This window comes from Paenibacillus algorifonticola, from assembly GCF_000971975.1.
Lineage (GTDB): Bacteria > Bacillota > Bacilli > Paenibacillales > Paenibacillaceae > Pristimantibacillus > Pristimantibacillus algorifonticola.
On record NZ_LAQO01000001.1, the window covers coordinates 57,672 to 288,357 of the forward strand.

A 230,686-nucleotide genomic window follows, 5' to 3' on the forward strand; every position below is an offset into this window, starting at 1 on the left:
GCCAAGCTCCACGCTCATGCTCTTTGCCATTGAAACGGTTAACCCCGTAGGCACAGGCGGTACCGGCTGCGCGGGATCAAAAGTAACTACTTCCGCAATATCGGAATATGGAGATTCACCTCCGGCATTCAAGGCTGATACTTTATATTGATAGGTAATCCCTTGAACGATGGCCGTATCCTCATACCCTGCCGTTGCGGAGCTGGCAACTGCTTTAAATACATCGTTTATAGAAGAGGAACGATAAATGAGATAAGAGGCTGCGTCACTCGCCGGCGACCAATTAAGTGAAACAGAGTCGCCTGATGCGAAAGCTGCCGTAAACCTGGAAGGACCGCCGGCTGGAGGTTCTGTTTGCGGCTTTGTCGGCTTAAGGACAACATAATAGCTGCCTTTCGAAGTGCTGCCATTCGCCCCCATCGTTACCAAAGACCCAGCAGAATAAAACTTTTTGTATAGTCGATACTGCACCGGTTGATCATCTGATATAGTCTCGCCCGTTTCCTCATAGACGGATAACCATGCAGGAATCTCAGGAATCCTCGTATCGTAAACCACATATACCTCTGCATCGGCAACCAGATAGAAGGAAAGCAGGTCACTGCTTGTAGCGCTTCTAGATTCCATCGCCGCCCTAATCCATTCCATGCCTATCAGCGCATCCGGAATGGTTACGAGCTTGTAAATTTTGGAGCCGGTCGCTCTATCTCCGTACTCCACGTCTCCTGGCTGAAAATTGTGCTGAACCGACCATTTTGACGCATTTACGCTCCCGTTTTTACTATTATCGTTAATGAAGACATTTCTGACCCATTTCCCGTCCATACTGGCTATTGGCGTTGGAACAGGCGTTGGTTTCGGTTCTGCCGGCGGTATGAACGGCGGACCGGACCACGCTGCCGGGGTTAAGGGATAATTCGCAGGGAAGCCGGAAATCGCCAGCTCGTTCAAATAATCTTCCAGATGGGTATATCCATCTCCATTGCTGTCACCGTTTCCGTCGCTCGAATCATTCGGATTCAATCCTTTTGCTTGTTCCCAGGCGTCGGGTATGCCGTCCCGGTCCGTATCGGCTGGGGCTGTTTCTTTTTTCAATACAGGATACCCGCCTACATCATTCTCATGTCCAATAATCGCTCCGGTCTGGTTCCTTACATCATCAACAATCCGCTGATCAACCGCATCCCTTGCCAGAGACGACCCGGAATGGTTCAAAACATGATGGTATGCAGCTTCCGGTAATTCCGTATGGACGAGAGGGTATTCAAACCGCTCTGGAACCATAATACTAGGCCTGTCAACCTCTATCATGCCCGCCCCCGTATCTGTACCGTCCAGAATACCGTTTTTATTGCTGTCGATTAGATTGTTATGGAGATACAGCTTGTAGTTCTCGTTTCCGCGTACAATAGCGTATTGGGGGTCTACAGAGTTAATCCCTGCTATAAAATAGTTCCCCACGACATTTCCGAACCCCTTGGTACCGGATTCCCCGCCAGCCACATACGGAAACTGGCCCCAGTTGTATACGACGTTGTTGACAAAGTCCATCTGTCCTTTCGTTTTGGGATTTCTGTCGTTATTATGAGCATAGAGATTATGATGCATGGTGATGGTATTCATTTCAATCAGCCCACCCATAGAATGGGTAAGAAGAGCCTCCGATATAATTGACCACTGAACCGTTATGTTTTTGGATCTGGGATTATCGTAATTCTTGCTTTTTATGGACAAGACTTCATCCGTCGCCCATGAAAACGAAGAGTGATCGATGATCACATTCTGACAGTCTTCAAAATACATAGCATCATCTTTAACGCTTAGTTCACCCATTCGAAAGGTCAAATACCTAATAATGATATCGCTGCAGTCATAGAACCGAATATTGTTAGACCGGATGGTTACGCCGTCTCCCGGCGCAGTCTGCCCCGCTATGGTGATATTGGACTTATTTTTCAATATAATCTGGGGGGTGGTGATTTCTCCCGATATATCAAATACGATGGTGCGAGGCGTGTCCCCCGCTGTCGTAAGCGCATCATAGAATGTTCCTGGACCTGTAAGCTCATGGCTTGTGACATGATAAACCTCGCCGCCGCGCCCCCCTAAGGCAGCATATCCGAAACCTTCTGCTCCTGGAAATGCCGGCAGTACGGAACTTGCCGCTTTTACTGCGGGATTCTGGAGCGGGAATAAAGCAAAACACAGAACAATACAAAGCATTTGTGCCAAAAACCTCTTCATCTTACACCTCCGCAAAGTTATTAATGTAACCGCTTTCAAAATGTTGTTTGACTATCCTCCCCTAACCATTCCTTTTCCCGAAGCTTAAAATGGTTCCGGGTCTATATTACTACTCCCGCCTCCTCTTCTTATAGTCAAGGTCATCATAACCCTAGTGAAGAAGTGGCTCAATTGATACATCTTCCACCGAATGCACAATTCCGATAATTCATTGGAGTTGAAGAAATTGTATACTCCAGCGGCGATCGGTAGGTTCTAAATATTTCAGTGTACCCTCAAAAAAGCTTTATGCCCTCCGAATAGTTTTAGTTGTTGCACACACTACATACTCACGGAGGTAATAAAATGAAAAAATCAGTAATTTTGGCTGGTGTAGTCTCACTTAGCCTAATGGCAACCACTGCTTTTGCCGCACCTGGAAATCAAGGCAAAAACGAAGCAACTATTAAAGTCGAAGCAAAAGGTGCTACTGTGAGCGATTCCGTTTACGGCGACGGAAAGAACGATGGCTCGAAAGGTCTTCAAAATGCGTATGGAAACGTCAAAGATAAACCCGCAGGCGTTCGAATTGCCGAGCTGCTTAAAACAAAATATAACATTGATGTGAATGCCGATACTAGTTTAGCTACACTGGTCAATACATTGGAGAAGGATGGAGAACTAAAAGCTGCAGAAGAAGTGCAAGCCGAGATTGTCTCGCAGGATCCTACCAATATTGAAGAATATAAGAAACTTAGTAAGATAAAAATAAAGCTCGGCAACAAAAGTGTGAAGGTTTATGTAAATGGCAAAACGCTAGGTACTGAAGTATCTCCCGTTGTTGAGAGCGGACGCACATTTGTTCCGTTTCGCGCAATCTCCGAGTCGCTGGACGCCATAGTTACTTATGATAATGTTTCGAAAACGGTGACCGTTACGCGTGACGGTATCGTGGTCAAACTGACGCTAGGCAGTAAAATCGCTACGATTAATGGGAAAGCCGTCACGCTTGACGTTGCCGGTAAAGTTAAAAGCAACAGAGTTTTTGTACCACTAAGGTTTCTTAGCGAAGCACTGAACACCAATGTAACATGGGATAAAGAAACCTCCAGCGCAATTATCATCGATAAAAATACGGAAGCTTGATTATCTAAGCCCTTTAGCTGATTAGTAACCTTTTCAGGAGCCTTATATTCCTGTACGAAACGAATCATGGAGTGCCTATGCATCTCTCTTTCGTACGAGAACCAGCGCGACTCCACTCTTAGAGTTACCGCCAAACTCCTGCTGTAAGGTTGCAACCAAACAAAGGGTATGTTAAAATTCACTAAACTTAACGATAGGAGTTGAAGAGAATAATGTAATATTTCTTGCTGAACGTTTGAAGAATAAAACATCGGGTTTTGTTCTTTGCGTGCAAGAAAGTTACTTATTCTTTTCACTCAAATATATAGGCTTATTTAGCCCGCGTTGGGCTGAATTTGCTGTATTTTTTGAGCTACAAGAAGGGTAACTTTCTTGTAGCTCTTTTTTATTTTTCAAAAGGGGGAATTTGTCATGTCATTAATTAAAGTGACGAACCTGACGTTTGCCTATGAAGGCAGCTACGATAACATTTTCGATCATGTTAGCTTTCAAATCGATACCGACTGGAAATTGGGCTTTACGGGAAGGAATGGCCGGGGAAAAACGACGTTTCTTAACCTGCTGCTCGGCAACTATGAATACAATGGAACCATTTCTGCCGATGTCAGCTTTGAATATTTTCCATTCCATATTGAAAATAAGGAAAACAATACGCTGGATATCGTTGACAACATATGCCCGGACTATCAGCATTGGGAGCTCCTTCGCGAGCTTTCCCTGCTAAAGGTGTCGGAGGATGTTTTATACAGGCCCTTCGATACTTTATCGAACGGGGAGCAAACGAAAGTGCAGCTAGCCGCCTTGTTTCTCAAAGAGAACAGTTTCCTGCTCATCGATGAGCCGACGAACCATCTGGATATACATGCCAGGAAGCTAGTCAGCGATTATCTGAAATCCAAGAGCAGCTTTATTCTGGTGTCTCATGATCGGGCTTTTCTTGACAACTGCGTGGACCATATCCTGTCGATCAACAAGTCCAGCATCGAAATTCAGAAAGGAAATTTTTCTGATTGGTGGGAAAATAAACAACGCCAGGACCACTTTGAGATGGCCGAGAACGAAAAGCTGCGTAAGGACGTCAAACGGCTGAACGAAGCGGCAAAACGAACGAGCAACTGGTCGCATGAAGTGGAGAAAACGAAAAACGGCACCCGTAATTCCGGCTCCAAGGTCGACAAAGGGTATATCGGTCATAAGGCTGCGAAAATGATGAAGCGGTCCAAGTCGCTTGAGCATAGGCAGCAATCGGCGATCGACGAAAGATCCCAGCTCCTGAAAAATGTCGAAAGCTCAGAAAGTCTCAAGATTTCGCAATTGGCTTATCACAAGTCCCAGCTAGTCGAGTTGGATCGCGTCTCGATTCAGTACGGCGAAAAGACCGTTTGCCGCGACGTCAGCTTCACCATCGAGCAAGGGGATCGCATTGCGCTTGCCGGTCCGAACGGCTCCGGAAAATCAAGCCTCCTTAAGCTGATTTATGGCGAGGAAATCCCCTTCTCCGGGACGTACCGTAAAGGAAGCCAGCTGAAAATCTCCTACGTCTCGCAGGACACCGCACATTTGCGAGGCCATTTGTCAGCTTACGCCGACAGCCAAGGGATCGACGAAAGCCTGTTTAAAGCGATTTTAAGGAAGCTTGATTTTTCTCGTGTGCAATTCGAAAAGGACATGGCCTCCTTCAGCGGCGGCCAAAAGAAGAAGGTGCTGATCGCGAAAAGCCTTTGCGAGCACGTTCATCTGCATATTTGGGATGAGCCGCTCAATTTTATCGATGTCATTTCCCGGATGCAAATCGAAGAGCTGCTGCTAGAACATGCGCCAACGATACTTTTTGTAGAGCATGACAGCGAGTTTTGCAAGCATGTCGCGACCAAGGTCGTGGAATTGAAAGGCTAGCCATTTTTTACCATGTACCCTTTCATGCTGATGACGCGCGCAAGCTTTTCAAATGACTCAGGATCCATAAATATAAAAAAGGAATTTTCCTTCAAGCCATTTTACAGCCTGAGGGGAAATTCCTTTTAAATATGGGATGAATAACTTAACTTTCACAGATAGTAGCGAATTTACTGATCTACAGCATCAATTTTAATTAGCTTGCGCGGCTCTTGTTCTTTTTCACCTTTTTCACTCGCCCGATTCTCTATCACCCTAACAAAACGATGGTCATGGTTGCCTTGCAATGCAATTGCCCCCTGCTCTTGGACTAAATGCATGACTAGGTCAACAACCTCTTTGCTTTCCGGCCCTCTACTTACATAATCCCCCAGAAGAATCAATCTATCTTTTACTGAACGATAATCGACTTTTTCCAAGAGTTCTATAAACTCGCGGTAACAACCGTGGATATCGCTAATTATCATTTAATAAATTGAAAGGTTGCAACAGTAGATCCAAAAGGTCTAGCAAGCATGGTTCTTGAGGCTGTGACGAAAGAGAGGGCTTGGACTTTTTTTAGATAATAGTACAAATAAAATGCGTTTTCCTCGAACAACAGGCACTGGTTGGCTCCCACAAGCTCGTCCATCCAACATGAGCTTACGGCGTGTATGTACCACATATATTGGGTCTCCTTCGTTGCCTACATACCTACAACGAAGGAGTTTTTAACCATATAAAAAAATGACTGAGCTAACTGGAAAAATAGTTACTTAACCGTTGCTCTGCGAGCCGGAGTAATACTTTGGGGATTTCTAAACACATTTTTAGGATCATATTTAGCTTTTATTCTCCGCAATCTAGGATAGTTCGCTCCATAGTATACCTTCCCGGAATTTTTTATTCCTTGGTCAGGAACGTTTATATAGGACCCTACGATAAAGGGCTGCAGCTTCCGGCGTGTCTTGCGAACGATGGCAATATTTTTAGCGGCCTCGGATTTCTTAATCCAGGAGCTGTTCCACTCGACATAAAATTTCGCTTTACGCCAGTAAAATGCCGTTGATCGAGGTGATTTACGGCTTACAGCCCCGCCCCAGTTGAGAAAAAAGAATCCTGCGAACTCCCCTTCTACGTTTTCTAAAAATTTGCGCATGGACTTAATTGCCTGATTGGGGAACGGCTTCCTTCCGAAACCGGAAGAGAACTGGTTACTGTACCTTTGCGTCAGTACCGGATCGGGAGGCAATAGAAATTTTACCGCTTCCGTGTACGGCAGCAACCGGATGATTTTGCTTGTGGGCGTTCCGACGCTCGTAACGGGCTTTAATAGGCGGAGGGCCTCCGTTTTTGATCCGAGGAACAGCCCTTCCATGGAGACATTGCCGCCCTTTTTCGGGCCGATGGATAATTCGCTGCCTAGTTTGTTATTGACGAAAGGCGCCCATTTTTGCCAGGCTTTGAGTACCGCTTCGAATTGATGCCAGGGCCAAGTGATGCGATATACGGTAGCCTTGGCTGGAGCGCGATGCACTTTAAATTTGTATTTGGTGTATACGCCAAAGTTGCCACCCCCACCCCCACGGGAGGCCCATAGCAGATCAGAGTTGCACTTTTTGTTGGCACGAATCACTCTTCCCTTCGCGTCAACCATTTCAAGTTCAAGAAGATTATCGCTGATGAGGCCAATCGACCGTTGGAGCGGCCCGATTCCCCCACCGAGTGTGATTCCGCCGATCCCAACAGTAGGGCTGTCACCGAAGGGAGCTATAAAACCTTGCCGTGCAAGCGTGTTTGCGATTCTTCCCACTCTATTGCCCGTCTCGACGACAGCCGTTCCACATTTTTTATTTAATTTGATTTTTTTCATATTACTTACATCGATGACAATTCCGCCGTTGACCTGTGAAAGATTAACTTCCAGAGAATGTCTTCCACTTCTTGGTCGAATGGGTACCTTATTTTCTCGGGCCCATTTTATTGCGTTGGCCACATCTCGTGTTCTTTGAGCAAAAACAAACACTTTAGGAAATTTGTCCGTATGGGGGTCCCAATTTTTACGTGCTGCTTCATAACCCGGATCGCCTTTAAAGATAACTCGCCCGGTAAGCTTCGTTTTTGATTTCAATAATCACAACTCCCTTTGAGCAAATGATTACACTGTAATTCAACATAAGGCACCATATATCGTATGAAGGACATTCGTGTAGGGAATGGGCCAATGTACTGAAATAAATTTTATCGAAATTATGTTCTATTCCTTCGACATGTCTTATTTAGTGGAGCCTGAGGGGCGATAGATTCAGGCGCCATACTTCTCCATTTAGAAGTATTATTTCGAAGCCATCTCACTTCATTTCGTCCGCACGGACTGAACCCCCGGGTTCGCCCCCCTGGCATTTTATACAAAAAACGCCACCACGTTATGTGGTGACGTTCCTTTAGTATGGAGCCTAGGTGGCCTAGAAGACCTCACCCTTGACCTCATCGCTGTGGTTAGTTTCACTGCCCAACACCGTTATTTTGCCCCCTCTTCATAGTCCAGAAATACAAGCGGTAACGGCATACCAGATTCGTTATATTTACCAGCGATAATACAGCAAGCCATATGATCAGAGATGACATGGTGGTCCATAATCCAAACCAAGGCACCACTCGCCCAGCACCAATAAATGTAACTAGCGGTGGCAGAAATAGAAGAATCAAGACAGGAAGCAGTCTCCCGACCGATGAAATAATCAATTTTCCAGCTGTTATGCTTTTCTTGCTCCTATGGATACGAAAGATCGCATAGCCTCCCCAAAGGGTCGTTCCAATTACCAGCAGCATCATAACCGTCTCCATGTTTCTGTCGTTAAAGATAGAAGTTTCAGCTTTCTCTCCCTTTATAATCCGTGCAATCCCGTCAACAAAAGCTGAATAATTGACAAAAACATTTAAACCGGAATCAAACATCACTGCGATGCCAAGCTGCTGATCCAAATATATCGTTTCTTCCGCCTTATACGTCCAAAAAATTCCACTATGGGAAATCGTTCGGCCCCCATGTTCATCCTCTTCTGCAAGCCACCCCATTCCATAAGGGCCGCTCTGCCCGGCTGTATGAAATTGCTCCATAAGCTCCGGTGCAAGAAGACGGGTATCATATTGAGCAAGCATCCATTTTGCCATGTCTTCTGCAGTTGAAACAATACCAGCAGGACCATCAATAAACCAAGAGGGTTCAGCCTTGCTTACTGGATAGCCAAACAATAGATAATGCCCCCACGGTATGGCAGGGTTCTCCATAATTTGCCGTGTGTTACTGACGTTGAAGGTATCGCTCATCCCCAGGGGCTCAAACACATTTTTTTCCAGATAAGCGGAGAAGCTCTGTCCGCTTACTTTCTCCACAAGAAGGGCCAAATATTGATAATTAGGATTGTGGTAGCTATATGCTTTTCCAGGATCATTGGCAAGCTTAACCGTGTTCAATGATCTATTAATCTCTTTCAACGACTGATATTGAGGGGAACGTGTCATGTCGGGCTCTACTTTGTCATTAAGACCGCTTGTCTGATTCAGCAAATGCCGGACCGTAATGTCCCGGATACGCTGATCCTCTGGTAAGAGGTCTGGAAAGTATGATGCGTATGGCGCGTCAAGGTCGACGAGTCCTTGTTCCACCAACTGCAGAACGGCTAGCGCCGTAAATGACTTGCTTAATGAAGCAACAGGAAAGGGGGTACTGCCGGTTATTCCCCGACCATCTGAAAATGCACCGTAACCTTGTGCATAAAACACATCATCGTTATTGACTATTGCAACAGACGTGCCCTTAATATGATTGACTTTCATGTTTTTTATGACATAGTCATCAATTTTTTTGAGTATTTCTTCCTTATTTCGGACTTCGATAGCGGACACTGGTGCAGCAAAGAATGACAAGATCATCAGCAAGCAACTCAAGCATAATAATAATTTCTTTTGCAAGACTATCATTTTAGCACTCCTTATTCCTTTGATAAGGAAATGCTAATGCATAATTTTCAACTATTTATCAACCCGGCAAAGAAACTTGCTGTTACTTTTCCACCACCATCGGATCCGTTTGCTACATGCAGACGCCCCTCATGCTTTTCACACAGTGCTTTGCAAATATAAAGTCCCAATCCATGATGCGCATTTGCATCCCCAATTTCTCCGCGATAAAAAGGAAGCATAGCCTTTTGAAGCGCCTCATCGGAAAAGCCGACGCCGTCATCCGTGACGGTGATGGTAAAAAAGCCCTTACAGAAGCGATAATCAACGCTTACATGGCTGGAAGCATAAAGCGCTGCATTCGCTATCAAATTTTCAAAAACCTGCATAACCAAATGGATATCAACAGCTATTTTGTTTGACTCCGCATCAATGGACGAGTCGAACCCCTTGGCGCATTGTCCGGTAATTTGTCTGGCGCTGTCATTCAGTAAGGAGATCAGATGATCCATTCCTGTCTCACGGCTATTCACCGGCATGTCCTCCAACTTCTGAATCGAATTCATGGCTTCGGTGTAGTTTTCAAGACGCACAATATGGACCTTCATCGTTTGAACCATATCCAGAAGCTTTTCCTCGGATATCTTCTTTGCGGGCAAATAGGTGGTCAGAAAATCGGAATATCCTTTTAGGACAGCTAGCGGCGTTCTCAGGTCATGGGCAAAAATAGCGTTGAGTTGTTGGCGTTCCTCAACTGATCGCCAAAGAGCTTTATAATTTTTTTCCAATTGACCGCGCATGTTTTCAAATACTCGGCATAGCTCGCCCATTTCATCCTTGCCATCATAAGAAATATGAAACCCCAAATCGTTTGCCGAGATTCTCTCCGATGCCTTCATCAGTATTTCAAGCGGCTTTTTCAATTTCCATCTATAAAAAAGGACGGCCATCAGGACTATCCCGACGGCAACCGTTAAGAGTACCATCGTAACGAGTGAAGGCAATACCCAATCGATTACGGAAGAATGGTTAGCAAACCGCAGCCGGATGCTTTCCGCCCATTCAAACTCCAACGTGATGACAGCCAGAACGGTGATTAGCGTAAGACAGCATAAAAAGATGAATGATTGCAGCAAGGTCATATGCTTCAGTCGCAGCCAGTCTATGATTTTCGCCATTTGTAACCTACTCCCCAGACGGTATCTATCTTGTTTTCGCAGCCATGCTCTTTCAATTTGAAACGGATTCGCCGGATATGTTCCGCTATCACGTTGCTGTTGCCTTCATTGTCTATCCCCCATACTTTTTCAAAAATACGCTCTTTATCAAATACCATTCCGGGATTCATCGATAAAAGCTCTATAATATCAAACTCTTTTTTTGCCAGAGTAATTTGCACGCCATGAAAGTAAAGCGCACGAGCTGAATAATCAATGACCAAATTTTCACTAAGCATTATGGATGTTTTATTTTGATTTCTCATTTCCCTGCGTAAATGCGCCTCTACCCTTGCGCCCAATTCATGGATACTGAACGGCTTGACAATATAATCGTCTCCCCCCCCTTGAAAACCTAATATTTTGTCCCCATCCTCGACGCGAGCAGTTAGAAATAAAATGGGACAGGATACAAAACTTCGGATTTTTCTGCATAATTCAAGACCATTCAGTTCAGGCATATTGATATCCAGCAAAACAAGGTCCGGTAGATTTTCAATTCGCCGCAACGCCTCGTAACCGTTCTTCGCCGTCATAACGAAATATCCATTCATTTCAAAGTAATCCGTCAGCAGTTTTCGAAGATCGGCTTCATCATCTATTATGAGTATTTTTTTCATAGATTTTCACTACTTCCTCATTTCAAATCAACTCTATTGAGCATAGCAAAAAACGCTTGGAATCCCAAGCGCGGTGAGCTTTGTTTATGTTGGAGCTTAGATTAATCATTTAATCCCTTTCCATCTAGAATATGCGGCAAATATTTTTCAACCCTTGACTCTCGAGTTTTGGATTGTTTGGGTTCAGAAAAATGAAAAATGTACGCTCTTTGCCGTCCCGGCGTCAATGCTTCAAAAGCCGTTTTCAAGTCAGGGATTTCAACGAATTTATTTTGCAATTCTTCAGGAATGATGTATTCTGTATTCTTTTTATAGTCCACTTGCAAGCCGGCTTTTTCAACTTCAATGGCTTCATCTAAGTAAGCTTTCAAGATTAGCTGCTTCTCTTCTATTTCTTGAACACTGGTGAACCGAATTTGGCGCGCCGCCTGTACATTCTCCGTTTGTTGGACTAGAATCCCATGGGGATCTTTTAACAAAGCGCCTTTGTGAAAAAGAAGCGCGCAGTAGTCTTTAAACCCATGTATTAAAACAATGTTTTTGCCTTGAAACGTGTAACAAGGATGCATCCACTTAAAATCTTCGGTCAGCTCGCAGTCAAGAACGATTTTTCTCAACTCTTCGAATTATTCCTTCCAATTTTTAGCCTTTCTTAAAAATCCGTCAACCTTAGCATTCATTCTGCTTGTTGTCATAAAGGAACACTCCTCATCGGCTAATAGTCATTATAGATTTTCGTTAACCCGGTCAACTTGCGAATGCGGTTATTGTTCCAACACCTTATCAAGCTCGCCGCACCATTTACTCCATCCATACTTAGCTCCACCCAGTGCTTGAGCATTTGAGATTCCGGTTTGTTCGAGATGAAGGTTAACCTTTCCGTCGCCTAAATCCTGCAGCGTCCAGGTGATCGTGTGCTTCTCTTCTCCGCTGGCCCAAGTATAGGACACCCGGTTTGGCGCGTCCACGACAAGCACTTCGCCATCAATAATTCCATCCCACCATTCTGTCGGCTGCGTGCGAAACTGAAACCGATGTCCGACGACAGGCTTAAAATCATTTTTCATCGCTTGACCAGTGTGAATATTGGCCACCCACTTGGATAGCTTGCTTGAATCGGTTAAGGCGAACCAAAGCTTCTCGATCGATGTCGTGTACTGATAATCCAAGGATAATGTTAAATTCATTCTTCTTCCTCCTCTAATAGTTGGTTCAAACGCAACATATTCATACTCCAGAACTTGCTATAGAAAGCCACCCAATCTTGAATTTCTCTGAGCGGCGCGGCATTTAGCCTAAATCGGGTTTCTCTACCGACTTTTCGGTCAAGTACCAGCCCAGCTTCTTTAAGGATTGTCAAATGCTTGGATACCGCTGTACGGCCCATTTGAAACTGTTCCGTTAATTCATGAAGCGGTACCTCCTCTGCCTCTGCTAACAGACGAATCAATCGGCGCCTAGTCGGATCTGCAATCGCGTCAAACACATCCCGCAACTGGTTGTTCTCACTCATAGCAGTCTCCCTCCAAAATTATTATTTTCTGGAGTAGATTGAACGAAGGGACAGCCGTTAATTTCACCACGTCCTTAAAGCCTGCGGCTCTTAGGACGTAGCGCCCACCCGGCTATATTGAGTGCAGCATATGAAAGCGGAAGGATAATATGAAACCCGCTATCACCATAATCGTCAGCAAATGCATGAGAGAAAGCCGCACCAGTCATTAAAAAGAAGATGCCAGCGTGAGCCCATTCTTTAAGCCGAGGAAAGCCTGGCACGACGAGAGCGATCGCTCCAAGCACTTTCCAAATCCCGAGAATAGTCAAGACGTATAAGGGGGAACCAAGATTCGTCACTAACTCGAGGTTTCCCCCATATTGCATCAATTGCCCGATACCACTTAACATAACAGCTGCTGCAAGTAATAAGGTGACTGTCCAATAAGCAATCATTTTACCTCTGGGCTGGGTTTCTACTTTCGCGGTTATTTCCGCACCGATAATCTTACTCATTTGTTCCCTCCTCATAATTGTTTTAAGTGAAACTTATTTAGATTCCAAGTTTTCCAAATGACTAACTGCTAATCAGACACTATTTGGTGTCGATTTGATTATAGGACACCTTTTGGTGTCGTGTCAACAACATTTTTAAACTCAACATGTTAAAAAGCCTCCATACGAAAATTACCGAAGCTAATGATCATGTCTAAGTTTTGTCTGGTGTCAGGACTGCATGATTAGCACGGTGACCACGGCAGTATTTTTGGCAGGTCAGCGTCTAATAGAAGATCAAAAAGCACCGGGAAATCCCGGTGCTACAAGGTTTTTGTTTGGTTGGAGCCTAGGAGGATATCAGCTCGTACTTTCTCGCTGTCCGTCTTGGGATGTCCGAATCTTAATTGAACGGCTGAAGAAGCTTAGTCGACGAGGACTTTTTAGCGGTTGATTCAGACGCCGTGCTCCTACACTTGATATAATTCTTCGAAGCATCATCATCCGTTCCGTCTGCGCGGGCGAACCCCTGACCTCATCGCTGCCAGCGATGCGCTCTACAACCTGAGCTAAGCCCCCCTTCCCATCTCTACCACCGAATATCGGCCTCATAATACTTCCGCCCCACTGGCCTTTTGCGCAGCTTAACACGCAGTTCCCCATCCTTCACAATCGCCCTGCACACACGGGGGCGCACCCCTACGGGCAGCTTGATCATTTCCTTCCGGTTGCCTGGCAGCCCCTCAACGCGCAAGCGGTCTTCCTTTACCCATAAACGAAGCTCTTCCGAGCGCACATGTGCGGGAAGCGGGTATTTGACGATGAGAAATTGCTCGCTCTGGGAAAAAGAGTACGGCGAAGCCTGCTCCGCAATTGCTCCGGCAGCTTCAGGCAGCGCTTTGGTCATCATTTTGCGCACAAATTGCTCCACCCAGTCCGGCTCGCGCAGCACATCAAACCCTTTAGGCAGCTTCTGCCCTTCTACCCAGCGTTCGAGCTCATCCCATTTAGAATCCATCGTTTACCTCCCACCTCCCGGCCTATCTCCACTATATGCGCCGCCGGGCTGGGCGGATACTTCTTAGCTGCTTCTGCGGCAAAGCAATGCAGGGAACCTCTGGGCGAATGCCGCATACGATATTACAACCATACGCTTAGCAGCAAGGAGGTCTTTGCTATGCCCGCAATAGTCGGCTTCGTGAAAATCGTTAGCGTCGGCTCCAGCTCCATCGTCCAATTTGGCGACGCTGTGCAAATGTCGCCCTCCAGCACTTCCAAAACCTATGCTGGCTCGGGCTCCTTCCTTACCGGCAGCCTGACGAATTCCAACAACGCCGTAAGTGCCACGAATACGCTGGATCCAGACGTGCAGGACGGCACGCAAAATGAAGTAGCGAACGGGGTCAATATTGTATGAATTGGACCGTTCATCAGACGATTACGATTCATCAGCTCCGCGTGGACAGCGTCTCGAACAGCTCTGTCCTGCAAATTGGCAGCGCAGGCTCCATTCGCTCCTTGTCCCAGCTGTATAATACGGGCGGCTTCACGGGACCAGCCGCCCAGCTGGGAGGAGAAAATCCACTCTCCTTCGTACCGCTGCCCAATCCGACCTAAGACAGGAGGTTTCAACGATGCAGCAGCAGCCGAATCAGCTATCGCCATGGCAAGCCTGGTCGCTTGACGTCGCAAAGCAGCTCCAATGTCAGCAGGAAAGCATCGCTTCGTTGGAGCGACAGCTTGCGGCCATCTGCGAGCAGCTCAAAAAGCTTGAAGCGAAACCTACTTATAATGTGGAAAATTTGCAGTACCATTTTGACCAATTGAAGGTAGAAAAGCTTGAAGGCACGCTCAATATCGGCATGACTCCACAGGGCACGCCGGATATGAATGGCGATATTGAACAGATGGCCGTATCCAAGCCGCTCGTCTATCCCGCTCCTCCTAATGATGCAGCTCAGCCATCGGATCCCTATGCCCCGATACAAAATGATTTGAACCAGTATATCGACAACGAGGGCGCGCAGAAGCTGATGCAGATGGAAAAGCAATTTTGTATGCCGCTGGATCCCCATCACCGCAGACTCATTTTGTCCGATATCCGCAGCCAAATGCCTGCTCGCATCCAATATTATGCAAGGTCGCTGCCGCGCCAGGATGGGGTTAGTGAAGAAACCGCTGCCCAGCAGATCAGAGCCGAGGTGTTCGCCAAAACAGCTCGCGATGCCGACGCGGCAATGCTTCAATATATGCAGCAATTACAGAACGGAGGCGTAAGGGAAGCCAATGATTAAATTTGTCGTACACAATGATTGCTTGAGCGTTGGTAAAGTTGACATACTCGGCGTATCCAGCGCATCGCATTTTCAGATCGGAGATAGCGACTATGTCACGCTTTATTCTATTTTTGATACACCACCGGAATCGGTAATCGTTGGTCCACTCGCGCCTTTTCCAGAGCCGGGTGGAGCCAGCAGTGCTCAAGGAGAAGGCGCGGAATGACCTTGAACGGAAATCCGAATGCCTCTTATGAAAGCAGCACTGGTTTTACAGCTTCTCCCTTTAGCCCACCATATCCACTCGATTACCCTATTCGTACAGCTGAGGTTGGCGTCTTGACGATTATCAGCGCCGCGGGGGCGGCAATCGTTCAGCTCGGAGATCGTGGACAATCGACGCCGAAGCTTCGCGCGCTTGCCCTGCAGCGGGAAATGGATCATGCGCAGGCAGGCGATGTTTATTTTGAATCCTATGATTTATACACCCAGTCGTTTCCGGGCTTTGATGATTTTGACGGCCCGGCTAAAGACATCGTCCATATCCAGCGTACCAATCATTGCCCACGTATCGTGGTTGGCTGCGTTTATATTATTGCGATTGGCTCATCAGCGAGCGTACAAGCGGGGAATGCGATGGAAACGATCGCCGAAGCGCGGATTAAACATATTCGCCAGTTCAAGCGCCCTATTCCAGTACCAGGCATCGGCTGCCCGCTTCCTCCGGTCAAGCCTGCGCTGTATAGGTGAATGGAAGCATGGACAGCAGCTGTACTGAACGAATAATCCGCAAGGCAAAGTGCCATTGCCAAGCTTCCGCTTTTTCAACTAGGCATTAGCTGAAATGCGGATGTGACGGTACAAACGTCCAATTTTTCCTCACGCCTCCGACATACATTAACCATGTGAACGAAAGCTTCACACTAACAAAACATTCAGGAGGTTGTTAATCGTGGGATACCCTGTAGCAGGCGCTAGCGTAGGTTGTGGTCCAATCGCGGGTGCCAAAAGCTGTTTTACAAATACGGGCACTATTCTCGTTCTCTTTATTTTACTTGTTATCATCTTGCGTACCTTCTGCTTCTAAGCCTATTCACACCATTGCACTTTAGCGCTTAATGGAACAGCTTGCTTCAAAAACAGCTTGATCCAGCAGCACTCGCAGTAAAAGGGTAGACAGATACAGACACAGCAATAACCGGGAGGAGGCATGAGGCCCTGCCGGTTATTGCTGTGCATGGATTACTATTGCTCTGCAACACGCTTCGCTATTTCCTTCGTAATCTCATCCCCGCCCTGCATGCGCCACTGCTTGACGAATTCATCAAAGCTGTCCAAGCTTTGATCGCCAACAATTATTTTCAAATAGGTCTCGTTCTCCAGCTGCTCCAGTGCGGCCCATTTCGCCCCCATCGTTGGTGTGGAGCCGTAGAAAACACTGTTCACTTTAATCATAGGCGTTTTTCGGATGACACCGACGCCATATTCATAAGCCGCTGCGGGCTTCCACGCATCCAAATTTTTCTTCGGGTTCTGATGCTCGGCCTCCGTCATTTCATACAGCTGGTAAGAGTCAGGATCAAGCGTCGAGGGGTCAAGCCTGCCTTCCAGCACGCCCTGTAAATTGTCATAACGCTTGTCCACCGCATCCGAATAATCGAGCAGCAGATCAAACGGATAATAATGGCGCAGCTGCACGCCGGACTGGGATGCATATTCATCCAGCCACTGGGTTTCCTGAATGTTCGGGTCCAGCCGCCGCTCCAGACGGGTAAATACATTCAGCAGCTTAACGACCGCCTCAGGATGCTCATAGCCTTTACGAACAACGAGATAACGATCCGTTACCGGTGCGGTATGTGTCACATACTCCCCCTTCGCATCCATCGGAGCCGCATAGGCGCGCCACTCTGCTTTCGTATCCTGAGCTACTGCTTCTGAGAGCGGCCAATAAGGCATCCACCACGGTCCAAAAAACATCCCCGCCCTGCCGTTCACAATCGGCTCCTCCGACTCCTTATACAGCACAAACTGTTTATCAATCAGTCCCTGCTTGTACCAAGCTGCCAGCTGGCCGAGCGCAGCTTTGCTCTCCGGTGTAATCGAGCCGTATACGACATTGCCGTCAGCATCCTGCGTCCAGTTTTTCGGGAAGGCATGGAACGCTTGAAAAATAGAATCAAACCCGCTTGGATTCGGCTTCTGTCCGAATACGACAATTTTGTCACCCGCTATACCAACGGTATTCGCCTTGCCGTCGCCATCAGGGTCACGCTCTACGAAGGCACGGGCGATCTCCCCAATATCGCGAAGCGTCTTCGGTGGCTCCAGCCCCAAACGATCCAGCCAATCCTGGCGTACCCATAGAAGGGTAACTGCGTCCATCTCAATCGCCACATTTGGCAGGCCGTAAAGCTTGCCATTACGCGAAGCCTCTTCCAGCGCCTTGCCGCCCGATGAGGCATAAATATCGCGTACCAGCTTGGAGCTGTATGCCGCATACGTACCCGTTAAGTCCTGGATCATGTCATTATCGATAAGCCTACGCAGCTGGACGCGGTCAACAACCATTGCATCTGGCATGTCGTTGCTCGCAATGGCAAAGCTGATTTTTTGCTCAAAAGCATCGTCGCCCTTCGCTTCCCAAGCATGAACAACCTGTATATTCGTCAATTGATCCAAATAGCGGGAAATGGGGTTGTTGTCATTGGTGTCGCTGCCGGACAAGCGGGATTCGGGAATTTTAAACCCTACCCGAACGCTAACCCGCTCTGGCATGCTTCCATAAGCGAGTGGCTCCGCGCTGCTGTCCGCCAGCGCTTCCCCTTGCAAGCCAGCCGTCTGCGCTGGGCTATTATTGCCTGTACAAGCTCCGGCCAGCAGCAGCACAGCCATTATAAGCAAAGCTACTCTCGCTTTCATTGCTCCCCCTCCATTTCCCTTGGATTGCCGCTCGCTCAACCGCTGCTTTCTCTATTTTACGCTAATTCAAATAACCGCCCGTTCGCACTCGCTCGGCTCGAAACTCGCTAGGCAAGCTGCCTACCAGCTCTCGGAACAGCTTGCTGAAATATTTATCATCCTCGAAGCCTACAGCGCAAGCAATTTCGTAGACTGGCATTTCTGTCGTGAGCAGCAGCTCCTTCGCGCGCTCCATTCTTATGCCGCGAAGCATGACACCAAAGGGCATCCCGGCAAAACGAGCAAAGCAGCCGCTAAAATAGCTTCGGCTCATTTTCACATAATCCGCCACATCAACCTGATTAAGCTTGCCGGCCGCTTCACGGCGAATGTGGACCGTTGCCCGCAGCATGCACTGAAACACCTCTTTGGAAAGCGACAGCTCAAGCATTCTGCGCTGGGCATAATCCGAGAAGCGGCGCAGCCAGCTTTTAAAGTCCTGCCAGGAACGCGAACGCCGTAGCTCCACGCGAAGCGTTTCCGCCTCATTTGGATGCATGAGCAGCGCGGCCCAGCTCTGGCATAAGCTTTGGCCAAATTGCATAAGCTGCTCCTCGCTCGCCCTCAGCTGTTCCAAGCGGCTTATAAACGTCTCCCAAGCAGCGGGGTAGAGCGCCCAGCGCAGATCAGCCATGTCAGCGTCAAGCAGCAGAAGCTGCCCTTCCTGATCAGCTGGAGCCGTAAACTGCTGCAGCTCGGCAAAGCTCATTTGAACCATATCGTGCTGGCCGGACACCTTGTAAAACATCACGGAAGCAAAACATTCCTCCAGCAAACGCTTCACATCTGCCAGCTCCTTCTCTTGAAGCCCCGTAACGATGGCATAGTGAAATCTGCCCTTTAACAGCTGGACCATCTCCCGCTTCCATTCCGGATCCGGGGTCAGATGCAGCAGCGGGATCAGCCATAGTCCATTCAGCTCAAGCAGTGTAAAATTTTTCAAGGCAGGCAGACGGCACAGCTCGTCTTTCCCTGCCCCTTCCTCTAGCAGATAGCACACCAGCGCGGCATCCGCCTTCAAACGCTCCGAAGTGCCACTCGGCTCCGCCCCCGCTCGAAAGCTGCTTTCCCACCGAAAGCGCTGGGCGATTCTGTGCATCACTTCATCCGCTTTATCGGGCTCAAGCAGCGTCTTCACAATATAATCAATCGCTCCAAGCCGCAGCGCCTCCTGGACATAATCAAACTCATGATGGCAGGTCAGCACGACGCTGCGAATAGCGGGAAAACGCTGCTTAATTTGCTCGATCAGCTCAAAGCCGGATAGCTGCGGCATCGTAATATCGGTGAATACGAGATCAACCTCCGTATGCTCCAATAGCTCCAATGCTGCTTTTCCGTCCGCCGCCTCGCCAACGATCGAGATGCCGAACATCGACCAGTCGAATAACGAAATAAAGCCTTTGCGCACCAGCCGTTCATCATCGACTACAATCGCTTTAATCATCGAACTCCTCCTTCGTTTTACGTGGAATCACGATGGTCACTACCGTTCCTTGTCCCAGCTCGCTCTCAATGCGAAATTGCATCTGCTCATTATAAAATTGCCGCAGCATCCGGTTCACATAGGACAGTCCAATGCCAAGCCCGCGCTTCGCCTTGCTGTCGTCACCGGACAGCAGCTTCGCAATCGTCTCCGGCTCAATGCCGGAGCCATTGTCCTCTACCCGCAGCAGCATCTCCGTATCTCCTACAGGCTCAATCGTAATAACGATGCGCCCCGTACGGTCGCTCATTCCGTGATAAATAGCATTTTCGACGAGCGGCTGCAGCAGAAAACGCGGAACTGCAACCTGCAGCACCCCACCTGCAACCTTGAGCTGAAATTCGAATTCATAATCATAACGAATGCGCTGCAGCTCCATATAATTCGTCATCGCTTCAATCTCTTCATTAACGGTTACGATCAAGCTTTGCTTGCCCAAATTATAATGCAGCACCTTGACGAGCAGCGTGACCAGCTTATCAATTTCCTTCTGCCCGTTCATCCGGGCCAGCCACTGCACCGTATTGAGCGTATTATGCAAAAAATGCGGATTAATTTGGCTCAGCAGCTTTTCAATTTCAAATTGCCCCTTTTGCTTCTCCTTGTAGGCCACCTCGGCAATCAAATCATTAACCGTCGTTTTCATATTTTGAAAATTGTTAAGAACGAAGTCGAACTCCTCGACATTGGTAAAAGAAACCGGGCTTGTGCGGTTTTCCGCCATACGCACAATTTCTACATTGACCTTGCGCAGCGGACGATAAATTTGCTTCCAAATGAACAGCGCCAGCAGCAGTGCGAAGACGAGCGTGGAGCAAGCCAGCACAAGCATTTTGCTAAGCCAGGCATACATTTCGCTGTTGAAAGCTGATTTGCTGACGACGGCTATAAGCTGCCAGCCTTGTGCGCTCGGATAACGGAACAAATGATAGTCCGCCACCTCCTTATGCAGCTCGGGGAAACCGGCATCTACCGCCTTCCGCACCTGCATCGGCATACTCTCATCCTCCATATACGTCATGCTGCCCTGCTCATTGACAAGCACATGCGTAACCTTCATGCCGTAGGTCTGCTGCTGCAAAATGCTGCGAAATAAATTGTAATTTGTTTCCAAGTAAATGTACAGCTTCTGCTCGCCGCCTACACGAACGATCCGCTGCTCGGAGAACACCATATTGTTGCTGGAGTTGTACTGCGTTTGATGCGGCCCATAATAATCCGCGCCATTATAATGAATAAACAAAGGCAGCACTTTGCTGTCAAAGTTCGGGTTCATTGCCAAATTGGAAAACAGCACCGGATTTTCTTCGCCTGGCATAATGTAAGCGGTCAAGCCCAAATAGGGATTCGTAAAATTAACCAGATTGATTTTTTGATCAATGGCGGTCATCATTTGTGATTTGCGTGAAATTTGCCGCTCCTGCAAAAAATCGGAAACCTCGTCCACGATTTGACCGTCAAGCGCAAACTGCTTGGAGGCAAAATCAAGATTGTTGATAGCGTTTTCAAGATTAACCGCCTCTTGGCCCAGGCTGGCGCTAATTCCGCTTTGAATTTTGTTGGAGAAGATCGCATAGATGGAGGAATACGTCAGAAAGCCGACCAGTACGAGCGGCAGCAGGCAGCCCAGCATCACATAAAAAATTAATGTGCGCCGCAAGGAACGGGCCGCAAAGCGGTTGTGAAGCGCCGGCTGTTGTGCTAACATCGCGGGCTGACACCTCTCTTTCGGACATGTCGCTGACAGAGTTATATTTTTGACGGTCATTTACTAGAGTTAGAAAATCTTGTTATTATCTTACGATTGGCTTGCCATTTATGCAAGGGGGGAATGGACGCTTTTCGCGATTTTCCTTGCCTCCGGATTTAGTCTTCGTCTCATTCAATCATGAATCGCCCAAACCCACATTTGCCGCAGGACGTAATTAGCCCCGCCAGTTGGCGGGGCCATAAACTATTCAACGATTAGACCCTAAGACCTTTATATCTTATGCCTCTATTACCTTCTGTCTACTGCTTGCGGTAGCCGAATACTTTCTTATTCTGCTCGACGTTCCACGCCAGCACCTCATCATAGCCAAGGCCCTTCGCCTTGTCGAGCATTTCCTGGCGCAGCTTATTAAACTCGGCTTCATTTTTCGCAAAAATCATTTTCCACGAAAATTGCTTGATTACCTGTGCCACTTGGCCGCGCTTCTGCTCCAGCTCATCGCTGATGACGGAAGGTGGCGTTCCAGTGAACAGTGGACGCATAATGGCCAGCTGATTATTTTTCTCCAAATACTCCTTAGCCGTCAGAGCGCCGCCCATCGCTGCTCTCCAGTCTTGATCAAGCTTCGTTGGCGATTTCTCAAGCGTTGACTTCCATAGATTATAATCGTAAGGCTCGCCATTGTCAGGGTTAATATTCGTAGTTTTGAAGGTAGAATTGTTCAGCTGGCTCATGCCGTCCTTCCACGTGCCGCCGCCAAACTCTTCTGGTACAGCTGTATCATTTGCTGGAAGGGCCTGCTCGCCAAACGCAGTCAGAACCGGCTTGCCATCCTTCAGCTCCCAGCCCAGACCCTCTGGTCCATTGGAGGAAATCATATTGCCTTCTGGGCTGTACAGCCAATCAATGAGCTCCAGCACGCGATCGGGGTGCTTCGTTTTTGAGCCAATCGCCCAAACGCGGTTGCCTCCATAAGGGTCATAGCCATAGGAGAACGTCCGCTCTTCCTTGAACGGAACGAGCGCAAAACCTTTTCCTTCTGCCATATGCTCAGCTGTATTGTACGTATCATCGAGCCATGGGAAGAACGTGAACAGCAGCTGGCCGTCCTTCATTTTATTCACAACATCCTCAAACTTCTGCGTCATGGAATCTGGATCGACAAGCCCCATTTGGTTGGCGTCAAAATAAAGCTTGAGTCCGCGCATGTAATAGCCGTCTTCATCCAGCACGCCTTGATATTCGTCCTTGTCGGCCGAAACGAGCGAGAAGCCGCCAGGGTTAAAGCCGTCGCCTTCGTCAAAGCCGTGAATGCCTGCCCATGCTTTCGTCAGCACCATCATATTGCCATCCCAATCCGCCCACATCGAGAACGCATACGTCGGACGGCCGGATTCGCTTGTTGGCTCCAGCTCCTGCATTTGCTTGAGTACCGGCAAATAATCCTCCATCGTATTGATTTCCGGTCTGCCCAGCTTCTCATACAAGTCCCAGCGCAGATTCGGGTTGTAGGTCAAATCCTTCGCTTCCGAAGGGCCTGGCTTGTCGTCGCCAACATCGAAGCCGATGCCGTAGACGCTTGAGCCGCCGCCAAAGTTCGCTTTATTTTTCTCAATCGCCTTCGGTGCATATTTCAAAATATTTTGGCCTTTGCTGTCCAGCAAGCCATCCTTCGTCCAGTCCACGAGCATGCCTGCTTTAATCGAATCCAAATATTTCTGGCCGTCATCGCCAAAAATAACTAAATCGCCGAGGTTGCCTGCTGCCATCATCGTAGCGAATTTGACGTCGCCGCCGCCTTCGAGGTTCGAAGCAATAATATTCAAATTAATATTGAATTTATCTTTAATGACTTTGGCAAACCAGCCTGTCTGCTCGCCCGAGAAATTGGACAGCATCGAGAACACATCAAGTGTAATTTCTTCTTGCTCGCTGCTGCCTGCCGTCTCGGTTGCTCCTCCCGCAGATGGCGCCGTGCTGGCCGTGCTGCCCGCTCCATTGTTTGTGCCCGATGTACAGGCTGCTGTCGATACGATCAGCATCGTCGTCGCTAACAGCAAGGAAAATGTTTTACGCAATGATTTCAATGCAGTTGCCTCCCTTTTTTTAAAATATAAGCATTTATAAGTTTTACACCTATAAATAGGCTTATATTTCTCGGACTGAAATGCGCCGCGCCACCAAAGGACGGCGACAGCCGTTTCACCTTGTTTCATGCTTATGCTCGACCTCCGACTACGGCAGGCCACCCCCCTTCCATGCATGCACATGGCTGATCGCTCATAGCCACCTGGCCCCTAACCTTTTACAGCGCCAATCATAATGCCTTTGACAAAATACCGCTGGAAAAACGGATAAACGAACAAAATCGGAAGTATGACAATCATCGAAACCGTCGTTCGTATGGAGGTCGCTGTCTGCTTGTTCGTCAGGTCGATATTGCCTACCGCGCCTTGGGAATTGCGAATAATCGCGGCGAGCGATGTCGACTCGTTCAAATACTTGTAGAGTACAAATTGCAGCGTAAACAGCTTGCTGTTTGTCATTAGGAACACGGTATCGATAAAGGAGTTCCACTGGCTGACCGCCGAAAAAATCGCGATTGTGGCCGCAATCGGCGTAATGAGCGGCATAATGATTTTGCTGAAAATAACGATGTAGCCCGCCCCGTCCATTTCCGCCGACTCCTCCAGCACATCCGGTATCGATTCCACGAACGTTTTGACGAGAATGACATAAAACGGCGAAACGACCGCTGGCAAAATATACGCCCAAAAGTTGTTCGTCATATTCAGCTTCATCATAATGATGTACCACGGAATGATGCCCGCATTAAAATACATTGTGATGATGACAAAACGGTACCAGAAGCTTCTGGCCCACATTTTGTGCTTCGTAAATAAATAGCCGAGAAAGGCCGAAGCCGCGACGGTGAGCAGCGTGCCAATAATCGTTCTGCCGCCCGATACAAGTGCCGCCTGCGCCAAGCCCTTTAATTGCAGCACCTGAATATAATTGTCAAAATGAATCATTTTCGGGTACAGGGTAACCAGTCCCCTGGCGCTAAGATCGTTGCTGCTGATCGTATTAATAAACAGGTAATAAAAGGGAAACAGGCAAAGCAGCGTAAACAAGGTGAAAAATCCATAGTTGCAAATATGGAACAACCAGTCCCCAAGCCGGCGTTGCGTGTGCATGCGCCTCCTCCTTTCCTCTCGTTCAAGTTAGATGATCGATTCCCCGCGGACGATTTTGGATAACTGATTAGCGAAAAACAGCAAGACAATGCTTATAATCGATTTGAGCATGCTGATCGCCGTTGCAAACGAGAAGTTGAAGCCGAGCATTCCCGTGTTGTACACATACAGGTCAAGCACCTCGATATGATCTTTGTTAATCGCATTTTGGAAGACGAAAAATTGCTCCATGCCGTTGTTAATGAAATTAGCGATGGAAAGCAGCAGCAGTACAAAATACGTCGGCATCAGCCCCGGAACGGTAATATGCCAGATCATCCGGAAACGGCCCGCACCATCTACCTTTGCCGCATCATATTGCTCCTGGTCAATGGAGGAAATGGCTGCGATATACATAATGGCGCCCCAGCCCAGCCCTTTCCACAAGCCCCACAGCGTCATCGCCAGCCAAGTATGGTCGTCCTGCGCCAAATAGTTAATGCCCATTTCCTGAAAACCTAGGGCAATCATCCATTTATTGACGACGCCGCTATCTACCGAAAACATCATGAAGGCTATCGAATAAACAAGCACCCAGCTGATGAAATTGGGCAGCGTCGTGAGCACCTGTACCGTTTTCTTATACCAGGTTGTACGAATTTCAGTGAGCATAATAGCAAAAATAACGGGGAACACCGACGTTAAAATGCCGAGTGTACTCATCGCAAGCGTATTGCGCATCACCCGCATGACCTCTTGCGTCTGGGTCGGGTTGGAGAAAATCGCCTTAAACCATTGCAGGCCGACGAACGGCGTCTCCGATAACGGAAAACCTGGCCGATAATTGTAGAAGGAATATAACCAGCCGTATAGCGGAAAGTAGCTAAACAATAAAATCAGCACGAGGAACGGAGAGGCAAATAAAAATAAACGGAATTTGTCCGGTATCAAGCTGCCGCTTCGCCGAGACATCGAGCTTTGCGGACGGATAGCCGCCTTCATGTAATCCCTCCTGTAAAGATGTCGCAACCGCATGCCAGGCTTCCCGCTTCGAGTAAGCGCTTACTCGAAAATGAATCCACCAGTACCCAGCGGTTGATCTTGCCTTTAGTTTAGCGTGAATAGCGCTTCAGCAGAGAGTGACAGCTGTTTCAGCTCGAGAGAAAGTCGTTTGGGATATTTGCACGAAATTCCCCCTGCAGTGAACCAAATTCTTACCTTTTCCTGCCTGGCCTGCCGACAAAATAAAAAACCACATGGCGTTTTACACTCCCATGTGGCTTGAAAATTTTAAAAACAATATTTTTGCAAGGCGTGGTACACACCATCCTCATTATTTGACAACGTAATATCGTCTGCCAAAAGCTTTAACTCTTCCGGAGAATTATCCATCGCGATACCAAGCCCAGCAGATTCTAGCATCGTTATATCATTATAGTAGTTTCCAATCGCTAAAATTTCCTCTTTCTTTATCCCCCTCAGCTCGGCTAAGTTTTTCAAGGCATTACCCTTATCAGCTTGAATATTCAAAACATCTATAAAGGTATCCGCCGATCTTGTAATATTGAGCTCCTGGCTCAACAGGCTTAAATCAATTTGCAATTGATTTAATTGCTCACTTGTACCGATACAGGTGAATTTAATTAACGGATCTGCAAGACTATCAAATTGCGGGAGCGATCTAGGATGAATATAAAAACTGGCGTATATATCACCTATTTCTTTACTCATCTGCTCCACTTTATCAACATAAAGATCAAACGGCGTGTTAATATCAAAATGAATCTGGTGTTTTCGGCAATAGCTCATAAAGCTTTCAAGTTGAGGAGCGTTTATCGCATATTGATTAATAATCTGGTTATTTTCAAAATCGATCGTAATCGCTCCATTGAACGTTATGCCCACACCATTTATGCCAATGATATCCGTATAAAATTTTGTGCTTGTCGGCCCTCTGCCCGTACATAATACGACTTCAGAGCCTAATGAGGAAAGTTCCTTAATGATTTCTATACTTTTTTCGGAAATAATATGATTATCATTTAATAAGGTACCGTCCATATCAATTGCGATCAACTTATACATTGCTGAAAAATTCCCTCCAGTTAGTCCTTATTTCTAGTGTGTACATTTTCGACTTCCAATAGTGGCCTCAAATTTCCATTTACGCTTGAACCATTATATATAAAAGTTTCATAAATTTCCACTATTATTAAATCAACCTGCATATTTCTTCTTTATCTCTTCTTTTGAGGTTATGACAGCCGAATCCACTTGTTTTCTTAAAGCGAAAAACCCAACTAAAGCTATAAACACGGACAATGCAGCAAATACATACATATAATTTCCGCCATAATTTTGCTGAACCGCACCACCTATTGATCCTCCCAAAATGCCTGACACGCCTAAAAATATCATAGCCAGCAGCGATTGGGACGTTGTCCTAAACTGCTTCGGCACAACTAAAACCATATAATTTACGGCTGATGCCCAAAATAGACTATAGGTTATCGCTTGAAACAACTGTAAAACTAAAATGATATAAGGCTCGGTCGTATACACATAACAAACCCATCGAATGATATAAAACAAAGAAGCCGCAATGATCAACTTTAGGGGGTGGAACAATTTCAATAATTTAGCCGACATATAAAAGCCAATGATTTCACTCAAACCAATGATGGCCCATGCCCACGAAATCATAGAATCGTTTGCGCCCATTTCTTTAAAGTATATGGAAAATAAAGCATCATTCATTCGATGAGGCACCGCTAAAAACAATAAAAAAATCAAAAAGATAAATATTCTTTTATTACCTATTAACTGCACAAGGTCTCTCCAATTAAAACGACTATTATCTTTGCCGGTAAATTCATTTAGATTAAATAAGATGATTATTGCGGCAAGCCAAATGGGAAAATAGATTTTTATTAAGGCATCTAATCCTCCAATAAGCTCAAAATAAGCGCCAAGAAATACAGCGACCATACAAAAGCCAATGGAACCCCACAATCTGATCGTACTGTATGTACTTTTAAAATTTTCGGCAATTTTTACGGTCAGCGTATCTACCAATGGAATCGCGGAAAGGAAAAACATAAACAAAGACACGACAAAAATAACCGAAAAGAGCTTGCTGCTTATATAAAACAAGCCAACTGCACTAATTCCTGTCAAGCACCATAAAAGCAATAAAATCCTCTTTACAGCATGCCATTTATCGCTAATGAAACCTACGATTGGCTGAAGAAAAATCGCAAAAAAAGGGCCTACCATAAGCAACAGCCCAATTTGAGCTATGCTAAAGCCTCTCTCTGCAAGCAGTAACGGAAGGTAGGGAAGAAGAATGGCAAATGTCGAAAATACTAAAAAATTTAAAGCTTTAATTTGAATCATTACTTTACCCATGGTCATCCTCTATCCTATGCTAGTTTGTCGTACTGCAAAAAAAAGAAGCCAATCTTATGCTGAAATGACTTCTTTTCATTTGATTCATTATTTCCCATACACATTTAGGTATTCCTTGATTTTTGTCACATTTTGCTCTTTATCGGCAACATCGGACATGTAGGCTACAACATCGGTTATACGAGCTACGACGTATATTTTTACATTGTAGGCTTTGCTCGCCTCCTCCAATGCGGACAATGCCGTTTCGGAACCTTTTTCTTCTCTATCTAATGCCACTAGAAATGCAGTTAATATCCCGCCCTCATTTTCCACTAACTGCTTCGTCTCTTTAATCGTTCTGCCTGATGTAAGCACATCATCTACCGCCAGAATCTTTTTGCCCGCTAGAGAAGCGCCGATTATATTTCCGCCCTCTCCGTATTGCTTCTGAAGCTTGCGGTTGAAGGCAAAACCTACATTGCCCGCTTCGTTGTTATGCAAGGCCAGTGCCGTAGTTAACGCTATCGGTATCCCTTTATAAGCAGGCCCAAAAATGATATCGAATTCAATCTTTTCCTTCACAATCGTGTCTGCATAAAAACTCCCTAGCCGCGCTAACATCGCAGAATCATTAAAGGAGCCAAAATTAAAAAAATATGGACTTAATCTTCCTGATTTCAATGTGAACTCACCAAATTTAATGATGCCATCATCGACTATAAATTGTGCAAACTCTTTACTAATATTTCGAATCTCAATCACCTTCCATCCCTATAAACGTTTAGGATAAAACATTCGATTTCATTTTTAATGAATCAAACGTTTTATTTTGAATCGTGTTTTGCAGCTCGGAACGATCAAGCAGGGTTATATTTTTTTCAATAAGCCAATTGTCATCGTAAAACTGATCTAAATAATTGATCCCCGTATCCGGTATAATAGCAACAGCAGATTTTGAATCACTATTATTCAGCCAAGCTAAAGCTGCTACTACCGTCAATCCACCAGATCCCCCCATTAAAATGCCATGATGTCGAGCTAATAAACGACACATCGATATCGCTTCCTGGTCACTGGCAATGCACACCTGATCCAGCACCGAAATATCGGTATTATCGCTTCTCCAGCTTAGTCCTACACCATTAATCAAATAAGGAGAAAATTTTTCTCTGAAAACAGCCGAACCAGCTACATCGCAAGCAACGATTTTCACATCCGGCCTCTGCTCCTTCACATATTTCCCAATTCCACAAAGATGTCCGCCTGTGCTGACTGCTCCAATGATAGAATCTACCGGCAAGTCCACGATTTCCAATGCTGTTGTTTGAGAATGATATTGCGGATTTTGCGGATTATCATATTGATTTGTCCAGTAAGCATTGGGAAACTTTTGGAGCAGCTCCTGAACCCGGTTTAGTCTGGCTCGTTGAAAGCCTCCGTCCGCTGCCGGTGAAGTGACCATACTAATTTCTGCCCCATAAGCCTGATACCACTTCAGTAAGCTTTCACTTACTTTAGGATCAACAACAATAATGACACGAAACCCATAAACGGCTCCTAGCATAGCGAGAGATTTCCCAAGATTGCCCGAGGTTGATTCTACCAATATACTGTCATGATTTAATTGCCCTGAAGCAAGCGCCGCTTTTACTAAACCAAGAGCCGTTCGATCCTTTATGCTAAAATTAGGATTAAAGTAATCAAGCTTTAAATATAAGCTTTTGCCCTTAGGAACTAACTCGTCATTTAGAGCTAAAACCGGCGTGTTTCCAATACATTCCGTAATATTGTTATATATCATTGCGTCACCCCACAATTTTAATTAGGCTATCGCCCGTGGTCAGTACTTTATTACCGCTCTGCAGCACGACGATAGGATCTTCTACATGCAATGCTCCAAGACCAAATTCATAATAAGGTGTCTCTATGGAAAGAACCATTCCTTCTTCAATAACATCATCGCTAGCTGGAGATAAAATAGGCAATTCGTACGGCTCTAAACCAATTCCATGTCCAACATGATGCCTTCTATAACTCTCAAATCCTGCTTCATGAACAGCATTCATGGTCAGATGGAACACATCCTTGCCCTTCATCCCAGGCTTAACCCTTTTTATCGCTTCTTGTTGACCTTTATGCAGCGCATTATATTTCAGGTATTCTGGTTTAAGCGCCTTATAGGCAAAAACTCTCGCAATATCCGCCCAATAACCATCACAAACAATGTCGCAATCAAACCAGAGAATATCCCCTGGCATTAAACGGTTATCGGCATTAGGCTTTCTTTGGCCGCCAACAGCATGTCTCCCAACTTTAATCATCGGCAATGTGGCTAAAGCACCTTGCTCAGCAATCGAGCATGAAAAAATTTTGACAATTTCCTGTTCGTTAATGCCCTCATATAGTTGATCAATAACGGTTTCAATCGCTTTTTCGATACAGGTCGCTGAATAAGCAAGCGCATCGATTTCAAAGCTTGTTTTGACCGCTCTAACGCTGCGGATAACCGCCGAGCATTCAACAAATTCAACATGAGGGAGTTTACTTTTAATCAACGATAAGCGGCTCCCTCTCATGCCATCCTCATCAATCCCTACTCGTTCATTAGCGAGATTAAGCTTATTTAGTAACGCAACAAGACCTTCCTCGGCATTTGAGTTTCCATTGTCATTATTTGATAAATCGTTTAATCGCTGCTCATCATCCGTTAATGGGGTGTCTGCTGCATATTCCCGATAAAAGGTTCCATAGGTTACGACATGTCCAATTGGGGAGCGGGCATCCAAAATCTGATCAATTTCTCCTACGGAATGCACAACATGAACCTTATCGGGAGAACAGCTTGTAATGACTGCGAAGCATTGTCCAAAATAAGGGTTCAACATTTTTACTACAGGATCAAATCCTGTAAAATATTTTATATTTTCTTTTGTAGCCGCAACAATGGCCGACAGATTATGTTCTTTCATTTTTGATATTAATCGTTCCGTATTAAACAGCATCGTTCACCTCGTGTTTTATTCGAACTCCAATTGCTCAACTAGCTTTATAACAGCAGGGGCGAGCAAGCTGTAATGACTTGAATCAACCCAATCAACTTCACTAATTTCTGAACATGGCACTATATCTCCAGCCCAGGTTGCCGTATAACATATTAATTCAACGCTGGCATTCTCTTTATAGGCAGGCCCTATTACCGTTCTCAAATGTTGAATGCTTTCCCTCTGAATGTCTATGTTCAGCTCTTCTTTTAATTCCCTTACTAACGCTTCTTGCGGGTCCTCGCCTGGCTCGATTTTCCCCCCCGGCAAATACCAAAGCTCGTTATCCCTAACCCTAACTAGAAGCAGCTTATTGTTATCCTGTTTTACAAGGCAGGCACAGCTAATCATTGTCATGTAACAACACCCTATCTACCATATTTATCATATTGCTCTTGTCATAATTCAAAAAATGTCCAGCAGCTATTCTCATCGGGTCTCCGGCATGAAAAAATTCATAGACTAACTGTCTTTGGCCAAAGCCATCACCCGATGCATCCCAAGCAAGATTTAATAATTTCGTTCGGGATAAAGCATCCGTTTCGCCTGTAGAAAGAGAACTCGCCAAGTCGCTTAAATCAGAATTAAGAAAATCCTGATAATGCGGTGTAGACAACATGGAACCAGCGGCAAGCGATTGTAACGTTTTAACCATCGTTTCATACATTTTCGGAAAATTATATCGAATCGCTTGAATAGCGCTAATGCTTGGGGTTATGACCCCTTCTTCGCTTAAAGTTGCATCTGCTTCACTCCATGCAATACTCGCTTTTACAAGCTCGACATAGGAGGTTAGCTCTCCTAATTTTTCTTGAACATTTATAAATCCATCCAGCTTCAGCATCTTCGCCAATTGAATGGAAATGCCTGTGAGGAGCTCCGCTTTAGATAATCCTCTTACAATACCCTGATGCCCCGTATGATTTCGAGCAAAGGTTTTATCGTAGAACAAATTCGATTTATCAACATCTCTGAACACGAATACCTTGTCCCAAGGAATAAAGACTTCATTTAAGATCAAATAAGCATCGATTTCATCAAAAGCATTAGCTAGTGGATGATCAAAATGATGATAAACTGGTTTCACCATAGGTTTTCTGCAAATAATTTTCACGCCTGGATAATCGATAGGCAAAGCAAAAGAAACCGCGTAGTCCTCGTCACCCGGCTTTAACCCTGGCATATTAAAAATGAGCAATTCATCTGCAATTGGCGCCAATGTTACAATCATTTTTGCCCCAGTAACCACGATTCCTTTTTGATCATGGCTTACGATTCTCACAGCTGCATATTCATTAATTTGGGAGCCTAGAGGTAAAGATCGATCAATTTGCGGATTAATAGCTCCATGGCCTACAAATAAGTTATTCTCTTTCACATAATTATAGTAAGCTTTCATATTTTCAGAGAAATTAGCAAACGGATTGCTTCCCAGCTGCTTAGAATGAGCATATAACGTAGCTAAAGCGGCATTGATAAAATCTGGCGTTCTACCTAACATTCCAAAAGAAATATCCGCTACAGCCTTATAAGATTTTCTTTTCCGCTGTAAATCCTCGACTGTTGAAGGGACTAGCAGACTAATTGCGGCATTCTGATTGCCATCCTTAAAACAATGGATATCTGATTGTTCTTCCTGCAAATCATAATACTTTTCGATACAACCAATCGCTCCTGAAAATGCCGGGCTTGTCGCTACGTCAACTTGAACTCCGTTTAAATAAACAGAATTTCTGCCTTTCATTCTTTTCAAATAGGCACCTTTAGCTGAAAATTCATAGGTTTGCACTTTGTTCAACACCTCTTGCTTTAATTTTTTCCATAAAAACCTTAATAAATAAATTATAAAACATTAAAATTAAACAAAAATTAAAAATAGATAAATTATAGTAATTTACATATGTAATGGTAATTTAATTCTATGAAAAAGTCTGTCGAAATTAGCTGTCGAATACAAACTTTTTTTGTCGAAATTAGCTTGAAAACCGTTTCAATACGATAAAAAGCAGCAGCTCCCTTAAAGGAAACTGCTGCTTTTTATCTATTTATCGCGAAAACAACATCGATCCGGCATAAATGTAAACGCTTTATTATTTGTAAATATACTACATTTATATCGATTATATATACAAGATTCCCCAAATAGAGCAGATGCGATTCTCGTTAAAAAAATAGCAGGAAAAAGAACACATGCTGCGTTCTTTTTCCTGCCGAAATTTCTTCTAAATGATGCTGCCGTTTCATTCAAAAAAATAATATATTTAGCCCTTGAGCTGCTTATACTTCTCAGCATATTTGCTCACGCTCTGAATGAATGTCGCATGCGACCAAGTGAGCGGCGCAACCGATAGCGGGCTGCCGTCAAACGGATTGAGCTGCTCCGCCAGCAGTCCGCTGGATAAAGCATGATCTACGACCCATTGCAGCGTCTGCTTCGGCCCTTCCAGATCGTCCAGCTTCTGTGCAGAAGCAATTTGGTAATTGGCGACCCATAGCGTACAAATAATCCATGGGTTGCCCGGAATTTTGTCAATGTCGCCGGTTTGCTGGAAATAATAATCGTTCGTATACCGCGCATGTCCGCCAACATCGGTCTGGATTCTCAACCCGTCTCTGATCGCATTCATCGTCCGAATGACTTTATCATCATCGACCGCCAGCACGCCAAATTCCCAAATGCCGAATATGCTGCTCTCCAGCGTCATATCCTTCACCCAGCCATTGTCCTTCTGAATGAGTCCGCGCGCAAACCGTCCGCTTTCCTCATCCCACAGCTGCGTCAGCATGCCGCGCTTGATCGTCTGGGCTGTATTGCGGTAATGGTCGCTGCGCTCATAATCACCAAACAGCTCGGTGAAAAAGGCTGCCGCCATTAAGCCGCCATATACGGATGCGACGGTGTACGTCCAGATGCCGTAGCGCTCTTCCCACAGATCATAGCTTGGCTTAGGCAGCGATAGCTCCGGCTCTATATAGCTGCTGAGAAACGTAGCTGCCTTGCGGATCAGGTTGCTGTACAAGGACTGCGGCAGCTCAATGACTTGATTTCGCAAATAATCCTGCCATAAAGCGAACAGGACAAGCGCCGTCTCGTCTTCCTGAATCGGAAGCCTTTGGCTGCCCTGCACGATGTATGGATGCCAGCTGGAGCCAACCGTTCCGTCCGGATTGTATTTGTGATACAAATAGCCGTCCGGTGCAAGCGCTGCTGCACAAAAATTAAAAAATGGCGCAATAACGCTCTGGTAGCCGGCAAGCGACATCGATTCGGCAATCAATGCGCCGTCACGCGGCCACATGTAGCTGTAATGATCACGATTATATTGCAAAATATCAGTGTCATTCGCCGCCAAAATCGCGCCGCGCTCATCCACCTGCGTGCGCACGATGAGCAGGCTGTGACGGAACATCCGGCTGATGCTATCATTCAAATCGCCCAAATCGCTCTCCGCTCTTCTCAGCCAATGATTCCAATAAATGACGACGCGGCTAAGCAGCTTTTCTGGGCTGTTATCGAGGACGTATTGATTAAGCTCCTTGACTTCCTCCAGGTTTTTCCCAATTGACATCCAATAGTAAAAGGTTTTTTCGCCGCCGCCCGGTACATTGGCGCTCAGGCCAATCGTACTGTCCACGGAGCCTTGGGCAATCGTATTGCCCATTAGTACGCCATCCTCTGCATCACGCCAGGTGCCTTCCGCAGAGTGGAACCGCTTGATGCCCGTAGAATATTGCATCAAGCCGCCTTCATCGCTCGATCCGCTGAACATAAAGTAATTCGAGCGCTTGTAATGAAACAGCGTGTTATTTTCCGGGTAATAGGCAGCTGTATCGCCCACCTCCGAGCCGTCGATCATCAAATCCTGATGAAAAAACAGCCTTGCCTCGCGGGCATCATGACGTAAATTCCGTACGACGACCCGTTTAATATAAATGCATTCGCGTTGATGAATGCCATCATTCATTTGCAGCTCAACACCAAGCCCTTCATGCCGAGCTATAATGTTCGTCACGAGCGAGTCGTCAATGTAGCCAAGCTCAATGTTCCACTCTGGCTCATCCAGCCAGGAGAAGACGCCGCCAATCCAAATGCCGAAGCGGCAATAGTGGCCGCCCACATGATTGAGCTGTCCCACATAAGGATAATAAATATCGCGGATGTAACAGGTTTGATCCAAATTCACTAACAGCTTTCCATTGCCAATTACAAGGTGACGGGGCATTGTTTGTTCTCCTCTCGCTGTAACAAAAGTTGATGATATACGGCTATATAGGCTTTGGCAGAGCGATTCCAGCTATAGTTCTCCTTGGAGACATTGTCTATGATTTGCTTCCAGGCCTCTGGATTCCGGTATACGCGAAGCGCTCTGCTAACCGTACTCCAATATTCATCGGCATCATAGCCCACAAAGCTGAACCCATTTCCTTCACCAGTATATTCATCAAAAGACTGGACAGTATCCTTTAGCCCCCCGGTCTCCCTAACGATCGGGACAGCACGGTAGCGCAGCGCAAGGAGCTGGCTGATTCCGCAAGGCTCGAAGCGCGAAGGCAGCAAATATAAATCAGCACCTGCGTAGATGCGGCGAGCGAGCCTCTCATTGTAGCCAAGCTTTACCGCGATTTTGTCTGGGTAGCGCTGCGCAAACTGCTGCAGCTGCTGCTCATAATGCCACTCGCCTGAGCCAAGGATGACGAGCTGGACATCTTCCTGCAGCAGCTCCTCGAGCCTGGCGGTGATGAGGTCCAGCCCTTTCTGCTCTACGAGCCGATTGACCATGCCGATGAGCGGAATTTCCTCAGATTCCGGCAGTCCGAGCTCCTGCTGCAAATCGAGCTTGTTTTTCCGTTTCCGGCTAATCGAATTGCGGTATGGCGTATGCAGCGCCGAATCCTTCATCGGATCATAGGACTCATCATCAATACCGTTTACAATGCCCAGAAGATCGCCTTCGCGATGCCGCAGCAGCTCCTCCAGCCGCTCGCCGTATTCACTGCCCTTGATTTCTTCCGCATAAGTATGGCTGACTGTCGTCAGCTTGTCTGCGTACACGAGGCCGCCTTTCAAACAGCTGGCTGCGCCATGAAACTCCAGCCCGGCTGGGCCAAAAGCTTCATCACCCGCCCCCGTTAAATCCTGAAGCTGCTTGATGCCTAGTACGCCCTGATATTTCAGGTTATGGATGGTGAAAACGGTGCGGATATCCGCCCATTCTGCTGCATATTTCGTCTTGAGCAGAAATGGAATGAGCGCGGTTTGCCAATCATGGCAATGGATAACATCAGGAAGCACATCAACAAAGCTTAGCGCTTCCAGCACGGCAAAGCTAAAAAACACAAAGCGTTCGGGATCGTCTCCATACCCATATAACCCTCTGCGCTTAAAATAAAACTCATTGTCGATCAAATAATAGCAAACGCCATCTATTTCTCCGCGAAATAGTCCGCAATATTGATTGCGCCAGCTGAACGAAACGTTAAAAGAGGCGATTTGTTCGAAATATTCCAAATATTCTGCGGGGATATCCTCATATTTTGGCAAAATAACGCTTGTGCCGATTTGACGTTTAACCAATGCTTTGGGAAGAGCGCCTGCAACGTCGCCCAAGCCGCCGGTTTTTGCGAGTGGCGCGGCCTCCGAAGTTGCAAACAAAATATTCATTTTTTTCTCCTCCTGTTTCGCGAAAAAATTTGGCCAGCAGAGACTGTAAGCACGCTGTAGAAACGTCCCAGCTTAACGCCCAGCCTCATGCCTGCCTATTTATTTAGTTAGATCGTCTTTCGCTTGCCTGCCAGAAAAGGCAGCCTTTCTGCGCCTCTTATATCCCGGTTGCAATCGACTCGTACATCCTTATCCAAAATGCTATGCTGAATGAGGCTATTTTCGCCGATAATGCCATTTTGCATAATGATGCTGTTGCGAATGACTGCCCCTTTGCCAATATGGACGCCCCGGAACAAAATGCTGTTCTCAACCGTCCCTTCAATCCTGCAGCCATTGGCGATTAATGAATTATTAACTTTGGAAGATTCCAAATACCTCGCCGGCGGTTCGTCCTTAACCTTCGTGAAAATGGTGCCCGGCTGGAAAAACAGCTCTTTCCACACTTCAGGGCAAAGCAGATTCATGCTATTGGAAAAATAGCTTTCAAGCGTATTGACTACGCCCAAATAACCATCGTATAAATGTCCGTAAACCCGCAGCTTGTTCAAGCGGGAGAAAATCGCATGGCGTACGAGATGATCCTGCCCCTGAGCGAGCGAGGTTTCTACGATTTCCATGAGCAAATCTTTTTTCATCACATACATTTCCATAGAGGAAATATCGCTCAGCATACGCCCATAGTTTTCCTGAATCGATGTAATTCGGCCATCGCTGCTCATCTTGACCTTGCGCGCCTTGCCAGCCAGATCATGCTGCTTCTTGCACACGATTGTAATATCCGCCCCACGTGCCTCATGCTCGTCAATAATCGGATTGAAATCAATATTGCATACCATATGGCTGCGCGTAATTACAACATACTCCAGCGTTGAGCGGTTGAAATAGTCGCGGTTTTGATAAAAATGGTATAAATCGCCACGGCTGATTTCCTGCAAATCATCCGTAGCCGGCGGCAAAATAAACAAGCCGCTCTGACGATTATTCAAATCCCAATACTTTCCTGAACCAAGATGATCCATAAGCGAGCGATATTTCGTATGCGCGAATACCGCTACCTTGTTAATGCCGGAGTTCACCATGCTGGACAAAATAAAATCAATGAGCCTATAGCGTGCGCCAAACGGCACGGTCGCGAGACAGCGACTCTGTGTTAAATGCTCCAACTCGTCCGTCTCGTGGATTAAATTGATAACGCCCATTATCCGATTGCTCATGATGGCTCCACCTCCAGCAGTACGTGATCATTCGCAACAAACTGTCCGACAGCTACGACGGTAATCGCCTCATCCTCCGGATCGCCAATCTGCACGCCGTCTTCGATTACAGCGCCTTCGCCGATAATCGCCCGATAAACACGCGCCCCTTCACCAATCCGCACATTCGGCATAATGACGGACTCGCTAACCTCGCTGTCCTTCTCCATCTGTACGCCATAGAAGAGAACCGAACGATCTACCCGCCCTTCCACGACGCAGCCCTCCGTCACCATAGACGATATCACTTGAGCGCCCGCCGCTACGTATTGCGCCGGCCGATTGGGATTGACGGAATAGATGCGCCAATCTGTATCCGATAAATCAAGCGAAGGCTCCTCTGCGAGCAAATCCATATTCGCCTCCCACAGGCTTTCGATCGTTCCGACATCCTTCCAGTAGCCGCGGAACGAATAAGCGCTGACGATGAGGCCATCCCGCATCATAGCCGGGATAATGTCTTTGCCAAAATCATTGCTGGACTGGCGGTTCGCCTCGTCATAAATTAAATATTTTTGCAATACAGACCATGTGAAAATGTACACGCCCATCGAGGCGATATTGCTGGTAGGCTTCGCAGGTTTTTCCTCAAATGCAGTTATGCGGTCTTCATCATCGACATGCATGACACCGAAGCGGCTGGCTTCCTTCCAATCTACTTCTATACCTGCTATCGTTACATCCGCCCCGCACCGCTTATGATGCTGAAGCATCAGATCGTAGTCCATCGTATAAATATGATCGCCGGAAATGACCAAGACATAGCTTGGATTATATCGCTCAATAAACTCCATATTCTGATAGATCGCGTTGGCCGTGCCCTTGTACCAGACGCCGCCCTTCTGTTTCACATGCGGAGGAAGAATAGCCATGCCTCCGTCACTGCGATCGAGGCCCCAAGGCGTTCCAATGCCCAAATAACGATTGAGCTCAAACGGCTGATACTGCGTCAATACACCTACTGTATCGATTCCCGAATGCGTGCAATTGCTTAATGTAAAATCAATAATCCGATATTTCCCGCCGAAATAAACGGCCGGCTTGGCCAAATCCTTCGTGAGCACTCCAAGACGTTTTCCTTCACCCCCTGCAAGCAGCATTGCCAACATTTCTTTACGAGCCATGGACACCAACTCCTTATTCATGAGTGTCCCCCAGAACCTAGATGAGAGAGCAAGGCGAGAGCGGGGGAAAATGTGATGAGATGCAACATTTGCAGCCGTGCCCAGCAATCGTACCGCTGACGAAATAAGGCTTCTGCCTTATCCCCGAGTCCCGGATTTATATGACTTGTCGTCTATGAAAGAGCGGTAACAACCCGGCTCTGGCACTCCGATTTGATAGTTGGAGCAGCATTTTGGAGTAGTTGGCTTTAACAACAAACCCTTGCCACATCATAATCATGATATGACAGATTGTCCGGCAATATGAATAAATGCCAGAATAGAACTGGAAAAGAGCTTCCGTCCGTTAGCTGAGAAACTATGAAGCTAGAATGAGCGTGAAGCATAGAGCCGCTTAGTCGTGATAAATTCGTGTGCGAGCGTTCTACATTAGCGGTGGTCCTGTCATTGAGTGAAATAAAGATGTAGTGGGGATAATCATCCTGCAGTTGGAATGCTGTGATTGACAAGGTCTGCTCCTTCCTTTTAAATTGGATAAAAGCGACTGTTGCCTGATTATTTTCGAGGTAAATGGGGCCAAGGGCCCCATCTTGCAGCTAGTTATATTATACATCTTTCATAGCCAAATGAAACCTTAAATTGCTGATTTACTGACTGATAGAAGATGAATATGTATTTATTATACTGTACGGGTTACGCGATGAATGTAATAATGTTTAGAGCAGTATCCCTTCGTACTCGCGCTTTTTGTACAATTAATCCATTTACAGTTTGTTACAATTTTCGTTCTACGAGGCCGGATGGTGAGAGGATCGCCATGACGCATAAGACGCTGATGGTGCATGGAGCATAGTTCTCTGGCTTTGACAGGTTTGGTGCAGTTCTCAATGGTGCATTCATTATTCATGGTGTATCTCCTCCGGAATCAAGCCTGTTAAAATATATCCCTATTTATTGATTATTTTAACAAGGAACGCAACAAGTTAGAAAGCGCGCTGAGCGCCCGATAAGCTGTAGTAATCGGACGGATTTCCTTCTATCCGCTAGCTATATGCCTGCCAGGCTTTCGAGTTTAATTAATTAAACGCTAATTCAAGGTGAAACGGTTGTCGCCGTCCTTTGGCGGCGCGGCGCGTTTCATTCCGAGAAATATAGAGAAAGGATAGCGTTAGAATATCCTTTCTTATATTTTAAAAATACCTTACATAATTGCCGCACTGCTGGCTCAAAGGAGCGAAAACGATTGACGGTTTTTGAAAGAGTGTTTCAAATGATGGACAGTCCTGCTGCTATTATCCGATCTGTAAAGCATTATGGCTTCATAATGGATGTCAATGAAGCCTTCATTCGCCTAACCGGCCTGGAATATGGATATTTGATAGACAAGCCGGTAGGCGAGCTGCTTGAGAACTGGTCGCTCAAGCACTTCAAGCCCAGTACAAAGCGGGAAGGACTGCTCCACACCTGCAAGCCGGGAGGAACGCCTGTCATGGTCGAGCATAATAACCTGAACATGCTTAACGAAGAGCGCCAGGCACTATCGCTCATTATATTGCATGATTTGAGCTCCCATCACTGGATTGAACGACAATTCGAGATGAATACCGTGCTGTTCAGCGGCATTCTCGACGCCAACTATCAGGTGCAATTTTTGAAAGACCCTTTCCCGGCCTATTTGCTAGCCGACGGCCATTTGAATGGAGAATCTTTTCTGGAGATTATAGCCGAAAACGAGCATCTTCGCCTGCTCCATATTTTGGAGGAAACGCGAAAATATAAAAAAACAAACCATATCACTGTAAAAACATCCAAAGTGAATGGCGTAGAGCTTGAAGTAAAGGTAACTTTCACTCCTATCTTCGACGGGTTTGGACGAATTAAGGAATTCGCCTTTATCGTGCTGGATTTGCAGCCTATTAACACGCATGAGTATATCGATTCCGGCATGAGGCTGAAAATCTGGATGGCAAAACGCGACATAAGCGCAGGCCAGCTTGCGGCTGCCACCGGTATTTCCATCCAGACGATTTCCAAGCTGCGCAATGGAAAAATAAAAATGCCCCAGCGGCTCACTGCTGAACTGATTGCCTCTGAGCTGAGGATCGACTACTTGGAGATTTGGCAAAAAATACGCAAATAAGGGATGGTCCTGACGGGGACCATCCCTTATTTGCATTCTATATGTTTTTAAATGTTTTTAAGCGGCTCGGCAAGCTGCGCTTTTTCCAGAAAGCTTGTCGGCTCGCCCAAGTAATACAAATGCAGCTCGTGCATCGCTCTCGTACAGGCCGTATAAAACAGCTTGCGCTCGTCTTCCCGTCCATATACTAAGCTTGAAGCATTATACAAAATAACAGCGTCAAACTCCACGCCTTTCGCCAAATAGGAAGGAATAACGACAACCCCCTGCTCGAACGTCGACGTTTCTTTGGCGATCAAATGAATATCCGGCACGATGGCCGACAATGCTTCAAAGGCCAGCCTGCTCTCCTCCGCTGTCTTGCCAATAACGGCAATCGAGCTATTGCCCTGTTTCTTGAGCTCTTCGATTCGCTGGGCAATTCGCTTCGCAAGCTCTTCCTCGTCGGCAATAGGTGTAATCGTCGGCCATGGGCCGCTCCGGTTAAACGGAATAATCCGCTCTCCGCCTGCGATAAAGCTGCTTGTAAACTCGGAGATTTGGCGGGTGGAGCGATAGCTGCGCTCCAATACGACACGCTCGGTTTCCTGCTCCTCATACATGCCCGATAATGCATGAAAGCTGTCACCGACTACGGCATGGGCGAAAATCGACTGGTTCAAATCGCCAAGCGCCGTAATTTTGCAGCTCGGGAAAATTTTCTTTAAATAATGAAATTGGAACGGCGAATAATCCTGCGCTTCATCGACGAACAAATGCTTAACCGACGTATTCGTCTGGAAGCCCTCAAGCAGCTCCTTCAAATATAAATAAGGGGTAGCATCCTCGTAAAATAATTCCTTCCGCGCCAGCTTCTCAGCCGTGCCTTCGCAGATCGCAGCCCAAAGCTGCGGATATTCGCCCTCCTGCTCATTTGTTTCATGAAACAGCTGGCGATACACCTCCGGCATATCCAGAAACTTAAGCCGTTTAACCCGGCTGCGCAGGCGCTTAAAGCGCTCCTGTACAATGATCGCTGCCAGACGGTCGCTCTCCCGCTTATGATCATCGAAGGAATTTTGCGTAAACCCTTCCTTGTCCAGCAGCTCGCTGTAAACCGTATTATACGTTTCGTTATCCAGCAGCTCCATCTCTTCTTCTACCCAGCGCTTGCCCCGCTCCTCGCGCCCGAGGCGGGTCAGCTCCTTGAGCAGCCACTCAGCAGTCATACGCAGTCGGTTCGGAATCGGATAAGAACGATTATGGCTGTAAAAATGCTCGTGTATCGCCTCGGCTGTAATTAAGGTGCGGCCGCGGAACTTCATCGCCCGAAAGCGCAAGCCCTTCTCGCCGAGTGAAGCGGCATACCGGTCAATAAGCCCAATAAAAGCGAGGCTTGATTTATAGCGAATCCCTTCGATGCGTGCATCATATTCGCTGCCATGAGCGGCAGAGAGCGTATACTCCAGCTGGGAGAAAGGGTCCTCCAGATCAAAGGTTTGAACAAGGCGGTGCTCCAAATACTGCTGATACGTCGTCTGCTGCATATTTTGCTCGCCAAGCTCCGGCAGTACGGTTGCGACATAGCTGTTAAACATCGGATTTGGCGAAAAAAGTACGATTTGGTCAGCATTCAATGTACCGCGATAGCGATAGAGCAAATACGCCACCCGCTGCAAGGCCGCTGAAGTTTTACCGCTGCCCGCCGCTCCCTGAACGAGCAGAAGGCGAGCGCGCTCATTGCGGATAATTTGGTTTTGCTCGCGTTGAATCGTCGCCACAATGCTTTTCATTTGCGAATCTGACTGCTTGCCTAGCACCGCTTGCAGTATTTCATCGCCGATCGTTACTCCGGTGTCGAACATGCCTTCAATTTCACCCTGGCGAATAATATACTGGCGCTTCAGCGTCATTTCTCCGGAAATTTGTCCACTAGGCGTCTCATACTTTGCAGGTCCTGGTGAATAATCGTAATACAGGCCGGATATAGGCGCGCGCCAGTCATAAATTAAATAGTTGGCTCCGCTTTCGTCGAGCAGGGAACCCACTCCCAAATAAATCGGTTCAATCGCCTCGCGGCTCTCGCCATCCTCTACAAAATCAATGCGCCCGAAATAAGGCGACTGTGCCAGCTTCTTCAGCAGACCCAGCTGCTCCATCGCTACGCGGCGCGTCCGCTCCCGTTCTGACAGTAATTCCGCCTGCTGCTTCAAGCTCGCATGCGTCTCCGCAGATTCAGCAGAATCCTCAAAGTTGACGGTTACGTCATCCCAGAAATTTTTACGAATATCTACAATATCCTCGCGAAGCTCTCCCGCCTGATCCTGCAAGCCTTCGATTTGCTCCTTGACCCACTTCGTCACCCGATTAACTCGCAGCTGTTCTTGTTCAAGCTCAGAATTCGGCATCATAGGTCACGCTCCTTTATATATAAATGTAGTACTTCCCCAAAAGTAAAAATCACAAATAAACATTGCCCGCCCTAAAACAAGCGATTATAATGGCAAAGGCAGAAATATAATCATACATGCTGCATCGCAGCAAAGCAAGCCGCGGTTCGTAAACTCCCGCGTTATCAAAACTAGGAGGTTTTTTTCGCATGTTCAACTTGTGGTTCGGCGTCATTTTTATGCTCGCCCACTTCACGCTGTTTCTCATTTCCTACCGATTATTCGGCAAAGTCGGCGTCTATGCCTGGATCGGCATGGCAACCGTTATCGCCAATATTCAAGTCGTCAAAACGGTTGATTTGCAAATCGGTACGCTGGCCATCGTCATTACGCTTGGCAATACGATGTATGGCACCATCTATTTGGCGTCCGACCTGCTCAACGAGAAATATGGCGAGGCCGATGCCAAAAAAGCCGTATGGTTCGGGTTCTTCACCTTAATTGCCTCAACCATTATTATGCAGATGGCGCTTCTATTTAATCCAGCCGAGCCAGGTCTGGAGGCGCAAGCAGCGCTTCAGAGCATATTCGGCATGCTGCCGCAAATTGCACTTGGCAGCCTATGCGCCTATTTTGTCAGCCAATTTCTTGATGTGAAAATTTACACGCTGCTCAAGCGGCTGTTTCCAGCCCGCAATCAGCTGTGGATTCGCAATAACGGCAGTACGATTGTCAGCCAATTCGTCGATACGCTCATCTTTTGCACGATCGCCTTTGCGACCGAATATGAGTTCGATGTATGGATGTCGATCTTCCTGTCTACCTATGTCATTAAGTTTCTGGTGTCCGTCTGCTCGACGCCGTTTCTATATGCAGCGCGAAGCTTCACGTTCAACAAAGAATCAATTTAGTCCATAACTGTACGAATAACCTCCCTTCTGCCGGGAGGTTATTTATTTATAGCCTTATTTTATTTATAAAATCCGATGTCATCCAGCATCACCCGCCCAGGCTCCCCGGAAAAATAAAACGTTATCCGCGTTATTTTCGTCCCGGATGGCCAGCTGCCTGCCTCGGCAAACCGTGCCAGCGGCAAGCTGTAGGTCTGAAACACCGATTCAATGCTCTCCTTATATTTCCCCTCTTTAAGCCGCTTCTCCAGCCAAGGGACAATTGTAAATTGCGTTTCGAACGGCAGCGGAATATCGTTAAAGCTGGATAATGGCAAACGCACCGTCTGTCCCTGTGCAGGCACAAGCTCCAGCTCAATTTGAGGCGCAGCTGCCGCAGCATCCCTAGCTTCCTCTCCCGTATTTTCCATCGAAAAGCTAAACGTTTCCAGCCCCTTGGAAACGATGGCCTCGCTATACGTCGCTGCAAGCTCCAACGTATACGAGGCAGCAGCATCCCATTCCAGCACAGCGCCGCGCGAGCCCTTATTGCGATTGTCGCGGTCCTTTGCTTCCGACTCCTCCCATACCTTGAAGCCTTCGGCGCTCAGCTTGCCGCCGCTTGGCAGCGTCAGCTTGTTCACATCCTCTTCATAACGCGCTGCCGCGAGGAAGGAAGCATCCTCGTACCGGCTCACATAGTCGCTGGAGGTGGGGAGCCAATCCGGCGACGCTTTGTTATTTTCGAACAATGGCTTATAAATATCGTTGCCATGCAGCGTTGCTTCCAGAAAAGCCGAGACATACACTTTAGCTGCCTGCTGCTGCTCCGCCTGCGTCATCATATGCTGCTGATTAAGAAACAGGCCACCGGGAACCCGCTCATCCATCATGCCCCAATCGGAATTAAAGCGGCTGTGGTTCGCCTCGGACAAATACAGCGAAGCTTTAAAATACGGCGAGCCCGGTGTAAAGCTGGTCCGAATATACTGCCTGTCCCCGTAAAAGCTGTTGACGTCGCCGTCCCTTGCACCTTGCAGCGTCAAATAACTGACATCTTTAAGCCGCGCCGAGGTCTTGTCTACCTCCTTATCCGTCGGTGCTAGAGCCACAACAGATGCAAAATCGATCTGAGCCATGCTGGAAAGCCCTTCATCCTCTGCAAACCATCGTTTGTAATCCACTGCCATCGCTACCGCTTGGCCACCGCGTGAATGGCCAATTAAAGAGACCTTGGAAAAATCCACTTTGCTGTAAAAGGGATTATCCGCCATCGTGCTGAATGACTGGATTTGCTGAATATGCTTCAGCAAGATCCATGCCCGCATTTTCATATCCTGCTCGGGGATGCCCGACCAGACCGAATAATTAAGAAAGTTTTCATCTACCGATATAGCGATAAAGCCCCGGCTCGCAAGCAGCTCGCCCAAATAGGCATAGCCGGCATCCGAAAACTCCTCCATTAAATGATTGCCATGCACCATGAGCACAAGCGGGAATGCTCCATCCCCTTCCGGCATCCATACTCTTGCGTTTAAAGGAAGCTCGCTTTGGTCAAAGCCCCAAAACTTTTGTTTGAGCCACGCCCACTTTTTAATATAAGCCGATGCATCCACGGAGGACGTTAACAGCTCCGTCTGCTCCCCATATTCGCCGCGCTGCTTGTCGCTCCCGCTGCCGTAAGTAAAGGCCCGATAGCTGTAGCTGCCCGGCAATGCCGGATTTTCTGCGTCAATAAACGCAATCTGCGCCCCATCTTCCAGGCTCATATCCGTGGCCCCATCGGCAGATGAATGGCGTGAATCCATGCCTTCCGCAGGCGCTGCATCATCAGAAGCTCCACGTAATTGATTCGCTGCAAAGTTTACAAATAATACTCCTGCCACAATAATGCCTGCTATGGCGAGCCCTCTGCCGCGCAGCCTCAGTATTTGCCCGAGCAGCATGCCGGCAATCGCGCCACAAATCGCATACGCCACCGCAAACAGCGCCGCCATGAGTACGCCAAATTCCGAATAATAAAAAATAAAATAAGCTTCAAACCCCACATATAAGAAAAAACCGGCAAACAAGCGGGGAACCGGCACAAACACAAGCGTTAGCAGCACCGAGCATAGCTGCGCAGCTGCATACAAGGCCACCGTATTTAGCGACACAAAACCGCCGATGTCCACAAGCGCCCCAAGTCCCGTCGGCATGCCTAGCGCAACTAGCACCATTGCAAGCGTTCCCGCGATCAGCAGACCTGCGGAGCCATGGTAGAAGAGCGGCCTGTCATAGGAGAGCCGCTGCTGCATCCGCGCCTTTAACCACTGGGCCAACCGCTGCCCTCTGGGAAGCTTCGGAGGCGGCACAAAGCCTAATGGCTCCAATTCGGTATTCACTTGCTCTCAGCTGCCTTTATAAAAAGCCAATTGCGGTTCTCGCGCTGTTCTATCTCCACAGGCACGCCAAAAAAGTCGCTCATGCGCTCCGATGACAGCACCTTGCTAGTGTCCCCGACCTCAAAAACCCGGCCTTCCTTAATCAGCAGCGTTTGATTAAAGCAAGGCAAAATTTCCTCCACATGATGGGTCACATATATAATAGTCGGCGCATCCGGCTGCTGTGCCACCTGATTGATCATCTCCAGCAGCTGTTCTCTCGCAAACACATCAAGCCCGGTACAAGGCTCGTCCAAAATAAGCAGCTTAGGCGCAGCCATCAGCGCCCTTGCAATAAGCACCCGCTGGCGCTCACCTTGCGAGAGCGTGCTGTACGTCCGGTTCAGCAATACTTCGCAGCCAAGATTGCGCATCAGCGAAATTGCCTGCTCCTCATCCTCCTGCAGCGCTTGATCATACAGCCCGATCGTAGCAAATTTTCCGCTTAAGACGATTTTGAAGGCGGTATCCTGACCGTACAGCTTCTGCTGAAGCGATGTGCTGACCCAGCCTATGCTTTTGCGCAGCTCACGCAAATCGTATTCGCCAAATTTATGTCCCAGCACAGATACAGACCCTGTCGTTGGCCAAATATAGCCGTTAATCATATTTAAAAGCGTCGTCTTCCCGGAGCCGTTAAGTCCTAACAAGCACCAGTGCTGACCCGCTTCAACCTGCCAATCAATCCCCTGAAGGACGACCTTTTCTTCCCGTTCCCAAGTTACGTTATGAATATCTATGATCATTGCTCTCATCCTCCCATGCTGTCTAAATTATATGTAAATTAACCCTAACATTCAATCCTTCCGCAGCACCCGCCTGCTGGGATGCCGCTATGCCTCCACCCCCGAAATGAGCAATGTGGACGGGAACATGGTACAATAATAGCAGCAAGAATGATATTAGGAGTGATGGATCGCATGCAGCGAGATATGATGAAGCAATGGGCGCACTTTTTTTTAACGTATAAATTCGCCTTGGATGAGGTGGAGACGAAGCTGAATATTTTAAACGAGGAATTTCAATTTATTCATGACTACAACCCGATTGAGCATGTCAAAACGCGAATTAAAAATCCCGAAAGCGTCATGGACAAGCTCCGCCGCAAAAATATGGATATTAATTTGGAAAATGCGAAAGAGCATATTCGCGATATTGCTGGCGTACGGGTCATCTGTTCTTTTTCCACTGATATTTACCAAATACTGGAAATGATCAGCCAGCAAACCGACGTTAAAGTTGTTGAAGTGAAAGATTATGTTCTCAATCCGAAGCCAAATGGCTATAAGAGCCTGCATCTCATCGTTGAAATCCCTGTTTTCCTGACGAACCGTATTGAAAATGTGCTTGTTGAAATTCAAATCCGTACGAGCGCGATGGATTTCTGGGCCAGTCTGGAGCACAAAATTTATTACAAATATAATGAAGGCATTCCACCGGAAATTCAACAGCAGCTGAAAGAATCCGCCGACATGATCAATTTGCTCGATAAGCGCATGCTCGCTCTGAATCAAGAGGTACTTAAGCACCGCGAATACGCGGTAGAATAATCGCAAATAAGCCTCCGGCGCCGCTGTATAAGCGGAATGCCGGAGGCTTTTTTCAAGAAGATAATGGTTCGGTTGAATGATTTAATTTTAATTAGATTAGCGCACGGTACAACGGGATAATCACAACGGCCAGCGCAAAGGCGATCAGGCCAATCGTGATGGCCCACGAGCCAAGCCCCTTCGCCCCTTGACGGTACGCGATAAAACCGAGTACTGCTGCGGCTGCGCCCATTAGCGCAGGCCATAGAAACCAGGAAGCAATCGCGAACACCAATCCGACCCAGCCCAGCGCTACGCCTCCGGTGTCGTCCCTCACCGCATCCTTGTCTTCCCTTTTGCTTTCGCTGCGCGGTACATAAGATACGGGAACGGGTGCCCCGGCGGTAAACTCCCCCGCCATTTCTTCATTGATGTTGCTGCTTGTACGGTCTATTTCTTCATCGGATAACAATGCTCTATGATGACGCTCTTCCAATGCTGCTTCGTGGTTTTGCTCCTTCTCCCCATGACTGCTGCTTTCCGTTTCATCCCAGCGTTCCACTTGGGATCACCTCCACTTTAAGCTTTGTCCTTCGCTTGAAGCCCCTTCAGTCTCGCCTTCTGCATCTGACGGCCAACCTCCTGCTGCTTAGCGCGCTTTAAAGGTATGGCAGCAGGTAGCCGACGACTTTGTCGCCTGATCCTGATGCTGCAAGCCAAGCTCCCCTGAGGCAAATTCAGTTCCAAAGTCTGTACTTGCATGCTGGTCGATATCAATCGCAATGGAATCGGCGCCACAGTTATTTCCTTCTGACCAAAACGTGCAATTAGCTACGCTGCATGATACGCCTTTTGGCATAAAAAAATCACCTCCGCTATCAAGTTTCCCTGAACGGAGGTGATTCATTCTGCCTTATTTTTGCCCCTGCATCCGACGCTGGGTCATGTAGTCTGATTCGTAATACGCAAGCTCATCGCGCAGCTCTTCGTAAATTTTGGATACCGACAAGACGATGTCGCGTGCTTCACGAACAGGCTTGAACAAGAAGCGAATCGCATCTTGGCCTGTGTATGCGTAGCGGCCATCTTCGGAATAACATTCATTTTTTGGATAGAAGAAGGCATTTACACATTGGTGGTACACTTCATACAAGGCACGTTCTGCAAAATCGTTATCAAAATTGGGGCGTCTGAGCAATACTCCCAGCTTTTCAACCGAGACTTCAGAAAACACCAACAAATGTCTCAAATCGGATAGCAGGCCTTTGTAAAAATTTTGCGCCTCGTCACTGCTTTGCTCCGCATTCAGTTGTACGAGCGAATAGTGATTCAAAAATGGCTCCAATTGATTCACGGCTTCTTTTAGTTTAATACGGGTTGTCTCACTAAGTGGTTTGACATTAGTCGCTGGCATAGGTAGTTCCCCTTTCTTCAATCCAAACAAGCTTAAACGTTGCAAGATCATAAAACTCTAGGCATCAACATAGTACCACAAATTACTTGCAGATGGTACTGGAGAAACGCTGATTGTGCCGCATATTTTCTGGATTTTAAAGCGAACCTATACATCAAACAGATTCATGCTGTTATTCCAGCTGTCATTTAATGGAGGTTTGCGCAAATGAAAAAGAAATGGATCGGCGTCTTTACCGTGCTTGTAGCGGCGACGCTGCTGATTCCGACTGCACCTTTGTTTCTTCCTCAAGGCAAAAAGCCTGCTGCACCTGTCAAAAGCTTGTCCGCCGATCAGGAGAAGCAGCATAAGCTGCGCACGCTTAATCGGGATATGGAGGCTACTTCTTTTCTGTGCGTCTCCGAATGCACCAAAGAATTTTATAAGCTGATGGATACGAGCCAAGCCGGGAAAACCAGGAAAACTGGAAAAACAGTGTCGACCAAGCACGTCACCAGCATGATGAACATGCATAAGCATATGTCCTACATCCGCTTAATGAACGGCGAGCGAAGCGTACAGCGCGGGGCCATTCCTTCAAACTCCGGCAGAAGTGAAGTAGAAGCGGCAGCGGCGGCTGTCAAGCAGGGCAAAACCTACGAATCCAAGCCGTTTGTAAATGAGAGTGGCAGCCGGTTCATCGTGCTCGGCGTTCCCCATCAGAAATATCGCGGCATGGGCGTCGTCGGCGTTATTAAGCAGGACATTGTTACGCAGGTGGAGCTCCACCAAAAGCGTAATTTACGGCTCGTTCCCTATCCGAACGAAGGCAACTATCGCATTGAATCGGTTATCCCGAACACGAACCGAGATACGACCGTTCAGACGGGAGAAGATAACGGCAACGCCAGCCATTACCATGTGAAAGACGTTGTCGTTCATTTTGCCGAGAAGATAACGGATGATCAGCTTCAAAAAATGAAACGGGCCATTAATGCCACTTCCGTTAATCAGATCAACCAGATTGACAACACTTACGTATTCCGTTCCGAGAACATGGAAGCGAAGCAAATGAAGGAATATTTCAGCCGCTCCTGGAAAACGGAATATGTGGAGCCCCACTATTTATATATGACGAATGAAACAAATGATGCCGACGATAGCGGGGCCGTCATTCCGAATGATGCGCTGTACGCCAAATACCAATGGAATTTGCCTTCAATCGAAACCGAGAAAGGCTGGAAGCTGTCCAAGGGTAATGAGCAAATCGTCGTAGCGGTGCTGGATACCGGCGTTCAACTGGATCATCCGGACCTAAAGGGCAAATTGCTTGATGGCACCAACATTGTCGACAGCGAGGCCGACCCGGATGATGATGTGGGTCACGGCACGCATGTAGCTGGCATCATCGGGGCGTCCGTCAATAATGGCGAAGGCGTTGCTGGCCTGTCCTGGTACAACAAAGTGATGCCAATCAAGGTGCTTGACAGCAGCGGCGCAGGCTCAACCTATTCCGTTGCCCAAGGCTTGATCTGGGCGACCGATCACGGCGCCAAGGTCATTAATATGAGCCTCGGCAACTATGCACAGGCTGATTTTCTGCATGATGCGATTAAATATGCGTACGATCATGACGTAGTGCTCATCGCCGCCAGCGGCAATGACAATACGGATCGGCCAGGCTATCCGGCTGCTTACCCGGAAGTATTCGCCGTTGCAGCAACGGATTCCGCGCAGAAGAAAGCTTCTTTTTCCAACTATGGCGACTATATTGATGTGGCTGCACCGGGAGACAGCATTGCCAGCACATACCCTGGCGGCCAATATGCGGCGCTCTCCGGCACCTCGATGGCAAGTCCGCATGTAGCGGCGCTTGCTGGGTTAATTCGCTCCGTCAATCCGGATTTGACGAATGAGGAAGTGATGGAAATTATGCGCAAATCGGCCGTCGATCTGGGCGATCCCGGCAAGGATGTTTATTTTGGCTACGGTGAAATTGACGTTGACCGTGCGCTCAAAGCGGCCATGAACTTTAATACTGCGCTCCAGACGTACCCAGACAAGACGAAAAACCGTCTGAATTCCATTACGCGCAAATACGAGAAATAAGGCGCCGGGAGCGTTAAATGGTCATATGAGAGTTCTAAGCAGATGCTACTGAGCAAAAAAAAGCATGGCCTTGAAGCAGCTCCATCGCTTCCTGCCGTGCTTTTTTCATATGAAGAACAAACAACGCTAAAACAGCTTCATCTGCTCGATTAAAATTGGATTAAGCTCCTCCGCCTTCACCCCGTATGGCTCAAAAAATTCGCCAACCAGACGGCGATGACAATAACGATGGTCATGGCAAAAACAGACCAGAACCACATGGCTGCCCTCCAGCAGCATGCGGTAAACTTGGCGAAGCGCCTCAAGCTTGCGATCAAATTGCAGCTCCGCTACAAAACGCTCTTCATATTTCGGCCACCATGCGAAATCAGCATCTTCTTTTCTTCCATCAAGTGAAAATTGGAATAATTCCTGCGACGGTGCCAATGCTTGGCACATGGCCACATCCTCAATAGCCATCTCCGCGCGCGTAATCATCAGCTTTTTCGCTTCGAAATTTATTTTTTTCAAGCCATTTAAATTGCTCGTATATAACTTGCCTGAAGGCAGCATGTGAACCAACCTCCTATGGGAATGCAAAAAAGAGATGCAGGGCCGTTAGCTCCCGAAGGAACGTCCACTATCATCTCTATAATCGCAAATGATGAATTGTTCATTTAAGTTCGTTGCGGAAAGTTTGCCGTAAGCCGGGTTCTGTACTTTCAGTGGTCCAAACGGTGACGACCCTCCCACTAAGAAAGCGACAATCATCTATCTACGCCGCCTATTGCTAAGCGGCTTCAGCAACCAACCCGGACGTGCCTCAGGCTAAGGCCGCAGCTCGAAGCTGCAACGTCCTCTCGGTCTTGCTCCAGATGGGGTTTACCAGGAATACAGTCACCTGTACTCCTCGTGGTCTCTTACACCACGGTTCCACCCTTGCCTGTGCTGGCATGAAGCCAGCCATCGGCGGTCCATTTCTGTGGCACTATCCTTCAGCTCGCGCTGACTGGACGTTATCCAGCATCCTGCCTTGTGGAGCCCGGACTTTCCTCTCGCGGCAACAAGGCCGCCAGCGATTGTCTGTCAAACTTTCCGGTGCATCAACAAGTATACAAGGTATTGACCGAAAGCTCAAGCTTTAATCATTTCCAAGTTGCTGCTTGTCTTTATACAAATGTAAAAGGCTCGGTATGGATAGCTGAGGCGAGCGCCTTCGTATCCGATTTGCGCGACTGAAGCTGCACATTAAGCCAATCGGCTGTACGCTGCTTCATAATTTTTTCTACATTATGGCCGGGGTCAATAATAGCGATGCCCGCGGCGAGTGCATCATGAGCAGTATGATAGTCAATATCGCCCGTAATGAGCACATCAGCACCGGCAAAAATCGCATGGCGAACGTAGCGCGCCCCTGAACCGCCCAGCACAGCCACCTTCCGCACTACACGGTCAGCATCACCTACTACACGAACAACGGGCACCTCGAAAACTTGCTTCACGCGCTCTGTAAGCTCAGCCAGCGTTACAGGCTCGCTCAGCTTGCCCGCTCTGCCAAGTCCAACTGAACGGCCGGTTAAGTCGATTTCGTACAAGTCATAAGCAACCTCATCGTAAGGATGGGCTTTCAGCATCGCTTGTACGGCTTTGCGCTTCAAGCTGTCAGGGACAACGACCTCAAGACGGACCTCCGCTGTTCTTTCCAGCTTGCCAGGAGCCCCAATGTATGGCGTCGTTCCTTCCCCAGGCAGAAACGTTCCCGTCCCTTCAATCATAAAGCTGCAGCGGCTGTAATCGCCAATCTGGCCGCCTCCTGCGCTCCAGATCGCTTCCAGCACCTTTTCCTCATATCCTTTAGGCACAAACACAACGAGCTTGTTCAATTGGTCCGTATGTACTTCCTCCAGACATACACGCCCTTCCGGCTTGATGCCAACCAGATCGGCCATCCAATCGTTAATGCCGCCGTCTGTAACATCCAAATTGGTATGAGCGATATACACGGCAATATCATTTTTGATCAGCTTCTCATAAAGCTTGCCTGCAGGCGTAGACGTATCAAGCTTCGAGAGCGGGCGAAAAATAATCGCATGATGGGCAATAAGCAGCTCTGCGCCAGCGGCAATCGCTTCGTCCACGACCTCATCCGTCACGTCGAGAGCAACGAGAATATGGCTAATGGGCTTACCCAGCGTTCCTAGCTGCAGCCCGATTTTATCATTTTCTACCGCATAATGCTTTGGAGCCAGCTGCTCCATTATTTGGACGACGGTGTGTCCATTGGCAAGCATGCGAGCACCTCCTTCATAATCGTCATTTCATGACGCAGCTGCGCCAGCTTTCCGGCTGCTTCCGGCTGCTCTGAAAGGGACAGGCTTTGGCAAACACGGTCCAGCTTTTCAAGCTCCGCCTGCCATTTTTGATGGAAAACGGGAATCGGCTTGCGCAGCAAAAAAGGCCCCATCCGCACCAGTAGAGCAAAACGAATCTCCTCAGGCAAGGAAACCGGCAGTAAGGACGTGTCATAAACTTTAGCGCTATGCTCCTTGCTCTCCTGCTCGCTTTGCTTCTGAGCATGGAGAACCTCGTAAATCTTTCCGTCTTCCTCCATAATCGTTTCGGCAAGCAGCGACCAGCCATGCTCAAGCAGCCAGCTTCTTACCCTGTCCTCGCCAACATTGGGCTGCAGCACCAGCTCTTTGACGCCTTCGAGCTTGCCAGTCTGATACCCAGCCTCCAAAATATCACTCATTAATGCGCCGCCCATGCCCGCAATTGTTACCGTGTCAACCTCCAGCGGCTGGATAACGGACAAGCCGTCTCCTTGGCGAACATCGAGCTTATGCAGCAGCCCTACAGCCGCTCCCTGCCTGCGAGCCGCATCAAACGGACCCTTATTCAGTTCTCCGGCAATGGCTGAAGGCACTATTCCCGCTTGCAGCAAATAAACAGGCAGCTGCGCATGATCTGATCCAATATCAGCTATACGCGAGCCCGCTGTTACATAACCCGCAATCGTTTGTAATCGGTTAGAAAGTTTCAACATTAAGCAACCCACACTATCCATTTTTTTCTCATCGCGAACAATAATACGCCGCCTAAAGCGATTTTAATAAGCAGCTGCAATTGCAGCCAATCATTTTCCATCGTAAACAGCATCGTATACAGCTCCGGCATAAACCATACCAAGGCGCATGTTACGAACAATACGGCCGACACTGGCTTCGACCATTGATGCACAAACCAGCTGGCCCAGCCAAACAATCCCGACAGCGGCAGCCAATAAAGCTGAATGCCGTACCATGCCGGAGAGTCAGTCAAACGTGACAGCAGCCATGCATATACAAGCAGGGAAGCAACCCAACCGCATAAATGCAAAATATGAATGCGAGCGCTAATGCCATAGACGATCCAGAAAACAGAACAGAAGCCGAGCAGGCTAGCCTGCCAGTACCATTCCTCGACGCCATGGAATTTTAGTATGTACATTCCTGCCCCAAGCATGAGCAGCATGCCTACCCCGCCTATCACAAGGCCAGTAGCTTCATTTCGTTTGCGTACCCGCTGGGAAATAATGAGTGAAATGACGACTGCCGCAGCGACGACCCCTATTTGCAATAAAGGATGAAAAGCGTTAAAATAAAGCACAACCAAGGAAATTAAGGTAAAAAACCCAAAAGTAAGGAGCCATTGTTTTCCCGATGCCTGCCCAACGGCCATGACCGCCTTACCGATTCCGCGTGAAGAAGCTTGCCTTCTTTTAGGATCTTCCTCTTGATCGGGATCCACATATAAATTAAGCAGGAAATCACAATACTGCTGCGGCAGAAGCTTGCTTCTGCTCCAATAATCGATCTCTTTAACAATGGTCTGCCGACGCTCTTCATTCATCCCGGGCTTATTCCTTTCAAGGGAACTTTATACCATATTGTATTTTGAAAAAAAAGACCTTGCTGCTCGTTCATGCAGAAAGGTCTGATCTGGTAAAACATTATAGCCTATATCGCGTTGTAAAACCTGCCTACCGTTCTAAAACACGATTTATTCGAGAAAATCCTTCAAGCGTTTGCTGCGGCTCGGATGACGCAATTTGCGAAGAGCCTTCGCCTCAATTTGCCGTATCCGCTCGCGAGTTACGCCAAACACTTTGCCCACTTCTTCCAGCGTTCTTGTACGTCCGTCATCAAGACCGAAACGCAGGCGCAATACGTTCTCTTCACGCTCGGTAAGCGTATCGAGTACATCCTCAAGCTGTTCCTTCAGCAGCTCATAAGCAGCTGCATCCGCAGGAGCAAGAGCCTCCTGATCTTCAATGAAATCGCCAAGATGGGAATCGTCCTCTTCGCCAATCGGCGTCTCAAGCGATACGGGTTCCTGTGCGATCTTCATAATTTCCCGAACTTTTTCCGTGCTCAGCTCCATCTCGGCAGCAATTTCTTCCGGTGATGGCTCGCGGCCCAATTCTTGCAGCAATTGACGCGATACTCTAATCAGCTTGTTGATTGTTTCCACCATATGAACCGGAATCCGGATCGTCCGCGCCTGATCGGCAATCGCCCGAGTAATCGCTTGACGAATCCACCATGTCGCATACGTACTGAATTTAAAGCCCTTCAGATGGTCAAACTTCTCAACCGCTTTAATCAGACCCATATTGCCCTCTTGAATCAAGTCGAGAAACAGCATGCCGCGTCCAACATAACGCTTGGCAATACTGACCACGAGACGAAGATTCGCTTCAGCCAGTCTGCGCTTAGCTTCTTCGTCGCCGTTCTCGATTCTGCGTGCGAGTTCAATTTCATCATCAGCAGAAAGCAGCGGCACGCGTCCGATTTCTTTTAAGTACATGCGGACAGGGTCATTAATTTTAATGCCTGGCGGAAGCGCCAAATCATCATCAAAATTAAAGTCGTCCTGTTCTCTTTCCTGCTCTTCTCCACGATTATCAAGCGGATTATGACGCTCCTCATCATTTTCGTTGAGAACCTCAATCCCTTGATCATCCAGCTGCTCGAAAAACTCGTCAATCTGCTCCGGATCCTGGTCGAAAGGCGATAATTTCTCCATAATCTCTTTATAAGTTAGGGAGGATCTCTTCTTACCCTGTTCAATCAGCTGGTCTTTGACTTGATCCAGCTTTTGTTCAGCTTCCAATCCAGTATGCTGATCATTCGCCATATTCCGACTCCCTCCTCCCTAGAAACTCAGGCCTCTATCGTCCTTTAAGCTGTCTCTCTAGGGCATTAATCTCAGTGTGCATTTGCGCGGCTAACATATAATCCCCGGCACGTTCCGCCTGTACCGCTTCTTCTTTCTTAAGCTCAAGTTCCCTGAATGCAGGCACCTTGCTAATATCCTCGATATCAGCGGCTAATATGTCCTCGTCAAAAGGAACATCTTCCATCATTGAAATGGCTGCCGCTGCTCTTTCCAGGCGTTCATCCTGAAGCGAACCAATAAAGCGTCCGACATCTGGATCATGATCCTGCGCATAAAATGCGTACAAATAAGCAGCAAGCGCTGCGTGATCCTCCACATTGAACGCTTCGCCAAGCCTGTCGTGCACCGCGAGTGCCGCTTCCCGGTCACGCATCATGACATGGAGCAGACGCCTTTCCGCCTTGATGTATGCGGGCAGCAAGGATGGAGGGCCCGAACTACGGCGATTTTCATTCCTACCATTATTCCACGAATTATCGTTATTATCCCCTTGCGGCTTCTTTTTTTGCAGCTCCAGCACTTTAGCTTGGCAGTCCTGCTTCAAAACGTCAAGTGGGAAATTAAACTCGCGGGACAACTCCTGTAAGTAAACCTCGCGTTCAATAGCAGAATCAAGATCTGCAACAATGCCAGCCGCTTCGAGCAAATAGTTTTTCCGGCCCTCTTCTGTTAGCAGTATATGGTTTTTCCTTGAATATATAAGCTTAAATTTTGTGGTGGTTGCCGCTCCGTCGATTGCTTCCCTAAGGAAGGTGTCAGGGCCGTATTCCTCAATATACTCATCGGGATCCTTGCCCTTCGGCAGGATGGACACTCTGACTCTAAGTTTGGCCTTCTCGAGCATCGGAATGGATTTCAAAGCAGCTGCTTGTCCGGCATCATCGCCGTCATAGCACAGGATAATCTCCTCCGCCTGCCTTCCGAGCATGGCACAATGCTCCTCAGTCAATGCTGTACCCATCGTTGCAACACCATTATTTACGCCTGCACTCCAGGATTTTATAACATCCATATACCCTTCAAATAGAACAACCTGTTTGCTCTTGCGAATAGCTGGCCTTGCATGATGCAAATTGTAAAAAACTCGGCTCTTCGTGAACAGCATCGTCTCCGGGGAGTTCAAATACTTGGGCCCACCGTCACCGATTACCCTTCCGCCGAAAGCGATCACCTTGCCATCACGATCCCATATCGGGAACATGATTCGGCTTCTGAAACGGTCGACATGACCGCTGCCGTCATTTTTAGCCGATAACAAACCGCCCTTTTCCATTAATACAGGGTCAAAATTTCTTGCTGTTAAAAATCGGTTAAGCGTGTCCCATTGGTCCGGCGCATACCCTATCATAAAGTGGTCGATCTGCTTTTCCCTGAGACCTCTATCAAGCAAATAGTCTTTAGCGATTTTGCCATGCTGTGTGTTGTTCAATAGATAGTTATACAATTTCGCTGTCAACTGATGAGCTTCAATAATGGCTAAGCGGTCTAAGTCAACTTCTTCGCGCTGACCGCCCTCGGCACCCGTCCAAGTTACAGGCATCCCTGCTTCCTCGGCAAGCACTCTGACCGCCTCTGGAAAAGAATAGCCTTCGATCTCTTCCACGAATCGTATGACATGTCCGGTCTTACCGCAACCGTAACAATGGAAAATTTGCAGCTCTGGTGTGACCGTAAACGATGGGGTCTTCTCAGAGTGGAAAGGGCATAGCCCTTTCATATATTTGCCGTGCTTCGTGAGATGAACATACTTCCCGACTGTCTCTACGATGTCATAATGACGGCGTACCGCATCTATGACCTCCTCCGGTATTTTATTACCGTATGTCATCGTTCATCACCTTCATCCTAAGTAACACGTAAATAATATTCGCTAAATGTCATGTTTCTCCTGCTCGCTTTGCAAAACTTTTGTCATCTTTTGTTGAAATCGATCTCGATCTTCCGTTGTCATGGCTTTCGGACCCTTGGATTTGCCGCCGCTGCGCCTGCGTTTTGCCTGTTCATGACGGCGTTCCATCAAATAATCGATGTTGTCATCCGTATATTGCTCGCCGCGCGGCGAAAGGACAAGTGCCCCCTTGCCAAGCGCAATGCAAGCCAGGCCGAAATCCTGCGTTACAACGACATCGCCTTTCAGCAAATGATTGACGATATACATATCTACGGAATCTTTCCCCGCCTCCACCTGTACAACCGAAACACCCTCTTCGGCTTCAAGATGATGATCATAGGAAGAAACCATCAGCACCGGCAACGAGAAGCTGCGGGCAATTTGCTTAATTTCCACTTTGACAGGACAAGCATCGCCATCGACGATAATGGTAGGCTTTTTTATAGGAATAACAAATCACCGCTCGTTTCTTCTCTAGAATAGCGTGCCTAAGTGAAGCGGATATGCTCCATAATTAGGCTTGCTGTTTCTTCGACCGCACGATGGGACACATCAATAATGACACAGCCCAACTGCTTCATAATGGACTCCGCATAAAGCAGCTCCTTCTCGATGCGATCCGTCGCCGCGTAAGATGCGCTGTTCGGCAGCCCCAGCGCCTTGAGGCGTTCCTTGCGAATAATGTTTAAATAAGGCACGCCAATGGTCAGCCCAACAATTTTCGCCTTCGGAACATTAAACAGCTCCGCAGGAGGCTTAAGCTCCGGCACGAGCGGAATGTTCGCCACCTTGTATTTCTGATGAGCCAAATACATCGATAGCGGCGTCTTCGAAGTTCGGGATACGCCAATGAGCACAATATCGGCTTTCAGCACACCCGAAGGATCTTTCGCATCATCGTAACGCACAGCAAATTCAACAGCATCCACCTTGCGGAAATAATTTTCATCCAGCACATGGTTTAGCCCTGGCTCTTGCCGTGATGGCCGTCCCGTCTTCACTTCAAGACTTTGGATAAGCGGGCCGAGCAAATCAATCGACACGGTGTCATATTGCTCTGCCAGCTTGCCCATCGCCTCGCGCAAATGCGGGATGACGAGCGTAAACAGCACGATCGCGCCAGCTTCCTGAGCCTGGCGGACTATCCGCTCAAGCGCCGCTACATCCGTAATGAACGGCGCTCTCCGGATATCCGTCTGAATCGGATGAAACTGCGCGACAGCGGCTCTTACAACGAGCTCGCCAGTGTCGCCAGCTGCATCCGATACGACATAAATAATGACATCTGTCATCGGTTTTGTCATGTTTTATCATCCTCCCCTTCTTAGTTAGAAGTTGTTTCGAAGATGAACGATTCATCGATTGCTGTAGTTATTTTCTGCGTTATCTTATGACCAGACAAGCTTCGAATAATCCGCGACAACCGCTATATCTTCTGCAATTAAAGAGAGGGTCGCCAAACGGTTAGCGCGTACCTTCTCATCTTCCGCCATAACCATTACAGCATCGAAATACGTATTAATCGGTGCTTTCAGCGCAGCCAGCTTCGCTGCAGCATCAGCAATTTCTCCTCCGGCAACAGCTTGCTGGAACGATGCATGAACCGCCTGCCATTCCTTATACAGTGCCGATTCCGCTGGTTCCGCAAACAAAGCTTCGTCTACAACTTTAGTCGTTGCTTTGGCAGCCAAATTGCTGACGCGATTGAAAGCATCTACAATCAGCTTGAAAGCTGCACGGTCTTCGCCAGAAGCTTGTGCATTCAACAGAGCTGCACGCTCTACTGTCAGCAGCAGATTGTTAAAGCCTGCACCCATTACAGCATCTACAACGTCATAACGAATCGCTTGCTCAGACAGCACATTTTTCACACGAAGCGCGAAAAACTCCGTTAAATCCTTGCGTACTTCATCCGCACTGCGCTTCATGCCTCTTGCCTCATGAACTTCAAGCGCCGCATCAAACAAGTCGGTAAGCTGCAAATTCAAACGCTGTGCCAAAATAATTTGTACGACTCCAGCCGCTTGACGGCGAAGAGCGTAAGGATCCTGCGACCCGGTAGGAATTATACCGATGGAGAAGCAGCCGACAATCGTATCCAATTTGTCCGCGAGACTTACTACTGCGCCCGTTATGGAGGCAGGAGCACGATCTCCAGCAAAACGCGGCTGATAATGCTCATTAATGGCTACAGCAACCGTCTCGTTCTCGCCTGCTTTACGAGCATAATCCTCGCCCATAATGCCTTGCAGCTCTGGAAACTCGCCGACCATTTGGGTAACCAAGTCGAACTTGCAAATATCAGCCGTACGGCTAATATGCGCTGCGGTACCCGCACCCACCTGAAGTTTTGCTGCAAGCAAACCAGCCAAAGCGCTGATACGGCCGACTTTATTAGCAACCGTTCCCAGCTCCTCGTGATAAACAATGTTTTCAAGCTTCGCAAGCGCGTCCCCAATCGCCAGCTTCTGATCTTCCTCATAGAAGAACTTGGCATCAGAAAGACGGGCGCGAAGCACCTTCTCATTGCCTTTTGCTACAACGTCAATTTTGTTCTGGTCGCCGTTGCGCACCGTTACAAAATAAGGGAGCAGCTGACCTTTGCCATCCAGCACCGGGAAATACCGCTGATGCTCACGCATCGACGTAATGAGTACATCCTGCGGAATGTTGAGGAATTCGGGATCAAATGTACCGAACAGCACATTCGGAATCTCGACAAGGAACAAAACTTCCTCCAGCAAATCCTGATTGATGGCGATTTCCCAGTTTTTCTCCTTCGCCAGCTGCTCAATTTGAGCGACGATGAGCTGTTCGCGCTCTTCTACATCGACGATAACATGCTGCTCACGCAAACGTTCTTTGTACTCCGCAGGCGCTGTTACTGTCGTCTCTGCGCCGAGGAAACGATGTCCTCTGCTGCTGTTGCCGCTGCGCACGCCTGTAATTTCAAATGGAACAACATCTTGGCCATAAAGAGCCATTAACCATTTTATCGGCCGAATGAACCTCAAATCGTAGCTTCCCCAACGCATATTTTTCGGGAACGACATGGAGGTAATTAAATTCGTCAAACCTTCGGACAAAACAGCCGCCGTATCGATACCGATGCTGCTTTTGTTCGCATATACATATTCTACGCCTGCCAGCTCCTGAAAATAAAGCTGCTCCGGCTCCGCGCCTTGACTGCGTGCAAAGCCAAGCGCCGCTTTGCTCCAATTGCCCTGATCATCCTGGGCAATTTTGCGGGAAGGGCCTTTTACCTGCTCATTGACATCCGCCTGCTTCTCTTCAACACCTTGCACCAGAACAGCAAGCCGGCGCGGCGTAGCGAAAGCTTGTACTTCTTGATGAGCAATACGCGATTCTGCGAGCCATTTTACCAGCTTCTCCTTAAGCTGATTCATAGCACCTCTTACGAACCTCGCAGGAACTTCCTCCAAACCAATTTCCAGCAATAAATCTTTAGCCATTACGCCTCGCTCCTTTCTTTCAGCATCGGGAATCCAAGGCGCTCGCGCTCTTCCAAATAAGTCGCAGCCACTTGGCGTGCCAAATTTCTCACGCGCATAATGTAGCCCGTCCGTTCCGTCACGCTGATCGCGCCGCGCGCATCAAGCTGATTGAACGCATGCGAGCATTTCAGCACATAGTCATAGGCCGGGAACACGAGGTTATGCTCCATCGTCTTCTTCGCTTCCTCTTCGTACATATTAAACAATGAGAACAGCATCGCCGTATCAGACGTCTCAAACGTATATTTGGAATGCTCATATTCCGGCTGCTTGAACACATCGCCGTACGTTACGCCGTCAACCCATTCAAGATCAAACACATTTTCTTTGTCCTGAATATAGGAAGCAAGACGCTCCATGCCGTATGTAATTTCCACGGCTACCGGGCTTGCATCAAGGCCACCTACCTGTTGGAAATAAGTAAACTGCGTAATTTCCATGCCATCGAGCCACACTTCCCAGCCAAGTCCCCATGCGCCAAGCGTCGGTGCTTCCCAGTTGTCCTCAACGAACCGGATATCATGATCTTTCGGATCAATACCAAGGCGAGTAAGGCTTTCCAAATAAAGCTCTTGAATATTGTCCGGTGACGGCTTCAAAATAACCTGAAACTGGTGATGCTGATACAACCTGTTCGGATTTTCACCATAACGGCCATCGTTCGGACGGCGCGAAGGCTCCACATAGGCTACATTCCAAGGCTCTGGCCCAATGGAGCGCAAAAACGTCATGGGATTCATCGTGCCTGCGCCTTTCTCTACATCGTAAGGCTGCACCAAAATACAATTTTGCTCGGCCCAGAACTGCTGCAGCGTTAATATCATGCTTTGAAAGTTCATACCTTTTCCGCTCCTTTTTTTGCTTGTGCAATTTCACCAGCGGCGGCAGTCTCAAGGGAACGCAAAAACTCTCGCCTCTACGTCTGCCGCCAGACATAGGGACGAGAGCTGATCTCCCGCGGTTCCACCCTACTTGGCTTTCTTAGCTGCAGCAACAATAACTAGTTGATCGTACACTAGTTCTTCTCTACTTGCTGCGCAAGAAAACCCGCTTTCTTAAACGCGACTCCGGAGTGCCCTTTCGCTGCTGGTCCGCTCCGGGCTCCCACTATCCCCGAATCGCTAAAGCTGTAACCATCACAACTACTTTCTCCATCATTGTCCGATATTTATATCTGTTTATCATAAACATATTGCATGCAATTGTCAAACCTGCCGGCTGAAAGCCGTCTATTCCATCGGCCGTTCCCTTTGAAGGGGAGACCAGCCATCTACGCCAGCCAGAATATGCACCACAGAATAATCATCTGCCTGCTCGCCTGTGAGCTGCCGCGACCAGTTAATTCGATTGTCACTGGATCCGCCTGGTCCTGTACTTGCATATTCCGCATAATAAACCGTATGGTGAGCGTCAAGCTTGTTCCAATCATCCCAGCCGGCAGGAGCAATATGCTCGCCCATCCAGCAGCGAATAAAGATGGTTTTGGCATAATTGCGCCATGGCCTGCCCAAATATACACTTCCTGTGGGCGCGTCGCCAGTCAAACGACATTCGTTGAATACATATCCGTGAGGAGCATGCTCCGGCGTAGACGCAGCAGCAATCCATCCATTAATCGCATCGGGCTCGGCAGCGCCGCGATTTTTGGCGAAAATCTCGCAGCGGTTGAACAGCGCCGTAGCCGAGCCGAAAATAAAGTCGATATCGCCCTCTATATAACAGTTCTCGTAATATTGACGGGACTGCCTTCTTGGAGCTCCTTCTCGTGGACCGCCAAAAAAGCTGCGGTCAATTGGAACTTCCGGAAGCGGCCCTGTAAACAGCGTATCCTGATGACCAATTAAACGGCAACTGCGGAAGCAGGCGCGATCGCCATCCGCGTAGAGCGCGAGCGCTTGGCCCACTTTTTCCCCAGGGCCAGCCGTATTGATAAACGTCATATTTTCTCCTATAAAATCATCTGCCCCAACGAACACGGTATAGGAATAAAACGTATGATAGGGCTCGCCGTCCGGAAATGCTTTTGTGGCATGGTCATCAAAGCTGATGATCGTCTCGCTCACATTTTCTCCTATTAAGCTGATCATTGGCTTTTCGATATGAAGCTTCTCATAATAAAACCCATTGCGAATATAAATGATGACCCGCTCCTTGTTCGTTGCAGGAACGGTGTCGACAGCTGCTTGAATAGACGTAAAATCGCCGCTTCCATCGGCGGCTACTACAATAGAGACAAGCTTATCCTTTCCTGCTTTCATCCTAGCCGCTACACCTCCGCCGGAAAAGCGTAAAACCTGCTCTCGCCCGTCTCCTGAAAAATCGCTCCCACTGTCCGCAACGGCCAGTAAAGCGGCTTTGTCTGTTGCATCGTCAAGTCCTCCTTCAATAATGTCTGCCAAGCGCAGACTGCAGAGCCGCAATTGCACCTAACCGCCTAGTTGAATAGGGACAAGCTAAATTCGCTCCTTGCAAATCGCTACCGAATTCCGCAAATACAGCTGCGGCTGGATGACGACCGGATACTTAGCGTCTTCACCCCGTATAAGCGCAACGATCAGCTCAGCAGCCTGAACGGCAAGTTCGCCGAGCGGCGGGCCGATCGTCGTCAATGCGACCTCAGCATACTGCATATCCGGCAAATCATCGTAACCGATTAAGGATATATCCTGCGGCACTTGGAAGCCCGCTTCAATGAAAGCACGCAGCGCCCCTCGTGTAACCAAGTTGTTGAGGCCAATGAAAGCGGTTGGCGAGCTGCTCGTGAATGTGTAGTTACGTACGGCAAAATAACCGTCTTCCCATGAGGAATAAGCTGGAAGCACGCTGCCCTGGCAAAATTCCAAGCCCGTCCGCTGCAGCGCCTCCTTATATCCTTCAATTTTAATGTTCTGGGAGTTGCCGATAAACCCAATCCGCTCATGACCATGCGCTTTCAAATGCTCGACTGCTTTGAAAATGCCTTCTTTGCGGTCGATTTTAATATAAGGCGAATTCGGGTTTTCATCAGCGCCGAGTACAAAGCATGGCATAGGCATCGAGGAGACGAGCTTCCAGAACGCCTCCCGATCATCCAGCATATACTCCCAGAAAATACAACCATCCACTCGAAGCTGGCTGAAGATGTCTACTCCATCGCCCGCTATGACCAAGATCATTTGATAACCGCGGCTTTTCAGCTCGCGATGCAAATTTTTCGAGATATTGGAAAAGAGCGGGTTGCTGAGTTCATCCAGAACAAAGCCAATAATATTGCTTTTGCCTGAAGAAAGCTGCTGCGCCATAATATTTTTTCGGTATTGATATTTTTCCGCGATTTCCAGCACCTTCTGTCTAGTTGCCGGCTTAATAAGCGGATCATTGTTCAATGCCTTGGAAACTGTGCTGTAGCTTACTCCTGCAAGCTTGGCAATGTCCTTTATTGTAACCATTCCTGAGCCCACGCCTTTCCCATCAACCGCTTGCGGTTCATCTTGCCCTATGCTATGAAAACTAGGATTTCGAGGCAGCCAAGTATCGGTCATACTGAGCCTGCCTGCCCGCAATGATTTGTTCAATATTCATATTTTTCAAGTTTGCAATATAAGCATCGAATTGATCAAGACTTTCTTTTCCTGTTATGAATTTTAAATTCATTTCATCCACATACGTTTGGATGTCCGGCATCGACATGTTTTCGACGCTTGCTTCCTCTGGCAGTGCATACACGTTAGGGAACGGAGGACGGATATATTGCTCAAGCTCCTTATCACGCTTCTCATGCCATGGCGCTACAATCGCATCCGCAGAATCCGTCGATTGGGCGCTGGGCAGGTTGACCGGGCCAATGCCATATTTTTGAATAAAGTCATTATCCTTGCCCTTCTCGGTGAACTGCTTCTTGCCGTCCTTCACTTCATATGTTACGCCTTCAATACCCCAAGTGTAGTACGTTTGGGCTTCTTCGCCAATGGCATAGTCCAGAAATTTGAAGGCCAGCTCAGGGTTTTTGGCATTTTTGGAAATACCGAAAATCCGGCTCACTGGCGTACGGCCCACATAGAACTGGTCGCCATGTGGCCCCTTCAGCGGCAAAATGCCTTGGATAAGTGGCTCCTCCGGGTTGTAGTCCGCGAATAGCGGGCTGTACACCATAGACGTATACCAGCTGAAGTTGAACGTCGCGCCGGTTATATTTTGCGAAAATCTCGATGTCACTTGATCCGCTGTCGTACTGGCAAAATCAACGCCCAGCAAACCGTCGTTATACAAGCCGTTCAGGTAAGTCAAATACTCCTTGTAGACTGGCTCATAGTAACCATAGTGCACTTTGCTGCTGTCATCCGCGTAAAAATTACTCGATAAATCCAGGCCGAACACCGGGCCAAAGGCCATCGGTATAAATTTCGGGTCCATCGACATTGGAATTTCATCCTGCTTGCCATTGCCGTTCGGATCGTCTGTTTTGAATTTTTTCAGCATTTCCGTAAATTCGTCAAGTGTTGTCGGCTCTTGAAGGCCTAGCTTTTTCAGCCATCTTTCATTCACCATAAACTCCGGCATGTAATTTTTCGTCAGCGTCTGCTGCGGGATATAATACATTTTACCATCTGGAGTCGTGAGACTGGCTTTAATATCCGGCGATTTTTCATAAAGTTTTTTCAAATTGACGCCATATTTCTCATACAGCTCATCAAGCGGCATAAACAGTCCACTATTCAAATATTTCATCGTCTGATCCGTGTCCGGCAAATAAACGATGTCAGGCAAATCCATGCCAGCTGCGAGGCGCGGCCCTACCGCATCCGGGTAGTTTTGCGGAGGCAGCAGCTCCCAGTTCACTTTAACATTGGCATTTTTCTCAATTTGCTTGACGATTTCTGCCGATGCCAGATCTACATTCGTTGTCCAGGCATTCGTTCCGAGGAAGGACAGCTCCTGATTAGGCTGGTCGGTAATCGGCCCCGAGCCGTTGTAAGCTGGCCCCGTTTCTGCTGCTGTGCTTGCCGCTGGTGCAGCATTTCCATCCGTAGCTGCCGGTGCTCCGCTGTTGCTGCAGCCCGCCACTGCCGTCGCCAAAATCATAACCGACAATACTTTTTTTGCCCCTTTTAACTGTTGTGCCATTTAATGTTCCCTCCCAATAGTAAAAGCCGAGTTTACAAGCGGTCGTTAGCCTTTCACTGCGCCCAGCGTAATGCCTTTAACGAAATAACGCTGGATAAAGGGGTAAATCATAATAATGGGCAAAATGCTTACGACGATGGATACATATCTGACCTGCAGAGAAGATACCGCAAGCGCTCCTGTCGACGTGGCCCCGCCCATACGCTGCATAATTTCCGGGGATGCCATAATGAGCACCCTTCGCAGAAAAATTTGCAGCGGCTGCAGCTCCTGGTTGCCTAAATAAAGCAGCGCCGAGAAAAAATTGTTCCAGTGAAACACCGCGTAATACAAGGTCAGCACCGCAAGCGTTGGCTTGACGATCGGTACGGCGAGCCGGAACAGCATCGTAATATCATTCGCTCCGTCGATGGAGGCGCTCTCGAAAATTTCCTTTGGAATGCCTTCAAAGGCCGAGCGGCAAATCATGACGTTGAACGTAATGACAAGCACCGGAACGACCATGACCCACCTCGTGTTGTAGAGGCCAAGCGTCGTCAGCAGCATGTAAAGCGGAATTAATCCACCGGAAAAATACATCGTAAACGCAATGAAGAAATTCAGCTTGCGTCTAAGGAAAAAATGCGATCTGGACAAAGGAAACGCGGCCAGGCAGGTGGCGACAATGTTCAGCGTCGTTCCGACAACGGTGTACCATACCGTATTGTAAAAGGAAACCCACAGCTCCTTGTACTGAAGCACCATTTTATACCCCGAAATCGTGAAATCGACTGGATATAAAAACACCTGCTGCTTGTCAATCGCGCTGACGGAGCTGAACGATACGCTGACGACATATAAGAAAGGATATAAGGTTACGAGAATGGCAAGACAAGTGATGAAATACACGAGGCCATAATAAATCAGATCTGTGCTAGATTTTTTCATACCAGACTCCTTTTACCATAGCGACATGTTCGTTGCCCGACGAGTCAATTGGTTCGCGGCAAACACGAGAATAAAAGTAATGATGGAATTAAATACGCCAATAGCTGTCGCAAAGCTGTAGTTTTGCCCGATGATACCCATGCGGTATACATAGGTGGATAGCACATCTCCCGTTTCATACGTTGCTGCATTATAGAGCAGGTATACCTTCTCGAAGCCTACGCTCATAATGCCTCCAAGCGACAGCAGCAGCAAAATAATAATCGTAGGTTTAATGCTTGGAAGCGTTAAATGCCATAACTCCTGAAATTTGTTGACCCCATCGATTTTTCCTGAATCATACATTTCTGGATCAATGCTCATGATGGCTGCAATGTAGATAATTGAGCTAAAGCCGAAGCTTTGCCATATGTCCGAGCTGGTGAAAATCGTTCGAAACCATCCTGGCTCCATCATGAAATTAACTCGTTCAAGTCCTATCTTCTCCAGCAAAATGTTGACGATGCCATCCGTCGGCGACAGGAAATTGATCAGCATGCCGGCAATGACAACGGTTGAAATAAAATGCGGCAAATACGTAATCGTTTGGGCGAAGCGTTTGAATGCCCTATTTTTAATTTCCACTACGCAAATCGCGAATAAAATCGGAATCGGAAAGCCGAACAGCAGCGGTAGAAAAGCAAGCAAAAAGGTGTTGCGAAGCAGCCTCCAAAAATAAATCGAATCATAAAATTGAATGAACCATTTTAATCCCACCCAATCTCCGCTGAAAATGCCCTTTCCCGGCGTAAAGTTTTTGAAAGCCATGATGACGCCCGGCATTGGAAAATACATAATAACCAAATAATAAATAAAAATAGGGGAAAACATGAGCAGTAAATATTTGTCCCGTTTGACTAGCCTAATCAGAGTCGCAGTGCGGCTATTCAATAAAATCCACTCCCTTCAGTTTAAATTTACAACGTTTGAAAAATTGAATATGATGCTGACTCTAATCAACGATCAACAGGCAAAGTTACTACTCATCATCCCCTTTAACAAAATTTACAACGTTGTAAATTTAGAATAAATGTATGCGTTTTCATTACGTTTTTATCATTCTAGCAGTTTATTTTCGTTTTGGCAATGAAAACGATTTAGAATTTTTCGAAGCCCCGTCAGCACTCGGTTTCAGCGTTTGCTTAATGGGGTCCGGCATTCGCTTGCACGATATTCGGCACATCCAGAACAGCATTCAGCGAATAGCTGTAAGGGAACAGCAGCGATGATGGGAATGCAGCTCCAGTGGCCGATGTTCCAGTTGTCTGGTTGTAATAATTGTTGCGCTCATAGAACGTATAGGTATGTGAAGAGCTGTCTAGTCCAACCTGGTTGCTTTGATTCGTTTTGTAAAAATAATTGCGTTCGGAATAAATGACGCTGCCTGCTGCAGAAGGCTTTAGCAACCTCTCACTTTATGAGCGCGGCTACCTCCATTTTTCGTAGAAAAAGGAGCAGACCGATGGCCTGCTCCCTTCCCTCGCTATTCCTTATTTCCCCTTTGCCAATTTCCCTGCCTGCATCCGTTCTCGCTCAATCAGTTCTTTCATCGAGGCATTACCCATCAGCAGCACACAAGCTAGCGCCAGTACGGCCGGCACAATCGACCACATGAATGTTGTTGAAATCGAATGCGACAGCGCACTGATGATTTTATCCATCACTTCTGCCGGAATCGACTCCCGTTTTTCAGGGGTTAAAATTTGCCGAACATTTTCAGAGGGAAGCGCCGCGCCGCCACTGCTGCCTGAAAATGCGTCAGTCATGCCATTCGTGAAGCTGTTGCGCTGAATAATCCCAAACACGGTAATGCCCACCGTCATCCCGAATGAACGGATAAACGACATCGTGGCATTCGCTGAACCGCGCTGCCTCATATCGAAGCTGTGGATGGTGGACATCCCAAGCACCGAGAACGAGAAGCCGATGCCAAAGCCCGTAATAAACATATAAAAGGCAAGCGTCCATTTGGTCGTTTCCGGACTGATCGTTGAAAGCAGCACAATGCCTGCAATAAAAATAATGGCGGAAAGCACCATAACATTGCGATAAGGCATTTTATTCGCGAGAAAACCACCCATTTGCGCTGCGAATACCGAGCCTAACGTCATGGGGAGCAGCATCAGACCAGAGCTAGTAGCGGTACCACCGTATACCCCCTGCACAAAAATCGGAATGTACAAAGCTGCCGTAATAAAGGCTGCGCCATAAAATAGTGCAGCTCCCGTACTTGCGCCATACAGACGCACACGGAACATTTTGAACGAAATAATCGGCTCAGCCGCCTTGCGTTCAACAAAAATGAAAATAATAAACAATATAGCGAAAGTCGCGAACAGCCCTAAAATTTGGGCAGAATCCCAAGCATATTCATTGCCGCCAAGCTCAAGAGCGAACATTAAGCTGACAATCGAGCCCACCAGTGTTGCGGCTCCCCACCAGTCAATTTTCTGCTTGGAGTGTTCCATCGATTCCTTGTAAAACAATAAAATAAACAATAAAGCTACAATACCGAATGGAATATTAATATAAAAAATCCAGCGCCAGTTAATGTAGTCGGTAAAATAAGCGCCAACTAGCGGGCCGAACAAGCTTGAAGTACCGAATACGGCTCCAAACAAACCGCCCATTTTGCCCCGCTTTTCAGCTGGAAAAACGTCAAATACAATCGTGAAGGCAATCGGCAGCATGGCGCCGCCGCCGATACCTTGAATAGCCCGGTAAATACTAAGCTGTGTGATCGACTCTGCGGTTCCGCACAAAACCGATCCCAGCAAAAACAAGAAAATCCCTAATATAAAAAAACGTTTTCTGCCGTACATGTCGGACAGCTTGCCGAAAATCGGCATTCCCGCCATCTCCGTGACCAAATAAGCGGAAGTCACCCAAACAAATTTGTCGATGCCGCCCAGATCGCTTACAATCGTTGCCATTGCCGTTGACACAATCGTATTATCGATCGATGCCACGAAGATGGCTAGCAGTAAGCCCGCTACGACGAAGCCAAGTCTACTTTGATTCGCAGACATGAACAATTCCCCCTTGAATTGATGTAAAATGCTTGAAAAGTTATCGTTGTAGCGTAATGCCTTGCACTGTTTAGCTTTGTTATTATAACCAATCCTATCCTGTAGTCCTATTGGACGAGAGAACGAATAAAACGCTCGATCCTGGGACCGAACGTTAATTTATAAGCTATATTTATCAAGCTGATCCAGAAAGCCGCGCGACTTCAGCGGAATGCCAATATGCAGATCCATTAGCATACGCATCACCTTCTTAAGCTCCTGCTTCGTTTCTGGCTTGACTTGAATAGAACCAAGCCTGCGCAAATCCATTCGGACAAATAACCGCAGCAGCTTATAGGCTGCTTCAGACAATACGATGCCTTGGGGGTCTTTGTGGCCGCAGCGGCGGCATAATACACCACCAGCAGCTGCACTAATTCGGAAGGGAGTCTGCTCCCCGCCGCATTCCACACAATGATCCAGTACAGGCGCATAGCCTGACATATCCAGCACTCTCATTTCGTAAAGATGAGACACAATTTGCGGGTCCTTCCCCTCCACCAAGCCGCTTAAATAAGCTTTCAGCTGCTCGAATAGAAATGAGCTGGATTCCTCCTCCTGTATCACTCTATCCGTTAATTCTGCCGCATAGGAAGCGTAAGCAGTCAGCTCCAGCTGCTCGCGAAGCAGATGGTTGGACGCCAAAATTTCACCATGGTTCAGCGTGCCGAGTCCACTTGTGCGAAAAAAAGTAAATTCAGCATATGTAAAGGGCTGCGCGAGAGAAGCATGCCTGCTCCGGGCCTTCTTCGCGCCGCGTATTAATATCCCTACTTTGCCATGCGTATTCGTCAACACATTAATAATTTTATTATTTTCCCCGTAATCCATGCTGCGAATAACGATGCCTTCCAAACGATACAGCATACTGAAACTCCCCCATGACCTACTTAAGACAGTCAGAAGGCTGCGAGCCCACTGAACTAAGGAGAAGCTTCTTCTAGCTCGGATGCCCATTCCTGGTCATCACCGAGCAAAGCGTTAGGATGATCCGCTTCTCCAAGTTGATCCATTTCCTTGTAGAGCATATAGGACTCCACATCACCGGTCAATGTAAAATACTTCCACGAAAAATTCCGCAATCGTATCAACCCTTTCCGCCTCGGAAATGCTGCTCCAGACGGTATTAGATTGCGTTGATCGAATGAATGTTATCCTTAGCAATTTACGTCAAATTTAGAAGCAACCCATTAGTCGTTTCTAAAGCCTAAATCTTTAAGCACTCTTTCCTGGTTGCGCCAGTCCTTCTTGACTTTGACCCATAGCTCAAGAAATGTACGGGAGCCAAGCAGCGCTTCAATATCGCGGCGCGCAAGCTTGCCAACTTCCTTAAGCAACGCACCTTTTTTGCCGATAATAATGCCCTTCTGGGAGTCGCGCTCGACATAGATGACACAGCCAATATAGACAACGCCATTCTCCTGCACCTTCATGTCCTCAATCGCAACCGCAATGGAATGCGGAATCTCCTCACGCGTCATATGCAAAATCTTCTCGCGCACCAGCTCCGTTACAACGAACTGCTCCGGATGATCCGTAATTTGATCGGCAGGGTAATATTGCGGGCCTTCTGGCAAATAGCGGATCAGCTGATCCATAAGCGTCTCCACATTATTGCCCTGCAGCGCAGAGATCGGAATGATTTCTGCAAAATCATATAAATCTTTATATTGCGTAATAATCGGCAGCAGCTGCTCTGGATCGATTTTGTCGATTTTGTTCAACACGAGAAAAATCGGCGTCTTGACCTTTTTCAGCTGCTCGATAATAAAACGGTCGCCGCCGCCAATGCCATCGGCTACATCAACAAGGAAAAGAGCAGCTTCGACTTCTTGAAGCGCGCTTTGCGCGGTTTTCATCATGTAGTCGCCAAGCTTGGATTGCGGCTTGTGAATGCCAGGCGTGTCCAGAAATACGATTTGCGTATTGTCTTTCGTGTATACGCCATGAATTTTATTGCGTGTTGTTTGGGGCTTGTCCGACATAATGGCGATTTTCTGCCCGATCAGATGGTTCATCAGCGTGGACTTGCCCACATTAGGTCGGCCGATGATGGCTACAAAGCCGGAACGAAATTTGCCGTTTGAACGGTTGTCAGTTGTAGGTGTACTCATTAGGCTTCAGCTTGCCCCTTTTTCAATACCATTGGTGTAAATGCGCCCGGCAGCAAGTCAGAGACGGTCGAAATCGACCAGTTGCCCCGCAGATTGCCCATAATGACAGGCGTATCCGGGTAAAGCAGCTCAACGAGCACCTGGCGGCAAATTCCGCATGGCGTAATAGGTTCTTCCGTATTGCCAATAACTGCAATCGCCTGAAATTGACCTGGCTTCTTGCCATCGGCGATGGCCCGGAACATAGCTGTGCGCTCCGCGCAGTTTCCCGGACCATAAGCGGCATTTTCGACATTGCAGCCAAAGTGGACATGCCCGTCGTTGTCTAGCAGGGCAGCGCCAACATTGAACTTGGAATACGGCGTGTATGCCCGCGTCATCGCCTCTCCTGCCTGATTAAGCAGAGCAGCATAATTTTCCTGTAAACCTTCATAAGTGACTGTCATTTATTATTAGCTCCCTCAATTACTGGCTTCCCGCCGTTATTACATGCCATAATGGCGGGCCAAGAATAATAAAACCAATGAAGACGGCAAAGCATGCTGCCAGCAATACAGCACCAGCAGCAACATCTTTTGCCGTCTTAGCGAGCGCATGGCGCTCCGGGCTTGCAAGATCTACAACTTTTTCCACCGCAGTATTAACCATTTCTGCTACGATAACGAGCGCCATCGTAAGCAGCAGCATTACCCATTCCACACCTGTAAGCGATAGAAAAGCGCCGAGCAGAATGACCGCGGCAGCGACCAGCACATGAATGCGCATATGGCGCTCATTTTGTACAGCAAATGCTATGCCCGCCCATGCAAATCCTAAACTGCGAATGAACTTTTTCATTAACGCGACAAGCCTGCCTTCGAAAGCACCGCTTCCTGCTTGCTTGTCATAACCGCTTCATCGCTTTCCGTCTCGTGATCATAACCGATTAAATGCAGAAAGCCATGAACAAACAGGAAGCCGATCTCCCGCTCCAGCGAGTGCCCATACTCCTCGCTTTGCTCGACCGCTTTCTCAACGGAAATGACAATATCGCCCAGCATCCCCGATATAGGATCAACCTCATCTTCGCTTTCTACCTCAAAAATAATGTCCAGTTCATCCGTGCCGTCATCCTGCATCGCAAATGACAATACATCAGTAGGACGATCCATATTGCGGTAGTCGCGATTCAACTGATGAATTTGCTCATTATCGGTAAACGTCAGCGTTACTTCGCCCATTGTCATCCCTTCCGCTTCGCCAGCCAGTTGAAGCAGCTGCTCCAACCGGGCGATCCAAGCTTCCGGAATGTCTACCTTATCCTGCTCATTGCTATAATCCAGCTGCAAACTCATGCTAAACGCTCCTTTGACTTAACATCCTCAGGGTACTCAATGCGGGAGTGAAAAATCCCGATGACGCTTTCCTTGAGCGACTGTGCGATCTTATCCAGCTCCTTGAGCGTCAAATCGCATTCGTTGTATTGATTGTCGTCCAGCCTGCTTTTGATAATTTTGTTAATCATCGCTTCTACCTGCTCAACGGTTGGGCTGCGCAGGCTGCGGACAGCCGCTTCCACGCAATCGGCGATGCCGACAACGGCAGCTTCCTTCGACTGCGCTTTCGGGCCAGGATAGCGGAAATCATCCTCCGTAAATGAAGGCTCCTCCCCCTGCTCCTCTGCCTGCTTAAGCGCCTTGTAATAAAAGAATTTCAGCGACGTCGTACCATGATGCTGCTCGGCAATATCACGAATAGGCTTCGGTATATTATGCGCCTTAAGCATATCCACGCCATCCCGCGCATGGGCGCAAATGATCGACCGGCTAAGCTTTGGATCGATCGAATCATGCGGATTTTCCATATTAGTCTGATTTTCTATAAAATAATTCGGCCGCTTCGTCTTCCCGATGTCATGGTAGAACGAACCTACACGGCAAAGCAGCCCGTCCGCCCCGATGGACTCAGCCGCAGCCTCCGATAAATTGCCGACCATGACGCTGTGATGATACGTTCCCGGCGTCTCCGTGAGCAGCTTGCGCAGCAGCGGATGGTTCGGGTTAGACAGCTCGACAAGCTTAAGCGCCGACAAAATGCCAAATGTCACTTCAAAAAACGGCATAAGGCCGATAACCAGCACAGCAGTAAGCAAGCCGCTCGCAAAGGCAAAGCAAAGCGAATACACAAGCGGCCCTTGGTCCAGACGTTCCGTCAGCAGCATGAGCGTAAGAACGGAAAACGTGCCGAACAGGCTGACCATAATGCCTGCCTTTAAAATCGTCGAACGCTGGCTCGCTCGATGAATCGAGAAAATAGCCGCGACAGATACGACGATAATAACAAAGCCGTATTGGAAATCAAAAATTTGATTTTGCCCTGTACCTGAATTCAGCACAATGCTGCCGATAATCGCAAACAGAATCGAACTAATTAACGCCAAATGCATATCCAGCAGCAGCGTAATCAGCATCGTCCCCAGCGCCGCCGGAGCGAGGAAGCCGACATACGGGATTTCATCCGTCTGAATCAATGAAATAATGATCATCACAACGATGTTGATCAAATAAATAAGCCACAGCATTAAAATTTGCGCATTATTATATTTCGGCTTCAAGCCGGAAATGCCGCCCGACTGATGCAAATAGCTGTACATCGCTGTGATGAACAAGATCGACAAGATAAGCAGGCCAAGCTGCGGCCAATAATTGCGTTTATCCTGCAGCAGCGCCGAATCCTTCAGCAGTTCATACATTTCCGGCGTAATGACTTGGCCGCGCTTGACGAGAACGTCGCCTTCCTTGATAACGACCTGCGGCGTATTTTTCTTAGCCTGAATTTTCGCTTCATCCGTTGCTTCCTTATCTAGAAAGCGGTTCGGCATAATGGAGAAACGTGCCAGCTCCTGCACAATTTCACGGCTTGTCCGGTCGGAGAGGGAGCTTGCGTTCACCAGCTCCGCCACACGGGTACGGGCAGCATCCGCACTGCGCAGCTGCTCGCTCATCAGCTTGCGTACGATTTCCTGCGCAACCTGCCGCATTTCCGTGATTGACTCTACCGACATGCGCGGCATTTTATAAAACGTTTCCTCTGGAATCGCATATTCCTGCTCTTTAATAACGACCGCCATTTCATCCAGCAGCGTATTATTGTAAGTACCGTTGCCTCTGTTTACTTTCACGTAATTATCGACAAAATCGGCATACCGGCCGGGAATTTCATTGCGGTATATATCGATTTTATTTTGCGTCGTTACCTGATCATCCTGGTTCAGCTGCTCCATGCGCGAGAAAATCTCATTCAGCAGCAGCTCGCTGCGCAGCGCAACGTTCGAATAGATCGCATCAACGCGGTTCGCCGCTTCCTCCTGCGCCTGCAGCGTCGCCTTGCTATCTGGTATTTGATGGGGAGCAACAATATCCTTCTCGCTGGCAACGCCTTCTTGAATATCATACGTTTCCGGAACGAGATGCGGAGCAAGACTGAAATAAAACAGCAACACAAATAATAACATGAGCACGAAGCGGACAGCTACGCTCTGTTTCCACCCCGCAGCCTTGGAGCTCTGCAGGTTCCCCTGTTTACCGGAATGGTTCTGGTTCATGGAGCGGACATTCCTCTCTATGCTTTGTTCTCAGCGTCCTGATTGTAGGCGACAATGATTTTCTGCACTAAGGAGTGACGGACAACATCCTGCTCGGAAAAAAAGATAAAGCCAAGTTCGTCTATATTTTGCAAAATCCGCTGTGCCTCTATTAAACCCGAGTTTTTCCCTCTTGGCAAATCAATCTGTGTCACATCGCCGGTAATAACCATCTTGGAGCCGAAGCCTAGCCGTGTCAAAAACATCTTCATTTGCTCTGGAGTCGTGTTCTGGGCTTCATCCAAAATAATAAAGGAATCATCAAGGGTACGTCCACGCATATACGCAAGCGGGGCTACCTCAATGGTGCCGCGTTCAAAAGCCTTTACCGTCTGCTCAGGTCCCAGCACATCATGAAGGGCATCATAAAGCGGACGCAAATAAGGATCAACCTTCTCCTGCAAATCACCCGGCAAAAATCCGAGATTTTCGCCTGCCTCGACAGCTGGCCTTGTCAGTATGATTCGCTTCACCAAGCCCTGCTTCAAAGCGGCTACAGCGAGCACGACAGCCAGGTAGGTTTTTCCTGTGCCAGCTGGACCAATACCGAATACGACGTCATGCTTGTGAATCGTCTTTACATAATGGCGCTGGCCGATTGTCTTAACCCGGATAGGCTTGCCGCGAAACGTAGTTGTAATTTCAGCTTTGAATAAATCAAGAAGCTCTTCTGCCTGCATCGTACGGGCCAAATCAAGCGCATACATCATATCCCGCTCCGAAGGCATATAGCCGCCTTTTACAAGCTGCAGCATGACGCTGAACAGCTGTTCAAGCGAGCGTACCTCCTGTACAGCTCCGGAGATGACGATCTCTGCCTCACGAGATGTGATCGAAGACTCACATTGCGCCTCTACCAGCCTCAGGAACTTGTCCTGCGGACCAAATACCGCTAATCCTTCTCCCGCGTTTTCCAGCGGAATTCTGACGACTATTGTTTCATTTTGCAAACAACCTCAATCTCCTTGCATCTGGACTAGGGGCATCTCTTTCACAATCGATTGCTCTACTTCAAAAAGAACTTTCATATAAACTTTACCATTCTCCGTCTTTTCATGCAAAACAATTTCATCCCGGATGACCGCATCGCTGCCCGCCTTCGACATTACATTCGCTTTTGCCTGTAAAATTCCACCCGCGCGCGCTTCATCCGCTGATAGTTTTCGCTCTTCCGTATGTACTTCCATTACCGTCTGCTTCATCCGGCCGAAGGGCAGGCTTATGCTTTTCCAATTCGCCTTATCCTCCTCCACGATCGTCTCCGACTGCTCGTACGGATTTTTGCCGTAGCCGCTCACCTGCAGCGCCCTGCCGCCAATGACGACATACCACTTCTGCTTCTTCTCCCCCGTATATACTTTAACTTGCTGAGACATCGGTGAAGCAATATTAAATTCATACCAGACTATTCCGCGTACAGAGCCCTTTGCCACAACTGTCTGCGTATAAGCGCCGCCGCCCAGCGTACCCGATATTAACGTCTGTCCTTTTTTGACCTTCGCGTTCTTCTTGACGACGGCACGACCGCGTTCCGTATAAATTTCCGTAACGACCGCATCGGCAGAAGCAATGAGATGGCGGGGATTTTCCAATTCGCGATGATCCGGTTCTGTCGTTTCCGCGACTTGAATGATGATTCTTGTTCCTTTTTTCTCCACGCCAATCCACGTAGCTTTCGGCAGCTTGTTGACGAGCCTCTTTGATATAATATCCGTATCCGCCAGACGGAACGACCATTGGAGCGGGAAAATCCCCTCCTGCCGCGCTGCCTCTACAATTTCCTCTTCCGTCAATTTCACGTTGCCTTTAACCTCAACCGACCATATAAGCGAGGACAATACATAAATGCCAATAAAAAATAAAGCTAGGCCCGCTATGAAAAATTTCCGTTTTTCCAGCTTTACAAGCCAGAACGGCATGCCTTGCCGCCTCACAACATGCGCCCTACAGCCTGTCTCCTTTAAAAAAGGCTTCAAGCGAAAATAATCGCTAACAGACACGTCGAACTGCAGCTTGCCATCGCCCGTCCAACCGATGGACGCAAGCTGCAGCCCCCCTTCCAGTGCACGATTCACAAGCCGTTCAGGTTGTCCACCCCTGATATTTACTGTAACAACGCCGAGTACCCAGTCCGACCATTTCAGCTTCAAGCCGCTCCCCTCCTACTCCCGCAAGGCTATGCCTGTAATTTGACCTTCAATAAAAACCTCTTCTGTCCAAATCGTTCGAATAACGAGCGAGCTTCCCGTCACCTCAAGCTCGCCCTTGCTGAGCGCGAGCCTAAGCTGCTCGCTGGAAAAATGAATGACACCGCGATGGTTCTCAATATATAACTGGCGATCGCCGATCATCGTCAGCCGGGGAAGATCATAGACGACATCCTGGGGCAAATCCAGAATATCCGCTGTCATTTTGCGAAGTTTGCGTTTTAAACGGTTCATAGGTAAAGGATCGTCCCCCTTATCACGCTCGCCAGACGTTAAATATGACACAAGGCCCATTATTGTACTATATCAAGCTATGCGCGGGGTGCTGATTTTATGAAAAATAGCGCAGCCTCCAGTTATCCCTAATGGATTTCTGGAAGCTGCGCTATTTAAAGTAAAGCTTATGTTATCTGACCTTGCCATAAGGCCGCTTCGATTTCGGCGGGCCCAATATTTCTGACCAGATGACCGCCCTTCGAAGCTCATCAGCGCTCAAAGGCGCTAAACGAGTGTCAGCAACAGCCTCAGCCTCGCTGCTAGCCCGATTGCTGCGCCTCGCGGCGGCTTCGCGCTGCTGTGTCACTGTTACAGCGGCCTGCTGCTGCTGCGTACGCTCAAGCGCTCTGGCGAGCTCTGACAGGTGGTGCTGCTTCTCACGCTCAGCCTCTTCCTCCGCTTGGCGATAGGAAATCGACCGTTCCTCATAGTCATCGTTATCGTCCCAGTGCGGGTAAGCGTCTCCCTGATCATGGCGCCCAGACTGATGCTGCTGCACATCTGTCCCCTGCTGCGGATAAGCAGCATCCGCAGCGCTTTGACCGTTAAAGTCTGGCATCCGCGGATTGTTACGCTTTTTCGCACTGACCCGATTGAAAATCGACAGGAGAAAGCCGCCAACAATAACGACGAAATAAATATTTTTCATAATAAACTCAAATATATGTTCCACTGGTTCAGATTCACCTCCAGGGTAAGCAGCTACGCCGGTGCTTTATTTGCCATCATTAATTGTCATTTTTTTCAGTTGGGGCGTCGCTCTTGCCGATGGAATTACGCATTTGTGTATCCGACTCCAGGTTTTTCAGGTTCAAATAATCCATGACGCCGATTTTTCCGTTTTTGAGTGCTTCAGCCATAGCTACTGGCACTTGCGATTCGGATTCTACGACCTTCGCCCGCATCTCAATAACGCGCGCCTTCATCTCCTGCTCCTGCGCTACTGCCATTGCACGGCGTTCCTCTGCTTTCGCTTGAGCAATCCGTTTGTCAGCCTCAGCTTGCTCCGTTTGGAGATGGGCACCGATGTTTTTGCCCACGTCTACGTCGGCAATATCAATGGACAAGATTTCGAAAGCTGTTCCGGCATCGAGTCCTTTGCCAAGCACCGTACGGGAAATCATGTCTGGATTTTCAAGAACATCTTTATGGGAGCCTGCCGAACCAACCGTCGTAACGATACCCTCGCCGACACGAGCGATAATGGTCTCTTCACCAGCACCACCGACTAGACGCTCAATGTTGGCACGTACGGTAACACGCGCTTTAACTTTAACCTCAATACCGTCTTTCGCTACTGCTGCAACGGTTGGTGTCTCAATGACACGCGGATTAACGCTCATTTGCACCGCTTGAAGCACATCACGACCAGCAAGATCAATGGCAGCCGCACGCTCGAACACGAGCGGGATATTGGCGCGCTGCGCTGCAATCAACGCATTGACGACGCGGTCAACGTTACCGCCTGCGAGAAAATGGCTTTCCAGCTGATTAATATTCAGCCCAAGGCCCGCTTTCGTTGCTTTAATGAGCGGATTGACAATCCGGCTCGGGACAACCCGACGCAAGCGCATCGCTACGAGCGTAATAATACCGATACGAACACCAGAAGCAAGTGCCGAAATCCAGAGCATAATTGGAAAAAAGCTCAGGAAGACTGACAACGCGATAATAACAATAACCGCTATAATCAATATAGAAACGATCGGATCCAAACCCATTTATAAATACCTCCATTGCTTTAGTAAAGTGCTGAATAGCGTTTATGTTATGCTTTCATTGTCTCTTTCACAACTACCCAAGTACCTTCTGCTTTGATGACGACAACGTTTGCTCCAGTTGAAATAAACTCGCCTGACGTTACAACATCAATCCGCTGATCGCCGATTTGCACCGTTCCAGCCGGCCTTAGCGGAGTAAGCGTAACCCCTTCAAGCCCCAGCAGGCTGTCCTTTTCCTCTGCGGATACATAACCTTCTTCCTTCGTCAGTTTATCCCGAAGAATGAATTTGTTCCAAATTCCTCTATGTCTATATTTTCTGAAAATATAATACATCACAAGCACGGCCACTACGAGTGCTGTGACGAGCGAGATAAAGGCTGTCATCGGATCGGATGCTGCGGTCACTACCCCAGCAATAAGTGCTGCGCCACCTAACAGTCCCAAAATACCGAAGCTTGGAACAAATACCTCGATAATGAGCAAAGCCAAACCTATAACAAAAAGAACAATCGATTCCATGCCTGCAAATCCGGCCACATAATGACCGAAGAAATACAAGCTGAAAGAAATAATGCCCAGTATGCCCGGTACACCGAAGCCTGGCATCAGAAGCTCAATTACAATGCCCGCAATGCCCAGGATGAGCAGCACGGTCATCACATACGGATTAACGAGCCAGCGTGATACTTTCTCAGCTAGAGAGGGCTCAAACGAAATGAGGTGCTGCTGATCAAGCTTCAGCCAAGTAATAGCTTCCCCGACAGATGCTGCGATATGCTCAGCGTAGCCGCTCGCCAGCGCTTCGTCGGCGGATAAGGATAATATCTCTCCTGCCGGCTTCTCTATGCCCGCTTTCGGCAAGCTAACCGACACTGTCGTATCAACCATGGCAGCTGCAATATTTGCATCCCGGCCACCCAGCTTTGCAGCCTCCATCATCGTCTTCGTCCAATAGGAAACGATCTTCGGATTATCAATCAAATTGCCTCCACCATCAACGACAGCAGCTGCACCAATTGTACTTCCCGGCTCCATTACAATGTTTTGTGCATTAAGCGCAATGTAAGTACCTGCCGACACCGCTTTGCCTTCAATATAGGCGGTTGTGGGAATTGCGCTTTTACGGATGACCTCCCCGATCTCCTCTGCGCTGGTCACTTCTCCGCCGAACGTGTTAATCACGAGAACTACACGTTCCGCCTTCGCCTCTGCCGCTTCTTTGTAAGCGCGCTCCAAAAATGATTTAAGTCCACTCTCAATCGTCTGTTTGACTGGAACAATGTAGACCGCTCCTCCAGCTTCATCCGCCGCAAGCTGCTGTGCCTTTACAGGCTGCATACCGACCAGCAGGCCGCTGCCTAAAGCGACAACCAACGCTGAAAAAACGGCTAATTTCGCCCAAAAAGCGGTTTGGCGCCATTTTTTTATATTCAACCTTCCACCCCTCCCTTTATATCCATTATATTCGTTATTACGAAGGATTACCCTGAAACGTTACAAAATAAGCGTAAACGGCTTACGCCAACTCATGGCGGCGCACATATTTCTTGCTATAACCGAGAACTTTTTTACGAGCATCCGCATGTGAATCGCTATATTGAAAAGCAAAAAACATCCCTCGGGAGGGATGTTTTCGTCCGAACATATCGTTATTGCAGAAATTGTTGTACGAGCTGATTTACTAGTTTACCGTCAGCGCGCCCTTTCGTTTTTGGCAACAAGGCGCCCATGACTTTCCCCATCTCGGCTTTGGAAGAAGCACCGAGTTCATGGATGGTCTGCGTTACTATCGCTTTTATCTCTTCTTCGGTCAGCTGCGTGGGAAGGTATTGACTAATAATTTCAATTTCTGCGTTAAGACCTGTTACCAGGTCCTCACGGCCGGCTTTGCTAAATTCTTGGAGGGAATCTTTACGTTGTTTGATCTCACGACTTAGGATATCAAGCATTTCACTGTCGTCCAAAGGACGCTTCAAATCAATTTCCAAGTTTTTAGCTGACGCACGCATCATACGAATGGTTGTAAGCCGGAACTTGTCCTGATTCCTCATGGCCTGCTTCATATCGTCGTTCAATCTTTCGCTCAGGTTCATTATACTAGGAGCCTCCTAAAACTTTCTCTTACGAGCAGCCTCGGACTTCTTCTTACGCTTTACACTCGGCTTTTCATAATGTTTGCGTTTCTTAACCTCAGCCAACACGCCATCTTTAGCGATAGAACGTTTAAAGCGGCGAAGTGCAGAGTCAATGGTTTCGTTTTTCTTAACCTTAGTTTCAGACACAAGTTTTCCCTCCCTCCGAAACAGACCGTCCAGAGCATTAAACACGGTTTATCAAACTCCATTATAAGTCAAAACAAAATACAGTGTCAACTCACTAATTTCACTCGTAAACAATGCCAAATCCATTCTTCAAAATATCGTAGAACATCATGTAAGTATCCCCATTCGTCAGCTCTTCTACATTGAGCATTTGACCAATGATTTCCTCACTAATCCAGCCACGGGAAACGAGATCCTTAAGCGCCGTTTCTCTCGTCGTATCGAGTCCGGCCGTCAGTGCCAGCATATAGCCCGCCTGCTCCAATGTCAATGGCCCAGTCAATAAATCCTTCATATCCTTGACCGCACCGTCAGGAAAACCAGGGAACTGGTCGGGATGCGCTTTTTTGAGCGTTCTAAGCTTGTTCAAATAGCGCCCAATGCTCATTGTGCCATCGAGGTCCCATGCCTCATTCGAATAGCTGCCAGACGTCATGTACATGCTCGCCGCTGTCACAAGGCCCTTATAGTCCTTGTGTTTCATGTAAGCAGGCTGATCAAACTTTTCATAGGTCAAGTCCATGCCCTGCTTAACGAGCTTCTTGCGCAGTTTGCTGATGAGCTTCGTCGATTGGGACAGCTCTCTGACCGTCATGTCGTTGCTAATGGCCAGGCTCGCCGCTGCTCCTGCAGCTTCTGCCGTCGCCATGCCAAGCGGAATGACCCTTGCGCTTCCATGCGGAATGGTATCAAAGCTGGCTGAGCGTCCGACTACAAGCAGCCCATCGACTTTGAGCGGAACCAAGCTGCGGAACGGAACGCCATATTGCATCGGGCTTAGCATAATTGTACCCACGTCGCTATAGTTGATGCTTTGAATATCGACATCATAGGAGCCATAAGCGATAGCATCCCATTTATCCCGGTTTTCCAGCACATCGGCAAGCGTCAGCCTGTATTCGCCGTAAATATGCCGAGATTCTCTAATATACAGCTCTGATGCAGTACCCGCATAGTTCATATTGGCAAACTCCGGATACGTCTTTTTTAAATAATCAACGATGAGCGGCGCTTCTTTTTTGCCAACTTCCATTCCACGCGCCACCGATTCTGGATCAAGCGGATCAACTCCGTAAATTTGCATCGTATTAAACAAAATCGTTTCATTGTTTTCCCTGCCAATATTAAGGCTGCGAATTTTCACTTTGTTCGGATCGCTCGGCGGATATTTTCTGGCGTCGCCAAACCCCCAAATGCTCGTGCTGTCTAAGCCTAAGCCCTCTAAGCCTTTGAAATTCCTCCAAGCCTCGTTCGTCACATGGTCCATTCTGAATACGAGCGTTGCCGCCATCTTCGCCTTGCCTTCGCCAATATCCTGGCGTCCAATGGAGTAAGGCACACCGGAAGCGGCAGCGATATCAGCATCCTGCGAAGCATCAATGACTACTTTTGCCTCTACCTTCTCGGTCGCGCCATCCGGTTTAGTAATGGCAAGTCCAGTTAGCTGCATATTCTCGCCAGACTGCTGCAAAATCGGCTCCATCTTTTGCACATGCATGAGCAAATCAATGTTCTGCTCTTGTTTAATCATCTGGTAAAAGACGTTGGCCGCCGTATGTGTATCAACCGAGCTGCCTTCCACCTGATCAAACCATTCCTGAAATAAGCCTTCATTCAAAAACTTCGATTTGTGCAAATAGCGGTAATACCACGGCTGATTCGGGGAATAATTCAAATCGAGCGTATTCAGCCCGCCCAGCGTCATTAAACCGCCCAAAATATCGCGGTCTCTGCCTTCAAGCAGCAGTACCTTAAGCCCATTCCTGGCTCCAGACACAGCGGCCATTATTCCTTCCGGATCTGTGCCGACAACAATTAAATCATAGCTCGACTTTACGGTTTCAACCGATTCGACCTTCGTAAAGGGGGCCTGAACGCGGTCAATGGACAAACGATCGATAGAAGCTACTTTAAATTTATATAAATAATAGCAACCGATCAGCATCAAAAAAGCGAGAGCCACGATCGTCAACATTTTATATTTCGTCTTCAACAACTAAAATAACCTCCGAATTTCCAGCGCATCCAAGCAACACTGCTATCATTGCTAGATTAATAGACTTGATTATTAAAAAAGGCAGACTCCCGCTTCTCGCTAGGAGCCTGCGTATCATGCGGATGCTGCGCCTCGGCTGCATCAATTCAAGCTGGCTTCCGGATGAAGCAGCGTATGCATATCCGTAGATGAAGTAACGGTCAGCCTCGGAACCATCATCGGATCGGTTCCCGGCTCAGCAAAACCGCTGCGTACGGAAAACGCCATCCGGTAACCATTTTCACGCAATTTATAAATAATCTGTGTGTTCGCCTCGCCATAAGGATAAGCAAAATAAGGCGAGTCAATGCCAAGCTCTTTTATTTTGTGAATATCATTCGTAATCAGGCTGGCGTCTGCAAGCGAAGAATAGGCAATGCCACAAACAGCTGTCCCTTTTTTGTGCAAATCATAGGTGTGGCTGTGAAATTCAAATACGTCGCTCGACGCATTCATTTCCTCAGTGGAAAGAAAACTTGTTTTTTTCGAATCGAATGATGCCGTCTTTTGTTGAATATGAGTTCCAACAACAAACATCGTCGCGTGAAAGCCATATTTTTTAAAAATAGGATAAGCATAAATGATATTGTTTTGATACCCATCATCGAACGTAATAACGACCGACTTATCCGGCAAAACACCTTCGCCATTTATATATTTCTCGAGCTGCTCCATCGTCGCTGTCTTGTAGCCATTCGTATGTAAATATATCATTCCCTGCTCAAACGATTCCAAATCAATCATGGAATTATTGTCCGGCTCGCTAATGTCAGCCTTTGGAGCAATGTAGTGGTACATCAATACGGGTACCCGATCAGCATTGTCCGCCAGCGTCAACGCTTTAGAATCCAGCAGCGGCTGATTTGCTTGTTTATGCGTCATAATAAACGCTCTATTTTTGGCTAATTCCCAAGAGGTGCAGATTTTTTTCGTAACAACCGTCCCTGGATGGGCTACTGCTGTAGCATAGGCTGCGATTAGAAGAACGAATGACAACAGGCTGGCAGCGATATATTTTTTGGAACGGGACATACAAACTCCTTTCAAAAACCTTTATTGCCTGTTCAGCTTGCCTTATTTCGCATTCAGCGGGCCAAGCTTCTCGCCTCCAAGCAAATGGAAATGCAAATGGTACACCAACTGGCCGCCATCGCTATTCACATTGTTGATTAGTCGGTAGCCAGATTCGGCAATGCCCTGCTCGATCGCGATTTGACGTGCTGCCGTGAACAGCTCAGCCATTACTTGATCGTCATCAGCTGTCACATCATTCATTGTGGCAATGTGCTTTTTAGGAATGATTAAAATATGTACGGACGCTTCCGGTTTAATATCTTGAAAAGCAATTACTGTATCCGACTCATACACTTTAGTTGACGGCAATGTACCTTCGACAATTTTACAAAAAATGCAATCCATTCAAAACTCCCCCTAAATTATGTTATACAACCTTATTCCATCATAACGGAATGAGCAAAGCTCGTCCAATCATATCCGTCTTCCTATAGGCTGAGGAATAGACGGGCATTGGGATTTGGCAGCTAGCGGTTATTGCAGCTTAACATCCGTGTGCTCGTCTATCGCCTGCTCCAGCTCTTCTGCAAGCTCCAGCCAGTTATAGCCATTGCCGATTTGAATCGACAAGCTTCTGCTTTCTAATGCATCTGCATTAAAAGCCGTTACAACTTCCAGCTGCTTGCTGAATGCCTGCTGAAGCTTCGTTAGGTAATCCTGCTCGGCTGCCGTTAGAGCACCTTCATGGCTGCCAACCTTGGCCAGCGACTGCTGCACCGCGTTAAAATAAGCTTCCAGCTTGTCCGCAGCAAACTCCGTGCCATTATACTGATGCGCTTCTTTCAGAAAACCCATCACATGATCCACATGACGGAAAGCCGCACCTGCACTGAATTGCGCCTCATTCCGCTCCAAAAGCTCCGCTGATTTCCCCAGCTTCTCAAGCTCAGGCAATACCGCATTATAAAATGCTGCGGCGCCGATGGCGTCTGAAGCGACTCGCTGACCTGTCTCATATTTTTTCTCTTGAATGTTCGACAAATATTGCGAATATAAAAACATATTTCCATTAATGCTGCACACCAGCAGCACGATTGCGATTGCAAACGCAATCGGCTTTTTCTTAGGCGGTTGTTGCTCTCCTGACACGCTTTCTTCCCCCCATAATTAAATGCCTTACTTACTGTTTGTCTCTTCGCTATGATGGTGCTATTCCAGCTTCAACGCAAGCGCACCGACTGCCCCCCATCAAAAAAGAACACATAGCATTCTGCTACTTTGCGCAGCAAAACGGCTTCGAGTGCTTCCGCATAAAGCTCCAGCTGAAACCGATGGCGCTCTGCTGCCTGCTCCCATTGCTGATTGATGATCCGGTCCGTTTTATAATCGACCAGTACCAATCCATGCCGATCCTCAAACACACAGTCCATAACGCCTTGAATCAAAATCTGCTCGTCCTTTGCTTCTTCAGCAACGGAAGGATGCACACGCGAGGCGGGCAGCATGCAGCTGAATGGCACCTCCCGCTTGACCTCATCCGCTGCCTGCAGGCGCAAACCAAGAGGGCTTGCGAAAAAAGCAGCAATATTCATGCTGTCGATGGCCTCCGCCTGACGCGGTGTTAACAGCTTGCGTTCAATCATGCCGCGGGCCGTCTGCATAACGACGTGCCCATCGACAGCTCCCTTGAGCGGTAAATGCTGCATGACAAGGTGGTTGACAGAGCCTTTCTCTGCCGCTGTAAGTGAGATCTGCTCCATAAACCGCGGACGGCGCAAACGGAAAGAGCCTCTAGTCTCTGGCGGCAGGTCATTGCCATCATTCGCTTCACCTTGCTGCCTTGCGAAACCCGACTCTTCAGGTTGTTCTAGCGGTTCGGACGATGAATGACTGCCGCTTGCTTCAGCATCCTTCATCGCTGCCGCTCCAGTGTCAAACAAAGGAGCGGCTTCGCGGTCAGCGAGAGCTTCTCCATGAAGACGTTTAATTTCAGTTACAGACGTTTTGGCAGGCAAAAGAGTTGCAGCTTGATGAGAATAATGAAAATCCAGTCGTTCGCGCAGCTCACTGTCCTGCTCCTCTGGCTGCAGCTCGAGCTGCGCAAGGGAAAGAACGCCTTGCAGCCGCAGTTCCCTCTCCTCAAGGCCTTCATTTTGCTGAAGCGCTGCTGCTGCTTCACTGCTGAATACCGCAGCTGCAACGAACCCTGATCGCCATTCCAGCCTTTTCATGCCGGATAGCTGATCCATTTCTTCTGCATCCTGCTGCTCAAAGCTTGATGCGGCGAGCGGACCAAGCCAATCCAAAAAAGTCGATGCCGCAGCCAGCTTAAAATCCGGTATGTGTCCGCTTGCGTCAACAGCTGCCAGCCAGCCCGGCAGCTTCTTAGCCGCGTCTGCCACCGTGCCGACCAGAAACATTTTTTCCTTCGGACGAGTGAGGGCCACATATAAAATCCGCATTTCCTCGGCCAGCATTTCCATGCGCAGCCTACGGCGAATCGCTAGAAATGGCAGTGTCGGATAACTGACGCGCTGCTGTGGATCCACAAATCGCGGGCCGAATCCGAGCTGCTTATGGCGAAGAAAAGCACTCCGCAAATCCTGCTGGTTAAATGACTTGCCAAGGCCTGCCGTGAACACGACGGGAAACTCCAGCCCTTTGCTCTTGTGGATCGACATAATGCGGACGACATTTTCCTGCTCGCCGAGCGCCCTTGCCGTGCCGAGATCCCCTCCACTATCGCGCATTCGCTCTACGAAACGCAAAAACCGGAACAATCCCCGGAAGGAGGTTGCCTCGTAACCGCGAGCGCGGTCATGCAAAGCGCGTAAATTCGCTTGGCGCTGCGTCCCGCCAGGAAGACCGCCAGCTAAATCATAATAACCGGTCTCACGGTAAATACGCCAAATGAGGTCAGCTAATGCACCCTGTCTGGCTTCGCTGCGCCAGCGCTCAAGCTGCGCGATAAAATGGGTCAGCTTCTGGCGCAGCATCTCTGGGAGCGTTAAGCTGCCTTCTGCTGCTAGCAGCGCTTCAAAATAACTGACGCCGGATTTTTCTATCCTTATGAGCGCCAGTTCCTCGGCATCCAAGCCGAAAATAGGGGAGCGCAGCGTACCTGCGAGCGGAATATCCTGGTACGGATTGTCAATAACTCGAAGCAGCGACAGTACAGTCTGCACTTCTATGGCATCAAAATAGCCGCTGCTGAGCTCAGCATAGGCGGGTACGCCATCAGCTTGCAGCTCCTCGATAATAATAGGCGCCCACTGCGATGTCGCACGCAGCAAAATAACGATATCACGCCATTCCAGCGGACGGGTCCGTTTGTTTTTCCCGTCGTAAACGCGGTAGCCGCTGTCCATAAGCGACTGGATTTTCCGGGCAATCAGCCGTCCCTCCAGCTGCGCCGTCTGCAAATCCTCCGCCGACTCAGCAGCCTCCTGGCCTTCTTCCTCATCCTCTGACTGCGCTTTATTCTCCACAATGACGGAGCCAGCCTTATCAATGACGGCCAGCTCTACTTCAAATGCGCCTGCTTCCTCTGCTGCTGGATAAGAAGCGCCGCATACAAGCTCCGCGCGCTGATCATAATCCATTTCGGCCACAGATTCTCGCATAATGCCGCGGAATACATCATTTACGCCGTCAACTACTTCCTGGCGGCTGCGGAAGTTGCGGGCCAGATCAATGCGCAAGCCAGCTGAATGGTCTTCCGAAGAAGCTGTTCCAACTATTGACGATGTATCCGTCGCATAGTCTTTATCCCCTTCGTCCATGCCGGGCAGAACGCCCTGTACCGCGTAGCTTTTATATTTATGCATGAACAGATTGGGCTCCGCAAGCCGGAAGCGATAAATGCTTTGCTTCACATCGCCAACCATAAAACGGTTCCCCGCTCCTGGTCTTGAGATCAGCGTTACAATAGCCTCCTGCACCATGTTCATGTCCTGATATTCATCGAGCAATATTTCATCGAATTGATTCTGATACTCCAGCGCCGCGGCCGAAGGCTGCGTCCGTTCTACTGTAGAGTCTACCGTGCGCAATATTCGCAAGCAATAATGCTCCAGATCGCCAAAATCAAGCAGCCCCTTCTCCCGTTTCGCGGCTTCATACCTTTCCCCAAAATCAATAATTAGCTCGCTCAGCGCCGCCATTAACGGAGCCAGCTCCTGCAGCTCCTCCAAAAACTGCTCCGGCGTTCGCCCGAACAGCTCCTCGGCCAGCGTGCTCAACAGCTTTTTGGCACCGTCTCGCAAATCTTTCGCCTGCTCCTGCAGCGATTTATCGTATTCGTCGCCGCGCATAGCCTTCAATTTGCCAAACTCCACCGTATGGAACGGCTCAAACCATTGCTCCCAAGGGGTTTCCTGTACGGCAGATTTAAGCATAAGGACAAGTGCCAAATCGTCTTCGAAATTGACGGCATAAGGCGCCGGACCGGCAGGCTCACGCGTTAAATCAAGCGCCTTTTGAAGCAGCGTTTCCGCACCGGCAAGCGCCAGCTCCACATCGGCCCGCAAGCTGGCAACCCAGCTGCTGTGCTGAAGCTCGGCTGCATTTTGAAGATTAAAGCTTTCAGCCGTTTGGCGGAGCCATGCTTCTGGCCATGGATGGCTTTGTGCAAAAGCATACAGATCCTGTACGAGCTTGTACAGCGGCTCATCCCCGCGTTCTCCCCCCAGACGGTCCGCCAGTGCCAGAAAAGCGCCGCCGACGCCAGAATCGACGTCAGCCTCGTCATATTTTTCCTCGAAAAGCTGATCCAGCACCTCCATCCGCAGCAGCTCGCTCTCCGTTTCATTGGCGATGCGAAAGCCTGGATCAAGCTTAATCAGCGGATAATAACGGCGAATGACATCGAGACAAAAAGAATGCAGCGTCGTTATCGACGACCTGTTCATAAGCGCAAGCTGGCGCCGCAAATGCTCGGAGTCGGGCTGGCGATCCAACTCCTTCTCCAGCGCAATGCGAATCCGCTCCTTCATTTCCGCAGCAGCCGCTTTCGTAAAAGTGGCAACGAGCAGGCGGTCTACATCGGTCGAGGATGAAATTTTGCGAATAATGCGCTCCACCAGCACAGCTGTTTTGCCAGAGCCAGCAGCAGCAGCTACTAGAATGTTGGATCCTTCCGTTACAATGGCGCTCCACTGCTCATCGGTCCAAGTGCTGCCTTCCGGTTTAATGGCCTTGATCATTTCCGTCATCGATGCTTTCTCCTTTCTCCAGCCGCTGCCATAGCTCTTCCGTTGAAGGCTTGCGAAGCCGCACATACTCATTGCCGTCAAACAGCGGATCGAACTGGCAAACCGCCTTATAATCACAATATTGGCACGGTATTCTTGTCCCAAGCTTATAAGGCTCAATCGATACTTTGCCGCAGCTGATTTCCGAGCCAATTCCGCTAATCGTTCTTCTGACGGAATCCCGCAAAATGTCCCACTGCTTGTCCGTCACAACCGAAGAGCTGCTGTAGAACGCCCCATCTTTCTTGAGCGCTACGGGCAATAGCTCGGAGTGGCCCGTTTCCAGCTGATCATCCATGAGGCGCACCGCCTCGGCTTCTGCCGTAACGAGTCCTCTCAGCTTAAAGCGTTTGCGCAGCTCTGCCTTGATCTTCGCTTCTGGCATCTGATTCGAAAGGGCAAGCAGCGGATTATGCACGTGAAAATAAAGCACGCCTGCAGGCGACGCCTGCTTTCCAAGCCAGCCGGGTGAATGCGTCACCAATACATCCAAATAAGTCAGCATTTGCAGGGAAAGCCCAAAGGCCACTTCCTCCAGACGCAGCTGCGTCACGCTAGACTTGTAATCCAGCACGCGCAACAACAGGCCCTGCTCCGTATCCGCAGCATCAACCCGGTCAATCCGCCCGATTATTTCCATGGACTGTCCGTCCTGCAGCGGAATTATAAGCGGCGGCAGCGTTCCGCCCGGCCCAAAATCAACCTCCAGCCCGACAGGCTGGAACGCAGCCCGGCGGGCATGCTCGCTCAGCATAATCGCAGCCTGCGCTACAATTTCTTTAAGCTTGCGGGCGATATAGCGATAGCGGCCGCTGCTCAGCAAAATTTGCGATTGCAGCCTCGGTGCGAGCTCATCCACCGTATGAACCGCCGCCGCGCGGATCTCTCGCTCGGAAAGCGAGCCGAAAGCGTGACCGCGACCGCCTTCTTCGACCAAACGGCTGAGCGCAGCGTGAAACAGCTGTCCCACATCCGGCGCCTCCAGCCGATGCATTTTCCGCTCACGCAGCTTCAGCCCGTGAATGGCAAAATGCTGAAAAGGACAGGACACGAAGCGCTCCATTCTGGATACGCTCGCTCTCAAGCGAACACCATAAAGCTGCTGTGCCGTATCAGCGGTCAGCAGCTCCTCCTGGTTCACATAACCAAGCGATTTCGTAAGCAGCGAAAGCTTGGTTTGCCATTCCGGACGTACCGCGAACCAATTATAAAGCTCCCACCAAAAAGGAGCGATCTCGCTTCCCTGCTTCCAAGCGCGCAGCTCTGTTATTAAGTAAGACAAGGCCCGCTCTGGATGCTGGATATATTCCCTTTGCTCCCTTACAGACATAGCCGGTGTCGGCTCCGCCTGCACTTGCTGTATCGGCAATCCGTGAAATAGCTGCCTGACCTGCCTAATAATTTCGGATGGCAGCAGGCTTTTGCCCTCTTCGTCTGCTTCTGACCAGCTCATCCACAAATGGCGGCTTGGCGTTGTGAGCGCACTATAAATCAGAAAACGCTCATCCAGCAGCCTTCGCTTGACGCCAGGTGCCATGACCAAACCTTCTTCGGCCAACCGATCTCGCTCCTGATCCGTCAGCACGCCATCCTCCTGAAAACGCATCGGCATGACGCCATCATTGGCTCCCAGTACATAACAGACCTGTACCTGACCGGAACGCGTCCGGTCCATGCTGCCCACCAGCACTTGATCGAGCGCTGGCGGAATGGCTCCCAATTTGAGGCTTTCCAGTCCTGTTTCGAGCATGCCAACGAAAATTTCGGCAGACAGCGGTTCATTACCGACGAGCTCTACCAATTGGTCAAGCAAATTCATGAGCCCATCCCACAGCTGGCGATGACCTCGTGAGCGCTGCACACGCCCAGCCTCGCTGTCCTCGCGGCTCCAACGCTCCAGCCGCTCCGCCGCCCCCGTACGCTCAAGCAAGCGGTACAACGCTTCACACATCATTGTGACATTCGAAGCCTTCTCCAGCTCTTTACCAAACTGCTGCAAAGGCGGAACGATAACGCCGCGCGCGGCCATGACAGCTTCGAACTCTGCCTTCGCACGCAGCGATGGCGCATTGGCCGCCGCATCCTGCTCTTCCTCTAGCGACTCGACAATGAACGGACGCCATCTTTTTTCATCCAGCCACTTCCAGCCATCAATGCCCGCCGCCAATACGAAATTTTCCAGCCAATCAAATTGGTCGCGGGGAATGCTTCCATCAAGCGGGAACAGCAGCTCCGTCTTAATGCAGCGGAACACTGCCTCATAGCTCCAATTATGCAGCACTGTTTCTAGCGCCGAGCGAATAAACTCGACCAGCGGATGATGGACGGTCGTGAGCCTCTGATCAAGGAAATAGGGGATGCTGTATTCTTGAAAAACAGCTTCGATATAGTCGCTATAATCCCCAGCATTCCGCACCATTACCGTCATATCACGCCAACTTAGGCCATCCTCCCTGACTCTGCGCAGCATATCGCGCGCCAGCAGCTCCACCTCGGTTCGCCGATTTGCTGCTGCATGCAGCGATAAGCCGCATAATGGGCTGGCTGCATCCAGCATAGCCGGATTTGAGAGCGCCATTTGCGTCCGTCCGCCGTAGTGGCGCTCCAAATGAGCCAGCATCGGACTGGCACTGAACCTGCCCGGCGCTTCGCAGGCAGCGTTTCCTGTACCGCCGAGCACAATAGGCTCCAACGTATCAACGCCTAAGCCCTCCGCCAGCTCCCTCAGCTTTACATACGCATCCGCTGTAGGATGAAACAAATCCAGCTCGCCCGGCCGCTCCCCATCCGCATAGGCTCGATTCAGCTTAAGCGTAATTGTCACCTTCTTCGCCACGCTAATAAGCGAGCTAAGCGCGACATATTCTTTTGGCGTAAAGCCATTAAAGCCGTCAATCCAAATTTCGGTGTCCCTAATCGTTGAAAATTGAGACAGCCCATTTGACAGATGGAGCAAATAATCCTCCGAATCCAAATACTGCCCGGCGAGCTCGGCCTCCAGCTTTTCGTATACAAGCTGCAAGTCATGCAGCTTGCGCTTCAGCAAGGCCGAGTCCTGCAAAGCAGAAGCCGCCTCTTCCCTGCGCTCTGCAATCATGGCCGGATTAATGCCATAACGCTTCCATTCGGTCAACAGCTTGCCAAGACGCTCAATGAAGCCCGGCTTTCCCGCTCCATGCTCGAACAGCTCCAGCTGGTCGCCAAGACGCTGCACAATTTTGTATAGCAGCATGTTCTTGCCCTCATCACCGATTGGAATGAGCGCGGTTCCCCCGGTTTCCTGCATGATGCGAAGAGCAAGCCTGCGAAGGCTCAGCACCTGCGCCCGAATCATTCCCTGCAATCCGCTGCCTCGAAGCAGCGTATACTCGGACTGGAAGGTTGCCTGTTCCGGCACTAGCAGAATAAGCGGAGGCCCGTCCGGGTCTGCGCTCAGCCTGCCGCGAATCGCATCCAGGCAATATGTCGTTTTTCCCGCTCCCGAGCGGCCCAGCACCAATTGAAGCGGCATCATGCAGCCCTTCCTTCCGTAACCTGTCTATTATCAACCATACTACCATACCCGCAGCGACTTTTCACGAGTCCTTCAAACATACGTTCTTAGCTATTTGAAAAAAAACCTCTTGAACGAGCAGAAAGCATACTCGCCGTTCAAGAGGTTTCCGTTATTTGCTGCGCACCTCAAAGATGGCAAATTTCAAGTAATGCCCTTCTGTTACGCCAAGCAGCTGCGGATGATCCTTGCCTGCCGCCCGCCATTCCACGAGCCGGAGCAGCTTGCCTGCATCAGAAGCGGCCTCCTGGATCGTCTCCAGGAACAAATCAGGACGCATATGGTACGAGCAGCTCGCCGTTACCAGATAGCCTCCTTCATTTACAAGCTTCATGCCATGCAAATTAATATCTTTATAGCCGCGGACAGCGCCTGCTACCGCATTTTTCGTTTTGGCAAACGCCGGAGGGTCCAAAATGACAACATCCCAGGTTTGGCCGCCTCCACTAATCGGCTTGGACGTATCCGTGCCTGCGCGGCTGCGCTCCAGACGCTCCTCCAGCCCCTTCGTTTGCAGCCTCAAGTAGTCAAAAGCATCGGTTACGACGAATTGTACGCGATCGGTAAAGCCGTTGCGCTCCACATTGCGGCGCGCCGTGTCAATGGCATGCTCGGAAATGTCCAAGCAGGTCACTTTCTTCGCCCCATATTTGCAGGCATGCAAGGTAAAGCTGCCCGTATGCGCAAAGCATTCCAACACCGTCGCACCATCCCAGTAGGGGAAGGTCACTTCTTTGCCATTTGCATTGACTGGAACGAGTTCGCCTGTCGTTTCTGCACTCGCACTGCCCGCCTCGGCAGGCTTCGGCATCCGTTTAATGCCGCTGCGGAGGCCCCAGCCCTTCATCAGCGGAGCGATGGAGGCGCGATTTTCACGCTGGTCATAGAAATAGCCTGTCTTCTGGCCTTCCACAATATCAACCTCAAGCTTAAGCCCATTTTCTTCGATCTCCAATATCGCCGGGCATTCCCCGTACAGCACACCTGTACGCTTCTCTAAGCCCTCCAGCTGTCTAACGCCGACATCGCTGCGCTCATAAATGCCGCGCGGCTCAAACACCTCGATAAGCGCTTCAATGATCGCATCGCGGTGAATGTCCATGCCGAGTGTCAGCAATTGGATGACCAGCACATCATTAAAGCGATCAACGGTCAGCCCTGGCAAAAAATCAGCTTCTCCGTATACGAGCCTGCAATCCTGATCCGGCACAAAACGACTGCGATGCTCCTTCGCCTGCTGGAAACGCTCATGGAAAAAAGCAGCATCCATCGCCTCCAGCGGCTTAAACGAAATAATCCGCACCGTAATTTGCGATTTCGGATTCCAATAGCCCGTTGCCAAATATCGTCCTTGGTGGCTGACTACATCAACCAAGCCGCCTGGCTCCGCGGTGCCTTCCATTTTATCAATCTCGCTTGCATATACCCATGGATGACCCTGCTCCAAACGTTTTTTGCGCCCGCGCTGCAGCGCTATCTTTGCTCTCGTCATTATGGCAAAACCAACCTCTCTCATGCTTGTCATGCTTGTCATGCTTGTCTTGTTATCTGCATATATGTATGGGTACACCTGTCACTCGCTTTTAGAAAAGGAGATCCAGCCCATGCTTCATTCTATTATTTTGCCGATTGCGATCGGCTTTGCATTGTTCTTAAGCGGCATGAAGCTAATGGAGCTAGCGCTGCACCGCCTAGCTGGCACGCAATTGAATCGTATTTTGCAGCGTTTTACCGCTACGCCCATTCACGGACTGGCGGCTGGCGCCATATCTACTGCTTTTCTTCAGAGCAGTACAGCCGTAACCGTCATCTCTATAGGCCTCGTCAATGCCGGACTGCTCACCTTTCCGCGAACGCTCGGCATCATTCTCGGCACCAACATCGGCACTTGCCTGACGACGGAGCTGCTTGGGCTAAGCCTTGAACGTCTTACAGCGCCGCTGCTCATTCTCTCAGCCTCTGCCTGGCTGCTAACTGCACTGCTCGGCGAGCTGCAGCTTATCCCCGCCTTGCGGACTGGCGGCTGGCTTAATACAATTCGCTCCGCTTCCGTTGCCACGCTCGGCTTCGGCATTTTGCTCGCCGGCATGGCGATAATGCAAAGCGTTGGCCCGGACATTCAGCAAAGCGCCATGTTTGACTGGTTTATGAGCAAAACGGCGGTCAGCCTCTGGTGGGGGCTGGCCGCCGGCGCGGTGCTAACGGCAGCCGTGCATAGCAGCACGGCTGTCATTGCCATTATTATGGGTTTTGCTGCAATCGGAGCGATGCCGCTAGAGGTCGGTATTGCCGTTGTACTGGGCGCAAACGTCGGCACCTGCGTCACTGCGCTGCTCGCTTCTATCGGCGGTTCGCGCGCTGGACAATTCGTAGCGCTCTCCCATATTGCGCTGAATGTCGGCGGCGCGCTGCTCTTTATGCCGTTTGTCAGCCTGCTCGCTGGAATGTCAGCTTGGCTGACCGCAGCTCCAGCGGCGCAAATTGCCCATGCACAAACGCTGTTTAATATTTTCAGCTCGCTGCTCGCCCTGCCGCTCTGCTATTTGCCAGTGCTGCGACGCTTGCCGCACGAAAATTAAACTTCCAACCCTATACCATATAGCTATGTAAATGGAATGCCAAGCAGCTCTAATGCACCAGAGACGATGCGATTATTGTTGTCATAGCCGGATTGCTTCTGGCGTCTCCAGGCATCGAGCGGCTCGAACCAATCCACCCCGCGAATTTCTTCTACTTGAGCTTGCAAATCGCCGCCGATGGCTTCAACCAGGTAATAGTGAACCTCTTTATCGACCGTACCATAGGCATCATGCTGGTACTGATATTTAATTTGGTCAATAGGTGCTATGATATTGCCCTGAAGCCCCGTTTCTTCAGCAATTTCCCGCAATGCGGTCTGCTCAACGGTTTCGCCTGCCTCCATCTTGCCTTTGGGAAGCGATACTTTGCCATAACGATCCTGAATAAGCTGAATTTGCAGCTTGCCTTCCTCCGTGCGGCGGTAGACGACGCCTCCTGCTGATATTTCCTTCACACCTGTTTCCCCCTTGCCTGATTGACATCATATCGCAATCGCGAAAATTTCAGCCGCTCCCTCCACTCGGAAGCAGCGTCCGAAATTCCCGCCCATTGTATGGCCTTTTGTTATGCTCTTAATGCTTCTGCATTTGTATGAACAGCGGCTTGCTGATCCTGCTCATTGTCGAGCTCCAGCACGAAGCTGTGTGTCTCGGAGCCGCGAAGCGCAGGCGCTTCGCCTTCCAGCACTCGCACGAGCTGGCCACGGCATTCATTGACGCCAGCTTCCGTAACCTTCACGCGGCACAACTTGCCGATTAAATCCTCGGTTCCGTTGAATACAACTTGAATATAGTTGTCGGAATAGCCCATAACGAGTCCCGTCCCTGGAGCTCCCTTGTAGTCGCGCTCTGGGATAATATCAAGCACAGCGCCTACATATTTTTCTGCATAAGCAAGCTGCATGCGCTCGGACAAGTCGATCAGCTTGTGAACGCGTTCGTTCTTCACTTCTTCATCCACTTGATCTTCCATGCGAGCTGCCGGTGTACCCGTCCGTTTGGAGTACGGGAACACGTGCATTTCAGAGAAGCCCAGCTCCTCCATAAAGCGGAAGCCTTCCTCGAACATTTCGTCCGTTTCGCCAGGGAAACCAACGATGACGTCCGTTGTAATGGCGACACCCGGCATAACCTCGCGAATACGCTTGATTTTCGCCGCGAATTCCTCGGTCGTATATTTGCGGCGCATCCGCTTCAGCACGGAATTTTCGCCGGCCTGCAGTGGAATATGGAGATGGCGGCACATTTTTGTGGAACGATTCAGCACATCAATCATCGCCTCATCGATCTGGCTTGCTTCAATCGAGCTGATGCGGATCCGCTCAAGCCCTTCGATATGATCCAAATCCCACAGCAGGTCGCTCAGGCGGTAATTATCCAAATCGTCGCCATAGCCGCCGGTGTGAATGCCCGTAAGCACGATTTCCTTGTAGCCTGCCGTAACCAGCTGCTTCGCCTGCTCAACAACGCTATGCGCATCCCGGCTGCGGGATAATCCGCGCGACCATGGAATAATGCAGAATGTACAGAAGTTGTTGCAGCCCTCCTGAATTTTCAGGAACGCCCGCGTACGCTCGGCAAAATCCGGTACATCCAGTTCCTCGAACTCGCGCGTCTTCATAATGTTGCGCACAGCGTTGACCGGCTGGCGATCCGTATGAATTTGATCGACATACGTCATAATTTTATCGCGGTCCTGCGTACCGATAACGAGATCGACGCCGGGAATCGCCATAATCTCAGCCGGCGACGTCTGCGCATAGCAGCCTGTTACCGCTATAACAGCGTCCGGATTGCGGCGCACCGCGCGGCGAATGATTTGGCGGCTCTTCTTATCGCCTGTATTGGTCACCGTACAGGTATTGATTAAATAAACATCAGCGGTCGCTTCGAAATCGACCTGCTCGTAGCCTTCATTTTTAAAAAGCTGCCATATCGCTTCTGTGTCGTAAAAATTCACTTTGCAGCCTAATGTATAAAATGCAACCGATGGCATGTTGTTATACTCCTCCCATTTCTCCAGCTTCATACAGCACGCATGTCAGTCCGACGATACCTGCGGTTTCCGTCCGCAATATCCTTTTGCCGAGGCCGACATTGATTGCTCCTGCTGCTTCTGCCTCATCTGCTTCACGCTCGGTAAAGCCGCCCTCCGGCCCTACCATAAGCAATACGCTGGGAGCGGAAATATCGCTTCCCCCGTTAGAGCGCCAGCTAGTCAGCGCCTGCCTAATGCCCACGCCTTCCGCTGCATCGCCTTCGCGCTCGTAACAAAACAAAACTAAATCGTAGGAAGTGATCGATTTGACCAGCTCGCGCCAGCTTCGTACCGGCTCTACAGCCGGAACACGGCAGCGATGCGATTGCTCCGCCGCTTCCTTCGCGATTTTGCCCCAACGCTCCAGACGCTTCGCTTCCTTCTTGCCGTCATATTGCACGATCATGCGCTCCGACTGAAATGGGACAAACGAATAGGCGCCAATTTCGGTGCCTTTCTGGATGACCAGCTCCATCTTGTCGCCTTTCGGCAAGCTTTGGGCAATCGTAACGGACCAGCGCGGCTCGCTATTCTGGGGAAGCTCTTCTGCAATATCCGCCACAACCTCGGTGGACGCCGCTTCCCGCACAGAAGCAAGCACGACCCGCTGCTCGCCGTCGCTTGCAATAAACGTATCGCCTGCCTTCATCCGCATGACGCGCACGGCGTGGAAAGCATCCTCGCCCAGCAAGCGGACTTCATTATCTACAAACTGCTCTTTCGCTATAAAATACCGCTGCATATCGTCTACATAACCATCCTTCATAATAGCATGTTTTCATGTCGAAAATCCATGACCAAACCGTGTCACACAAGGTGAAACGGCTGCCCTCCGTCCTTTGGCGGCGCGGCGCGTTTCATTCCGAGAAATATAAGCATATTTATAGGTGTGAAACTTATAAATTCTTATATTTCAAGCGCAAACGGCTGCCCTCCGTCCTCTGGCGGCAAAGCTACCGTTTCGCGTAGAAATATAGAGAAAGGATGGAAAAATCATATCCTTTCCTATATTTAAATAAACAGCCCTCCGAGCAAACCCATAAAATAGGCTGCCAATTCCTGCGAAAAATTAAGAATCGGACTAATGGTCACAGCGCGAAGCGGAGGAATGAACAACAGCAGCAGGAAAATAATAATACCCCACTGCATGTTCTGCTCCATTTTATAGCCTACTTTAAGCGGTACGACATTTTGAATAATCCGGTAACCGTCCAGTGGCGGCAGCGGTATCAGATTGAAAATAAACAACAAAAAGTTAAGTGAAATGAAATAAGAGAAAAATACTTGCAAAGCATCCTGTACGCCGACAGAGCCCATATGATACAAGCCCGTCTTGATGCTGACATAATAAAGAATAATGCCGAGCAGGCCGAGCACAAAATTGCTGAGCGGGCCCGCTGCCGTCACAATAACACCCATTAAGCGCGGATGCTTAAAGCGATTTTGATTTACCGGTACGGGCTTCGCCCATCCAAAGCCGGCAAGCAAAATCAAAATCATCCCCAGCACGTCCAAATGAACGCGCGGATTCAGCGTTACCCTGCCTGCATCATAGGCTGTATTGTCACCGAACTTGTACGCCGTGTAAGCATGCGCAAACTCGTGAACGGTGAAAGCAATAATAAGCACAAGCACAGCAAAAGGCAATTCAGCGGTCGGATAAGCAAACCACCCATCCATATTCATTCTGTTACCTGTGGCTTGCGTGCAACGAATACAACCCAATCTTCATTGCGGCGTGTTTCTTCCACGATAAAGCCGGCTTTCACAAGCCCCTGCTCTACAAGCTCTTCCTTGTTTTTATAAATGCCGGAGGAAATATACAGTCCGCCCGGTTTCAACGCTTGATAGACTTCATCAATAAACAACAAAATAATTTCTGCTAAAATATTCGCAACGACCAGATCAACTGGCACTGTGACAGTCGTTGATTCATTAGAGCCAACAGATCCGCGTGCCCCTTTGCCGCCTAATACGCCAAGCAGATCGCTGAGCTTAACTTCGACCTGCTGCTCCAGACCGTTGAGGCGTACGTTTTCAGTCGCACTCGTTACAGCAATTGGATCAAGATCAAGTGCAAGCACACGGCTGGCACCCAGCCTGCAAGCCCCAATCGCCAAAATGCCCGAGCCTGTACCAACGTCAATGATTTCCTCTCCGCCTTTAATAACGGATTCCAGCGTTTGCAGGCAGAGGGAAGTTGTCGGATGTGTACCTGTCCCAAAAGCCATGCCGGGGTCAAGCTCAATAATTTTCTCATTCGGCGCAACTTCGTACTCTTCCCACGTCGGCTTGATCGTTAGTGTATCCGATACTTTAAGCGGCTTGAAATATTGCTTCCATGCTGTCGCCCAATCCTCTTCATCTACCATTTGCGAAGTAATTTCATAATCGCCTGGATCAATGCCGAATTCGCGCAGCTGTTCGATCGGAGCTACCAGCTCTGCTTTCAAAACCCCAATATCTGTTCCTTCCGAAAAATACCCCTTTATAACGGCTTGTCCTTCCGGAATATCATTCAGTGGCGTTTCGTACCACTGGCCGAGGGATGTGTCCCGTTGTTTGTTCAGCGTGCCGGATTCTTCAATGGAAACCCCGTCTGCATCCCGTTCATGCAAAAAATTAGAAATCATCTCAATCGCTTGCTCAGTCGTCGAGATTGTAAGTTCATGCCATTTCATTTGCTTCTACGCCTCCAGTGTGAAAAACTAACATCTATTGTACACCAATCCGCATTGATGCACAAAATATGTATTTGAAAATGTGATGATCCTGCTATTTTACAGCCTTTCCAGCGGCTAAATCGACTTCCGTGCATAGCAAAAAGAGAGGGCAGGCCCCTTGCCCCTGCCCTCTCCCGCTTGCGAACGCCAGTACCGACTTTTATCCTTGCCCGGTTACATCCATTGCTCCATACTTCCGCCCGCATCCTCAATCAGGCGCATCGCCCTGTCTTTGACATGCTCTTCAAGCGTCGCGGTAAGTTCCGTACTATCTGCATGTCCATCTACACGAAGCGCTTGCAGCTTGCGCAGCGCTCCCTGCGCCGCCTCAGAATGCTCAAATACAGCGCGTATGTGTTGATCAGCCATAATGGGCCCAGCCTCCTTCTTCATATAGGTAGGCGGCATTCCGCCGCCCCGCTTCCTACTTTGATAGAATGGAAAACCAGCGCCATTATTATTCGTTTTTTCGCATGCTTTCAGAAAAAAAAGACGATCCGCGCTTATTCGCCGCGGAACGCCTTTTTCATCCGTTCAAAAATCGATTCGTGATTTTCTGCCGTTTCTGTCGGAACTGAGCCTGTAACGCCGCCAAACTGGCGAAGCAGCTCTTTCTGTTCATCCGTCAGCTTCTGTGGCGTAACGACCGTTACTTTAACATGCTGGTCGCCCTGTCCATATCCGCGCAGCTTTGGAACGCCTTTGCCTTTCAGGCGGAAATACGTGCCCGTCTGTGTGCCCGCTGGAATTTTCAGCTTGATTTTCTCGGTCAGCGTCGGAATTTCGATTTCATCACCGAGTGCCGCCTGTACGAACGAAAGAGGAACCTCGCAATAAATATCGTCGTTTTCACGCTCGAAAAACTCATGCGCTCTTACGCGAATAACGATGTACAAATCGCCCGCAGGACCGCCGCGTTGGCCAGCTTCACCTTCGCCGGACAACCGGATTTGTGCGCCTTCATCAACGCCAGCTGGAATTTTCACTGTAATTTTACGCTGTTTTTTCACTTTGCCTGCGCCATGACAAGTTCCGCATTTGTCTTTGATTACGCGGCCTGTTCCGCTACAGTTGGAGCAAGCACGACGGTTGACCATTCGGCCGAACGGCGTATTTTGCACAACCTCCTGCTGACCAGTACCGCTACATACGGAGCAAGTGTCCGGCTTCGTTCCTGGCTTCGCTCCAGAGCCGCTGCAAGTATCACATGTCTCGGTACGCGGAATCGTAATTTCCGTTTCTTTGCCGAATACCGCTTCCTTGAAATCAATCGTCATTGTATATTGCAAATCGCTGCCACGCTGTGGCGCATTCGGATCACGACGGCCACCGCCGCCACCAAAGAACATATCAAAAATATCGCCGAAGCCGCCGCCGTCGAAACCGCCAGCTCCGCCGCCCATGCCTTGATTCGGGTCAACATGCCCGTATCGGTCGTAGGTTGAGCGTTTGCCATCGTCACTCAGCACGTCGTAAGCTTCCTTGACTTCCTTAAACTGCGTCTCGGCATCTGCCGCCTTGTTGACGTCCGGATGAAACTTTCGCGCGAGCTGACGGTACGATTTCTTAATGTCATCCGCTGAAGCGTCTTTACCTACACCCAGAACCTCATAATAATCTCTTTTTGACAAACGGTATCACCTCCGCCCATAAATGTGTTGGATAAGCTGGGACAAATGACTTTTATGTGCGCCAAGGTCGTAACTGCGAGAAAGGGTGGACTTTCGGCCGCTGTTGTTTTCTGATTTCTTTTATTATACCTCGTTGAGGATGAAATAAGAAAACAAAGGCTAATGCTTACGAAGCGGCTTTTCTACGAAAAGCTGTAGCTCTCTCCAGTTCCAACCTTTCTCTCCGTTACTCCCGTGCTGCATATATTTCTTTTGTTCAACTTATCCTTTTAAGAAAGTATAGCTTCGTCTCCATTATTCGTCGAAGCTTTTCTAATCATGGAACAAGGTCAAAGACAGGGGAAGCCCTGTCTTTGACCTCTTCCGCACAACAAGCTTAGTTTTTGTCGTCAACTACTTCGTAGTCAGCGTCAACCACATTGTCTTTGCCTTTTGCTTCCGGCTGTTCGCCTTCTGCGCCTGGCTGCCCAGCCGCTTGCTCATACAGCTTCACGGACAGCTGTTGAACAATTTCAGTCAGCTCATCAGAAGCTGCTTTAATTTCCTCCAGGTTATCGGTTGCAAGCGAGGCTGTTACTTTCTCTTTCGCAGCATTTGCTTTTTCGATTTCTTCTGGAGCAACTTTATCGCCAAGATCTTTAATCGTTTTGTCTACCGAGTATACGAGTTGGTCAGCGTTGTTTTTCGCTTCTACCAGCTCACGGCGTTTGCGGTCTTCTTCCGCATTCAGCTCGGCATCCTTCATCATTTGTTCAATTTCCGCGTCGCTTAGACCGCTGGAGGAAGTGATTGTGATTTTTTGGCTTTTGCCAGTGCCTTTATCCAGTGCCGATACGTTAACGATACCGTTCGCATCGATGTCAAAAGTAACTTCGATTTGTGGTACGCCGCGCGGTGCAAGAGGAATATCGCTCAGGGTGAAACGGCCTAGCGTCTTGTTGCCCGCTGCCATTTCGCGCTCGCCTTGCAAGACGTGAATTTCAACGCCTGGCTGATTGTCAGCATACGTCGAATACACTTGCGATTTGCTTGTTGGAATCGTTGTGTTGCGGTCGATCATCTTCGTGAAGACGCCGCCTGCTGTTTCGATACCAAGAGAAAGCGGAGTAACGTCAAGCAATACAACGTCTTTCACATCGCCAGTCAATACGCCTGCTTGAACAGCCGCGCCCAAAGCAACAACCTCATCCGGGTTTACGCCTTTGTGCGGATCTTTGCCGATCAGTTTTTTAACGGCTTCTTGAACGGCAGGAATACGCGTCGAACCGCCTACAAGAACGACTTTGTCGATTTGATTTGCGGACAGACCGGAATCGCTCAGCGCTTGACGAGTTGGTTTCAGCGTGCGCTCTACGAGGTCAGCTGCCAGTTCTTCAAATTTTGCACGAGTCAGGTTCGTTTCCATATGCTGAGGAACGCCATCTACCATTGTAATAAACGGCAGCGAAATCGTTGTCGACATAACGCCGGACAGTTCTTTTTTCGCTTTTTCAGCAGCATCTTTCAGACGTTGTACAGCCGCTTTATCTTTAGAAAGGTCTGCGCCCTGCTCTTTTTTGAATTCAGCTACAAGGTGATCGATAATGACTTGGTCAAAATCGTCGCCGCCCAGCTTGTTGTCGCCGCTTGTCGCTTTAACTTCGAAGAAGCCATCACCAAGCTCAAGAATCGATACGTCAAATGTACCGCCGCCAAGGTCATAAACGAGAATCGTTTGATCTTCTGTTTTCTCAAGGCCGTAAGCAAGAGCTGCTGCTGTCGGCTCGTTGACGATACGAAGAACTTCCAGACCTGCGATTTTACCAGCATCTTTCGTTGCTTGACGCTGGCTGTCATTGAAGTAAGCAGGAACCGTAATAACGGCTTGCGTTACTGTTTGACCTAAGTAAGCTTCTGCATCAGACTTCAGCTTTTGCAAAATGATTGCGGAAATTTCTTGTGGCGAATAATCTTTGCCATCAATACTTTCCTTATGGTTTGTACCAATATGGCGCTTGATCGAAATAATGGTGCGGTCAGGGTTAGTGATCGCTTGGCGCTTCGCGCTTTCGCCGACGATGCGCTCACCGTCTTTTTTGAAGCCAACGACCGAAGGGGTTGTACGGCTGCCTTCCGGGTTAGGGATAACGACAGCTTCGCCGCCCTCCATTACTGCAACGCAAGAGTTTGTTGTACCAAGGTCGATACCAATTACTTTACTCATCGTGAATTTCCTCCTTATAATGGTTCTTCATTCTATACATTCTATTTTCAAAGGAAAATATCGGTTAGCCGCTCACTTTAACCATTGCCGGACGGAGAACCTTCTCCTTCAGCATGTAGCCTTTCTGAACTTCCTCCACAATAATTCCCTCTTCATATTCATCGGATTCCACCGTCATAATCGCCTGATGGAAGTCAGGGTTAAAAGCTTCTCCAACGACATTCATCGCTGTGAGACCTTCCTGTTCCAGCGTTTGCGTCAATTGGCGGAAAATCATATCCACGCCTTTCGCAAGTGCCTGGGCGTCATCATTGACGGAAGCTGCAGCTGTAGCCCGCTCGAAGTTATCGACTACCGGCAGCAGCTCAGTAACGAGCTTCATCGACGCATAACGCGCCAGCTCTTCTCTTTCCTTAATGGAACGTCGACGGAAATTGTCAAAGTCCGCTTGTGTGCGAAGGTAGCGCTGCTGACTCTCGTCGAGCTGCTTCTCAAGCTCTGCGTAACGCGCATCAACCGCTTCCGCTTCATTTTGCCCAGCTTCAGCCGTTTCTTGCGATTCGACAGTCTCGTCTGCCACTAACTCCTCAACCACTTCATTTTGTTGCTCTTTACTCACCCTATTCACCTCCTTCAAATGCCGTTCGGCATTCCTTCATCATTTATACCAGCGGGCCAAAAATGCAGCCATATCTTTAGATATCATATCAACCAGACTCATCACCTTGCCATACTCCATCCGCGTGGGACCGAGGATGCCGATTGTACCGAGCGGCTGCCCGTCAACCGAATAGGAAGCGGTAATCAAGCTGCAGCTGGCAATCGCCAGATTATCATTTTCCGTCCCGATGCGCACTTGTATGCCTGAAGGCAAGGAGGAAAACATTTTCATCACGGCTGGCGTTTCTTCCAGCAAATCCAAAATCGTTTTTACCTTGTCAACATCTTTGAATTCCGGCTGCGTCAGCATGTTCGTCGTTCCACTTAGAAACAGGCGATGATCATTATCAGGCTGCAGCGCCTGATCCAGTACGCTCAGCACTTCCTCACAATGATCGACGTAACGCTCAAGCTCCTGACCGACCTCAAGATAAAGCTTTGATTTCAAGCGCACTAACGGAATGCCAACAAGCTTCGTATTCAAAATATGGACGACCTTCTCAAGCTCCTCCATCTTCACCTCAGACGGCAGCGTAATCGTGCGATTCTCGACGCGCCCCGTATTAGTGACAATGATGGCGACCGCAGAACGCTCATCCAGCGGTACAAGGCTGAAATGCTTCAGCGATGTATTGAACAGCTCCGGACCCAGCAAAATCGACGTGTAGTTCGTCAGGCTGGACAATATCGATGCCGCATGCTGAATAACCTGCTCCATCTGACTCATCTGCTCGGTGAAAAAAGAACGAACCTTCGTCATATCCGCATCATTCAACTCTTCCATCCTCATGAGATGATCGACGTAATAGCGATAGCCTTTGGTAGAAGGAATCCGGCCTGCCGATGTATGCGGCTGCTCCAGAAAACCAAGCTCCTCCAAATCCGCCATTTCATTACGAATGGTAGCTGGGCTGAAGCCAACATCACCGCGCTTAGAAATACTGCGTGAACCGACCGGCTCAGCCGAGCGGATATAATCATCTACGATAGCTGTTAAAATCATTCGCTGCCTATCCGTCAACATGCGCATTCCCTCCAAGTCATCGGCTCTGTCATTAGCACTCGTCTTGATTGAGTGCTAATCGTTAATACAAAAATACCAAACCCGCTTGAGCATTGTCAAGTGAGTTTGGCATTTTTAGTTAGCCTATTTTAAGAAGATTCACTATAATGACTTGCGGCGGCTCGGAAAAACCTTTACTCCAGCACTTTCAAAACTGCGATTTCATCGCAAGCGTTCTGCTTCGGACAGTTGACGCAATCGGTCCATACCTTTTCCGGAAAAATTTCTTTATCCACGACCGTAAACCCATTCCGCAGAAAAAAAGCGACCTCATACGTCAGCGCCATTACCTTCGTAATGCCCTGTTCCTTCGCCGCAGCAAGTAAGCCGTCAACGAGCTTGCTGCCTATGCCCAGACCCTTGTAGCCATCCGACATGCCAAGTGACCGGATCTCTACCAAATTATCGCCGAGCTTCGTCAGCGAGCCGCAGCCGACAACCTGGTCGCCTACTTCCGCTACAATAAAAGAGTTTATCGAATACTCAAGCATATACCGGGTACGGGGCAGCATGATCCCTTTCTCTGCATAGCCTTGAATTAAATCAAACAATACGTCAACATCATCTTTGGTTGCTTTTCTGCACACTGCCTGCAAGCTGTCCATTAGTTTCATGCTGCTCCCCCCATCCGGTGCTTGTTTCATCACCATATACCTATCATTGAATAAATATACAACATCGCGCATGTTTTCTCAATAGGCAATTTCAAAAACTCTTAATATTAATTTTCATAACTGCCCATCTCTAGCTAAACTTCCAAGCCAATAAACGATCCAAACACTTCATTGCCGAGCAATACGCCTTTATCCGTTAGCCTATAGCCCGCACCACGCTCATCCTCCAGACGCTCCATCAAGCCGTCATTCAAATGCTTATCAATAATCGGGCCAAAATAGCTTTCCAGCGTCTTCCCGTCAAACTGGCGGGTAAAATCAGCTGTACGAATGCCATCGAGCAGACGGAGGCCGACCATCATAAAGTCCTCCATCGCCTCAAGCTCGGAAATCGTCTCCGTATCAAGCCGCGGCAAGCGCGACAGCGTAGCGTCAATATAAGGCTGTACCCCTTTAATATTAACATGGCGCTCGCGGTTTGCGTACCCATGAGCACCGGCTCCGAGTCCGTAATATGGCTCGTTGCGCCAGTACGTTGAATTATGTTTGCTCTCATAGCCCGGGCGGGCAAAATTGCTTATTTCATAATGCTGATAGCCGCCAGCTTTAAGCTGCTCAATCAGCAGCAAATACATATTTAAATCCTCATCCTCTGTCGGCAGCGGCAGCTCATTGCGCTCATACAGCTTGTGGAACAACGTGTTTTCCTCCACTTTAAGGCTGTACAGCGAATAATGCGGCAGCTCGAGCGCCAGCGCCTTCTGCACACTGTCAGCCAGCAGCTCAACCGTCTGCCCTGGCAGGCCAAACATCAGATCGATCGATAAATTCGTAAACCCTGCGGCTCTTGCATTCTCCAAGCTGCGATACACATCCTCGACATTGTGAATGCGTCCAATACGCTCCAGCAGCGTGTTATTAAACGATTGCACGCCAAAGCTGATCCGGTTCACTCCACCTGCATACATCGCCGCCAGCTTGTCAGCATCCGTCGTACCTGGATTTGCCTCCATAGAAAACTCGACATCTGGTGACAGCGGAAAATGCTTGCGGACGGCAGCGAGAAATCGCTCCATCTGCGGCGGTGTAAGCACCGTCGGCGTACCTCCGCCTACGAATACCGTATCGATGCGCTCAGGCGGCAGCACGCTGATCGTCCGCTCCATTTCGCGCTCCAGCGCATCCAAATAATCATCCACAGGCTGGCCTTTCAGCACATAGGACGTAAAATCGCAGTAATGGCACTTATTCGTACAAAAAGGGATATGAATATAAAGCGCTCGCGGCGCGTGATGAATCGTCATGCTGTACACCTGCTTTCCTGCGGCAAGCTCTCTTCAAGCGCCAGTCCGTCATAGTGCGGCTGACTTCTTGCCTCTATCATGATAAAAAGGAGAGCCCCCGGCTCTCCTTCTCCCTCTAGCTTTCGTCGATCTTGAGCACAGCCATGAACGCTTCCTGCGGCACCTCAACGCTGCCGACCTGCTTCATGCGCTTCTTGCCCTCTTTTTGCTTCTCAAGCAGCTTGCGCTTCCGGCTAATGTCGCCGCCGTAACATTTGGCAAGTACGTTTTTACGCATCGCCTTAACCGTTTCACGGGCAATAACCTTGGTACCCAGCGATGCCTGAATCGGAACCTCAAACATTTGACGCGGGATAAGCTCCTTCATCTTCTGGCAAATAATCCGTCCGCGGAAGAACGCCCGGTCGCGGTGAACGATAACTGACAGCGCATCGACCTGTTCGCCATTCAGCATAATATCCATTTTCACAAGGTTGGACTTGCGATAGCCGGACACTTCATAGTCGAACGAAGCATAACCTTTCGTGCTTGATTTCAACTGGTCGAAGAAATCATATACAATTTCCGAAAGCGGAATTTCATACGTAATCGTGACGCGGTTCGTATCCAAATATTCCATGTTAACGAATTCGCCGCGTTTGTTCTGGCACAGCTCCATAATCGCGCCGACATAATCATTCGGTACGATAATTCCTGCTTTTACATAAGGCTCCTCGATAAAATCAAGCTTGCCCTGCTCTGGCAGGTTAGATGGATTGTCGATACTCATGACCGTTCCATCTGTCAGCGTCACCTGATAAATAACACTCGGTGCCGTCGTAATAAGCGGAATGTTGAACTCGCGCTCAATACGCTCCTGAATAATTTCCATATGCAGAAGGCCCAAGAAGCCGCAGCGGAAGCCAAAGCCTAGCGCTGTCGACGTTTCCGGCTCGTAGCGCAGCGAAGCATCATTCAGTTCCAGCTTCTCAAGCGCTTCGCGCAAGTCGTTATAATCCTGTGTTTCGATCGGATAAAGCCCGCAGAATACCATTGGATTGATCCGGCGGTAGCCCGGAAGTGCTTCCGGTGCTGGACGCTTCGCTTCGGTTACGGTATCGCCGACACGCGTGTCTTTTACATTTTTGATACCAGCAACGACAAAGCCTACATCACCGACAGCCAGTTCGTCTACAATGCCCATACGCGGCATGAACGCCCCAACCTCGATAACCTCAAACTCAGCGCCAGTCGCCATAAAACGGATTTTCTTGCCCGCTTTGATACTGCCGTCAATAACTCGGACGTAAACGATAACGCCTTTATACGCATCATAGTGAGAGTCGAAAATCAGCGCTTTAAGCGGCTGATCAGGATCACCTGTAGGAGCCGGAACCTTTGCAACGACCTGCTCCAAAATTTCCTTAATGCCAATGCCTGCCTTCGCCGAGGCATGAACCGCCTCGCTCGCATCCAGCCCGATAACATCTTCAATCTCCTGCTTAACGCGATCTGGCTCTGCGCTTGGCAGGTCGATTTTATTGATGACAGGAAGAATTTCGAGGTTGTTGTCGAGTGCCAAATAAACATTGGCAAGCGTCTGCGCCTCAATCCCTTGCGCGGCGTCTACAACGAGCAGCGCGCCTTCGCAAGCAGCAAGGCTGCGGGAAACTTCATATGTAAAATCGACGTGTCCAGGCGTATCAATCAAATTGAGCAAATATTCCACGCCGTCATCCGCCTTATAGGTCAGACGAACAGCCTGCAGCTTAATTGTAATTCCGCGCTCCCGCTCCAAATCCATTTGGTCCAGCACCTGAGCTTGCATTTCACGCGAAGAAAGCGCTCCGGTGTATTCCAAAATGCGATCCGCAAGCGTAGACTTCCCGTGATCAATATGCGCGATAATCGAGAAGTTTCTAATTTTCTTTTGTCGGTCACGTACGTCAGCCATGCCTAACCCCCACACCATCCATTATTGCTAATCATTCTTTCCATTATATCAGCAATGGAGAGCGCCAGCAATGCGGTTGCCGAAATTCCGGCAGAGCGCCTTCGTTAATTCGTCACCTTTTCAAACAAATCCACAATAAACTCCATGCTTCCGGTCGAAAAAGATTGCAGCAAGCCCGCCGTGCCATCCGCCAGCTTATTGACGGAAGGCTCCTGATTTTCATAAGGCATGCCCGGCAGCCGATCGTCATACAGCGCATTTTGCTCAGCAAGCTTCCGCACCTCGGCCAGCTCCTTCTCCAGCTCGGATATTTTGCGCGAAGCGGCATCCGACATGCCGGCAATCGCCTGCGTTTCAGGTACAGTTGTTCCACTGCCGCCTTCTTCTGGGCCTTGCCCAATGATCGCATCTACCGGAATGACAGAGGAAGCCCCGGTCTCCTCAATCGGCCCGTAAATCCGTTCAATGCCCGAGGAGGACATTTCAATGCCATACAATATAACAAAAACGAGTACCCCGCCGATGATTGCCCATTTAAACGCATCACGCCGCTTTCTCATACTGCACACCATCCTTTCTACTCTCGATTCGCCAATTAGCTTTGTGAAGCTGTAACCTTCTCATCCTGCCAATAGATATCCGCGATCACTTTAGCCAGCACATCTGCGGTGCGATACGACTCTACCAGCGTATTGTCTACACCGCCGACCTCAATCAGCACGCTGTCAGAGGCGAGCGATTGATTGTATTCCCCGTTGCCTGTGGCAGCTGTTTTGCCCCATATTCCCCTTGAAATGCCCGGATACTGCTTCTCCAGCGCTTCATGAATTTGAGTTGCAAACGCCTCGTTTTCTTTCCAGTTCGGATTTTTATGGCCGATGATAAAATAAACCTGCGCGTAGCTTTTGCCCTTAATCTCGGTCGTCGTATATTTGCGTTTCTGCGAATCGCGATGCAGATCGAATAGAAACTTCAAATCCTTGCTGCTAGCCAGCGCCTCTTTTACCGTCTTCATTGAATATTTGTAAGACAGCTCCCATTTGTAATTTTTCATTGCGGTCGGATAATCGGTTTCTGAATGCAAGGCGCCTACCCCTCGCTGCTCCAACTGCTCCGCAAGCCGCTTACCGACCAGCGTAATATTCGTTGTGCTGGAATTCGGGTCCTTGGCACCATCCTTCAATTCCGGGTACCACGATTCCCGATTATGAGAATGATAGATGAATGCGACCTTGGCTTCTCCCGTCGATGGCTTCGTATTGCCGCTGCCGCTTTGTCCCGGCTTGTCCCCGGGGTCTACAGTGCTTGGCGGAAGCGACGGCTGCGGCTCAACAATTGGTTGTTCGCCTGTCGCTCCTTCTTCTGTATGCGAAGGAATCGGCTCATTATCCTCAGGCCCAACTGCGGTATCTGTTCCGCTGCCTTTGCGAATGAGAAAAGAATCTCCGGCACTCATGCCGGGAATGCCTGCTGCTAGCAGGCTTTTGGGCTGGGTAGGATTAATATCCGTCATCAGCCTGACTAGAAAAGCGCTGACCTGCGGCACAGACAGCTCGTCCGCCTGATTGCTGCCCTGATAGGCGGGCAATTCCATTTCCAGCATATCCCCGAACAAACCGCTTGATACTGCCGCTGCAAAACCTTTCATCGAAGACACTGGCGCAGCTGACGCTTGTCGCTGGGCAACTGCCGCAATGCCTATAATGACGAAAAAAATCATCGAACATAAAGAAAGAACAGCGAATGTTCTTCCTGTGACCAGCAATTGCCGAATTTTCCGGCTTCCATACGCCAAATCGAGCAGCATGATTTTTCGTTTCATCGTTTCGCTTACCTCCCAGTTCTGTGCTCCAACTGTCCTGCTGCTATTAATCTATGAACGAGTAGGCGTTAGTAGAACCGACCTCAACCTCATTTTTAATATAATGGGCTGCTAGATTTAGAGTGAAAGAGGCATGCTTAATAGACAGAGTATTTAAGAAGTTACATAAAAAAAGCCGCCATACTACGCCTATGTGTTGAAGGCATAGTATGGCAGCTTGCTGTTAATGGGTATAGGCGGCCACATTATCGGTATCAACCGCATCATGCAGCGAAGCATTTAGCCCACTCGCAATAATGTTGGCGATATCCTCGATGAACTGGTCAATCTCCTTCGGCGTGACGAGCAAATCATGGCCGAGCGGATGAAGCACCTCTTTGACGAGCTGCAGCCGCTCCTGCTCCTCCAACTGGTTCATGATTCCAAATACCTGATTGCTGTCGCCCTTGTTCGTTTCAATGTGCTGGCGCATCAGCTCGAGTGTATTATTCACGATTGTGGAAGCATATACCACGGTCGGAACTCCAATGGCAATGACCGGGATTCCCAAAATCTCCTTCGTCAGCCCTTTGCGCTTATTACCGATGCCAGAGCCGGGATGAATGCCGGTATCGGCAATTTGAATCGTCGTATTCACCCGTTCCACCGCTTTAGACGCAAGCGCATCAATGGCAATAATGACATCCGGCTTCGTCCGCTCAGCAATGCCTTGAATAATATCGCTGGACTCAATGCCGGTAATGCCTAGAACGCCAGGTGCAATAGCACTGACCGCACGATAGCCAGGTGCAACCTGATCGGGCATCAGCTCAAAAAAATGGCGGGTCACCATTACGTTCTCTACGACAATCGGCCCCAATGCATCCGGCGTCACATTCCAGTTGCCAAGTCCGACAATGAGAACCCGTGCCGTCTTGCCAACACCGATGCGTTCAAGAAAAGTCTCAAAATGCTTGGCGAACATCGTCGCAACCCGGTTCTGAAGCTCCGTATCTTGCGTACGCAGACCCGGAACCTCCAGCGTGACGTAATGGCCCTGCATTTTGCCAATCGCTGCTGCACCCTGCTCATCTTGGACATGAAGGCTTGTAATGACGATGCCATCCTCTTCTTGACGCTCGGAGTGGATGCCCGGAATGACGCCACCCGACTGCTCGGCCATTTCTTTTGCTTCCAGCGCCAAATCTGTTCGAACGTTATATGCTTGCAAATCAAGTTGTCCCACCGCATACCCTTCTTCCTTGAAAAAATAAATGCTTTCTGCCGTTAGTGTTAGCAAGCATTTGGTTTTCATGCGTGCTATTGCTTTTTGGGTATACGCGTGATAATATATTTTAAGTTGTGTTATCCAGAATTATAGCGTATGCTAAAGATTGCCTGTGCATATTTCGTAGGAGGTGAAACTCGATGCCAAACATTAAATCCGCAATTAAACGCGTCAAAACGAGCGAAAAACGCCGCGCTTTGAACGCTTCCCAAAAATCCGCGCTTCGTACGGCTGTTAAATCTGCTGACCAAGCTATCGCCGGCACTGATGTAACTGTTGCTAAAACAGCTCTAATCGCTGCGACGAAAAAATTGGACAAGGCGGTTACTAAAGGCCTGATTCATAAAAATGCGGCTGCCCGCAAAAAATCTCGTCTTGCTAAAAAGCTTAACGCTCTTTCGGCGCAAGCTTAAACCGTCCTTGAACATACAAAGAAGCTGTCTTCCGGTTATCCGGTTGACAGCTTTTTTGTGTATATTATGATGCGGCCTCTAGACTAAGCCATTCTCTTCTCTACGCCAAGCGATAATAAATAAAGCTCAAGGCCGAAGTTTTTATCCATTTGCCCCGTCTTCATCTTGTAATCCAGATCAGCAATAGAGGACAGCAATGCCCCCAGCCGTGACGTTGAAAACTTCCGGCACTTCTCCGCAGCCAGCTTGACCGCATAAGGATGGAGTCCCAATTGTCCGGCCATTTGCTGCGGCGAATAGCGATGCTGCTCCAGCTCTTTAATTTGGAGCATAATGCGCAGCTGCCGTGCAATCAACGCCGCAATTTTTATCGGCTCCTCGCGTCTGATGAGCAATTGTCTATACAATCGCAGCGACCTGTCCACCTGCAGTTCCGCAATCGCATCAACCAATGCGAATACATCTTCTTCGACAGTCGACACCGTCAACAGCTCCACTTCCTTGCGTCCAATCTGACCGCCAACACCTGCGTGCAGACAGAGCTTGTCCACTTCAAGTGCCAACTGCTGCATATGAGCTCCGACCCGTGACAGAAGCAGCTCAGCCGCCTCTGTGTCCAGCGTGCGTTTCTGTTCAGCAGCCCGGCGGATGGCCCAGCCCTTCAACTCGGAAGCATCCAGCTCTTGGAAAGCGATGAGCGCATTGCGATCCTTCAACTGCTTGACGAGCTTGCGCCGTTCATCCAGCTTCTCCGCGTGAACCAGAAACAGGATGACCGTTGTTTCTGAAGGGTTCTCTATATATTGCTGCAAGCGGTCAGTGCGATGCTCCAGCTTGCCTCCCTCTTTCCCGCCAGCCGCAAATACGGCGGCATCCCTGACGATGACCAGCTTGCGCTCAACGAAGAAGGGCAGCGTCTCCGCTTCTAGCACAGCCTCATCCAGCACACTTTCCGCTGTATCGAATTTGACGATGCCCAGCTCCCGCTCATCAGCAGTAAACATCGCATCCGCAAGCGTATCGGCAAACTGCTGAATCCGGTAGCGGTCCTTGCCGAATACGACATATATAGGGCGGAATCGCTTGCCCTTAATTTCCTTCAATGCTTCTTTCCCATCCAAAGGTTATTCCTCCCTTTCTTCTCCTGTGAACGGCAACAAAGGGATGAGCCCGGTTCGGCTTCATCCCTTTGTCCCTGAACATCTATATAAACATCAGCAGAAAGATCCATGGCTTCTCCTTCTGCTGATGGTCATACGACGATCAAGGCTTTCACGTCGCATCTTCTCTCCACTCTTTACAATACGCAGCAAGAGCGGGAAGTGTGCATACACCTGTAGACATTCAACTAAAATTAATGTGTCGCTTTTTCATCCTTGAGCGTATTCAGATCAACCGCATATTTTTCAATGCCGCCTGACTCCAGATGAATTTCATAATTTAATATCTTATTGTCCTCCGACCAGCTCAAATTGGCGATCTGGCCGTTTTTGCGCGAGGTTTCAAGCAGTAGCTTATGGTCGCTTGCCTCATAAATCTTAAGGACATAACCAACGACCTCAGCCGAATAAACGCCGTCTGCAGAAACCACTGCGACTGGTGCGAGAGGAGCTTTCTCCGGTTCTCCTGAAAGGCTTTCCAATGTTCTGCTATTGTCTTCAGTAGGAGACTGAGAAATGCTTGTGTCTGTGCCTGTATCAGGATTTTCCTTGTTGGAGTCAGGAGCAGTGAGGCCAGAAGCTGAACCAACATCAGAAGCTCCCAATTCGCTACTGCTGCCGCCTGCAACGCCGCCACCATCTTGTTCTGATACAATTCCACCTTGTTCTGTTACATTCGTTTTAAGACTCATGCCCGTATCAAGCGATTCTGATTTTACTTCGCTCGAAGCCTGTGGGTCAGTAGCCACAAATTGCTTGAGCTCTGACGTGTCGTAATTTGCCATCGGGCTGTCAGCAGCAGTAGCGCTTGCTTCCGCCTGGCTCATGTCATTGTTTGAATGCGACCCATTAAACCAGCCTGCGTTATAGGAAATGATAAATGTGCCAGCTACAAGGCAAGCCGCAATGACGCCTGTGAGTTGCCGGAGTCTCGACGAAGCGCCGCGCGCCGGCGACTTCCTCCGCTTAGGCATTGCCGCCTCTTGCGGCTCCACAACAGAGCCAGCCGCTTCGAATGAAAGCTGCTCCAATTGAGGCATAATAGCATCCACAAGGCTGTAGCTTGGCGTTACATGAGGCAGATTTTCCAATTCCGCAGACAAAGTTTTCAGCCGCTCAAACATTGCTGCGCAGTCCGGACATTGCTTGAAATGGTTTGTCATGGTTGCTTTCTCGTATTCATCAAGGTCGCCGTCAAGCTCCCTTTGCATATATTCCATCACCTCTTGACAGTTCATCCCCGGACACCACCTTTCTGATAATCATGTAGTAACGTTTGAAGCTGCTGTCTGGCTCTGAATAAATAGGATTTAACTGTGTTTAGGGGCAAATCCAGAGACTCAGCTATTTCATTGTAGGAAAAATCCTGCAAGTATCGAAGTACAACAACAGCGCGGTGATGATCGGGAAGCTGGTCAATAGCGCTACGGATGTCTTGAGCTGCGTAAGCGGACAAAACCTCATCCTCTACATTTTGCTTCTCGTGAAACACCATATCATGCTCATCAATGGACACTGTTGGTTTGTTTCTTCTAAACTTGTCAATGCAGATATTCGTTACAATGCGTTGAATCCATGTTTTAAATTGGGCTTTTTCTTCGTAAGAGCCGATTTTGGTATAAATGCGAATGAGTGCCTCCTGCGCCGCATCCATTGCATCCTGTTCGTTGTTTACTATATAGTAGGCTGTCCGATAAACATGTGTTTCAATCTCTCGCAATAGAGTAATCAATGCATCGCGATCTCCCGACTGAGCGGCTCTAATAAGGCCAGGCTCCACCACGAAGGATCCCCCTCTCTTGCAACCTCTCTGACGAGCAGGTTACGTAAAATGTTGCAAACCTTCGTACAATTTCACTTTTTATTTTAGCCACATGGCCCATATTCCGATTTAAACATGCGTACTCCACACTCAAGAATATCAAAAAAAGCAAGCAGCGTATATAGCAACTTCATGACTGCATGGACCTAGTCCGTTTTTCTCGTTAATTCGAGTGCCTTCTCCAGAAACGCATAGAAGGTGAGATTTATTTTGCCAAAGCGCACTTCGCAGCATTCAGCCGGAAAGAAATCCTTTCCCTCCTCGATACATGCCCTGAGCTTGTCCAAAATGTTTTCGATGCTCTCACTATCGAGCTTCAGCATTAGTCCCGATTGTGCGTAATGGAGACTTTCTTCGTCGTTAACCTGTGCAAGCCTCAGCTCTTTCACTTTTTTACTGTTAATTTGTGCGGCTTCACTCAAAGCAATTGCCGCTTCCTCTCCTGTAAGCGTTAGACGGAAAGCTTCACAAAGCTCTCTTGCACCCTTTATATCAAATCGGATATCGATGGCATGTTTGCCAGCTCTATTTATTTTTATCATCGGATTCACACTTCCTTGCTCTGATATCCTGCCGCAGCTTATCTCCATTTTACAGGATCATTTCAAAGAAGCCTACACCGTGATCCACTCAGCTGTTCTTTAGCTAAATATGTGTATGAAGGAAACGTATAGTATAGCTTGATTCATGCGCTAAAGATAAGCAAAAAGCTGCTAAGACATGCTGCTATTTTAGGGTGTGTATGCCAACGGAGTAGGCCCACTGCTCCTTGCTTGGCGCTTATTCGAGGTCAACGTCCTCTGATGATTCAAGGCTGGGAAACCACCGCATGCGATTGCTGCCGAGATTACTGTGGCTGAGAACACGCAGCTCGGACGCGCGCTCCTTTTTTGGAGAACTGAGGTTCCGCTATTTTGGCTTTTGATCCGATTACAGGCTGTAAGCGGACAGGAAATCCGTTATCGCCCTCATTATCGCGGCAAAATGGCCATTTGCAGCACATTAGCGGCTCCTGAGTCCGAAGCCTGTGCCTTAACCCATGATCCTGTTATAATAGCGGCAGCTGTGTCCACCAAGTCTATCTTTGTGCAGGGAGTAAATCCCTGAAACGAAGAGCATGAAGGTGCCTTTCGGTACGTATGTTTACATTCATGAGGGGGGGACATTCCCGGTAGGAGAGGTAACACGTTTGACGCTAAATTCGATCTGGATCTGGCTCACTTACGTTTGCATACATACCCTAATTTATATGCTCTTTATTTTTTTCATTCTCCTATTTTTGATTGCGTTTATTATCCGCGAAAATCAATTACCCTTATTCATCGTTCTGACCTGCAGCATCTCCAATGCCGCCCGATATTCAATTTCACCATCCTGATCCGTTCGGCGCACCTCGGTACCAGCCGCCTTCAATCGTTCCAATACATCGCCGTGAGGATGACCATAGCTGTTTGTCGCACCTGCGGAAATCGCCGCACTAAGCGGATGCCAGCGTTCCAGCCAATTGGCGGCGGTTGAATAACGGCTTCCATGATGTGCGACTTTAAGCACATCGACTTTGGCGCAGCAAGCCGCATATAAAACTGGATTTTCATCCATAAGCGCCAGCAAACGCTCCTCCGTCTCAAACCCGATGTCTCCCGTCAGCAGAAAAGTATAATTCCGCATCGTCAAATAAAGGACAACACTCGCTTCGTTCTGCTCCTCGATCTCCTTGATTTCCATGTTGGAAATGCTGCTCCGTTCCGCGTGGACAACAGCAGGGGGCCATAGAACGGTCAGCTTTGTGCCCTTGCCCATTTCCCACTCCTGCCCCGCCTCAGCCCGGTACAAAGGTATCTCATGCTGGACCGCATAGGCCAGCAATTCCTCCGCATCAGGCGAATGCTTGATACTACCGTTCCATAGCAGCCCTTTGACTGGGATTGAATCCATAACCGCTTTAAGTCCCTTAATATGATCACTGTCCAAATGGGAGACGATGAGCAGATCAAGCTGATGGACTCCGCGCTTCATTAGCAGCGGAGCAATGACCTTTTTGCCTACCTCAAAAGGGTCCTTTCGCACTCTCCATTCCTCTCCCGCCTTGCGGAAAGAAACCGTTCCGCCCCCGTCGATCAGCAAATGCTTCCCTTCCGGCGTCCTGACATAAATAGCGTCTCCCTGCCCAATATCCAGCACATGGACGCGGCCGTCACGATCAAATAAATCAGGATAATAGGCGAAAAATAGCAGCGTTAGCAGCAGGAGAATGGCTGAAAACAGGCTGCCAGGGAAAAGAAGCGCCTTCGCAGATGATGCACTCGGAAAGCCGGTAAATCCGCCAGAAGATTTGCCGACTGCAATGAGGCCGCCCGTTCTATGTACGGATGAAAGCTCCTGAAGCGGCTGCGTTTCCAGCTCGCTGTTTTCGCGACCAGCAGCAGGGTTGCCATGCTCTAACTCTGGCTCCTGCTCAGGGGAGACTGGGAGCTGGCGCACTGGAAGTGCGCGGAATAACAGCGCTAAGGCGCCATACCAAGCCGCAATCCACCATAGCGGGGGAGTCGCCCAAATCGTGCGGAATAAATCTGCTTTTGCAAGCTGGTCAACGAGCCAAAATGTCCAGTCATTGGCGTAGACGCTCGCCCATGCGAGCAGCTTGCCGCCTGCTGGCCAAGCCATATGAATAAACAGCGCAGCTCCTCCTAGCGGCATAATAATAAAGCTGATAAATGGCACGAGCAGCAAATTCGCCGGGAGCGACAGCAAATGGAATTGGTTGAAGTAATAAATGGAAACCGGAAACGATACAGCCTGCGCCACGACGCTGACGGCAATCAAATCGAGCAGCGCTTTTCCCCGCTTCCAGTCAGGCATGGCGCGCCTTACAGGAGGGACACCAAGAATGAGGCCTAGCGTCACGATAAAGGAAAGCTGGAAGCTGACATTTTCCAAATAAAAAGGATTACACGCCAGCATGATGACGGCAGCGGCCGCCAAAATATGCAAGCCATCCTTTAGCTTGTGCATACGCGCAGCCAGCAAGCCAAGCATGCCCATCACGCCGGCCCTTACAACCGAAGGCGAAGCGCCGCTGAGCAGCACATAGAAGGGCACGGCAAAAACGAGCGTCAGCAGCAGGCGCTCCCGCGTCATGCGGCAAAGCCGTAAAATCAGGCCCAGCGCATAGAGGAATACCGCGACGTGCAGGCCTGATATGGCGAGTATATGCGTTAAGCCGAGACGAGCGAATTGCTGCATGAGGGAGGGATCAAGATCATCCGTGATCCCGAGGACCAGTCCTTGCATGTAGCCGGCTTGCATGCCCGGGTACATGCTCGACAGCCGTGCTGCAAGCCAGGCGCGCACGGCGTCGACGCGGCCGAGCAGCGCGGCCGCGGTCCATGGCGGGCCAGGCGCGATGTCGATCGCGCCTGTGCCCGTAGCTTGAATCAGCCAGTGGATATTCTGGCTGCTCAAGTAGCGGCGGTAGTCGAAGCCGCCGCGATTAGCCGGGCCAGCGGGCTGCGCCAGCTGGCCCTTAACGTCAACGACGTCGCCGCGCCGCCAAGCAGCGGCGACCTCCTGCTGCGGCTGCTCTTCGAGCCGCAGCTGCACAAGCATCCGCTCGCCGCCAAGCTGGCGCGGCGAGCCAAACCCCGCTACGCTGGCGGCATCCACCGCCAGCTCAAAGCTAGCCCGGTCGCCGTCGATCTCGACGACCGACACAACCGTCCCGGACGCTTCAATCGCTAGCGCAGCGTCCGCCCCTTGCGCCTCTGCGGCGCGCAGCACGTCCAGCAGGCCAGTCACGTTGCGGGCGTCCGCCCACATCCGTTCCCCAGCTGCAAGGACGAAGCCGACTACACATACGGCTGCCAGCTTTCGCGTCAGCCGCCCCGACAAAACCAGCGCCAGGGCGGCAACCGCCACACCGCCCGCCGCCAGCGCAGCTCCTGCGCCGCTCAACCTCGCGCCGCTTGCGCAGCCTGCCACAAAACATACCGCGAACCAAAGCAGCGGTCTTCTATTCATTTTCGATCACCTCTCCATTCTGACTTGAACACGACTTCATTTTCATGCAAGCAAACTCAGGCCACCAAGCGTAAACGGCTGACACCGTCCTCTGGCGGCAAAAGCTCGTTTCGCGGTGAAATATAAGTCATTTATAAGCTCAAACTTATAAATTCATATATTTGCAAAAAAAAGCACCTCTTATCGCATGCGATAAGAGGTGCTTCCTCTCTAAATAAATGGCTATTTTTTGTCCTTAGTATTGCTCTTGGTTTTGCTCTTGCTCTTTTGAGTTGCTGTTTCTATATTCTATTGCTGTTTCTATCTCTGTTCTTATCTCTGTTCTTATCTCTATTTGTATCCATTAATATTCATTATTCCAACTTCCCGTACCCGCGTGAAAAATCAAGAAATAACTGACATTCCCGCCTGCGGCGGCGGTTCATAGCCTTCCAGAAAACGAAAAGCAATGCCTTTGTGCCCCATCAGCGTCACAACCTTCTCGCTGTCTTTCGGGTAACCGCGGTGATAGACAACCTCTTTAATCCCGCTGTTCGCGAGCATATTAGCGCAAGTCCAGCAGGGCTGGTCTGTCACATATACCGTCGAGCCTTCACGGTCAGCGCGATCCGTGAACAGCAGCAAATTTTGCTCCGCGTGGATCGTGCGAATGCAGCGCTGCTTTTTAATCATCTGCTCCTCGCCGTTCTCCTGCTTGATTTCCCACTCTTCTGCAATCATGCAGCCCGCTTCCGAGCAATCCTGCACGCCCATAGGAGCGCCATTATATGCGGTGCCAAGCAGCTTTTTACCCTGCACCAGTACAGCCCCCACATGCCGCCTTGGGCAGCGTGAGCGTGTTGATACCATATAAGCGATGTCCATAAAATACGTATCCCAGTCTTTACGTTCCACGTCTTGACCTACTATTGCCATTGTTTCAACTTCCTCCTTGATGCTCTTTCAAAATATCGCTATCCTGCTGCCTGTTATTTTCTCACACTTAAGGATTGGCGACAATGCTGTCTTTCATGCCTTGCAGCAGCTTGGGGCCAATTCCTTTCACTCGCTGCAAATCATCAACCGATGTAAAACGCCCATTTTTCTCCCGATTTTCAACAATCGCTTTAGCTTTCGCCGGTCCGATTCCTTTCAACCCATCAAGCTCCTGAGCAGTTGCCCGGTTAATATCCAGCTTGCCCGAATCCGTCGAAGACGACGCTTCACCCAGCCCACTCTGTGCCGCTTCAACAGCACCGCTCCCGTTATTTGCACTCGATTCAGGCGGGCGGAGCCCAGCATTTCCATTTCCACTCCCACTGCTAGTTCCATCACCAGCTGCCGCTGAACCTCCAGCGTCGGCGCTCACTCCACCCTGCTCCGTCTTCCCAGCACCATCCAGTCCGGATGAGTTGGTTCCTTCTGCTGCACCACTAGCAGCAGAAGGCATCTCCCCACTCCCGTTTTGCCCATCTCCTCCGCCGCTTGAGGACGGTTTTCCATTACTGCCATTTGTCGCTGTATGACCCTGCTGTCCTTCTGCATCTGCCCACTTCCCTAAGCCGCTTCCCCCTCCAACACCGTTCTTCACCTCAGGAGAGCTGGGTTCACTGCCCTGCTCTGGCGGCAATGCCGCTTCCACAGCCGCATTTAGCGTCGTCCAGCCGCTCGGAGCCTGCTCCTTCGGCATAAACATAGCAACCCCGAGCAGCCCACAAGCAAGCAGCAAACAAACCGCCATAAACGTCCGCTTAACATCCGGGCTTTTCCCATATCGTTTCTCCTTTGCTCGTTCCCACATCCTTTATCCACACCTTTCACTATGAATGACAGCTCCAAAAAAGATGAAAATCGTTGACATAACTGCCAAGTTGTCAGGAATACGGTAGAAGAACAGGTAAACTGCGAATAGGCTTACTTCGCCTTAAAGCCTGTTCCATTCGGAAAATCAACTCAGATAACAAAGTGATTCATATCAGACCGCCGCAAGGTCGCTTCCATTTCACAACCTCACAACGAAGGAGGCCATCTCATGAAAGTTGGATTTATTGGAACGGGAACGATGGGCAGTCTGCTCGTTGAAGCATTAATTGCTTCTGGAGCACTGGAATCCGATCAAATTACCATCAGCAACCGTACTTTCTCCAAAGCGCAGGCACTTGCTGACCGCTATCCCGGGCTTCAAGCAGAAGCCAGCAATGCCCGTGCCGCATACGGCAAGGATATTGTATTTCTTTGTATTAAGCCGCATGAATTTAAAAAGGTTGTCGACGACATTTCCTCCGTCATCCGGCCTGAGCAACTGCTCGTTTCGATTACAAGCCCGGTTCTGCTCTCACACCTTGAGGAAGTATTGCCCTGCAAAGTAGCCAAAGTCATTCCCAGCATTACGAATCAAGTATGGAGCGGCGCTTCCTTATGTATTTATGGCTCCCGCATCCAGAGCGGGGACAAGGAACGGCTCGAATCGCTGCTCGCCTTTATTAGCGAGCCGCTGCAAATTGATGAAGCCTATACACGAGTCGTCTCCGACCTATCAAGCTGCGGTCCGGCGTTTATTTCCTGTCTGCTGGAGCAGTTCGTCGATGCAGCGGTTGAAGAGACGGGCATTGACCGCGCGGAAGCGCTCAAGGTGGCAAGCGCCATGCTGCTCGGAACAGGACTGCTCTTGACCGAGGGAGGCCTTACTCCAGCTGATGTGCAGGCCCGGGTAGCCGTACCCGGAGGCATCACAGCACAGGCGCTGAAATTGCTTCGCCGTGAGACCGATGATGTATTCAACCGGCTTATTCGCACGACGCATGCCAAATTCCATGAGGACGTCGCCAAAGTTTCCGTATCTTTCTACGGCGAAGAGGTGAACGGTCAATAGCTGTTCTTCAGCTAATTGACCGTTCACCTCTTCATGTGGCTAACGTTTAATTGGCAACGATGTTAACGATTTTACCTTTTACAGCTACGACCTTGCGGATGGTTTTGCCTGCGATAAGCTCCTGCACCTTATCTTGCTCCTTCGCAAGACGTTCCATTTCGGCTTCATCCGTGTCTGCCGCTATCGACAAGCGTTCAATGATTTTGCCATTAACTTGAACGACGATTTCAACCTCTTGGTCTACCGTCCAAGCCTCTTCCCATACCGGCCAGGACTCGTACGTAATCGTCCCTGTTCCGCCCAGCTTCTCCCACAGCTCTTCCGCAATATGCGGTGCAAGCGGGGACAGCATTTTCACAAAATCAGCCATCGCTTCGCGCGGCAGCACTTCGGTTTTATAAGCTTCATTGACAAAAATCATCAACTGGCTGATTGCCGTATTAAAACGCAGATGCTCAAAGTCATCGGTTACTTTTTTGATCGTACGGTGCCATGTACGCTTGAACGCTTCAGTCGTTTCACCGTCCGAAATTTTCGCACTCAAGCTGCCATCGTCACCGATGAACAAACGCCATACACGGCTAAGGAAACGGAAGGCTCCTTCTACGCCGTTCGTGTTCCAAGGCTTTGTCGCTTCCAGCGGGCCCATGAACATTTCATACAAACGCAGCGTATCTCCGCCGAATTCCGATACAATTTCATCGGGGTTGATGACATTTCCGCGGGATTTGGACATTTTCTCATTGTTTGTGCCCAAAATCATCCCTTGGTTAACGAGCTTATGGAAAGGCTCCTTCGTCTCAACTACGCCCAGATCATACAATACTTTATGCCAGAAGCGCGCATACAGCAGGTGAAGCACAGCATGCTCCGCTCCGCCGATATACAGGTCAACCGGCAGCCACTCGCGCTGCTTCTCCGGTGAACAAATTTCCTTGTCGTTTTTCGGATCGATAAAGCGCAGGTAGTACCAGCAGCTGCCCGCCCATTGCGGCATCGTGTTCGTCTCGCGGCGTGCTTTCATGCCCGTTTCCGGATCAATTGTATTGACCCATTCCGTTACATTCGCAAGCGGCGATTCCCCTGTGCCCGAAGGCTTAATTGCATCCACATCAGGCAGCAGCAGCGGAAGCTGGTCTTCTGGAACAGGCTTCATTGTGCCATCCTCCAGATGCAAAATCGGAATCGGCTCTCCCCAATAACGCTGGCGGCTGAACAGCCAATCGCGAAGGCGGTACGTCACTTTGCCATGCCCGCTTCCTTTTTCTTCGAGGAAGCTGATCATTTTCGCAATCGCTTCTTCATTATTAAGCCCATTCAGCAAATCGGAATTTACGTGTACGCCGTCGCCGGTATAGGCTTCTTTGGAAATATCTCCGCCTTGCACGACTTCCACAATCGGCAATCCGAACTGTGTTGCGAATTCCCAGTCACGTGTATCATGGCCTGGAACAGCCATAATTGCACCTGTGCCGTAGCCTGCCAGTACATAATCGGCAATCCAGATTGGCGTTTTCTCGCCATTGACCGGATTAATCGCATAAGCACCGGTGAACACGCCGGATTTTTCCTTCGCCAGATCGGTACGCTCCAAATCGCTCTTGCGGGAAGCTGTCAGCTGATAAGCCTCAATAGCTGCCTGTTGATCCGCTGTCGTAATTTGGGCAACCAGCTCATGCTCAGGCGCAAGCACGCAATAAGTGGCACCGAACAAAGTATCCGGACGCGTCGTGAACACGACAAGGTTTGCATCATGGCCCTCAATAGCAAACGTCACTTCGGCGCCTGTAGACTTGCCGATCCAGTTGCGCTGCATATCCTTGATGCTTTCCGTCCAATCAAGCTCCTCCAGATCCTCCAGCAGGCGCTCCGCATATTCGGTAATTTTCAGTACCCATTGGCGCATTGGCTTGCGTACGACAGGATGATTTCCGCGTTCGCTTAGACCGTCAATTACTTCCTCGTTGGCAAGCACAGTTCCCAGCGCTTCGCACCAGTTGACCGGAACTTCAGCTACATAAGCAAGTCCTTTGTTGTACAGCTGGATGAAAATCCACTGCGTCCATTTATAATAATCCGGGTCAGTCGTACTGAACTCGCGATCCCAGTCGTAGGAAAAGCCGAGCGATTTGATTTGACGGCGGAAGTTGTCGATATTTTTAAATGTAATTTCACGTGGATGCTGCCCGGTATCCAGTGCATGCTGCTCAGCAGGAAGGCCAAATGCATCCCAGCCCATCGGGTGCAGGACGTTAAAGCCGCGCAGACGCTTGTAACGCGACACGATATCCGTTGCCGTATAACCTTCCGGATGACCTACGTGCAGGCCTGAACCGGACGGATAAGGGAACATATCGAGCGCATAAAATTTCGGTTTGCCCGCTTCTTCCTTCGTAGCGAACGTCTTGTTCTCATCCCAATATTTTTGCCATTTCGGCTCTACTATCAGCGGATTATAGCCTTGCGGTTGCTGATCTTGACTCATGAATGTTTCCTCCTTAAGCTTGGTAAAGCAAAATTTCAGCGGCTTCCAAGCAAAAAAGCTCCCGCCCCTAGCGTATGATCGCTAGGGACGAGAGCTGTCTCCCGTGGTACCACCCTAGTTAGCCCCCGGACATGCTTTGCCGAGTGCTCACTTGTTGCCTTTAACGCAGGCCATACGGTACGCTTGCGCGCACAGCTCCAAGGTGAGATTCATATCGCTGCAGGTCCGGCTTGCACCATCCGCCGGCTCTCTAAGCCATGCCCCGCGATACTACTGCTCCTCATCAACGCCAAATGTGACATTTTAAGAATTAGTTCCGATTATAATGAAGCTTTGGCGCGATGTCAAGAGATAGCCCTCATATAAATTCCCTTTTTATTCCAAAACACTCACTTCTTGCATCCCTAAATGAACGATGCGTGAACGGCAGTCATTTTTTGCGATGAAAAGCGTTTCTCCTTGAGAACTAAACCCGTAAGCAATCGGTATGGCCAGCTCACTATCTCGATATTTGCCGTCCGCATGGCTGGTTCCAATCAGAAAGGCACTGCTGGCTATTGCCGTTTGACGGGCAAGCGCCGTCCACTCCTCGAATTGCTCCTCGCTGAACATGCCGACGCCTATGGGATGAACGAGCAGATCAGCTCCTTGAGCCTCCTCTCCTTTCACCCCTTGCAGAACTAACTCGTCGCATAAAATATGTCCTATCTTCATGCCGCTCGCTTCCACGCATAATGTATCGCTATATTTCATGCGATCCAGCAAAATACGGCCGCTTCCATCAATAATAATAGCTCTGTCCTTGGGCTGCTCATTCAGTCGCCGATGGCCACCGATTAATAATTTATTGAACTGGTGGGCAAGATGGCAAGCCTGCTTTACATTTTCGTTCAAATAACCTTCTGGAAATAAAATCGCATCCGCCTCCGGATGCTTAACAAGCTCTTCTTCCAATTGAACTAGCCCCGACTCCAACTTAGGCTGCATAATCAACAGCTTCATAAGCTCTCCCCTTTGTTTATATTCATCGCTATGCTATCACATCATGAAAGCATAACAAACCTATACAAGCGAAAAAGCCGCTCTCATTTATCCATGGCATTTGCCCCAAGGAGGGGTATAATAGGAGCAGCAAGCTTTTGCAACCCATTACTATTTTCGGAGGAATCGTTATGATGCGTTTTGTAAGCAACAAACATATAACAGACCCTGCGCTTAATTTGGCGCTGGAAGAATATATTTTACGGTCGCTGCCGCCGGAGGACGATTATTTACTGTTTTATATTAATGAGCCTTCCATTATTATCGGCAAAAACCAAAATACGATGGAAGAAATCAACCCGCGCTACGTGGAGGAAAATAAAATCCATGTTGTACGCCGGCTGTCTGGCGGCGGAGCCGTTTATCATGACGAAGGGAATTTGAATTTCAGCTTCATCATGAGCGACGACGGCCAATCGTTCCATAACTTCAAAAAATTCACCGAACCGGTCGTGAAGGCACTAGCCGAGCTTGGCGTTCAGGCCGAGCTTACAGGGCGTAACGATATTCAAGTAGGCGAACGAAAAATTTCTGGCAACGCACAGTTTTCGGCGCGGGGCAGGATGTTCAGCCATGGCACCTTGCTGTTTGATTCCGAAATCGAAAATGTCGTATCAGCTTTAAAAGCAAATCCCGAAAAATATGTGTCGAAAGCGACAAAATCGATTCGCAGCCGCGTGGCCAACATTTCCGAGTTTCTGGCAGCGCCAATCACGATTGAAGTCTTCCGCCAAAGCGTGCTTGCTTCCATTTTTGAAGGCAGTGATGAAATTCCTTACTACGAGCTGTCTGAGGAACAATGGGCAGATGTCCGCGAACTGGCACAGACGCGATATCGCAGCTGGGATTGGAATTATGGCAGATCGCCAGCATTCAATACACGCCAAACGAAGCGGATAGAAGGAGCTGGAACGTTCGATGTGCGCCTGCAAGTTGAAGAAGGCCTTATTGCAGATGCTGCCGTATACGGCGATTTCTTCGGTCGTGGCGAGAGCAGCGAATTTGCAAAGCAGCTCATTGGTCAGCGTTACGAAGCTGCTGCACTAGGCAAGCTGCTGGATGAGATCGATTTAGGCTATTATTTCGGCAAAGTGACGAAGAACGACTTAATGGGCTTGATTTTCGAATAAAAGCAAACAGCGCCCCGGCTTTCACTTATAAGAGAGCCCGGGGCGCTTTTTATTTCACACGGTAGGATGGAAGCATCAATAGGTTCGTTGAATTCCTCTTTTAAGATTTGTAAGCTTCCGGAAGCAAACAAGGATACCATAACCAAGTACAACAGCAGCGCTGTTCATGAGAATATCATCGATGTCGAAGCTGCCTCGTCTCGTAAGCATTTGCAGCACTTCCAGCAGTGTTATAAATAGCATAAACGACAGCAGCGTCTTGCCCAGCCGCCAGCGAAAAACGATCGGCAATGCGAGGCCAAATGGCACAAATACGGCAATGTTGCCGACCATATTAATGATCCAGTCCCACAAGTGTATATGATGAAAGTTCGTTACATACAGCTTGATGGTCGAAAAAGGAATGATATTATATCGGAGCTCCGCACTGCTTCTCGCCTGCCTGCCAAAGCCAAAAAACATCGCATAAATGAGCCATATCGTATAAACGAAAATAAGAGCGGCTGTCACTTTTCGTGCAAAGGAACCGGAATTTCCGCCTGCCTGCTTCAACGTAATCGCCCCTCCACTTCCGTTCGGGTTATTGGGACGCAGCTATTTTTCTCACCCGATACCAGTAGTTATATTGCAGTGTAAAGCCCAGCTTGTCATACAAGCGGTTAGCCGCCTCATTGGCGTGCGTAACGAGCAGATAGCTGTGCTCCGCCCCACTCTCCTTGCCCCACTGCAAAATATGGAGCAGGAGTTGCTCGCCAAATCCACGCCTGCGAAAATCCGGCGAGGTCACGACGGCATACAGACCGATATATCCTCGCTCCATAACGCCAATGCCGCAAGCCGCTGGCACTCCCTCTACATAAAGCACAACAAAGGCTGTTTGAAACGGCGGCGATGCAAACATATTTTTAAGCGTCTCCCGCTCGTCAGCAGTGTGCTTCGCCATAGACATATAGGCTTCCAGCCAAGCTTCGCTTAAAAAGGGGTCGATGCGAACGTCTAGGCCGCCAGCCGGTTTACGCATTTGATCAAGGGGAGCCGTCTTGACATAGACTGGATCTATCTTGTCGTAGCCTCGCAGCGCGAGCGTCTCATCCAACTCCGGCGGCTGGGAGAATGGCGTGATTTTATAGGCCGTATCCAATCCACGCGCCGTATAAAAAGCTTCGCCATAGGCGATTTTGCGCGAAAGCTCTTCCCCGCTGCAGGCTACTGGTACAATGGAGTTTGAACGTTTTGTATAGCCATTCGCCAGACGCAGCTGCCACCCCTCATACATCAGTACCTGAAGCGCAGGCCAAGCATTCATCGACAGCTCCTCCAGCTTGAGATGAAGCTGCTCCTCAGAGGACGGCTCTAATGCTGCACTGTCCAAAAGCTGCTTAATCTGTGCCATATGATGCCTATCATGAGCGATAAAATCTGTCAAATACGCCTGCAGCCGGAATGGATGCCCATCGCTATCCGTGTACTCAGCCGCATATTGCTGCTCCGGCAAAGCTTGAATGAGCCCCGTAATCGCTTCACGGTCCTGAATCGTCTGCCTGATCAGCTTGGCAATCGAAGTATAGCGTCCATAAAGGCGGGCATTTTCATTAAAAGCATCATAATCCAAATGCTTGAGCGTCAGCGCCTGCTGCCGGCCCACTCTCTCAATGGCTGTCGTGAGAAAATAACGATCCCATAGCGCAATATGAGCGACTACTTCGCGAACGGACCATTTTCCCGGAGCCAAGCTCAGCTCCCATACCGCTTCATCCTGCTGCTCCAGTGTCTCCACAAAGATAATCCATTCCTGAAAATACTTGAGCAACTGCTGTTTCCCCTGTCCCTGCTCCATGAACCGCTCTCCCTCGCTTTGCTTCCCCCAATATATGAGCTTGCTTCTATGATTGGTTTCATTAAACTCGTAAAATTGAAATCTCGTATTTTGCATGCCATAACATAGGTTTCGCCCTCTTGTCGAAGCAAAACAGCCGCCCTGACGGCGGCACATGCCATTCCATTAACCATTAAAGCAATTTAAAGCGGGTTATTTGGTCGAACTTCTGCTCCGCCATTAAAATCGGACGCTGCTTCGGCCCAAACAGATCAAAATGCGGATAGTTGTCGCGGTAGTGAATGTACCGGGGATCGAGCCCATAGGACATGCACCATTCCGCCAGCTTGTCTATATTGGAGCAGCCTACCTTCGTTACCGTCTTCATGGTCGGAAAGCGTGGGTCCAGCCAATAATGCGTCAAAAAAGCAATTTCGCCGCTCTGCACCCGCTCCTTCCAGACATTCATTTCGGTTCTGGATATGCCAAATGCCACCCGTCCATCTCCTTATTCCCCTGGTAAAATATGCTTAACGCGGCCTACTTGCCCGTCCGTCAGCCGAACCTTAATGCCATGCGGATGCGTGCCGGAATTCGTCAGCAAATCCTTGACGATGCCTCTCGTCAGCTTGCCCGTACGCTGATCCTGCTTTAGCACAATGTCGACCTGCTGGCCCGGCTTGACTGCTGCGCGATTCGTTCCGTTCATGTGTTACCCTTCCTTTTCAAAAAAGCGTGGTGAACCAGAGTGTCCACTCCGTTACGACTTTTCACCATACTTTAAACTTTTCTTTCAAAATAGCATAGCATATGTGCAGGAAAGATGCACATGATAGGTACAACCTGTTATACTTAACACCAAACGATGTTTAATGAAATGAGGAAATTGTCTAATGTCAACTGATTTTACTGCAATGGGCGTCATGCCGGAGCTGGCCTCGCGTCTCCATGAGAACGGAATTACCGAGCCAACCCCGGTTCAAAAAAAATCGATTCCCGTGCTGCTTGCGGGACAAGACGTCATTGCCCAAGCTCAAACCGGAACAGGCAAAACGCTTGCCTTTGCCTTGCCTATATTGCAGCGCATTCAAGTGCACAAGGAACAGGTGCAGGCGCTTATTTTGACTCCAACCCGCGAGCTCGCCATTCAAATTACGAGCGAGCTGACGAAGCTTGCTCCGACTGTTGGCGCTACGGTGCTAGCCGCTTACGGCGGGCAGGATGTTGTCGCACAAATTCGCAAGCTGAACAACGCTCCCCATATCGTTGTAGCAACACCTGGTCGATTGCTTGACCATATTCGCCGGGAGACGATCAACCTGGGCAAGCTGAAAATGCTCGTGCTGGATGAGGCTGACCAAATGCTGCATATGGGCTTCCTGCCGGAAGTCGAGAATATTATTGCGCATATGCCTCGCGCACGCCAGACGATGCTGTTTTCGGCTACGATGCCGGAAGCGATTAAGCGCCTTGCTGCCAACTATATGAATACGCCAGTCGATATTCGTATTCAAAGCACGCATGTGACGCTGGATAACATTAAGCAATTCGTCATTGAAACGACAGATCGCGGACGTGAACGTGCCGTTATGCAGCTGATTGAGCAGCATAACCCTTATTTGGCCGTTATTTTCTGCCGGACGAAAGTGCGGGCCAAAAAACTGAATGCTGCTTTGCAGGATAAAGGCATTCCTTCGGACGAGCTGCATGGCGACTTGACGCAGGCGAAGCGCGAGCAGGTCATGAAGCGTTTCCGCGATGCCAAGCTGCAAATTCTCGTTGCAACGGATGTCGCTGCGCGCGGGCTTGATGTAGAAGGTGTTACACATGTGTACAACTATGATGTGCCACAGGATTCGGAAATTTATATTCACCGTATTGGCCGTACAGGACGTGCCGGTCAGCGCGGTACAGCGGTAACTCTCTCTTCCCCGCATGATCGCGGCGCTGTTGCTCATATTGAGCGCAGCATTGATGCTTCGCTACAGCGCTTTACGATTGATGAAGAAGGCCAATTAACAGCCGACAACACGAAGCGCTCTGCAGCTCCAGCCAAAGCATATGGCAGAGATTCTTCCTCGTCAGAGCGCGGCGGCAGAGCACGCGGCGGACGCGATTCGGGACGATCCGGCCAGCAAGGTCGCCGCGGTGGCGAATCCTCTGGTGGACGTGGACGCCAGCAGGCTGGCGGCAGAGGCCGTGGGCAGCAGGCTGAAAGGTCAGCAGCTCCAAGCAAATCGGACGGCGGCAGCCCATGGGAAGCAGCAAGTGGCGGCGATACTGGAAGCAAGCGTGGCGGCAAAGGAGGGCGTAGCTTCGGTGGTAACGAGCGCAGCGAACGCTCCTCCGGCCCTCGCGGCTTCGGCGGCGGTGAACGCAGTGAACGTCCTGCGGGTCCTCGCAGCTTCGGCGGCGGTGAACGCAGCGAGCGCCCCGCAGGTCCTCGCAGCTTCGGCGGCGGCGAGCGCAGCGAACGCCCTGCAGGTCCTCGCAGCTTCGGCGGCGGCGAGCGCAGCGAACGCCCTGCAGGTCCTCGCAGCTTCGGCGGCGGCGAGCGCAGCGAACGTGCTTCCTCAGGAGCACCACGCAGCTCTGGAGCACGCAGTTCCGGTGGACGGAGCTCTGGTTCTGGCAGCGGCGGCCGCAATTCCGGCGGTTCCAGCCGTGGCTCCAGCCCTTCCCGTGGCGGCGGCGGAGCTGGAAGCAGTCGCGGTCGCAAAAGATAAATACACAGATCAAGCAGCTTTCCGTCGATCCCCATCGGCGAAGGCTGCTTTTTTTATCCTTCCTGAGCATTCATCTCGGTAACAGCCATCATAAGCTGGTGGAGTTAGCGGCCTTACAAGAGCCCAATTATAAATGACCCATGACAGGAGTCCATTCCAAACAGGTCGAAGTACATACAATACTGTATACCGAGCGGCAGGGAAAGAACATTATAATGAAGCAGCACCCTAAGCCGGAAATTAACTGTACAGGAGGAGTTAGCGTGTCTGGTGTACATGGAGGCTTCACATCGACGGGTGCCATCCTGGTCCTGTTTATTCTTCTGGTCATCATAACTAAAGGATTTTTGTACTAATCCGTACCAAACACAGCATGCAAAAAACCGCTGGAATTCGCGCTCCGGCGGTTTTTTCTGCTTTTTATAGCTCCTGCTGCGCAAGGAACAAAGCTCACTTTTTATTTTTACCCTTATGCCTAATCAGACGCAAGCCCCGTTTAATGCTCTCGGTTCCCGCAAAGCTCAGCGTTCCTGCCAAAATAGCGTTATGCAGCAGCTTGAGCCCGACATTGTATGTCACCATGCCGATCACGATTTCAATTATAATGAAACGCCTGATATCTGCTGAAGTAATGACGTATACTTTAAAGGTTTGGACGCGCAAGCGGCAATCACCCCGGAATGGTATTTATTAACCTACCCTATGATGCTGACAGATTGTCTCATTCATCATGCTTCGAAGGCTGCCACTCTAACGCTTATGTTAAACCCTTACCTGTTATTTTGTATGTCCTGTCATTATTGCAAATCTGTCCGTCGATAGGTGCGAAGCAGCTCCAGCTCATCAGCAGTCAATTCACGGTAGCTTCCCTCTTCAAGCTCAGGGTCAAGCGCCAGAGGGCCCATGGCCACCCGCTTTAAATGGACGACCTGTTTGCCTACTGCCTCAAACATCCGCTTTACTTGATGGAATTTCCCTTCCATAATCGTTAGCGTAATCATCGACATAATGCCCTCATCCGTCTGCTCTTGGCTCCGTACATTCAAACGGGCAGGCATCGTCACATACCCATCATCCAGCTCAACGCCCGCAGTGAACTGATCCTGGTCTGCACGCCCTACATTGCCTCGCACGACAGCCTCATACGTTTTGGGCACATGCTTGCGCGGCGACAGCAGCTCGTGGGCTAGCTGCCCGTCGTTGGTCAGCAGCAGCAGGCCAACCGTATCCTTGTCCAGACGCCCTACCGGAAACGGCTGAATCGCTTGATCCTCATTTTCGAGCAAATCGATGACCGTCTCGTCTTTACGATCCTCCGTCGCCGATACGACTCCTGCTGGCTTGTTCATCATAAAATAAGCGAATTCCCGGTAATTGACCTGTCGTCCTTCAAACCTGACCTCATGCGTTTCGGGATTAATAATCATGCCGCTGTCCTTGACAACAGCTCCGTTAACCGTAACGAGTCCCTGCTTGACGTATTTTTTAATTTCACTTCTCGTGCCATTGCCCGTATGGGACAACAGCTTGTCCAGCCTTATTTTTGCTGCCAAAACGATCTCTCCTCCAAATATCTTCTTCCCTCTTTATGCAACAAACCCCCAAAGGCGCTCACTTGTGCGCCACTGGAGGTTCGTTATTAGCTTTGCGTACCCTTCTTCGCCCGCAAAACCGCCGCTTCAACGTCTAGAGCAAGCTGCTGGAGCCCAAACAAATCCTCCTGTTCCCACATTTCATTAAATTTCATTTGAAATTGGGCAGCCTCCCGAACGCGGTGGTAAAAATAAAGATCCTGTATCGTGCTGAGCACCTTGCTGACAACATTCGAGCTTTCCTCGAAGCCGCGCTGCGCATCCAAAATTTCATGGCGAATGCTCGACATCTCCTCATCAAGGGATGAGGCTGCCTCCGCCGCCTTTTTGAGACGCAGACGCACATCCTCAGGCAGGCTTTCCTTATATTTATAGTTCAGCGAGTGCTCGATCGTCGCCCAGAAATTCATCGCAAGCGTGCGAATCTGAATTTCTGCCAATACCTTTTTCTGACCGAGCGCCGTTTGGACAGGATATTCCACGATCATATGATAGCTTCGATAACCGCTATCCTTGTAATTCGTAATATAATCCTTCTCATTCACAAGCTTCAAATCTTTGCGCGAACGAATTAATCCGGCCACCCGGTGAATATCATCGACGAACTGGCACATAATGCGAATGCCTGCAATATCCTCAATCCCTTGCTCCAGCTGGTCCGCTGGCACATGCAGCCGCCTTGCCTTTTCCAAAACGCTCGAAACCTTCTTCACTCGGCCTGTGACAAATTCAATTGGCGAATAGGATTCCCGCCTTTTCAGCTCTACGCGCAGCGTTTTAAATTTAACTTTGAGTTCTTCAACTGTTTGCTCGTAAGGCTGTAAAAATAGATTCCAGTCTCGTCCATCCATCAGGGCCGCCTCCTCATCTTATCTATGGTCTGCGCCGATAGCCTCCGTTATGGTGCGGTAGCCATCTTTGCGCAGGCGCTCTTTCAAGCCGCTGGTCAATTCACGCAGCAAGCCTGGGCCCTTATATATTAGAGCCGTATATACTTCAACCAATGAGGCCCCAGCACGGATTTTATCGTATGCATCAGCTGCGGTGAAAATGCCTCCCGATCCAATGATCGGCAGCTTGCCCTCCGTCTGACGGTAAATCGCACGAATAACCTCCGTTGATCGCTCGCGCAATGGCACGCCACTGAGACCGCCCATTTCCCCAGCGTTCGAATGGGTAAGTCCTGTGCGTGAAACGGTCGTATTTGTCGCAATAATGCCGGAAACTCCGCTATCCTTAATTGTGGCTACTGTCAGCTTAAGCTGTTCATCCGTCATGTCCGGAGCAATTTTGACAAGCACTGGCTTCGCGCTTTTACCTGATTTCGACGCCTGCTGCCGAATTTCCTCCAATACGGTATCAAGGAGCAGCCGCAGCTCGTCTCCATGCTGCAAGGCACGCAAATCCGGCGTATTCGGCGAGCTGATGTTGACGACAAAAAAATCGCCCTGCCCGTATAGCGCCTGAATGCATAAGCGATAATCCTCATGCGCAAGCTCGTTGGGCGTCACTTTGTTTTTTCCGATATTTACAGCCAGCGGGATGCGGTGTATTTTGCGCTTGTTCAGCCGCTCCACCATCGCATCAACGCCATCATTATTGAAGCCCATCCGGTTAATTAGCGCTTCGTCCGGCGGAAGACGGAATAGTCTCGGCTGCTCATTGCCTGGCTGGCTTTTCGGAGTTACCGTTCCAACTTCCATAAAGCCGAAGCCGATGCTGGAAAAGCCGTCTGCTGCCTTCCCGTTCTTATCCAGCCCCGCCGCAAGCCCTACCGGATGCGGAAAGTGGATGCCGAATAAATCCACGGCAAGCTCCGGCGTCTCATTTACCCCGTACATCGCATGCATGATGCCCGTCATGCCTGGCACACGCCCAGCAGCATACAATCCATCTATAACCAAATGGTGGGCTTTCTCCGGATCCATGCGAAAAAATATCGGTTTACCCAATGAAGAATAAAGCAATTATACTCACTCCGATCTGCAATAAATGTCCTACCCAATAGTGTAGCGTTTTTGCCGAGAAAAGAAAAGGGCAATACCACCCCTTTGTTATTGCGGCAGTTTCCGAAAACGATTACAATATGACTATATTCCTTATTTATTAGAAAGAGGTTGATGGCCATGAGTTCACCCAAACGCAAACCGCCCACAGTTAAAGCAAAAGCGCCTGAAGAAGTCAATAAGAAAGCACTCGTCTGGATAGGCGCTGCTATTGGAGTTGTCATTGTCGCCGTCACCGTCCTGTTGTTGGTTAGCGGTTAATCAGCCCAGCCAGTGATACACTTTACCGGGATTCGTCTCGTCCTGACTCGGATTCAGCTTGAAGCGCTCCTCGGATTCCGAAATTTTGGACGGCAGAGTCCCGTTTTTAATTTTTACGACCGTACCCATCGGTACCAGATCAAACAGCTCCTCCACATCCTGCTTCCCCATACGAATACATCCAAGCGATTCATCCTGTCCAAGGCTATCCGGCTCATCCGTCCCATGGATGGCATAAAGCGTACTGGAAAGCGTCATACCCCGGCTGCCGAACTGACCATTATCGCGCCCATTCGGATTTTTCACTTTCTCGCTAATATAAAAGCTGCCTTCCGGCGTTTTGTCGCCACCAAGCCCAACCTTGAAGCTGCGGACGATAATGTCGCCACTTACAACTGCGAGTCTGTACGTTGATTTATCCACGACGATTTCAAGCGGCTTGCGCCAGGTTTGGTCCACTCCGCCTACTAGTTGATCCGTATTGCTTTGCATATACTGCGATTCACGTTGCCCTGAATCTGTCTTTGGCTTGTCGCCCGCTGATTCATTTGGCGACTGCGTAGGCTGTTTGTCCTCTGACTGATCCGATTTCATTGCGGCAACGAGCGGCTTAAACATCTCCTTCATCCCAGATGCGTCTCCAGCCAAAACATTGTTTGGGTAGGGCTTAATGAGATCATCCAGCTTTTCCGGCCACTTCTCGTGCAACCGCTTATAATGATAGATGGCGCTGGCAAGCGTCCAACGAACCTCCTGCTGCTCACTCCACGCCTTGAACTTCGTTTTCACCGTGGAAGCATCAGCCGGCTTGCAGCTGCACACTCCGCCATCGAGCATTTTCACTTCCATCGGCACATAATCGGACTGCTGCTCCACCGACATCAGCAGCCTGCGATTGCCTGTCCATCTGCGCCAACCCTCCTGCTCCTCCAGCTTGACTACAGCCGCTACAGACGGCCGCTTGTTCCAGGACAGCAGCTCTTCCCAAGCGCTTCCGATCGGATTGCGTTCGCCCTTGTCCGTCAGCACAACGCCGAAGGTCGGGTCAATGGGCGCATCGATGACAGCAGCCGTTCCTGCCGCAGCGGGATCAGCCAGCTTGCTTGCGTTCGAAGGCATGACCATTAGCAGCAGTGCAATCGAAATCGCGCCCATAATCGCGCGGCGAATCATCCTTTTTTTACGCTGCTGACGATTCCATTCCTCCAGCATTTCCTGCGGGCTTTCCGCTAGAGGATGAGGCTTGCGCTCAAACGCCTCGTAAATTTCCCCTGCTTGAATGAAGCAATAATTCGCTTTCGCCGTTTTATCCAATTGCAAATATTGCTTGCCCAGCAAATACCAAGCCATTTTATTGTCAGGATGATTTCTTACATATTGTTTCAGATAGAGGTTGTCCTCTAATTGCTCCATCATTAACCCCCCTCAAAGTCCAATACCACTATATCGGCAGCATTTACCTTTTTTTTGACTCGAGCGTAAACGGCTTTGTCTTCCTTCGGTGACAAAAGCTCGTTTCGCGTAGAAATAGAAGCCGAATAATAAGTGTTAGCCTTATCCATTCTTCTATTTCAAGCGTAAACGGCTTTGCCTTCCTTCTATTTAAAGCTCCTTTTGCACACAAAAAAAGCTCCCCAACTACGCAGTGCAACTTCTGCATAGTTGGGGAGCTTAGGTCTAAGCCGGATTTAGTTGAAAGGCGCGTCCGCGATTTTAATCGAATCGGTCGGGCAGCCGTCTACTGCATCCTGCATATCGTCATAAAGATCTTCCGAGATTGCAACACAGCCTTTATTGCCGTCGTTGCCGAAAATCACCTCTGCAAGACCTTCATCATCGTAATCATAAATGTCAGGAGCCGTTGCGCCGCATGCGCCGCATGCAATACAAGTATCCTTTTCTACCCAAGTGTATTTAGCCATTCAAACTACCTCCCATAAAGTGACGGAATAATGCCGCTATATAGCTTGTCTTCCGTTAATGACATCATAATAATAAAGCTTCATTCATCAATATATACCATCATTCAGCCTTTGGCAACCTGACACTCCGATTAAAAATCTTCCTTTTGTAGCGAAGTGCCCCGCAGCCGTTTATTGCGAATAAGCGCTGAAGGATCATCGCTGAGCATCCCTGCTGTTAATACCGCATCCTCGCCAAACTTGTCCCGCAGCAAGTCCATCGTCTTTGTCAGCGCTTCCTTCCGTGGCTGCTCCTCATAATTGAATAAATCCAGTTGAACGGCTGTATCGCCCTCAGGTGACAAATTTTGCAGCGTTACCCCGAGCAGCCTCACCGGTTCTCCCTCCGTCCAATGCTTGTCAAACAAGCGGCACGCTTCCTGAAAAATATCTTCCATCGCATGCGTTGGCGAGCGAAACGTATTCGAACGGGTAATGGTCGACATATCCGGCCTGCGAACCGTAATTTGCACCGTAAGCGCCATCAGCTTCTGCCTTCTGAGCCGCCGTGCTGTCTGATCCGACAGGTTAAGCAGAACACGATGAATATCTTCCTTTACGATAAAATCCTTCGGCAGCGTCGTCGTATGCCCGATCGACTTGTTCACTTCCCGCTCTCCATTAACAGGAGAGTGGTCAATACCATTAGCCGCCCCTTTCATCCATGTACCGACGATGCCGAACTGCTTTATCAGCAGCCGCTCGTCCGTATCTGCAAGCTGTCCAATTGTGCGAATATTGAGCCGCGCCAGCTTGTCTGCCGTCTTTTTCCCAATCCCGAACAACACGCCGCACGGCTTATCCCATAGCAGCTCAGGCACATCACGCAGCCGCAGTACCGTCATCCCATTCGGTTTCTTCATATCCGAGGCCATCTTCGCCAGCAGCTTATTCGGGGCAATGCCAATGGAGCAGGGCAACTGCCACTCGGTACGGATACGCTCCTGCAAAACGCTGGCAATTTCCAGCGGCGTTCCGAATATTTTTGACCCCGTTATGTCCATATAGCATTCATCTATAGAAACGGCTTCCACCAGATCCGTATAGCTTCTGGCAAGCGTCATGAAGCCACGTGAATATTTGCGGTATAATTCGAAGTCCGGCTGAATAAGGATTAGTTCAGGACAACGTCTGAGCCCCTCGCGCACCGTCATGCCCGTCTTGACCCCAAGCCTTCTGGCTGTATAAGAGCAGGTGACGATAATGCCCTTGCGAAGCTCCACACTGCCAGCAACGGCTGTTGGTTTATTTTTATATTTATCCGGCTCCTCCGCCTCATGGACAGAGCAGTAGAAGGCATTCATATCCAGATGCAAAATGACGCGGCCCTTCGCCGGATAATGCTCATTCGTATTCGTCATTGTAGGGTTCCACCACCTGCGAGGAGATCCGCCTGAACGATAGGTCTCCACCGTTGTTTATTTGTACTTATCAGCATACCGCTGCCGATGTAGCAAGTCAATTGAACACCTGCGAACTGCAAAAGTCACAAAAAAGTAAAGGCTCCCCTCTACATTCCAGTCAACTAGTGTTATAATAATTCATTATAATTGTAAAGGCTATCAGTGAAGAAGGAGGCCTTCTGGCCATGACAATGAATTTAACTATTTTTGACACGACGCTGCGTGATGGTACGCAAGGAGAAGGCATCAGCCTATCAGCGGAGGACAAGCTGAAGATTGCATTAAAGCTTGATGCACTAGGCGTTCATTATATTGAGGGCGGCAACCCGGGAAGCAATAGCAAGGATATTGAGTTTTTTGAGCGCATTAAAGCGTATAATTTGCAAGCGAAGATTACGGCATTCGGCAGCACCAGACGCAAGTTCAGTCTGGCTCACCAGGATGCTAATTTGCTGAGAATTAAAGAATCTGGCGTTCATGCAGCGACGCTCGTCGGAAAATCTTGGGATTTTCACGTACACACCGCTCTGCAAACGACGCTTGAAGAAAACATAGCTATGGTCTACGACTCGCTTGCTTTCCTTAAACATAATGGCATTGAAGCGATGTTTGATGCCGAGCATTTCTTCGACGGCTACAAGCATAACCCGGAATACGCGCTGGCTGTACTGCGCAAGGCGCAGGAAGCGGGAACGGACTGGCTTGTGCTTTGTGATACAAACGGCGGCACGCTGCCAGGCGAAATTCACGAAATTGTGTCGCGCGTCCGTACCGAGCTGAATGCACCAATTGGCATTCATACGCATAACGACTGTGAGCTGGCAGTTGCCAACTCGCTTGCAGCGATTCAAGCCGGAGCCCGTCAAGTACAAGGCACGATTAATGGATATGGCGAACGCTGCGGCAATGCCAATCTTTGTTCGATTATTCCAAATTTGCAGCTTAAAATGGGCTATAACTGCTTGCCAGATGACAAGCTGAGCTTGCTAACGGGAACCGCACGTTTTGTCAGTGAGATTGCCAACGTTCATATGCCTGTAGGACAGCCTTATGTCGGCAATGCAGCTTTCGCTCATAAAGGCGGCATCCACGTTTCGGCTATTATGAAGGATTCCAAAACCTATGAGCATATCGCGCCGGAACTCGTAGGCAACAAGCAGCGTATTCTCGTCTCCGAGCTGGCCGGTCAAAGCAACATCATTTCCAAGGCGCAGGAGCTTGGCCTGGATGTGAATGCCAACAACGAGAAAACGAAGCAAATTATGGAGCGGATTAAAGATTTGGAGCATCAAGGCTATCAATTTGAAGGTGCTGATGCATCGCTTGAGCTGCTGCTTAGAGAAGCTTTTGGCGAGGCTGAAGAAGTTTTCACGGTCGAGTCCTTTAAAATGCTGGTGGAAAACTCTCAAGGTACGCTTCGTACGGAGGCGATCGTCAAGCTGAACGTTGGCGGCGAACAGGTTTATACTGCTGCTGAGGGCAACGGTCCTGTCAATGCGCTCGATAACGCCCTAAGAAAGGCGCTCGTGCAGTTTTATCCAAAAATCAAGCAGATTCATTTGTCCGACTACAAAGTTCGCGTAATCGACGAGAAAGACGCTACAGCAGCTAAAGTACGCGTGCTTGTAGAGTCTACCAGCATCGACAACACATGGAGCACCGTAGGCGTTTCCAGCAATGTAATCGAAGCAAGCTGGGAAGCGTTGGTTGACGGCATTCGCTACGCCCTATTGAATATGGGCAAACTAGATGCCATTGATGTCCCCGTCACCGAGCAGCATGGACTAGTAAACCACTAATTCCGCGCATAATGGTTAACTGAACAATAATAAAGGGCATTCCCCAAGCCATGAGTAAGAACTGGCTAGCAGGAATGCCCTTTTTTATATAGTTAAAATGATCGAACGCTTTCTTTTTTGCAGACAGCAGCTTCTCTTGTGCTTCCTCTTAAACGCCTGCCTCAGCAGCAACTGCTGTTTGCCGTGCTCTCAGTCGGAAAAACATGCCCATGCCGGCAATCGTCAAAAAGCTGCCAATCATCTGCGCAGTGCCTAAATACTCATTAAGTAGAAAATAAGCCAAAATCATCGCCAGCACCGGCTCGCCGATAATCGCCATCGAAACGTTCGTTGCCCCAATATGCTTCAGCAGCATATTAAAAACCAAATGTCCGAAGATCGTCGGAATAATCGCCAGCAAGGCGAAATACATCCATTCCTCCGCAGCATACCCCGTCAATGCAATTTGATTGACGAGATTGTAAACGAACATGACCGTTCCTGCGATCAAAAATACGATTAAACTGTACAGATTCGAGGGCAGGCTCCTGCTAACCTGTTGCCCAGCTATCATATACACGGCAACCGCCATCGTTCCAAGCAAGGACAATAAATCGCCAAATAATGCCTCGCGTGAAATACCGATATCGCCCCAAGCGATAACGAAGGAGCCCAGTACCGCCATCGCCATACAAAGGCTGCCCGCTATCGTCGATCGCTCTTTAAATAGAAGAAAAGAGCCAAGCATAACAAAAAATGGCTGCAGCGTTATAAATACCATTGAGCTCGCAACAGACGTATATTTCAGCGATTCCATCCACAGCAAAAAATGCAGACCGAGAAAAAAGCCTGCGCAACTTAAAACCATCCACTCCTTGCGGGTTAGACGAATCGTCCGAAGCACCTTCCACGGTACAAGCGGCAGCATAATAACGACGGTAATAAACAGCCGATACATACCCGCCACCGAGGAGGGCGCACTCGAAAACTTAATAATAATCGACGATATCGCTACAGCCAAAACGGCAATAAGCAGCCAAGCATACGGGTGAAGCCATAATTTCTTCTGTTCAGTATTCATGATCGTGCGGACTCCCTAATTTGCTTATGAATATTTTTCAATGAGACGATCCCATTCAGAAAGCGGGATGACCCCATTGATTCTTTCCCGGATGACACCTTTGGAGTCAATTAGAAACGTCGTTGGGAAAGTATTGACCTTATACTCCTTCGTGACATCTCCCTCGCGATCCATCAAAATGGTAAACGTGAATTCATGATCGGCGACGAATTGCCTTGCCGCGCGCTCTTTGTCAAACTTGGTAGAATTAACGCCATACATCGCGATTTTATCCCCATACTTCTCATGAAGCTCCTGCAAATCCGGCGCCTCCAGCTCACAAGGACCACACCATGAAGCCCAAAAATTTACGAAGCTGAGCTTGCCCTGCTCGCCTCCGATTTTGTACATCTGCTCATCAAGCGCCTGAAGCTCAAATTGCTGGGCGGAATATCCCGCTTTCGGCTTAAAATCCCCGGAAGCAGCAATAATTGCGCTGTCTTTCTCCATATATTGCGAAATGGCCAGGCCAGCCAGCACAAAAGCTAATATAAACCATGCGGACGCCTTCTTCATTTTCCCAAATCCCCCTGCCAAATTCATGCTTTTGTCTGCTTCTATCGTAACACGGCTGGCAAGACAAGCTCAAGAAAAACAGCCTTCCTTCATTAAACCGTCATATCCGCCGTGTTTTCCTCTTTTATTTTAGGTTAAAATAAATCAAATCATACCTAACGATAAACCATTGATGGGAGGGCATTAGCATGCAGCGGCAACCACTACATTTAACAACCAGTGCTTATGATCGGCTCATTGCCGCATGCCGGGAAGCACTGCCTAGGGAAGCCTGCGGCATTATGACGGGTGAACCAGACACGGGCAAAATAGTGGACGTGACCGCTATTGCCAACGTCCATCCATCCCCTGCCACCGCCTTCGCTTTCGCTCCAGACGACTGGGTAAAGGCTTATTACCGCATGCAAAAAAGCCGGCAATCGCTGCTCGGCTTCTTCCACTCTCATCCAACGTCGCCCCCTCATCCTTCAACTGCTGATGAGCTCGGCATCCATTCGGATGATTTATTTTTATCGTATTGGATTATTTCTTTGCAGCAGCCTTTGCAGCCTGAATTACAGGTTTTTTATTACATGAACGGATGCTTTCAGCCAGCGCGATGGGCTATCGCTGACTGAGATAAGCATACAGGTCGCCCAGCGTATTTATATTCCGCTCAAAAATACGCCGCAAATACACCTGCCACAATTCCGCCGTCATTAAAGAATCCTCCAGCGCGTGATGCCGCTGTGTAATCGTAATGCCGCTGTCTTCCAGCAAATCATCCAGCGCATAGCTATCGCGCTTCGGCTCCAGCCACTTGGCAACCATCATCGTATCCAATACGCGATGGTTTAAGTTAACTTTCGACGTTCGCCATAATGCAGCGTTGAGAAATTGCTTATCATGCCCGGAAGCATGGGCAACAAGCGGCCTTTTGCCGACAAACTCCATGAAATCATGCAGCACCTGCATCAAATCGGGGGCATCCTCTACCATTTCATTCGTAATGCCCGTTAGCTCCACAATAGCCCGCGGAATACGGCGCTTCGGATTGACGAGGCTGTAGAATGTCTCCGACGAATAAATTTCGCTCCCCCGCATTAATACGGCGCCAAAGGAAATAATTTCATCTCCATTTGACGGGTAAAATCCCGTTGTCTCCAAGTCGAACACGATAAATTCCATTTCTCTAAGCAGCATGTCAAGCGGGGATTGCTTGCGCTGCTCTTTGTTGACAGAGCGAATAAAAGCCATCTGCTGGGCGTTTTGCGATCCCAGCATTGAGGCTATGGCCGGCGTAAAGCCGCCCATTTTATATAAGCTCCACATCCGTCCCACGCCTTTAGGTTCCTTCATAATCTCCATCCACCGCCTTACACAAGCCTTCCCATCGTGGTTTTATACACTTTGCGCTGCAGCTTCTTACCGAGCCGCAAGCTTTTCTTTAATTCATCTTTCATCTCTTTAGTAAGCTTGCGAGAAGCTACTTTGCCATTGTTGCCATACCAGCCGTTTTCCGAGCTTTCGATCGATAACAGCCGGAGCCTGAGAATAGAGAGAAAAGCCTGCTCACATAGCTTAGCTTCCTGCTCCGAAAGCTCCTTTTCTTCCAAAAGCCTCCGCATTCGATCCATCGTAGAAGACTCTCGAATACCTCGCTGTATCGACAACAGCCGAATAGCATTCACCATAGGAATATAGGCGCCATATTTAATGTCTAGACTGCCTGCATCCTCTCCATACTGCTCCTTAAGCAAATGGCCGAATACGCCAAGCAGCATTTTGTGCCTCATCGTATTTTCAAGCATACGTCTAATAATAATCGGCGTTTCCAGCATATCGGTGAAAAAAATATCCTTGAATCGCTGCATGAGCAGCTGGCTTCCAAAAATACAGCGTCCATCCGCTATAATTAGCAAATAACGGACAGCCTCCCAGCTTGGCTCCTTAAACCACAGGTTAATTTGCTCCTCCCAAGCCGACAGTGATTTGCACCACTGGGGATTGCTGCTGAGCACCTCTCCCTCGCATGGAGGATATCCCGCTGTCTGGAGATAGCTGACAATTAGCGCGGACAATTCATAAAAATAGCGCTGAGCAGCCGACTCATCACCAGCTGTATTTTCATAAACAATGCCGCTGTCCTGATCGCTGGACAAGGTTTGCTCTTCCCTGCCTCCGCTGCCGAATAATAAATACGCGTAAGGCACGGGAGGAGAACCCTTCCCCATCCGTGCCATTTCCGCTTCTGCGAGTGCAATTGCTCGGCTGATCACCGTATCATGCATCTCATTCAATTGTTCATTAAACTGTTCGACAGGGCTTGCAAGGAGAGCTTCCTTCATCCGATCATGTACCTGATCCCGCAAGCTGCGCAGCGTGCCCACCTCGTCGGCCGAGCCGATCTGCTTCAGCAGCTCCACATGCACAGGGTCCGTCATCCGAGTCTCTCCCCTTTAAATCGCCCTTATAATATTAACCTTGCAGGTTTTGACCTGCTTTTTTCATTTGCTCAGGATAACCATAAGCGCCATGCTCGCTGAGGTCAAGACCTACAATTTCTTGCTCCTCTGTTACACGGAAGCCCATAACCAGCTTCATAATACCAAGTACCAGGAACGATGCTGCCAAAACGAAGGCGCCACATACAACAACGCTCTCGAATTGTACCCACAATTGATACCAGCTGCCTGTATCGATAATACCACCTTGACCTACGCCAACTTTTTCAGCCAATGCTTGTGTTGCAAAAATACCGTTAGCCAGCGTACCCCAAATACCTGCTGCGCCGTGTACGGACATTGCATAAATCGGATCGTCGATTTTCATTTTTTCGAAAAACTTAGCGCTGTAGAATACAAGCACACCAGCTACTAGACCAATAACTACTGCCGCCCATGGATCAACGAAAGCACAGGAAGCTGTAATGGCAACAAGACCAGCAAGTGTACCATTCAATGTCGTTGTAATATCAGCCTTGCCTGTTACAGCCCACGAAATGAGCAGCGAGGAAACCGCACCGGCACCGGCGCCCAGCATCGTTGTAAATGCTACGTAACCAAAGAAACCGTCACCGATTGCCAGCGTACTGCCTGCGTTAAAGCCGAACCAGCCAACCCACAGTAGCAATACCGATAGAGCTGTGTACACTTGGTTATGTCCAGCAATTTCGTTGGCAGAGCCATCTTTATTGAACTTGCCAATACGAGGTTTAAGTAAAATGGTTGCTGCCAAAGCTGCCAAGGCGCCCGATAAATGGACGACCGTCGAACCGGCAAAGTCTTGTGCGCCATCTGCCGCCAGCCAGCCGCCGCCCCAAATCCAGTGAGCAACTACCGGATAGATCGCAGCAATGTAGATAACTGTAAAAATAAGGTATGAGGACAATTTAGCACGTTCAGCAAAGCCGCCCCATGCGATGGAAAGCGATACGGCTGCGAAAGCTAGTTGGAACAGGAAGAAGATTGTTGTTGGGAGTCCGTCGTCCACACTTGTAATGGCTGGATTAAAGAAGAAATCACCCCAGCCAATAAAGCTGCTCGTTCCGGCATCGGCATTAGCCGTTCCGAACGCAATACCATAACCGACAGCCCAATAAACCAAACCTGCAAGACCAGCTGTGAAAATCGTTTTACCAGCAACGTGGCCAGCATTTTTCATTCTGGTCGAACCTGTTTCCAAAAGAATAAACCCGCCTTGCATGAGCAAAACTAATACGAATGACACCATAACCCACAAGGAGTTGACGCCCATGTTCAATGTTGCATTGGATGGGTCATTCGCAAAAGCCATTGCCGGGAATACTAAGCACATCGCACCTAGTGTAAATAACATCTTTCTAATCATTACGACCACTCCCTATACGTTATGTTTCCTAACATCTTAGGAAAGACTTAATGTCATTATAGTCAGTAGAGCCGCATTTGACAATATGTTTTATTCTATTTCCGAAAAAAATCTAACATTCGGCCTCGAGAAAGCGGTTAATGTTAAGTTTTTTCACAGTTCCTGCCTAATTCCGGCAGCTTTTGACGCTATGGAGTTTAACCTTTGTGCTTTTCATCTTCTATATAGGAAGCATCTACCTAGGTATAATTCTCCTCGACTCACATATCCATGTCACACGTTTGACTGTATGGTTACTTTCCGATTATCATTAAACATAGGCATATATAGATAGAGGAAAGAAGGTGAACGGATTGGAATCTGCTGAACGTTACAAAATTGGAGAACTCGCCAAACTGGCCAACATCAGTCCGCGAACAATTGACTATTATACTTCAATGGGACTTATTGAACCTGCGGAACGTTCTTCAACGAACTACCGCTTGTATAATTCAGAAACGTTGATCCGTTTGAAACGTATTGAACAAATGAAGCAAAACAAGCACACGCTTGAAGAAATTAAACAATCATTAGCAGCATGGGATAGCGTAACTGCTGAAGAGCAGGTATCGCGCAAGCTGACCGATCTACAGCTTCGTCTAAGCGAGCTGGAACGTGAGGTTAAGGACTTGGAGCCTGTGATCAAGCAAATGAAGCCTCGCCAGGCTAACAAGCTCTACACTCGCCTCATGCCGCAGACGGCAGCTTGTATAGAAGCGCTTATGCTGCTGCTAAACAAGGGGAATTTTATGTAAAGATGTACAATAAAAGCTTCGCCCCTTGATCGGCAAGTCAAAATTATCATTTGGAGGAATGACGTTATGTTTTTTCACAAAATGGACATTCTCATCCTGATTGCCTTCGCTTTATCGATTTGGGCACAGTTTCGGGTTAAAGGAACGTTTAAAACTTGGTCTTCCGTTCGCTCTATGAGCGGACTAACCGGCTATCAGGCCGCACGCAAAATGCTCGATGCCCATGGGCTGCAGCATATACAGATTGAACCCGTACAAGGCACACTAAGCGATCATTATAATCCCATATCACGCAAAGTACGTCTTTCCGAACATGTTTATTATGAAAGCTCCATCTCTGCTTTGTCTGTTGCCTGCCACGAGGTAGGCCATGCGATTCAACATCAGGCGCACTATCCGATGCTGGTGCTGCGCCATCGCATTTTTCCGGTCGTTAACATCGCGTCTGGTATCGCCCCATTCATGCTGATCGCCGGATTTTTGCTCCAGCAGGCTAATCTGATTGGTCTTGGCATCATTTTTTTCTCCGTAGCAGTGGCCTTTCAGGTTATTACACTGCCCGTTGAATTTAATGCAAGCAACCGTGCCCGCAACATTATGATTGCCGAAGGCTTCATTACGAACGAGGAAGAACGCGGCGTTGCCAAAGTTCTGAACGCGGCCGCCCTTACTTACGTAGCAGCCGCGCTTATCTCCCTCCTGGAGCTCGTAAAATATATTATGATCTTCACATCATCGAATCGGGAATAATTAGCTTACAGACCAATGAGATGCACACAGAAGAGTGGGTCGGCCAGAGCTTTAGGCAGGCCTACTTTCCTTTCATGCAAAAAAAGAACCACTGCAACGACCAGAATAAAACTGGCGGTTGCAGCGGTTCTTTTTTCTATTACCTATAAACTGTTCTTGCTTTATTCCTCATGCTTCTTCTCATTGAAGTAATGCAGCAGGAAGCCATGGAACACCTTCGCAACAAGCGACAGCTTCTCATTAGAACGATGAATGATGCCGATATTGCGAGTCACATGCGGCTGCTCCACGCGTACCTTCGCTGGCTGTAAAATGCCCGTATGATGAAGCGCCATTTCCGGCAGCAGGCTGACACCCATTCCGGCGGCGACAAGCCCGCGGATCGTCTCCGTCTCCTCGCCCTCGAAACCGATTTTCGGTGTAAATCCTGCCTCCTGGCACGCTTCCCATACAATGGGCCTTAACGAATAACCTTCACTGAACAATACAAACGTCTCATCCTTGAGCTGATTCAATTGAATCGAGCTCTCTCCAGCGAGCGCATGTGTTGGCGGCAAAATCGCATAAAGCTCCTCAGTCAGCAGCACCTGCCCACACACATGCTCATGCTCATCTGGAAAAGGAGAAATGAAAGCAAGATCAATCTCACCCTTTACCATATCTCGTATAAGCGACGGATACATCCCCTGCCTAAAACGAAACTTCACATTCGGATGATGCTTGCGAAAAGCGGCTACAACCTGCGGGATTAAGGATACGCCCAAGCTATGCGGAAAGCCAAGCCGAATTTCTCCCTTTTCCGGGTCAAGAAATTCATGTATTTCCACAACAGCCCGGTCCAAATCAGCCAATATGACCTCAGCCCGCTTCAAAAACAAATGACCTACAGGCGTCAATTGCAGATTTCTGCCCTTTTGTAAAAAAAGCTTTACACCAAGCTCTTCCTCCAATTGATGAATTTGACGACTCACAGCTGACTGAGCAACATGCAATTCTTCTGCCGCCTGTGTCACATGCTCTTTTCTCGCTACTTTGACGAAATAATAAAGCTGACGAAGTTCCATGATCTCTCCTTATCTTATCAAAACATTATCTCCGGACGATTCGCTGCCTGCGCACCATTGCCCGATCGAATAAACCGTACATGAGGAAGCCGGCAATGCCGCCGCCAACATGTGCCCATAAATCTATTGTCGGCAAAATAATGGAATAAATGATACCTGCTCCCAAAATCAAATACACCGTTTTGCGCGAAGCATCATCCAGCCACGCTTTACGGAAGAGCGACAAGTAAAGATATGCGCCATATACACCGTATATCGCCCCAGATGCCCCTACTGACAAATGTACAAATTCTCCGCCCCCACCTTCTGTCAACATCGTAATTACCGCGCTGAACAGATTGCCGAGCAGCCCGCAAAGCAAATAAAAAATACCATACTTCACAGAGCGCAGCAGACGCTCCAGAGGCGGAGCAAACACAAGCAGGGCAAACATATTAAAAAGCAGGTGCTGAAAGCCTGCATGCATAAAGACGGACGTTACATAGCGCCATGGCTCCTCCAGCCCGTACGGATCTCCATGAAAAGTTAAAAATGCACCCCAGCGATATAAATTTTCTCCGCCAGTCGTTCCGCCATTTAAAGCAACAAATATAAAAAAAAGCATATTTAACGCGATTATCGCAGAAGTGACCGGATAAGATCTTAAATAAACGCGAAAGCTTTCGTATCTTAAAAAAATCATCATGAATTCCCCCGCTCTAAGATTGGACAATATTACCGCGCTCCGATTATAATAAATGGGTATTGACCATTTAACTTTGAGGAGGACGTTATTCATGTCTCAAGAACGTGCTGGAGCTGCCGCATTTAAAGGCAACCCACTTACATTAGTTGGACCAGAATTGAAAGTGGGCGATAAAGCTCCTGATTTTCAAGTGAACAAAACACTCGTTGATAGCGTATCCTTGAAAGATTATGCTGGTAAAATTAAATTAATCAGCGTTGTTCCTTCTATTGATACAGGCGTATGCGACGCCCAAACCCGCCGTTTCAATGAAGCTGCTGCTTCGCTAGGCGACAACGTTGCTGTACTTACAATCAGCGTGGATCTTCCATTCGCCCAAGCTCGCTGGTGCGGTGCTGCAGGCATCGATAAAGTCGAGCTGCTGTCGGACTACAAACTTAAAAACTTCGGCGAAGCTTATGGCGTTTACATTAAAGAATTTGGCTTGGATATGCGCTCGATCTTCGTAATTGATCAGAACGACACCATTCAATACGTGGAGTATCTGGCAGAAATGACAGAGCACCCGAATTACGAAGCCGCAATTAACGCCGCACAATCGCTCGTATAATTCAGTATACAATCTTTTATCTGCACAAACAAAGCGAGTGAAGGGAAACCTTCCTCGCTTTTTGTACGTTTTATGAGTTTCCGGTCGTTTTATAAGCAGAGAGCTTCTTGTCCAGCGCTCGATAAAGCTCAAGAATAACCCGGTAGTTCGAGCCAAGGTCGCCAAAAGAGCCTCTGGAAGCCGAATAAATATCAACGGCTGCATTTACCGGATTCACGCTAATGACCGACACCGTAATGTCCATCGTCCGACCGAAAGCCGTGCGCTTCTCCAGCACAATCTCCCCAACCGATTGCACTTCATGCAGCACCTTGTAACCTTGCATTTTCTTCAGCGTAGATAATACTTCCTCCCAAGCCTTTTCCTTGGACAATTTGTAAAAATGGGATTTGAGCATCGGGTCTTTGGCTTTATCGCCTGTTTGTTCATGACTGCGCAGCAGCCCGATCACGGTCCGCTTCAACAAAAACGATCTCCCCCTCCAGCATCTTTGTATGTAATATCTATATTAACATGTTTTGTTACACAAAAAAAGAACCCTGAGCGTGTTAGCGCAGCAGAGTCTCTTGAGTGTAGATAAAAACCCGCCTATGCCGTCCGACTTACATGTTTCTGAACCTCGCTTTCGCAAGGTGGGTGTCCGCAGAAACGAATTTGAAGTCCCCTTTAGAGGGCATGTCAGCATCGTAACAATTTAGGTCTCCCGAGAAACAGCCATTGGTTCAAAACAACGTAAAGCCGAAACGAACATCGCAGGATGTATTGTTATTATAAACGTTACCTATACAATTGTAAACGTCTAAACGCTTATTTATTGGACGAGTTCGAATCGCCGTCTGTAAGCTCTGCGAATTCGACCTCTTCTGCCTCTTGGGCGAGCCTTGCTTTCTCCGCCTGCTCCTGCAGCTTCTGGTAAATCATGTAGAAATTCCAGAACGACAGATAAGCAATAATGCTGCCCATAAAAAACGGAATCAAAAAGGTGAAGCGCGTGCTGATGTAGATGACCGCACCACTCATTACCGCAGAGGAGAACGAGCGTATTGGACGGCCAATCGTAATCAGGATGGCATTTTTCAACAATTGAAACGTTTTCATGTGATAATGGACAAGCATAGAAAAAAAGTTGAACAAGGAAATCACCAGCAGCAGCAGCAAAGCAATAAAGATATAAGAAATTAGGCTATACTGGTCGCGATACACAATAAAATCGACAATCATAATGGCAAACAGAATAGCGTAGAAAAACCCGCCGATCATACTTTGAAGATAATTTTCTTTATATCCTCTAAAGTAAGTTTTGAATAGCGGGACATCCGTTTCACCCATCACCCATTTGCGAGCTACCGCAAACATCGCAGCTGTAGCTGGAAATAAGGTGAACGGAGCAACAATCGCCATGAAAATCAATGTTGTTTTAACATGGTCCAGATAAGCAGCCTCATCTAGTGCTGAAGCATTTCCTGGAAATACGCCCACAAACGCCAATAATACGAAAGGAATTGAACATATTAGCCATAATACATTGATTACCGATAATCGCATAATCCATTCGGAGATGCGGTAAAAACCTCCCATTAAACCCCTTGGCTCCATGTGATCTGCCCCCACTATTCCGTCTTGTTCCTTACTATTTTGGTTGTGACATGCACCAAAGCATATTATTCAATCAAGCAGGCTGGCTTAATCAAATGAACAATAAAAAAAGGGAAAGTCAGGACGCCCGTAAGGCATCACGGACTTCCCCGGTTTCTTAAGCTTGGTTATTCGGGCTTATTTCTTCATCCTGTTTAAGAACAGGTTGAAATGACCCTAGTTGTTGTTATTGTTGAAGCCTTCGGTCGACGGTTTCGGACGACGGTTTTCGCTAGTGCGCGGTCTGCTGCTGCCACCATCACGGTTACGGTCATAGCTGCTGCTGCGCGAGCTGGAGCTTGAACCGCCGCTGCCGCCACGTCTGTCATCACGGCCACGATAGCCGCCACCGCCGCTGGAGCTGCGGCCACTGCCGCCGCCAAAGGACGAGGAACCAGAGTAACGACGACCATTCGAACGAATGTCCGGCTTGCGTTTTTTCGCGCGAAGCGGCTCTTCCGGTGTCAGCTCAATATTGACTTCCTTCTTCTCACCTGTCAGCAATTTAACGGCAGCTGCAAGCAAGTGAACGGAATCATATTGCTCAAGCAATTGGATAGCAATCGCTTTGTATTCGGAGAACTCTTCTTCTTGAACAACTTCGAGCAAACGCTCAGCTGTCAAGCGCTGTTTGCCTTCAATCGCTTCCGCGATGCTTGGCAAAGGTTTTTTGTTGATTTTTTGACGTGTAACTTTCTCGATGAAATGCAGGTGATCAAGTTCACGAGGCGTTACGAACGACCATGCAGTACCTTCTTTGCCTGCGCGGCCAGTACGGCCGATACGGTGAACATAGCTCTCCGGATCTTGCGGAAGGTCAAAGTTGATAACATGCGTTACGCCCGATACGTCGAGGCCACGAGCAGCTACATCCGTTGCAACCAGCACATCAATGCTGCCGTCGCGGAATTTGCGCATTACGCTGTCGCGTTGGTTTTGGGACAAGTCGCCGTGAAGGCCGTCTGCCGTGTAACCGCGTTTTTGTAAAGCTTCGCTAAGCTCATCAACCCGGCGCTTCGTACGGCCGAAGATGATAGCTAGCTCTGGAGATTCCATATCAAGCAAACGGCTCAGCGCTTCAAACTTCTGACGCTCATGAACCTCAATATACGCTTGATCGATAAGCGGTGCCGTAACTTGCTTAGGAATAACCGACACATGCTCTGGATTTTTCAGAAATTGCTGTGCAAGCTTCTGAATGTTCGGCGGCATTGTAGCCGAGAACAACATGGTGTGACGCTCGTCCGGCACTTGCTTCAGGATCGACTGAATGTCTTCCATGAAGCCCATGTCCAGCATTTCATCCGCTTCATCAAGAATGACCGTCTGTACATCTTCAAGACGGATCGTCTTACGGTTGATGTGGTCAAGCAAACGTCCTGGTGTACCAATAATAATTTGCGGCTTCTTCTTCAAAGCGCGAATTTGACGTCCAATTTCCTGACCGCCGTAAATTGGCAATGAGCGTAAACCTTTGTATCGAGTCAACTTCCCGATTTCTTCAGCTACCTGAATAGCGAGTTCACGGGTAGGCGTCATAATTAAGGCGACAATGCGCTCCTCGCTTGTCGGAATTTTATTAATGAGCGGAATTCCGAATGCCGCTGTTTTTCCTGTTCCTGTTTGTGCCTGACCAATTAAATCTTGACCAGCCATTGCAATTGGAATAGCTTTGGACTGGATCGGAGTTGACTCCTCAAACCCCAGCTCCGTGATTGCCTGCAACACTTTAGGTTCCAAGCCAAATTCAGCAAATGTTTTCAAACTTTCTCATACTCCTTTTATCTGCAGCCTACTTGAAAAATATCCAAGCTATTATAGCATACAATCATACATCATTACCAGCGCAGGATGAAAACAACTCAAAAGGCGCAGCACGTAAGCGCTTGCTCTATTTAAGATCCGCTGCTCCCCATCTGACACATGGCAGTTAACCCTGTTTTTTTAAAGTTGATCCTGCTATAATGTGGTTATCCCGCTGTTTTAACGTTTTCATGCCATATGTTTTGCCCTGAACCTATGATGAAAGGGTGATGCCAGGTGGATATCGAAACCGTAACACTGTCACAAATTGTAGAGAAGCTTGCACCAGAGCTCAGTCCTTTTCTTACGGATCGGGAACTCTCGATCAATATCGTATTGAGGGACGGACTGGCTGTACTTGAACCGGCGGATGCAATGGAGATTGTTCAGCACAGTATTTGCGAGCACCAAAGAGAAGCCTTACTGCAATGACAAGGGGATATACCGATTGATAGCAAACCTGCTGACGAATGCGTCAGCAGGTTTTTTGCACGCCTTTTTCACCAGAAATTCCCACCCAAAAATGGTGCTTTAAGCAACATTTCTCTGTGTAAAATTACGCTTTTTGAAAAAAATAAGTGTCACGCAGCCTAATTCTGCTTTATAATTTGGAAAGAAGAGCTAGCGGGGAGAGAAGAAAATGGACATCATCTTTTCAACTGTCATGCTGTTATACAGCTTGTTGACGGGAAGCGGAGAGGATCATGCAGCCGCCCGGGAGCTCGCAGCCTCGGTACTCAACGCTTCACTCGGAACAACCATCGTACAGGCGAGCCCATCTGATGGAGGAGGCCAGGGGACGTCTGAGACGGGCGTTAAGCGTGATCCACAGAAGGATGCTCCCATTGTGAAGGGCATCTACGTGACGGCTCACAGTGCAGGTGGAGCGCGTATGGATAGCTTGCTGAAGCTCATGGATGATACGAAGCTGAACAGCATGGTCATCGATGTCAAAGATGACAACGGCTATATCACCTATCCAACTGAGACGCCGGAGCTGCTTGAACTGGGAACTACACAGAAGTACATTCGCGATATTGGCGACTTGATGAAGAAATTGAAGCAGCATGAGGTTTACCCGATTGCCAGAATTGTCGTCTTTAAGGACACTGTGCTGGCACGCCAGCATCCAGAGCTGTCCTTCCGCCATTCCGACGGAACGATTTGGAAAAATGGCCGCGGTGAAAGCTTTGTGAATCCTTATATGAAGGAAGTCTGGAATTACAATGTAGCCGTTGCCAAGGAAGCAGCAAAGCTGGGCTTTAAGGAAATCCAGTTTGATTATGTACGTTTTCCTGAAGGCTTTGATAAGAAAGCCGATTCGCTGAAGTATGAGAAAACAGAGCAGAGCCGGGTTGATGCCGTTGCGGGATTCGTTAAATATGCCCGTGAGCAGCTCGAGCCGCTTGGCGTGCGTGTATCGGTCGATATTTTCGGCTACGCCGCATCGGTGCCTGCTGCCGAAGGAATTGGGCAGGACTTTGTAAAAATTTCCAATGACGTGCACGTCATATCCCCCATGGTTTATCCAAGCCACTACAGCACGGGCTGGTTTAAGCAGAAGGTGCCGGACAAACGCCCTTATGAAACCATCGTAGGCGCTATGGAGGATACACACGCCAAGCTGGACCCGATTGGCGAAGCTAAGCCGATTATCCGCCCTTGGATCCAGGATTTCACAGCCAGCTGGCTCGGGCAGGGCAATTATATGAAATATGGCAAGAAAGAAGTCGAGGCTCAAATTAAGGCGCTATCCGACACCGATATTCATGAATTTCTTTTATGGAACGCAGGCAATAAATACTCAGAGGGCGTTAATTACGAATAAGGATTCGATAAGATTAGCTGCCTTTACTCACGCTTCTCACCACAAACAAATAACCTCCGGCAACGCTTTAAGGCAGCGTACCGGAGGTTATTTGTTTGTTTTTTAAAATGAACCCTTGCTATTTATTGCCCAGACGGGCCTGAAAGCATTATTGCGAAAGGCGCAGCGCAAGCTCATACAAATCCAGGTTGAATGGCTTCTTCGTGTTGACAACTGTGTCGATATCCGTGGAAAGAAACTCTCCGCGCACGATACCGCAAGCTTTGCCCGAATCGCCAGCCATCAGCTGATGCACAGCATAATCGCCAAGACGGCTTGCAAGAATACGGTCAACAGCAGTCGGTGTTCCGCCGCGTTGAATATGTCCAAGAACGGTTACTCGCGGCTCAAGTCCGCAACCACGTGTAATTTCGCTGGATACATCATGCCCATTGCCTGCTCCTTCGGCAACAACAACGATACTGTGGCGTTTGCCTTTGGCAAAGTTGGCTTCCATCCGCTGCGAAACTTCCGTCAAATTGAACGGTACTTCCGGTACAAGAATCGTCTCGGCGCCGCTTGCAAGTCCGGCATAAAGCGCGATATCTCCGCAATGACGGCCCATAACCTCGACGACAGACGAACGCTCATGGGAAGACATCGTGTCGCGGATTTTGTTGATGGCATCGACAACGATGCCAACAGCTGTATCGAAACCGATTGTGTAATCCGTGAAAGGAATATCGTTATCGATCGTTCCTGGCAATACCATCGTCTTGATGCCAAGCTTGCTCAGCTTGTTAGCACCTTGATAAGAGCCGTCGCCGCCAATAACGACCAAACCGTCGATGCCACGCCCACGCAAAACTTCAGCGCCCTTCTCCTGGCCTTCAGCTGTCATAAACTCTTTGCAGCGCGCCGTCTGCAAAATGGTTCCCCCGCGCTGTATAATATCGCCTACGCTGCGAAGATCCATTTGACGCAAATCGTCATTCAGAAGACCCTGATAACCGCGTTGTACACCGTATACTTCCAGCCCGTTATACAAAGCGCTCCGCACTACAGCGCGAACGGCTGCGTTCATCCCTTGGGAGTCACCGCCACTGGTTAATACTGCGATTGATTTTACTGAAGACATAGTCATTCCTCCAAAATGATGTAATATATTGCTAAGCCTGCTGTTTCCTGATCCACACGCTGTTAATTAGGAAAAACAGGCGGGTAAGCGGACTGTTCTTCATCAGCTTGCGCGTTACGCTGCGCACTTCTTTCTGCGCACGCACCTTCGGATCGGATAAATAAAGGGCCAGCAGCCCTTCAATGATAAGGCGATGAAACCGGGAAGCCGGCAAATGCCGCACATCCTCCCTTGCCCACTCCACTATCGTACCGATCCGTTCCGCCATCAAATGGAAGCTGTCGTAATAATTGCAGAAATTCAAATCTCCGCCTGCCTGATCCTCCGCCTGATCGATCAAATAATCAAGCATGATATGCAGGCCGCATACATGCGGAAAATAAATTTCCTTAATCGCAGCCGCATCCTGCTTCGACAGACCATCCCCGCTGGCCGCTAAAAATAGCATAAACATGCCAAGCGTCGATCCGCTGGCCGCTGCGAATTCATTCCATTGCAAGTGCGGGTAGCGCTGTGCATGCTTCTCCCACCATGCGAGCAGCTTCGGCTCACGCAAATCATTGCGGATGTGCTTATACACCTGCAAATCGCCATATAGGCTGACCAGCTCGGTAACGTCACGCTGAACGCTGGCATAGGAAGGAAGCAGCGCTGTCTGGTGCTGGCACACGGCAACGAGGTGGTGCAAATATCCACCGTCGTCCCGCTCCTTCCGGTGGGCATAATAATCCCGGAGCGGCGCTGCCGGATTAACCGCATCAAGCATAGACTGGTGCAATAGGCGGAAATCATCCGCATCAAGAGAAGTGCTGCGATCGCACAAATTGTCCAGGTAGTCGCTAATCGTTTGCAGCGCAACAATAAGCGGTATAAGAATATGCCGCTGCTCCAAGTTGGCCGCTGCATACACGGCCCCGCCCTGACAATGGAACTTCTTGCTCGCTATGCTATTCAGCGCTTGCGTCCGCAGCTCCCTGTCGGGAATTTGCTCTGCCATAGCCCGCAGCTTCCCTAGCTGCGCTTCAACTTCCGGCAGCACATATTTATATACGCGATGCATAAGTTTCAAAGGCCCTCGGGGCGCACGCCTGCCTGAAAATGTCGTCAATCTCACGATGCACCTCCTCCTCTTAAAAAAATGCTGAATAACCGCCGGCTACCAGCCTATTATTACACGATGAATGAAACCTCCACTCATAAATGTACCATTTCAATAAACAATAATCCAGCAGTTCATGCTATAATGGTTTACAATCTATTAATAATTAGCTATAACACCTGTATAATCAAGGTTTTTTACAGTTATGGAGTGAATACAGCAATGACACAACTTGGCCTTGAAAAGGCGAAGCTTAAGACATCCCAAGAAACGCTGCGCCTTCGCGCCTTCAGCTTTTCTGCCTACTCAACACAGGCGCTTCTCGTATCCTACTTGCCTTTATACTTTCTGGCGCGAGGCTATTCCGAGCATCAAATCGGCATTATATATGCAACGGGTCCCTTCATATCCGTCTTTGCCAATTTGCTGCTAGGCTGGGCAAGCGACCGGTTTCAGACGATAAAAAAATTGTTTATATTTTTATTATTCGGGCAGCTGGTCATGATATCGCTGCTGTTTCCGATTCAAGATTTTACGATGATCTGTCTAGTTATGACGATCTTTTATTTTTTTCAGACGCCTATTAATCCATTGAATGACAGTTTGATTTTATTATCCAGTCAATATACAGGTGTTCCTTATGCACTCATTCGCATTTTTGGCTCGCTCGGGTTCGCTATATCCGCCTACTTATTTGGCATTCTATTGAAGCAGATGGGTTCCAATTGGACGCTGCCGCTCGCTGTTTGTACAATTACGATAACGCTTGCGCTCACCTTTCTGCTGCGTGATTATCAAGGGAGTGCCCGCAAAGTGGATTTCAGCGGTTTTTTCAAGCTGCTGGGCAAACGAGAGGTCGTTTCCTTCTTCGTCCTCATTTTGATCGTCTCGATCGCGCATCGTATGTACGAAGGGTTTCTCGCTGTGACGCTGCATCAAATGGGGGCTAGCGACTCGCTCGTCGGTCTCGCATGGACGCTTTCCGCCTGCAGTGAAATACCTGTGCTGTTTCTGCTTGGAAAGTACGGCCATAAATTCAAGGAGCTTCCGCTGCTGTTTATTGCATGTGTATTGTATGCCCTGCGGATGTGGCTGATTGGACATTTAAGCAGCCCCTATCTCGTAGTGGCGACACAACTTATGCACAGTATTACATTCGGCATCTACTTCTCAACTGCTTTGCGTTATATTTCGCAGCTCATTCCCGATGAATTTCGTGCTTCCGGTCAAGCGGTATACGCCGTTGTATGGACAGGCCTTGCCGGTCTGCTCAGCGGTACGGTTGGCGGCTATGTTTATGAAAGCTTCGGACGTACAGCCTTCTTTAATTTAGGCACTACGCTTGCTTTAATAGCAGCAGCAGGTTTTATTTACAAACATTTTACGAGGCGCAGCGCATAAAACAATGCTAAATGAGCCACTGGCTCATGAGATATAGCAAAAAAACAGCTTCGGGCTCCACATAACCATGTGGTTCTCGAAGCTGTTTTTTTGCTCCAGCCTGTCTATGTAGACGTTAGTCCTCAAGCTCGAAGTTCGTATATACGTCCTGTACATCGTCATTATCGTCGAAGGAGTCCATCATTTTGGACAGCTTGTCCGCATTTTCGCCCTCTACGGCGACCATGTTTTGCGGCAGCCAACGTACTCCTGCGCTCACAAACGTATAGCCTTCCGCTTCCAATGCGCCTTTCACCTGCTCGAACTCATGCGGATGCGTCAAAATCTCGAAGCTGTCGTCGTTTACGACAAGATCCTCTGCTCCAGCTTCCAGCGTCACCATCATCATCGAGTCTTCATCAATTTCTAAATCCTCACGGTCCACAACAAGCAAGCCTTTATGATCAAACATATAGGCTACACAGCCGCTTTCTCCCATATTGCCGCCACGCTTATTAAAAGCCGAGCGTACATCAGCCGCCGTACGATTGCGATTGTCCGTCAAACAACGAACCATAATCGCTACTCCGCCCGGGCCGTAACCTTCATACATAATTTCTTCATAATCGACTGCGTCGCCGCCCGTCGCCTTCTTGATTGCCCGCTCAACGTTATCATTCGGCATTTGCTCCGCACGTGCATTGGCAATAGCTGTCTTCAGACCAAAATTCGCTTCGGGATTCGCTCCGCCCTTACGTGCCTGCACATAAATTTCACGCGACAGCTTTACAAACTTATTATTTTTAGCCTGATCGGCCTTCCCTTTGCGATCCTTAAACAATTTAAACTTCATGCCACTCGCTCCTCCGACAAAGATTCCACCTAACAGTGTATCATTTCCCGCCTAATCCGGTCAAAGTCTAAAATGCGAAAAACGCATGGCAAAATTACGAACAACATCACTTCCGCCCCATAGCTATGCCATGCTTTCTCCATCCCATCGATCAAGCAGATTTCCCGCTGCGTGCGGCCCATCCTCTCAAAACGAGCTGTAGATTTAACCCCGGTGTCGGACATTCATCATAGAATTATGAAATATAGCCTTTCTCTCTCCAATATTCCATCGCAAAATCTTCTCCACAAAACGGTTTCGTTCCATCCAGCATATCTTGGTTGCAGCGTGCTAGCAGCTTTTTGCCTTTTTCAAAAAATTTGACCGCATCCAGCAATTTAGCTCCGCCTTCGTAATTCACCATCCTATAATCGTCATCATCTTCATCTTCTGAATACTGAACGGAAACACATTCAGAGCCGTCCATATGCTTTTGTATACGGTATGAGAAATATTCGACCTTGGCATCGCCCTGTTCATCGGTATAGTCTCTGGCCAAGCGCACCAAAGCCGATTGCGGGGCATCATTGTAAAGTTCACCCTCTTGCCGAAATGCGAAATATACATCGCCGATCCATAGTCCATTCCGCTCTTCATCATAATAATCGTTATAGGGCTCAACAAGCGGGAGAGCCAACAGCTCGCGTATATGCAGCGGATCAATGAGATGACGGGCGTATTCATAGGTTGATACAGCTTGCAGCAAATGAGCCCAATTTTGCTGGCAAAGCTGCTGGATAACGGCTGGTGAATCATCATCGATCTCCGACCAATCCGTATGCTCGCCCGTGACTCTGCGATATTTGCCTGATAACTGCCATTGCATAGTGCGTGACTGATCTACAGACACCGATTGTGCAACAACAGGTTCTATTTTAAGCAAAGCCCCATACTCCTCGCCATCCTGAAAATAGACGCTTCGAAAATGTCCCGAAGTCGCTTCATTGCCATATGCAGTTGCACGGAAAAACTGATCGCCCAGCCAAAACTCATAGCTTGAGCTAGTATCTTCGGGTTCACCCTGGAAGCATAGAGAATCAGCAGTCACCTGCTGCATATAAAGCGGCTGGAGTTGTGTATCTTCGAATAAAAAAGGAATTTGCGGCTGCTCATGAATCGGCTTGATTCGATCTTCATATAGAATAGGCTTGTCTTCTTCCAGAAGACGCAGCATTTCCTCTCTCCAAACGGATGGCTCCTCATCCTCATCTAAAATAATTTCCGGAACAAAAAGCTCGGTCATGTCGAAGCCCTGCCATACACCAAAGTCGTCCCAATCCTCTATGTATCGTTCAAAGGCTGATGTCCCTTGAATGCGCACTCTATATTGATCGCTCGTGATCATCAGCTTCGCCTGCATATTGCCCTCAACGATGAGATCGCCGTGATTATAATCTCCCCAGAACATTTCATCCACCTGCAAATTGCCGACGACATGGATCTCCTGCCCACCAGCAACCATATGGCTGGCGCGCATATCGCCAAGAACGATCAGGCCGGTAGCACCATCTGTATCTGTATTGCCAATATAGCGATCCACAATCAAATTTCCTTCAACGAGAATGAGCATAGCATTCAGGTCGAGCAAGAGCTCGCTAAGCCGCAAATCCCCTTTATAATACCAAACTTCCTCCTCTTCAAATTCGCCATCATTTTGTTCATTGCGCAAGTAATACCAGCTCTCACGAGGCAATTTCAGCTTGATTTCACTAAAGCGAATCCTCTGAAACACAGCTTCTGCTCCCATCATCATTCTCCCCCTTTAAAATTAGTTAAAAAACGAGGTTCGTCACGGTCTATTTTGCAACCAGGCCATTTGAAATGAGCCTCTTCTTGCTTTAGTTTTACGTATTTCCCGCTCCAAGGTTCTCCTTTTTCTCCCCCTTTTCCACTCTTTTCAAACTATTTTTCAGCACCACCTGTCACCTTATGACCTATAGGCATGCAAAAATGCGAAAAGGAGCCCCCGGATTAACCGGAAGCTCCTGTACATGCTGCAATCAAGTATTATAAGAAACTTCGAATCTTATAATTTAACGACGTTAGCCGCTTGTGCACCGCGATTGCCTTCAGTGATGTCGAACTCTACCTCTTGGCCTTCGTCAAGCGATTTGAAGCCTTCGCTTTGGATAGCGGAGAAATGAACGAATACATCCTCGCCGCCTTCTACCGAGATAAAGCCATAGCCTTTCTCTGCGTTAAACCATTTAACTGTTCCTTTCAAATGAACAACCTCCTAAAAAATAAACCGCTGTTTAATCAGCGTATACCCTATATTATACAGTCTTAAACTGGAAAATGCAATTAAACCCTAATTTTCAAAAATAAATCTGAACCAGGAATAAAAGGAAGGTTCGCTGGCATAAACTCAGCCTGCCCGCCCCGCTCTGCGACAGCCTTTAGCAGCTCATCCATGTGCGGGTAAGCATTCCAGCTTAGCGACAACAGCGGGTAAATTCGCACCTGTCCGCCCGGCTTGCACAGACGCATCATTTCCAAAACAGCCTGCTTATGGAAATTAAAATCAAACTGCTCCGCATACAAAAATAAAAAATGGCTGCATAACACAAGCGAGAAGGTCCCTTGACCAAACGGAAGCTGCGGCAGCTGCCCGAAACGATACCGATCTTTTCCCGCTTCAGAGCGCAAATGGTTCGCAAACAGCTCAAGCGAACGCTCTCTTCCCGCACGATGAAGGGCGGGGTCCTTATAATAGCTCCAGTCGAATGCCTCCTGCAAAGCGATCAGCTTGTTTGTGGAAATTTCAATTTCATCTGCAGACTGTGCTATCCACGACTCGACATCTCCGGCATAACGCGGATCAACAGCATGGGCATCATAACCGCGGGCACACGCCTCAGCAGTAAAAGAAGCGCCTCCAGCAGCAATGTCCAAAAGGGGACCCGCGCCCAAATCGCTTTCTTCCAGCCCAAACATGCGTAAATACTCATCATAACCCCGACAGGTGATAGCAACGCCTACCTGCTCATACTTCAATTGCTTCATCTTCTCATCTCTCCTCGTCTCAGCTACACTCTTCCTCGCGATTACGCTCCTATCTCTATAGAAGCTTCGCCTCACAAATGCCTCTTTCCCGCATTATAGCTGATATTATAACACCGTCCCTTATTGCTTTCCACCCCCTAGATAGCTAAAATAGTAAGAATACGGTGTAAGCCGTAATGAAAGGTAAGGTGACCTATAACATGTTCAAGAAATACGAGATATTCAAAACCGACAAGTACAATATGCTGACGGTCGAAGTACAGGGGAAAACCCTCGTCGTACGAGATATTTCCGACCAATGGGGCGAAGAATGCTTTACGTTTGTAAGCCGTCCTGAAATGATGCATTGGGCCGAAAATCGCTTCCGTGCTGACCAGTATGTTGGCCGCGAGGAAGAACGGGAGAACATCATCCGTGCTTTCAAGGAAGTATAAGCAGGATAATTTAACCTTTACAGCGAAGACTAACGAGGCAATGTTGTGCTTGCGGCTACAGGGGGTGTACTTTTCAAGATGGATTTAATGACTAATATCATCTTTATTGTCGCTTCCTTTGCACTGGGGTGGATTGTCCTCGCAAAACGGGATTCACTCGCTCCCAATTTGCGCCGCGGGCTTGCGCTTGCTTCTATTGTTTTAATTGCATTCTCGTTTTTTCTCATTGTATTCAGTCTGTTTCAGATGGGAAGCTCATAAGCGCTGGCAGCTGACAAGCCATACACCAAGGAGCAGCCGCCTTCGCATCAAATACAAGGAAAGTTCTTGTATTTCAACATAACCTGACAGCCTCCGGTACATACTAGGTACAAATTTATGCCCGGAGGCGAACGCAACTATGAAATGGCTACCCGTCCTTGTTTCTTTAAGCCTGACAGCCGGAATTAGCGGCGCTGAGGGAATGATTCAGCCCGCCTATTCCAAAACTGCACCACATGCTACTTCATCTACCATTATACCAAGGAGGAATTCGATGAATCACGTACCTAAGCGTTCCGAAACGAAAGTAGAAGCCCGTTGGAAGCTCGAAGACCTGTTTGCTGATCAAGCCGCATGGGATAAAGAGTTTTCCGCTGCCAAAAGCCTGATTGCCAAAATCAGCGCTTTTCAAGGCACATTGGCAGACCCAGCCAAGCTGAAAGCCTGCTTCGAGCAGGAGGATGAATTGTCGCTGCATGTGGAGCGTCTATACGTGTATGCCAATATGAAGCATCATGAGGATACGGCTGAGCCGACCTATCAGGCATTATCCGATAAATCCAAGAAGCTGAGCGTGGAAACAGGCGAAGCCCTCTCTTTCATTACGCCAGAAGTGCTTTCCTTAAGCGATGATGCGCTGGATAAAATGATCGCGAATCCGGAGCTGGCAACGTTCCGTCATACACTCGAAGAAATGCGCCGCCAGAAGGCCCATATTCTTTCGAAAAATGAAGAAGCGCTGCTTGCGCAAGTGGGCAATATGAGCTCGGCTCCGGGCACGATTTTCAACCTGCTGAACAATGCCGATTTGAAGTTCCCGAAAGTCAAGGACGAGAACGGCGAAGAGGTTGAACTGACGCAGGGTCGTTACATTCAGTTTCTTGAGAGCAAAAACCGCGACGTGCGCAAAGAAGCTTTCCAAGCAATGTACGATACATACGGAAAGCTCAAAAACACAATCGGTGCAACGCTGAATGCCAATGTAACGAAAAATATTTTTTACTCCCGTGCCCGCAAGCACGATTCCGTTCTCGCCATGTCGCTCTATGGGGATAACATTCCCGAGACGGTTTACACAAACTTGGTTGACACGATTCACAAGCATTTGCCGCTGATGCATCGCTATATGAATTTGCGCAAAAAGCTGCTCGGCGTCGACAAGCTTCATATGTATGATCTGTTTGCTCCGCTTGTAGAGGAATTCGATATGAACATTACGTACGAGGATGCAAAGAAAACGGTCAAGGAAAGCTTGAAGCCGCTCGGCGACGATTATTTGAACGTGCTGCAGCATGGCTTTGACGATGGCTGGATTGACGTTTATGAGAATGAAGGCAAGCGCAGCGGCGCTTACAGCTGGGGAGCATTCGGCACGCATCCTTACGTGCTGCTCAATCACAAGGATAACTTGAACAGCATGTTTACGCTGACGCATGAAATGGGCCACGCCCTGCATTCGTATTATTCCGATACGACCCAAAACTACCGCGATGCGCAATATACGATTTTCCTTGCTGAAGTGGCTTCCACGCTGAACGAAGCGCTGCTGATGGACTACTTGCTTGACAAGTCTACCAATCCGAAGGAAAAAATGTACCTGCTCACCTACTATGCAGATCAATTCCGGACGACGGTGTTCCGTCAAACGATGTTTGCCGAATTCGAGAAAATCATTCACGAAAGAAGCGAGCAAGGCGAATCGCTGACACCGCAGGATTTGAGCAAAATCTACTACGACCTCAATGTGCAATATTATGGCGACGATATGGCCGTAGATGAAGATATTGCGATGGAATGGGCACGTATTCCCCATTTCTACAACAGCTTCTATGTGTATAAATACGCGACTGGCTTCTCGGCCGCAACGAGCTTCTCCAAGCAAATTTTGGAGGAAGGCGCACCAGCAGTCGAGCGTTATCTCGGCTTCCTGAAGAGCGGCGGCAGCGACTTCTCGATCAATATTTTGAAAAAAGCGGGCGTCGACATGTCCTCGCCAGAGCCGATTGAGCAAGCGATGAGCGTGTTCGAAAGCCTCATCGGTCAAATGGAAGAGCTAACAAAATAATAAATTTGTGCACACCTCTATGCCTGACTTGCTTTCTGAGCTAAGGGGATAAGCTCTAAAATCAAAAATAACACCTTCCACTCCTGTATCAAGGAGAGAAGGTGTTATTTTATTTTGCAATTAAAGCCACCAGAGGCCCAGTGCCAAGCCAACTACACCTGCAAGCAATGATGATAGCATGTTGACTCGGTCATTGTTCATAAAATCAAACCCGCGTATCCGCTCGGCCGGCACGCCGCAGTGCGTGCGGCGCTCCGTTTCGCTGCCGCAGCTTGTGCAGCGGTACATTGCCTGCCAAGTGGCGCCGAGCCAAGAGTCGGCGAAGCATCCGGCAAAGCCAGCAATTGCCGCAGCAGCAATAAGCGCTACAGCCGATGAAAGGCTAAGACCACTGCCTGCAAGCCCAACGTTCCCAGCCTGCAGGTCGGCTGCAGACGCCGGATGAAACCATGCCAGCATGACGGCGGCTACAACGCCAATGCAGGCTGCCCCAGCGAGCGCCGCCAGTGAGCCAAGCCGCGTCACAGCGCCGCTCGTTCCCGGAGCGACGATTTTGCCGCTCGTCACCGAACGCGGCGGGCGCTTGCTCAGCGCACCGATCTCCGTCGCCCATGTGTCGGCATTCACAGCCGCCATTACTCCAATATATGCAAGCAGCCAGCCATCGCCTGATGCTGGAAACAGCGCATGTCCGAAGCACAGCAGCAGACCTACTCCGCCATTCGCCCACACTTGTCCGGCGTCGCGACGTCCTGTTTTTTCATATCCCGCTTCCGCCTTCGCTTTCGCTCGGGAGTGCTTTTTCCATTTCGACCACAGGGTTGAGGTAACGAAAAACGCAATAAGACAGGCGAACCATACTGGTTCGCCCCATGTCACAAAGCCCGTGCCCATTGCCATTGCCGATAAAGCGCCCGATAACGAAAGAGAGCGGAAACGATAGGCAGCGAATGCAATTAAGCCGCTTCCAAGCAGACCGCCAAGCAGCCTGAGCCACCATTCATCGATCCAGCCTACCATTTTTCTCGCTCCTCTCCAGTTCTATCTTATGTGTATTCATTCGCCGTTCATCTCAATCCAGCCATTGCCTGGCGCCAGCGATTCGGGAAGTTGGTGCAAATCATCAGTTCCCGGTCCAGCTCAGCGATTTTGCGAATAGCCCGTTCCTCGTTTATCGTCCAAGCCATCACCTGAATGCCCGCTTCCTTAAGCAGCTTCATTCGCTCCTTGTTCAGCCTCGAATAATCAATCGAGAGAAAGGTCGAGCCCGTCTGGCTCAGCTCCAGAGGCAGCGTTTGACGCCAGCTGTCAATAATCAGGCCGGTACGAATACGTCCTTCCGACAGCTTGAACAGCTTATTAAGCGCTCCTGCATAGAAAGAGGTCAGCACCACTTCATTTTCCATGCCAAATCGGCGTACGCTTGCAAGGACTAGCTCCTCGAGCGCGGGATAGCGAATGCCATTCGTTTTGAGCTCAATGTTAACGTTGCAGCGCCCGGCTGTTAATGCCAGCACTTGATCGAGCGTCGGTACTCCCTCATCCTTGAACAAGGGTGAAAACCAGCTGCCCGCATCAAGCGCGCCAAGCTCGGCAGCCGTCCAGTTGCGGACATCGCCTTTGCCATTCGTTGTACGCCTTAGCTTATAATCATGAATAACGACCGGAATATGATCCTTCGATAGCTGAACATCAATTTCAATCCAAAACACATCAGGCTCTTCCATCGCTAGCTTTACCGCTGCAAGCGTGTTCTCAGGTGCGCGCCCTGACCACCCGCGATGGGCTACGCATACATTTCTTGGTTCGGCCATGCTCTCCTCCTCGCTGCTCTTTATTTGGAGACGAGAGCGCCATCCTCACGGAGCTTCACGCCAAAGGACAGGCTCGTCAGGCGCTTTAGCAGCGCTGCCGCATTTTCCGAATCCATGAGTGCTGGCTGCGCTTTGTCAGAGGTCATCGGGTAAAACTTCAGGTCACAATCCCCTTTTTTCGTACAAATCGCATCCAGCACACCTGTCTCTGCAGTCGGCCCCTTCGGGTAAGCGCTAAAAATAAAGTTCCCTAAACTGTATGCAATCCACTTGCCTTTATACGTCTCAAAACCTTGCAGCACATGCGGATGGCTGCCGATAATAAGATCGGCTCCCGAATCTATGTATTCGCGTGCGAAATCCCGCTGATATTGCAGCGGCGTATCTTTGCGCTCTTCTCCCCAGTGAACCATAACGACAACCAGATCAGCTTGCTCCTTTGCTTTCTTAATCGCGGCCTTCGCTCTGGTCGTATCGTAGGTTTCTGCTACGCCTGCAACATTTTTGTCTGCTTTCCACGATACTTCCGGTACAACTCTGCTCAGGCCAATGTACGCTACTTTAATGCCTCGCACTTCTTTAATGACAGGAGCAAACGCCTCCGTATCATTTTTGCCGGCTCCCATATGGGAGATGCCTGTCTCATCCAGATGCTCCATCGTATTAAACAAACCTTCGACGCCTTGGTCAAGCGTATGGTTGTTCGCCAGGCTGACGACATCAAAGCCGGCATCCCGAAAAGCAGGAAGCGCATCTGGAGAACCTTTGAACACATACGTCTTATCTACCGCTGGAACACCGCTATCCGTCACCGGATACTCCAAATTAGCGGCCATAATATCAGGCTCGCTTAAATAAAGCAGCGATTGCTTGTACGGATAGTCGTACCCATTCAGCTTCATCATGTCGCCGACCGAGGCCGCCAGCAAAATATCACCAACAAAGCTCAGCTTCACCGTATCCTCATCGCCAGCAGGAAACGACGGCTGCTGCCCGGAAGCATCATCGCCACCTGTGCCATCGACCGCTTCATTGCCAACCTCTTCAGGCTGCATGACCGGCGTTGCTGCTGCCTCGCCTTCGCCGTTAGCCACATTACCGTCTGTATTTGCAGGTTCATTCGTTGCTGCCGTTTCATCGCTCGGCGAGGGGGAACTGCTGCCTACGCCCGTTTCCGCGTTTTGCGGCTCCTGACCATCGGCGGTGCCCGCGGAAGCGGCATCGGCTGCCTGAGGTTTATTTTCCCCATTAAATAAGGACGAAGCATCAAACCAATTTTGCGTATTAAGCCATAAGCCAATAACGACAGCAATAAGACCGAGCATAAAGCCGTTGAAAATGATGAGGCGTCTTAGTCTTCTTTTACGCCTGATTTTTTGCTGCTGTCGCGATTCTGTTCTTGATCTATTCATGACAGGATGCTCCTTTATGAATAAAGTTTCCTGTCTATTATAGCAAGCTTGCTCTCAATATGCGAAATAACTAGGAAGAGGAAAGCGCAGCAGCCGCAATTTCCTTGCCTTGCCTGATACAGTCCGGCAAACCTACGCCGTCGAAAGCTGCTCCTGTAATATGAATGCCCGGCACCTGCTGGGCCATTCGCTCGCGCAAGCGCTTCGTATGGCCCAGATGGCCGACCGGATATTGCGGCATGGAGCGCGGCAGCCGTGTAATTTCCGTAAATAAAGGAGCCGCGGTAATATTCATCGTCTTCTTCACATCTTCTCTTACTGCAGCCATGAGCTGGTCATCCGGCAAAAAAGGCGTTATCTGATCGCCTGCCCGGCCTACATAACAGCGAAGCAGCACTTTGTCTCCTGGACTCGTATGCAGCCATTTCGTCGAGGTCCACGTGCACGCCGTAATCCGCAAGCCTTCCGAACGCGGAATAACGAACCCTGAACCTTTGAAGGTTACACCAAGGCTCGCTTTGTCAAAAGCCATTACGACGTTTGCGACCGATACATAATCAATCGCCCGCAGCTCCGCGCAATCGACCAGCGGCTCCAGCAGCTCCGCTGCCTGAAAAGCAGGCGCAGTCACAATCACTTTGTCGGCAGGCAGCCGCTCCCCGTTTGCCAGCTCAATGGTGTAACGGGACCCGGACTGTTCCCTATCCGCCATGCCAGCAAAACTTGCTGCTTCATCGCCCGCAGCACTATCATGAATCCCTATAACCGCCTGGCCTAATTTGCGCTCCATGTCCGGAAGAGCTCTATCCAGCGCGTCCACCAAAGTAGATAGCCCGCCCTTAAATGTAAGAAACACGCTGCTTCTTGCTCCTTCCGGCAGCATGCTCATATCGGGAGCCTTCGCCAGCTTTTTGTTGCTCCGCATTCCGCGAATCAAGCTGCCATGCTTGCGTTCAGCAGCTGCGAACTGCGGGAAGGTTGCTTGAATGCTCAGCTTGTTAAGGTCGCCAGCATAAATGCCCGCCAGCAGCGGCTCAGCAATACGCTGCACAACCTGCGTCCCCAGCCTCCGGCCAAGGAAGCCTCCCAGCGATTCGTCGCCAGCTTCACTCCGGGCAGGCTTGACGAAGTCAAGCAGCGCCCGCAGCTTGCCGCCCCAAGAAAGCAAGCCCGTCCGGGCGAATGGCATAATTTCCGTCGGAATGCCGAGCACAAGTCCCTGAGGCATCGCATGAAGCTTATTTTTAAACAAAATATAAGATTGCTTGCCCTTCGGATTCGTCCCAGTCAGCTCGGACTCTATGCCGAGCTCTTTAGCCAGCTCAATAATGGCCAGCTTGCGGCTAAGAAAAGAATCCGGGCCGCGTTCGATGACGAAGCCGTCACGCTGCAGCGTATTAATTTTGCCGCCCAATACCTCGGCGCTATCGACAAGCGTAATATGAATCGCTTTACCTTGCCGCTCCGCTTCCCGCTGCAAATAAAAAGCGGAGCTCAGCCCGCTGATCCCCCCGCCAATAATGACAATTCGATCAGCTTCTCCGATTCTCCGCATCTCATTCATCCTTTCATTACCAAACTCTACGTTGCTTCTATTACTGACTCCGCCAGCGTTTCCATATACAGCGGGTCGCGATTTAACATTTTAATACGTTCAAGGGTAATGCCCATATTTTTCGCTGTTGTCTTCGCTTCAATATCGAGGTCAAACAATACCTCAAGATGATCCGACACAAAGCCGATTGGAGCGGCCAATACAGCCTTCACACCCTGTTCAGCAAGCTCGGCAAGCGTCTCCAAAATGTCCGGTCCCAGCCAAGGCTCTCTCGTCCGGCCTGCGCTTTGCCAAGTAAACTGCCATACATCGTCCGCAATGCCAGCCTGCTTCGCAACCGCTCGCGACGTTTCCAGCAGCTGCTCCTCATAAGGATCACCCAGCTCACGAATTTTTTCCGGCAAGCTGTGCGCGCTGAACAGCACCTTTACACGCGTCTCTCCGCCCGATGACGCACTTAGCCGAGCAAGACCGTCCGTCACCCGCTCCGTCAGCGCCTTGAGCAGCTTCGGATGCAGATGGTATTGCTTGACAAAAGTCATCTCTACGCCAAGCTCACTTGCCTTCTCCTCCGCGCGCTTGATGTAGCTGCCAACGCTCATCGTCGAATAATGCGGGGCTAGTACAATGCCTACTGCTTGCTTAATTCCGTCACGAGCCATTTGCTCCACACCGTCTTCGATATAAGGGCGGGCATGCTTAAGCCCCTGATAACAGGCATAACGACCTGGAGCGAGCTGCTCCAGCTTATCCTGAAGGCCGGCTACCTGTCCGTTCGTATTCTCACGCAGTGGGAATACGCCGCCGACAATCGCCTCATACCGGCCATACAAATCCGTTAACTGCTCTGGAGTAGGCGGATGGCCACGACGAATATGCGTATAATACGCTTCTACATCATCAAGGCTTTCCGGTGTTCCATATGACATAACGAGAACTCCGATTTTGCTGTTTTCAGCTTCCGACATGGCTCGTTTCCTTCCCTTCACGCGCTGCAATGTATTTTTTGGAATACGAATGTATGTAAGCCGTTAGCTCTTGAAGCTTCTCAAGCGAGGCCTCAGGAAATAATCCATGCCCCAAATTAAAAATAAATCCCGGCTCTTCCAGTCCCTGCTCAATAATTTCCGCCGCATACGATTCAAGTACGCTCATTGGAGCAGTCAGCAGGACAGGATCGAGATTGCCCTGTACCGCGAAGCCGTGATTCAAACGGCGACGTCCCTCGGGAATCGATACTCTCCAGTCAAGACCGATTACATCAGCTTGCACCTTGTGCAGCTCCGGCAGCAGCTCGCCCGAGCTTACGCCTGGGAAATAAATTTTGGGCTGCGGCAAATCCGACAGCTCGCTGAAAATCCGCTCGATCGTCGGCAGTACAAACTTGCGGAAATCTGCTGGCGCAAGCGCACCTACCCAACTATCAAACAATTGGAAAGCCTTGCCGCCACTCGCGATGTGCGCGCGCAAATAAGCGATAACCATATCGCCCAGCTTGTCCATCAGCTTGTGCCATACTTCCGGCTCGCCGTACATCATTGCCTTCGTGCGCAAATAGTTTTTGGACGGTCTGCCTTCAATCAAATAGCTGGCAATCGTAAACGGTGCTCCAGCAAATGTAATAAGCGGGACATCAAGCTCCCGATCTAAAATCCGGATCGTTTCCAGCACATGGCCGAGATCCCCTTCTACATCGATTGGCTTCAGACGATCTACATCCGCCGCGCAGCGAATTGGGTTATCGATCACGGGACCCACGTTCGCCACAATATCAAAATCAATACCGATTGAAGCAACCGGATTCATAATATCCGAATATAAAATAGCGGCATCCACGCCGAGCTTGCGCACCGGCATCATCGTCACTTCCGCAGCCAGCTCCGGCTGCTTGCAAATTTCGAGCAGCGAATATTTCTCTTTTATTTTTCGATATTCAGGGTCGTATCTTCCAGCTTGGCGCATATACCAGACGGGCACCTGATCCAGCTGTTCCTTGCGGCAGGCCCGAATGAAACGGTCATTATAGCTCATGTTCGCCGTTCCTCTTTTCTATATAGTTTTCTATTAACTCCATTATGCCCGTTTTTGCAGGGGCTAACAACCGCCAGCGCCGGACTTCCTATGACAATGTTATGACACTCTCTTCAAGCATTCTCTTCATTATAACCTGATTCAAGGCGAATATCGTGCTTTTTTGACAAATTGTTCTTCGTATTTCTGTCTGGCTGGCAGCTTGTGCTATACTAAAAAACATGGAACAGTGGAAAAAAAATCTCATCGTACTTTGGTTCGGACAATTTCTCGTAATGGCTGGAATGACCATGATCATTCCTTTTATGGCGTTTTATTTGCAATTTGAGCTGGGTCTAACCGATCCGCATCAAATTGCCGTATGGGCTGGTCTTATTTTCGCCGGCAACTTCGTCACGCAATTTATTTTTCAGCCGATATGGGGAAAATACGCCGATCGCTACGGACGCAAGCTGATGCTGCTTCGCTCCGGCATTGGCATGGCGATTGTCATTGTGCTGATGGGCTTTGCGACGACGCCATGGCATCTGCTGCTGCTGCGCATGCTGAACGGCACGATTTCCGGCTTTAACCCCGCAGCAGTTGCGCTGATTTCCGCCAGCACGCCCAAGGATCGAATGGGCTATGCGATGGGAACGCTCCAATCAGGCGGCATTGCCGGAACGATATTAGGCCCTTTTATCGGCGGGCTGCTGGCTGACGCTGTCGGCTACCGTCCGATTTTTTATTTGACAGGCTCCCTATTATTCGCCGCGTCTATGCTGGCGTTGTTCGTCGTGAAGGAGACGTTTGATTTGCAAAAGGCAGCAGCCAAAGTGCAAATATCCGTCATCGAAGGCTTTAAGCGGCTGCGCGGCATTCATGAGCTGACGGCGCTGTATGCAGTCACCTTCCTCATCCAATTCGCAATGATGAGTTCAATGACGCTGCTGCCGCTGCATGTTCAGAGCCTGCATGGCCCGACAGCCAACTTGGCTTTTTGGGCAGGCTTCGTCGGCTCGGCAGCTGGCATTTCCAATCTCATTGCGTCGCCAGTGCTAGGAAAGCTCAGCGATCGCATCGGCTCGGAGCGCATTCTCGGCTATTCGCTTATTGGCGCGGGACTGACCTTCATCCCGCAGGCGCTCGCAGACAGCGTGCCGCAGCTGCTCATTTCCCGGTTTGTGCTTGGCATTTTTCTCGGCGGACTTGTGCCAACAGTCAATTCGCTCATTCGCAAATATACGCCGGACGGCATGGAATCCCGTGCCTACAGCTTTAACAGCAGCACGCTTGGCCTCGGCAATATGGTCGGTCCCATTACAGGCGGCGCGCTATCCGGTTGGATCGGCATCCGGGGGCTGTTCATTATGTCCGCGGTTATGATGCTGCTGAATGCGCTGTGGGTGCACCGCTCGCTGCTGCGGGGCAAACGCCGGGCTGGCAAAGCTAGCTAGGGCAGGCTTTTGCGCTTGCCCATCCCCTATTAACAAAACTGCAAAGTATCTTCACAGGGAAAAAGGAGACAAAAGCAGCCTCGGCGATTACGCCAAGGCTGCTTTTTCAAAATATAAGAATTTATAAGTTTCACCCTTATAATGGGCTTATATTTCACCCTCGAAACGGTAGCTTTACCGCCAGAGGACGGCGACAGCCGTTTACGCTTGGTTGCGCACTTAGGATATCCTCTACTAAATCCGCAGGTAAGGGACATCACTTATCCTGCTATCCACTTCCTGTTGTCCGCTCAATCGTCAGACAGCAAAAACAGCTCGTCGCCAACATGGACAAGCCCCGCTTTCGTAACCGAGGCGTACAAGCCAACATGCAGGTTAAGCTCCTGATTTACTTTTTTGAGCAGCGACATATCCCGCTCCAGCGTATCGGGGTCTAGCGCGATCATCGAGCAGCGCTCGCAATGCTCGTCTACTCGCAGCTCCGCGCTGCCAAGCTGAAGCCGCTTGCCGATCCAGCCGTCTTCAGCAGGCGCATCGCCTGCAAGCGCCACGATCAAGTTTGCCCGGAACCGCCGCGCATCGAGCGGCTTGCCCCACATCTTCTCAAGCTTGTTCAACAGCGCATCCGTCACAATGAGCACACTGCTGGCATCCACGCCCAGCAAATCCGGCGTTTCCGGCGCATAACGCCGCATGGATATTTTCGTGCGGGTGTGCGTCTGTATTTCGGCGAGCAGCTGCTCGTTCCAGGCGAGCTCGCGATTGTCGGGCGACGTGACCGTCACTTCGGGAAAACCGGAAGCCGCTGCCGTACCCTTTTCAAAATCAGCACCATCCTGGAGCTTCGCTTTGTAGCCAAGCATCGCCGGAATTTGCCGCGCCGTAATAAAGCTGTCCCAGCCTTCCTTCGTTTCATCTATAAAAGCATGGCTGCGGTCGCCGTACAGCCCATAAGTCTCCACCCTGCTGGAAGCCAGCCGTTCGCCCGCAAACGATTTAATCGGGTAGCGGTTCATTTCCTTAATCGTGCCAATTCGTATTTTTACTAGTCCGACTGCCGGTTTTTCTGCCAATGCCACCTCTCCCGTCTCCTGCAAAATAACTGCGCGAAACGGGCGCTGCCCCCACAGAGCGGCAGCGCCCGTTTACATTTATACGATTCTATTAGCTATCATAGCACAGGAAGCTCTTTCTTCAAGCGTCTGGGCTTCATATTTACTACGATTATGCTGGATGCCACAAGCGCGAGGCCCACCGCCAAATTAATCGTTACATGCTCATTTAAAAACAACACGCTGAACACAATCGCAATAAGCGGGATCAGAAACATGAACGAGCCGACCTTCGCTGAATCGCCATTGCGAATTAGTTTGAAGTAGATAAGCCAGCCAACCGCGATGACAAAAACAGATATGAACAGCGTATCGAATATGAATGACATATTCCATACAATATCGGACCAGCTTTCGGTCACCGAACCAGCGCCCAAAATGGCAACACCGCCAATGGCCACCTGCATCGCGGTCATCCAAAGGGGATCGACTCGCGGCGCCATTTTTTTCGTATATATCGTTCCCCCCGCCCAGCATATGGCCGAAGCAATCGCAAGCAGCAGGCCCCACACGGAAATATGGCCGAAAATGCCTCCCGTCGTAATCGCCGCAACTCCGGCGAAGCCCAGCAGCAGGCCAAAAATTTTCAGCGGATACATCGCCTCTCCAAGCCAGAGCCATGCAAACATGCCGAGCAGCACAGGCTGTAAAAAGACAATCGCCGTGAACAGTCCTGCAGGCATATATTGGAGGCCTATCGTTTGAAAGCTGTAATACAAAATGATGTTCAGCATGGAAGCAATGAGATAAATATGCCAATTCTGCTTTAGCCGCAGCGGCCCCCGCTTCCAAATGGCAAAGCCTACAAGCAAAATGCCTCCAATCAGCGTTCGAATACCCGCAAATAATAAGGGCGGAGAAAAGTCCAGCGCATATTTGGTAAGCGGCCAATTGATGCCCCATATAAACACGAGAAAAATTAAATACATCGTTGCCGCTGAACGGGAGATACCAGGCACCTTGAACAGCTCCTTGTGTAGTCGTTTTACCGAATGATACAATAGTTTTCAACATAAATAAAATAAATGTTTATCATAGGAGGCATAACACTTTAGTTATGACAAACTCGCAGCTAATGATATTCGTTAAAATTGCCGAAACCGGCAGCTTCACAAAGGCGGGACTTGAACTGAATATGACGCAGCCTGCCGTGAGCCGGGCCATATCTACTCTCGAAACGGAGCTGGGCGTCGTGCTGCTCATTCGCGATCGTCGAAATGGCGTCCTGCTAACGGATATCGGCAGGCGGCTGCTGACGATGTTTCGGGAAATTTTGAAATCTTATGAGCGGATTGAGCAGGAAATTTCTCGGGAAAAGGGACTGGAGATCGGAACCATTCGCGTTGGCGCCTTCCCGGTTGCTTCCGCTTATTTTTTGCCCAAAATTATACGGGCCATCGCCGCCAAATATCCTCATCTCGAATTTGAGCTGCATGAAGGCACGATTGATGAGGTGAAGGAATGGCTCCATACGCGTGTCATCGATGTTGCCCTCATTATTCCGCCGGATGAAGCCTTTGAAACGATACCTTTATATAAGGAACGGATGTATGCCGTTATGCGGTACGATCATCCTTTGGCCCGCAATGAAGTCATTTCGGTTAAGGATATCAGCGGCAATCCGCTTATTAGCTGCAAATCAGGTTATGAAACGCCTATAGTGGAGCTGTTTTCGCGTGCCGAGACGGAGCTTGAAATTAAATTCATCATTAAAAATGTCAATACACTGCTCAGCATGGTGCAGGAGGGACTCGGCATGTCCATTTTGTCAGAGCTTGCGATGCAATCGCTGCCGCCGAATGTGATCAAGCGCGGGCTTTATCCCGAAGGCTATCGGGAAATTCGGCTTGCCGTCCCGTCGCTGGAGGATTCGTCGCTTGCGGTCAAGCTGTTTATCCAGACGGCGCTTGAGCTGTTTAAGTGAAAAATTGCAAAGTAGGGTTTCAAGAGCTTTTTTCTCAAAAGATCGTAGTGTGAATTATGACCTTTTTCATTCTGAAAATGTTTGAGTAATCAGGTATCCTCCAATGTCATGATCTTACTGATTATCTATATTGTAATATGCTATAATTCAACTATCATTTAATACTTTAAAGTATGTGTAAACACGATTTAAAAATTAGGTTATAAGGGTGTGATTAAACTGAAGCTCATATCATTTAGTTACATAAATAAGGAAACAAACTGGAAGTTGAATCAACTGGAATTTGATTCTTTAACCTTATTAGTAGGAGCTACTGGTGTAGGCAAAACAAAGATATTGAAAGCTTTAACCAGTTTAAAGGATTTAGCTTTAGGGGAAACAACTTCGCAAATTGATAATATACATTTTTCTATAACCTTTGAAGAATTAGGGGTTTTGTATTTGTGGGAAGGAGAAACAGAATCTACCCTTCCCTATGACACTACTGGATTCGATGCTCTAAATGAAAATTCCCTTTCGTTTGGTTTTGCTTTCGAAAAACTATCCATCATTCACCCAAACTTGGATCAAGAAACGCTTTTCAAGCGTACTAGAACCGATCTTACTTTTACTAATGGTAAAGCTGCACCGAAAATTGCCTTGAATAAAAGCTGCATCGGCATTTTTTCGGAGGAAGACACTATAAAACCTGTGTACACAGCTTTCAAGAAAATAGTGCTTTTTGATTTCGAAGCTAGTCGAGATATCGTATTCAAATCTAAAAGTGTTCCCAACTTAAAAAAAGCCGAACCAGAACTAGACTCGGAATTATATAACGAGTTACTTACTTATTTGAAAAATATAAATGCACCTATTGTAGCAAAGCTTTTTATTGCCTCATTCGATTTCAAAGATGTAGTAAATAAAATCAAAACAGAATTTAATCAAGTTTTTGATTTTATAACTGACATAAGATTCCACTTGGAGAGTTCACCTAATAAAGAAGACTCTTATGTATTGCAAATATATGAGGATGGCGTAGGCTGGATCTCCTCATATGACATGTCTTCTGGAATGCTAAAAACGCTCCTCTTTCTTTCTCTTCGCTATTTGGAGCCTAAGGACAGTATTATACTAGTCGATGAGTTCGAGAATAGTTTAGGTATTAATTGTATTGATTTATTTGACTTCGGCTCTAATCGTAGCTCTCAATATATTTTAACTAGCCATCACCCTTATATTATTAACAAAATCCCTATGAATCATTGGAAAATTGTCAGCAGGGAGGCTGGTACAGTAATCGTTAAAAATGCTTCGGATTACAATTTGGGCAAATCCAGACATGATGCATTCAAACAGCTTATTAATCTTGCCGCTTATTCAGAAGGGCGGGATTAACCATGAATTTATATATTCTGGTAGAAGGTCGCTCAGAAAAATACATTTATCCGGCTTGGCTTAGTATCCTGCTACCAGAGCTTACATCAGTTCAGCATCTAGATAACGTGAGCTGCAATCAATATTATTTATTCAGTTGCGGCGGCTACCCAAACATCATAGATGATGTTGGTAACGCAATCCAGGACATGAAGGAGCATACGAAATTCGATTATCTTATGGTCGTTCTTGATGGAGATGATATCGGGATACCTGCCCGCAAACATGAAGTGTTGGCTGAAGCGCAAAAGCATCGTTTTGACCCCAATCGTTTAATAACGGTTGTTCAAAATCCATGTATTGAAACCTGGTGTCTTGGAAACCGCAAAATTTTCAGAAGAAATCCTGATTCACCTGAATTCCAAAATTGCTTCAAACACTTCAATGTCAATGAACTTGATCCTGAATTAATGCCTTTGCATCCGGAGCTTTCTCAATATACAACTACAGCTCAATATCACGAGCATTATTTAAAATCTATGTTGGCTGATCGTGGCTTGAGCTATACAAAAGGCAAAGGAACTAAAGCTGTACAAAATGATCATTATTTCTCCGAAATGATAAAACGTGTCAATGAAACAAACCATTTGCCATCATTCCGCGACTTTATCTTATCAATGACGCAATTAAAATTAAAAATTCATGGTCAAGATACAGCCGCTCCCTCAATTGAAAGCTAATTAACAGCAGTTATATAGATGCTTGATCTACTATTTAAATGGATGGTGTTCATTTTGAAATTAAATGAACACCGTCCATTTTTCATATCCCTAGCTTACCTTTAACAAAGCCTTGATCGTGAAAAATACAGCTTACTCGCCCACCACATTTAGCCGTGCGTTATAACCTCAGATCCCTGCGCTGGGCGACCAGCTCGCTGAATTTCAGCTCCAGCGCCGCCTTATCCTCGGCTGAACGCTGCGGAAGCGACAGCAGCGCCAACGTCTCAGCGAACTCGCGCTCCAGCTTCAGCCGCAGCTCCTCCCGTTCCACGCTCGCTTGCGCTGCTCCTGTTCCTGCTGCTGCCGATTTGTCGGCAGCAGCGCCGCCATCGTCAACCGCTTCATTCTCGCTGAAGCGCCATTCTCCGTCACCGAGCAGCTGCAGTGTATGCGTCGCCGCTCTACTAACCAAGCGCCGATCATGCGACGCAAATATAATCGTGCCGGGATACGCCCGAAGTGTCTCTTCCAGCTGCTCACGGGCGTAAATATCCAAATAATTAGATGGTTCATCGAGCAGCAGCGTATTATGCTGGCCCAGCAGCAGCTTCGCAAGCGCCGCCTTCACCCGTTCGCCGCCGCTCAGCAGCGCCACCTGCTTAAACACATCCTCGCCTTTGAACAGTGTCCTTGCTAATACGGTTCGAACATGCGCATCGGGGTAGACGGCTGATGCCAATACGTTGTGCAATACGCTTTTGGATTCATCCAGCAGCGATAAATCCTGGCGAAAATAGCCCATCCGGCAGGACGGCGCCGCCACAACCCCTTGCGCTTGCTCATAAATGCTCCGAAGCAGCGTCGTTTTGCCCGCTCCATTGCCGCCTACCAGCGCGACGCGCATGCCTGGCTTCATTTGAACGGACAGCTCGCGGAATAGCCAGCGGTCATCTGATAGCCCTGCCTCCAGCCGCTCCAATCGCAGCACATGCTTGCTGCGGCAAGGCTCATGCACCTGTGCGTCGAATAAGGGCATTTGCAGCTCCGCAGGCTTCTGCTTCACCTCCAGCCGCTCCAAACGGCTTTCCAGCGCCTCCGCCGTCCGGTTCAGCTTCGCCTGCGAGCTGCGCATGCCTTCCAGCCCTAGATTCGCCTCCTTATAGCTCATTCGCTTCGGCTTGTGGCTGATGCTCTTCGCCGACTGGCGCACTTTGGCAAGCGAATCCAGCAGACGGCTCTTCTCCTTGGCATACTGCTCATATTCAAAAGCTTCGCGGGCCCGCATCGCTTCCTTTTCCCGCTTATAGGCCGAATAATTGCCTTTGAAAATAAGGATTTTCCCATCCTCCAGCTCGATGATCGAGGTGCACACAAGGTCCAGCAGCTCGCGGTCATGGGAGACGAAGATAACTGCTCCCGGATACGCCGCGAAGGCTTCTTCCAGCTGGCGTATGCCTGCCGCATCCAAATGGCTCGTCGGCTCATCTGCAAACAATATTTCCGCTCCGCTTGCGAACAGCTCAGCTATCGCCGTTCTCGTCTTCTCGCCTCCGCTGCCGAATGCTTCTGCCTCTTCCGCATCCAGTGCCTGCCAGCGGCTGGCGCTCTCGCCTTCGCTATGGCGGGAGCGGAGAATCGCTTCCTCTTGCAGCTCATGCTCATCGCTCAGTACATCAGAGGGCCGCTGCTCTGCTTGTTCATCCGCCGCTGCCTCGCCCCGATAGCCCGCTGCCTGACGCAGCTCAGCAACGGAACCGCTGCGGGTCACTGTGCCTTTATCCGGCTCCACCCTGCCTGCGAGCACAGCCAGCAGCGTCGATTTGCCCGCTCCATTAACGCCAATGATGCCGACGCGATCGCGATCACCCAGCTCCCAGACGCCATCCAGTTTGCCTAACAATCGATCCTGTACTGCTATTTCAATATGCCTAAGCTCTAATTTTCCCATAAAAAAACCTCCCCAGCTCGAATAAGTATCGATCTGAAGAGGATTATTCGCCAATTATAACCATTCCGAAAAAGCATGCAGCTACCTCTATTCAGGTATAGCAGCAAACAAGCACGCCAAGGTGAAACGGCTGTCGCCGTCCTTTGGCGGCGCGGCGCGTTTCAGTCCGAGAAATATAAGCCTATTTATAGGTGTGAAACTTATAAATGCTTATATTTCAAGCGTAAACGGCTGAAGCCTTCATCTGGCGGCAAAGCTACCGTTTCGAGGGTGAAAATAAGCCCATTATAAGGATAAAACTTATAAATGCTTATATTTTTAAAAACGCGAGCGAAACGTACGAGGCATGTCCGGAAATGGGCGCAATAATCCTATCTTCAGAAAATGAACTTTTAATTAATCATAAGTAGTCATTTACAAGCTTCTGAACGAATAGGTTATTTTCTCATGATCCTCGGACACCGTTCCCTCTCTCGCCGGGCGCTGATTTTAATTCCCCATCATTATAAAATGGTTTGCTTGCCAGCGTCAACCTTCGCTCCGCCCCGCGCTCCTATTTTACAATCGCAATGGCCAGTCCATCATAGCCGGGCAGCACCGTGCTCAGCAGCCGCTCGTCACTTGCAATCCGCTCATTGAACGCCCTTACGGCTTGTATAGCTGGACCAACTCTGGCAGCATTCATAGTCCGTCCACGCAAAAATACATTGTCGCCTACGATAACGGCTCCTGGCGTCGCTAATGCGAGCGCATATTCCAAATACACGGGATAACCTTCCTTATCCGCATCAATAAAGAAAAAATCAAACTGCTGTCCCTCTGCTTTAAGCTGCTCCAAGCTCGCTTTGCCATCGCCGATTTTGAATGTGACGGCCTGTCCGAAGCCTGCTGCCTCCACATTGCCGCGCGCGACCTCCGCGTATTCCGCTTTCAGCTCCAGCGACGTCAGCCGCCCGGCTTCTCCCGCTCCCCGCAGCAGGCAAATGCCGCTGTAGCCGCCAAGCGCCCCGACTTCGAGCAGCTGCTTCGCGCCTGACATGGCGACCAGCATCGTCAGCAGCCGGCCGTAGCCTTCCGCGACGGAAATGTCTGGCATACCGTTTGCAGCAAGGGTTTCGCGCACCCGAATCAGGTCTAAATCTTCCTTATATAAGCTGTCTGCATATTGTTCATTTTCGTTCGTCATTTTTTTACTCATCCTTTCATTTGTCAAAACAAGCTGCGTTTACTATACTTGATTGTATGATTTTGACCGTGAGGATTCAACTGCGCTTTACATACGAAGGAGAGAGTGACACGAATGACAACGAAAATTGAATTGATCGCAACGACGCCGATGGGCCTTGAAGCGATTGTCGCACGCGAGCTGAAGGAGCTTGGTTACACCGATTTGACAGTAGAAAATGGACGCATTACTTTCCCTGCCGAGCCGATCGATATTTGCCGCACGAATTTATGGCTGCGCTCGGCAGGACGGATTTTGGTCAAGATGGGCGAATTTCAGGCGACTACCTTCGAGGAGCTGTTTGAAGGCACGAAGGCGCTGGACTGGCCTGACTGGATTCCGGGAGATGGCGAGTTTCCGGTGGACGGACGTTCCCACAAGTCGCAGCTGTCCAGCGTCCCTGCCTGTCAGAGCGTCGTGAAGAAAGCGGTCGTAGAAAAAATGAAAGAGCGCTACGGAACCGAATGGTTTCCGGAAAATGAGGGCCGCTACGTCATCGAAGTGACGCTGCTTAACGATCGCGCGCAGCTGACACTCGATACGACAGGAGCTGGCCTGCACAAGCGGGGCTATCGCAATGTGGCGACGGAAGCGCCGCTGCGTGAGACGATGGCAGCCGCGCTGCTGCAAATTAGCCGCTGGCAGCCGGAGCGCCCGCTCTACGACCCGTTCTGCGGATCAGGTACTATTCTGATCGAAGCCGCTATGCTGGCGTGGAACGTGGCTCCAGGGCTGCGCCGCTCCTTCAACAGCGAGGGCTGGCCGCTTGTGCAGGGCAAGCTGTGGGAAACCGCGCGGGAAGAAGCTTTTGATGCGGTGAAGGATGATGTGGCGCTGCAAATTGCCGGATCGGATATTGACCCAGCCGCCATCGAAATTGCGACAGCCAATATTAAAAAAGCCGGCTTCGGCAAGGACATCAAGCTGAGCGTCATGTCAGCAGCGAAAATAAAGCCCGAGGGCGAATACGGTGTCATCGTGACGAACCCGCCATACGGGGAGCGTCTTGGCGATGATCGCGAGGCGGAAGCTGCGCTGCGCCAGTTCGGCATGTCGGCACTCCATTTGCCGACCTGGTCATTTTTTGCTTTCACGCCTGTTGCTGCTATCGAGCATTATATGGGCCGTCCCGCCGACAAGAAGCGCAAGCTGTTCAACGGACGGATTGAATGCAACTATTACCAGTTTTTCGGACCTGGCGGCCTGTATGCGAACCGCAAATCCCAATCATCAGAAAAATAGAGAAATAGAATCGCTTTTTAGGAGAGGAAAGGGACTCTAGGAGAGGAACTTTCAATTCATGCATCAAAACAGACGCAAAATTCTAACCAACAGCTTTCAAGCAGCAGCCCGCTGGGGACGGCGTCCCTATGGCGCGGAGCTCCTGCTCTTTTTCGGAGTGCTGCTGCTTAAGCTGTATGCCTTTGATTTATTTATAGCCGTGCCAAATATGAAAATGAACGTCTACGATGTCACAATCGCCATTGGCACCCTTGCGCTTTGCAGCTTCTGGACGCTGCTGCTGCCGCTGCGGGGCAGACTCATCACGCTCATCGCGATGAATACCCTGTTCTCGGCTATTTTGTATGCCGATTTAATTTATTACCGCTATTTCGAGGATTTGATTTCCGTCCCCGTCCTGCTGCAGGCCGGGCAGGTTGAGGCGCTTGGGGGCAGCATCGCTACGCTGCTGGAAGCGAAGGATTTTGTATTGCTGGCCGATATCCCGCTGCTGCTTGGTTGTGCCTGTGTGCTGGCATGGAAGCGGCGCGCTGCCCAGACAGTTGCCATGCCAGCCGCCACGAACGCTGAGGCCGCTTTATTCCCGCTCATCAAGCGGTCCTCTTGGCGAACAAAGGCACGTCGATTGCTCCTAAGCCTCGCCCTGCTGATGATGGGATTGATGCTGACCTTTGGCGGCATTCATGATGCCAAACGCACATGGGCAAAAGGATTGTTCGAAAGCAATTGGTGGAATTTATCGCTGTACAATGTGACAGGTGCTCTGGGCTTTCACGGCTATGATCTGTACCGTTATGCCGCCCTGCATTGGTTGAACGCAGAGGCCGTTTCTGCCGAGACGACTTCGAAGGTGCTCGCTTGGACGAAGGAATCCGGGCAATCGCGCGCCAAGCAGGAGCAGGACTTAAGCTTTGGCGCGTATAAAGGCAGCAATGTTATTTTGGTACAGGCAGAAGCTTTCCAAAATTTCATGATCGGCAAGTCGTTCAACGGCCAGGAAATCACGCCGAACGTCAATAAGTTGGTCAAGAGCAGCGCTTATTTCAGCTCCTTTTTCCATCAGACCGCGCAGGGCCGAACGTCGGACGCGGATTTTGTCAGCAATTGCTCGCTTCAGCCGCTCGCCAGCGGCTCGGTATTTATTCAATATGCCGGGAATGAATTTCAATGCTTGCCGCAGACGCTGCATAATAACGGCTACTACACTAGCGTTTTCCATGCTTATGAAGGAAGCTTCTGGAACCGCAATACGATGTACGCGAATATGAAATACGATGCTTTTGTGAGCAAAAAACAATACGAGCTGGACGAACCGATCGGCTGGTCGCTTGGAGACAAATCCTTTTTTCGCCAATCGCTTGACCGAATTGCCGAGCAGCCGCAGCCGTTTCACTCCTTTCTCATTACGCTGTCCAGCCATCACCCGTACCAAATTCCAGCAGCCGACCAGAAGCTTTCGCTCGGTGAGCTTGAAGGTACAATGATGGGGGATTACTTGCAAGCGATCCATTATGTTGATGAAGCGCTTGGCGAGCTCGTTGAGCGGCTTCAGAAGGAAGGGCTCTGGGAGCATACGATATTCGCCATGTATGGCGATCATGATAATTCGATCAGCGATTGGAGCTTGTTTGAAGCCTTCCTTGGCAAACCGTTAAAGGAGCTGGAGCGGGAACAGATCGTTAAGCAGGTGCCTTTTCTCGTTCATTTGCCAGACGATCGCTATGCAGGAACTTATGCCTCTCCGAGCGGACAGCTTGATGTCGCGCCAACGCTGCTGCATCTGCTCGGAATATCCTCAAGCGAGCTTGCAATGATTGGAACGCCGCTAATTACGGACAGCATGAGTCAGCCGCAGCAGCAAAATCAGCAGAACCGCAAGCTTGTTGTGCTGCGCAATGGCGCATTTACGAATGGCGATGTTTATTATATCCCCTCCGCCGACGGGATTGCCGAGCATGGAAAATGCTGGAATGTGGCGGAACAATCACCTGGGGAGCTCGCTCCGTGTCTCAGCCTGCGTGCTGCCGCGCAAACAGAGCTGTCCATGTCGGATCTTCTGGTGATCCATAATTTGATCCCGGAGCTTTATGCTGAAAGCATGGTTCGAGCCGGCAGCATTCAAATGGTCGCTCAAAAATAAAACAAATGCCCCATGACACGCCGCGATACAAGCGGCTATGCCATGGGGCATTTTTATTGGGCTGGCCTATAAAAGCAGCCGGCCTCTTCGGTTTATTTTCACCCTACGGTTAGGATTTCCCATTGGTTTGCAGCCAGAGCAAAATATCGTCGATTGTCCTTACCGGCACGACGAGCAGCTCCGGCGCTGCGCTCTTCGCCTCCGGCGCAAGCTCCTCCGGTACGAAAAAAACATCCGCATCGGTCCGGCTCACCGCATAAGCCTTCTGCGGCACACCACCTACGAGGCCAACCGAGCCGTCCGGCTCTATCGTACCCGTACCGGCGACATGCAGCCCATGCGTCACCCCGCCTGGCGTAAGCTGATCCAGCAGCGCAAGCGTCAGCATGGCGCCATGGGACGGCCCTCCGATATGGGCAATATACGAAAAATAGCTGACAGGCCTCGGCGCATCCAGCTTCAGTTCATTTTGCACCGAAATGCCGAATACGGCGCGCACGGGCAACTGTTCGGTCGCCGCGGCGGCCGCTGTCTTCACCTCAAGCGTCAATTTTTCTGCTAGCGTCCCTCTGCGAACACCTACTTGAACCGATCCTCCCGGCACAACAAAGGCCGGATCTGACATAAAGGAGGTCAACTCCGCCACATTCGCCACCGCCTTGCCGTTCAGGCTGACGATTAAATCGCCGGGAACGAGTACGCCCTGTGCAACGGCATCCTTCGTCATGCCGATAATGCGGACTCCCGTCGTCGTCACACCATCGCCTATGCCCGCCTTGCCCTCGGCAATCGCGGCGGCAACGCTATTCGCATCTGCTTTCATCGTCGAAACGAGCGTATAGGACTCTGACAAGGAAGGCTCGTTCTCAGGCTTGCGCTCAAACGTATATTCCGGCAGCACCAGACTGTACAGCCAGTCCACAGGCACCGCAGGCCGATCAAACACCAGCACGCCGCTAATGCTGCCTCCAGCGGCTCCTCCTTCGACATGGGCGTAGCGGTTCATATTCATCGTAAGTCCCGGATAAGTGACGATATAGTTCGTCGGGTACACGAGTACAAAAGCAGCAACTAGCGCAGAGATCAGCATCCAGATAAAGGTTTTGGGCCAACGTCCTCTCGGGCCCGTCATACTGCGGCGCACAAGCAGCTCGCTCCAGACCATTTCAATACAAACGATCATCAGCATGCCGCCAGTGAGTGGCAGCGACAGCATTAACCTTTGCGGGAAAATAGCAATGCAAAAAATAGCGGACACACCGAGCACAGCAATGCCGTATTGAACGACTGCAAGCAGTCGCTCGAAACGAATAGCAGCCACGTGTGCAAAACCGCCGCTTCGGTTTACGCGCTCCACAATGCCTCGGCAGCCGCCGACCAGCCAAAGCAAAGGAATGATAGCAAGCGCATAGAGCAGCCAGTTAATCATATCTATCCAAAGCATGCCGGAAGCGGCCAGCTTAATCGGAGCGGGGAGCCAGATCAGTTCGGCAGCCACAATGTACAGCAGGGACAGAACCAATCCAGCGATATAATAGCGGAAACGACGCATGCTCACTCAACCTCTCATGAGGACCTTACGAGGAAGGCCGCTTGATTTTTGCCTGCTTTTTTCGAATGGTACAAGGCTTGGTCTGCAAGATTGAGCGTTTCCTTAATCGTACCGGCCAAATTAGCTTCATTGACCGCGCGCCACAATATGCCGCCTATACTGCATTCTACGTGGACATTAGCGTCCCCAATCCGATAAGTCCCCAATCCGATAAGGTTTATTTATCGTCTCAATGATGGCATCAGACAGCTCCTTCCCCTTCTTCTGACCGTCCTGCAAAGTCGCAATCAGAGCGACAACAAATTCATCGCCTCCCAGGCGGGCGACAAAGCCATCCTCTACTACCGTTTGCAGCCGCTTTGCCGTCTCTAAATAGGCTACTGCCATTTGATAAGCGACGGTTGTAAATCCTCCATGATGTGTTGTCATATTTTATAAAGCGTAAACGGGCATTGCCTTCAAAGGATGGCAATGCCCGTTTCGCGGAGAAATAGAAGCGAATTTATAAGAGCAGGCTTATAAAAGCTTATATTTGCAAAAAAAGACCCAACAGATGTTGAGTCTCTTCACTGCTGCCATATCTTGACTATCACTTAATGTAAGGCTTGATCTTCTCAATAGCTTCATCTTCTGTAGCGCCTTTAATATAACGCCCATTAATAAAAATAAAGGCCGTTCGGGCACAAGGCCCGCAATATGATTTGCAGCCGACCCGAATTTCCGCATCGGGCGCAAGCTTTTGCAGCTTGGGCACGAGCGTCTTCACCTGGTAATGCTTGCATTTGTCACATACTCGTATATCGTTTGCCATTAATGCTCTTCCTACTTCCGTATTGTCTTCGGTCTCACGGCCTGTTAGTGGTCGCCGTGATTGCCTTGGGAAGGATTCGTAATGGCGAAGCCTTCTTCCGGCACGTAAAAGTAGTCAATGCGAATGCCGTCAAGGAATTTGTTGTCCTTCTCCAAAATAACATCGATATCTTTATCTGTGGATACGACAATATCTTTATCCGTCGGATCATCAATACCCATGCCATAGTGCGCATGGTCGCCGTGGGAATGCGTCACATATACGCGAAGCTTCTTTCCTTCGTTCTCAAGCTTGTCCAGCTCAAGCTTCAATATCTTTGCCGCATTGCGCGAAATTTTGACTGTCATCATCACTTAAACACTCCTTCATTTGTCTAACCAGCAATTAGAAAAAAATTTTAGCTTATCCTATTATACTTGTTCTCGGTTCTGCGGGCAAACCATTCTGCAACAATCATCGTCACGGCTATATCATCAAACGGCAAATAGGGCAAGGCGTCAGGCAAAACCCAATACAGCAGCACCGGGACAAGGAAGAGCAGCTTGTCTTTCCAGGAAACCTCCTTGGAGCGAAGCAGCTGAAAAATCCGGCTGAACGTGCGCTGCCAATGCCGGAGTGATAAAAATTTATGCATGTCATTCGCCGCCTTTCGTTGTTATTTTTCGCCTTCATTATAGCATAATCATCTCTGCTGCAAAGCTGGACTAAAGGCGGGCACTCCTGTTCCTCAATCCCGTTCATCCAGCAATAGCCGCAAGAAATCGAAGCTGCGCTTCATTTCCTGCGGCTATTCGCACTCTGCTTTGCCCACACTGTTTACATTAGAAAACTGCTAAAGCTCCCGTTCCCTATGAAGCGACAACGCCTCCACGAGAAGCGGCTTCACCGACTCATAGATGGCGGGCAGCTGCTGAAACGGCAGCGGATTTTCTCCCCGTCCCGCTTCAATCGTAAAGCCTGGCCTTCTAAAACGCTGGATAAACCAATCTTTATAGCCGGCATCGCTGCCTGTCAGCTTCACTGGCTTATAGCCGCTGACAAGTCCTAGCCGCTCCGCCAGCTGCTCCGATTCCTTTGGCTCATAGCCGCGGTAGTTCCAATAAATTTCCTCGCCCTGCGTGTGCAGCGCGACGGTCAAATCAAAGCGCTGTGCTGTCGTTAAATTCGCCATCGCCATCGCCTCTGGTTCACTTAACGGATAAGGTCCCGGATAATCGCGCGGACCGGGCGCCTGCACTTCGCGCCGCTGGCACTCTTCCTCCCAATGCGCCGGAAACTGGTCATTCAAATCGACGCCGCGCGCATTTGCCTTCCAATCGGCAAATGACTCTCGGCCTTCATTCCATTCCATGAGCTGGGAATAGAATGGGTGGGCAGGCAGCGCTCCTTGCTGCGCAAGCTCCACGCCATCTGGATTGACCATGGGGACCGCCCACAGCGTCGTCTCCTCATGCAGCCGCGATGCAAGCTCGTCGCATATCGAGCGGTCTTCAGCGCATGACGCAGCATAATCCCCTACAAATCGCATAAGCAAAGCCGACGTAATCCATTCATTAGCATGGAATGACCCATTCATATGAATGCTTCTTGTACCCGTTCCGCAGCGCAGCGCAACGATGGGCTTGCCCAGCACGCTATGCCCAATGGTATGAACGGTGACAAATGGGTAAGCTTGTGTCAGCTCGCGGCAGTCCGTCAGCAGCTCCTGATAGCCGTATTTTCCTCCCCCTATTTCATTAACCATATGCCTCACCTCGCTCCAAAATCGCTTCTCCTAGATTATATTCGGCAAAAAAGCCTCCCATGCCACTTGCCAGCGGCTTGGAAAGCTTTTTCGAAGGATGGGAGACAGGCTTTGCAGAAATGGATCATGCCATTATCCGATCGTTGGCACCTGCCATACGACAGGCGTCAGCTCAATTTGCTCGCCAAGCCATTGCTGGGCAATTGTTTTGAACATTAACGGGTCTCCGCTGGAGAAAAATTGATGAATAGGCAGCACTTCCCCTCGGGAAAGCTGGCCCTTATCATGAAGGATCGTACTAATATCACGAGCCGTCTCGTCTGCCGAGCTGATTAGCTCAATGCGGGAGCCAACAACCTCGGCAATCGCTTCTGTCAAAAAAGGATAATGTGTACAGCCTAAAATGAGGCAATCCATTGGATACTGGCTTAAGTGCCCTATAGATTGGCGAATCGTTTCATACGTTTCATTGGAGCGAAAATTGCCCCGCTCTACAAGCGGAACAAATAACGGACAAGCCTCGCTTATAACACGGACGCTTAGCGAAAGCTCCTTGAGTGCCAGCTCATAAGCGCCGCTTCTTATCGTGCCCTCTGTACCGATGACACCAATACAGCCCGTCTGGGTGCGCTTGATGGCTGCTCTTGCCCCAGGATTGATAACACCAATGACAGGTATGTCTACTCTGGAACGTATATCCTCAAGCGCAACCGCTGTAGCGGTATTGCAAGCTATAATAATCATTTTCGGCCGAAACTGTATTAAATAATCGACAATTTCCCGTGTAAATCGAACGACCTCCTGAGCAGGGCGAGGTCCATACGGCGTTCGAGCCGTATCCCCAAAATAAATAATTTTTTCACGCGGCAGTTGGCGCATGACTTCCTTGGCGACGGTAAGCCCGCCCACACCTGAATCTAGTATGGCAATCGGTTGCTGCACAAACACACCGCTTTCTTAAACGTAATGTAGTCGCTCATAAGGAGAATAAGACATCAACAGCATATGTTTTTTGCTATCAAAACGTACCTACATCTTATCTCAATTATGGACAACGTTCAATAAATACGCTTAAGATGCGGCGCAATATGTGCCCTGGGCAACAAGGACAGCAGCTAAGGGAAAAAGGAAAGAGCCTGCTCCCTATTTAGGCAGGCTCCCTGCATGGTTGCTGCTATATTCCTCATATAACGCTGCTTTATAGTGCGGTCGACGCATTATTTTTCAGCAGTTTCCGTTTCAGCTGTCTCCTCAGATGCCAGCTCCTCCGAGGAACTTGCCGCTTCCTCGAAGTCGGTTTGCCCCACTTCGCCCGCAGCCTCCGTCGTAAATTGGGGCTCGCCTTTCCTCCATGTACGCGCACTGCTGATTAAAGCCTCAGCTCCATCCTTGGCACGATCTGCGATATGAACCGCTTTATCACCCAGCTGTTTAGCCGCCCAAGTCGTTTTCTCACTGGCCTGCTCTACGGCTCTAACCGTTTTCTCGCTCAGATCGTGAACGCCGCCTGCAATATCCTGACGCAGCTCCTTGCCTGCTTTTGGAGCAAGCAGCAGCGCTGTAACGGTACCTGCAACCGTACCCGCCAATGCCCCCAACAAAAATACTTTCGTTTGCTTCTGCTTTACCATACGATTCGCTCCCTTCATAATTGCGGCGCATTCCGCCATTTCTGCGCCGTTGTTGCTATCAGCCATTATGCTTGCGCTTAGTTTGCCATAGCTGCCACGCCAGCATACCTAGCTCTGCCCATTCCATTGCTTCTTTTGCCTTATTTCTCGTTTCAGCCTTCGCCATATGCTGGGCAGCGGATTCGGACAACATCGAGGAGACCCGGCTTACGGTTTCTGTCGTTTGCTCAATCGTCTCGCCAATTTGCCCTGCCGCTGTAAACAAGGATTGAACATTTTGCAGCTGCTGGTGCACCAGCAGGAGGGACTGCTTCGCTGGCTCCATTAAAGCGACTGTCTCGGCCGCTGTGTGCTGCAGCTGTCCCCGCAGCTCATCGGCGCTTGTTTGCAGGCTTTCGAGCTGAATCAGCCCTTTGCGCAAGCCAAGCAATAGGCCCACCACTAACCCAATAAATGCTAACGTAGCTGCAATCGCGCATCCCGCTATAACGATCATCGCCCATTCACCTCCCGCTGTTAACCAGAGCAGGGCATCTGCCCATTTCGTAATGCCATTATAAGCAGCATGGGCTTGTCTTGACACAACCGCATTCAAAAAAACCGATGGCTAGAGCAAGGTCATATGACCTGCCTATCCATCGGTTTATCCAATTGACGTATATAAAACCTATACGGCGTTTATCTTATACGTGCATTTGGCCCCGCCTTTGGCGAGACATTCGGTACGCTCTACCTGCGCATGAAGCAGCGACTGGAATAACGTCAGCTCGCAGCTGCAAGCTTGCTGGTATTGATTCGCGACCTGAGCGATTGGGCAGTTATACTCATTAAATATAAAATGCCCCTCGCCTGCCGGCTCGACCTCGACCATATAACCTCCGGCATTTTGAATAGCCGCAAGCTCAAGCACCTTCTGCTCCAGTGCTTTGCCCGCCATACGCGGAGCATAACGCTCCAGCAGCTTCTGCTTGCGCCCTTCAAACATACGGGTAATGAGACCTGCTGTATCTGCCTCATCTGCCAGCTCACCTAGCAAATCAAGTGCCAGCGTATGATAGTTTTTCGGAAAACGGTCATCCGCGTGAGCGGTAAGCTCGTATCGATGCAGCGGTCTTCCCACTGCCTGCTTGACCATTACAATTTGAATGGCCTGTTCCTCTTCAAGTGCGTACATATGCCGCCTGACGGCCATTTCTGTCAGCGCAAGCTCGCTCGCAAGCTGCGCGGCATTCATGGAGCCATTCATCTTGAGCAAATGCAAAATGCGCTGACGCGTAGAGCCTGAGGACGTTCTCTTATCCGGCGCAGGACCGGAGCTTCGTTGATTTTGCTGCTTCATCCTATCGCCACCTTCGAACGCGTGTTACAGGTATTGTAACATATTCTAAAAGTATGGTGTGTACGATTCGGTTTAAACCTTTCCCTCAAAATCAACCAGCTCGCGCTCCAGATAAAGCTCCACTTCCTGTTTGAAGCGCAGCAATTGCGGGGCAAGCTGCCTTGTAAGCGGATGCAGCTCACCTCGCTGCCATTCATAATATTGCTGAACGAGCGGCCTGCGCAGCTGTACCAATTGCTTAAACGTTGGCAGCAGCTCTGCAGAAAATACGCCTTCCGCTCCTGTCACATCAACAATATCCTCATAGCTGCTCGCATCACGCATCATGAATCCGTCAATAAGATAGCTGCCGACATCAGTAACGGTTTCAACTGCAAGATGCAGCGCCCGCTCCTGAGCCAGCCCTTGCAGCATGCCGCCATTCCATTCTGCTGCAATTAAGGTCAACGCCTCAGAAATGTCAGGAATTGCATTAAGCCTTACGGCAATTTGTTCGCGATTCACGTAATACAAACCGTTTCGCCACCTTTATCGTTACTTCTTTTTTTTGGCCTTGCGCTTCAGCACAGCGACCATTATAATGCTGCTGGCAATAATGACAATTAAATACGTCATTATTTGATATACGTCTTCTCCCATTGCCACTAACGTCCTCTCTTAAGGCTGGCGTGTCTTAGCTTTCAAAATCGATGCTAACAGATGCTTCGCGAACCTGGGTCATATGCACAATTACCTTCTGGTGCACCGGATGAACCTGATAAGCCGCCAATGCATCAAGAGATTCGAAAGTTGTGATCAGGCCAATATCATAAGAACGTTCGGAATGCAGGACATCGAGGCCAACCGTAATCGATTTCAATTCGTCAATTTTACCTTCCATATTGCGAAGCACCTGTGCGGTCGTTTCCACGCTCTCCGCGCTGTTATCCTTTAGCTTAAACAAAACAATATGCGTAATCATTTTTGTAGTACTCCCTTCGTCTGGTGGAATTGCTTAAACCCTTTTGTCACATAATAACCCAAGCAGCCGTAATCCGGCAACGTCAAACCGATGAGAGAGGACTGAAATAACATGCGTTATAAATTTACGGCCATCGCCGCCCTGATTGGGCTGGCCTTGTGCCTGTACAATTCCACCGGTTACGACCCGCATAATATGGTGTTTTTTATGTTCAGCGTCCCAGCCTGGTTTGTTGATTTGTTTATTGATGTTCATGAGGTGAGTGTGATGCTCATGTATGTACTTACAGTTGCTACATGGGCGCTGCTCGGATTGATAGCCGACACCATCGTGTACCGAACCTCATCCAGAACGCGTTATCGCGCTTAAAAAGAGGAGCCAGCCGGCTCCTCTTCTTGTATATAAAACCTATGTGACAGAAAGCGCTTGAAGGCACGTTCTCTTTTTAATGAAAAATTCGTTTATTAAGCCGCTTCTACAATTAGCTTCGTCTTCATCTCCATATGTCCCGTACCGCATGGAACAGAGCAATGCATTACATATTCGCCTGGCTTGTCGAACTCAATATTCGTTTCCAGCTTCTCGCCTTCAAGATCAACCTTCAGCTCATCAATTTTCAAACCGTGAATACCGCTTTTGTTTTTCAGACGAAGAATGACTTTGTCTCCAACCTTCACTTTATATTCTGTTTGATCAAAAGTGAAATCGGCGTTGGCTTGTACGTTTACCAAAACCGTACCTTCAGGCAGTGAAGCAGATTCATCCACTGGCTTTGCCGGCAAGCCTGCTGTTAGCAAATAAACACCTAGCAGTGATGCCGCTGTCATTAATACAAACATAATCCACTTATGCATTACAACGTACTCCCCTTTACCATCTAATGTTTACTTCTTATATTACATAAGATCGTCCTATGTACTCAAGCTTAAACTGATTAAGGGGAAAACTTTTTTGGTGATTATGACAAAATGATGAACTTTTCTCAATTGTCACTAAAAGCAGCATGGGTCAGGCTTGACATTTCATTCACAAACCCGTTCTTGTTGCTATCGACAATACGTTCGAAGCAGCTGCTCTGATTCCGAGCGAATATATCCCCATAATAAAATGAAGCGGTGTCTGTATCCTCGGCAAATATACTGAGCTTCCAGGCCATCCTCACTTCGCTTCTCTTCAACCATTTCAATGCCCTTGCTTCGCAGCTGTTTGCGATGAGCGGCCAGCTCCAGCAGCACACGGTCCTGCAAGCCAAGCAGCATCGTCTCATAAAGCTTAGGAAGCTTTGCTTCGCTTGAATGAAGCACGCGTATATCATGATCCAAAATCCGCACAATGATGCCAAGCAGCACATAACGCCTTGCAAGCACAAGCTCCTCCTCTCTCTGAATCGGCTCTCGCTTCATAACAAGCACACGCGCAGTCGGTTTCTCCAATGGCTTCATCAAAATAAACAGCCCCCTTCGCAATAAGAACACTTGTTCCTATTATATACAAAGTGAGCCGCTATATACAAGTGCTACATGATGAACTTTTACTTATTTTTATCTTTTAAAACTTCAATCATTTGGCGAAGCTTATCCGGAAGCGGCAAGCCTAATCTGCCGTAGTTTTCCGTAATGGAGATTAATTCATTAGCAATATAAAAATAAATAGCCGCTCCCATCGTTATATTATTGGCATCCAACAGCAGATCTACACGGTGTGCGATGAGGATAACGAGCAGCATCAGTCCTTTGCGAGCTAGTCCCCATGCTCCGAATGAACTGTTAAGGCCTCGTCCTTCCTTTAATGATGCGGACACACCAGTCACATAGTCTATAGCCATGACAACAATGAGCAGTGTAAGCGATTCCATCCACACACCAAAAGCAAATGTCACGATAGACCCTAGAAACGCACAAATGGAGCAAAGATATACAAGTCCTGGCATCAGGTATCCTCCTCTTCTCAATCTATACTCTATCGTATGCTGAGAGATTAGGGATGGTCTGTTCATTCTATTAAATATGCGGATAACTAAGCAAAGCTCTTCCATCCGCCATCCTGATCTAATAGATTTTTCCTTTCATTAGCCAATATTGCTTACCCTCCCTTTCTTAAACACTACCATGATGACGGCTGCCAGCGCCAAAATCAACATATTGGTCAAATCCCAAAAAGGCCAAATCGTAACAAAGCTATTAATATACGGAATGTTGGGACCAATGGTATAAGCCAGCCCAAACATCAGCAAGCCGAATGGAAATATAATTGCACGTTGTTCTCGCAGGCCAAGAAATTGAGATAGGCCGTATACAAAGGCAAACGCATTAATTGACATTTTCACATAGGTCGAAACGATATAGCTGATGACCAATACAGCCTCTACACGTTCTATAAATCGGCCAATGCTAATTCTTTTGGCCATGGCGTACGCGGCATAAATTTGATGCTCCGTCATATAATCGCCCAGCACGAGCAGCGACATAATAACGATCAGAAATAAGGAACAGCTCGCTACTAGGGAGACCAGCATAAAATCTCTTGTCCAGCTGTTTGTCTGCTTCATGAAAGGAAAGAGCATAAAAAAGGTAACCATTTGAAAAAAGGGAAAAGAGGTTGCATACAGTACGCCTTTGCCATAGTCCGCTGCTTTATGATGAAAAACAGGCAGTAGGTTGGAGAGTGAAGCTTCCGGAAGCAGCATAACAATGAACAGGATGAACATCAGCACCAAACCCACGATAAAAATCTCGGCCGATTTTGCAAAAACAACCAGACCAGCCCTCAAGGTAATGACAACTAGAATAGTAATCATAAGCACGATTACTCGTACCGGCGTTTCCGGCATCATTTGAGTTGTAACAAAGTCACCAACAACTCTCAATTGGGTACCTATGGCATTAAAAAGCAGAAATAAGAAAAACAGGCTGCATAAGCCGCCCAGCCATTTTCCTAGAGCAGCTCGATGAATCTCAATCAACGTAAGCCCCGGAAAAAGGCGGTAGCACTTATCTACAAACCAGACGACGACGAGTCCTGAGAACATGCTTAGCAAAGAGGGAATCCAGGCATCCGAGTCCAGAATGGAAGCAAGCAAGGTCGGAATAAACCAGAACATATCGCCCACGATGAAAAATAGAACGAGTACAGCCATTTGTCTAGCGCTTATGCTTCCCCGCTTCTGCATGCCCTCACCCCCTCGACTTAAAATGCATTAAACCAGTTTTCCAGCGGCTTATAAATGTACACAATAATATTTAGTGGACTAGGCAATCTGATTTGGTTGAAGGCACATATACTCAAAAAAGCACCCCCCGCCAGCATAATCAGATAAACAAAAATTTCTTTTTTCCAGCCTTTTTTCGCGAGCTTCGGCAGCTCGATGACCGCAAGCGTTATGGCCAGAGCCGATATAATCAGAATTCCAGCCACTTAGCCTTCCTCATTTCTTCAAATAGTTTTGAAACGCATCATTTGTCGTGCCGACCTTCGGAATCTGAAGCTCAATGTCATATTCCAGCTTGACCTGGGGAAACAGCTCATCCCAGTCATCCTTCCACTTCTCCCACTGCTTTGGCTTGTATTCATGAAACGTATTACCAAAGCCAAATATATCGGAATTATAGGTTTTCTGAACATGCTCAACAGCTCCCTGAATGACCCCCCTTATCCTCTGCTTTCCGTTTTCTTCAAGCATTTTGATCGTTTCCGGTTTCGTTAAATCGATTTTGCATTCCACATCGGCTACCGATGCCACCTGCTTCATCTTCACCTTAATGACCGGCTTGCCGTCCACGACCTTGGGGATAAGCTTCGTTTTATTGCGCAATACTTCCATGACAATATAACCGCCATCTGGACAGGTCTGATGGCCTACGGTGCTTGTCACGTTATCCATTATATAATTGTAGCCCTTGCTATAATTTTCATTGAGCCAGCCAATAAGCTTGTCAGAATGAAAAACAGCAAGCCCGGTAATTCGGGTACGCGTTCGTGAATCCGCTTGCTGGATATTCGAAATATTTTCCCCTTGCCGGGCTTTGCCTTCCAGCCGAACTCCGGTCAACACAGGGCTAATTCCGTCTGTAACAAGCTGTTCGATCAAACTTTCAATCGTAACCGTTGTTGTGGGCGCCCATGTTTTGGCAGATGTATCCAGTGCATAAAATAAATTTTCCGCCGGAATTTTCTCCAGCGACGTCAAAATTTTCAAAATTTGATTCGCCGGCGCATCATGCGCAATCATTAAATAAAAATCCGTACGGGCTTCAGGATTCCGTGACAGCAGGTCAAGCACATTGGCTATCCCTTCCCTCGCCAGCGATTCCCCGATGATCAGCACCCGGATATGCGCGGAATATATTTTTCGCGAGCTGGTTTCCGTCAGTTTGCGGAACGCTTCAAATACGGTTGGCGCAGTCGCCTCATACATGGCAACCGGCGAGCGCCCTCCCCCGCCCGCCTTTGCCGACAGCTCGCTAGGAATAACAACCTGAACGGAGACCCGGTATTGATTGCCAACCTTGTCAATGGCCGTTCCCAGCTGAATGCCGAGCGTATCCAGCTCCCGCCGATTCCAGCAGCCGCTGACTGCAGAAGCTGCAATTGACCATACCAGCATTAGCAAGAGCAGTTTGCCTACTCGTCTGGTAAATCTGCTCATGCTTTATCCCCCTAAATTTTCTGTTTGTTCCTCGGTCTTTGCCGAACCAAATTTTTCTCTGCGGTTGCAACAGCGCGCGTTCGCATTTTCGTCCAGGGCAGCCGAAACAGCGTATCCTTCTGATTGCTCCATATGAATGGGGAAAACGACTGCATATAGGGAATGCCGAACGATTGCAGACTATTCAAATGCAGAACGAGCAAAATATAGCCCAGCAAAATGCCGAATAGACCAAAGGAAGCGGCAAGCCCCATTAAGACGAAACGAATCATCCGTACCGATATCGACATGCTCGTAGCCGGAATGACAAAGCTCGATATCGCCGTAATCGATACGATAATGACCATCGCCGCCGAGACGATGCCCGCGTCTACAGCGGCTTGTCCAATAACGAGCGTACCGACGATCGAGACCGCTTGACCAACGGTTTTCGGCATTCGCACGCCAGCTTCCCGCAAAATTTCGAATGTGAGCTCCATCGCAAGCGCTTCAATAAAGGCTGGAAAAGGCACTCCCTCACGCTGAGCCGCCAAATTAATAAGCAGGCTCGTCGGAAGCATTTCTTGATGAAAGGTCGTTATGGCGATATAAAGCGACGGAGCAAGCAGCGTAATCATAAAAGCAATAAACCGCAGAATCCTCAGCAGAGTACTGATGTCCGCCCGTTGATAATAATCTTCCGCTGATTGGAAAAATTGAATAAACAGCGCCGGAACCAGCAGCACAAAGGGCGTACCATCTACCAAAATCGCAACTCGGCCTTCCAGAAGACCGGCTGCAATCGTATCAGGCCGTTCCGTATTGTAGATCGTAGCAAAGGGCGTCAGTGCAGTATCCTGAATCAGCTCCTCAATATAGCCACTCTCCAGAATACCGTCGATATTGATTTCACCAAGCCGCTTTCTCACTTCCTCCACGATCTTCTCATCCGCTACATTGCGCAGATACATAATCGATACGGAGGTTTTTGTAATCTTGCCAATTTCCATGCCTTCTGTCCACAGCTGCGGGTCCTTGATCTTCCGCCGAATGAGCGCTCTATTGGTAGCAATATTTTCAGTAAAAGCTTCCATTGGACCCCTAACGACAACCTGGGAGGTAGGCTCGCTGACATTGCGATCCTTCCAGCCCTCGGCGGCTACACAAATCGCATCTGGACTGTCTGCCAATAACAGAACAGCCCAGCCGGACAGCAGTTGATAAAATAACGGGTCCCATTCGCTGATCGTAACGGTTTCACCGACCGCGAGCACCGCATTTTTCAAATATAACAGCCTATTGCCGCTTTTGCGGCTCGCCGTTTGCTCCTCAGACATAAAATAATCCAATATAACATGATGAATCACAGTGGAATCCGTTAATCCATCCATATAAACAAGCGCCGCTTGCAAGCCATTGTCATTATTCATTTCTTTAATCACGAGATCCTGGCTGTTGCCAAAGCTGGCTCTGATGAACGAGAGATTGCTCATTAATTTCCGATCCAGCCGCTTATCCACAGAAGCGTTCATCTACAAACCACCTCCCCAAGCTGCACATAATTGCATATATTGTCCAAGAGGGCTTCCAATTATTCCTTATAATTGGAAGTCCCTTCACGCTAGCCCTCTCCTTTCTTGCTCCAGCCCTGTCTCAACCGGGCGGCTATATAACTTAGCAGCAGCAGCCCCGGCGAGTAAGTAAACACCCAGAACAGCCACGCCACATCGAATTGTACAAAAGCAACGATGCCCGGTGCCAAAAAATAAGCATAGCCGACAATAAGAAACCCAAATGGACGCATCATAAAACGATGGTCCTGAAGCTTAAACAGCTGCTGCAGCCCCCGTACAAAAGCATAGCCATATATGATGCATCGAAAATAAGTGGAAATGATATAATCAATCGCCAGCACCGCTTCCAGACGCTGCACAAAGTCGCCGATATTGATTTTCTTAGCCATCACATAGGGCGAATAGACGGTATGTTCAGTAGCGAATACCCCCAGAACGCATATACACAGCACAATAATTACCCAAATGGCTATACCTGCAGCAAGAGCAGCCAGCAAATAATCACGGGCAGCGTGCTCGCTTTCCTCCACGCTATCGAAAATCATCAGGAATGCGAACATTTCACAAAAAGGAAATGCGATAAAAAAAAGCGCTCCCTTCACGATGCCCGGAAATCCCGTTACCTCGATCGGCAGCAGTTGAGTAAGATCTATTTTCGGGATAAGCAAAATGATGAGCAAAATAAACAAAGCGGAAAAAAGCGGGAAGATCACCTCGCCCAGCCGAGCAATCGTCGTGATCCCACCGCGTATGGCAAGCGTAATCGGCAAAACCAGCAGCAGGCAAATGACTAGCTGCGGCGTCTCCATCATCATTTGCGTCGTTACAAAATCCGCGATTTCCCGAACCTGGGTAATCGAAGTATTAAACATCATCACGAGAAATACGAGGGATAGAAGTCCACCGGCTATTTTTCCAAATGCTTGATTATTAATATCGATTAGGGTTTTCCCTGGGAACCGTTTGCTGATTCTGAAAATAAACCAAGCAGCTCCAACACCAAACGGCACGCCAATTAACCCCGACATCCAGGCTGATTGTTTTGCAAAAGCAGCTGTCAAGGGAGGTAGATATAGCTGCATATCGCCGATAATGAAAAATATAACGAGAATGGCTAGCTGCCTCACGCTAATCGTTTGTTGTTCGCGCTGCACTTCGTATCACCCGCTTTGCGTTTGAAATATAGCCGTAATCCATTTTGTCCAGCAAGATGTTGAATTATCCATAAATGGATTTTTGCTGTTACCGGCTAATCGGCCGTCTCCTTCATTGGCAGCTTGCCCCGCAGTTTTGCAAGTCCCCAGCCAAGCAGCAGCAGCCCCGGCGAATACGTTAAAATCCAGAGCACCCAGGGTACGGCTAACGTATTAAGAAACACTATTCCCGGCGTCACCATATAAGAATAACCCAACGCCATAAATGCGAAGGGAACCGTTAATATTCGAAAATCTCGAAGCTTGAACAACCGCGATACGCCGAGAACGAAGGCATAACCGTAGATTAAACTGCGAAAATAGGCGGTAATAATGAAGCTGATTGCAAAAATCGCCTCCATCCGCTGAACGAAGTTGCCGATGTTGATTTTTTTCGACATAATGTACGGGGAATAGAAAGAATGTTGGGTAATGTAAGTACCAAGTACTAGCAAGCACAGCAAAACCATAACCCAAATCGCTAGTCCGCCTATCAAAACCCCCAGCATATAGTCACGGGCACGGTGTTTGCTTTGAACAACATTCGGAAAAATCATCAAAAAAGCGAATAGCTCGCAAAAAGGAAAACCTACAAAAAATAATGAGCCCTTCATAATGCCGGAAACGCCCGCACCCCAGATAGGCAAAAGTTCAGTAGGCTTCAAACTCGGCAGGAGCAACAGCAGGAGCAGTACAAACACCAATACAAATAAGGGAAATATCGTTTCGCCCGCTCGACCGACCGCTCGAATGCCCCCATGTATCGCGATCGCTAATGGAAAAATCATCAGAAGGCAGATCATAATAATTGGCGTCTCAATCAATATTTGTGTGGTGACAAAATCACCGATCTCCCTGATTTGGGTAATCGAAGTGTTGAACATCATCGCCAGAAACAGCAGCGAAACAAGGCTTCCGGCTAGTTTGCCAAAAGCCTGATTATTGATTTCGATGAGCGTCATATCCGGAAAATGTTTGCTGAGGCTGTATATAAACCAAGCCATGCCAAGTCCGATGGGCAGGCCTATTAACCCGGACAGCCAGGCGGCTTCTTCTGCGAATTCGGCCGTAAGAGAGGGTAAAAACAACTGCATATCGCCCATGATAAAATAAATAACGAGGATAGCTAGCTGCCTTGCGCTTATCGATGGCTGTCCCTGCTGCATGTTGCTTCACCCGCTTTGCGCTTAAAATGTCGGCTTGCTGCCGTTATCCATTTTGTCCACAAGGATGAATAATTATCCAGCATGCGCGGGGAAAGGCAAGATGGGCAAGATCAGCTCGGCAGGCTAGCTATACATTTCGCGGTAAGCTTTCGGGGAGACGTTTTCCGCTTTGCGAAATACGCGAATGAAGTAGCTGGATTGCGAAAATCCCGTTCGGCTGGCGATTTCGCTGACAGGCAGCCTGGTCGCAACTAGCAGGCTTTTGGCGGCGGCAATACGGCAGGCGGTCAAATATTGCTGCGGCGTACGCCCCATTACCTGCCGGAATAGCCGCAAAAAATAATACGGGCTGTAGCCGCACAGCGCTGCCATCTCCGGCAGCGTCCACGCTTGTTACTCGTGCCGCGTATAAGATCTGCCGCTTCGCGAATCGCATTTTTGGTGATGAGCGGCAGCGCATCGTGCTCCAGGCGCTCCGAATTATGGGCAAGCTCCGCCAGCAGCTCATATAGAAGCGCTGACATCCGCGGTTCATGCCGCGTCTCGAAGCTGCCGCACAACATGTACATCTCCTCTGTCAGCTCGATAAATCGCGCAAGCGAAGCTTGTGAGACGGCAAACAGCCACACGCTGGAAGCATCCGCTGCCCGCAGCAGCATAAGCTCCATCGGCACCATAAAATGGACCCAGCGCACATCCCATGGCTGCTCGGGATCGGTTCCATAATGCTGGTAAGCTCCCCGAGGATATAAGAAGCCCTCTCCCGCCTTTAGGCTGACGCGCTGCCCCTCCTTCATGACATAGCCGCTTCCAGAGCAGACAATATGCAAATTATAGGCAGCTATAGCCCCTGCGGCCCGCCGCTCGTTATGCTGGGGAAAATCATTATATCGGCCGACTGAATCCGGATAACAGACATAATGCCCGGCAGCCGGCTCAGGCAATTGATAGTAGGTACGCATCGATTAGCTCCTTTTCGCCAAAGAGCGCAATATTTTCATATCGATCACAACATAATAGTATATACGCACTGAAATACTGATTCTACAATAATAAAATAACCGATAGATAGCAATTTATTATTATTTCTATGGAGGTATAACTTTAATGACACACGTAAACCCAATAAATGAGTTTGCCCTTGGCGTCTGCTATTACCCTGAGCAATGGCCTGAGGAGCTATGGGATGATGATCTTCGCCGGATGAAGGAAATGGGGCTCTCGATCATTCGGGTAGCCGAATTTGCCTGGTCGGTGTTCGAGCCCGAGGAAGGCGTATTCCAATTTGACCTGTTTGACAAAGTCATTGACCTGGCTCATAAGCATGGGCTGAAGGTCATTATCGGCACCCCTACAGCAACGCCGCCTGCATGGCTGACGTTCAAGTATCCCGAGGTGCTCAACGTAACCTTTGATGGGGTCACGCTTCAGCATGGTCTGCGCCGCCACACCAACTATAACAGTCCCAAATATCGGGAGCTGAGCGCTCGCATTGCTCGCCAAATGGCGGAGCATTACTGTGATCATCCGGCCGTCGTTGGCTGGCAAATCGACAATGAATTCAATTGTGAAATTTCCGAATTTTATTCGGAAGCGGATCATCTGGCTTTTCGAGAGTGGCTGCAGCGCAAATACGTTACGCTCGACAAGCTGAATGAAGCTTGGGGCGCTGTCTTTTGGAATCAGACGTATTCCGCTTGGGAGCAAGTCTTTCTTCCGCGCCCGACAGCGGCGCCAAGACAGCCGAATCCGCATCAGGCGCTGGATGAGAAGCGGTTTATTTCCGACAGCACTATTTCTTACGCCGAGGTGCAGGCCAAGGTGCTGCGCGAGGCAGCGCCCAAGCAGTGGGTAACGACGAATGGCTTGTTCGGCCATCTCGACAGCCACCGGATGACGGATGAGCTGCTGGATTTTTTCAGCTACGATTCGTACCCGCAGTTTTCCACCATTAATTTTGACAAAAATGAAGAAAACCCGCTGCTCGATCGCGGCTGGAGCCTAACGCTGTCTACAACCCGCTCCATTTCTCCGAATTTCTGCATTATGGAGCAGCAGGCTGGGCCAGGCGGCTGGGTGAACCGCATGGATATGCCTTCGCCGAAGCCGGGACAAATGCGCCTGTGGACGTACCAATCCATCGCTCATGGCGCAGATATGGTCATTTATTTCCGCTGGCGTACGGCGGCCTTCGGCAATGAAATCTATTGGCATGGCCTGAACGACTACCATAATGGCCCGAACCGCCGTCTTCGTGAAGCAGCGCAAATCGGCGCCGAGCTCGCCAAGGCCGGGCCGCATATTGTCGGTACGCGAAACCGGGCAGAGGTTGCCCTCGTTCGTGACTATGACAATGAGTGGGATGGCGAATACGATATTTGGCACGGCCCTTTTTCCTGGAAAAGCAGCAAGGAATGGTTCAAGGCGCTGCAGCACCAGCATATTCCTAATGATGTTCTTTACATGAGAAGCGGTACAACGCTCGCTGACCTTCAGCGCTACCGCGTGCTCGTCTATCCGCATCCGGCCATTATGCGGGATGAAACAGCTGCTTTGCTGGAGCAATATGCCGAAAGCGGCGGCACCATTATATTCGGCTGCCGCACCGGCTACAAGGATGAGCGCGGCCACTGCTACATGCGCCCATTTCCTGGCGCCGCCGCACGCCTTGTCGGCATTTCCGTCGAGGAGTTTACGCAAATTAAAGGTACGCGCAAGCCGGCAACGATCGAATGGAAGCAAGGGGGCGGTGAAGCAACTACCGCAGATCTGTTCAATGATGTGCTCACAGTCGAAAGCGATACGGTCGAGATCATTGGGAAATATGCCTCCGATTATTATGCAGGCAAGCCCGCCGTTACCCGCAATGCTGTGGGAGCAGGCTCAGCTTGGTATTACGGCGCTGTATTCAATGAGGCGGCGGCGCGTAACGTGATCGGCCTGCTTGGCTTGTCATCGCCTGTTGCCAATTGGCTTTCACTGCCTGAGCAGGTGGAGCTGACTATTCGCGACGGCGAGGCTGGGCCGCTCTACTTCCTCCTCAACTATGCGGAAGATGCTGCCGAACTGATCCTCAGCGAGCCGCGCACCGACCTTATAAGCGGCGATACGCTTCAAGGCTCGGTCGTACTGGAACCTTACGGTGTTCTTATTTTGACCTAAATGATCTTGAGCTTTCTTCAAAAAATATAATTAAAACAAACAGCACCCCGATCCGCCTCATCATCTGAGGGAGATTCGGGGTGCTGTTATTTTGCCTAGCCAAAGGGCAGGTGTGCAGCAATCGCCAATCGTGTCTTTCTTTTACCCTTCCGCCTCCAGCGCCAGCTCAAACTCCGCATCGCGGTCACAGACCAGCTTGCCATCCTTCACCTCAAGCTTCGCTACTTGAATGGAGCTGCGCCGCGTGAGATATCCAGGCACCTGACCTGGCACCTCCCAATCGCCGCGTCTGTCTGGATGGGTGAAATAGAAAATATACGCCTGTTCACCCTGAACAACGACATCGGCATGCAAGCCAATGGTTCCGTCATCCTCACGCTGGCCCGGCTCATTCAAGATCAAGTTGTTGCGCTCCCAGCGCTCCAAATCATCCGAACGGAAGACGCCTTGTCCCCGCCATTCATCGACGATCATCCAATACGAGCCTTGCAGCCGGAATACATTCGGCCCCTCATGCCCCTGCTCCGTAATGACTGGACCAACCACTTTCCAGCTATACAAATCGCTGCTGTCTGCGGCGTAAGTGAACGAGCCGAGCGCCTCATCCTTATACCACATGCGGAACCGTCCATCCGGCAGCTCATAGATGCAAGCATCAATGACTCGGTCCGAGCTGAGCCGCACATTGGAAACAAACGTCCAGTCGAGCAAATCAGTGCTTGTATAGTGAAAAATCTCCCGTTTATGGCCTGCCCAATCATCGGGCACACCTTGAATATAGCTGACGTACATATGGTAAAGCCCATTATGCCAAATAATTTCCGGGGCCCAAAAGGTATTTCGTCCCCATTCAATGTTCAGCCCCGTAAGCGTTCCCCGGTAGGTCCAGCTGCGGCCGCCGTCTGCGGACGATGCGACGCCTAGATCCGTGCCGTGCACCCATGCGAAGCCTGGACCCTCCACCGTAGCCCGGCGATTCGTATAAATGATCCACCATTCCTGCTGCTCGCGATTATATATAACGACCGGATCTGCCGCACCGTCAAAGATTGGATCTCGAAATAATGGCGCCTTCATCTGCTCATTCCTCCCGGCAAGCTCTGTTTGCATTCAAGCGTAAACGGCTGTCGCCGTCCTCTGGCGGCAAAGCTACCGTTTCGCGTTGAAATATAAGCCCATTATAAGGGTTAAACTTATAAATGCTTATATTTTAAAAATAAACGGCTGCTGTCAATGGTCAATGGCTCGCAACAGAGCGCCACCTGACATCATTTGGATTCGGACAGCTTTTTTCTTTATATTTAGCGGAAATTTGCACAATACATCCGCAAACGATGCATGTCGTCCCGCTCATCAGCTTCGGACAGCTGCCGCATTCCCGAAGGCGCGCTGCATACACCTCATCGTCCACGCAGCGTTCGGACGACTGAAACATCGGCGCAGCCAAAATCCGCTGGATCTGCGCTTCTGTGACGGTATAGCTGTCATCACAGCCTTTGCAGCTTCTTGCGCTCCTGTCCATGCCCGTCTTCATGCCGTCCGCCTCCATTGCGTTCTATTCATCCCTTTATTATTGCTCGATCAGCTCAAGCACCGTAACCGACATCGCTGGAAGCTTAGCCGATACCTTTTCGCCATCCCATGTAAAGCTTGTAAAAGCGGCAGGTTCTACTGCATTTGGCTGCTCAAACGTATTATGCGAGTCAATGGCCGCGCCTGCTAGCACTGTGCCCTTGATCGTTTTCTGGCCTTGTCCCAAGCCGCGCAGCGCAATGGATACGTCTGCTTCGGCACTATGATCCAGATTACATAAGCTGATATGGATTTTGCCATCTGCCGCTTTGGAAGCCGATACTGAAATTTGCGGCAGCTTCTCGTCGCCATGCTCGTAACGGGCGCTAGTCGTATGCGTATCCAGAAGCTCAGCATCCTGATGCACCTTAAACATATCAAAAATATGATAGGTTGGCGTCAGCAGCATTTTTTCCCCTTCTGTCAAAATAACCGATTGCAGCACATTGACGATTTGCGCAATGTTCGCCATTTGCACACGGTCGCAATGATCGTGGAAAATATGCAGCGTAAGGCCAGCTACGAGCGCATCGCGAATCGAGTTTTGCTGGTACAGGAAGCCTGGGTTCGTGCCCGGCTCTGTATTGAACCAAGTACCCCACTCATCGACGATCAAGCCAACGCGCTTCTCAGGATCATATTGATCCATAATCGCCGAATGCTTCGTAATAAGCTCTTCCATCCACAGCGCTTTTCTGAGCGTAATGGCCCATTCATCCTCAGGGAAGCCGGTAGCTGCTCCTTTGTCCTGCCATTCCTTTGGAACGGTGTAATAGTGAAGGCTGATGCCGTCCATTTTATTAGCAGCTTCCCGCATCAGCACTTCCATCCACTTGTAATCGTCGACGTTCGGGCCGCAGGCAATACGGTAAATTTCATTGTCGCCATAATTGCGAACGTAAGTCTGGTAGCGGCGATACAGATCCGCATAATACTCCGGACGCATATTGCCGCCGCAGCCCCAGTTCTCATTGCCGACGCCAAAATATTTCAGCTTCCACGGCTTCTCGCGGCCGTTTTTCTCACGCAGCTCCGCCATTGGCGATACGCCGTCGAAGGTCATATATTCAACCCACTCGGACATTTCCTGCACCGTGCCGCTGCCCACATTTCCGGAAATATAAGGCTCGCAGCCGAGCTGCTCGCAAAGCAGCAAAAACTCATGTGTGCCAAAATGGTTATTTTCGACTACGCCGCCCCAATGCGTATTGATCATGCGCTTGCGCTCTTCGCTTGGGCCAATGCCGTCTTTCCAGTGATATTCATCGGCAAAACAACCGCCCGGCCAGCGCAGCACCGGAATATTCAATTTTTTGAGCGCTTCCACAACATCGTTGCGAATGCCTTTCGTATTTGGAATGACCGAATCCTCGCCAACCCAGAAGCCTTCATAAATACAGCGTCCCAAATGCTCGGAGAAATGTCCATAAATGTTGCGGTTAATCGTGCCTTTAGCAATGTCTGCGTTAATTGTAATTTGATTACTCATCGTTATAGCCTCCAATATGAATTAATAAAAACATAAATCATTTATTGATAACATTAATTTAACTTCATCATAAACAATCCAACTGCATTTATCAACCCTCTTTTGAAAAATAAATCCGGTAAACGTAAACGCTTACGCTGACCCTTCGCTGCAAACGTATGTTTTGCGTCTACCCTGCCAACCGCTCTAACGTTCAACGCCAAAAAAGCTCCCCCATCCTCGCTCGGATGGAGAAGCTTTCTGCTTTAAACCTTATACAACTTCGCTTGTTATGCGCTTGCCAGTGAACTGGCTGTTATACAGATCGGCGTAAAACCCGCCCTGTTCCAGCAGCTCCTCGTGTCTTCCTTGCTCAATAATAGAGCCGTTGTTCATGACCAAAATCAAATCAGCGCCACGAATCGTCGATAGACGGTGGGCAATGACGAAGCTGGTGCGATTGTTCATCAGCTCGCCCATCGCCCGCTGGATAATAATCTCCGTACGCGTATCGACGCTGCTCGTCGCTTCATCCAGGATCAGAATCGATGGATCCGCTAAAATTGCCCGGGCAATGGTCAGCAGCTGCTTCTGCCCTTGGGAAATGTTTGACGCTTCCTCGTTCAAGATCGTGTCGTAGCCATCAGGCAGCGTCCGAATGAAATGATCCGCGTGCGCCGCCCTTGCTGCTTGATAAACCTCTTCCTCCGTAGCATCCTCGCGCCCATAAGCGATGTTGTCGCGAATGCTGCCATTGAACAGCCATGTGTCCTGCAGCACCATGCCGAACATCCGGCGCAAGCTTCTGCGCTGGAGCGCTGTAATGTCCTCGCCGTCAATCGTAATGCGGCCGCCATTCAGCTCATAGAAGCGCATCAGCAAATTAATCATCGTCGTCTTGCCCGCTCCGGTCGGACCGACTATGGCGACGGTCTGGCCGGGCTTAACATCAATATTCATCCCGCTAATGAGCGGCTCATCCGGCTTGTAGCCGAAATCTACCTGCTCGAAGCGAACGGCGCCAGCTGGCTTGCTGATCGCTTTGGCATTTTTCGCCTCGGGCACCTCATCCTCTTCATCAAGCAGCTCGAATACCCGCTCTGCGGAGGCGATCGTAGATTGAATGATATTCGCAATGTTGGCAAGCTGCGTAATCGGCATTGTGAACTGTCTAGTATATTGGATGAATGCCAAAATATCACCGATTTTAATCGCATTTCTCGTAACGAGCAAACCGCCAATGACGCATACGAGCACGTAGCCGATATTACTAATGAAGCTCATAATCGGCATAATGATGCCGGACACAAATTGTGCGCGCCAGCCGGAATCATAAAGCTTTTCGTTCATTTCATTAAATTCGTCCAGCGATTTGCGCTCATGGCCGAATGCTTTGACGATTTTGTGCCCCGTGTACATTTCCTCAACATGCCCGTTCAAGCGTCCCAGCTCAGCCTGCTGGCCAGCAAAATATTTTTGCGAACGCTTGGCGATCGCCTTCGTTGCCAATAGGCTCGCTGGAATCGTCAAGAAAACGATCAGCGTTAAAAGCGGGCTGATAGTCAGCATCATAACGATGACGCCGACAAGGGTAATGAATGACGTTATGAGCTGCGTCAAGCTTTGCTGAAGCGTATTGCTAATATTGTCCACATCGTTGACGACCCGGCTTAGCACCTCGCCGTTGGAGCGCGAATCAAAAAATTTCAGCGGCAAGCGTGCGAACTTGCTATTCACATCCTTGCGCAGGTCATAGACGGTTTTCTGCGCGACGCCTGCCATTAAATACTGCTGAATGAAACCAAATGCGGCGCTGATCAAATACAGCACGACTAGCGTCAGCAGGATGGTGTTAATCGCATCAAAATCAATACGGGCACCCGGCACGCCTTGGGCTGTTGCCATTACACCCTCGTACAGTTTCGTTGTCGCATGGCCCATCATTTTCGGGCTGACGATGCTGAACACGGTACTTAAAATCGCAGTCAGCAGCACAAGCACAAGCTTCGTGCGATGCGGCTTCAAGTAGGCGGCCAGCCGTTTCAAGGTGCCCTTGAAATCCTTCGCCTTCTGAGGGGGCATCATCATGCCCATTCCGGGCGGGCCCATGCCGATTCCTTTCGGCCTTTGCGGGGAATTCTGCTTCTGCTCACTCATGCAATTTCCTCCTCCGAAAGCTGTGAATATACGATTTCTCGGTACACATCACAAGACTCCATAAGCTCCTGATGCGTCCCGATTCCGGCCAGCTGGCCTTCGTCGAGCACAATGATGCGATCGGCATCGAGCACTGTACTTACCCGCTGGGCAACGAGCAGCACCGTCGAATCTACCGTTTCCTTGCGCAAGGCGGCACGCAGCTTCGCATCCGTCTTAAAGTCGAGCGCCGAGAAGCTGTCGTCGAACACATAAATTTCCGGCTGGCGCACAAGCGCCCGGGCAATAGACAGCCGCTGCTTTTGCCCGCCAGAAAGATTGTTTCCTCCCTGTGATACGCTGGCGCCATACCCTTCCTTCATCGTGCCAATAAACTCGGTCGCCTGCGCCACCTCTGCCGCATGCTCCATTTCCTCGTCGGTCGCATTTTCTTTGCCATAGCGCATATTTTCAGCGATCGTACCTGTGAACAATACTGCTTTTTGCGGCACAAAGCCGATTTTTTCACGCAGCGCTTCCTGGGATAGATCACGAATATCCACATCGTCAATGATGATGCTTCCACCCGCCGTATCGTAAAAACGCGGAATCAAATTAACGAGCGTCGACTTGCCTGATCCCGTTCCTCCAATAATAGCTGTCACCTCGCCAGGCGCCGCTTTGAACGATATATTCGATAAAGCCGGCTGCTCGGCTCCAGGGTAGCTGAACGTCACATCGCGAAACTCGACGTAGCCTTTGCGAGTGCCTGTGTTCTTCACGCTGGCGTTGTCCGCAATATCCGGCACCATGTCGAGCACTTCATTAATACGCACCGCCGATGCCGACGCACGTGGAACCATAACGAGCAGCATCGATAACATAAGAAGCGAGAACATAATTTGCATCGCATATTGGATAAAAGCCATTAATGAGCCGACTTCCATATCGCCATTCTCAATGCGCAATCCGCCAATTGCGATAATCGCCACTGTAGATAAGTTCATGACCAGCATCATAAGCGGCATCATCACCGCCATAATTTTGTTCACTTTAATCGCCGTTTCGGTCAGATCGCTATTGGCAGCGTCAAACTTCTTGTTCTCATAATTCGTCCGATCGAATGAGCGAATTACCCGAATGCCTGTCAGTCCTTCGCGCAGCACCAAGTTCAGCTTATCAATGCGAACCTGCATCATTTTAAATAGTGGAATCCCTTTGCGGACGACGGCAAAAATCGCACCAGCGAGCACAGGCAGTGCGACAACCAGCACAAGCGACAGCTTCGCATCTTTCGAAATAGCCATAATAATGCCCCCGATACACATCATCGGAGCCATCACCATCATGCGTAAAATCATTATCAACACTTGCTGTACCTGCGTAATATCATTTGTCGTCCGTGTAATGAGCGAGGCCGTGCCGATTTTGTCAAACTCCTGCAGCGAAAAGTTTTGCACATGTCCAAACACCTTCTCCCGCACGAGGCGCCCAAAGCTAGCTGAAGCTTTTGCCGAAAAATAGCTGGCGCCGATGGAGCTAATACCGCCGACTGCCGCAATGAGCAGCATATAGGACCCGATTTTCCAAATAAGCGGGGTATCTCCTTTAGCTACTCCATCATCGACGATGTCCGCCATCAGCGTGGGGAGATATAAATCAGACAGCGACTGAATAAATACAAGCACAAGCACCGCGGCTATCAGCCAGCGAAACGGCTTTAAAAAGCGGAATAACCTTAACATTGCTGCTCATCCCCCGTTAGTTCAGACTCATTAAGCTCATCAAAATACTCAAATGCTTTGGATAAAATCCGAATCAGCTCAAGCGAATCCTGCTCTCCCAAGTATTGCGCCAGTCCTGCCATTCGATTCATAAAATCGGCAATGACCATCTTCGCCTTGCGGTCCCCTTCCTCTGTCAGCGAGATGCGGACAGCCCGCCGATCATCGGGATCAGCGTTTCTCTGCACGAGTCCATTCGCCTCCATGCCGTTGACCAGCTGGGTGACGGTGGGAGAGGTTACCCGAAGCAACCGGCTGATGACCGATATTTTCATCCCCGACTTATCCTGCGCCTTCATAGAACCCCGCTTGATGCACATCAGCACCTGCATCTCGCTAAACTTGCCGTCCGGATTCGGCTTCTGCCGCCAATTGAGCCGATGAAAGCTGCGAAACACACGAATCAATTCATTCGTAATCTGCTCGCTATGTTCCGTTGCTTTGCTTGTATCGCTCGTTTTGTCTATGCTGCTCTTATTGCTAGGTTCGTTTTTGTTATGTTCCAAGGGGATATCCTCCTTTCATTTATATTTCTTTGCCCATTCATGTAGGCTACCAATTATTTTCCTATTAATTATTTTCCCTATAATTATCTTATAACTAAAATAATAGGCAACCTAATTATAAAGCGCTAATTAAACAGCTGTCAATATCCCATTTCCAAGCTTCTAGGGTGGCGATCGAGCCCTGACCCTTTCACGCAGCGCAGCGCCCTTTCCCCCCCCCCCTTTACGTTTCAAACATAAATGAATAAATTCTCATTAACTTCTCATAAACACGAAACAAGACGAATTCCCCTTCAATTGCGCTCTCATCATGAGAAAAGGCTCATTTTTCGGTGTGTTATAGTGTTTTTAGCCAAAACGAATCATACAACGAAAGGAATCACACCATAATGATTAAGAGAAACTTTTTTCGCTCCGTCATCAAATTGAGCTTATGCGCAAGTATTGGTTTGACAGCCTTCACCTTCGCTTCAGGCAACCAGGCACATGCCGCAACTGAAACTTCCCTACAATTAATCGACTCCGGCAAGGAGTTTATTGGAACCCCCTATAAATATGGAGCCCCAGCAGGCATTACATACGCTTTTGACTGCTCTTCCTTTACACAATACATATTCGATGCAATGGGCGTTTCGCTGCCACGCAGCTCATCCTCCCAAGTTTCCGTTGGAACCAAAGTAACTAAAGAAAACCTTAGCGTAGGCGATCTTGTCTTCTTTAACACAAGCGGCAGAGGCATTAGCCATGTAGCTATTTATGCGGGAAACAACAAAATTTTGCACAGCTCCTCCAGTAAAGGCGTAACGATCAGCAGTCTAGGCGAGTCCTACTGGCACAACCGCTACGTGACAGCTCGACGCGTATTGAAAGCCTAAACGGAAGCCTCCAACGATTTAGACTGTATCAATAACGCTCTACAATAGAACCCATAAATATAAAAACGTCCCGAACGCTAATCCGTTCAGGACGTTTTTGCTTATTATAGTATTTCCAGTGCTCCTCCAAATAAAAAATGCCGTCCCTTCTCCAGCACCAGGCTGATGAAGTGGACGGCATCCTTTCATTCACACTTAGGAGCTGTGAGGAATTTAGTAACCGCTTTTATTGACAAAATCTCCACGGTTTTGGGAGTTTTGTCAATAAATTAGCGGTACTTTATTTCGTAACAGTCTCTTATTTGCTAAGCGTTTCTGTCAATACAGGTACGATTTGCGATTTGCGGGATACTACACCCTTCAGAACGGCTTTGTTGTCAGCCAGCGTTACATTGTAGGCTTTCTCAACTGCGCCTGCCGCGCTGCCGATAGCAAGTGCCACGGAATCGCTGTTCAAAATGTCTGTTACGACAAACAGGAACAGATCCAAGCCTTTTTCCGAAACAATCGCGTTAATCGCTGTTTCCAGATCCGCTTGGCGAACCAGAACATCATTTGTGTCAACCGCATTAACTTGCGCGATTTCTACTTTGCTGCTGCCCATTTGGAATTCTTTCGCATCAAGCGAAAGCAGCTGAGCGATCGATTTGTCGCGCACGTCTGCTCCTGCTTTCAGCATTTCCAGACCGTATGTGTCTGTATCAACGCCAGCAATAGCTGCGAGTTCCTTAGCAGCCGCTACATCTTGCTCGGTGCAAGTTGGCGATTTGAACAGCAAGGAGTCGGAAATGATTGCGGACAGCATCAGACCTGCGATTTGCGGCTCGATAGCTACGCCGTTTTCTTTGTACAATTTATTCAAAATCGTAGCTGTGCAGCCTACAGGCTCAGCGCGATAGTATAGCGGGTGGCTTGTCTCAAAATTCGCAATACGGTGGTGGTCAATAACTTCCAGCACGCGAACTTGATCGATATCTGCTGCGCTTTGCTGACGCTCATTGTGGTCAACGAGAATAACAGTCTCCACTTCATTAGCTACTGTTTCTACAAGACGAGGAGCTTCCGCCTTGAAATGGGTGAGCGCGTATTGCGTTTCACCGCTAATTTCACCCAGACGAACCGCTTCAACCTCAAAGCCCAGCTTAGCCTTCAAATCAGCATATGCGATCGCAGAACAGATTGTATCCGTATCCGGATTTTTATGCCCGAAAATAAATGTTTTTGCCATTATACTGTCTCCTTAGTCCTTGTATTTGGGATTGCGGCAGTCCGCTTTTCCCAATAAGTTTTTTCCCACGTTTGATTATATAATATAATGAAGTATATTCCTATGCCCTTACAGAGATTTTTGCAAACAATTCTCGAATAAGCTTGCTTAAAGGCAGAAGCGAATGGTATAAGGGGTATAGAACATTCGGCTGCCGAGTTACCACATCATCTAGATAGAACAGGAGACCTACGAAAAATGAGTTATAAAATTGCTTTTTTTGATATTGATGGCACATTATTAGATGAAGAAAAACAAATTCCCCAGGATACGATTGATGCGATTCGTGAAATTCAGGAGCAGGGCGTCGAGGCTGTCATTGCGACGGGACGTGCGCCTTATTTTTTCAAGGATATTGCCGAGAAGCTTGCGATTAACTCCTTCGTCAGCCTGAACGGCGCTTACGTCGTGTACAACGGCGTTCCCGTATACCACAATCCCATTCCTCGCACAGATGTCAAGGCGCTTGTTGAGCATGCCGGACTTCATAACCATTCGCTCGTCTTTGAGGGCCATGACGCATTCTTTTCCAATGCTGAAGCGCATCCTCAGGTGTTCGACTCCGTAACGTCGCTGCGCGTAGCGCAGCCGGGCTTCGACCCAGGCTATTGGGAAAAAGCAGACATTTATCAAATTTTCCTGCATTGTGAGCCGCAGGACGAGCATCTGTATACGGACGTTATCCCGGGTTTGCGCTATATTCGCTGGCATCCGTTTGCAATGGACGTGCTTACCAATGATGGCTCCAAGGCGCTTGGCATTGCCGCGCTGCTGAAGCATTTGGGACTGACGGCGGAGGAAGCACTTGCCTTCGGTGACGGACTAAATGACAAAGAAATGCTAGAAACCGTTGGACTAGGCATTGCCATGGGCAATTCCCATCCGGAACTGCTGCCATTCGCCGATTACGTAACGACCCATGTGAGCGAAAATGGCATTCGCAATGGCTTGCGTCACGCTGGCTTGTTGAAGTAATAACGTCATAACCATCTTATTTAAAAAATAAAGAGGTACAGCTAACGGTTCGAAGCGTTAGCTGTACCTCTTTTCATATATTTGGAATTAGCTGCCGTTTACGTTCAGCCAATTACTTTCCTAATGTTAGACATGCTCACGCAGGTCAGCCTGGCAAAACGTACTGGCCTTATTCTCGCTTATTGTTCTTCTACAACGGTGCTTTGAAACAAAAATTGAATGAGCCACCACAAGGACAGCAGCACAATAACCGCCGATGAGGTTAAAGAAATCCATTTAAAAAACAAGTACAAAAAAGGGTTGCTGGAACGCGTTCTCCTCTGATCTCCACCACTAAGGTTCATAATAAACTTCGCCTCCTGTATGCATTTTATGAAGCTCTAAGCCACGCCATGTTGCCATGTTTACTTCCTCCTCTTATTCATTAAGGCCTCTTTGTTCAAGAGGCCTTATCAATACTCTAACATATATATGACATAAGAACTACAGTTAACTACCAAATAGTCACCAACACGTCATATTTGACCACTAGCCGTAAGCTCGACTTTAACTTGACAAAGGTTAGTTCATAAAATATAGTTAGTTACAAATAGTAATCAACTTAATACAGGAGGAATTACAAATGACCTACAGCATACATGCTGATACCGTACTCGGAAAAGTAAAGCTTAACATTAGCGATTTGGAGCGTTCGCTGCAATTTTATCAGGAGGTCGTTGGCTTGCAGGTGTTGGAGCGCGAAGGCAGCACAGCCAGCCTTACGGCTGACGGCGTGAACGTACTCATTGAGCTGGAAGAAATTCCGAATGCCATCGTCTCTGAGCGCAGAAAAACGACTGGCCTATACCACTACGCCCTGCTGCTGCCTAATCGCGAAGCACTCGGCGCCGCGCTCGCCAGATTAATCACCTCCGGCATTCATATTGGCCAAGCCGATCATCTCGTCAGCGAAGCGCTGTATATCGCAGACCCTGACAACAATGGCATTGAAATTTACGCCGACAGACCACGCTCGGAGTGGAAAAAAGAAGACAATGGCGATTACGTTATGGCAAGCAATCCTGTCGATTGGGATGGCCTCCTTGCCGCTGCTGATCCGGCTGCTGCCACGCTGCTGCCGCCCGGCACAATAATCGGGCATATTCATCTGCATATTAATGGCATTCCGGCGGCTCGCGCCTTTTACAATGGGCTGCTGGGCTTTGACATCGTAGGCGACTACACCGATTTCAAAGCGTTGTTCGTCTCAGCCGGAGGCTATCACCATCATATCGGGCTTAACATTTGGGCTGGCATTGGCGCTCCTGCACCAGCCGCCAGCACTACAGGGCTGGAATACTTCACTATCGTCTATCCGAATCAAGCAGAGCGAGATACAGCTATAAGCAGGCTGCGTGATGCGGGAGCAGCACTTACGGAGACGGACAGCGTTATTTTTGCAACTGATCCTTCCAGCATTCGCATTAAGCTTGCAGTAGCGGAATAATAAACCGGCAAGCAGCTATAGCAAAAGCCACGCAAAACCACAGACATGTGGTCTTGCGTAGCTTTTATGCTTTTTCTACTGGAAGATTTGCTCCCTCTCAATTAAAGAGCCGTTCTTATAAGTCGTCGCTCAAAAGCGCAGCTTCCGGCGTCACCTCATAAATCGTTATATTGCTGCTGCCTCCGCCAAAGCCCCTGGAGCTGCTATTGCTAGCTGCATCACTAGCTGTACCGCCGCTGTCCGCCGCATTGCCGCTTCCGCCTGTCGATTGCCACTCGCTGGATGGGACCTGCTTGCCGTACGAAGTAATCCATTGCGTCAGCTCATTATTAATGCCGCCCCCGCGTCCGCCTTGCGAGACAAGAAAATATTTCAATTCCCCTGCAGCCACGAGCGCTTTCAGCCGGTCTACGGACAGGACGGGATCGGAGCCGGAATAACCGCCGAGTATAATGACATTTTCCCCGGAATCTATAATATATGGTGCTGCAGTCGAATAGCTGTTCGTCGCGAACAGATACTTCTCACCTGTACGATGCGCCTTCAAAAAAGCAAGCGCTTCTTCATTGAGCGGCTCATCACGGGAAGATGCATTCGTCTGATCAGGCCCTGCCTCCGGCAGCTGGCTGCTCTGCCCATATACAATAGGTGTCGTCGCCCAATAAGCCGGACCAATGAAAAGAACAAGAAGACCGAGCAGCGCAATCAGGTTCACGGCTGGCTGCTGCCAAATTTTTCGGCGGCTCGCCGCGTGTTCTCCGCTTTGAACGCCAACATTCGCCCCAGCTTCATACCCTTCTGTGCCACCACCACTATGTTGGATTAATGACTTCGACTGCTTCTGCTTCGTTAGCCGTAGTACAACCAGCAGCATACTAGCTGCCAATCCGCCAACTAGCACGGCAAGTGACCATCCGCTGCTGATTGCCGCGTCAAATGGATGCATAATATACCATTCGAACACAGCTGTTGCTGCAATTCCGAGCGGCAGCAGCCAGCCTAGCCAGCCAGCTTTGCTGCGATATTGGCTCCAAAGCTCACTCCAGCCTGCCCCCAGCAGCGCAGCAATCGGAGCCCCCATTATAATCAAATAATATTGATGAAAAAAGCCAGCGACGCTGAAAAATCCCATCACCGGCACCAGCCACGCCAGCCAGAACAAAACTTCTTTATGCTTCAGCGTTACATTCCGTCTGCGAATGCTTGCTAGCATACCCACGCAAGCCACAAATACAAAAGGCAAGAACCAGCTTGCTTGACCAGACAGCTCGGCTTGGAACAAACGAAGTGGACCTGCCGTTCCTGTTCCAAACATGCCGCCAGAAACACCGCCACCAGGCCCGCCGTTAAAACCGCCAGCTCCAGCACCTCCTCCGGCACCTCCTGAGAGCCCGCCGGCTCCGCCATCAGTACCATTTCTGCCATTTCCAAAATTCTCGGCTCTGCCGCCATTATTGCTATCGCTGTCCGCACCCTGACTGTTTGCCCAGCGACGGCTGCCGGCATCATCGCCCGCTCCCTGCCCATCCTGCTCTATGGACGCAACGCTGCGATTCCCGCCTGGAACATCGCCGCTGAACCAGCTGTTTACAACATTCGTCTGGGCAAACGCCATGTTTACAACTGCCGGAAGCTCCTGCGGCCCCATCATCGAGCTGGTCCCGCCTCCGCGATTTCCCGTTAATCTTGAAAGACCATTGTACCCGAAAGCCAGCTCCAATACGGAATTTGTCTGGCTGCTGCCCACATACGGCCGATTATCAGTCGAAATGGAATCGACTGTCACCGCCCAAGACAAAGAAATGATCAGCATAATGGCGGTCGCACCTGCCAGCAGGCTAATTTTTTTAAACCATTTGCCCTTCCACGCCATTAAAGCAAATAAATAAAAGGCCGGAAGCACCATGTAGGCCTCCATCATTTTCATATTAAAACCGACCCCTATGACAGCAAAAGCGCCAATGAGCCACATCGCCTTACCCTGCTTGGTTCCGCGGAACAACAGCCATACTGCAAGCAGCAGCGTAAAAACGAGCATGCTATCGATATTATTCGTTCGGCTCACCGCAACCGCAACTGGCATCGTCGCCATCGCTGCTGCCCCGATTCGCGCTGCCGTAAGGCCAAAGGTCGGTTTAAACAGCACATACAGCAAAATCGTCGAGCCGATGCCGGATAACGCTTGGGGCAAAATCACGCTCCAGCCATGCAGTCCGAATACATAGGCAAACGCCGTCTGTACCCAGAACGTTACCGGCGGCTTGTCAACCGTTACAAAGCCTCCAGAATCTACCGTTGCAAAGAAAAAATTGTGGAAGCTTTGCAGCATGCTGGCGACCGTGGTCGTATAATACGTATTGACATGGTCATCTGTCCAAATTAAAAATCCATTCAATAATGCCGATACGAGTATACATAGAATCCATATTGCATCTACTCGCTGCTTTTTTATTGCTGCCATGGCTCAGCCGCCCCTTCGCTTCCGTCTCTTGCTTGCTTCACTATGAGAGATTGTGCGCCGTTTCCCTGAAACCCGAATGAAGCAAAGCTGAAAATTTGCTTAAAACCACAGAATTCAGATGAAACTTTCGCCGAAACAGATAATAATGTAAGAAGCAACCGTTAGCAAAACTGGAGATGATAAGATGTCGGTAAAAGGAATTAGGCTGCTGCTTGTTGATGATGAGCCGCATATTGTGCAGTTTTTGGAGCTTGGCTTGCTGAATGAAGGTGCGGATGTTCGGACAGCCAGCAATGGCGAGGAAGCGATTATGGTCGCTAGCGACTTCAAGCCGCATGTTGTGATTTTGGATGTGATGATGCCGGGTATGAACGGCTTTGAAGTATGCCAGGCGCTTAAGGCAACGGGCGATAATATCGCCATTATTATGCTGACCGCCAAGGACGAAACGCAGGATCGCGTGAAAGGGCTCCGGATTGGCGCTGACGATTATGTCATTAAGCCATTCAGCTTCGAGGAGCTGCTTGCCCGCATTCAAGCGAGACTTCGCAATCAGTTTCCGAATTTGCTCGGGGAAGTTGTATACGGCCCGTTCCGCATCGACGATCTGCGCAAGGAGCTATCCTATATGGATCAAGTGCTGGAGCTGTCACCTACCGAATATGAGCTGCTGAAATTTATTGTCATGAATAACGGCATTGTGCTGAGCAAGGCGCTTATTTTGGACAAAGTATGGGGCTATCATTTTGGCGGCGAGGAAAACATTGTGGAGGTGTACATCCGTTCGCTTCGCGAGAAGCTGCAGGACAAAGAGCACCGGCTTATTCGTACACTGCGCGGCTCTGGCTATCGCATGGATTTTCCATGACAGGCCGAAAAGCTCCGCTGCTGCTGCGTCTCTTAAAGCCCGAATCGCTTCGCTACCAACTGCTCAGCCGCTCGCTGTTCGTACTGGCAGGGCTGCTTCTGTTAATTGGAACGCTGCAATACGTTTTAATGAAGGACTTTATTTATAATAATCGCGCCGAGGCATTGGAAGCGCAAATTCAGGCGATGCCTCGCCAGTGGCATTCAGACTACAAACCGGGTTACCCGAAAAAATCACCCTATAACGGTGATGAGACACCTAATGCTGCCACATCTTCACAACCGCCGGAGCCATCGGTAGAAAATCCATCTACTCAGCAAAACGGGCAGCCCCCCTCTTCCGATCCGGCCCGTTCACCTGACCCAAACGGGCAGCCTTCGCAGGAGAACCCAAGCAATATGCCTAATTTCACTCAGCCAGGACTATCTCTTGCCTACGTTAGCAACACAGGAGAACGGACGGTAATGACGACTAGCAGTGAAACTTGGACACCAGAGCTTAGCCAAGCGGAATACATGAAAATTTTAAAGGATCTGAAAAAACATCGCGAGGTCAGCTATCAGTTACTCAGCAACAGCGAAGGTGCACAGCAGCTTGTCGTCTTTCGGCTGGCCGGACCGCCCGATTCCCCAGATGGGCTCATTCAAGCAGGCAACGATACCGATCTGCTGCAAACGGTGCTCGCTTCGCAGCTCGCGATTTTCGCTGGGCTGTCTATTCTTGCCTTGGCAGGAGGCTTATCGCTGTATTTGCCGCTGCTGCGCAAGACGCTTGCGCCGCTGTCGCGCATCGTGAAGGCAGTGCAGCGCACAGATGCCATCAATCTCACCGAACGACTGCCTATTTCACAAGGACAGCAGGAAATCGATCTGCTTTCCGAAGCGTTCAACGGCATGCTTGGACGACTGGAAAGCTCCTTCGAGACGGAGCGGCAGACGACGGAGCGGATGCGGCGCTTTGTCGCTGACGCTTCGCATGAGCTGCGGACGCCGCTCACTTCTATTCATGGGTTTTTGGAGGTGCTGCTGCGCGGAGCCGCTTCAAATCCTGAGCAGCTGCACCGCGCCTTAACAAGCATGAAGCTGGAATCGACGCGCATCAACAAGCTGGTCGAGGATTTACTGCTGCTAGCCAAGCTTGATCAAGCGCCTGAGCTCGTTAAGGTCGATACGAGCCTGGACAAGCTGATTCACGAGTTGGAGCCGCAGCTGCATATTTTGGGAGGCCAGCGCAAGGTACTTATCGAAACCGCAAACGAGATAAGCGGACGGTATAATCCCGATCAGCTCAAGCAGGTGGTGCTCAATTTATTTTTAAATGCGGTCCAGCACACCGATGCCCAGCAGGGCAAAATAACGCTTAAGCTCGCAAAAGCGGGAGCCAAAGCCGTCATCAGCGTCACCGACAACGGAGCAGGCATTAAGCCGGAGCATCTCCCCCATTTGTTCGAGCGTTTTTATCGCAGTGAATTTTCCCGTACCCGTCTGAGCGGCGGAGCAGGCCTTGGGCTTTCAATTACGCAATCCATAGTTGAGGCCCATGGCGGTACGATTGAGGCGGCCAGCATCATCGGCGAGGGCAGCACTTTCACCGTCAAGCTGCCGTTAGAGGATGTATAGCTTGATCAGAACATAAGCAAACAGGGTGTCCCTCAAAGCCATGAACTGGCCGCCGGGACACCCTGTTTTATTTTTCACTTTGCAGCACGAACGCATCCAGCTTCTTGCGATCCACATCATAAGCCTCGTAAGTCAGCTTATCTCCTTCGATGGTAATGCCAGCAAACATTTGCTTATTATTTTGAAAATGAACCTTATGATAAAATTGATCCTCTTTCTTCTCATTAAACTTCTGCCCCGCTGCGTTAGTTACGACATAGACAGTGCCGCTTGATGTGCTGATGACACCCTCTCCATCCCCTGTAACCTTGCCAGCCTTCAGCGGATACGATCTTGCATATTCATGGTTATGCCCCTGAAGCACGAGATCAACTCCATATTTATCAAACAGCTTAACCCAATCATCGATTTTCTCGTATTGATTGCCGGCATAGGGGCCGCGATGCACCGACACAATAATCCAGCGTTTGTCTGTAGCCGCCAAATCCTTCTCAAGCCACTTCGTCTGCTCCTTCTTGTTCGATTCCGTGTTCAGCATGATGAAGTGCGCCGAGCCGTAGTCGTACGAATACGTCGTTCCCTCAATCGAGCCTTTCGCCCCATTGGTGGGCAAATTGAAATGAGAGATGAAATCGTCTGCGTTGTCATCAACCTCGTCATGATTGCCTGTAACTGGCATAAGCGGAAAGCGGGTAACCCACTGCTGCGACTTGCCAAAAAAGTTTTGCCACGCGATTTCATCCTCTGGATTTTCCGTCAAATCACCGTTATGCACAATAAACTGCGCGCCAGGAAATGTCGCAAACGCCTGATCCAGCGTATTTCCCCACAGCTCGAAATCCTGCTCCGTTATGCCTTGCGAATCCGTCACATTAATAAAAGTTAAATGATCCGCATCCTGCGCCTCCGTCATAAAATGGAACGCTTCGCTCCAGCCGCTCTCACTCCCGTCGCCCACGCGGTACGTATAGGCAGTGCCCGGCGACAGCCCCGTCAGCTCCAGCTTATGCACCCCTCTTACTGCGCCGCTGCCCGTATCCAGCGTTGCCGCCTTCCCTTCTAGGCGACTGACCTGCGTCCCCTCATCCGACAATTTCCCGGCATCCATTCCTTCGATCCATTCCAGCACCGTTCCCGCTTGCGGATTATCGGTGAACCAAGTGAATGCGCGGCTCGTTGCCGCATCCTCCTTAAAGGTCGTAACGACTGCATAAGGCCTACCAGCAGCCTTCTCTGTTGTCCCATCCGATTTCAGCCACTCTATTCCTGCAACAACGAGCAATAGTATAAGACAAAGGGCAATAATCCATATCCATTCCTTTTTCATCGCAATCTCCTTCCAAGGGCAGTTCATACCTGTACTGCCTTTTACGATAACGCTCCCGCACAAGGCAAGTCAAACGTTTCACTCGGCATTCAGCAATCTTTCAGCGGGCACTCATTTTCACATCAGCATCTAAATTTACAATAGCTTTACAAACAGCTTAGCCAATACACCATAACAGCTAAACGATTGATAGAGAGAAGGAGGGAGTAATATGCAGCAACATTTGAAGTTCCGGCATGAGCTGAAATTTATTATCAACCAGCATCAATATTTCATTATCCGGCAGCGGCTTAAAAATATGATGCAGCAGGACGCCAATGTCGGCGATACGGGCGAATACCACATTCGAAGCTTGTACTTCGACGATGTGAACAATAAAGCGCTGCATGAGAAGCTTGGCGGCGTACGTGACCGAAGCAAATATCGGATTCGCATTTACAATACGCAGGACAAGGTCATCCATTTTGAGAAAAAAATCAAATTCAAGGATTACATTGCCAAAGTCAAGGAGCCGCTTTCGCGGACTATGTATGACCAGATGATGGCTGGCGACTACGAGGTGTTCAACCGGCCCGATAAGCCGCTGCTTATGGAAATTTACAACGAGATGAAGCACCGGCTGCTACGCCCAAAGGTGATCGTTGATTATGTGCGCGAGCCTTACATTTACGAAAATGGCAATGTGCGAATTACGTTCGACAAGGATTTGCGAACAGGCCTGCATGCGCTGGACATTTTCGACCCGAATCTTGATCCCGTCATTGCTCTGGAAGATAACCGGATGATTCTTGAAGTGAAATTCGATGAATACATCCCGGCTTATATTAAAATCGCGCTCCAGCTCGAAGGGCTGAATCGCACCTCGGCATCCAAATACGTGATCTGCCGCAAATATCTTAAATTCAACACTTGGGAGGATTTTTAAACGATGGAGACAACTACTACGGCAGCTGCCGCAACTACTACAACGACAGAAACGTCTACCTCTTTTTCCGATATTATTAAAAACTCGGTGATGAGCAACTTTACTTCCGATATTAGCATTTCAAAAATACTCATAACGCTGGGCGTAGCTTTTCTGATCGGCTTCTTCATCTATACGCTGTACAAACGGATTTTCAGCGGCGTGCTTTATTCCAAAAGCTTCAACGTCTCGCTCATCGGCATGACGATGGTTACGGCTATGGTCATTATAGCGATCAACTCCAATCTGGTGCTCTCGCTCGGTATGGTCGGCGCATTATCCATCGTCCGCTTTAGAACGCCAATTAAAGATCCGACCGACCTGATTTTCCTGTTCTGGGCAGCGGTTGCCGGTATCGTATCGGGTGCAGGCTTCTATACGCTCGCTGTTATTGGCTCCGTTGTTGTCGGCCTCGTGCTCTTCTTCTTCGTAAAAGGCGGATCGGTTGAGCAGCCATACCTGCTTGTCGTCAACTGCGACAATGAAACGACGGAGAAAGAAATTCACAGCCGTCTGAACAAACTCGTCAAACGTTACAATGTGAAGCAAAAAAACGTTACACGCGGCAATGTAGAGATGACGATTGAAATCAGGCTTCGTGATCAGGAAGGTGCGTTTGTCAACCAGCTTTCCGAGCTTACAGGTGTCAAAAATGCCGTCTTGATTAGCTACAGCGGGGATTATGTATCTTAATAAAAGGAGGTTGCCGGCATGAAGGCAAAAGCTTCAACCTTGCTTCTAAGCCTGTGCTCCCTCCTTCTGCTCCTCACCATTACAGCCTGTACCAAGGGTACAGACTCTACTACAACGACAACGGAAACAAGCGTTGTTTCTGACGGGGAGCAGGCGCTGGATGAGACGGTTTTTCCCAAGGACAAGGTTATTGATGTAAAAATTACAGTGGACAAAGATGATTTTCAAAATATGCTGGACAATGCCAGCTCCGAGGAATTTAAGGAAGCGACTGTCGATTATAACGGCCAAGTGTTCAAAAATGTCGGCATACGCACGAAGGGCAATCTCAGCTTGAGCAGCGTCGTCAATATGACCGATTCTGATCGCTACAGCTTCAAGCTGTCTTTCGATGAGTATGTCAATCAGACGATTGAAGGCATTAGCAAAATCAATCTGAACAATAATTTCAGCGACGCCTCCTATATGCGTGAGTTCCTTTCCTATGAGCTTGCCGAATCAATGGGCTTGCCAACCCCTAAATACTCGTATGTGAATGTGTATGTAAATGGCGAGCTTTGGGGCTTTTATTTAGCCGTCGAGCAAATTGGCGAGGAATATTTGGACCGTAACTTCGGCAACAGCTACGGTGCGCTTTACAAAGCAAACGGCGGAACCGGCAGCGAGCTGAACTGGCTGGAGACGATTAAATCGTATACGGGGCTTGACCTCAAATCGGCTTCGTCCAATGACGATATTTTGCTGAAAATGCTCGATGAATTAAATAACGGAACGGACTATGACAGTGTTCTCGACATACAGGAAGTATTGAAGTTTATCGCCTTGAACGCGGTAGCGGGCAATATGGACAGCTATTTGTCGGAGAAAAAACATAACTACTATTTATATGAGGATGATGGCCTGTTCTCGATTTTGCCTTGGGATTACAATATGTCCTTCGGCGGCTTTGGCGGCTCAGGCGTGCTCATTGATGAACCGACATCCGGCACGCTGGCGGATCGGCCTCTCATCGCCAAATTGCTGGCAGTAGATGAATACAAGGAGCAATACCACGCGATTATAAAAGAAATGATCGAAGGATATTTGGCAGATGATACCCTTGCTGCCAGAGCTAAAGAAATATCCGAGCTGATTTCTCCTTATGTAAAAGCGGACCCTTCTTCCTTCTATTCTTATGAAGAGTATGAGCAGGGCATTACGACGGTGCTTTCCTTTGCAAGCACGCAGGTAGCAAGCGTCACGCAGCAGCTCGACGGAACAATCCCATCCTCTGGCGATGGCTCCGGCAGCGGCAGCAGCGGCTTTGGCGGTGTTGGCGGAGGCATGGGCGGCGGCGGTTTCCCTGGTGGAGGCAGCGCCCCAGCTGACGGCAATAACGGTGCGCAGCAAGGCGGTCAAGGCTTCGGTGGTGGAGGCTTTGGCGGCGGCGGACCTGGTGGCCAAGGCGGTATGGGCGGCCAAGGTGGCATGATGGCGCCACCGAATGGCATGGGCGGCGGCGGTCCCGGCGGTCAAAGCGCTCAGCCGCAAGGCAGCGCATCGGAAGCCATGACTGCAGGCATCGCCTTAATCATTTTAATCTTATCGAGTGTGTTCGTTATTTTCTACAACCGCAGAAGGCTGTAAACAGCCCTGTGAAACGGAGTGTAAAAAATCGCAGAATAAGCGATTTTTTACGCTCTTTTCTTTTGTTACGGCTGCCCTGCCCTCGCTATCAAGCGGTTCCCGGCTCATTTACATTAGATATTTATATAAGTAAGTGATGCAATTTCGTCATGGAAACTAAAACTGACCCAACTGATTTGAACGTTCGTAACTTCGCCCTGGTGATCGAGGACTTAACAAAAATTTTTATTCGATTGCCATCCATTGAAAAATTAAGCTTCACCACGCTATCGGTGCTGCACACGCTGTCGCACAAAAGCCCGATGCGACTGAATGAGCTGATAGCTACTGAACAGGTTACACAATCAGCAATCACGCAGCTAGTAACGCGT

At 49.1% G+C, this 230,686-nt stretch carries 213 protein-coding genes, 2 other RNA genes, 2 pseudogenes and 1 other annotated feature (2 of these 218 only partly in view); of the genes and pseudogenes, 47 read left to right on the forward strand and 170 right to left on the reverse strand.

The annotated features are described in order from the left end of the window. Positions 1–2,244: the 5' portion of a pectinesterase gene (locus WH37_RS33405; RefSeq protein ID WP_177217901.1), read on the reverse strand. Its footprint begins 861 nt before the window's first position; 2,244 of the gene's 3,105 nt are visible here — the first part of the coding sequence; its start codon is at positions 2,242–2,244; its stop codon lies off the left edge, out of view. A 345-nt stretch (positions 2,245–2,589) separates the two neighbouring features. On the opposite strand from WH37_RS33405, the gene WH37_RS07030 reads away from it, so the two are divergent. Together WH37_RS07030 and WH37_RS07035 are read left to right on the forward strand one after the other, a co-directional pair. Then, complete coding sequence (locus WH37_RS07030) at positions 2,590–3,369, forward strand: copper amine oxidase N-terminal domain-containing protein (RefSeq protein ID WP_046229861.1); 780 nt, start codon at positions 2,590–2,592, stop codon at positions 3,367–3,369. 411 nt (positions 3,370–3,780) lie between these two features. Further along, positions 3,781–5,265, forward strand: coding sequence for an Lsa family ABC-F type ribosomal protection protein (locus WH37_RS07035; protein ID WP_046229862.1), 1,485 nt, complete (start codon positions 3,781–3,783; stop codon positions 5,263–5,265). Between the two features lie 170 nt (positions 5,266–5,435). Here WH37_RS07035 and WH37_RS07040 read toward each other — a convergent pair whose 3' ends face one another. The 10 genes and pseudogenes from WH37_RS07040 to WH37_RS07090 form a co-directional block, all read right to left on the reverse strand. Next, on the reverse strand, positions 5,436–5,732 hold the full coding sequence (locus WH37_RS07040; RefSeq protein ID WP_046229863.1) for a metallophosphoesterase: 297 nt from the start codon (positions 5,730–5,732) through the stop codon (positions 5,436–5,438). Between the two features lie 284 nt (positions 5,733–6,016). After that, the gene (locus tag WH37_RS07050) at positions 6,017–7,375 is read right to left on the reverse strand and encodes an FAD-binding oxidoreductase (RefSeq protein ID WP_046229865.1); all 1,359 of its coding nucleotides are present in this window, start codon (positions 7,373–7,375) and stop codon (positions 6,017–6,019) included. Between the two features lie 374 nt (positions 7,376–7,749). After that, positions 7,750–9,228, reverse strand: a complete 1,479-nt coding sequence (locus WH37_RS07055) for a serine hydrolase domain-containing protein (RefSeq protein ID WP_046229866.1) — start codon at positions 9,226–9,228, stop codon at positions 7,750–7,752. Between the two features lie 47 nt (positions 9,229–9,275). Continuing rightward, complete coding sequence (locus WH37_RS07060) at positions 9,276–10,385, reverse strand: HAMP domain-containing sensor histidine kinase (RefSeq protein WP_046229867.1); 1,110 nt, start codon at positions 10,383–10,385, stop codon at positions 9,276–9,278. After that, positions 10,370–11,044: a response regulator transcription factor gene (locus WH37_RS07065; protein ID WP_046229868.1), complete on the reverse strand. Its 675-nt coding sequence runs from the start codon at positions 11,042–11,044 to the stop codon at positions 10,370–10,372. The genes WH37_RS07060 and WH37_RS07065 overlap by 16 nt, the downstream gene beginning before the upstream one ends. Before the next feature lie 101 nt (positions 11,045–11,145). Then, positions 11,146–11,739, reverse strand: a pseudogene (locus WH37_RS07070) (YdeI/OmpD-associated family protein). Between the two features lie 69 nt (positions 11,740–11,808). After that, positions 11,809–12,231: an SRPBCC family protein gene (locus WH37_RS07075; protein WP_046229869.1), complete on the reverse strand. Its 423-nt coding sequence runs from the start codon at positions 12,229–12,231 to the stop codon at positions 11,809–11,811. Next, positions 12,228–12,557 (reverse strand): ArsR/SmtB family transcription factor, encoded by a 330-nt coding sequence (locus WH37_RS07080; protein WP_046229870.1) that lies wholly within the window; start codon positions 12,555–12,557, stop codon positions 12,228–12,230. The genes WH37_RS07075 and WH37_RS07080 overlap by 4 nt, the downstream gene beginning before the upstream one ends. Before the next feature lie 74 nt (positions 12,558–12,631). Continuing rightward, a complete protein-coding gene (locus tag WH37_RS07085) occupies positions 12,632–13,054 on the reverse strand; it encodes a DoxX family protein (RefSeq protein WP_046229871.1) in 423 nt (140 codons plus the stop codon). Positions 13,055–13,622: 568 nt separating this feature from the next. Next, complete coding sequence (locus WH37_RS07090; RefSeq protein WP_046229872.1) at positions 13,623–14,051, reverse strand: Hsp20/alpha crystallin family protein; 429 nt, start codon at positions 14,049–14,051, stop codon at positions 13,623–13,625. Between the two features lie 159 nt (positions 14,052–14,210). Between WH37_RS07090 and WH37_RS07095 the strand changes: the two genes are divergently transcribed. The 6 genes from WH37_RS07095 (at position 14,211) to WH37_RS37350 (ending at position 16,396) form a co-directional block, all read left to right on the forward strand. Next, entirely contained in the window at positions 14,211–14,450 is a 240-nt protein-coding gene (locus WH37_RS07095; RefSeq protein ID WP_046229873.1) for a spore germination protein, read from the forward strand. Further along, positions 14,447–14,650 carry a spore germination protein GerPB gene (locus WH37_RS07100; RefSeq protein WP_046229874.1) on the forward strand — a complete coding sequence of 68 codons (204 nt, stop codon included), beginning with the start codon at positions 14,447–14,449 and terminating at the stop codon, positions 14,648–14,650. Before WH37_RS07095 ends, WH37_RS07100 begins: the two co-directional genes overlap by 4 nt. A 17-nt stretch (positions 14,651–14,667) precedes the next feature. Next, positions 14,668–15,327: a spore germination protein GerPC gene (gene gerPC, locus WH37_RS07105; RefSeq protein ID WP_046229875.1), complete on the forward strand. Its 660-nt coding sequence runs from the start codon at positions 14,668–14,670 to the stop codon at positions 15,325–15,327. Further along, the gene (locus WH37_RS07110) at positions 15,320–15,535 is read left to right on the forward strand and encodes a hypothetical protein (protein ID WP_046229876.1); all 216 of its coding nucleotides are present in this window, start codon (positions 15,320–15,322) and stop codon (positions 15,533–15,535) included. The genes gerPC and WH37_RS07110 overlap by 8 nt, the downstream gene beginning before the upstream one ends. Continuing rightward, a complete protein-coding gene (locus WH37_RS07115; protein ID WP_046229877.1) occupies positions 15,532–16,059 on the forward strand; it encodes a spore germination protein GerPE in 528 nt (175 codons plus the stop codon). The genes WH37_RS07110 and WH37_RS07115 overlap by 4 nt, the downstream gene beginning before the upstream one ends. Positions 16,060–16,261: 202 nt before the next feature. Further along, positions 16,262–16,396: a YjcZ family sporulation protein gene (locus WH37_RS37350; protein WP_414811821.1), complete on the forward strand. Its 135-nt coding sequence runs from the start codon at positions 16,262–16,264 to the stop codon at positions 16,394–16,396. Positions 16,397–16,554: 158 nt separating this feature from the next. Here WH37_RS37350 and WH37_RS07120 read toward each other — a convergent pair whose 3' ends face one another. The 17 genes from WH37_RS07120 to WH37_RS07200 form a co-directional block, all read right to left on the reverse strand. Further along, positions 16,555–18,231, reverse strand: a complete 1,677-nt coding sequence (locus WH37_RS07120) for an extracellular solute-binding protein (RefSeq protein WP_052736858.1) — start codon at positions 18,229–18,231, stop codon at positions 16,555–16,557. A 61-nt stretch (positions 18,232–18,292) separates the two neighbouring features. Continuing rightward, positions 18,293–19,717: a response regulator gene (locus WH37_RS07125; protein WP_046229878.1), complete on the reverse strand. Its 1,425-nt coding sequence runs from the start codon at positions 19,715–19,717 to the stop codon at positions 18,293–18,295. After that, on the reverse strand, positions 19,710–21,464 hold the full coding sequence (locus WH37_RS07130; protein ID WP_046229879.1) for a sensor histidine kinase: 1,755 nt from the start codon (positions 21,462–21,464) through the stop codon (positions 19,710–19,712). Before WH37_RS07130 ends, WH37_RS07125 begins: the two co-directional genes overlap by 8 nt. 302 nt (positions 21,465–21,766) lie before the next feature. Beyond that, positions 21,767–23,554, reverse strand: a complete 1,788-nt coding sequence (locus WH37_RS07135) for a type 2 periplasmic-binding domain-containing protein (RefSeq protein ID WP_231594151.1) — start codon at positions 23,552–23,554, stop codon at positions 21,767–21,769. A 210-nt stretch (positions 23,555–23,764) separates the two neighbouring features. Further along, positions 23,765–24,664 carry a carbohydrate ABC transporter permease gene (locus tag WH37_RS07140; RefSeq protein ID WP_046229880.1) on the reverse strand — a complete coding sequence of 300 codons (900 nt, stop codon included), beginning with the start codon at positions 24,662–24,664 and terminating at the stop codon, positions 23,765–23,767. Between the two features lie 27 nt (positions 24,665–24,691). Continuing rightward, entirely contained in the window at positions 24,692–25,645 is a 954-nt protein-coding gene (locus tag WH37_RS07145; RefSeq protein WP_177217903.1) for an ABC transporter permease, read from the reverse strand. A gap of 288 nt (positions 25,646–25,933) precedes the next feature. Further along, positions 25,934–26,728 carry a Cof-type HAD-IIB family hydrolase gene (locus WH37_RS07150; protein WP_046229881.1) on the reverse strand — a complete coding sequence of 265 codons (795 nt, stop codon included), beginning with the start codon at positions 26,726–26,728 and terminating at the stop codon, positions 25,934–25,936. A gap of 132 nt (positions 26,729–26,860) precedes the next feature. Beyond that, positions 26,861–28,051: an MFS transporter gene (locus WH37_RS07155; RefSeq protein ID WP_052736859.1), complete on the reverse strand. Its 1,191-nt coding sequence runs from the start codon at positions 28,049–28,051 to the stop codon at positions 26,861–26,863. 87 nt (positions 28,052–28,138) lie between these two features. Next, complete coding sequence (gene pyrE / locus WH37_RS07160) at positions 28,139–28,795, reverse strand: orotate phosphoribosyltransferase (protein WP_231594152.1); 657 nt, start codon at positions 28,793–28,795, stop codon at positions 28,139–28,141. A gap of 19 nt (positions 28,796–28,814) precedes the next feature. Continuing rightward, positions 28,815–29,834: a PLP-dependent cysteine synthase family protein gene (locus WH37_RS07165; protein ID WP_046229883.1), complete on the reverse strand. Its 1,020-nt coding sequence runs from the start codon at positions 29,832–29,834 to the stop codon at positions 28,815–28,817. Between the two features lie 4 nt (positions 29,835–29,838). After that, positions 29,839–31,035 (reverse strand): M24 family metallopeptidase, encoded by a 1,197-nt coding sequence (locus tag WH37_RS07170; RefSeq protein ID WP_046229884.1) that lies wholly within the window; start codon positions 31,033–31,035, stop codon positions 29,839–29,841. Between the two features lie 15 nt (positions 31,036–31,050). After that, positions 31,051–31,431: an NUDIX hydrolase gene (locus WH37_RS07175; RefSeq protein ID WP_082110695.1), complete on the reverse strand. Its 381-nt coding sequence runs from the start codon at positions 31,429–31,431 to the stop codon at positions 31,051–31,053. Then, the gene (locus WH37_RS07180; protein ID WP_231594153.1) at positions 31,418–32,863 is read right to left on the reverse strand and encodes a 4-hydroxyphenylacetate 3-hydroxylase family protein; all 1,446 of its coding nucleotides are present in this window, start codon (positions 32,861–32,863) and stop codon (positions 31,418–31,420) included. The genes WH37_RS07175 and WH37_RS07180 overlap by 14 nt, the downstream gene beginning before the upstream one ends. Before the next feature lie 472 nt (positions 32,864–33,335). Continuing rightward, on the reverse strand, positions 33,336–35,297 hold the full coding sequence (locus WH37_RS07185; protein ID WP_046229885.1) for a glycoside hydrolase family 15 protein: 1,962 nt from the start codon (positions 35,295–35,297) through the stop codon (positions 33,336–33,338). Beyond that, the gene (glgA, locus tag WH37_RS07190; RefSeq protein WP_046229886.1) at positions 35,279–36,736 is read right to left on the reverse strand and encodes a glycogen synthase GlgA; all 1,458 of its coding nucleotides are present in this window, start codon (positions 36,734–36,736) and stop codon (positions 35,279–35,281) included. Before glgA ends, WH37_RS07185 begins: the two co-directional genes overlap by 19 nt. A gap of 107 nt (positions 36,737–36,843) precedes the next feature. Beyond that, on the reverse strand, positions 36,844–37,953 hold the full coding sequence (gene glgD, locus WH37_RS07195) for a glucose-1-phosphate adenylyltransferase subunit GlgD (protein ID WP_046229887.1): 1,110 nt from the start codon (positions 37,951–37,953) through the stop codon (positions 36,844–36,846). Continuing rightward, complete coding sequence (locus tag WH37_RS07200; RefSeq protein ID WP_046230292.1) at positions 37,950–39,116, reverse strand: glucose-1-phosphate adenylyltransferase; 1,167 nt, start codon at positions 39,114–39,116, stop codon at positions 37,950–37,952. The genes glgD and WH37_RS07200 overlap by 4 nt, the downstream gene beginning before the upstream one ends. Before the next feature lie 1,243 nt (positions 39,117–40,359). Between WH37_RS07200 and WH37_RS07205 the strand changes: the two genes are divergently transcribed. Continuing rightward, positions 40,360–41,256 carry a helix-turn-helix domain-containing protein gene (locus WH37_RS07205; RefSeq protein ID WP_046229888.1) on the forward strand — a complete coding sequence of 299 codons (897 nt, stop codon included), beginning with the start codon at positions 40,360–40,362 and terminating at the stop codon, positions 41,254–41,256. A gap of 47 nt (positions 41,257–41,303) precedes the next feature. Here WH37_RS07205 and helD read toward each other — a convergent pair whose 3' ends face one another. Beyond that, complete coding sequence (helD, locus tag WH37_RS07210; protein WP_046230293.1) at positions 41,304–43,643, reverse strand: RNA polymerase recycling motor HelD; 2,340 nt, start codon at positions 43,641–43,643, stop codon at positions 41,304–41,306. Between the two features lie 191 nt (positions 43,644–43,834). Here helD and WH37_RS07215 point away from each other — a divergent pair, with 191 nt between their 5' ends. Continuing rightward, entirely contained in the window at positions 43,835–44,536 is a 702-nt protein-coding gene (locus WH37_RS07215; protein WP_046229889.1) for a queuosine precursor transporter, read from the forward strand. Positions 44,537–44,595: 59 nt separating this feature from the next. Here the strand turns inward: WH37_RS07215 and WH37_RS07220 are convergent, their stop codons facing one another. Both WH37_RS07220 and WH37_RS07225 read right to left on the reverse strand, forming a co-directional pair. Next, positions 44,596–46,899, reverse strand: a complete 2,304-nt coding sequence (locus tag WH37_RS07220) for a poly(ethylene terephthalate) hydrolase family protein (RefSeq protein ID WP_052736860.1) — start codon at positions 46,897–46,899, stop codon at positions 44,596–44,598. Further along, the gene (locus WH37_RS07225) at positions 46,896–47,684 is read right to left on the reverse strand and encodes an ABC transporter ATP-binding protein (protein ID WP_177217904.1); all 789 of its coding nucleotides are present in this window, start codon (positions 47,682–47,684) and stop codon (positions 46,896–46,898) included. The genes WH37_RS07220 and WH37_RS07225 overlap by 4 nt, the downstream gene beginning before the upstream one ends. A gap of 174 nt (positions 47,685–47,858) precedes the next feature. Between WH37_RS07225 and WH37_RS07230 the strand changes: the two genes are divergently transcribed. Next, on the forward strand, positions 47,859–48,488 hold the full coding sequence (locus WH37_RS07230; RefSeq protein ID WP_414811822.1) for a GTP pyrophosphokinase: 630 nt from the start codon (positions 47,859–47,861) through the stop codon (positions 48,486–48,488). A gap of 91 nt (positions 48,489–48,579) precedes the next feature. On the opposite strand, the gene WH37_RS07235 is transcribed toward WH37_RS07230, so the two are convergent. The 3 genes from WH37_RS07235 to WH37_RS07245 all read right to left on the reverse strand — a co-directional run bounded on the left by WH37_RS07235 (position 48,580) and on the right by WH37_RS07245 (position 49,881). After that, the gene (locus WH37_RS07235; protein ID WP_052736861.1) at positions 48,580–49,029 is read right to left on the reverse strand and encodes a hypothetical protein; all 450 of its coding nucleotides are present in this window, start codon (positions 49,027–49,029) and stop codon (positions 48,580–48,582) included. 87 nt (positions 49,030–49,116) lie between these two features. Further along, positions 49,117–49,326: a DUF1540 domain-containing protein gene (locus tag WH37_RS07240; RefSeq protein WP_046229891.1), complete on the reverse strand. Its 210-nt coding sequence runs from the start codon at positions 49,324–49,326 to the stop codon at positions 49,117–49,119. Positions 49,327–49,380: 54 nt separating this feature from the next. Further along, the gene (locus WH37_RS07245; protein WP_046229892.1) at positions 49,381–49,881 is read right to left on the reverse strand and encodes a YpuI family protein; all 501 of its coding nucleotides are present in this window, start codon (positions 49,879–49,881) and stop codon (positions 49,381–49,383) included. Positions 49,882–50,088: 207 nt separating this feature from the next. Between WH37_RS07245 and WH37_RS07250 the strand changes: the two genes are divergently transcribed. Next, complete coding sequence (locus WH37_RS07250) at positions 50,089–51,969, forward strand: S8 family peptidase (RefSeq protein WP_046229893.1); 1,881 nt, start codon at positions 50,089–50,091, stop codon at positions 51,967–51,969. 126 nt (positions 51,970–52,095) lie between these two features. On the opposite strand, the gene WH37_RS07255 is transcribed toward WH37_RS07250, so the two are convergent. The 40 genes from WH37_RS07255 to WH37_RS07440 form a co-directional block, all read right to left on the reverse strand. Next, positions 52,096–52,521 carry a DUF488 family protein, N3 subclade gene (locus WH37_RS07255; RefSeq protein ID WP_046229894.1) on the reverse strand — a complete coding sequence of 142 codons (426 nt, stop codon included), beginning with the start codon at positions 52,519–52,521 and terminating at the stop codon, positions 52,096–52,098. 115 nt (positions 52,522–52,636) lie between these two features. Then, positions 52,637–53,043: RNase P RNA component class A (gene rnpB / locus WH37_RS33475), an RNA gene on the reverse strand. Between the two features lie 74 nt (positions 53,044–53,117). Next, positions 53,118–54,239, reverse strand: coding sequence for a Nif3-like dinuclear metal center hexameric protein (locus tag WH37_RS07260; RefSeq protein ID WP_046229895.1), 1,122 nt, complete (start codon positions 54,237–54,239; stop codon positions 53,118–53,120). Next, entirely contained in the window at positions 54,206–54,994 is a 789-nt protein-coding gene (locus WH37_RS07265; protein WP_046229896.1) for a tRNA (adenine(22)-N(1))-methyltransferase, read from the reverse strand. Before WH37_RS07265 ends, WH37_RS07260 begins: the two co-directional genes overlap by 34 nt. Next, positions 54,994–55,839 (reverse strand): hypothetical protein, encoded by an 846-nt coding sequence (locus WH37_RS07270; protein ID WP_046229897.1) that lies wholly within the window; start codon positions 55,837–55,839, stop codon positions 54,994–54,996. Before WH37_RS07270 ends, WH37_RS07265 begins: the two co-directional genes overlap by 1 nt. Before the next feature lie 150 nt (positions 55,840–55,989). Then, a complete protein-coding gene (gene rpoD, locus WH37_RS07275) occupies positions 55,990–57,126 on the reverse strand; it encodes an RNA polymerase sigma factor RpoD (protein ID WP_046229898.1) in 1,137 nt (378 codons plus the stop codon). Positions 57,127–57,160: 34 nt separating this feature from the next. Beyond that, positions 57,161–58,996, reverse strand: coding sequence for a DNA primase (dnaG, locus tag WH37_RS07280; RefSeq protein WP_046229899.1), 1,836 nt, complete (start codon positions 58,994–58,996; stop codon positions 57,161–57,163). A 42-nt stretch (positions 58,997–59,038) separates the two neighbouring features. After that, positions 59,039–59,503: a YaiI/YqxD family protein gene (locus WH37_RS07285; RefSeq protein ID WP_414811826.1), complete on the reverse strand. Its 465-nt coding sequence runs from the start codon at positions 59,501–59,503 to the stop codon at positions 59,039–59,041. Positions 59,504–59,547: 44 nt separating this feature from the next. Beyond that, complete coding sequence (locus WH37_RS07290) at positions 59,548–60,363, reverse strand: pyruvate, water dikinase regulatory protein (RefSeq protein ID WP_046229901.1); 816 nt, start codon at positions 60,361–60,363, stop codon at positions 59,548–59,550. Positions 60,364–60,447: 84 nt separating this feature from the next. Further along, positions 60,448–62,532, reverse strand: a complete 2,085-nt coding sequence (gene glyS, locus WH37_RS07295) for a glycine--tRNA ligase subunit beta (protein WP_046229902.1) — start codon at positions 62,530–62,532, stop codon at positions 60,448–60,450. After that, complete coding sequence (gene glyQ, locus WH37_RS07300) at positions 62,532–63,413, reverse strand: glycine--tRNA ligase subunit alpha (RefSeq protein ID WP_046229903.1); 882 nt, start codon at positions 63,411–63,413, stop codon at positions 62,532–62,534. Before glyQ ends, glyS begins: the two co-directional genes overlap by 1 nt. Before the next feature lie 390 nt (positions 63,414–63,803). Further along, positions 63,804–64,832 carry a pectinesterase family protein gene (locus tag WH37_RS07305; RefSeq protein WP_197091349.1) on the reverse strand — a complete coding sequence of 343 codons (1,029 nt, stop codon included), beginning with the start codon at positions 64,830–64,832 and terminating at the stop codon, positions 63,804–63,806. A gap of 195 nt (positions 64,833–65,027) precedes the next feature. Further along, positions 65,028–66,002, reverse strand: coding sequence for a LacI family DNA-binding transcriptional regulator (locus WH37_RS07310; RefSeq protein ID WP_046230298.1), 975 nt, complete (start codon positions 66,000–66,002; stop codon positions 65,028–65,030). A 61-nt stretch (positions 66,003–66,063) separates the two neighbouring features. Further along, positions 66,064–67,677, reverse strand: coding sequence for an extracellular solute-binding protein (locus tag WH37_RS07315; protein WP_046229904.1), 1,614 nt, complete (start codon positions 67,675–67,677; stop codon positions 66,064–66,066). Between the two features lie 45 nt (positions 67,678–67,722). After that, the gene (locus WH37_RS07320; protein WP_046229905.1) at positions 67,723–68,604 is read right to left on the reverse strand and encodes a carbohydrate ABC transporter permease; all 882 of its coding nucleotides are present in this window, start codon (positions 68,602–68,604) and stop codon (positions 67,723–67,725) included. A 12-nt stretch (positions 68,605–68,616) separates the two neighbouring features. Beyond that, positions 68,617–69,474, reverse strand: coding sequence for an ABC transporter permease (locus tag WH37_RS07325; protein WP_414811827.1), 858 nt, complete (start codon positions 69,472–69,474; stop codon positions 68,617–68,619). Between the two features lie 311 nt (positions 69,475–69,785). Continuing rightward, positions 69,786–70,049 (reverse strand): hypothetical protein, encoded by a 264-nt coding sequence (locus tag WH37_RS07330; protein ID WP_046229907.1) that lies wholly within the window; start codon positions 70,047–70,049, stop codon positions 69,786–69,788. Between the two features lie 84 nt (positions 70,050–70,133). Then, a complete protein-coding gene (locus tag WH37_RS07335; RefSeq protein WP_046229908.1) occupies positions 70,134–71,672 on the reverse strand; it encodes an MDR family MFS transporter in 1,539 nt (512 codons plus the stop codon). Between the two features lie 159 nt (positions 71,673–71,831). After that, the gene (gene recO / locus WH37_RS07340; RefSeq protein WP_046229909.1) at positions 71,832–72,578 is read right to left on the reverse strand and encodes a DNA repair protein RecO; all 747 of its coding nucleotides are present in this window, start codon (positions 72,576–72,578) and stop codon (positions 71,832–71,834) included. 56 nt (positions 72,579–72,634) lie between these two features. Then, on the reverse strand, positions 72,635–72,793 hold the full coding sequence (locus WH37_RS34495; protein ID WP_074904665.1) for a YqzL family protein: 159 nt from the start codon (positions 72,791–72,793) through the stop codon (positions 72,635–72,637). A 108-nt stretch (positions 72,794–72,901) separates the two neighbouring features. Further along, complete coding sequence (era, locus tag WH37_RS07345) at positions 72,902–73,825, reverse strand: GTPase Era (RefSeq protein ID WP_046229910.1); 924 nt, start codon at positions 73,823–73,825, stop codon at positions 72,902–72,904. Beyond that, positions 73,825–74,271 (reverse strand): cytidine deaminase, encoded by a 447-nt coding sequence (cdd, locus tag WH37_RS07350; protein ID WP_046229911.1) that lies wholly within the window; start codon positions 74,269–74,271, stop codon positions 73,825–73,827. Before cdd ends, era begins: the two co-directional genes overlap by 1 nt. Positions 74,272–74,290: 19 nt before the next feature. Further along, positions 74,291–74,662: a diacylglycerol kinase gene (locus WH37_RS07355; protein WP_046229912.1), complete on the reverse strand. Its 372-nt coding sequence runs from the start codon at positions 74,660–74,662 to the stop codon at positions 74,291–74,293. Next, complete coding sequence (gene ybeY, locus WH37_RS07360) at positions 74,662–75,159, reverse strand: rRNA maturation RNase YbeY (RefSeq protein WP_046229913.1); 498 nt, start codon at positions 75,157–75,159, stop codon at positions 74,662–74,664. The genes WH37_RS07355 and ybeY overlap by 1 nt, the downstream gene beginning before the upstream one ends. After that, on the reverse strand, positions 75,156–77,408 hold the full coding sequence (locus WH37_RS07365) for an HD family phosphohydrolase (protein WP_046229914.1): 2,253 nt from the start codon (positions 77,406–77,408) through the stop codon (positions 75,156–75,158). The genes ybeY and WH37_RS07365 overlap by 4 nt, the downstream gene beginning before the upstream one ends. Positions 77,409–77,425: 17 nt before the next feature. Next, positions 77,426–78,397: a PhoH family protein gene (locus tag WH37_RS07370; protein WP_046229915.1), complete on the reverse strand. Its 972-nt coding sequence runs from the start codon at positions 78,395–78,397 to the stop codon at positions 77,426–77,428. A 6-nt stretch (positions 78,398–78,403) separates the two neighbouring features. Beyond that, positions 78,404–79,597 carry a sporulation protein YqfD gene (gene yqfD / locus WH37_RS07375; RefSeq protein WP_046229916.1) on the reverse strand — a complete coding sequence of 398 codons (1,194 nt, stop codon included), beginning with the start codon at positions 79,595–79,597 and terminating at the stop codon, positions 78,404–78,406. 12 nt (positions 79,598–79,609) lie between these two features. Continuing rightward, on the reverse strand, positions 79,610–79,888 hold the full coding sequence (yqfC, locus tag WH37_RS07380) for a sporulation protein YqfC (RefSeq protein ID WP_046229917.1): 279 nt from the start codon (positions 79,886–79,888) through the stop codon (positions 79,610–79,612). Between the two features lie 172 nt (positions 79,889–80,060). Beyond that, positions 80,061–80,603 carry a hypothetical protein gene (locus WH37_RS07385; protein ID WP_046229918.1) on the reverse strand — a complete coding sequence of 181 codons (543 nt, stop codon included), beginning with the start codon at positions 80,601–80,603 and terminating at the stop codon, positions 80,061–80,063. 55 nt (positions 80,604–80,658) lie between these two features. Beyond that, positions 80,659–81,651 carry a flotillin-like protein FloA gene (floA, locus tag WH37_RS07390; protein WP_046229919.1) on the reverse strand — a complete coding sequence of 331 codons (993 nt, stop codon included), beginning with the start codon at positions 81,649–81,651 and terminating at the stop codon, positions 80,659–80,661. Between the two features lie 47 nt (positions 81,652–81,698). Next, positions 81,699–83,087 (reverse strand): NfeD family protein, encoded by a 1,389-nt coding sequence (locus WH37_RS07395; protein WP_063838006.1) that lies wholly within the window; start codon positions 83,085–83,087, stop codon positions 81,699–81,701. Positions 83,088–83,302: 215 nt separating this feature from the next. Next, complete coding sequence (locus WH37_RS07400) at positions 83,303–83,746, reverse strand: GatB/YqeY domain-containing protein (protein WP_046229920.1); 444 nt, start codon at positions 83,744–83,746, stop codon at positions 83,303–83,305. Positions 83,747–83,761: 15 nt separating this feature from the next. Continuing rightward, a complete protein-coding gene (rpsU, locus tag WH37_RS07405) occupies positions 83,762–83,935 on the reverse strand; it encodes a 30S ribosomal protein S21 (protein WP_046230300.1) in 174 nt (57 codons plus the stop codon). Between the two features lie 100 nt (positions 83,936–84,035). Next, entirely contained in the window at positions 84,036–85,970 is a 1,935-nt protein-coding gene (locus WH37_RS07410; RefSeq protein ID WP_143088409.1) for an FAD-dependent oxidoreductase, read from the reverse strand. Between the two features lie 141 nt (positions 85,971–86,111). Then, entirely contained in the window at positions 86,112–87,041 is a 930-nt protein-coding gene (locus tag WH37_RS07415) for a polysaccharide deacetylase family protein (RefSeq protein ID WP_046229921.1), read from the reverse strand. A gap of 42 nt (positions 87,042–87,083) precedes the next feature. Next, positions 87,084–87,428 (reverse strand): histidine triad nucleotide-binding protein, encoded by a 345-nt coding sequence (locus WH37_RS07420; protein ID WP_046229922.1) that lies wholly within the window; start codon positions 87,426–87,428, stop codon positions 87,084–87,086. Positions 87,429–87,557: 129 nt separating this feature from the next. Continuing rightward, entirely contained in the window at positions 87,558–88,172 is a 615-nt protein-coding gene (locus WH37_RS07425) for a hypothetical protein (protein WP_046229923.1), read from the reverse strand. 71 nt (positions 88,173–88,243) lie between these two features. Further along, positions 88,244–92,236: a helicase-exonuclease AddAB subunit AddA gene (gene addA / locus WH37_RS07430; RefSeq protein ID WP_046229924.1), complete on the reverse strand. Its 3,993-nt coding sequence runs from the start codon at positions 92,234–92,236 to the stop codon at positions 88,244–88,246. Then, positions 92,211–95,789 carry a helicase-exonuclease AddAB subunit AddB gene (addB, locus tag WH37_RS07435; RefSeq protein ID WP_331458028.1) on the reverse strand — a complete coding sequence of 1,193 codons (3,579 nt, stop codon included), beginning with the start codon at positions 95,787–95,789 and terminating at the stop codon, positions 92,211–92,213. The genes addA and addB overlap by 26 nt, the downstream gene beginning before the upstream one ends. Before the next feature lie 151 nt (positions 95,790–95,940). Beyond that, a complete protein-coding gene (locus WH37_RS07440) occupies positions 95,941–97,320 on the reverse strand; it encodes a class I SAM-dependent rRNA methyltransferase (protein ID WP_046229925.1) in 1,380 nt (459 codons plus the stop codon). Positions 97,321–97,432: 112 nt separating this feature from the next. Between WH37_RS07440 and WH37_RS07445 the strand changes: the two genes are divergently transcribed. Continuing rightward, positions 97,433–98,407 (forward strand): Na/Pi cotransporter family protein, encoded by a 975-nt coding sequence (locus tag WH37_RS07445; protein WP_046229926.1) that lies wholly within the window; start codon positions 97,433–97,435, stop codon positions 98,405–98,407. 23 nt (positions 98,408–98,430) lie between these two features. Here the strand turns inward: WH37_RS07445 and WH37_RS07450 are convergent, their stop codons facing one another. From WH37_RS07450 to gpr, 16 genes are all read right to left on the reverse strand, one after another. Continuing rightward, a complete protein-coding gene (locus tag WH37_RS07450; protein WP_046229927.1) occupies positions 98,431–98,862 on the reverse strand; it encodes an NUDIX hydrolase in 432 nt (143 codons plus the stop codon). Positions 98,863–98,972: 110 nt separating this feature from the next. Further along, positions 98,973–100,403, reverse strand: a complete 1,431-nt coding sequence (gene mtaB, locus WH37_RS07455; protein WP_046229928.1) for a tRNA (N(6)-L-threonylcarbamoyladenosine(37)-C(2))-methylthiotransferase MtaB — start codon at positions 100,401–100,403, stop codon at positions 98,973–98,975. Positions 100,404–100,407: 4 nt separating this feature from the next. Continuing rightward, positions 100,408–101,187 carry an RsmE family RNA methyltransferase gene (locus tag WH37_RS07460; protein WP_046230303.1) on the reverse strand — a complete coding sequence of 260 codons (780 nt, stop codon included), beginning with the start codon at positions 101,185–101,187 and terminating at the stop codon, positions 100,408–100,410. A gap of 269 nt (positions 101,188–101,456) precedes the next feature. Beyond that, entirely contained in the window at positions 101,457–102,125 is a 669-nt protein-coding gene (locus WH37_RS07465; protein WP_046230304.1) for a site-2 protease family protein, read from the reverse strand. Between the two features lie 2 nt (positions 102,126–102,127). Continuing rightward, the gene (gene prmA, locus WH37_RS07470; protein ID WP_046229929.1) at positions 102,128–103,126 is read right to left on the reverse strand and encodes a 50S ribosomal protein L11 methyltransferase; all 999 of its coding nucleotides are present in this window, start codon (positions 103,124–103,126) and stop codon (positions 102,128–102,130) included. Between the two features lie 216 nt (positions 103,127–103,342). Continuing rightward, entirely contained in the window at positions 103,343–103,537 is a 195-nt protein-coding gene (locus WH37_RS07475) for a hypothetical protein (protein ID WP_046229930.1), read from the reverse strand. A gap of 134 nt (positions 103,538–103,671) precedes the next feature. Beyond that, positions 103,672–104,799: a molecular chaperone DnaJ gene (gene dnaJ, locus WH37_RS07480; protein ID WP_046229931.1), complete on the reverse strand. Its 1,128-nt coding sequence runs from the start codon at positions 104,797–104,799 to the stop codon at positions 103,672–103,674. A 376-nt stretch (positions 104,800–105,175) separates the two neighbouring features. Next, positions 105,176–107,002, reverse strand: coding sequence for a molecular chaperone DnaK (dnaK, locus tag WH37_RS07485; protein ID WP_046229932.1), 1,827 nt, complete (start codon positions 107,000–107,002; stop codon positions 105,176–105,178). A 64-nt stretch (positions 107,003–107,066) separates the two neighbouring features. Beyond that, positions 107,067–107,639, reverse strand: a complete 573-nt coding sequence (gene grpE / locus WH37_RS07490) for a nucleotide exchange factor GrpE (RefSeq protein ID WP_046229933.1) — start codon at positions 107,637–107,639, stop codon at positions 107,067–107,069. Positions 107,640–107,660: 21 nt separating this feature from the next. Next, positions 107,661–108,686, reverse strand: a complete 1,026-nt coding sequence (gene hrcA, locus WH37_RS07495; RefSeq protein ID WP_046229934.1) for a heat-inducible transcriptional repressor HrcA — start codon at positions 108,684–108,686, stop codon at positions 107,661–107,663. Positions 108,687–108,859: 173 nt separating this feature from the next. Continuing rightward, positions 108,860–109,339, reverse strand: a complete 480-nt coding sequence (locus WH37_RS07500) for an N-acetyltransferase (RefSeq protein ID WP_081418578.1) — start codon at positions 109,337–109,339, stop codon at positions 108,860–108,862. A 134-nt stretch (positions 109,340–109,473) separates the two neighbouring features. Then, on the reverse strand, positions 109,474–110,643 hold the full coding sequence (gene hemW, locus WH37_RS07505; RefSeq protein WP_143088410.1) for a radical SAM family heme chaperone HemW: 1,170 nt from the start codon (positions 110,641–110,643) through the stop codon (positions 109,474–109,476). Between the two features lie 115 nt (positions 110,644–110,758). Continuing rightward, positions 110,759–112,576, reverse strand: a complete 1,818-nt coding sequence (lepA, locus tag WH37_RS07510) for a translation elongation factor 4 (protein ID WP_046229936.1) — start codon at positions 112,574–112,576, stop codon at positions 110,759–110,761. 104 nt (positions 112,577–112,680) lie between these two features. Further along, entirely contained in the window at positions 112,681–113,136 is a 456-nt protein-coding gene (locus tag WH37_RS07515; protein ID WP_046229937.1) for a hypothetical protein, read from the reverse strand. Between the two features lie 35 nt (positions 113,137–113,171). Continuing rightward, positions 113,172–114,398, reverse strand: a complete 1,227-nt coding sequence (gene spoIIP, locus WH37_RS07520; protein WP_046229938.1) for a stage II sporulation protein P — start codon at positions 114,396–114,398, stop codon at positions 113,172–113,174. A 223-nt stretch (positions 114,399–114,621) separates the two neighbouring features. After that, entirely contained in the window at positions 114,622–115,623 is a 1,002-nt protein-coding gene (gene gpr, locus WH37_RS07525; protein WP_074904690.1) for a GPR endopeptidase, read from the reverse strand. Positions 115,624–115,805: 182 nt separating this feature from the next. Between gpr and rpsT the strand changes: the two genes are divergently transcribed. Further along, the gene (gene rpsT, locus WH37_RS07530; protein ID WP_046229939.1) at positions 115,806–116,078 is read left to right on the forward strand and encodes a 30S ribosomal protein S20; all 273 of its coding nucleotides are present in this window, start codon (positions 115,806–115,808) and stop codon (positions 116,076–116,078) included. Positions 116,079–116,161: 83 nt separating this feature from the next. On the opposite strand, the gene holA is transcribed toward rpsT, so the two are convergent. From holA to WH37_RS33415, 7 genes are all read right to left on the reverse strand, one after another. Then, positions 116,162–117,199, reverse strand: a complete 1,038-nt coding sequence (holA, locus tag WH37_RS07535) for a DNA polymerase III subunit delta (RefSeq protein WP_046229940.1) — start codon at positions 117,197–117,199, stop codon at positions 116,162–116,164. Positions 117,200–117,432: 233 nt separating this feature from the next. Further along, positions 117,433–118,476: an anti-sigma factor family protein gene (locus tag WH37_RS33410; protein ID WP_052736863.1), complete on the reverse strand. Its 1,044-nt coding sequence runs from the start codon at positions 118,474–118,476 to the stop codon at positions 117,433–117,435. After that, positions 118,473–119,021 carry an RNA polymerase sigma factor gene (locus tag WH37_RS07545; RefSeq protein ID WP_046229941.1) on the reverse strand — a complete coding sequence of 183 codons (549 nt, stop codon included), beginning with the start codon at positions 119,019–119,021 and terminating at the stop codon, positions 118,473–118,475. The genes WH37_RS33410 and WH37_RS07545 overlap by 4 nt, the downstream gene beginning before the upstream one ends. 185 nt (positions 119,022–119,206) lie before the next feature. Continuing rightward, positions 119,207–119,602, reverse strand: coding sequence for a hypothetical protein (locus WH37_RS07550; protein WP_046229942.1), 396 nt, complete (start codon positions 119,600–119,602; stop codon positions 119,207–119,209). A gap of 763 nt (positions 119,603–120,365) precedes the next feature. Next, positions 120,366–123,077 (reverse strand): ComEC/Rec2 family competence protein, encoded by a 2,712-nt coding sequence (locus WH37_RS07555; protein ID WP_046229943.1) that lies wholly within the window; start codon positions 123,075–123,077, stop codon positions 120,366–120,368. 384 nt (positions 123,078–123,461) lie between these two features. Further along, on the reverse strand, positions 123,462–123,992 hold the full coding sequence (locus WH37_RS07560) for a deoxycytidylate deaminase (RefSeq protein WP_046229944.1): 531 nt from the start codon (positions 123,990–123,992) through the stop codon (positions 123,462–123,464). Positions 123,993–124,059: 67 nt separating this feature from the next. Beyond that, complete coding sequence (locus WH37_RS33415; protein ID WP_052736864.1) at positions 124,060–124,857, reverse strand: ComEA family DNA-binding protein; 798 nt, start codon at positions 124,855–124,857, stop codon at positions 124,060–124,062. A 231-nt stretch (positions 124,858–125,088) separates the two neighbouring features. Here WH37_RS33415 and comER point away from each other — a divergent pair, with 231 nt between their 5' ends. Then, positions 125,089–125,928 (forward strand): late competence protein ComER, encoded by an 840-nt coding sequence (gene comER, locus WH37_RS07570; RefSeq protein WP_046229945.1) that lies wholly within the window; start codon positions 125,089–125,091, stop codon positions 125,926–125,928. A gap of 46 nt (positions 125,929–125,974) precedes the next feature. Here the strand turns inward: comER and leuS are convergent, their stop codons facing one another. Both leuS and WH37_RS07580 read right to left on the reverse strand, forming a co-directional pair. Continuing rightward, positions 125,975–128,413 carry a leucine--tRNA ligase gene (leuS, locus tag WH37_RS07575; RefSeq protein ID WP_046229946.1) on the reverse strand — a complete coding sequence of 813 codons (2,439 nt, stop codon included), beginning with the start codon at positions 128,411–128,413 and terminating at the stop codon, positions 125,975–125,977. 80 nt (positions 128,414–128,493) lie between these two features. Continuing rightward, positions 128,494–128,709: a binding site (T-box leader), on the reverse strand. A 79-nt stretch (positions 128,710–128,788) separates the two neighbouring features. Beyond that, positions 128,789–129,415 (reverse strand): carbon-nitrogen hydrolase family protein, encoded by a 627-nt coding sequence (locus WH37_RS07580; RefSeq protein WP_046229947.1) that lies wholly within the window; start codon positions 129,413–129,415, stop codon positions 128,789–128,791. Positions 129,416–129,588: 173 nt separating this feature from the next. Here WH37_RS07580 and WH37_RS07585 point away from each other — a divergent pair, with 173 nt between their 5' ends. Then, positions 129,589–130,584 (forward strand): lipoate--protein ligase, encoded by a 996-nt coding sequence (locus WH37_RS07585; protein WP_046230309.1) that lies wholly within the window; start codon positions 129,589–129,591, stop codon positions 130,582–130,584. Between the two features lie 75 nt (positions 130,585–130,659). Here WH37_RS07585 and WH37_RS07590 read toward each other — a convergent pair whose 3' ends face one another. From WH37_RS07590 to WH37_RS07605, 4 genes are all read right to left on the reverse strand, one after another. Continuing rightward, positions 130,660–131,136: a VanZ family protein gene (locus tag WH37_RS07590; protein ID WP_052736865.1), complete on the reverse strand. Its 477-nt coding sequence runs from the start codon at positions 131,134–131,136 to the stop codon at positions 130,660–130,662. A 28-nt stretch (positions 131,137–131,164) separates the two neighbouring features. After that, positions 131,165–132,421, reverse strand: a complete 1,257-nt coding sequence (locus WH37_RS34500) for a GNAT family N-acetyltransferase (protein WP_197091350.1) — start codon at positions 132,419–132,421, stop codon at positions 131,165–131,167. Between the two features lie 172 nt (positions 132,422–132,593). Further along, positions 132,594–132,896: a hypothetical protein gene (locus tag WH37_RS07600; protein ID WP_046229948.1), complete on the reverse strand. Its 303-nt coding sequence runs from the start codon at positions 132,894–132,896 to the stop codon at positions 132,594–132,596. A 12-nt stretch (positions 132,897–132,908) separates the two neighbouring features. Next, complete coding sequence (locus tag WH37_RS07605; RefSeq protein WP_046229949.1) at positions 132,909–133,109, reverse strand: YwbE family protein; 201 nt, start codon at positions 133,107–133,109, stop codon at positions 132,909–132,911. Between the two features lie 184 nt (positions 133,110–133,293). Here WH37_RS07605 and WH37_RS07610 point away from each other — a divergent pair, with 184 nt between their 5' ends. Both WH37_RS07610 and WH37_RS37355 read left to right on the forward strand, forming a co-directional pair. Further along, positions 133,294–135,126: a DEAD/DEAH box helicase gene (locus WH37_RS07610; protein WP_046229950.1), complete on the forward strand. Its 1,833-nt coding sequence runs from the start codon at positions 133,294–133,296 to the stop codon at positions 135,124–135,126. A 239-nt stretch (positions 135,127–135,365) separates the two neighbouring features. Next, entirely contained in the window at positions 135,366–135,482 is a 117-nt protein-coding gene (locus tag WH37_RS37355) for a YjcZ family sporulation protein (RefSeq protein WP_414811828.1), read from the forward strand. Between the two features lie 94 nt (positions 135,483–135,576). Here WH37_RS37355 and WH37_RS07620 read toward each other — a convergent pair whose 3' ends face one another. The 4 genes from WH37_RS07620 to WH37_RS07635 all read right to left on the reverse strand — a co-directional run bounded on the left by WH37_RS07620 (position 135,577) and on the right by WH37_RS07635 (position 138,685). Continuing rightward, positions 135,577–135,789, reverse strand: coding sequence for a hypothetical protein (locus WH37_RS07620; RefSeq protein ID WP_046229952.1), 213 nt, complete (start codon positions 135,787–135,789; stop codon positions 135,577–135,579). 134 nt (positions 135,790–135,923) lie between these two features. Beyond that, positions 135,924–136,679 carry a pseudouridine synthase gene (locus tag WH37_RS07625; RefSeq protein WP_046229953.1) on the reverse strand — a complete coding sequence of 252 codons (756 nt, stop codon included), beginning with the start codon at positions 136,677–136,679 and terminating at the stop codon, positions 135,924–135,926. An 86-nt stretch (positions 136,680–136,765) separates the two neighbouring features. Further along, entirely contained in the window at positions 136,766–137,569 is an 804-nt protein-coding gene (locus tag WH37_RS07630) for a GTP diphosphokinase (protein WP_046229954.1), read from the reverse strand. Between the two features lie 18 nt (positions 137,570–137,587). Beyond that, positions 137,588–138,685, reverse strand: a complete 1,098-nt coding sequence (locus WH37_RS07635) for a quinone-dependent dihydroorotate dehydrogenase (RefSeq protein ID WP_046229955.1) — start codon at positions 138,683–138,685, stop codon at positions 137,588–137,590. 159 nt (positions 138,686–138,844) lie between these two features. On the opposite strand from WH37_RS07635, the gene WH37_RS35955 reads away from it, so the two are divergent. Beyond that, complete coding sequence (locus WH37_RS35955) at positions 138,845–138,985, forward strand: hypothetical protein (protein WP_177217906.1); 141 nt, start codon at positions 138,845–138,847, stop codon at positions 138,983–138,985. Here the strand turns inward: WH37_RS35955 and WH37_RS07640 are convergent, their stop codons facing one another. The 3 genes from WH37_RS07640 to WH37_RS07650 form a co-directional block, all read right to left on the reverse strand. Continuing rightward, positions 138,986–140,401: a L,D-transpeptidase family protein gene (locus WH37_RS07640; protein ID WP_082110698.1), complete on the reverse strand. Its 1,416-nt coding sequence runs from the start codon at positions 140,399–140,401 to the stop codon at positions 138,986–138,988. A gap of 272 nt (positions 140,402–140,673) precedes the next feature. Further along, a complete protein-coding gene (locus tag WH37_RS07645; protein ID WP_046229957.1) occupies positions 140,674–140,907 on the reverse strand; it encodes a ferredoxin in 234 nt (77 codons plus the stop codon). A gap of 131 nt (positions 140,908–141,038) precedes the next feature. Beyond that, on the reverse strand, positions 141,039–142,307 hold the full coding sequence (locus WH37_RS07650; RefSeq protein ID WP_046229958.1) for a DNA polymerase IV: 1,269 nt from the start codon (positions 142,305–142,307) through the stop codon (positions 141,039–141,041). Positions 142,308–142,534: 227 nt separating this feature from the next. Between WH37_RS07650 and cimA the strand changes: the two genes are divergently transcribed. Beyond that, on the forward strand, positions 142,535–144,148 hold the full coding sequence (gene cimA, locus WH37_RS07655) for a citramalate synthase (RefSeq protein ID WP_046229959.1): 1,614 nt from the start codon (positions 142,535–142,537) through the stop codon (positions 144,146–144,148). Positions 144,149–144,296: 148 nt separating this feature from the next. Here cimA and WH37_RS07660 read toward each other — a convergent pair whose 3' ends face one another. Both WH37_RS07660 and WH37_RS07665 read right to left on the reverse strand, forming a co-directional pair. After that, positions 144,297–145,208, reverse strand: coding sequence for a DMT family transporter (locus tag WH37_RS07660; protein ID WP_046229960.1), 912 nt, complete (start codon positions 145,206–145,208; stop codon positions 144,297–144,299). Positions 145,209–145,232: 24 nt separating this feature from the next. Next, a complete protein-coding gene (locus tag WH37_RS07665) occupies positions 145,233–145,763 on the reverse strand; it encodes a TlpA family protein disulfide reductase (RefSeq protein ID WP_046229961.1) in 531 nt (176 codons plus the stop codon). A gap of 188 nt (positions 145,764–145,951) precedes the next feature. Here WH37_RS07665 and WH37_RS07670 point away from each other — a divergent pair, with 188 nt between their 5' ends. After that, positions 145,952–146,380, forward strand: coding sequence for a M67 family metallopeptidase (locus WH37_RS07670; protein ID WP_046229962.1), 429 nt, complete (start codon positions 145,952–145,954; stop codon positions 146,378–146,380). Here the strand turns inward: WH37_RS07670 and WH37_RS07675 are convergent. Genes WH37_RS07675 through WH37_RS07685 form a run of 3 tightly spaced genes read right to left on the reverse strand, consistent with a single transcriptional unit; the run spans position 146,367 to position 149,591 of the window. After that, complete coding sequence (locus WH37_RS07675; protein WP_046230312.1) at positions 146,367–147,101, reverse strand: 3'-5' exonuclease; 735 nt, start codon at positions 147,099–147,101, stop codon at positions 146,367–146,369. The genes WH37_RS07670 and WH37_RS07675 overlap by 14 nt on opposite strands. Before the next feature lie 17 nt (positions 147,102–147,118). Next, a complete protein-coding gene (locus tag WH37_RS07680) occupies positions 147,119–148,186 on the reverse strand; it encodes a DUF294 nucleotidyltransferase-like domain-containing protein (RefSeq protein WP_046229963.1) in 1,068 nt (355 codons plus the stop codon). A gap of 34 nt (positions 148,187–148,220) precedes the next feature. Beyond that, entirely contained in the window at positions 148,221–149,591 is a 1,371-nt protein-coding gene (locus WH37_RS07685) for an ammonium transporter (RefSeq protein ID WP_046229964.1), read from the reverse strand. A 344-nt stretch (positions 149,592–149,935) separates the two neighbouring features. On the opposite strand from WH37_RS07685, the gene WH37_RS07690 reads away from it, so the two are divergent. Next, positions 149,936–150,385 (forward strand): MerR family transcriptional regulator, encoded by a 450-nt coding sequence (locus WH37_RS07690; RefSeq protein ID WP_414811823.1) that lies wholly within the window; start codon positions 149,936–149,938, stop codon positions 150,383–150,385. A 66-nt stretch (positions 150,386–150,451) separates the two neighbouring features. Then, positions 150,452–151,135 (forward strand): zinc metallopeptidase, encoded by a 684-nt coding sequence (locus tag WH37_RS07695; RefSeq protein ID WP_046229966.1) that lies wholly within the window; start codon positions 150,452–150,454, stop codon positions 151,133–151,135. Between the two features lie 161 nt (positions 151,136–151,296). On the opposite strand, the gene WH37_RS07700 is transcribed toward WH37_RS07695, so the two are convergent. Together WH37_RS07700 and WH37_RS07705 are read right to left on the reverse strand one after the other, a co-directional pair. Next, complete coding sequence (locus WH37_RS07700) at positions 151,297–152,199, reverse strand: glutamate biosynthesis transcriptional regulator GltC (protein ID WP_046229967.1); 903 nt, start codon at positions 152,197–152,199, stop codon at positions 151,297–151,299. A 25-nt stretch (positions 152,200–152,224) separates the two neighbouring features. Beyond that, positions 152,225–152,881 carry a rhomboid family intramembrane serine protease gene (locus WH37_RS07705; protein ID WP_046229968.1) on the reverse strand — a complete coding sequence of 219 codons (657 nt, stop codon included), beginning with the start codon at positions 152,879–152,881 and terminating at the stop codon, positions 152,225–152,227. A gap of 94 nt (positions 152,882–152,975) precedes the next feature. On the opposite strand from WH37_RS07705, the gene tpx reads away from it, so the two are divergent. Further along, complete coding sequence (gene tpx / locus WH37_RS07710; RefSeq protein ID WP_046229969.1) at positions 152,976–153,494, forward strand: thiol peroxidase; 519 nt, start codon at positions 152,976–152,978, stop codon at positions 153,492–153,494. A gap of 70 nt (positions 153,495–153,564) precedes the next feature. Here the strand turns inward: tpx and WH37_RS07715 are convergent, their stop codons facing one another. The 4 genes from WH37_RS07715 to WH37_RS07725 all read right to left on the reverse strand — a co-directional run bounded on the left by WH37_RS07715 (position 153,565) and on the right by WH37_RS07725 (position 156,893). Then, the gene (locus WH37_RS07715; RefSeq protein WP_046229970.1) at positions 153,565–153,960 is read right to left on the reverse strand and encodes a DUF1499 domain-containing protein; all 396 of its coding nucleotides are present in this window, start codon (positions 153,958–153,960) and stop codon (positions 153,565–153,567) included. A 111-nt stretch (positions 153,961–154,071) separates the two neighbouring features. Further along, a non-coding RNA gene (gene ssrS, locus WH37_RS34160) (6S RNA) lies at positions 154,072–154,256 on the reverse strand. Between the two features lie 45 nt (positions 154,257–154,301). Further along, positions 154,302–155,090 (reverse strand): YesL family protein, encoded by a 789-nt coding sequence (locus WH37_RS07720; protein WP_046229971.1) that lies wholly within the window; start codon positions 155,088–155,090, stop codon positions 154,302–154,304. A gap of 216 nt (positions 155,091–155,306) precedes the next feature. Continuing rightward, positions 155,307–156,893: a degradosome RNA helicase CshA gene (locus WH37_RS07725; protein WP_046229972.1), complete on the reverse strand. Its 1,587-nt coding sequence runs from the start codon at positions 156,891–156,893 to the stop codon at positions 155,307–155,309. A 276-nt stretch (positions 156,894–157,169) separates the two neighbouring features. On the opposite strand from WH37_RS07725, the gene WH37_RS07730 reads away from it, so the two are divergent. Then, positions 157,170–157,364 (forward strand): hypothetical protein, encoded by a 195-nt coding sequence (locus tag WH37_RS07730; RefSeq protein ID WP_046229973.1) that lies wholly within the window; start codon positions 157,170–157,172, stop codon positions 157,362–157,364. 208 nt (positions 157,365–157,572) lie between these two features. Further along, a complete protein-coding gene (locus WH37_RS07735; protein ID WP_046229974.1) occupies positions 157,573–158,760 on the forward strand; it encodes a putative glycoside hydrolase in 1,188 nt (395 codons plus the stop codon). Positions 158,761–158,908: 148 nt separating this feature from the next. Here WH37_RS07735 and pfkA read toward each other — a convergent pair whose 3' ends face one another. After that, a complete protein-coding gene (gene pfkA / locus WH37_RS07740) occupies positions 158,909–159,877 on the reverse strand; it encodes a 6-phosphofructokinase (protein ID WP_046229975.1) in 969 nt (322 codons plus the stop codon). Between the two features lie 31 nt (positions 159,878–159,908). Then, positions 159,909–160,937, reverse strand: a complete 1,029-nt coding sequence (locus WH37_RS07745) for a tetraprenyl-beta-curcumene synthase family protein (protein ID WP_082110728.1) — start codon at positions 160,935–160,937, stop codon at positions 159,909–159,911. A gap of 261 nt (positions 160,938–161,198) precedes the next feature. Here WH37_RS07745 and WH37_RS07750 point away from each other — a divergent pair, with 261 nt between their 5' ends. After that, entirely contained in the window at positions 161,199–162,377 is a 1,179-nt protein-coding gene (locus tag WH37_RS07750; RefSeq protein ID WP_046229977.1) for an MFS transporter, read from the forward strand. 115 nt (positions 162,378–162,492) lie between these two features. Here the strand turns inward: WH37_RS07750 and WH37_RS07755 are convergent, their stop codons facing one another. From WH37_RS07755 to WH37_RS07770, 4 genes are all read right to left on the reverse strand, one after another. Next, entirely contained in the window at positions 162,493–163,209 is a 717-nt protein-coding gene (locus WH37_RS07755) for a YebC/PmpR family DNA-binding transcriptional regulator (RefSeq protein WP_046229978.1), read from the reverse strand. 235 nt (positions 163,210–163,444) lie between these two features. After that, positions 163,445–164,980 carry a hypothetical protein gene (locus WH37_RS07760; RefSeq protein WP_156182257.1) on the reverse strand — a complete coding sequence of 512 codons (1,536 nt, stop codon included), beginning with the start codon at positions 164,978–164,980 and terminating at the stop codon, positions 163,445–163,447. Between the two features lie 294 nt (positions 164,981–165,274). Continuing rightward, the gene (locus tag WH37_RS07765; protein ID WP_046229980.1) at positions 165,275–165,472 is read right to left on the reverse strand and encodes a cold shock domain-containing protein; all 198 of its coding nucleotides are present in this window, start codon (positions 165,470–165,472) and stop codon (positions 165,275–165,277) included. Positions 165,473–165,552: 80 nt separating this feature from the next. Further along, positions 165,553–166,254, reverse strand: coding sequence for a class I SAM-dependent methyltransferase (locus WH37_RS07770; protein WP_046229981.1), 702 nt, complete (start codon positions 166,252–166,254; stop codon positions 165,553–165,555). A gap of 200 nt (positions 166,255–166,454) precedes the next feature. On the opposite strand from WH37_RS07770, the gene WH37_RS07775 reads away from it, so the two are divergent. The 3 genes from WH37_RS07775 (at position 166,455) to pepF (ending at position 169,014) form a co-directional block, all read left to right on the forward strand. Next, positions 166,455–166,688 (forward strand): hypothetical protein, encoded by a 234-nt coding sequence (locus WH37_RS07775; RefSeq protein ID WP_046229982.1) that lies wholly within the window; start codon positions 166,455–166,457, stop codon positions 166,686–166,688. Positions 166,689–166,766: 78 nt separating this feature from the next. Then, positions 166,767–166,949: a hypothetical protein gene (locus WH37_RS07780; protein ID WP_046229983.1), complete on the forward strand. Its 183-nt coding sequence runs from the start codon at positions 166,767–166,769 to the stop codon at positions 166,947–166,949. 274 nt (positions 166,950–167,223) lie between these two features. Next, entirely contained in the window at positions 167,224–169,014 is a 1,791-nt protein-coding gene (gene pepF, locus WH37_RS07785; protein ID WP_046229984.1) for an oligoendopeptidase F, read from the forward strand. Between the two features lie 120 nt (positions 169,015–169,134). Here the strand turns inward: pepF and WH37_RS07790 are convergent, their stop codons facing one another. From WH37_RS07790 to hemE, 6 genes are all read right to left on the reverse strand, one after another. Next, positions 169,135–170,034, reverse strand: coding sequence for a DUF92 domain-containing protein (locus WH37_RS07790; RefSeq protein WP_046229985.1), 900 nt, complete (start codon positions 170,032–170,034; stop codon positions 169,135–169,137). 47 nt (positions 170,035–170,081) lie between these two features. Continuing rightward, positions 170,082–170,828, reverse strand: a complete 747-nt coding sequence (locus WH37_RS07795) for a glycerophosphodiester phosphodiesterase (RefSeq protein WP_046229986.1) — start codon at positions 170,826–170,828, stop codon at positions 170,082–170,084. Between the two features lie 20 nt (positions 170,829–170,848). Beyond that, positions 170,849–172,240, reverse strand: a complete 1,392-nt coding sequence (locus tag WH37_RS07800; RefSeq protein ID WP_046229987.1) for a CapA family protein — start codon at positions 172,238–172,240, stop codon at positions 170,849–170,851. Positions 172,241–172,310: 70 nt separating this feature from the next. After that, positions 172,311–173,795, reverse strand: coding sequence for a protoporphyrinogen oxidase (gene hemG, locus WH37_RS07805; protein WP_046229988.1), 1,485 nt, complete (start codon positions 173,793–173,795; stop codon positions 172,311–172,313). A 26-nt stretch (positions 173,796–173,821) separates the two neighbouring features. After that, the gene (gene hemH / locus WH37_RS07810) at positions 173,822–174,763 is read right to left on the reverse strand and encodes a ferrochelatase (protein ID WP_046229989.1); all 942 of its coding nucleotides are present in this window, start codon (positions 174,761–174,763) and stop codon (positions 173,822–173,824) included. Further along, positions 174,750–175,826 (reverse strand): uroporphyrinogen decarboxylase, encoded by a 1,077-nt coding sequence (hemE, locus tag WH37_RS07815; RefSeq protein WP_046229990.1) that lies wholly within the window; start codon positions 175,824–175,826, stop codon positions 174,750–174,752. Before hemE ends, hemH begins: the two co-directional genes overlap by 14 nt. Before the next feature lie 221 nt (positions 175,827–176,047). On the opposite strand from hemE, the gene WH37_RS07820 reads away from it, so the two are divergent. After that, complete coding sequence (locus tag WH37_RS07820) at positions 176,048–177,262, forward strand: MFS transporter (RefSeq protein WP_046229991.1); 1,215 nt, start codon at positions 176,048–176,050, stop codon at positions 177,260–177,262. 290 nt (positions 177,263–177,552) lie between these two features. On the opposite strand, the gene WH37_RS07825 is transcribed toward WH37_RS07820, so the two are convergent. Together WH37_RS07825 and WH37_RS07830 are read right to left on the reverse strand one after the other, a co-directional pair. Further along, positions 177,553–178,341 carry an MOSC domain-containing protein gene (locus WH37_RS07825; protein ID WP_052736867.1) on the reverse strand — a complete coding sequence of 263 codons (789 nt, stop codon included), beginning with the start codon at positions 178,339–178,341 and terminating at the stop codon, positions 177,553–177,555. A gap of 92 nt (positions 178,342–178,433) precedes the next feature. Next, on the reverse strand, positions 178,434–179,333 hold the full coding sequence (locus tag WH37_RS07830; protein ID WP_143088412.1) for a DMT family transporter: 900 nt from the start codon (positions 179,331–179,333) through the stop codon (positions 178,434–178,436). A 98-nt stretch (positions 179,334–179,431) separates the two neighbouring features. Between WH37_RS07830 and WH37_RS07835 the strand changes: the two genes are divergently transcribed. From WH37_RS07835 to WH37_RS07845, 3 genes are all read left to right on the forward strand, one after another. Then, on the forward strand, positions 179,432–180,298 hold the full coding sequence (locus WH37_RS07835; RefSeq protein WP_046229992.1) for a LysR family transcriptional regulator: 867 nt from the start codon (positions 179,432–179,434) through the stop codon (positions 180,296–180,298). Positions 180,299–180,565: 267 nt separating this feature from the next. Beyond that, positions 180,566–181,675: an ATP-binding protein gene (locus tag WH37_RS07840; RefSeq protein WP_177217907.1), complete on the forward strand. Its 1,110-nt coding sequence runs from the start codon at positions 180,566–180,568 to the stop codon at positions 181,673–181,675. Positions 181,676–181,677: 2 nt separating this feature from the next. Further along, entirely contained in the window at positions 181,678–182,394 is a 717-nt protein-coding gene (locus tag WH37_RS07845) for a hypothetical protein (RefSeq protein ID WP_046229994.1), read from the forward strand. 160 nt (positions 182,395–182,554) lie between these two features. Here WH37_RS07845 and abc-f read toward each other — a convergent pair whose 3' ends face one another. Continuing rightward, the gene (abc-f, locus tag WH37_RS07850; protein ID WP_046229995.1) at positions 182,555–184,324 is read right to left on the reverse strand and encodes a ribosomal protection-like ABC-F family protein; all 1,770 of its coding nucleotides are present in this window, start codon (positions 184,322–184,324) and stop codon (positions 182,555–182,557) included. Between the two features lie 553 nt (positions 184,325–184,877). Next, entirely contained in the window at positions 184,878–185,510 is a 633-nt protein-coding gene (locus WH37_RS07855; protein WP_082110700.1) for an O-methyltransferase, read from the reverse strand. 114 nt (positions 185,511–185,624) lie between these two features. Between WH37_RS07855 and WH37_RS07860 the strand changes: the two genes are divergently transcribed. Both WH37_RS07860 and WH37_RS07865 read left to right on the forward strand, forming a co-directional pair. Further along, positions 185,625–186,791, forward strand: a complete 1,167-nt coding sequence (locus WH37_RS07860; protein ID WP_046229997.1) for a THUMP domain-containing class I SAM-dependent RNA methyltransferase — start codon at positions 185,625–185,627, stop codon at positions 186,789–186,791. 58 nt (positions 186,792–186,849) lie between these two features. Further along, positions 186,850–188,931 (forward strand): LTA synthase family protein, encoded by a 2,082-nt coding sequence (locus WH37_RS07865; protein WP_052736868.1) that lies wholly within the window; start codon positions 186,850–186,852, stop codon positions 188,929–188,931. 109 nt (positions 188,932–189,040) lie between these two features. Here the strand turns inward: WH37_RS07865 and WH37_RS07870 are convergent, their stop codons facing one another. From WH37_RS07870 to WH37_RS07925, 12 genes and pseudogenes are all read right to left on the reverse strand, one after another. Next, complete coding sequence (locus tag WH37_RS07870; protein WP_046229998.1) at positions 189,041–190,483, reverse strand: S16 family serine protease; 1,443 nt, start codon at positions 190,481–190,483, stop codon at positions 189,041–189,043. 210 nt (positions 190,484–190,693) lie between these two features. After that, positions 190,694–190,912 (reverse strand): annotated as a pseudogene (locus WH37_RS07875) (hypothetical protein); the annotation flags it as partial. A gap of 160 nt (positions 190,913–191,072) precedes the next feature. After that, positions 191,073–191,294, reverse strand: a complete 222-nt coding sequence (locus WH37_RS07880; protein ID WP_046230000.1) for a YuzB family protein — start codon at positions 191,292–191,294, stop codon at positions 191,073–191,075. A 44-nt stretch (positions 191,295–191,338) separates the two neighbouring features. Continuing rightward, on the reverse strand, positions 191,339–191,641 hold the full coding sequence (locus WH37_RS07885) for a heme biosynthesis protein HemY (RefSeq protein ID WP_046230316.1): 303 nt from the start codon (positions 191,639–191,641) through the stop codon (positions 191,339–191,341). A gap of 50 nt (positions 191,642–191,691) precedes the next feature. Continuing rightward, positions 191,692–191,928 (reverse strand): hypothetical protein, encoded by a 237-nt coding sequence (locus WH37_RS07890; RefSeq protein ID WP_046230001.1) that lies wholly within the window; start codon positions 191,926–191,928, stop codon positions 191,692–191,694. A gap of 198 nt (positions 191,929–192,126) precedes the next feature. After that, positions 192,127–193,038, reverse strand: coding sequence for a M14 family metallopeptidase (locus tag WH37_RS07895; protein WP_046230002.1), 912 nt, complete (start codon positions 193,036–193,038; stop codon positions 192,127–192,129). Positions 193,039–193,170: 132 nt separating this feature from the next. Beyond that, the gene (racE, locus tag WH37_RS07900; RefSeq protein WP_046230003.1) at positions 193,171–193,980 is read right to left on the reverse strand and encodes a glutamate racemase; all 810 of its coding nucleotides are present in this window, start codon (positions 193,978–193,980) and stop codon (positions 193,171–193,173) included. A 275-nt stretch (positions 193,981–194,255) separates the two neighbouring features. Further along, entirely contained in the window at positions 194,256–194,735 is a 480-nt protein-coding gene (locus WH37_RS07905) for a YtxH domain-containing protein (protein ID WP_082110702.1), read from the reverse strand. After that, positions 194,728–195,252, reverse strand: a complete 525-nt coding sequence (locus WH37_RS07910; RefSeq protein WP_143088414.1) for a DUF948 domain-containing protein — start codon at positions 195,250–195,252, stop codon at positions 194,728–194,730. The genes WH37_RS07905 and WH37_RS07910 overlap by 8 nt, the downstream gene beginning before the upstream one ends. An 84-nt stretch (positions 195,253–195,336) precedes the next feature. Beyond that, entirely contained in the window at positions 195,337–196,008 is a 672-nt protein-coding gene (locus tag WH37_RS07915; RefSeq protein WP_046230005.1) for a helix-turn-helix transcriptional regulator, read from the reverse strand. A 72-nt stretch (positions 196,009–196,080) separates the two neighbouring features. Further along, positions 196,081–196,521 carry a DUF86 domain-containing protein gene (locus WH37_RS07920; RefSeq protein ID WP_046230006.1) on the reverse strand — a complete coding sequence of 147 codons (441 nt, stop codon included), beginning with the start codon at positions 196,519–196,521 and terminating at the stop codon, positions 196,081–196,083. Between the two features lie 160 nt (positions 196,522–196,681). Further along, positions 196,682–196,969, reverse strand: coding sequence for a Dabb family protein (locus tag WH37_RS07925; protein WP_046230007.1), 288 nt, complete (start codon positions 196,967–196,969; stop codon positions 196,682–196,684). 111 nt (positions 196,970–197,080) lie between these two features. Between WH37_RS07925 and WH37_RS07930 the strand changes: the two genes are divergently transcribed. Further along, positions 197,081–197,338 (forward strand): hypothetical protein, encoded by a 258-nt coding sequence (locus WH37_RS07930; RefSeq protein ID WP_046230008.1) that lies wholly within the window; start codon positions 197,081–197,083, stop codon positions 197,336–197,338. Between the two features lie 95 nt (positions 197,339–197,433). Here the strand turns inward: WH37_RS07930 and WH37_RS07935 are convergent, their stop codons facing one another. From WH37_RS07935 to WH37_RS07980, 11 genes are all read right to left on the reverse strand, one after another. After that, positions 197,434–197,823, reverse strand: coding sequence for a cupredoxin domain-containing protein (locus tag WH37_RS07935; RefSeq protein WP_046230009.1), 390 nt, complete (start codon positions 197,821–197,823; stop codon positions 197,434–197,436). Between the two features lie 192 nt (positions 197,824–198,015). Beyond that, entirely contained in the window at positions 198,016–198,411 is a 396-nt protein-coding gene (locus tag WH37_RS07940; RefSeq protein WP_052736869.1) for a YhjD family protein, read from the reverse strand. 89 nt (positions 198,412–198,500) lie between these two features. Continuing rightward, positions 198,501–198,899: a phage holin family protein gene (locus WH37_RS07945; protein WP_046230010.1), complete on the reverse strand. Its 399-nt coding sequence runs from the start codon at positions 198,897–198,899 to the stop codon at positions 198,501–198,503. 138 nt (positions 198,900–199,037) lie between these two features. Continuing rightward, positions 199,038–200,138, reverse strand: a complete 1,101-nt coding sequence (locus WH37_RS07950) for a GerAB/ArcD/ProY family transporter (RefSeq protein WP_046230011.1) — start codon at positions 200,136–200,138, stop codon at positions 199,038–199,040. A gap of 17 nt (positions 200,139–200,155) precedes the next feature. Beyond that, positions 200,156–200,383: a hypothetical protein gene (locus WH37_RS07955; protein WP_046230012.1), complete on the reverse strand. Its 228-nt coding sequence runs from the start codon at positions 200,381–200,383 to the stop codon at positions 200,156–200,158. Positions 200,384–200,393: 10 nt separating this feature from the next. Beyond that, positions 200,394–201,614 carry a Ger(x)C family spore germination protein gene (locus tag WH37_RS07960; RefSeq protein WP_052736870.1) on the reverse strand — a complete coding sequence of 407 codons (1,221 nt, stop codon included), beginning with the start codon at positions 201,612–201,614 and terminating at the stop codon, positions 200,394–200,396. A gap of 11 nt (positions 201,615–201,625) precedes the next feature. Further along, the gene (locus WH37_RS07965; protein WP_046230013.1) at positions 201,626–203,125 is read right to left on the reverse strand and encodes a spore germination protein; all 1,500 of its coding nucleotides are present in this window, start codon (positions 203,123–203,125) and stop codon (positions 201,626–201,628) included. Positions 203,126–203,214: 89 nt separating this feature from the next. After that, positions 203,215–204,321: a GerAB/ArcD/ProY family transporter gene (locus tag WH37_RS07970; protein ID WP_046230014.1), complete on the reverse strand. Its 1,107-nt coding sequence runs from the start codon at positions 204,319–204,321 to the stop codon at positions 203,215–203,217. Between the two features lie 95 nt (positions 204,322–204,416). Then, the gene (locus WH37_RS07975) at positions 204,417–205,526 is read right to left on the reverse strand and encodes a GerAB/ArcD/ProY family transporter (RefSeq protein ID WP_046230015.1); all 1,110 of its coding nucleotides are present in this window, start codon (positions 205,524–205,526) and stop codon (positions 204,417–204,419) included. 123 nt (positions 205,527–205,649) lie between these two features. Continuing rightward, a complete protein-coding gene (locus WH37_RS33425) occupies positions 205,650–205,898 on the reverse strand; it encodes a helix-turn-helix transcriptional regulator (RefSeq protein ID WP_074904670.1) in 249 nt (82 codons plus the stop codon). Continuing rightward, the gene (locus tag WH37_RS07980) at positions 205,841–206,488 is read right to left on the reverse strand and encodes an AraC family ligand binding domain-containing protein (RefSeq protein WP_052736872.1); all 648 of its coding nucleotides are present in this window, start codon (positions 206,486–206,488) and stop codon (positions 205,841–205,843) included. The genes WH37_RS33425 and WH37_RS07980 overlap by 58 nt, the downstream gene beginning before the upstream one ends. Positions 206,489–206,633: 145 nt before the next feature. Here WH37_RS07980 and WH37_RS07985 point away from each other — a divergent pair, with 145 nt between their 5' ends. Further along, complete coding sequence (locus WH37_RS07985; protein ID WP_046230016.1) at positions 206,634–208,688, forward strand: beta-galactosidase; 2,055 nt, start codon at positions 206,634–206,636, stop codon at positions 208,686–208,688. 141 nt (positions 208,689–208,829) lie between these two features. Here the strand turns inward: WH37_RS07985 and WH37_RS07990 are convergent, their stop codons facing one another. From WH37_RS07990 to WH37_RS08015, 6 genes are all read right to left on the reverse strand, one after another. Beyond that, positions 208,830–209,765, reverse strand: coding sequence for a family 43 glycosylhydrolase (locus tag WH37_RS07990; RefSeq protein ID WP_046230017.1), 936 nt, complete (start codon positions 209,763–209,765; stop codon positions 208,830–208,832). Positions 209,766–209,925: 160 nt separating this feature from the next. After that, positions 209,926–210,222 carry a hypothetical protein gene (locus tag WH37_RS07995; RefSeq protein WP_231594156.1) on the reverse strand — a complete coding sequence of 99 codons (297 nt, stop codon included), beginning with the start codon at positions 210,220–210,222 and terminating at the stop codon, positions 209,926–209,928. Positions 210,223–210,258: 36 nt separating this feature from the next. Beyond that, positions 210,259–211,749, reverse strand: a complete 1,491-nt coding sequence (locus tag WH37_RS08000; protein ID WP_046230018.1) for an alpha-N-arabinofuranosidase — start codon at positions 211,747–211,749, stop codon at positions 210,259–210,261. Between the two features lie 252 nt (positions 211,750–212,001). Next, the gene (locus WH37_RS08005; protein WP_046230019.1) at positions 212,002–213,885 is read right to left on the reverse strand and encodes an ABC transporter ATP-binding protein; all 1,884 of its coding nucleotides are present in this window, start codon (positions 213,883–213,885) and stop codon (positions 212,002–212,004) included. Continuing rightward, positions 213,882–215,609, reverse strand: coding sequence for an ABC transporter ATP-binding protein (locus WH37_RS08010; RefSeq protein ID WP_046230020.1), 1,728 nt, complete (start codon positions 215,607–215,609; stop codon positions 213,882–213,884). The genes WH37_RS08005 and WH37_RS08010 overlap by 4 nt, the downstream gene beginning before the upstream one ends. Continuing rightward, the gene (locus tag WH37_RS08015; protein WP_231594157.1) at positions 215,603–216,154 is read right to left on the reverse strand and encodes a MarR family winged helix-turn-helix transcriptional regulator; all 552 of its coding nucleotides are present in this window, start codon (positions 216,152–216,154) and stop codon (positions 215,603–215,605) included. Before WH37_RS08015 ends, WH37_RS08010 begins: the two co-directional genes overlap by 7 nt. Before the next feature lie 389 nt (positions 216,155–216,543). On the opposite strand from WH37_RS08015, the gene WH37_RS08020 reads away from it, so the two are divergent. After that, complete coding sequence (locus tag WH37_RS08020; protein WP_046230021.1) at positions 216,544–217,029, forward strand: C40 family peptidase; 486 nt, start codon at positions 216,544–216,546, stop codon at positions 217,027–217,029. A gap of 298 nt (positions 217,030–217,327) precedes the next feature. On the opposite strand, the gene WH37_RS08025 is transcribed toward WH37_RS08020, so the two are convergent. After that, complete coding sequence (locus WH37_RS08025; protein ID WP_046230022.1) at positions 217,328–218,257, reverse strand: manganese-dependent inorganic pyrophosphatase; 930 nt, start codon at positions 218,255–218,257, stop codon at positions 217,328–217,330. A 237-nt stretch (positions 218,258–218,494) separates the two neighbouring features. On the opposite strand from WH37_RS08025, the gene WH37_RS08030 reads away from it, so the two are divergent. Beyond that, on the forward strand, positions 218,495–219,271 hold the full coding sequence (locus tag WH37_RS08030) for a Cof-type HAD-IIB family hydrolase (protein WP_046230023.1): 777 nt from the start codon (positions 218,495–218,497) through the stop codon (positions 219,269–219,271). A 179-nt stretch (positions 219,272–219,450) separates the two neighbouring features. Here the strand turns inward: WH37_RS08030 and WH37_RS35425 are convergent, their stop codons facing one another. Next, a complete protein-coding gene (locus tag WH37_RS35425) occupies positions 219,451–219,615 on the reverse strand; it encodes a hypothetical protein (RefSeq protein WP_156182259.1) in 165 nt (54 codons plus the stop codon). Between the two features lie 278 nt (positions 219,616–219,893). Here WH37_RS35425 and WH37_RS08035 point away from each other — a divergent pair, with 278 nt between their 5' ends. After that, positions 219,894–220,757, forward strand: coding sequence for a VOC family protein (locus tag WH37_RS08035; RefSeq protein ID WP_046230024.1), 864 nt, complete (start codon positions 219,894–219,896; stop codon positions 220,755–220,757). Positions 220,758–220,872: 115 nt separating this feature from the next. On the opposite strand, the gene WH37_RS08040 is transcribed toward WH37_RS08035, so the two are convergent. Further along, positions 220,873–223,218, reverse strand: a complete 2,346-nt coding sequence (locus tag WH37_RS08040; RefSeq protein WP_046230025.1) for a glycosyltransferase family 39 protein — start codon at positions 223,216–223,218, stop codon at positions 220,873–220,875. Positions 223,219–223,402: 184 nt separating this feature from the next. On the opposite strand from WH37_RS08040, the gene WH37_RS08045 reads away from it, so the two are divergent. Then, positions 223,403–224,086: a response regulator transcription factor gene (locus tag WH37_RS08045; RefSeq protein ID WP_046230026.1), complete on the forward strand. Its 684-nt coding sequence runs from the start codon at positions 223,403–223,405 to the stop codon at positions 224,084–224,086. Continuing rightward, positions 224,083–225,705 (forward strand): ATP-binding protein, encoded by a 1,623-nt coding sequence (locus tag WH37_RS08050; RefSeq protein WP_046230027.1) that lies wholly within the window; start codon positions 224,083–224,085, stop codon positions 225,703–225,705. The genes WH37_RS08045 and WH37_RS08050 overlap by 4 nt, the downstream gene beginning before the upstream one ends. Positions 225,706–225,772: 67 nt before the next feature. Here the strand turns inward: WH37_RS08050 and WH37_RS08055 are convergent, their stop codons facing one another. Beyond that, positions 225,773–227,032 carry a purple acid phosphatase family protein gene (locus WH37_RS08055; RefSeq protein WP_046230028.1) on the reverse strand — a complete coding sequence of 420 codons (1,260 nt, stop codon included), beginning with the start codon at positions 227,030–227,032 and terminating at the stop codon, positions 225,773–225,775. A gap of 211 nt (positions 227,033–227,243) precedes the next feature. Between WH37_RS08055 and WH37_RS08060 the strand changes: the two genes are divergently transcribed. The 4 genes from WH37_RS08060 to WH37_RS08075 all read left to right on the forward strand — a co-directional run. Beyond that, positions 227,244–227,957, forward strand: a complete 714-nt coding sequence (locus WH37_RS08060; RefSeq protein WP_046230029.1) for a polyphosphate polymerase domain-containing protein — start codon at positions 227,244–227,246, stop codon at positions 227,955–227,957. Between the two features lie 3 nt (positions 227,958–227,960). Beyond that, complete coding sequence (locus WH37_RS08065; RefSeq protein WP_046230030.1) at positions 227,961–228,689, forward strand: DUF4956 domain-containing protein; 729 nt, start codon at positions 227,961–227,963, stop codon at positions 228,687–228,689. 18 nt (positions 228,690–228,707) lie between these two features. Next, a complete protein-coding gene (locus WH37_RS08070; protein WP_046230031.1) occupies positions 228,708–230,315 on the forward strand; it encodes a CotH kinase family protein in 1,608 nt (535 codons plus the stop codon). 149 nt (positions 230,316–230,464) lie between these two features. Next, on the forward strand, positions 230,465–230,686 hold the 5' portion of the coding sequence (locus WH37_RS08075) for a MarR family winged helix-turn-helix transcriptional regulator (protein WP_082110703.1). It continues 144 nt past the right edge of the window; 222 of the gene's 366 nt are visible here — the first part of the coding sequence; the start codon lies at positions 230,465–230,467; its stop codon lies beyond the right edge, outside the window.

Coding starts and splice junctions, on each gene's coding strand:
- WH37_RS07800 (WP_046229987.1), bottom strand. CDS start 172,240: ATGAATAGATCAAGAACAGAATCGCGACAGCAGCAAAAAATCAGGCGT.
- WH37_RS07125 (WP_046229878.1), bottom strand. CDS start 19,717: ATGATTAAAGCGATTGTAGTCGATGATGAACGGCTGGTGCGCAAAGGC.
- lepA (WP_046229936.1), bottom strand. CDS start 112,576: ATGGCTGACGTACGTGACCGACAAAAGAAAATTAGAAACTTCTCGATT.
- rpoD (WP_046229898.1), bottom strand. CDS start 57,126: ATGGCGAATGATCAGCATACTGGATTGGAAGCTGAACAAAAGCTGGAT.
- WH37_RS07130 (WP_046229879.1), bottom strand. CDS start 21,464: ATGTTAGCACAACAGCCGGCGCTTCACAACCGCTTTGCGGCCCGTTCC.
- WH37_RS07150 (WP_046229881.1), bottom strand. CDS start 26,728: ATGTATAAGTTGATCGCAATTGATATGGACGGTACCTTATTAAATGAT.
- WH37_RS07075 (WP_046229869.1), bottom strand. CDS start 12,231: ATGAATTTAACATTATCCTTGGATTATCAGTACACGACATCGATCGAG.
- addB (WP_331458028.1), bottom strand. CDS start 95,789: ATGATGCCGCTTCAATTGGTGCTGGGCCGCTCGGGAGCGGGAAAAACG.
- WH37_RS07935 (WP_046230009.1), bottom strand. CDS start 197,823: ATGCATAAGTGGATTATGTTTGTATTAATGACAGCGGCATCACTGCTA.
- WH37_RS07880 (WP_046230000.1), bottom strand. CDS start 191,294: ATGGCAAACGATATACGAGTATGTGACAAATGCAAGCATTACCAGGTG.
- WH37_RS08040 (WP_046230025.1), bottom strand. CDS start 223,218: ATGGCAGCAATAAAAAAGCAGCGAGTAGATGCAATATGGATTCTATGT.
- recO (WP_046229909.1), bottom strand. CDS start 72,578: ATGCTGTATCGTTTGGAAGGCATCGTTATTCGCAGCATGGATTACGGG.
- WH37_RS07250 (WP_046229893.1), top strand. CDS start 50,089: ATGAAAAAGAAATGGATCGGCGTCTTTACCGTGCTTGTAGCGGCGACG.
- WH37_RS08070 (WP_046230031.1), top strand. CDS start 228,708: ATGAAGGCAAAAGCTTCAACCTTGCTTCTAAGCCTGTGCTCCCTCCTT.
- yqfC (WP_046229917.1), bottom strand. CDS start 79,888: ATGAACCGTTTAAAACGCAAACTTCGCAAAATGACAGCGGATATTCTG.
- WH37_RS07240 (WP_046229891.1), bottom strand. CDS start 49,326: ATGCCAAAAGGCGTATCATGCAGCGTAGCTAATTGCACGTTTTGGTCA.
- WH37_RS07780 (WP_046229983.1), top strand. CDS start 166,767: ATGGATTTAATGACTAATATCATCTTTATTGTCGCTTCCTTTGCACTG.
- WH37_RS07110 (WP_046229876.1), top strand. CDS start 15,320: ATGATTAAATTTGTCGTACACAATGATTGCTTGAGCGTTGGTAAAGTT.
- WH37_RS07090 (WP_046229872.1), bottom strand. CDS start 14,051: ATGGATTCTAAATGGGATGAGCTCGAACGCTGGGTAGAAGGGCAGAAG.
- WH37_RS07120 (WP_052736858.1), bottom strand. CDS start 18,231: ATGAAAGCGAGAGTAGCTTTGCTTATAATGGCTGTGCTGCTGCTGGCC.
- WH37_RS08005 (WP_046230019.1), bottom strand. CDS start 213,885: ATGAGTGAGCAGAAGCAGAATTCCCCGCAAAGGCCGAAAGGAATCGGC.
- glgD (WP_046229887.1), bottom strand. CDS start 37,953: ATGAGCAATCGGATAATGGGCGTTATCAATTTAATCCACGAGACGGAC.
- hemH (WP_046229989.1), bottom strand. CDS start 174,763: ATGTCGGAAGCTGAAAACAGCAAAATCGGAGTTCTCGTTATGTCATAT.
- WH37_RS07030 (WP_046229861.1), top strand. CDS start 2,590: ATGAAAAAATCAGTAATTTTGGCTGGTGTAGTCTCACTTAGCCTAATG.
- spoIIP (WP_046229938.1), bottom strand. CDS start 114,398: ATGAAACGAAAAATCATGCTGCTCGATTTGGCGTATGGAAGCCGGAAA.
- WH37_RS08045 (WP_046230026.1), top strand. CDS start 223,403: ATGTCGGTAAAAGGAATTAGGCTGCTGCTTGTTGATGATGAGCCGCAT.
- WH37_RS07145 (WP_177217903.1), bottom strand. CDS start 25,645: ATGAAGGCGGCTATCCGTCCGCAAAGCTCGATGTCTCGGCGAAGCGGC.
- WH37_RS07270 (WP_046229897.1), bottom strand. CDS start 55,839: ATGAATGAAGAGCGTCGGCAGACCATTGTTAAAGAGATCGATTATTGG.
- WH37_RS34500 (WP_197091350.1), bottom strand. CDS start 132,421: ATGGAGCAGGGACAGGGGAAACAGCAGTTGCTCAAGTATTTTCAGGAA.
- WH37_RS07225 (WP_177217904.1), bottom strand. CDS start 47,684: ATGATCATAGATATTCATAACGTAACTTGGGAACGGGAAGAAAAGGTC.
- WH37_RS08030 (WP_046230023.1), top strand. CDS start 218,495: ATGAGTTATAAAATTGCTTTTTTTGATATTGATGGCACATTATTAGAT.
- gerPC (WP_046229875.1), top strand. CDS start 14,668: ATGCAGCAGCAGCCGAATCAGCTATCGCCATGGCAAGCCTGGTCGCTT.
- WH37_RS07905 (WP_082110702.1), bottom strand. CDS start 194,735: ATGGCTGATAGCAACAACGGCGCAGAAATGGCGGAATGCGCCGCAATT.
- WH37_RS07980 (WP_052736872.1), bottom strand. CDS start 206,488: ATGCGTACCTACTATCAATTGCCTGAGCCGGCTGCCGGGCATTATGTC.
- WH37_RS07680 (WP_046229963.1), bottom strand. CDS start 148,186: ATGACGGACCCTGTGCATGTGGAGCTGCTGAAGCAGATCGGCTCGGCC.
- WH37_RS07945 (WP_046230010.1), bottom strand. CDS start 198,899: ATGCCAGGACTTGTATATCTTTGCTCCATTTGTGCGTTTCTAGGGTCT.
- WH37_RS07890 (WP_046230001.1), bottom strand. CDS start 191,928: ATGCATAAATTTTTATCACTCCGGCATTGGCAGCGCACGTTCAGCCGG.
- WH37_RS07100 (WP_046229874.1), top strand. CDS start 14,447: ATGAATTGGACCGTTCATCAGACGATTACGATTCATCAGCTCCGCGTG.
- WH37_RS07040 (WP_046229863.1), bottom strand. CDS start 5,732: ATGATAATTAGCGATATCCACGGTTGTTACCGCGAGTTTATAGAACTC.
- WH37_RS07835 (WP_046229992.1), top strand. CDS start 179,432: ATGACAAACTCGCAGCTAATGATATTCGTTAAAATTGCCGAAACCGGC.
- WH37_RS08010 (WP_046230020.1), bottom strand. CDS start 215,609: ATGTTAAGGTTATTCCGCTTTTTAAAGCCGTTTCGCTGGCTGATAGCC.
- WH37_RS07695 (WP_046229966.1), top strand. CDS start 150,452: ATGTTTTTTCACAAAATGGACATTCTCATCCTGATTGCCTTCGCTTTA.
- comER (WP_046229945.1), top strand. CDS start 125,089: ATGAAAGTTGGATTTATTGGAACGGGAACGATGGGCAGTCTGCTCGTT.
- WH37_RS07365 (WP_046229914.1), bottom strand. CDS start 77,408: ATGAACCAGAACCATTCCGGTAAACAGGGGAACCTGCAGAGCTCCAAG.
- prmA (WP_046229929.1), bottom strand. CDS start 103,126: ATGAAATGGCATGAACTTACAATCTCGACGACTGAGCAAGCGATTGAG.
- WH37_RS07465 (WP_046230304.1), bottom strand. CDS start 102,125: ATGGATGGGTGGTTTGCTTATCCGACCGCTGAATTGCCTTTTGCTGTG.
- helD (WP_046230293.1), bottom strand. CDS start 43,643: ATGCCGAATTCTGAGCTTGAACAAGAACAGCTGCGAGTTAATCGGGTG.
- WH37_RS07155 (WP_052736859.1), bottom strand. CDS start 28,051: ATGGGTAAAGTAATGATTCAAATTAAAGCTTTAAATTTTTTAGTATTT.
- WH37_RS07555 (WP_046229943.1), bottom strand. CDS start 123,077: ATGAATAGAAGACCGCTGCTTTGGTTCGCGGTATGTTTTGTGGCAGGC.
- pfkA (WP_046229975.1), bottom strand. CDS start 159,877: ATGTCTTCAGTAAAATCAATCGCAGTATTAACCAGTGGCGGTGACTCC.
- ybeY (WP_046229913.1), bottom strand. CDS start 75,159: ATGAGTTTGCAGCTGGATTATAGCAATGAGCAGGATAAGGTAGACATT.
- WH37_RS07325 (WP_414811827.1), bottom strand. CDS start 69,474: ATGTTTTCCCCTATTTTTATTTATTATTTGGTTATTATGTATTTTCCA.
- WH37_RS08020 (WP_046230021.1), top strand. CDS start 216,544: ATGATTAAGAGAAACTTTTTTCGCTCCGTCATCAAATTGAGCTTATGC.
- WH37_RS07175 (WP_082110695.1), bottom strand. CDS start 31,431: ATGACAATGATTAGCTGTGCCTGCCTTGTAAAACAGGATAACAATAAG.
- dnaG (WP_046229899.1), bottom strand. CDS start 58,996: ATGACATACGGTAATAAAATACCGGAGGAGGTCATAGATGCGGTACGC.
- WH37_RS33410 (WP_052736863.1), bottom strand. CDS start 118,476: ATGAACTGTCAAGAGGTGATGGAATATATGCAAAGGGAGCTTGACGGC.
- WH37_RS08055 (WP_046230028.1), bottom strand. CDS start 227,032: ATGAAAAAGGAATGGATATGGATTATTGCCCTTTGTCTTATACTATTG.
- WH37_RS07315 (WP_046229904.1), bottom strand. CDS start 67,677: ATGGCACAACAGTTAAAAGGGGCAAAAAAAGTATTGTCGGTTATGATT.
- WH37_RS07630 (WP_046229954.1), bottom strand. CDS start 137,569: ATGGATGGACGAGACTGGAATCTATTTTTACAGCCTTACGAGCAAACA.
- WH37_RS07055 (WP_046229866.1), bottom strand. CDS start 9,228: ATGATAGTCTTGCAAAAGAAATTATTATTATGCTTGAGTTGCTTGCTG.
- WH37_RS07865 (WP_052736868.1), top strand. CDS start 186,850: ATGCATCAAAACAGACGCAAAATTCTAACCAACAGCTTTCAAGCAGCA.
- WH37_RS07515 (WP_046229937.1), bottom strand. CDS start 113,136: ATGAGAAAGCGGCGTGATGCGTTTAAATGGGCAATCATCGGCGGGGTA.
- glyQ (WP_046229903.1), bottom strand. CDS start 63,413: ATGAACTTTCAAAGCATGATATTAACGCTGCAGCAGTTCTGGGCCGAG.
- WH37_RS07065 (WP_046229868.1), bottom strand. CDS start 11,044: ATGAAAAAAATACTCATAATAGATGATGAAGCCGATCTTCGAAAACTG.
- WH37_RS07860 (WP_046229997.1), top strand. CDS start 185,625: ATGACAACGAAAATTGAATTGATCGCAACGACGCCGATGGGCCTTGAA.
- WH37_RS07605 (WP_046229949.1), bottom strand. CDS start 133,109: ATGAACGGAACGAATCGCGCAGCAGTCAAGCCGGGCCAGCAGGTCGAC.
- WH37_RS07440 (WP_046229925.1), bottom strand. CDS start 97,320: ATGACGAGAGCAAAGATAGCGCTGCAGCGCGGGCGCAAAAAACGTTTG.
- WH37_RS07735 (WP_046229974.1), top strand. CDS start 157,573: ATGGACATCATCTTTTCAACTGTCATGCTGTTATACAGCTTGTTGACG.
- WH37_RS07795 (WP_046229986.1), bottom strand. CDS start 170,828: ATGGCCGAACCAAGAAATGTATGCGTAGCCCATCGCGGGTGGTCAGGG.
- leuS (WP_046229946.1), bottom strand. CDS start 128,413: ATGAGTCAAGATCAGCAACCGCAAGGCTATAATCCGCTGATAGTAGAG.
- WH37_RS07290 (WP_046229901.1), bottom strand. CDS start 60,363: ATGACAAAACCGATGACAGATGTCATTATTTATGTCGTATCGGATGCA.
- WH37_RS33415 (WP_052736864.1), bottom strand. CDS start 124,857: ATGTGGGAACGAGCAAAGGAGAAACGATATGGGAAAAGCCCGGATGTT.
- WH37_RS07265 (WP_046229896.1), bottom strand. CDS start 54,994: ATGTTGAAACTTTCTAACCGATTACAAACGATTGCGGGTTATGTAACA.
- WH37_RS33425 (WP_074904670.1), bottom strand. CDS start 205,898: ATGGCAGCGCTGTGCGGCTACAGCCCGTATTATTTTTTGCGGCTATTC.
- WH37_RS07705 (WP_046229968.1), bottom strand. CDS start 152,881: ATGATTTTTTTAAGATACGAAAGCTTTCGCGTTTATTTAAGATCTTAT.
- cdd (WP_046229911.1), bottom strand. CDS start 74,271: ATGACAGTCACTTATGAAGGTTTACAGGAAAATTATGCTGCTCTGCTT.
- WH37_RS07965 (WP_046230013.1), bottom strand. CDS start 203,125: ATGAACGCTTCTGTGGATAAGCGGCTGGATCGGAAATTAATGAGCAAT.
- WH37_RS07755 (WP_046229978.1), bottom strand. CDS start 163,209: ATGAAGTTTAAATTGTTTAAGGATCGCAAAGGGAAGGCCGATCAGGCT.
- WH37_RS08065 (WP_046230030.1), top strand. CDS start 227,961: ATGGAGACAACTACTACGGCAGCTGCCGCAACTACTACAACGACAGAA.
- WH37_RS07650 (WP_046229958.1), bottom strand. CDS start 142,307: ATGACGAATACGAATGAGCATTATCCGGCGAAGGGCCGCGTCATTTTG.
- WH37_RS07500 (WP_081418578.1), bottom strand. CDS start 109,339: ATGAAACTAATGGACAGCTTGCAGGCAGTGTGCAGAAAAGCAACCAAA.
- WH37_RS35955 (WP_177217906.1), top strand. CDS start 138,845: ATGAGTTCACCCAAACGCAAACCGCCCACAGTTAAAGCAAAAGCGCCT.
- WH37_RS07260 (WP_046229895.1), bottom strand. CDS start 54,239: ATGCTTGCCAATGGACACACCGTCGTCCAAATAATGGAGCAGCTGGCT.
- WH37_RS07610 (WP_046229950.1), top strand. CDS start 133,294: ATGTCAACTGATTTTACTGCAATGGGCGTCATGCCGGAGCTGGCCTCG.
- WH37_RS07215 (WP_046229889.1), top strand. CDS start 43,835: ATGTTCAACTTGTGGTTCGGCGTCATTTTTATGCTCGCCCACTTCACG.
- WH37_RS07895 (WP_046230002.1), bottom strand. CDS start 193,038: ATGGTTAATGAAATAGGGGGAGGAAAATACGGCTATCAGGAGCTGCTG.
- dnaK (WP_046229932.1), bottom strand. CDS start 107,002: ATGAGTAAAGTAATTGGTATCGACCTTGGTACAACAAACTCTTGCGTT.
- WH37_RS07790 (WP_046229985.1), bottom strand. CDS start 170,034: ATGGTAGGCTGGATCGATGAATGGTGGCTCAGGCTGCTTGGCGGTCTG.
- WH37_RS07975 (WP_046230015.1), bottom strand. CDS start 205,526: ATGCAGCAGGGACAGCCATCGATAAGCGCAAGGCAGCTAGCTATCCTC.
- WH37_RS07670 (WP_046229962.1), top strand. CDS start 145,952: ATGCAGCGGCAACCACTACATTTAACAACCAGTGCTTATGATCGGCTC.
- WH37_RS07095 (WP_046229873.1), top strand. CDS start 14,211: ATGCCCGCAATAGTCGGCTTCGTGAAAATCGTTAGCGTCGGCTCCAGC.
- WH37_RS07820 (WP_046229991.1), top strand. CDS start 176,048: ATGGAACAGTGGAAAAAAAATCTCATCGTACTTTGGTTCGGACAATTT.
- WH37_RS08035 (WP_046230024.1), top strand. CDS start 219,894: ATGACCTACAGCATACATGCTGATACCGTACTCGGAAAAGTAAAGCTT.
- hrcA (WP_046229934.1), bottom strand. CDS start 108,686: ATGTTGACGGATAGGCAGCGAATGATTTTAACAGCTATCGTAGATGAT.
- abc-f (WP_046229995.1), bottom strand. CDS start 184,324: ATGGGAAAATTAGAGCTTAGGCATATTGAAATAGCAGTACAGGATCGA.
- WH37_RS07665 (WP_046229961.1), bottom strand. CDS start 145,763: ATGAAGAAGGCGTCCGCATGGTTTATATTAGCTTTTGTGCTGGCTGGC.
- WH37_RS07925 (WP_046230007.1), bottom strand. CDS start 196,969: ATGATTACGCATATTGTTTTGTTTAAGCTAAAGGATAACAGCGCGGAG.
- era (WP_046229910.1), bottom strand. CDS start 73,825: ATGAGTACACCTACAACTGACAACCGTTCAAACGGCAAATTTCGTTCC.
- WH37_RS07775 (WP_046229982.1), top strand. CDS start 166,455: ATGTTCAAGAAATACGAGATATTCAAAACCGACAAGTACAATATGCTG.
- WH37_RS07660 (WP_046229960.1), bottom strand. CDS start 145,208: ATGAATACTGAACAGAAGAAATTATGGCTTCACCCGTATGCTTGGCTG.
- WH37_RS07420 (WP_046229922.1), bottom strand. CDS start 87,428: ATGGATTGCATTTTTTGTAAAATTGTCGAAGGTACATTGCCGTCAACT.
- tpx (WP_046229969.1), top strand. CDS start 152,976: ATGTCTCAAGAACGTGCTGGAGCTGCCGCATTTAAAGGCAACCCACTT.
- WH37_RS07640 (WP_082110698.1), bottom strand. CDS start 140,401: ATGATGGAGCAATTAGAGGACAACCTCTATCTGAAACAATATGTAAGA.
- addA (WP_046229924.1), bottom strand. CDS start 92,236: ATGACGGAAATGATCAAGGCCATTAAACCGGAAGGCAGCACTTGGACC.
- WH37_RS08060 (WP_046230029.1), top strand. CDS start 227,244: ATGCAGCAACATTTGAAGTTCCGGCATGAGCTGAAATTTATTATCAAC.
- WH37_RS07080 (WP_046229870.1), bottom strand. CDS start 12,557: ATGAGTGAGAACAACCAGTTGCGGGATGTGTTTGACGCGATTGCAGAT.
- WH37_RS07355 (WP_046229912.1), bottom strand. CDS start 74,662: ATGAAAAAGTTCATTCGCAGTTTAGGATTTGCATGGGCGGGCATAGCA.
- WH37_RS07885 (WP_046230316.1), bottom strand. CDS start 191,641: ATGACAGTCAAAATTTCGCGCAATGCGGCAAAGATATTGAAGCTTGAG.
- hemW (WP_143088410.1), bottom strand. CDS start 110,643: ATGACGATTCATCACGCGCCGCGAGCGCTTTATATTCATATCCCTTTT.
- WH37_RS07560 (WP_046229944.1), bottom strand. CDS start 123,992: ATGGCAATAGTAGGTCAAGACGTGGAACGTAAAGACTGGGATACGTAT.
- WH37_RS07550 (WP_046229942.1), bottom strand. CDS start 119,602: ATGATAAAAATAAATAGAGCTGGCAAACATGCCATCGATATCCGATTT.
- WH37_RS07310 (WP_046230298.1), bottom strand. CDS start 66,002: ATGGTTACAATAAAGGACATTGCCAAGCTTGCAGGAGTAAGCTACAGC.
- hemG (WP_046229988.1), bottom strand. CDS start 173,795: ATGCGGAGAATCGGAGAAGCTGATCGAATTGTCATTATTGGCGGGGGG.
- WH37_RS07305 (WP_197091349.1), bottom strand. CDS start 64,832: ATGAAAGCAGGAAAGGATAAGCTTGTCTCTATTGTAGTAGCCGCCGAT.
- WH37_RS07580 (WP_046229947.1), bottom strand. CDS start 129,415: ATGAAGCTGTTGATTATGCAGCCTAAGTTGGAGTCGGGGCTAGTTCAA.
- WH37_RS07960 (WP_052736870.1), bottom strand. CDS start 201,614: ATGAGCAGATTTACCAGACGAGTAGGCAAACTGCTCTTGCTAATGCTG.
- WH37_RS08050 (WP_046230027.1), top strand. CDS start 224,083: ATGACAGGCCGAAAAGCTCCGCTGCTGCTGCGTCTCTTAAAGCCCGAA.
- WH37_RS07950 (WP_046230011.1), bottom strand. CDS start 200,138: ATGCAGAAGCGGGGAAGCATAAGCGCTAGACAAATGGCTGTACTCGTT.
- WH37_RS08025 (WP_046230022.1), bottom strand. CDS start 218,257: ATGGCAAAAACATTTATTTTCGGGCATAAAAATCCGGATACGGATACA.
- hemE (WP_046229990.1), bottom strand. CDS start 175,826: ATGAGCTATAATGACCGTTTCATTCGGGCCTGCCGCAAGGAACAGCTG.
- WH37_RS07645 (WP_046229957.1), bottom strand. CDS start 140,907: ATGGCTAAATACACTTGGGTAGAAAAGGATACTTGTATTGCATGCGGC.
- rpsT (WP_046229939.1), top strand. CDS start 115,806: ATGCCAAACATTAAATCCGCAATTAAACGCGTCAAAACGAGCGAAAAA.
- WH37_RS07870 (WP_046229998.1), bottom strand. CDS start 190,483: ATGCGTCGTTTCCGCTATTATATCGCTGGATTGGTTCTGTCCCTGCTG.
- WH37_RS07675 (WP_046230312.1), bottom strand. CDS start 147,101: ATGAAGGAACCTAAAGGCGTGGGACGGATGTGGAGCTTATATAAAATG.
- WH37_RS07255 (WP_046229894.1), bottom strand. CDS start 52,521: ATGCTGCCTTCAGGCAAGTTATATACGAGCAATTTAAATGGCTTGAAA.
- WH37_RS07855 (WP_082110700.1), bottom strand. CDS start 185,510: ATGACGAACGAAAATGAACAATATGCAGACAGCTTATATAAGGAAGAT.
- WH37_RS07585 (WP_046230309.1), top strand. CDS start 129,589: ATGCGTTTTGTAAGCAACAAACATATAACAGACCCTGCGCTTAATTTG.
- WH37_RS07685 (WP_046229964.1), bottom strand. CDS start 149,591: ATGATTAGAAAGATGTTATTTACACTAGGTGCGATGTGCTTAGTATTC.
- WH37_RS07460 (WP_046230303.1), bottom strand. CDS start 101,187: ATGCAGCGGTATTTTATAGCGAAAGAGCAGTTTGTAGATAATGAAGTC.
- WH37_RS07720 (WP_046229971.1), bottom strand. CDS start 155,090: ATGGAGCCAAGGGGTTTAATGGGAGGTTTTTACCGCATCTCCGAATGG.
- WH37_RS07700 (WP_046229967.1), bottom strand. CDS start 152,199: ATGGAACTTCGTCAGCTTTATTATTTCGTCAAAGTAGCGAGAAAAGAG.
- glyS (WP_046229902.1), bottom strand. CDS start 62,532: ATGGCTAAAGATTTATTGCTGGAAATTGGTTTGGAGGAAGTTCCTGCG.
- WH37_RS07085 (WP_046229871.1), bottom strand. CDS start 13,054: ATGAGTAAGATTATCGGTGCGGAAATAACCGCGAAAGTAGAAACCCAG.
- WH37_RS07750 (WP_046229977.1), top strand. CDS start 161,199: ATGACACAACTTGGCCTTGAAAAGGCGAAGCTTAAGACATCCCAAGAA.
- WH37_RS07995 (WP_231594156.1), bottom strand. CDS start 210,222: ATGAAGACGGGCATGGACAGGAGCGCAAGAAGCTGCAAAGGCTGTGAT.
- WH37_RS07940 (WP_052736869.1), bottom strand. CDS start 198,411: ATGAAGCCATTGGAGAAACCGACTGCGCGTGTGCTTGTTATGAAGCGA.
- WH37_RS07335 (WP_046229908.1), bottom strand. CDS start 71,672: ATGTCTGCGAATCAAAGTAGACTTGGCTTCGTCGTAGCGGGCTTACTG.
- WH37_RS07165 (WP_046229883.1), bottom strand. CDS start 29,834: ATGATATATAACAATATTACGGAATGTATTGGAAACACGCCGGTTTTA.
- WH37_RS07985 (WP_046230016.1), top strand. CDS start 206,634: ATGACACACGTAAACCCAATAAATGAGTTTGCCCTTGGCGTCTGCTAT.
- WH37_RS07745 (WP_082110728.1), bottom strand. CDS start 160,937: ATGCATCGCGTATATAAATATGTGCTGCCGGAAGTTGAAGCGCAGCTA.
- pepF (WP_046229984.1), top strand. CDS start 167,224: ATGAATCACGTACCTAAGCGTTCCGAAACGAAAGTAGAAGCCCGTTGG.
- WH37_RS07415 (WP_046229921.1), bottom strand. CDS start 87,041: ATGTCCCGTTCCAAAAAATATATCGCTGCCAGCCTGTTGTCATTCGTT.
- WH37_RS07400 (WP_046229920.1), bottom strand. CDS start 83,746: ATGAACCTGAGCGAAAGATTGAACGACGATATGAAGCAGGCCATGAGG.
- WH37_RS07185 (WP_046229885.1), bottom strand. CDS start 35,297: ATGCCCCGTCACCTTGTAATTGGCAATGGAAAGCTGTTAGTGAATTTG.
- glgA (WP_046229886.1), bottom strand. CDS start 36,736: ATGAATATTTTGTTTGCAACTTCGGAGGCCGCGCCACTCGCAAAAACC.
- WH37_RS07320 (WP_046229905.1), bottom strand. CDS start 68,604: ATGAAAAAATCTAGCACAGATCTGATTTATTATGGCCTCGTGTATTTC.
- WH37_RS07200 (WP_046230292.1), bottom strand. CDS start 39,116: ATGGCTCGTAAAGAAATGTTGGCAATGCTGCTTGCAGGGGGTGAAGGA.
- WH37_RS07915 (WP_046230005.1), bottom strand. CDS start 196,008: ATGAAGCAGCAAAATCAACGAAGCTCCGGTCCTGCGCCGGATAAGAGA.
- WH37_RS07990 (WP_046230017.1), bottom strand. CDS start 209,765: ATGAAGGCGCCATTATTTCGAGATCCAATCTTTGACGGTGCGGCAGAT.
- WH37_RS07770 (WP_046229981.1), bottom strand. CDS start 166,254: ATGAAGCAATTGAAGTATGAGCAGGTAGGCGTTGCTATCACCTGTCGG.
- cimA (WP_046229959.1), top strand. CDS start 142,535: ATGACAATGAATTTAACTATTTTTGACACGACGCTGCGTGATGGTACG.
- WH37_RS07845 (WP_046229994.1), top strand. CDS start 181,678: ATGAATTTATATATTCTGGTAGAAGGTCGCTCAGAAAAATACATTTAT.
- WH37_RS07445 (WP_046229926.1), top strand. CDS start 97,433: ATGCTTCATTCTATTATTTTGCCGATTGCGATCGGCTTTGCATTGTTC.
- WH37_RS07140 (WP_046229880.1), bottom strand. CDS start 24,664: ATGCACACGCAACGCCGGCTTGGGGACTGGTTGTTCCATATTTGCAAC.
- WH37_RS08000 (WP_046230018.1), bottom strand. CDS start 211,749: ATGAGTAATCAAATTACAATTAACGCAGACATTGCTAAAGGCACGATT.
- WH37_RS07170 (WP_046229884.1), bottom strand. CDS start 31,035: ATGCTGTTTAATACGGAACGATTAATATCAAAAATGAAAGAACATAAT.
- WH37_RS07060 (WP_046229867.1), bottom strand. CDS start 10,385: ATGGCGAAAATCATAGACTGGCTGCGACTGAAGCATATGACCTTGCTG.
- floA (WP_046229919.1), bottom strand. CDS start 81,651: ATGGGTTTGGATCCGATCGTTTCTATATTGATTATAGCGGTTATTGTT.
- WH37_RS07475 (WP_046229930.1), bottom strand. CDS start 103,537: ATGGCTGATCAACACATACGCGCTGTATTTGAGCATTCTGAGGCGGCG.
- WH37_RS07115 (WP_046229877.1), top strand. CDS start 15,532: ATGACCTTGAACGGAAATCCGAATGCCTCTTATGAAAGCAGCACTGGT.
- WH37_RS07035 (WP_046229862.1), top strand. CDS start 3,781: ATGTCATTAATTAAAGTGACGAACCTGACGTTTGCCTATGAAGGCAGC.
- WH37_RS07930 (WP_046230008.1), top strand. CDS start 197,081: ATGCGTTATAAATTTACGGCCATCGCCGCCCTGATTGGGCTGGCCTTG.
- mtaB (WP_046229928.1), bottom strand. CDS start 100,403: ATGCCATCGGTTGCATTTTATACATTAGGCTGCAAAGTGAATTTTTAC.
- WH37_RS35425 (WP_156182259.1), bottom strand. CDS start 219,615: ATGAACCTTAGTGGTGGAGATCAGAGGAGAACGCGTTCCAGCAACCCT.
- WH37_RS07245 (WP_046229892.1), bottom strand. CDS start 49,881: ATGCCAGCGACTAATGTCAAACCACTTAGTGAGACAACCCGTATTAAA.
- WH37_RS07230 (WP_414811822.1), top strand. CDS start 47,859: ATGCAGCGAGATATGATGAAGCAATGGGCGCACTTTTTTTTAACGTAT.